This is a genomic window from Lutibacter litoralis, from assembly GCF_014646675.1.
GTDB classification, from domain to species: Bacteria; Bacteroidota; Bacteroidia; order Flavobacteriales; family Flavobacteriaceae; genus Lutibacter; species Lutibacter litoralis.
The window spans coordinates 357,554-588,239 of record NZ_BMNS01000001.1 but is presented as its reverse complement, the minus strand read 5'-3'; the positions used below and the strand labels follow the sequence as shown (position 1 = coordinate 588,239).

Genomic DNA, 230,686 nt, shown 5'->3' with positions numbered 1-230,686 from the left:
GTACCAAAAACGATTTCCATTTTTTAACCAATTTGGTCTAACTGTAGTAGAGTGTACTAATTTAGCAAGATTTGTTGGTGAAAATTTAGATGCTAATCTGTAGTTTGGAACGGGTACCTGAGAAGCTGTTTTGTCTTGTGCAAAAACCACACAGGTAGCCATAATAAATAAGAAAAATAGTATTCTTTTCATGTTTAAAGTTGGGTTAAATTAATTTAAGCCATAAATTTCTTTAAAACATTTAACATAGCAATTATGTATTTTAATTTTATCATTTTTTTAACAAAAAAGCTGTTTAAAATTTAACTTTTAAACAGCCTTCCTTTATTCTATGAATTAAAATTTACATTTTCATAAGCCAATTTTTCACATCAACTTCTTGTTTAATAATAGCTCTTAATTCCAAAATTTTAACACGTTGTTGTTCCATAGTGTCTCTATAACGAATTGTAACTGAATCGTCAGTTAATGTATCGTGATCAACTGTAATACAGAAAGGTGTACCCGCAGCATCTTGTCTTCTGTAACGTCTTCCAACTGCATCTTTCTCGTCGTAATCAACATTGAAATCCCATTTTAAATCTTCAACAATTTTTTTAGCAATTTCTGGCAATCCATCTTTTTTAACCAACGGTAAAATTGCAGCTTTAGTTGGAGCTAATACAGCTGGTAATTTTAACACAGTACGCGTGGTTCCATTTTCTAATTCTTCTTCTTGTAATGCGTGCGAAAATACAGCTAAAAACATACGATCTAAACCAATAGAAGTTTCTACAACATATGGAATATAGCGCTCATTTATTTCTGGATCGAAATATTGTAATTTTTTTCCTGAGAATTTCTCGTGACTAGATAAATCAAAATCAGTTCTAGAATGAATTCCCTCTAATTCTTTAAACCCAAAAGGAAATTTGAATTCAATATCCGATGCAGCATCTGCATAATGTGCTAATTTTTCGTGATCGTGAAAACGGTAATTATCTGCTCCCATTCCTAACGATAAATGCCATTTTAAACGGGTTTCTTTCCATTGTTCGTACCATTCTTTTTGAGTTCCAGGACGTACAAAGAATTGCATTTCCATTTGTTCAAATTCTCGCATACGGAAAATAAACTGACGTGCAACTATTTCATTTCTAAAAGCTTTACCCGTTTGAGCAATTCCAAAAGGAATTTTCATTCTTCCAGATTTTTGCACATTCGAAAAGTTTACAAAAATACCTTGAGCTGTTTCTGGACGTAAGTATAAATCCATTGCTGTATCGGCAGAAGCGCCTAATTTTGTGCCAAACATTAAGTTAAATTGCTTAACATCTGTCCAATTTTTAGAACCAGATAATGGACAACCAATTTCTAATTCTTCAATTAAAACCTTTACATCGGCTAGATCTTCATTTTCTAAAGATTTTCCCATACGTTGCAAAATCGCATCACCTTTCTCTTTATAACCAACCACACGTGGATTTGTTGCTAGAAATTGTTCTTTATCAAAAGAATCTCCAAAACGTTTTGCAGCTTTTGCAACTTCTTTTTCAATTTTAGCATCTAATTTACCTACATAGTCTTCAATTAAAACATCAGCTCTATATCTTTTCTTAGAATCTTTATTATCAATTAAAGGATCGTTAAAAGCATCTACATGGCCAGATGCTTTCCAAATTGTTGGATGCATAAATATTGCAGAATCCAATCCAACAATATTTTCATGCATTTGCACCATTGCTTTCCACCAATAATCTCTAATATTTTTCTTTAACTCAACACCATTTTGAGCATAGTCGTACACTGCGCTCAAACCATCGTAAATTTCACTTGATTGAAATACGTAACCGTATTCTTTTGCGTGTGAAACTACTTTTTTAAATTTATCTTCTTGATTTGCCATTGTGCAAAAATAGTAAAGCTTTTAGTACAAAAAAACAAAAAAGTGGAAATAGCCTAAACTATTTCCACTCACTTTACATTAAATAAAATTAATTTGGAGTTACTTTCTTTTACTTTAAGGTTATTTTAGTTACTCCTACAATGTTACTTTCTATATAAATGTTTACCGCGTAAACACCTCTTTCTATTAAATCTCTATCAACTTCAACTAAACTAACAACGTCTATTTCTTCATTTAAATAGTTTATACTTGTTGTATCGCTATAATTAATAGTTTCATTGTTTAATACTGTTACCTCACCTTTACTTGCAATAGTAGTTCCTGTAGTTACATCTATAATTTGGATGTAAACTTGACGCTCTCCTTGTTCAGAAATTTCATTTTTTCCAACTGTAAAACTAATTCTAAAAGCGTCTGTATTTCTTGCTCGAGAAGTTTCAACTAACTTTCCATTATTTCTTTCTCTCATTGCCAACACCTTAGCTGAACTAACCTTTAAAACAGAACCTATTGCAACTTTTTCGGCTAAACTAATGTTTTGCATCGACAACGTATCGTTAACAGCAATTTGTCTGGTAATACTAACTCTAGCACTATCCAAATCTTTGGTTAATATAGTATTTGCGCCAGTTAAAGAATCCGTCATAAAAAATAAACGTCTGTTTGTTTCCTCTAATTTTGCAATTTGCTTTTTGTAACGAAATATTAAATTAAGATTTGTTGATTTTAATCCTTTTATTGAATCTCTTAAGGCAATTATTCTATCTCTTTCAAAAGCCAACTCATTAGACATTGATGTGTTTTGACCAATTGCATCTTCATATTTGACAATCATATTGTCTAAATTTTGTTCAATTTCTTCTTTTTCTACTGTAATGGCATCTGTTAATTTTTTATGCTCACTTTTATTATAAAAAGTATATGCTAAGGCTCCAATGAGCAAAATAGCTAAAGCGATTACAATAATTTTACTGTTTGATTTTTTTTCTTCTTCCATGACTTATGTTTATTTAGGGGTTTATAGTTTATTGGAGTTTTTTAACTAAACGTTAAACGTAAAATTAAATTATAAAATTAATACTAAAAACTTTTGAGGATTTTTATTTCTGAATAATTATAAAGTTACGGATTAATTTTTATAACTCATTGTTATTTTAATTAATTTTGTTTGAATTAATTATTTTTTATAATTTAACCAAAAAGCTATGAATTTTCTCAACGATATATTTACTATTTTTTATCCAGATATTTGTTTGTGTTGTAAAGATCAATTAACAACAAACGAACAGCTAATTTGTATTGATTGCAGACACGATTTACCGGTAACAAATTTTACCAATGAAATTGATAATATTGTTGAAAAAATATTTTATGGAAGAGTTCCTGTTCAAGAAGCAACAAGCTTATTGTATTTTTTTAAAAAAGGAAAAGTACAAGAATTAATGCATCAATTAAAATATAAAAACCAACAAAAAGTTGGAACTTTTATTGGAGATTGGTTAGGAGAAATAATACTCAATTCCAATCGATTTAAAACTATAGATTGTATTATTCCTGTTCCGCTTCATAAGACAAAACAGCAATTACGCGGTTACAATCAGGTTTCTACTTTTGGTAAAAGCTTATCTCAAAAATTGAATATTCCTTTTTATGAAGATGTGCTATTAAAAACCTCTGCAACTAAAACTCAAACAAAAAAATTACGTTTAGATAGGTGGAAAAATTCTGAACATCAATTTATACTTCAAAAAACAACTACACTTAAAAACAAACACATTCTTATAATTGATGATATAATTACAACAGGAGCAACACTTGAAGCTTGTATTAATGCTTTTGAAACTTATAAAAACATTAAAATTAGTGTTGCAACCATGGCATATACCCAATAAAAAATTTCAAAAATATAATACCTGAATAATTACTGCGTTTTTTTAATAAAATAATTGTTATTTTGTATCCAAAACAAATGTATATGAGGTTGTCTTTTTTCAAATTTTTAAGTGTTTTAATGCTTACAAGCATTCTTTTTAGCTGTGCACGAAGAGGAACTCCTACTGGTGGAGATAAAGACACAATCCCTCCAATATTAGAAAAAGCCATTCCAGCAAATAAAACTGTAAATTTTAAAGAAAAAAGAATTAAAATTTATTTTGATGAATATATTAAGTTAAAAGATGTAAAAACACAACTTATAATTTCTCCTCCTCAAAAAAATGAACCAATAATAACTCCGGTAGGAACTGCTAGTAAATTTATTTCTATTAAAATTTTAGACACTTTAGATGCAAATACAACCTATTTGTACAACTTTGGAAATAGTATTGTTGATAATAATGAAGAAAACAAATTAGGAAATTTTAAATATGTTTTTTCAACTGGAACGTATATAGATTCATTAGAAGTTACAGGTGAAGTTACAGATCCACTTGTAAAAGAAACTTCAAAAAATTTAGATGTAATGCTTTATGAATACGATACTGCATTTACAGATTCTATTATTTTTAAACAAAAACCACGTTATATTTCAAACACCTTAGACAGTACTTTGTTTGAAATTAGCAATGTAAGAAAAGGCAAGTATTTACTTATAGCCTTAAAAGATGCAAATAATAATAAAATTTACGATCCAGATATTGATAAAATAGGTTTTATTAATGACACATTAAACATGCCAACCGACAGTGTTTACAACTTTACAATTTTTAAAGAAATACCCAAATTAAAAATATTAAAACCAAAAGAAGTTAATAGCGGACATTTAATTTTTGGATTTAAAGGAAAAGCAGAAGATTTAATAATTAACCTTTTGTCTGAAACTCCTCCCGATTTTAAATCTGAAATAATTTATGACACGACAAAAGACACTATTAATTATTGGTATACTCCTTTTGAAGCAGATTCTTTAAACTTTGAGGTTTCTAAAGGAGAGTATTTCGAAGAATTTACCGCAAAATTAAGAAGTACAAAAAGAGATACCTTAAAAATTCAAAATAGTGTTGGAAATACATTGAATTTAATTGATACACTTGCTATTACTTCCAATACACCAATTATTAAAATTGATACATCTTTTATTTCTATAGTTAACCAAGATACTGTAAAAGTTAATTTTAAACCAATTCTAGCAACATCTAAAACCAAACTATATTTAAATTTTGATGTAAAACCCGATTCTAAATACACTGTTGAAGTGTTGCCTAATGCTATAACAGATATTTACAACACTGTAAACGACAGTTTATCTGTTAAAGTAGCTACAAAAACCCCCGAAGATTACGGAATTTTAAATGTAAATATAGATAGTTCCCTAAAATCTTCATTTATTGTTGAATTAATAAACAGTAAAAATACGGTTGTAAGAGTTGCTAAAACAAGTGAATTAAAAACCATTAGATTTGAGTCTTTAGAACCTGGTAATTATTATTTAAGAGTTACCACAGATAAAAATAACAACGGGATTTGGGATACAGGTAATTTTTTAGAAAAGCGACAACCAGAAAAAATTAAATATTTTGATAAAGAGATTGAAATAAGAGCCAATTGGGACCCAACTGAAAACCTAATTATAACTGAATAATTAATTATTTGGTTTAAAAGTTTATATAGATTTTAGTACATTTGATAAAATAAACCCCATTTTTGAGAATAAAACATAAAATAGCAACCGTTCTTATAGTTAGTCTAATCGCTATAAGCTTAAAGGCTCAAGATGAAAGCAGCCATGAAATTGGCTTAATTTATGGGTCTGCCTCATTTACAACAGATTACGGCGAAAGAAACAATTTAAAAAGTAATGTTGCAGGAAATGTAGGTCCAGGATTTGGGGCAGTTTATTACTTAAATTTTACCGATTATAGATACCGTTGGAATCAGCGAACTACCTATTGGGCAGAGCACTTTAGAGTTAGAGCAGAACTATCTTATATGTCTGCAAAATTAGACCATTTTGGTCAGTGGGCTGATAAACAATCAGAATTAGGAGAAAGGTTAAGAGCGCACCATGGTAAAACTTATTTATTAAATGTTGGTGCACAATTGGAATTTCATTGGGTAGATATTGTAGATTTTGGATCTAGAAGAATTCCAGATTTAAAATGGTCACCCTATATTAGTGGTGGAGCATTTGTCGATTTTTATAATCCTTCTATCTATTCAGACCTTGGTGATTGGAGAGATCCTGACATTTTGTACCCAAAATGGGATCCAAATTTATGGCCCGATGCAGCGCGCGTAACACCAGGGATAACTATGTCAGCAACATTAGGTATTGGAACTAGAAGAAAATTAGGCTACTATTCAGATCTTTTAATTGAATCCCGTTGGCAATATTTTTTCTCAAACTATGTTGATGGTTTAAATGCAAGACAAGCTCCTGAAAACAAATATAACGACTGGCTTTTATGGATTCATGTTGGTTATATTTACTACCTAAATTAATATTTTAGTTTGCTATTTTTTTTATTAATTTCCCAACTGTAAGTCCTTGAACAATTATTGAAAAAACTACAATTATATAGGTAATTACTAAAAATAAATCGCGATGCATTTCGGCAGTTAAACTTAGTGCTAAAGCTATTGATATACCACCACGTAAACCTCCCCAAGTCATAATTAAATTAGTTTTTGGAACAAAATCTAATTTTTTAGCATACAGTTTAATTGGCAACATTAATGATAAATAACGTGCAAACAATAAGGTTGGGACCAACAATAAGCCTGCTATAATAAATTTATTATTAAATGTTAGAATTAATAGTTCCATTCCAATTAAAACAAACAATACTGTATTTAAAAGAATATCAATTAACTCCCAAAATTTATCTACATATTGTTCTGTAGTTTTACTCATAGAAGATTTCCTTACAGTATCTGTACCAACTATTAAACCAGCAGTAACCATAGCTAACGGAGCCGATAGATGCAGGTATTGCGCTAAAACTGTTCCTCCCATTACGGCTGCAAGAGTAATAATTACCTCAACATCATAATCGTCTATAGATTTTAAAAGTCTGTAGGTAAACCAACCTAACAATAACCCAAGTGCAATACCTCCCACAACTTCTACTAAAAACATTTCGGCAATGGCACCAAAAGTAATATTGCTTCCTCCTTTTGCAATTTGATAAATTGTTAAAAACACCACAACTCCTACACCATCATTAAACAAAGATTCTCCAACAATTTTAGTTTCCAATATTTTTGGAGCACCTACTTGCTTTAAAATTCCTAAAACAGCGATCGGATCTGTTGGAGATATTAATGCTCCAAAAAGTAAACAATAAATAAAGCTAACATCTATATTTACTACCTTCAATAAATAAAAAGAAAATATTCCAACTAAAAATGTTGAAGTTAAAGTACTGAAGGTTGCAAATATTAAAATTGGTTTTCTTTGTACTTTTAATTGCTGAAAATTTGTATGCAGAGCTCCTGCAAACAACAAAAAACTTAACATCACGTCTAACAATACCGTTTTAAAATCTATTTGAGCTATAAATAGTTTTTCTTGTTCTAACAGCGTATTGTTAAACATACTTGTAGCTAAAACCAATAACGTAAAAACAATAGTAATTACCATTAAACCAATAGTAGTTGGCATTTTTAAAAACCGCACATTTATGTAGCCAAAAAGAGCAGAAATAACAACAAGTGTAGATATTATGGCAAATACACTCATTTTATATGAATTTTAATAATTGTAAAACAACTCCAAGATGAATACCCTCGTGGTATAAATTAAACGCAATAGCCTCACCAATAGAGTTTAAGCTTACACCTATACTTGTTGTATAAGTAGTATAATTTTTAAAAAGCCCTGCATTATAATCCTTTTCTAACTGAACCGGTAATTGTAAAAACAACTCCTTAATTTTTTCAAACTCTTCCATAGAAACTTCGTAATTTGGAGCTGTTCCTTTTTGAAAATTTGTTATCATTTCTTCTGAAACCAAACACTTTAACCCAGATAATTTATAACAAAGCAATTGTTGTGTAACTACTAAATGCGCCAAATTCCAAGCTATATTATTTTTAAAACCCTCTGGAATTATATTTAATTGTTCTTTCGATAAATTGGCTGTAATTTTTAACAAGAATTTTCTTGTTTGAAGTAAATCATCAAATTTCTTTTGCATACTATTGTTTTTATTAAAATTATTCAAATTTAAAATAAAAACACAGTAAATTTACGTTTACACTAATTTAATAAAAAATGAAGAAAATTTATTATCTAAAAACTTGTGATACTTGCCGAAGAATTTTAAAAGAAATGGACACTTCAGAATATATTTTACAAGAAATAAAAACAGCACCAATTACTGTAAATCAGTTAGAAGCGTTGTATAACATAACCAAAAGCTACGAAGTATTGTTTAGCAAAAGAGCTAAAAAATACAAGCAAATGGATTTAAAAAACCAACATTTAACCGAAAAAGATTACAGACAGTTAATATTAGATGAATATACGTTTTTAAAACGCCCAGTAATTGTTAATGAAAAAGGTGTTTTTGTGGAAAATACTAAAAAATTAGTGACTTTTAGTAAATAAATATCAATAAAATAAACTCATCCTTATACTTTTTAAATTTATGTACTTATTTGTGACAAATGTAACATTTGTCATTTGAAATATTTTATATATAAACTATATTGCGAGTTTACTAAACAAATTAATTAATTATGAGAAAAAATTTATTATTATTAGTTGCTATTTTAGTTGTAACAAGCGCAAGTGCACAATTTTATGTTAGCGGAAGTGGTGGTTATGCAGTTCCAAGTGCTGGTGTAAAATTTGGTGAAATAATATCTGTTAATGGAACTGAAAATACTTATGGTAGTTATGGTGAAGGTTTAAATGCACAATTTAGAGCTGGTTACTTTTTTAATGATACTTGGGGTGTTGATCTTGGATTTGGATATTTACACGGTGCAGACCAAACAATTAAAGATATTAATGTTCCTGGAAGCCCAGTAGTTGACATTAAAGCTAGAGGTAGAGCCTATGGTTTATCAACTTCAGTAGTTTATAAATTTACTAATAACATTTATGGTAGATTTGGAGCTCTAATTAAAGTTGGAGGTAAAACGGAAGCTTTAGGTTCAATTTATGGCGTTAACCTTCCTGCTGGAGTTATACCAAATGTTCCAATTGCTACTACTTTAGATATTGATTATACACAAGATTATAAAGGAAGACTTCCTTTAGGTTTTGTTGGGGCAATAGGTTACAAGCATAATTTAAGTGATAATTTTTCAATTTTTGCAGAAGCTGAGTATATGGGTATTAGTGTTACAAGAGACTCTGCTGAGATAATGGAATTTAGTGCTACTTTAAGAGAAGTTGATGGAGCAACACTTCCTATTGAAAATGTTCAGGCAATTTTTGCAGCTTCAGGGAGTGAATTAGCGGGTATTTTTAATAATGAAATTGAATTTGTTGATGAATTACCTTTAGGTGATAGCAATACAGGATCTAAACAATTATCTTCTACAGTTCCTTATTCTTCTTTTGGAGTTAACTTTGGTATCACTTACACTTTTAGCAAAAAATAATATCTAATAAGAATGAATAAAAAAGCCCTTCAAAATATTTTGAAGGGCTTTTTTTAAAGCTAAATTCCAGTTAATTTTAAATCTGAACCTTCCATTATTTTATTAAAATCATCTTGTAAAATATTGGTTTTTAAACCCAACACCACAAAATCTTTATCACTTTTAATTTTTAAAACAATTTCTTTAATCGTGTTTTTGTTTTCTAGAAAATACAATTTAACCTGATCTCCATTACTTTTTACCTTAAATATAGAAGCATATTTTTTTCGTTTTATAAACCTATCAAATTGCTTATCAAGTGATGCTTTTTTATTTTCAAAAATCATTACTTTATAATGTTTTACTTTCCTAAACAAATCTTTATATTCCTCAACATCATCTTTTGGAATAAAAATATTGGCAAAAAAAGCTGGAGTACTTATAGAAAAATCACATTCATCTTTATGCTCAGCATAAAAAGAATTAAAAGATGATTTTGATGCACAAGAAATAAGCAAAAGTGCTGTTACTAAAATTAGGAAACTATTTTTCATAAAAAAGGTGTTTATTCTATGACGAATAAACACCTTTTTTGTAACGCTAATTATTGTTACTTTTTTGAATACAACATAGGGTTTGTATCCTCGTCGTTATACATTTTCATTTGCTTGTAAACTTTTACGTACTTTTCACCAGACGCAAAATCAGCCAATAAATCATCAATTGCAGTTGATAAATCTATTCGTTGTTCTAACAACACATTTAATTTTTCTTGACATTTTGCTCTATGCACTTCAGAAGCCGATGTTCTTGTTGCTTCTTCATTCATATGGTAAATTTTTAATGCCAAAATTGAAAGCCTGTCAATTGCCCAAGCCGGAGTTTCAGAATTAATCTTAGCGCCTTCTTTTACTTTTACATCTTTAAATTTGTTTAAAAAATAGCTATCAATATACTCTACCATATCTGTTCTATCTTGATTGGAAGCATCAATTTTACGTTTTAAAACGATTGCTTCGATTGGATCAATATCTGGTAAACGAATAATATCCTCATAATGCCATTGCACAGTGTCTATCCAATTTTTACGATATAATAAATGCTCAAAAGAGTTTTTATCATACGGATTTTCAAATGGTTGATCTACACTATCTATAATGTGATATTTTGCTATTACTTCATCAAAAAGTTTGTTGTAATCTTGTGCCTTCATAATTGTTTCTCTAAAATATGTAAATATTCAACTGTTTCAGTTGCTTTGTGATTTCTGTTTTCGGTTTTATCTGCCTTAAAACGTTGATAATTGGTTGTTTTTAAACTGTATTTTCCGTGTGCACTCATCACACTACGTATCTCATCTTCAGTCATTAAACCCTCATTATTATAGCTTAAAAAAATGTACTTAAAGTTAGCATTTTTTATTAATTCTACGAAATATTTTTTGACTTCATTTTTTTTACAATATGAAGACCTGTAATAACTTCGCAAGCCAGTTTTACCTTGTGGTTCAAAAGTATCATATTTCGCAATAGTGGTTAACAAATGGTAATTAGAGCCATACTGACGTGCATTGTATGGAGGGTCCAAATATAAAATATCTCCTTTTATTTTTTTAATTAGCACATTTCCATCTTGGTTAAAAACCTTATGAGCATTCTTTGTTAATTCAAAATTTGCTGGCTGAATAACTAATTCATTTTGGGCAGATTTCTTTATCTTTTTCAAGTAAGCGCCATAAACCGAAGCTGTATTTGCTACTCTATCCGCACTTTCAATTAACGATGCCAATAAAAAAAAATAAGTGTCTTCATTTATTTTATTCGTGCTTTTCCATACTTCAATTTGCTGACGCATAGCATCTATTTTTTTTCCATTTTCTGAAGAAAAATACAATCTCCCTTCACTCCCATTTTCACAATAATTCTGAAAAATAAACCCTTCTACTCCTTCTAAATTATTTAAAAAATCAATTTGATTTTTAATATCTAACTTCTTAAAATTTCCAATGTAATTTCTATTTAAAACATAGCTATAAAACTCAACATCGTTGGCAATTACTTGTTTTACAAAAGGCTTAAAATTACGACCTACAATTCCGGTTCCTGCAAATAAATCACAAAAAACGAGTTGCTCCAAATTGTCTCCAACAACCTGTGTAATTGCTGTTTTTAAAAATGATGCTAATTTATGTTTGGAGCCTATATAATTCACTATAATTATTTAATTGCCCAAATAACATCGGACTTTACTAAATGATTTTGAAAGTAAAAACTTTCTAAATTTTGAGCATCAAAAGTACTTAAATAAGTTGAAACAATTTTTTGAAGCCATAATATTTCAGACTTTAATTTCCAATGTTCGTTTGGATTGCTGTAATCAAATACAATTAAAAAAAGACGATTTTTAAAATGATGCCTTTTTTGCTGGCTTTGGTTTTTATAAAACCACTCTATAAGTTCTCGTTTGTGTTCTAAGGAATACGGAACTGATTTATTAAATCCTTTAGGAAAAACACTGGTTTTATGGTCAAAAGGAATCTTAGAAATATAAAAATCGGTGTATTTATCTTTTGCATTTTTATGAGAAGTCACATTTTTATGCTCACAAAAACAGGCTTCAATTGCTTTTGCCGACCAAAAATTAAACCATCTATTTAGAGCATAATTTTTTAATGCTTCATAATTTACATCACTTTTAAAATTATTATCAATTTGCGTTAAAAGTGTCTCAAAATTAGAGGTCCTGTAAATAAAATTTGTATTATTATCAAAATTGTCAGTTTGCCTTCTTCCCCATTCGTATGGAAAATCTAACCTTTTTTTTAGTTCTTTTTCTAGCAAATTAAAATCCATGCTACTAATTTAATAAAATCATTTTTAAAATTAATAACTATTAAAATTGGTAGCATTGTGAAGTCTCTTTATTATAAACATAATAGCATTGGCAATGCACAAGCAAATAAAAAATTCATTAAATATAAATCAAATAAGGTGTAAAATTATTTTGTTTATTTTTGAAGAAAATTATAGCTATGCGATGGAAAATTAAACCCGAAACAGATTCTTCAATTACCACAAATCTTGCAAAAGAGTTGGGAATTGAATATACACTTGCAAAATTATTGGTACAACGTGGAATTCATACTTTTAATGAAGCCAAAGCTTTTTTTAGACCTAGTTTAGACAATTTACACGATCCATTTCTAATGAAAGATATGGATGTAGCAGTTGCTCGAATTGAAACTGCCATAAAAGCGAATGAAAATATATTGGTTTATGGAGATTACGATGTAGATGGCACAACTTCGGTATCGTTGCTTTTTTCTTATTTAAAAACCTTACATACAAATATAGCAACCTATATTCCAGATAGATATGCAGAAGGTTATGGAATCTCTTTTCAAGGAATTGATTTTGCTGAAGACAATAATTTTTCATTAATAATTGCCCTAGATTGTGGAATAAAAGCAATTGATAAAGTTAATTATGCCACAAAAAAAGGCATCGATTTTATAATTTGCGATCATCATAGACCCGGAAATGAAATTCCAGCAGCGGTTGCTGTATTAGATCCTAAACGGTCAGATTGTGACTATCCTTACAAGGAATTATGCGGTTGTGGTGTTGGTTTTAAATTAATTCAGGCCTTAGCGAGTAAAAGAGGTGAAACTATAGAAAATTTAATTCCGTATTTAGATTTAGTAGCTACTGCAATTGCAGCAGATATTGTTCCTATAACTGGAGAAAATAGGATTTTGGCTTATGTTGGATTGCAAGTTATAAACAGTAATCCAAGAACTGGAATTAAAGCAATGATTCATCAAATTGATAAAACAGCATTAACAATTACTGATGTTGTTTTTATTATTGCACCTAGAATTAATGCAGCTGGAAGAATTAAACACGGAAATTATGCCGTTGAATTATTAACAGAACCCGATTTTGATACTGCTGTAAAATTTGCTTCAGAAATTGAAAAAAATAATACAGAACGAAAAGATTTAGATAAAATAATTACTGTTGAAGCCTTACAACAACTTGAAGAAAATAACGAAGCTGAGAATTTCTCGACAGTTGTTTTTTCTGAAACTTGGCATAAAGGTGTAATTGGTATTGTAGCTTCTAGACTTATTGAGACCTATTATAAACCAACCTTAGTTTTTACAAAAAGTGGTGATAAATTAGCAGCTTCTGCCCGATCGGTTAAAGGTTTTGATGTTTATAAAGCTTTGGAACAATGTTCAGAATTTATTGAACAATTTGGAGGACATAAATATGCGGCAGGTTTAACTTTGGAGCCAAAAAACTACCCAAAATTTAAAGCTAAGTTTGAAGAAGTGGTGAAAAACACCTTACCAGAAGAGTTGCGAACTCCAGAAATTTTAATTGATACTGAAATTTCACTTTCAGAAATAAATCCAAAATTTTACAGAATTATTAATCAGTTAGCGCCTTTTGGACCTCAAAATTTAAAGCCTGTTTTTATGGCAGATGGTTTACGCGACAATGGTTATGGTAAAAAAGTTGGTTCAGATCTAACGCATCTAAAATTATGCATTATAGATGGTGTGCATCAACAAACCTATAATGCTATTGGTTTTAGTATGGGCGATAAACACAAGCTAACGACCAATGGAAATCCGTTTAAAGCCGCTTTTACTATTGATGAAAACCATTGGAATGGCAATACTTCATTGCAACTAGTATTAAAAGATCTTCAAGAAGATTAATTTATATAGCAATTACACCGTTCCAAAATGATTTAAATATCTTTTAAATACAATTTACAAATGGTATGTATACTTTTCGAAATAGGTTCAAACTTAAAATCTAAGGTATTTTTAATTTTTTCAGAGGAAAAATATCTTTTTTGATGGATAGATTTTGATGAATGTTTTGTTAAAAGTGGCGGTTTGTTTGTTAAATATGACTTTATCTTTTCAAATCGCCAACCAATTTCACTCATAAATGTTGTTATTTTAATTGCAGGCTTCTTTTTATTAAATTTTAGAGCAATTTCATTAAAAATTTCTCGGTAGCTTTTGTTTTCAGCAACCAATATAAAACGTTCGTTTTGCACTTCACTTTTCATTAATAAAAGCATTGCTTTTACAACATCGTTTACTGAAACGTAACCTGTAATTCCTTTGGTATAAAAATTAAATTTTTTATATATTTTAGAGAAAATTTTACCAGAACCAGTATTCCAAAAACCAGCACCGATAATTACACCAGGATTTACAATTACAACTGGAACGCCTTCTTGTGAAGCGCGCCAAACTTCAATTTCAGCACCATATTTTGTAATTGCATAACCATAATTGCTTTTTTCAATATCCCATTCGTTGGTTTCAGTAACAAAATCAGCATTTAAAGATTTTCCAACTGCGGCAACAGAACTTACAAAACAGAATTTTTTTATAGCATTTTCAATGCTTAAATTCACAATATTTGCAGTTCCTTCAATATTAATTTTTCGCATTTTATGATAATCTTTTGGGTTAAAAGAAACCAATGCTGCCGAATGGTAAACTTCGGTGATATTTTTAAATGCTTTTTCTAGTGCAACTACATCTGTAATATCTGCCTCAACCCATTCTATTTTTTTAAATAAGTCTTCAAAATCATCAGAAAAATAGCTAAAAACATTTTTTACAGCTTCTAAATTGCTATTTTTTCTAAAAACGGCTCTTATTGTATCGTTTTCTAAAGAAAGTTGATACAATAAATGCGATCCCACCAAACCTGTTCCACCTGTAACTAATATCATAAAACGAATGTAACAAAAATGATTGAATATATGAGATAGAACTATTATTTTTGAAAGTAAAACAAGTTGTATTTCGGCTATAAAAACTTTAGAATACTTAAAACATGAAAAAAATTATAGTAACTGAAAGACTTTATTTGAGAGAGTTAAATGAAACCGATTATAAATATTTTTACAATTTAAATCTAGATAAAGATGTTTTAGAATACACTGGAGATAAGCCATTTAAAAACCTTGAGGAATCTAAAAAGTTTTTAAAAAACTATAAGCCTTATAAAAAGTATGGATGTGGAAGATGGGCTGTTATTGATAAAAAAAATGATGCGTTTTTAGGATGGTGCGGAATTAAATTTACACAGAGCTTAAATGAATACGATATTGGTTTTCGATTTTTTAAAAAATATTGGGGTAAAGGATTTGCAACTGAATCTGCAAAATCTTGTATCGAATATGGAATCAACAACTTAAAAATTAATGAAATAGTGGGTAGAGCAATGAAAGAAAACAAAGCTTCTATTAGAGTCCTGGAAAAAATTGGACTTGAATACCACGCAGATTTTGATTTTGATGGAAATAAAGGCGTACTATATAAAACAAAATAAGGCCAAATAAACAGAAAGAAATGTACCTTAAACCATTGCGTAAAAAACTAAACATTTAAACCATGAACTACAAACTAAAATTTTATCTTTGCTGAAATTTAAAAATTTGAAAATGAATTTTGTTGAAGAACTACGTTGGAGAGGCATGTTACACGATATTATGCCTGATACTGAAGAGTATTTATTAAAAAATAAAACAAGGGGCTATATTGGCTTTGATCCAACTGCAGACTCATTGCATATTGGAAGTTTAGTGCCAATTATTATTTTAATGCATTTTCAAAAAGCGGGTCATTATCCAATTGCTTTAGTTGGTGGTGCTACGGGAATGGTTGGAGATCCATCTGGGAAGTCTGATGAACGTAATTTATTAGATGAAGAAACCTTAGCTAAAAATGTTGCTGGAGTGCAAGGACAATTAGCGCGTTTTTTAAAGTTTGAAGATACAGAAGTTGAGAATCCAGCAGAATTGGTTAACAATTACGACTGGATGAAAGATATTTCTCTAATAGATTTTGTGCGTGATGTAGGTAAACACATTACCGTAAACTATATGATGGCTAAAGATTCAGTAAAAAAACGTTTTGCCCCTGATTCTGAAACAGGAATGAGTTTTACTGAATTTACCTATCAATTATTTCAAGGATACGATTTTTATCATTTGTACAAAGAAAAAAATTGTATGCTTCAAATGGGAGGTTCAGATCAATGGGGAAATATTACTACAGGAACTGAATTGGTTAGAAGAATGGGGCAAGGGAAAGCCTATGCACTTACGTGTAAGTTAATTACAAAAGCCGATGGAACAAAATTCGGAAAAACTGCTGGTGGAAATGTTTGGTTAGATGCCAACAGGACTTCTCCTTATAAATATTACCAATATTGGTTAAACTCATCTGATGAAGATGCAGAAAACTATATAAAAATATTTACTTTTTTAGATAAAGAAACTATTGAAGCATTAATTGCTGAACATAAACAAGCACCACATTTACGTATTTTACAAAAGAAAATAGGTGAAGAAGTTACAATTATGACCCACGGAAAAGAAGCATATGAAAATGCAATAAAAGCGTCAAATATATTATTTGGAAAATCTACAACTTCCGATTTAAAAAGTTTAGACGAACAAACATTTTTAGATGTTTTTGATGGTGTTCCTCAAGCAGAAATTAAACGTTCTGTAATTGAAAACGGTCTTGATATTATTGCGGCTTTTGCCGAAAACGGGTTTTTAAAATCTAACGGCGAAGTGCGTAGAGCTTTAAAAGAAAACTCAATTTCGGTTAATAAAGAAAAAGTTACAGAAGATTTTGTAATTACACCTGCAGATTTAATTGCAGATAAATTTGTGTTATTACAACGCGGTAAAAAAAGTTATTTTTTATTGAAAGTAATTTAATAAAACTATTTTATAAGAAAAATACTTCCTGTTGGTAAAAGATAAAGCTGTCTAAAATATCACTTTTTAGACAGCTTTTTTATATAAATACTGTAATACCCTAGAAAAAAGGAATCCAACTAAAACTTTTAATATCCAATTTTAGCACGTACTCTTTTTAAAACATCTGAAGCTACAACTTTAGCCTTTTTTGCTCCAATTGCCAATGATTTATCTATTTCATTTAGATTTTCCATATAATAATTATAACGTGCTCTTTCTTCAGAAAATTTAGTGATTAGCAATTCATAGAAAGCTTGTTTTGCGTGTCCGTAACCATAATTTCCTCCTTCGTAATTTGCTCTCATTGTTGCAATTTCCTCTGGAGAAGCTAATAACCTGTACAAGGCAAATAAATTACAAGTATCAGGGTTTTTAGGTTCTTCTAAAGGTGTAGAATCTGTTTTAATCTTCATAATTTGTTTACGAAGCTGCTTGTCTGGTAAAAACAGATTGATAATATTCCCACTAGATTTGCTCATTTTTCCGCCATCAGTTCCAGGAACCCACATAGTTCCTTCTTGAATTTTTGCATCTGGCGGAACCAAAGTATCTCCCATTTGATGGTTAAAACGATTGGCAACATCTCTAGAAATTTCTAAATGTTGTAATTGGTCCTTTCCAACGGGAACAACTTCAGCATCGTACAATAAAATATCGGCTGCCATAAGCATTGGATATGCAAATAATCCTGCATTTACATCTTCTAAACGATCTGCTTTATCTTTAAAACTATGCGCTAATGTTAAACGTTGGTATGGAAAAAAACAACTTAAATACCAAGATAACTCTGTAACTTCTGGAATATCACTTTGTCTGTAAAAAACAGTTTTATTAACATCTAATCCAAAAGCAAGCCAGGTTGCAGCCGTACTGTAAGTATTTTGACGTAATTCTTCTCCGTTTTTAATTTGTGTAAGTGAATGCATATCTGCAATAAACAAGAACGATTCGTTTTTTGGATCGTTTGCCATTTCAATTGCTGGAATAATTGCTCCTAATAAGTTACCTAAATGTGGAGTTCCTGTACTTTGAACTCCTGTTAAAATTCTTGACATTTACTTTTTAATTTTGACAGCAAAAATACATATTTAAAAAGAAAAATAAGAATAGAATTAAATATGTATTTTTGAAACTTATGAAACAAATAAATCAATTTTATAAATACCCTTTATATATATTTTGGCGTTGCTGGTTTTATGGTTGGTTATTATTTAGCATTATCGCTATTTTTCCAGTATTATTAATTGTAACCTCATCAGATAAATTTTATCCAGTATTTTTTAAAATAGCAAAAGCTTGGGGAAAAACCTTGCTATTTGTAATGGGTTTTAAATTAGACGTGCAAGAAGATGATACTTTAGACGATACTAAGAGCTATATGTTTTGCCCAAATCATACCTCTATGATTGATATAATGGTGATGTTAGCTTTAGCTAAAAATCCATTTGTTTTTGTTGGAAAAAAAGAATTGACGAAGATTCCAATTTTTGGATATTTTTACAAACGAACTTGTATTATTGTTGATAGAAGCAATTCTAGAAGTAGAAAAGCAGTATTTGATGAGGCGAGAAAAAAGTTAAGCAACGGTTTAGATGTCTGTATTTTTCCTGAAGGATTAGTTCCAGATGATGAAAGCGTTGTTTTAGCAAATTTTAAAAATGGTGCCTTTCGTTTGGCAATAGAACATCAAATTCCAATAGTACCAATAACAATGTACGATTGCAAAAAACGATTTTCGTATACTTTTTTTAGCGGAAGCCCAGGAAAATTACGAGTAAAAATTCATCATTTTATTAAAACTAACGGTCTTACTTTAAAAGACAGCGCTACCATTAAAAATAAAACCTTCGAGTTAATTCATAAGGAGTTAATATCTGACATAAAAAGGCAAGATAAGAATACTTAAATATTGTAAAATTCGTTTTATAAAAATGGAACAAAAAAAAATCACCTATTACAACCCTAAAGAGGAAAGATTTAATGTAATTTCACATGCATTTGGCTTGGTTTTAAGCGTTATCGCTTTGGTTTTATTAGTTGTTTTTGCAAGTTTAGAGGGTTCCGTTTGGCATGTTGTTAGCTTCAGTATTTACGGAGCTAGTTTAATAGTTTTATATGCAGCATCTACATTTTATCACAATTCAAAAACGCCTAAATTACGTTATAGATTAAATATTTTTGACCACGCGTCTATTTATATTTTAATAGCTGGTACTTACACACCTTTTACCCTAGTTGTATTAGATGGTTGGGTTGGATGGACAATTTTTGGTGTTTCTTGGGGGTTGGCATTTACAGGTGTAATTTTAAAACTTTTTTTTATTGGAAAATACGACAAAATTTCAACCATTGCTTATGTTTTAATGGGTTGGCTTATTGTTTTTGCCATTAAACCGTTAGTACAAAACTTACCTATTGAAGGTTTATTTTGGCTTCTTGGCGGTGGAATTTCCTATACAGTTGGTGCAATTTTGTACAGTATTAAAAGTATAAAATACAACCATGCTATTTTCCATATATTCGTGTTATTAGGTAGTTTTTGCCATTTTATGGTTATCTTTTTTTATGTACTACCTATAAAAAAATAACATCATAAAAACTTATTAATTTTATCTCAGTTCATATTTTTAGAAACTTCACTAAAAACCTCCTAAACAGACAAATAGCTTTTAAATAAAATTTCAAAAATTACTCTTATCAACCTTATTTTGTGAAGTATTTATAGAAGATAAAAATCAAAATTCACACAATTAAACCAATAATATTTTGAAATTAAAGACTAACAGTTTGAACATATATTCAAATGTTGTATCTTGCAAATTAATTATTTAACATCGACCCTTTTACTATGTTACATATCCTATTAGTTGATGATGAAAATGATGCTTTAGAAGCATTAGAATGGAAGCTTAACAACTATATTGACAACGTGGAAGTTACCAAATGTAACTCTCCAATTGCAGCCATTGATATAATAAATGAAGAGAAGCCAGACGTTGTTTTTTTAGACATCCAAATGCCTGAAATGGATGGCTTCACAATGATTGAAAAGTTAGAATACAGAGATTTTAACCTTATTTTCACAACCGCACATGATGAATTTGCTTTAAAAGCAATAAAAGTATCCGCAATAGATTATTTATTAAAACCAGTTGATAAAGATGAACTGATTATTTCTATGGATAAAATTCAAAACCTTAAAAAGGGAGATTTATTAGAAAACAAACTACAAGTTTTATTAAATAATTTGAATGATAATAATGATAAAATAAATATTTCTGCTGATGGAAAAGTTTATTTGTTAGATAAAGATGATGTAGTTATGTTGAAGTCTGATAAAAGTTATACTACTATTTACTTGAAATCAGAACAACAAATTGTGGTTTCAAAAACACTAAAAGAAGTAGAAAAGAAATTTCTATTTCCACACTTCTTTAGAGTTCATAATTCGTATCTAATAAACTTAAATCATGTGAAAGAATACTTAAAAGGTTTGGGTGGTGAATTAATTATGACCAATGGTTTAACAGCCAGTATAAGTAGAAATAGAAAAGCAGAATTATTTAAGAAACTTTATTTAGACTAGAGAATGCTATTAGATTATCATTCTGAAATATATGCATGGATAAGAGGAGGGTTATTTATCTTGTTTGTGTACCATATTTTAATTTTTTTCCAAAACAAATCTAAACTATACTTATATTATAGCTTATATCTGCTGTCATTTAGTATTTATTTACTTAAAGATGTAGTTATTGGAGGCAATGCTTTATTTGAATACTTAAATTATTCGGTACAGTTTTTAGCTTTTGCTGCGTATGTTTCTTTTGCTAGGGATTTATTAGATTCTAGAACTCATTTATTAAAATGGGATAAATTTTTTGAAATTTCAGCTCGGGTATTTCTTTTATTGGGATTGATGTTTGTAGTTATTCAATTCTTATTTGGATATGAATTTCAAATTAAGGCTTTTACGTTAATAGCACCTTTTTTAACATTATTTGCCGTACTTACCTTTTATATTATAATTACTAAAATTAAAAACAACTCAGCAATTTATTTTGTTATTGGATCTTCAGTATATGCAATTCTAGCTAATATTACTTTTTTAGAACATTTTATTGGAAAAGAACCATTTACTAAAATAGGTATTGAACCAAAACTATTTATTTACATTGGTTTAATACTTCAAGCTTTAATTTTTTCAGTTATTATAGGCGCAATAATAAAAAGAATTCAAGATAAAAGTAAAAATGCAGAGGTACGATTAGCAATTAAATTGAAGGAAATGGAGGAATTAAAAATGACGGCACTTCAAAGTCAAATGAATCCACATTTTTTATTTAATTCTTTAAACTCCATAAATAATTTTGTAATAAAAAGTGATGTTGAAAAAGCCTCAGATTATATTACTAAATTTTCAAAATTAATTCGGGTTATTTTAAATAGCTCATCAAGTCCAACTTCAACACTCTCTGATGAGTTGGAAATTCTCGCGTTATATGTTAAATTAGAACAAATGAGAGTAAGTGGTGGTTTTAATTATATTGTGAATGTTGATGATTCACTTAGTTTAGACTCTATTAAAGTACCACCATTATTTTTGCAACCTTTTATTGAAAATGCAATTTGGCACGGTATTATGAAAATGGAAGGTGAAAAAACAATTAAACTATCAATAAAAGAAGAAAATAAAAATGTTTTATGTGTTGTTGAAGATAATGGAATTGGTATAAATAAAGCCAAAGAACTGTCTCATATGAGCCAAAAACGTAAGTTTTTTGGTGCAGAAGCTACAGAAAATAGGATTAGAATTTTATATCAAAATAAAGACGTGCATATTTTAACAAAAGATATTTCATCAAATACAAAAACAGGCACACAAGTTTCAATTAGGTTTCCTCTTGCGTAAAACTAACATCATTTTTACAAATTAGTTTTAAAACATTTAATTTACCATTTATTTATAAAAACATACCATTTGCATATTTATTACAACTCTTTATTAACATCGTTTATTAAAATCTAATTTCTATCGTATATTTGATTTGTATTAATGTCAAGAGGGGTTTTGACACTGTACATTAAAACATTAAATAAGTCTTTGGGGTTGATTTATTTATTCCTTGAACATTATAAAATAATTTATATAATGTTCAAGGTTTTTTTTTGCTCTTAATTTATTATAAACAATCCTTTCTCTTTTAATTTTTTAATAGATATATTTGAAAAAATTATGAAAGATATATTTCAAATATTACTATTCTACCTTTTAACTACAGCAGCTTGGTCTCAAATTGATTATTCAAATAATTGGGAAGATTTCTATTCATATAATAATGTAAAAGATTTTATAAAAACCGAAGATCAGCTACATGCAATTGTAGATAATGCTGTTTTTACATTTAATAGTGCAACAGGAGAAATGTCAAAAATTTCATCTGTAAACGGACTTTCAGGAGCATCAACATCAAGTATCTTTTACAGTACTACTTATAAAAAATTAATTATTGGTTATGAAACTGGATTAATTGAAATAATTGACAATAAAAACACCATTACAATTTTAAAGGATATCGTTAATTTTAATTTTTCTGGAAGTAAACAAATAAATAATATTACAGAACACAATGGTAAACTATACCTTTCAACTTCATTTGCAATAGTTGTTTACGACTTAGATAAATTACAATTTGGAGATACCTTCTTTATAGGAAATCAATCATCAGAAACAAGAATAAATCAAATTAAAATAGTTGACAATACCATTTATGCAGCAACTGAAAATGGAATTTATACAGCATCCGTTAACAATTCCAACTTAATTGATTTTAATAACTGGACGCACCATTTTTTAGACAACTTTTCCTCAATTGAAGCCTTTAATAATCAGATATATGTATCTAAGGGACAAACGTTATATAAATTTATAAACGGCAATCTTCAACTCCAAAAAAATTATCCTCAAACAATTAATGCCTTAAAAGCTTCGGAAGATTATTTAGCATTAGCAACACAAAGATATGTGTACGTACTAGATAAAAACGATATCGAAAAATTAAACTATGTAACCAATACTAATCAAGAGTATTACTATAACTTAAATACTGCTTACTTTGAAGATAACAACCTTTATTTAGGCACAAAAGAGTTTGGAATTTTAAAAAGTACTACAGAAAATATTCCAAATTTTGAAGAAATTCATCCAGATGGGCCTGTATCAAATTTACCATTTTCCATTTCAGTTAAAGAAAATCATTTGTGGGTGGTATATGGTTGGCACGACGGTGCTTACGCACCTAGAGGAGGACGTTATGGAATAGATCATTTTAATGGAATTAATTGGTACAACAAACCATACAGCAATATTAATGTTAGAGATTTAGTGCGTGTTACTTTTGATCCAAATAACATAGAAAAAGTATATATAAGTGCTTATGGTGAGGGCATGTTAATAGTTGAAAATGATGAAATAACTACACATTGGACCCATTTAAATAGTGGCTTGGAATGGCGTACTAGAATTAATGGAGCCGCTTTTGATTCTGATGGAAATTTATGGATCGCAAATGCTTGGGTAGATAAAAAAATTAAAAAATTTGGAACAGATGGAAGTTGGAGTGGTTTTGATATGAGTACTGTAATGACAAACCCTGCTTTAGGCTTAAATGAACTTATTGTAGATAAAACAAACAATATTTGGATTGGATCAAGAAGAAATGGAGCATTCGTTTTTAACGAAAATGGCAATAAAAAAAGAGCACTTACCACAGAACCAACAAACGGATCGTTACCCGATCCAAATGTAAGAACAATACAAGCCGATAACAATAATAGAATTTGGATTGGTACGCAAAAAGGATTAGTAGTATTTTATAATGCAGCAAATGTTTTTAACGATTCAAGAGTTGATGCAGAACCTGTAATTATTTTAGATGACGGCGGTATTCCAAAAAAACTTTTAGGTGATCAAGTAATAAATTCAATTGCAATTGATGGAGCAGATAACAAATGGTTTGGAACTAACAATGGAGGTGCTATAAAAACCAATCCAGATGGTAAAAACACCATACACACCTTTAACACTAACAATTCTCCTTTACCTTCAAATACAATCTTAAAAATTGCTATTGATGAAGTATCTGGTAAAGTTTATTTTGCCACCTCAAATGGGATTGTTGCATTTAATAGTAATGTTGTTACCTATGGTGAAACACTCCCAGAAGTTTATGCATATCCAAATCCTTCAACAAAAAGCAACGAGTTTATAACAATAGATGGTAGAAATGGTACACATTTACCTAAAGGAACAAATATTAAAATTTTAGATACAGCAGGTAATTTAGTGCATGAAACCAATGTTAACGAAGATGAGGAATTATTTGGAGGAAAAATTATATGGGATAAAACAAATTTAGCTGGCACAAAAGTGGCCTCAGGCATCTACATTGTCCTTTTAATTGATAGTGAAAAACAACAAACAGCAATCACAAAAATTGCAATTATCAATTAAAAATGATTGAAAACACTAAGGCCATTGTTATAAACACTATTAAGTATGGCGATACCAGTTTAATAGCTACTTGTTATACAGAAAAAAGAGGTCTAAAAACCTACATGTTAAAAGGAGTTTTAAAGGCTAAAAAAGCAAAGGTTAAAGCAGCATATTTTCAACCACTAACACAACTACATTTAACAGCCAATCACAATACTAAAGGAGCGTTAAATTCTATAAGAGAAATAGAAGTTATTAATTTTTATAATGCTATTTATTCCGATATAAAAAAGCAATCCATTACATTATTCCTATCCGAAATTTTGTATTATTCTATAAAGGAAGAAGAACAAAATATTTCGCTTTTTAACTATCTAGAAGCTTCTTTACTTTGGTTAGATGCACATGAAGATATTTCAAATTTTCACTTACTTTTTTTGTTGAATTTAACCAAGTATTTAGGGTTTTATCCAGAAACAAAAAACAAAGATTTCCCTTATTTTGATTTGTTAGAAGGAAAATTTATAAATACATATAAATTAAATACAATATCTGGAGAAAAAATAACTCAATTTAAAAAGTTGTTAGGCATAAATTTTGATGTAATAGAGCGGGTAAATTTTAATGCATCAAACAGACAAGATGTGCTATCAATTTTGATACAGTATTTCGAATTTCATATTGAAGGCTTTAAGAAACCTAAATCTTTAAACGTTTTAAAATCAGTATTTAGTTAATTATGAGAGTTATAACTATTATTTTAATTAGTTTATTATCAGTAAAAGCAACAGCGCAGCAAGTGAAAATTCTTGAAAGAGGTTCAAATTTTCCTATAGAAAATGTTACAATCTATAATGATAGTAACAATAGTTATGTACATACTGATAAAAATGGAATTGCAGATTTATCTTCATTTAAAAACTCTGACATTCTTTTTTTTAATCACCTTTCCTATATAGAATATGAAATTTTAAAAAGAGAACTTGCAGTTGTTGAGTTTGTAGTTTATTTAACCCGAAAAGCTGAAATGTTAGATGAAATTGTATTATCAGCTTCTAAAGGTGCAGAAAAAAGAAGTAGAATAGCGGAACAAGTAGCAATAACTTCAAAGGAAGAAATAAAGAAAATAGCTCCTCAAACCTCAGCAGATTTATTAGCCAATTTACCTGGAGTACGTGTGCAAAAATCTCAATTTGGAGGTGGAAGTCCTGTTTTACGTGGTATGGAAGCTAATAGGGTACTTTTAGTTATTGACGGGGTAAGAATGAACAATGCTATTTATAGAATGGGACATTTACACAATTCTATTTCTGTATCTCCAAATATTTTAGACAGAACTGAAGTTGTTTTTGGACCTTCATCTGTAGTTTATGGTTCCGACGCACTGGGTGGAGTAATTCATTATTACACTAAAACACCTAAAATAAGTTCTAAAAATAAAGTAAACACACAACTGTATTCTAGATATAGCAGTATAAATAATGAATTTACATCACAAGGAAATATTGAATTGCGCAGAAAAAAATGGGCTTCTTTTACAAGTGTTTCATATAATGATTTCGGAGACCTAAAAATGGGTAATAACAGAAATCACGGCTTTGATAATTGGGGAAAAGTTAACGAATACTCTAACAACACCAATAGTTATTATAGTGACACACCTCTTGTAAATAGCGATAATTTAATTCAAAAAAATACCAGTCACAATCAATTAGATATTTTACAAAAAATTGCAATTCCGCTTTCAAATACTAGTGATTTAATGTTTAATATTCAATATTCTGAATCTTCAAACCTTAAAAGGTTTGACGCTCTAAACGAATATTCTAATAATAAATTAAAATGGGCAGAATGGTATTATGGACCTCAAAAACGTCTGCTAATTTCATCGCAATTAAAAATAAACCCAACTAAATCTTGGCTTGAAAATGGTACAATAACTGCCGCATTTCAAAATATAGAAGAATCTAGAATTCAACGGAAATACAATAGTTTAAACCGTTCTTATAGAAACGAAAATGTAGATGTACTTAGTTTAAATGGGGACTTTTTTGTACCTCTAACAAAAGGAGATAATAGAATTTTATCTTATGGCTTTGAAACTACTTACAACAAAGTAAATTCTAATGCATATGGAAAAATACTAGATGTTTATAATAATACTGTAGTAGGGTTTTCAGATAATTATACTGTGCAGTCTCGCTATCCAGATGGTGGAAGTAGCTATACAAGCATAGCTACTTACATAAATTACAGACAAGATATTAATAAAAAGACAACGTTAAACACCGGAGCAAGAATTGTTAATACCAATTTAAAAGCCACTTGGATTGATGATACTTTTATTACGCTACCCGATTTTAATATTTCACTAAATAACGCAGCTGTTACTGCTACTTTAGGTTTTGCATATAAACCTTCAGAAAATTGGCAATTAAATAGTGTTATTTCCTCAGGATTTAGATCTCCAAATATTGATGATGTTGGAAAAATAAGAGAAAAATCAGGGAAGGTAACCGTACCAAACATTCATTTAAAACCTGAGTACGCATATAATTTTGAAACAGGTATTTTAAAATATTTTAACAATAAAAAATTCAACGTAGGTTTAAATGTTTATTACACCCTTTTAAACAACTATATTACAAGAGATTTTTTTGAGATAAATAACGCTCCTACTATTTTATACGACGGTGAAGAAGGTACAGTTGTGGCAAATGTAAACAAAGATAATGCCTATATAACTGGAAGCACCTTTAGTTTTAAAGGAAATATTAATGAAACTTGGAATACAAAAGGCTCCCTAACGTATACAAAAGGAAAAACCTACGATACTAAATTACCCTTATCCTCAATCCCTCCTTTATTTGGAAATTTAGAAATTGGGTTCGAAAAAGATCGATTTCAGGCTAATTTAAACTGGAGATTTAATGCTAAAAAAAGGCTGGAAGATTACAATTTAATTGAAGGTATAGACAACATAGAGCAAACGCCTTACAACGCACTTACAGATAGTTTTTATGGCAACCCAGCATGGAATACTTTTAGCTTACATTCCAATTATAAAATAAGCAATAGCTTTACCCTATTTCTAAATATTGACAACATCTTAAATACACATTACAAAGAATTTGCCTCTTCAATAAGCGCGCCTGGTAGAATTTTTTCAATCTCAGCAAACTTAACTATTTAATTATCAGGAAATTAAACGCCTTTAAAAAACATATTAAACAAAAATTCTCATCACTAAAAATTTCAATCGCAAATAAATTTGTTGCTTTAATGCTATGGCATAATTATTTTTTAGAACACTGAAATGTGAATTGACATATTAAGTTTTAAAACCATAGAAAATTTTAAATTAACAGTATTTGAATAACAACCAAAATTAGAGCCCAAAATTAAATTGTTTAAATTAACATATTAAATAATCTCTTTTTGTAATTTTAAAATTAAAAAAAATGAGTTTTTTACCAGAAAGAATAGACAACTATGTTGTGGATCATTCACAAAAAGAACCTGAATTATTACAACAATTAAACAAAGAAACTTGGCAAAAAGTATTAAACCCACGTATGTTAAGCGGTTCATATCAGGGTAGATTATTATCAATAATTTCAAAATTAATACATCCAAAAATTATTTTAGAAATTGGCACTTATACTGGTTACTCTGCCTTGTGTTTGGCTGAAGGAATGCAAAAAGAAGGGCGACTAATTACTATAGACAAAAATGAAGAATTAGAAAATTTCGCAAAAAAATATTTCAATAAATCTGCATACAAAAATCAAATTCAACAACAAATAGGAAATGCATTGGAAATTATTCCAACCTTAAATCAAAAATTTGATTTGGTTTTTATAGATGCCGATAAATCTAATTATATTAATTACTTTAATTTAATAATTGAAAACATGAATCCAGGTGGTGTTATTTTATCTGACAACGTTTTGTGGAGTGGTAAAATAATTGAAGAACTTAAACCAAATGATATTGATACAAAAACACTTATCGAATATAATAAAATGTTAAATACGGATACGCGAGTTGAAACAGTTTTACTTCCTATTAGAGATGGTTTAACTATAACCAGAGTTAAATAAGACTAGTCTTTCAACACAAAAAAGTATGTTATTTTATAAAATAGTAGCGCAATTAAAAAACCTAATACCATTCCTACAATAATATCAATAGGGTAATGTACTGCTAAATATATTCTACTGTAAGCAAACAAAATTGGAAATAAAAATAAGATATAAGCGTGCCTATAATGCTTCTTTAAAATCCAAAAAGAAATAAAAGAAATAGTAAAAGAAACAGTTGAATGTCCAGACACAAAACTAAAATCGTTTTGCTCAATTAAAACTCTTAAAGATTCGTTTATTGTGATATCGTTAATTGGTCGTAACCTTTGAACGCTATTTTTAATCAAGTTTACAAACATTAAAGCTGAAATACCGCTAATGGCAATAAATAATGAAATTACTGTAGTTTTTTTAAACCCAAAAATTTTAAATCCAAAAAAATAAATTACAAAAAACAGCCAAACCCAATGCACTGGGTTGGTAATAAAAATCCAAAAAGTATCCCAAGTTAAAGAACCTTTTGAATGCAAGTAAAGAAGTAATTGTTTATCGTATTCAATAAGTGAATTCAGTAATTCCAAAATTACTTGTTTCTTTTAATAGGGCCTGTAATATCATCAACAATAGTGTCTTTTATTTTTTTAACTGGTTGGCTATAATCTTCAATATTATCGGTTACCTTATTAATTTCGTTCTTAATATTTGAAGCAATATCAATGTCAATGTCATTTTTTTCTGCACTATTTTTTATTTCACGCTTTATATCGTTAGTTGCATCTTTAACCTGACGCATTCCTTTACCTAGACCACGCGCAATCTCAGGTAACTTGTCTGCACCAAATACCATTACTACAATAACTAATATTACAAATATTTCAGGTCCGCTAATAAATAGATACATTTTAAAATGTTTAGAATACAAAGATAATATAAAAACGTTACAATTTATACCAAGAATATCTTAAGAAATTTTAGATTGCCTATCATACATTACTATACTCCCAGCGACCGAAACATTTAAACTTAAAATTGATTTAAATTTCACGAGAAAGTGTGATTTTTCAATGGCTGCTTTAGACAAGCCGTGATCTTCAGCTCCTAATAAATAAACACAACGCCTTGGGTGTATAAAAGTTTCAAGAGCTGCTGCCTTTTCGTCTAATTCCACACCAACTAATTGCGCACCTTTTGGTAAATTATTATAAAATTCTTCAAAAGTTTCATAGTGAAAATAAGGCATAGCTCCTGTTGCTTTATGTGTATCACAAGCTTGTTTTGCATATCTGTTGCCTATTGTAAAAATAAAACTAGCGCCCATATTTTGAGCAGAACGCCATAAAACACCTAAATTTTCAGGTGTTTTACCATTTTGAATCCCAATTCCAAAAAAACCTTGCTCTAAATTATTTACCATTTTTCTTGGTCAACATTCGTTTAATTTCATTTAACTTCATTAATGCTTCAATAGGTGTAAGCGTATCAATATTTGTTGATAAAATTTCTTCTTTAATATCTTCTAAAAGTGGATCATCTAGATTAAAAAAACTTAATTGCATATCATTCTCAGCAGTGTTTTTCAACGTTTCTTTCACCTCAGCATTTGTATGATTCTTTTCTAGTTGCTTCAACATTTTACTTGCTCTGTGAATTACCGAAGATGGCATCCCTGCTAATTTAGCAACATAAATACCAAAACTATGTTCACTTCCACCAGGTATTAATTTTCGAAGAAAAATAACTTTATCTTTTAATTCTTTTACAGAAACATTAAAGTTCTTAACACGCTCAAACGTATTGGTCATATCATTTAATTCGTGATAATGTGTAGCAAATAACGTTTTTGCCTTTGAAGGATGTTCGTGTAAATATTCAGCGATTGCCCAAGCTATTGAAATTCCATCATACGTACTAGTTCCACGTCCAATTTCATCAAGTAAAACCAAACTACGTTCCGAAATATTGTTCAAAATACTTGCAGTTTCATTCATTTCTACCATAAACGTAGATTCGCCCATAGAAATGTTATCACTAGCTCCAACACGTGTAAATATTTTATCTACTACACCAATTCGGGCGTTTTGAGCTGGTACATAACTTCCCATTTGGGCTAATAAAACTATTAAAGCTGTTTGCCTTAAAATTGCAGATTTACCACTCATATTAGGACCAGTAATCATAATTATTTGCTGTAATTTTCTATTTAACACAACATCATTTGCAATGTATTCTTCGCCAATAGGCAATTGTTTTTCAATAACAGGATGACGTCCATTTTTTATTTCTAAATCGGTGCTTTCATCAATTTGTGGACGCACATAATTATTGTACTTGGCAAGTTCTGCAAAGGACAGCAAACAATCTATTTGCGCTATTAACTGCGCGTTTAACTGTATTGGTTGAATATAATCAAGTAAAGAACTGATTAATTTATTAAAAAGTTGATGTTCTAATATTCCTATTTTTTCTTCCGCACCTAAAATTTTAGTTTCGTATTGTTTTAATTCTTCGGTAATATAACGTTCAGCATTTACCAAGGTTTGTTTACGAATCCAATCTTCCGGAACCTTATCTTTATGAGAATTTCTAACTTCAATATAATAACCAAAAACATTGTTGAATGCTATTTTTAATGAAGTAATTCCGGTTTGCTCAATTTCACGTGCTAACATTGCATCTAAATAATCTTTCCCTGACGTTGAAATATTGCGCAATTCGTCTAACTCCGCTGAAATTCCTTTAGCAATAGCATTTCCTTTATTAATATTTACCGGAGCATCTTCATTTAAAGTTTTAGTTATTTTTTCACGAAGTGTATTACAGTTTTGCAATTGCTCTCCAATAATTTTTAAAGATTCATTATCGCTTTTTTCAGCCGCTTCCTTTACTGGAATAATCGCATTTAATGAGTTTTTTAACAATACAACTTCACGGGGATTTACTTTACCAGTTGCAACTTTTGAAACCAAACGTTCAATATCGCTAATTTGCTTAATTTGATATGTTGAAAGTTCCAGAAACTCTTCATTATCTATAAAATATTTTACAATATCATGACGTCTTTTTATACGATTGATATCTTTTAAAGGCAATGCCAACCACCGTTTTAATAACCTTCCTCCCATTGGAGAAATTGTTTTATCAATAACATCTAACAAGGTAACTGCATTTACCGAAGTTGAATTGTATAATTCTAAATTACGAATGGTAAACCGATCCATCCACACATAATTATCTTCAGAAATTCTGTTAATTACAGCAATATGACCTAACTTATTGTGCTGTGTTTCAGATAAATAATACAAAACTGCACCTGATGAAATAATTCCTTCATTTAAATCATCAACACCAAAACCTTTAAGGGTCTTTACTTTAAAATGATTGGTTAAAGTTTCCAATGCATATGCTGATTGAAAAATCCAATCTTCTAAATAAAAAGTATAAAAACGGTCGCCAAACAACTCTAAAAACTTGGTTTTATGTTGTTTTTGAACTAATACCTCACTCGGATTGAAATTTTGAAGCAGTTTATCTATGTATTCACTATTTCCCTGCGCTGTTAAAAACTCACCTGTTGAAACATCTAAAAAAGAAATTCCTAAGAATTTTTTACCAAAGTGAATTGCTGCTAAAAAATTGTTGGTTTTTGATTGTAAAACTTCGTCATTTAACGCAACACCTGGAGTTACCAGTTCTGTAACACCACGTTTTACAATGGTTTTTGTCATTTTTGGATCTTCTAACTGATCACAAATAGCAACACGCATTCCCGCTTTTACTAATTTTGGCAAATAGGTATTCAACGAATGATGCGGAAAACCAGCCAATGCAGTTTCTGTTTCACTTCCTGCGCCGCGTTTGGTTAAAATAATTCCTAAAACGTGGGCCGCTTTTTTGGCATCTTCACCAAAAGTTTCATAAAAATCTCCCACTCTAAACAATAACATTGCATCAGGATATTTTACCTTAATTGCATTGTATTGTTTCATTAATGGCGTGACTTTCTTTGGTTTTGCTGCCAATTTTTTAGGAAATTAAGTTAGTTTTGCGAAGTTACATTTTATATTTAAAATTACGAATTTCAAATTATGAATTACGAATTTTAATTCAACATAAAAAAACGATTAAACAATACTAATGAGAAAATTAAAAAATAGTGAACTTGGAAGGTTAAATGTTGAAGACTTCAAAAAAACTGATAAAATTCCTCTGATTGTAATTTTAGATAATATTAGAAGTTTAAACAATATTGGTTCAGTTTTTAGAACAAGTGATGCTTTTTTGATTGAAAAAATATATTTGTGCGGTATTACTGCGCAACCTCCCCATAAAGAAATTCATAAAACAGCATTGGGTGCAACAGAATCTGTTGCTTGGGAATATGCTGAAGATACTTTAACTTTAATTGAAAAGCTGAAAGTTGAAAAGGTTAAAATTCTTGCAATTGAACAAGCTGAAAACAGCACCATGTTACAAGATTTTACAATAGAACCCAACCAAAAATATGCTGTTGTTATGGGAAATGAAGTAAAGGGTGTGCAACAAAAAGTTGTTTCAACAAGCGATTTCTGTATTGAAATTCCCCAATTTGGAACCAAACATTCTTTAAATATTTCAGTGAGTTGCGGTGTTGTACTTTGGGATTTGTTTAAGAAGTTTAAATTCTAGTAACAGATAACTTGGAATTAGGCATTTTGTATAAAAAAATTCTGTTATTATTTTATTGAGTTATTTTTTATTATATAATCTTACTACCTTTTCTAAGTCTGAAGATACATTAACTTCATAGAAATAATCCAATTGCCATTTTTGAGTTTGCTGAGCTTGTTTATTTTTAACAATATCCCAATTCGGATAGACTCTAAACGCTCTTTTTCCTTCTTTTTTTTCTGTTGAAATTATTCCTTTTTTTATTAGAATGGATTTCGGAAAAACAAATTGTCCAAACCAATTTTCAGTCCGCACATTAACAATAAAAAAATCAAACAAATCTACTTCTTCAAAAGGTTCAATAAATCCGTTCGCGTTACGTTTCCAGAATGTCAAAAATTGTCCAACTTTTTTAGGTGTAATTTTAGCACTTCTACTTATTATATGTTGTCTGTTCAATTTAAATCGGCAGGCATCATATGCTGTGCTTTCTGGTTCAAGTTTGAAGTTGGAAATTTCAAAACCACATTTATCGTAAATTACTGTTTTAATTTGATTTAAATTATTATTCATGCCCTCTAATTAACAATATTTTATTCAAAATTAATTTAACCAAAACAGCTTCAAACTAAACTGAAATACTTAAAATCCTAAAATTAATTTAGCTATATAAAAGAATAAGAAAATTCCAAAAATATCATTACTGGTTGTAATAAATGGTCCTGTAGCAATTGCTGGATCAATACCTCTTTTATCCAATATTATTGGCACAAAAGTTCCTATTAATGCAGCTACTATAATAACACACAACATAGAAATTGCAACAGTAAAACTCAATAAAGTATCCATCATACTTGGCATAATTACACCAAAAAGCATCACTAACAATCCTAAAACCGTACCACTAATTAAGCTTAAACTAACTTCTTTAAAAAGTCTGCTTAACAAACTTCCTTTAATTATATCATTTGCTAAACCTTGAACAACAATAGCGCTTGATTGCACCCCAACATTACCTGCCATTGCAGCAATTAACGGCGTAAAAAAGAACAATTTACCATATCTGGGATCGGACATAATATTTTCATATCCTTCCATAATAAAAACACTCCCTAAACCACCAAATAACCCTAAAACCAACCAAGGTAAACGTGCTTTTGTAAGTTCAAAAATACTATCATCAGCTTCAACATCGTCAACTAAACCTGCCGCCATTTGATAATCTTTTTCTGCTTCTTCTTTAATTACATCAACAATATCATCAATGGTAATTCTACCAACTAAATGTCCAATTTCATCTACTACAGGAATGGCTTCCAAATCATATTTTTGCATTATTCTGGCAACATCTTCAGCCTTTTCATTCACATTTACAGCATCAACATTTTTTATTAAAACATCTTTGATTGCAGTTTTAGTTGAGGTAGTTAATAAGTCTTTTAAAGAAAGTCTTCCTTTTAGCTTATTATTATCATCTACAACGTAAATAGAATGTACGCGTGTTACTTCTTCCGCTTGTGAACGCATTTCCTTTACACAAGTAAGTACGTTCCAATTTTCGTTAACTTTTACTAATTCTTTTGCCATTAAACCTCCGGCAGTATCTTCATCGTACCTTAAAAGCTCTACAATTTCTTTAGCGTGTTCAATGTCTTCTAAATGAGAAATTACCTCCTCTTTTTGATTTTCAGAAAGTTCTGAAATAATATCTGCAGCATCATCAGTATCTAATTCATCTATTTCTTCTGCAATTTCTTTACTGGAAAGTTCTCTCAGTATTTTTTCTCTAACATCCTCGTCTAGTTCTGCAATTACTTCAGATGTTACATCACTTTCTAAAAGCCGAATTAAGTAGATAGCCTCTTCAGTATATAACTCTTCAATAACTTCTGCTATATCTGCATAATGGACCTCTTCCAATAACACCAATAAAGAATCGTTGTTTTTTTCACCGATTAATTGTTGTAAATCTTCTATAAACTGTTTAGTAATTTCAACTGGCATCTTTTTCTATTTTAGAAGTAAGATTAATAAATTCTTGAACCGATAATTGTTCTGGACGTTGCCCAAAGATAATATCTTCTCTTAAATTATCCGATAAATTAAATGTTTTTAAACTATTACGAAGTGTTTTTCTACGTTGTTGGAAAGCTGTTTTTACTACTTTAAAAAACAATTTTTCGTCAACAGGAAGGGTATAATTTTCTTTTCGAGTTAATCTAATTACTCCAGAATCTACTTTTGGAGGTGGATCAAAAACCGTTGGAGGTACCGTAAATAAATATTCCACATTGTAAAAAGCCTGAGTTAAAACAGAAAGTATTCCATAGACTTTGCTTCCTTCAGTTTCAGCAATTCTTTTAGCAACTTCTTTTTGAAACATTCCTGAAAATTCAGGTATTTGATGGCGGTTTTCTAATGTTTTAAATACAATTTGTGTTGAAATATTATAAGGAAAATTACCAATTATTGCAACTTGTTCTTTGCCGAAATAATCTTCAATATTAATTTTTAAAAAATCTTTTGAAATAATTCTCTTCGCTAAATTTAAATAATGAGCTTGTAAATATTCAACCGATTCGGTATCAATTTCTATAACATGAGTTTTGAGTGGTTTTTTAAGCAAATACTTTGTTAAAACACCCATTCCAGGACCAATTTCTAGCACATTATTATAACCCTTCTCCGTTAGACTATCTGCAATTTGCTGTGCAATTAACTCGTCTTTTAAAAAATGTTGTCCTAGGTGTTTTTTTGCTCTTACACTCATATTTTAGTTTTTTACACTCATACTAAATTGTTCACTTATCACTTTTAATTCGGTTCTAAAGGCTACAATTTTATCTTTAAATAAATGCAAGGCCTCGGCTCTTAATTTTTCTGCATCTTGCTGGTAATATTCTTGAAGTGTTTCTAAACTATCTGTAGTATATTGAACTGCATAAGTTGTTCCACCCATTTCTTCTTCAACCATAACCTGAATCATTTTGGCATTGGTAAATTTCCCTAATGAAAGCATATTTGGGATGTGTTTTTCTTTCATCCATTTTAACCATTCTTGATGAATTGATGCGTCTACATTTGTTGTCACGTTGTATATATACATAATCTTAGTTTAAGGGTTTTAAAGTTTACAGGTTAAAAGTGGTAAAGGTACAAAGGGTGAACGTTTATTTACTAATGATTTACTTCGTCTTTTTTTAATTTTCTAAATTCTTTTTTCTATTCTCTATTTTCTTTTTATTCTTCATTATTAATTAACAACATCTCCTCGTAATTTTCTATATTTTTTTCTGGCATCAACTAAATAAATACTTGATGGATATTCAAAAATAATTGTTTGATAGTATTCTTTGGCTTTTTCAATATTTTCTAACTGATTTAAATATAGATTTGCTACATAATAAATGGCATCATCTACTAAAATATCATCTTTATTAAGTGCTATAATTTGCAAATAATTACTTTCTGCTTTAATAAAACCACCATGTTTTTCTAATAATTGCGCTTGTTTAAATAATGCTTCATCTTCTAAAGAATGTCCTTTAAAGTTATTTAATAAAACCTGTAGTGTATCAATTGCAGCTTGATTTTTATTTTGAAATGCTAATAAATCTGCTTTTGCATATGTTTTTAAAGCTATCTTTAAACTGTCTTTCACCACATTATCTGTAATTAATAAGTTCAAATCCAATGCATCGTTTGCGATTAATTGTGAAGTGGAATTTTTTAGCACCTTTAATTGTGATTGTGCCCATTCAAAATCTCCTTTAAAGTAGGATGTTTGTGCAATTTTAAAACGAGCTGTTTGTCCAATAGTATGACTTTTTAAGTCGTTTTGAACTTGAGTATAATAAATTAATGCCGTACTAAACTTATTGGTATACACTAAAATATCAGCCAGTTTAGTTTTTATGCTTCCTTTCTCAAATTCGCTTATAGGTAATTTTAGTGCATCTTTAAGTAGTGAAATCGCATCTTCAGGTTCATTTTTTCTAAATGCTAAAAATTCTGCATACACCAGTTGTATACTAATTGTATATTGGCTTTTTCCATAAGCCGAAAAAAGTTCTTGAAATTTCTGTTCTGTACTGTTAATTTCAGCATCGGTTTTAATAGCAATTTGCAATAAATAAAGTTTAGCTCTTAATTGTTCTTCTACAATAGTAGTATTATCTAAAATATATTTGAAACACTCTTGAGATACTGTATAGTTTTTATCTTTAAAAGCGATTCCGCCTAAATCTGTTATTCCCTTTAAACTACTAGCATCTCTTTTAAATAATGCTTTTTCTTGTATAAAGGCTTTTGAATACTCTTTTTGCTGCATATACAACCAACTTAAAAGCTCATTCCAACTATTTTGTGGATTATTCTGCATTTTTTTAATCAACAATCTTCTTAAAAATATATTAGCTTCATTTTCAGAATCATCGGTTATATACCTACCGATATATGTTTTTGCAGTTGGCAAATAATTGAGATTGGTTTCAACCAAATTTAAATAGGTGTTGAACATATTTTCTAAATCGGCCTTTTCACCATAGATAGCTGCAATTTGTAGGTTGAAATTTGCATTAGGATTGAACTCCATAGATTTTTTAAAAGCAATAAGTGCATAATCTAGCAAATGGTTTTTCTGAAAAGATCTTCCTATTAAATACCCTTTATTTTTAGATTTTTCGATAGATTTTAACGCTTTTTCATAAAAAAAAGTAGCACTATCTTGTTTATATTGCAATTGGTAATTATAACCTAATTCAACTAATAAATAATATTGATCTGAGCGTTTTTCTAATTGTTTATTAATTATAGATGCTACTTCATTAAAATTTTCAAGTTGCTGATAGCTAGTAACTAAATTAGTTAAATAACTACTATTTAATGGGTTTTTTTCATGCAAGGTTTTATAAATAGCCGCCGCCTTTTCATATTCACCATTTCTAAGATACAAAAATGCCAATGAAGCTTCTTGCGCCTGTATTTGCAAGGAAAAACAACAAATAAATAGAAACAGAATTTTACGCATTTTTTTATTTTAATTCTTTCAAAGATAACCAAACAAGTGTTAAAGTTTTTATAAAACCTATCAATTTTGAAACAAGTTCTGTTACATTTTGGCACAAAAATTGTCTTATCAATATAAAACAACTAAATTTTTTATTATGAAAGAATTAATCAAACAATACGAAACTGCAAAAAAGAAATCTTTAAAATTCATGAAAAAAGGGCAAATCAATAAATACTTTGATGCCTTAATTGAAATGAATCATTACAAAAAAATGATAACAGTTAGTGCTAATTAATTAGTTCAAATCCGCAATATGGCACCAATACTATAGGAATTTTAATTCCTTCAGGTGTTTGGCAATTTTCTAACAAACCTGCTAATATTCGTGGCAATGCTAAAGAACTACCGTTAAGCGTATGCGCTAATTCACTTTTACCTTCGTTATTTTTAAAGCGGAGTTTTAAGCGATTTGCTTGGAATGCTTCAAAATTAGAAACAGAACTAACTTCTAACCAACGATCTTGTGCAGTTGAAAATACTTCAAAATCATATGTTAAAGCAGCTGTAAACCCAATATCTCCACCACATAAGCGCAAAATTCTAAAAGGTAAATTTAATTCTTTTAAAATTCCTTTTACGTGATCTACCATACTATCTAGAGCTTGGTAAGATTTAGTTGGATGTTCAATTCTAACAATTTCAACTTTATCAAACTGATGCAATCTATTTAAACCTCGCACATGCGCTCCGTAAGAACCAGCTTCGCGTCTAAAACAAGGCGTATAAGCAGTATTTAAAATTGGAAAATCACCTTCTTTTAAAATTACATCTCTATAAATATTTGTTACAGGAACTTCTGCAGTTGGTATTAAGTATAAATTATCTTGTGCATCGTGGTACATTTGTCCTTCTTTATCTGGCAATTGCCCCGTTCCAAACCCAGAAGCTTCGTTTACTAAATGCGGTACTTGCACCTCGTTATAACCACCTTCGTTATTTTTATCTAAAAAATAATTGATTAGCGCACGTTGTAATTTTGCGCCTTTTCCCTTATAAACAGGAAAACCAGCTCCAGTAATTTTATTACCAAGTTCAAAATCAATAATGTCGTATTTTTTTGCCAATTCCCAATGAGGTAAAGCACCTTCATGCAATACTGGAATTTCTCCTTCTTGTAATATATTTAAATTGTCTTCTTCTGAAGTACCTGCAGGAACAATTTCGTTTGGGATATTAGGAATTAAATACAATAATTCTTGTAATTCCATTGCTTTATTTTGAAGACTTTCCGTTAAATCTTTTGATTTATCTTTTAATAAAACTGTTTTTTTCTTTAAAATTTCGGCTTTTGAACGCTCGCCGGATTTAAATAATTGCCCAATATCTTTTGATAATTTATTAGATTCTGCCAATACAGCATCCAATTCAGTCTGAATTGCTCTTCTACTTTCGTCAGCAGCAATGGTTTTGGTAACCAAATCAGCAGCGTTTTTTAAATTTCTTTTTTCTAAACCTTTTAAAACAGCTTCTGTGTTTTCTCTAATAAATGCAACTTGTAACATTGTTATATCCTTTTATTGAACGGCAAATTTAAGAAATTGCTGATAAAAGGAACTAAATTGTTTAATTTGATTTTAAAGAAATAGTTTCGTGAATTTTTGAAATTACTTGAGGCACCTCAGAAACCTTAAAATTAAAGTCGATATTGAAGGAGCTTTTATCGTTTTTGGTAAGTTTAAAATCACCACTTTTTATAGCAAAATAACCCGTTTCTCCCTTGCAATAGCACAATCTACCAAAATATAATTTTATATCTTGAAGGGCTTCATTGGTCAATTCAATTGGCGATATAGTTGTAGGGAGTTCAGCATACACAATTTCAGTATAATAACTGTCTTGTGTGTTTGGAATTTCATTTTTTTTATAGGTATACTTTAAAATTGTTTTATCACCTTTAGAAATAACAGGGTACATTATACCAATATTATCCATTTTAAAAACAATAGCTTTATTAGCAATTAGCTCAATGGAACAAGTACCATTTTTAGGACAGTTTGTAACTTCTTGATTGATATGTTGATTCACCGTATAATTGGATTTACAAGAAATCATAAACATCATACATACTATAAAAATTGTTCTCATAACTTATTATTAGTCAAAAAGAATGCCATTAATATAATTTTCACTTGTTTTTTTATCTTTTGCCAATTGCTTTTTTAATACCTCTACAGAATCAAATTTTTGTTCTTCTCTTAAAAATTTCAATACTTCAATTTGAATTTTTTCACCGTAAATTCGAGAATCAAAATTAAAAAAATGAATTTCAATAGTTTGATGTTTACCACTAACTGTTGGTCTAAAACCAATATTCATCATTCCAAAAACAACTTTATGTTGGATATTGGATTTTACTATATACGCGCCTGTTTTTGGTAATAATTTATAGGTTTCTGCAATATGCAAATTAGCCGTTGGAAAGCCAATTTTTTCGCCTAAATTTTTTCCTTCCACAACAATTCCGGTTAACATAAAGTTATAACCCAAATAGCTGTTTGCTTTTATTATTTCACCTTTTTCAATAGCATTTCTAACTTTTGTAGAACTTACAGTTATATCACTAATTTCTTTTTGAGAAATTTTTTTCACCTTAAAGCTATAGGTATCACCATACTCTTGTAACTGTTCAAAATTACCTTCTCTGTTTTTACCAAAATGATGATCATAACCAATTACTAATCTCGAAATATTTAAGGTATTTACTAAAATATTTCTTACAAAATCTAAGGCAGATAGTTTTGCAAATTCCTTAGAAAATTGGTGTATTACTAAAATATCTAACCCTAAATTTTCCAGCAATTCTGTACGCTCTTCAATGGTGTTAATTAATTTAATATCTAAGTCCTTTTGCAACACCATACGTGGGTGCGGAAAAAAAGTAAGTAATACAGCTGTAGCCTTGTTATTTTTAGAACTTTTTATTAATTTTTTAATCACTTTTTGATGTCCAATATGAACACCATCAAAAGTACCAATGGTAACAAAAGTTTTATTGGTTGATTTAAATTTAGATAAATTAGTAAAAATTTTCAAAATTAGAAAACTAAATTAAGTGTTATAAAGTGGCAAAAATACTTTATTTAATTAAATATAAGTTAAATCTAATAATTAAAAGGCATTATAATTGTGTTCAAATTATTATAAATTATATTTGTAAGTTTCCAATAAATAAAATCAAGTGCATGAGATATTTAAATATAAAATTTTTTTTCCTCTTTATATTCTTTGCAAGCCAGTGTTTTTTAGTTTCTGCTCAAAAATCGACTAATATTTGGTCTGAAAAATCTAAATCAGAAAAAAGTTCATCTTCAAAAATAGCCAGAAAATCTATTCCCAAACAATATAAAGTATATGATTTGGATTTAGAATCGTTAAAAAATAAATTAAAAAATGCACCTAAAAGAACCGTTGGTTTAAAAAATTCTAATATTATTTTAAATTTTCCAAATAGTAATGGAAAAATAGAGAACTTTCAAATTTTTGAAACACCTATACTAGAAGAAAATCTTCAAAAAAAATATCCAAATATTAAATCTTATATTGGCAAAAGTGTCGATAACCTCGGTACAACAATTCGGTTTAGCCTTACTGCGGCAGGTTTAAATGCTATGACCTTAAAAAACGCCTATGAATCAACTTTTATTGATCCTTATACTAAAAATAAAAAATCTTATTTAGTTTATAAAAAATCTGATGCTCCAGCACCTGAAGAAGCTTTTATATGCAAATTTGAAGATTCTAAGACTGTAAACATTACTGCCCAAAATACAGCTGCAAAAGTTGAAAATGCAAATGATGGTCAATTAAGAACCTATAGATTAGCTGTTGCCACTACTGGAGAATATGCGCAGTTTCACCTTGCACAACAAGGTGTTGCTGAAACTGAAACAGAAGCTGTTAAAAAAGAAGCCGTTTTATCTGCAATTGTAACAACCATGACACGTGTCAATGGTATTTTTGAAAGAGATGTAGCTTTAACCATGGTTTTAGTTGATAACAATACAGATATTATTTTTTTAGATGGAGTAATAGATAATTTTACAAATGATGATTCACAAGAACTAATTAATGAAAGTCAAACCGTAATTAACAGCACTATTGGAACTAATAATTTTGATATTGGGCATACTTTTAGTACTGGAGGAGGTGGACTAGCACAATTAAACTCTCCTTGTACTTTTACAGGAAAAGCCAGAGGAATTACAGGATCAAGTAACCCTATTGGAGATGCTTACGATATTGATTATGTTGCGCACGAAATGGGGCATCAATACGGTGCTCGTCACACATTTAATGCTGAAACAGGAGGTTGTGGAGGTAACAGAAGTGCAGGGACATCAGTTGAGCCTGGAAGTGGCTCTACTATTATGGCTTACTCTGGTTTATGTTCGCCAAATAACATCCAATCTTTAGCTGATTCGTATTTTCATTATGTTAGTATTCAAGAAATGTGGGCAAATATTTCAGAAGGAAACAGTAGCGTATGTGGTGCACTTTCAGACACCAATAATACTACTCCGGTAATTGAAAGCCTTGAAAACTATACAATACCAGTTTCAACCCCTTTTGCTTTAAAGGCAAATGCGAAAGATGAAGATGGAGATTTACTAACATATACTTGGGAGCAAATTGATACAGAAGCGACTGAATACCCATTAGTATCAACGGCAACTGTTGGTCCTGCGTTTAGATCTCTGCAACCTAATGAAAACCCTGAAAGAACATTTCCAAATATGTCAACTATTTTAGGGGGTAATACTTCCAATCAATGGGAGGTTCTACCATCTGTTTCAAGAACAATGACATTTGCTCTTACTGTTAGGGATAATAATGATAATGGTGGTCAAACTGCCAGTGATGAAACAGTAATAACATTTACAGATAATGCCGCTAGTTTTAAATTAACTTCTCAAACTACTCAAGAAAGCTGGGATGCAGGTACTGCTCAAACAATTACTTGGGATGTTGCAAATACAAATAGCGAACCTGTAAATTGTTCTAACGTTAATATTTTGTTTTCTAATGATGGAGGTCAAACATACCCTATTACACTGGCTTCAAATACACCTAATGATGGTTATCATACCATTGTAAGTCCAGATGTTACAACAACAACCGGAAGGATTAAAATAGAAAGTGTGGGTAACATATTTTTTAATGTAAACTTGGCTAATATTTCTGTGCAATCTTCAGATTTTATTATGAATTTTGATTCGTTTAAACTTGAAACATGTACTCCTAATGAGGTTATTTACAATATGACCTACAATACGTTCTTAGATTTTAATGAAGAAACTACTTTTTCAGCAACAGGATTACCAGAAGGCGCAACAGTAACTTTTAACCCATTAACTGCAAGTGAGAACAATACTGCTGTTACAATGAAAATAACAGGAATAGAAAACAATTCTGTTGGCGCATATAGTATTTCTGTAACAGGTACATCTGCTTCAACTACCAAAAATACAGTTACCAACTTAAACGTATTTTCTCCTGAAATTACTGCACCAATCTTAAGTTTTCCAGAAAATGAAAGTAGCGGATTATTAGAACCTTATAATTTAAGTTGGGTGGCTAATGAAAATATGATAAGTTATACCGTTGAAATAGCTTCAGATATGTTATTTGCAACAATTATAGAAACTGTCACTTTAAATTCCACGAATTTTGTACCTGAATTACTTGAATTCAACACAACTTATTATTGGAGAGTAAAAGGACTTAATAATTGTGGGGAAAGTATTTTTTCAAGTCCTAATAGTTTTACAACTGCAAATGTAATTTGCGATCCAGATGTCTCTAAAAGTAAGCCTGTTGATGTTCCTGATAATAATGCAACTGGCGTAAATTCAATAATAAATATAACAACTAATAAAATAATTACAGATGTAAATGTTACTATTACTGCACCTCATGAATGGGTTGGTGACTTAACTTTATATTTAATTAGCCCAATTGGAACAAAAGTTTTATTATCGGCAAATAATGGAGATGAAGGTTTAAATTATACAAATACTATTTTTGATAGTGATGCCGATACTTCCATAACTTCGGGAATTGCTCCATTTACAGGTACATTTAAACCCCAAGGTGATTTATCAAGTTTTAATAATGAGGAGTCTTATGGAACATGGATATTACAAGCTATTGACGGTGGCCCAGAAGATGTAGGTAGTATCCAGACTTGGAGTATAGAAATTTGTGGTGTTGTTGTAATTAGTAATGATGATGATAAAGATGGGGTTTTTAATGATGTTGATATTTGTCCTGAAACACCTTTAGGAAGTGTTGTTGACAGCACAGGGTGTCCAGTTTTTGCATTGCCTTCGGATAATTTTACAATAGAAACTATTAGTGAAACTTGTCCTAATAAAAATAATGGTCAAATATTAATTTCAGCTTTAGAAACACATAACTACATAGTTACATTAAATGGAGCTGATGCTGCATTGCAAAACACAAATTTAAATCCTGGAAACTACACTGTTTGTATTGGTGTAGAAGGAGAAAACTATGAACAATGTTATGATGTAGTTATAGGAAATGGAATTACAATATCTGGCAAAGTAGCAATAGATTCTGGTAAAGCTTCTGTTGAAATTGAACAAGGAACGGGACCTTTTACGGTATTTGTAAATGATAAAATTGTATTTGAAACAGCTTCACCAATATTTAATGTTGATGTAAAACATGGAGATAAAATTCTAGTAAAATCTAATGTTTTATGTGAAGGCGTTTTTGCAAAAACAGTTAATTTATTTAATGAAATTATTGCCTACCCGAATCCTTCAAAAGGAATTTTTGAAATTGCATTACCTTTCTCACAAAACAATGTAAAAATCGAAATATACAATCTACAATCGCAATTAATTTCAGCGAAAACTTATACTATTAATAATGGTAAAATTCAATTAAATATTGCTAATAACGCTACTGGATTGTATTTTGTCAAAGTATACTTAGACGAACCTATAGTGCTTAGAATTATTAAAGAATAACAAACTTAAATTTCCATCTTAATTCTTAAAAAATGAACACCCTCAATAACATTGAGGGTGTTTTTTTATTCAAATCCATTAAAAAGATAAGTTATAAAGATTAACACCCAAAATCAAAAATTAATAATAAATTTGTATTTTAATTATTTATTTTTCAATAAGCACTAAAAATCGCATATCGTGAAAAGAACTTTACTTTCAATTCTACTTTTTATATCATTTATTCCATTTTACGGTCAAATTCAACCTTTTTATAACGATCTTGATTTCACAAAAACTGAAAATGAATTATTTATAGAATTATCTAACAGACTTATAGATACTCATACTGCAATTCCATATACTTCTAGTTCTACAGATGTTTGGGATGTGCTAAAACAAGTGGATGAAGATCCGGATAATGCTTCTAATGTATTGTTAATTTACGGCTTTAACGATACTGATGGAATAGTAGATACAGATAGATCGCGTAATAAAAATTTACAAGATTCTGGCGGTGGAGACCCTGGGAGGTGGAACAGAGAACATGTTTTTGCAAAATCACTAGCAAACCCAAGTCTTGAAACAGGTGAGCCTGGACCTGGAACAGATGTTCATAATTTGAAACCTGCTGATTCTGAAAGAAACTCAGATAGAAGTAACAGAAAATTTACAGATGGGTCTGGAAATTCTGGAATAGTTTCAAGTAATGGGGGTTGGTATCCAGGCGATGAATGGAAAGGCGATGTTGCTCGGATAATAATGTACATGTACCTTAGATACAATGGAACTGGTGCTCAAATTTCTCAAACGCAATGTTTGCCAATTAATAGCGGTATTGGAGAAGCCTTAGCAAACGATCCTAATATGATTGATTTATTTTTAAACTGGAATATTGACGATCCTGTTTCAGAATTTGAAAATCAACGAAACGATTATATTGAAACAGTACAAGGAAATAGAAATCCTTTTATAGACAATCCGTATTTAGCGACATTAATTTGGGGAGGTGTAAATGCAGAAGACAAATGGAATTTAAACAACTCTTCGGATGAAGAAGCTCCAACTTCGCCAACAAATTTAGTCGCTTTAAATACAACTTTCGAATCTTTAGAAATTAATTGGGATGCTGCAACAGATAATATTGGTGTTATAGATTATATAATCTATTTAGATGGCAAATATTTAAAAACTACCTTTTCAACTTCTTCAACAATTTTAGAATTAACTCCAAATACAACTTATAACATTACTGTTAAAGCTAGAGATGCTTTTTCAAATTTATCTGAAGTTGGCACAAATTTAAGTGTTACAACTTTAGAAGGACCAACATATTTAATAAATGAAGATTTTAGTAATTGTAGCAATTTAGCTTTTTTCACTTATAATGAAGCAAGTAATAAAAATTGGGAATGCGAAAATCAATTTGGAGAAAACAATACAGGTTCTATAGGTATAAACGGACACCAACAAGATGTTTTAAGTAAAGATTGGTTAATTACGTCTTCTCCAATAAACTTTGATGAAAATGAAGCTGAGAAAATTAGTTTTTATACTGATGCCGCTTATGGAAATACACCTTTAGAAATAGTTTATTCTTCAAATTATGATGGCTCCAGCAACCCAGGTCAAAATGATTTTACTTGGACCCCAATGCCTAATATTAGCATTCCTTTGCATTCCAACGGAGGTGCAACAGAAGAAATTTATGCTTTTTCTAATGTAGATATTAGCTCAATTACTGGAACTGTTTATATTGCTTTTAAATATTATGCTACATCTGCCCCAACACGATGGACCGTTGATAGTTTTGAAATAATTGCAGATAATAATGATGATATTGATGGAGATGGAATATTAAATGTTGATGATAATTGCCCTACAACTTCAAATACTGATCAATCTGATACAGATAATGATGGTGTTGGAGATGCTTGTGATGTTTGTCCAGATTCTAATGATACAATAGACACAGATGGTGATGGTATTCCTGACGGATGCGATGTTTGTGCAGAATCAGATGATACAATAGATACAGATGGAGATAGTATTCCTGATGGATGTGATAATTGTCCAACAATTTCAAATCCAGACCAAGCAGATACAGATGGAGATAGACAAGGCGATGTTTGTGATTCTACACCAACAGGAGATGTTGATAACGATGGTGTTGATAACGCAATGGATCAATGTAATAACACAACTCCTGGCGTAAATGTAGATGCTTCAGGTTGCTTTACATTACCTGCTAACAACTTTACTATTGAGACTATAAGCGAAACTTGTCCAGATAAAGATAATGGTCAAATTTTAATCTCAGCTCAAGAAAATTACACTTATAATGTGACATTAAATGGAGTAAATGCTACCTTGCAAAACAACAATTTAACTCCTGGAAACTATACTGTTTGTATTAATGTAGCTGGAGAAAGTTACGAACAATGTTATGATGTTATTATAGCTGAAGGAACTACCATTTCAGGAAAAGTGGCTGTAACTTCCGGAAAAGCTTCTATACAAATTGAACAAGGAACTGCGCCATTTACAGTTTTTGTAAATGATAAGATTGCTTTAGAATCAGCCGCTCCAATATTTACAGTAGATGTAAAGCACGGAGATAAAATTCAGGTAAAATCTAGTGTGGAATGCGAAGGTATTTTCTCTAAATCAATTAATTTATTTGATGAAGTAATTGCATATCCAAATCCAACAAAAGGTAATTTTGAAATTGCCACCCCTTCAAATCAGAACAATATAAAAGTTGAAATATTTAATATGCAATCTCAATTAATTTCAGCAAAAAATTATACACTCAACAATGGCAAAGTATATCTAAACATTAAAAATCAAGCACCTGGTGTGTATTTTGCCAAAGTTTATTTAGACAAACCTATAATGCTTAAAATTATTAAAGAATAATTTACTACTTTAAATATAAAATTCAAAAAAACGCTTTAAACGGCGTCTTTTTCTTGTAAAAATAAGAATGATTACAACTATTTAACAAAATAGAATTCATAATCAAATTTAACCTCGGTTTAGTTTTAAATAAAATTGATAAATTTTTAACTAATAACATTCGGTTGTTTTATGTGATAATAATACACAATTTGAATTACGAATTATCAATTGCTTATTTTAATTAATTTTTGCGTTAGGGATGGCAGTGAAAAGCCCACAGCGATAGCGAGGACTTGAAACGTACAGCCTGACCTGAAAGGGAATGCCCAAAGTATAATAATTATAGTTTTCGGCATTTATTTTGTGTAGTTTTGCGCTAAAATTTATAGTTAATGAATTACTTATCAGTTGAAAATATATCGAAATCTTTTGGCGAACTAACCTTATTCGAAAACATTTCCTTTGGAATTAATAAAGATCAGAAAATTGCATTCATTGCAAAAAATGGTACTGGGAAAACTTCGATGCTTAATATAATTGCTGGGATTGATAGCTCAGATACTGGACAAGTAATTTCTAGAAAAGGTTTAAAAATTGAATATTTGTCTCAAGAAGATAATTTAAATGATGCATTAACTGTTGAGCAAACTATTTTTGATTCGGACAACGAAACGTTGAAAGTAATTGAGGAGTACGAACACGCATTGCTAAATCCTGAAGATGAAAACGAGTATCAAAGGGCCTTTGAGAAAATGGAACGATTGAACGCTTGGGATTTTGAAACACAGTTTAAACAAATTCTTTCCAAATTAAAATTAGACGATTTAACTAAAAAAGTTGGAGAACTTTCTGGTGGACAACGTAAACGTTTATCCTTAGCCTTAATATTAATTCATAAACCCGATTTATTAATTTTAGATGAGCCAACAAACCATTTAGATTTAGAAATGATTGAGTGGCTAGAAAGTTATTTTGAGAAAGAAAAAATTACGCTATTTATGGTTACGCATGATAGGTTTTTTTTAGAGCGTGTTTGTAATGAAATTGTAGAGTTAGATAACGGTGGTTTTTATACTTACAAAGGAAATTACTCTAACTATTTACAAAAAAAGGAAGAGCGTATAGAGCAAGAACAAGCAACAGTAGATAAAGCAAAAAACTTATTTAAAAAAGAACTAGATTGGATGCGCAGGCAACCAAAGGCTAGAACTACTAAAAGCAAAAGTAGAATTGATGACTTTTTTGTAATTAAAGAAGCAGCTTCTAAGCGCAGAAACGACCATAAAGTTCAATTGGAGATAGAAATGGAACGTATGGGAACTAAAATTTTAGAACTTCATAAAATTTCTAAATCTTTTGGCGATTTAAAAATATTAGACAAATTTGATTATAACTTTCTACGTGGCGAACGTATTGGTATTATTGGAAAAAATGGAACAGGAAAATCTAGTTTTTTAAATATTATTACTGGTGGAATTCCAATTGATAGTGGTAAAGTTGTTATTGGAGAAACTATAAAATTTGGATATTATACCCAAGATGGAATTGAAGTTAAACCTGGACAAAAAGTAATTGAGGTTATTAAGGAGTTTGGAGAATATATTCCACTAACAAAAGGAAGAAAAATTTCTGCAGGACAATTATTAGAACGCTTTTTATTCAGTAGAAAACGTCAATACGATTTTGTTGAAAAACTTAGTGGAGGTGAACGTAAACGTTTGTTTTTATGTACAGTTTTAATTCAAAATCCTAACTTTTTAATTTTAGATGAACCAACAAATGATTTAGATATTATTACATTAAATGTATTGGAAAACTTCTTATTAGATTTTCCTGGTTGTTTATTAGTAGTATCGCACGACCGCTATTTTATGGATAAGATTGTAGATCATTTATTTGTATTTAGAGGTGATGGTGTTGTTGAAGATTTTCCTGGAAATTATTCCGATTTTAGAGCCTATGAAGATTCTAAGCCTAAAGAAGAAGTTGTAGAAATTAAAAAAATAGAATCAACTACACCTGTTAAAACTACAACAAAAGCTAAATTAACTTATAAAGAGAAAAAAGAATTTGATGGTATTGAAGAGGAAATAGCAGCTTTAAATACTGAAAAAAGCAACATTGAAGCTAAATTTTTAGACGGTTCTTTATCTGGTGAAGAAATAAATGAATTGTCGATAAAGCTTCAAGAAATTTCAACTGAAATTGAAAATAAAGAAGAACGTTGGTTCGAACTTTCTTCTAAGTTAGAAGATTAACCATTTTATATTGTTAAATTTTAGTTACTGTCTTTTTACAAAACCAACAAATTACAGCCTCTAATATCAGAATTATCAAAGCGCCCGAGCACTTCAAAAGTGCCATTTTTATAGGTTTTTCCTAAATCTTGTGTGGCAATAAACGAACAGGAATTTATATTTGCTAAATCTATTACGTTAATTCCTCCCGATTTTCCTTCTGGTAAAATTGTTAATGCGTCTTCTGTATCACGTGTTAGAATTTTCATCCAAGGTGGACATTCAAAAACACCATTTCCTTTGGAATATGCCTGACTTAATAATTCGGTCATTCCGTATTCCGAATGAATTTGAGAAACTCCAAAACCATCACAAAAGATGCTATGTAATTCTTCTCTAATAAGTTCTTTTCGTTTTCCTTTCATCCCACCAGTTTCCATAATTATGGTATTTTTAAGGTTGAATTTGTAAGTTTCAAGTAAATCTAATAACGCAAAGGAAACACCAATTAAAAGTATTTTTGATCCTTTTCTATCTAATTCCTCTAAATTTTTAGCAAGTTCATCAAAATTATCTAAGTAAAAACCACTTTTTGGATTTTTAGATTTTTCAATAAAATTATTTACCATATAAATTAAAGAAGAACCGGTGCGTTCCAAGTATGAAGGCAACAAGGCTAAAACCGTATAATTCTCTATAGCACCATAAAATTGCTGAAAAGCTTTGGTGAAACTCTCTTCATAAATAGAAATAGCTGTAACATAATGTTTACTTTGTAGCATTCCTGTTGTACCACTACTTAAAAAAGTTTGTTCGATTGGTGATTCTGAAGAAATTATTTTATGTGATTTAAAAAATTGAATGGGTAAAAACGGAATTTCTTCAATCTTTTTAATGGTGTTTACATCAACTTTTAAATGTTTTAAAAAGGTTTTATATACTAAATTATTAGTAGCCTGAAACCTAAAAATATCTAGGGCAGTTTTATTAAAATCTTGAGTATTATGTAACTTAAATGGCGTATTTCTTTTCATAAAAATTGGGAAACTTCACAAAAGTAATGTAAATTTACGCAACCTATTATCTTTTTAGGTATCTTATTAACAATTAAAACGCTCGCTTTTGGGGTTGGATAAACTCATAAAACAATGTGCAAATAATGATAGAAAGGCACAAAAAGAAATTTACCAGCTTTTTGCGGGTAAGTTATTCTCTATATGTCTTAAATACTCTAAAAATAAACAAGAGGCTCAAGATAATTTTCAAGATGGTTTTGTAACCATTTTTGATAAAATTGGGCAGTTTAATTTTAAAGGATCATTTGAAGGTTGGATAAAGCGCGTTATGGTTAACACGATTTTATTAAAGTATAGAAAAAAAAACGTGTTAAGTATTGTTACTGAAGAGATTCCTGATGAGGTGGTTGTTGACATCGACGATGACGAAATTTCTTTAGATTATTTGTTGAATCTCATCCAAGAGTTGCCAGAAAGATACAGAATGGTTTTTAACCTTTATGTATTGGACGGTCATTCTCATAAAGAGATTGCAATAATGTTGCAAATTGCAGAAGGCACTTCAAAATCTAATTTGGCCAGAGCAAGAGGCATATTAAAACAAAAAATTGAAATACATCAAGAGAGTCAACAGTCTGTTTAAGATAAAAGGTTAAAGTGAGAGATTATAAAAATATTGACAGAATTTTTCAAGAGAAGCTTAAAGATTTAGAGGTCTTTCCTCCAAATCAATCTTGGAATTCAATTCAAAAACAATTAGCCCCTGTTTCTCAAAAGAAACGCTTACCAATATGGCTTAAATTTGCAAGCATAGCTGCATTATTTATGTTGTTTTTTAGTATTGGAACTATTTATTTTATTCCTGAATCTGAATTTTCAAGAAATTTTCTAAAAGATAAAAATGAAAAAACCGTTATTGATCAGAGAGATAACGCTCCGATAACAAATTCAAATAATAAAACTACCGATAAAAAAATTACAGCACAATCTAAAGCAACTACTAATATTGATAGCGAAAGTACTTCAGAAATTGCAGTCCTTTCGAATACAAGTGAAAATGAATTAAATAAAAATTTAAATACTAAAAACAATAAGAATTCTATTTTAGTAGATGCACTAAATTTACCGCTATCAAATGCCAATGAAGAAAAAGTTAAAACAACACAATCTTCATCTGGCAGAATAACTGTTGCAACTATCTTTGCTCCAATTTATATAAGTTCTTTAGGTGATGGTTCTGGAATTGACAGTCAGTTTAAAGACAATCCCGCTTCTGGAAATTCATCTTATTCTTATGGAGTAAAATTTGCTTACAAACTTAATAACAAATTTAGTGTTCAATCTGGAGTTAACCTTATTAATTTAGGATACACAACAAATAACATTTATGTTACTCCAGGTGTTTCAGTTGTTGAGTTTTCGAATTTATCAACAAACCCCACAAATGTTGGAAAGCCACAACAATTTGCAACTTCAAAACTAAGAGATCTTAACGCTATTGATCCAAATAAAGGAAGTTTAAATCAAGTTTTTGGTTATGTTGAAATCCCAGTTGAATTAAAATATAGCGTTACCGATGGTAAATTAGGAGTAAATTTAGTCGGTGGTTTTAGTACTCTTTTACTTAATAAAGATGAAGTTTTTGTAGAAACAAATTCTTTTACTCAAAGTTTAGGTTCTTCTAACAATCTAAGGTCTGTAAACTTTAGTGGAAATATTGGTTTAGATGTAGATTATTCTATAAGAGAAAATCTTTTTATCAACATCTCTCCAATGTTTAAAATGCAAACAAATACCTTTTCAAAAAACTCGGGTAGTATTCAACCATATTACTTAGGAGTTTATACAGGATTAAATTATAAGTTTTAGTTGGTTTATTATTTGGCTGGTTACCAAATATTGAATGAAGAGGGCCGTTTCGAATTTGAAACGGCTTTACTTTTTTTACCATTTAATATTCGTAGCTTTGTTAATAGAATATAATAAACAATATTTAACATGGAGGCCACAACTTTAAAAGAAACAATACAAAGAGCACTAAAAAAATTAGGTGTTAAACAATTAAATAACGGAACATCAACAGGTTTCAATTCATTTGGAAATGGTGAAGTTATTAAATCGTATTCTCCAGTTGATGGGGAATTAATTGGAAAGTTAACTTCAACTACCAAAACAGATTACGAGCAAGTTATTGAAAATGCACAAACTGCTTTTAAAAGTTGGAGGTTAAAACCAGCTCCGCAACGTGGAGAAATTGTAAGACAATTTGGTAATAAACTAAGAGAACTAAAACAACCTTTAGGTGAGCTTGTTTCTTATGAAATGGGTAAATCTCTACAAGAAGGTTTGGGTGAAGTTCAAGAAATGATTGATATCTGCGATTTTGCAGTCGGTTTATCACGTCAATTACATGGACTTACAATGCATTCTGAACGTCCTGGACATAGAATGTATGAACAATACCATCCTCTCGGAATAGTTGGAATTATTTCTGCATTTAATTTTCCTGTAGCAGTTTGGGCTTGGAATACAGCATTGGCATGGGTTTCTGGTGATGTTTGTATTTGGAAAGCTTCAGAAAAAGCTCCTTTGTGCAGTATTGCTTGTCAAAATATTATAGCTGGTGTTTTAAAAGAAAACAACTTGCCCGAAGGAATTTCAAACATAATTAATGGAAATTATATAGTTGGTGAGTTTATGACTACTGACAAAAGAGTGCCATTAATTTCAGCAACTGGTTCAACCAGAATGGGTAAAATTGTTGGAAAAACAGTTGGAGAACGTCTAGGAAAATCGCTGTTAGAATTAGGAGGAAATAATGCCATTATTGTAACACCAGATGCAGATTTAAAAATGACCGTTATTGGAGCCGTTTTTGGAGCTGTAGGAACTGCTGGCCAACGTTGTACATCTACACGAAGATTAATTATTCACGAATCTATGTACACCAAAGTAAAAGATGCTTTGGTTGCAGCATATAAACAATTACGCATTGGAAATCCTTTAGATGAAAATAATCATGTAGGACCTTTAATTGACAAAGATGCTGTTAAAATGTATCAAAATGCATTAACAAAGGTTGTTGAAGAAGGTGGAAAATTATTAGTTGAAGGTGGTGTTTTAACCGGTAAAGGTTTTGAAACGGGTTGTTATGTACAACCAGCCATTGCTGAAGCTGAAAATCATTTTAAAATTGTTCAACACGAAACCTTTGCCCCTATTTTGTATTTATTAAAATATACGGGTGATATTAACAATGCTATTGAAATTCAGAATGGAGTAAATCAAGGACTTTCATCTGCAATAATGACAAATAATTTGCGTGAGGCAGAGTTGTTTTTATCGCAAGCAGGATCAGATTGCGGAATTGCAAATGTAAATATTGGTACTTCTGGTGCCGAAATTGGTGGTGCTTTTGGTGGCGAAAAAGAAACTGGGGGCGGAAGAGAATCTGGATCAGATGCTTGGAAAGTTTATATGCGTCGCCAAACAAATACTATAAATTACACAACAGAATTACCACTTGCACAAGGAATTAAATTTGACTTGTAACAGTTAATTTTTTAAGATAAAAAAGCAGCTTGAAAATAATAATTATTTTCAAGCTGCTTTTGGTATTATTTTTTATGAAGTGATTTTAATTTCTAAGTTCTCATTTTCTAAGCTACTCTCGAGCTCTGCCTGAAACTCTTCCATAACTGGTTTTACAGTACTTTCTGGTATGTCTGCTACTCTAATATACATTAACCCATCTACAGCATTATTAAACTTAGGATCAACGTTAAATGCAACTAAGCGCGCATTTTGCTTTACATATTTTTTAATTAATACAGGAATTCTAAGCGCTCCAGGTTCAATTTCATCAATAACTTTATCAAATTTATTCATGTCTGCTTTGGTAGCATCAAAAACAAAATCTTTATCGGCATCTTTTAACTTTACCTTGTATTCTTTTTTAGGATGAATATATTGTGCAATATATGGATCGTAATAATGAGATTTCATAAACTCAATCATTAACGATTTTGAAAAATTAGAAAATTGATTACTAATGCTAACGCCTCCAATTAAATATTTATATTCTGGATAGCGCAATGTTACATGCACAATACCTTTCCAAAGTAAAAATAACGGCATCGGTTTTTGCTGGTATTCTTTAATGATGAATGCACGTCCCATTTCAATAGAATTTTCCATCATTGAATACAATTCTGGTTCAAACTTAAAGAGAGTATGTATGTAAAAACCTTCTATGCCATGTTTTTTATAAATATCTTTACCTAAGCCCATTCTATATGCTCCAACAAGCTTCTTTTCAGCATCATCCCATAAGAATAAATGATGATAAAACCCATCAAATCTATCTAAATCTATAGATTCATTAGTCCCTTCACCAACTTCTCTAAACGTAATTTCACGCAAACGTCCAATCTCAAATTTTATATTAGGAATTTCTTTACTTGATGCAAAAAAGACTTCATAATCTTTACTTTTTAACAATCTACCATTAGAATTGCGAAGTGCATCTACTTCCTGAATAATTTTATCATTATTTTTTTGACTAACAATTTTTTTAGGTTGCTTAGTTTTTTTTAACGATGAAGCATTTATAGTTTTTGACTTCTTTTCAAAAGGGTTTGCTAACATATACGTTTTTCTTCGAATAAAGTCACAAAAATCTTTTGTAGTGTCGCACTCTTCTTGATCTTTAACAGGTATAGCTTTTCCTATTCTAACCTTAATAATACGTTCTTTTTGAGACAATAATTCTGAAGGCAATTTTGCCGTTCTAAGTGTAGGGTTTAGTTTAGATAGAAAATAGAATAATCGACTGTTTTTTGCGTGAAAATAAATAGGAATTACAGGAACTTTTGCTTTCTGAATTAGTTTTATGGCACCTTCTTCCCAAGGTCTATCAACAATTAATTTGCCGTCTTTATAAGTGGAAACTTCACCTGCCGGAAAAACACCCAATGGTTTACCTTCTTGAATATGCAAGAGTGCTTTTTTTATTCCCGCAATACTCGATTTTGCGTCCTTTCTGTCTTCAAAAGGGTTTACAGGCATAATAAAAGGCTTCATTGGCTCAATTCTATGCAGTAAAAAATTAGCAATTATTTTATAATCTGGTCTTTTTTCAATTAATAATTTTAATAGTAAAATACCGTCAATTCCACCAAGAGGGTGATTTGAAACTGTAATAAAAGCACCATCTTTTGGAATTCTTTTTAAATCTTCTTCTGGAATTTCAAATTTTATTTGTAGATCGTCTAAAAGGGCTGTAAAAAAATTTAAATCCTTTAAATGTTTATGTTTATTATAAATTTTATTTATGGTAGAAATTCGTAAAATTCTCATTAATACCCAACCAAAAAATGTACCTATAAACCCATATTTATCAAGATTTATTACTTTCGAAACTTCTTTCGGTGTTACTAAACTCATTTAAATTTAATTAAAGATAACTACAAAAATACATAAAATTATTGCATAATAAGTTGCACCGTTCCTTTTGTGGCTTGTTTCAAAAGTACAGTTCCCTTTTTTTCTACTAAATTAATGGCATTTTGGTTAGCGTGTCTAATTGTATAAAGAGAAACATTGTTAACAAAAGTGACATTGTATTTAGGTGTTATTTTTAATAAAAAAGCATCGAAATTATTAAATTTATCTTCTAAACAAACCGAAAAACTTAGTGCAGAATTTTGAATAAGATTTACTTTTAGCTTACAATCGTGTAAAATTCTAAAAATATCACTTAAATTGTGCTCTACCATAAAAGAAAAATCTAGTGCAGAAATAGATACTAAAATTTGTTCCCTTTTTAAAATAAAACAAGGAATTTCTGGAGATAAATGTTGCCCCTTACTTACAGTTGAACCATTATTTTCTAAATTATAAAATGAGCGAACATTTAAAGGTATTTTTTTATTTTCGAGTGGTTTTAATGTTTTTGGATGAATAACGGAAGCGCCATAAAAAGCCATTTCAATAGCTTCACTATAAGATATTTGTTTCAGTAATATTGTTTTTTCAAAATAACGAGGATCTGCATTTAAGACACCATCAACATCTTTCCATATTGTTACACTTTCAGCATTTAAACAAAAGGCAAATATAGCAGCCGAATAGTCTGATCCTTCTCGACCTAAAGTGGTGCTTTTACTTTTAGAATTACTCCCTAAAAAACCTTGAGTTATATATAAATTATGAGTATCTAAAGTTTTAATATTATCACAAGTTTGTTGCCAATTAACAGATGCATTTCTATAAGTACTATCGGTTTTTATAAAATCTCTAACATCTATCCAATTGTTTGTAATACCAGCAATATTTAGATAACTACTAATTATTTTTGTTGAAAGTAACTCTCCATAACCAACAACTTGGTCGTAAATAAAATTATAATCCGTTGTCTTATTTTTGGCTAAAAAGCCACTTAATTGCCCAAATAACAACTCAATTTCAACTAAAATTGGTTGTTTTTCTTCAAATAAGTTCTCAACCAAATCGATGTGAAAATCTCTAACAACTTCTATTTCAGCTCTTAAATCTTCAGATTTATGATAGTACGCGTGTACAACTTTTTCAAAAGCATTAGTCATTTTTCCCATTGCAGAAATAATAATAAGCGTATTTTCAAAACCTTCATGTTTTAAAACCCGTACTACATTTCTTATACTTTCTGCATCTTTCACAGACGCACCACCAAACTTATAAACCTTCACGTTAATTGTTTAAATATTTTTTCATTGAATTTCTATCTATTTGAGCAGTATCCCAATCTCTTAGCACTTTTGCGCCTGTACTTTCATAAAAATCTATTGCGGGTTCATTCCAATCTAGAACATTCCATTCAATACGTTTTACACCTTTCTTAAAACCATATTCTATTACTTTTTTATACAAAGCACTTCCAATTTTTAGTCCTCTCTTTTGTTCTGTTACAATTAAATCTTCTAAATGAATTGTAGGCCCTTTCCAAGTTGAATACCGTGGATAAAATAATGCAATTCCAACAATTTCTTTAGCAATTTCTGCTACAAATATTTTAAATAAGGGAGTTTCTCCAAAGCCATCTTTCTCTAAATCATTTACCGTAACTTCAACTGCATCTGCCTCTTTTTCAAAATGCGCTAACTCTTTAATTAAATTTAAAATTGAAGGAACATCTTCTATTTTTGCATCTCTAATTGTAAAATCCATACTTATGTTAATTATATAGTTATGGCTAAAATAAAAAATCTTTATTCAAACTATCTTACAAACTCCTCCCTTTTTCAAAATTAATTTTTCGATATTTGTAGTGCCAAACTTCAAATAACTAAAATGGAAACCAATAACTTAACACTAGGAGAATTTATTATTGAAAATCAAAGGCATTATAAATCTACTTCTGGAGAATTTTCTAGACTTTTAAGCTCTGTTAAACTTGCTGCTAAAATTGTAAATTATAAGGTGAACAAAGCTGGTTTGGTTGATATTATGGGGAATGCTGGTGAAACAAATATTCAAGGGGAAGATCAACAAAAATTAGATGTTTATGCTAATAAGGTGTTTATGGAAACCTTAATAAATAGAGAAATAGTATGTGGCATTGCGAGTGAAGAAGAAGATGATTTTGTTACCATAAGAGGGAAACAAGGTACTAACGAAAATAAATATGTAGTTTTAATAGACCCTTTAGATGGCTCATCAAATATTGATGTAAATGTTTCAGTTGGAACAATTTTTTCAATTTACAAACGCGTAACTCCTATTGGAACCCCAGTTGAATTGTCCGATTTTTTACAACCTGGTAATTTACAAGTTGCTGCGGGCTATGTAGTTTACGGAACTTCAACTATGTTAGTTTACACTTCGGGTCATGGTGTAAATGGTTTTACATTAAATCCTGCAATTGGTTCATTTTACCTATCACATCCAGATTTTAAATTTCCAGAAGAAGGGAAAATTTATTCTATAAATGAAGGAAATTATGTTCATTTTCCACAAGGTGTAAAAGACTATTTAAAATACTGTCAAGAAGAAAAAGATAATAGACCTTATACCTCTCGTTATATTGGTTCTTTAGTGTCTGACTTTCATAGAAATATGATAAAAGGCGGTATCTATTTGTACCCAACTAGTGCTATTGGTCCTAAGGGGAAATTACGGTTACTTTACGAATGTAATCCAATGGCTTTTTTAGCAGAGCAAGCAAATGGAAGGGCAACTGATGGCTATAGAAGAATTATGGATATAAAACCAACAGAATTGCACCAACGTGTTCCATTTTTCTGTGGAAGTAAAAAAATGGTGGAAAAAGCAGGAGAATTTATGGCGAAATATCCTGAAGATGCAAATTATTAAGAAAGTGAAATATTTTACTGTGGAGTCTTAGTTTATAACTATTGCTAATACTACTATAAGAACATTTGATTTTTAGAATTTTTTAAAATGAGAATGGTTCGTTACCTTTGAATAATTGCGAAAAAAGAAAAATAATTAAGTTTAACTAAAAAACACATACAACTATGTCATTTGAATTACCAAAATTACCGTACGCTTATGACGCGTTAGAACCAAATATTGATGCAAGAACTATGGAAATTCACCATACAAAACATCATCAAGGTTATACAAACAATTTAAACAATGCAATTGCTGGAACCGATTTAGAAGGAAAATCTATTGAAGCTATTTTAGGTGGATTAGATATGAACAATGCAGCTGTAAGAAATAATGGTGGAGGTTTTTATAACCACTGCCTTTTTTGGGATGTAATGAATCCTGAAGGAAAAGGATATTTATCTGGAGAATTAAAAGATGCTATTGTAGCCGAATTTGGTTCTGTTGATGCTTTTAAAGATGCTTTTGCTAAAGCTGCTGCAACTCGTTTTGGATCTGGATGGGCTTGGTTATGTGTGCATAAAGGAGGAAAAGTTGAAATTTGCTCAACTCCAAATCAAGACAATCCATTAATGCCAGGTGTTAGCTGTGGAGGTTTTCCAATACTAGCAATAGATGTTTGGGAACATGCATACTACTTGCATTATCAAAATAGAAGGCCAGATTATATAAATGCATTTTTTAATGTAATAAACTGGAATCATGTTGAAAAACTATATGCTGAAAACAAATAATATTTTTAATAAATAGGTTAAAAAAAACTCACCAATTTGGTGAGTTTTTTTGTTTTTAATAAGCTCTTTTGTTGCTTCCTTCGTAAAAATTAATAAAAGAATCATTTACAACTCTGTTTCCTCCTGGTGTTGGATAATCTCCGGTAAAATACCAATCTCCCAAGTGGTTTGGACATGCCTTATGCAAATTTTCAACAGATTGATAAATAATTTCAACCTCAGAAGTTATCTCTTCTGTCTTTAGCATTTGAGCTATCTTATCTGAGATTTGTTCATCTGAAAAAGCATTATAAATTTCTTTAACAGCATTTTCAATTTCGGAATCTTCTGATTGTTGTTGCGCTTTGCATTTGGTATATACCTCTTCAACCAAATTATAGTTATTGGTTTCTTTTAACAATTCCAAAACTGCTCTAAAGGCTATAAAATCGCCCATTCTTGCCATATCAATACCATAACAATCAGGATAACGAATTTGTGGAGCCGATGAAACTATAATAATTTTTTTTGGTTTTAAGCGGTCTAAAATTTTAATAATACTCATTTTTAGAGTAGTACCTCTCACAATACTATCATCTATAATTACTAAGTTATCATCTGGTTTTACAATTCCATAAGTAACATCGTAAACGTGTGCAACCAAGTCATCTCTACTATTATCGTCTGCAATAAAAGTTCTAAGTTTTGCATCTTTTATTGCAAGTTTTTCAATACGAGGTCTTTCTGCTAAAATTTCTTTTACTTTTTCAGCAGATAAATTTCGTTGGCCATCTAAAATAGCAGTTGTTTTTTGCTGATTTAGAAAATCTTCTGCTGCTTCAAACATTCCATAGAAAGAAGTTTCTGCAGTATTAGGAATATAAGAAAAAACGGTGTTTCTTAAATCGTTATTTATTTTTTCTAAAACTTTAGGGAATACTAATTTTCCTAAACTTTTCCTTTCTGTATAAATATCGGCATCACTTCCTCTTGAAAAATAAATACGCTCAAAAGAACATGATTTTTGAGGCAACGCCTTTCTAATTTCATCTATTGAAACCTTACCATTTCTCTTCATAATTAGTGCATGACCAGGCTCTAATTCTTTTACAGCATCCATTGCAACGTTAAATACAGTTTGAATTACTGGCCGTTCTGAGGCTACAACTACAACTTCATCATCTTTATAATAAAACGCCGGTCTAATACCTGCAGGGTCGCGCAGTACAAAAGCATCTCCATGTCCTAATAAACCAGCCATTGCATACCCTCCATCCCAATTTTTTGCAGATTTTTTTAATATTTTTTTAATATTAATTCGCTTTTCAATTATAGGAGAAGCGTTCTTTTTAGAGATGTTCTTTTCTTTTTTTAATTTTTGATATAATTTGGCAACTTCATCATCAATAAAATGACCAATCTTCTCCATAACTGTAACAGTATCCGTCATTTCTTTTGGATGTTGACCAATTTCAACCAAGTCATTAAACAAACGTTTAGAGTTGGTCATATTAAAATTACCTGCTACAATTAAACTTTTGTGCATCCAATTACTTTGACGTAAAAAAGGATGTACAGCTTCAATACTATTTTTTCCAAAAGTTCCGTAGCGCACATGCCCTAAATATAAATTTCCAATATAAGGCGCATTTTTAACTTGCCAATTTACATCGTCAATTTTTTCAGGAAATTGTTCATTTAGATCATTTAAACGATTGTTAATTTGAGCAAAAACATCTTGGATGGGTTGGTCGGCATTTGAGCGTACACGACTTATATAGCGTGTTCCAGGAGCAACATTAAATTTAATACTTGCAATACCAGCACCATCTTGACCACGATTGTGCTGTTTCTCCATTAACAAATACATTTTATTTAAACCATAAAATGCAGAACCATATTTATCTTTATAGTACTGTAGTGGTTTTAACAATCTAACCATTGCGATTCCACATTCATGCTTAATAGCGTCACTCATTTTTTTAGTTTTAGTATCGTAATAAATTTAAACAAAAAATTCTGCATAAATACAGCAATTTTAGAATACAATTAACTTAACTCTATGTCGAATTGAGTTAATAATTTAAATTGTAATAAACGCTCTTGAATTTCTTGAAAAGTTAAATTTTCCATACGTTCTGTTCCAAATTTTTCTACACAAAACGAAGCCAAATTAGATCCTGCAATTACTGCTCTTTTCATATTTTCAAAAGAAATATCACCTGTTCTAGCAATATGCCCAATAAACCCACCTGCAAATGTATCACCTGCACCCGTTGGATCAAAAACTTCTTCTAAAGGTAAAGCTGGTGCGAAAAACACATTATCATCGTTAAACAATAGTGCACCGTGTTCTCCTTTTTTAATCACTACATATTTCGGCCCCATTTCTTGTATTTTTTGGGCTGCTTTAACCAAAGAATATTCACCAGATAACTGTCGTGCTTCTTCGTCGTTAATTGTAATTACATCAATTTTAGCAATTACCTCCATTAATTCTGACAAGGTATTATCCATCCAAAAATTCATAGTATCCAATGCAACTAATTTAGGTCTTACTGGAATTTGTTTAATAACTGCCATTTGAACTGAAGGATGCAAATTTCCTAACATCAAAAAATCGGTATCTAAAAACTTTTCCGGCACCACAGGTTTAAAATCTGCCAATACGTTTAAATCCGTAATTAATGTATCTCTTGTGTTTAAATCGTTATGATATTTTCCTTTCCAAAAAAATGTTTTACCATCTTCAATAATTTCAATACCATCTGTATTGATATTTTTATTGTTTAACTTTTTTAAAAATGCTGTTGGAAAATCTCCACCTACAACAGAAACAATTCCAGATTTTACTCCAAATTGAGATGCAGAAAGAGAAATATAGGTTGCAGCACCACCTAAAATTTTATCAGTTTTACCAAACGGAGTTTCAATAGCGTCAAAAGCAACGGTACCAACAATTAATAATTTACTCATATTAAGTTTTTTGTTATTCCTGTAAATACAAGAATTTGTCAATAATTTACAAATATTTTTATAGATAAGATTCCTGCCTTTATAGGAATGGAATTCTAATTTTTTTACCTTAATTTTACAGTTCTTAAAAAGATGCAATCTTAGATTGTGCAAAAATAAGTTTAAAAAATGACTATCAAAGAAATACAAGAAGAAATTATAGATGAGTTTTCAATGTTTGATGATTGGATGGAACGCTATGAATATATTATTGAACTTGGAAAATCCTTACCTTTAATAGATGAAACCTTTAAAAAAGATGAAAATTTAATAGCTGGTTGCCAGTCTAAAGTTTGGCTTCATTCTGAAATTAAAGACCAAAAAATTAGCTTTACAGCAGATAGTGATGCTATTTTAACAAAAGGAATTGTTGCTATTTTATTACGTGTTTTTAATGAGCAAACACCCACGGCTATTTTAGATGCAGATTTGTTTTTTATAGATAAAATTGGCTTAAAAGAACACCTTTCTCCTACCAGAGCAAACGGATTGGTTTCTATGATTAAACAAATAAAATTATACGCACTAGCTTTTCAGTCTAAATTAAGTTAATTCATGTATATTTGCTCTTATTTAGAATGAATATAAAGAACGATTTTAAGTATGAATAATAATAGAGTAGAAGAGTTAGGAAATAAAATAGTAGGCGTTTTAAAAACTATTTACGATCCTGAGATTCCAGTAGATATATTTGAATTAGGATTAATTTACGATGTTTTTGTAAGCGAAAACAATGATGTTAAAATATTAATGACACTAACATCTCCCAATTGTCCTGTAGCTGAAACCTTACCTGTTGAAATTGAAGAAAAGGTAAAAACACTTGAAGACGTTAAAAATGCTGAAGTTGAAATTACTTTTGATCCAATGTGGACGCAGGATATGATGAGTGAAGAAGCAAAATTGGAACTTGGTTTTTTATAATGGCAGACAAAATTGTAAATAGAGTTGCTAAAAGCAGCCTAAAAACCATAGATCTTGAAGACTTTTACCCAAAAGGTCCAAGAACAGTTATTGACATAAAAGAATGGTTGTTTCATGAACTTATTTTAAAAGAAATAGACTTTCGTGAGTATTTAAAAAACCACGATTGGAGTCAATACAAAAACCATTATTTAGCGCTTACTTGCTCGGTGGATGCAGTAATTCCGTCTTGGGCATATATGTTAATTGCAACATATTCAAGTCCGTTTTCGGCAAAAACTATTGTAGGAAATTTGCAACAATTAGAAACTGCAATTTTTCAAGATATGTTAAGTAGTTTTAGTGTTGAAGCATATAAAGATGTACCAGTTATTATTAAAGGGTGTTCCAATAAACCAATTCCAGAGACTGCTTATATTCAGTTAATTGAAAAATTACAGCCAGTTGCTAAATCTATTATGTTTGGCGAAGCTTGCTCTACAGTAGCGTTATACAAAAAGAAAAAATAGTATTCTTTAACAATATTTTTTTATTTTCAAGTTGCCATTTTATTACTTACATTTAGCCTTTAAATTACTCAAATAATGACATTACTCATATTTTATGCAGCAGTTTCACTTCTCTTCTCTTTTTTATGCTCTATTTTAGAGGCGGTATTATTGAGTATTTCTCCAACATTTATAACCATAAAAAAACAAGAAGGAAAAGCTTTTGCGTCTAAACTTGAAATTCTAAAAAAAGATGTTGACCAACCTTTAATTGCAATTTTAACTGTAAATACCATTGCACACACTGTGGGTGCAATATTGGTTGGAGTTCAAGCAGAATCTTTAGATCTTAAAATAAATATTTTCGGAATAAATGCAGTTGGAATTATTTCTGCAATAATGACTATTTTAATTTTGGTTTTTTCAGAAATAATACCAAAAACAATAGGCGCAAAATATTGGAATAAATTAGCTGGTTTTACCGCAAATACACTGTTGCCTTTTATATTTGTTTTAAAATATACAGGTATTTTATGGTTGCTCCAACTTACAACAAAACTAATAGGCGGAAGAGGAGGTCATGGTTCAATTTTAAGTAGAGAAGATTTTCATACAATGACAGATATTGCACACGAAGAAGGTGTTTTTGAAGAAAGTGAAAGTGCCATTATTAAAAACCTTCTTACTTTTAAATTAGTGCAAGTTAAAGATGTTATGACTCCTAGAACAGTTATGACAAGAGCCTCTGAAGACATTACAATTCAAGAGTTTTTTAACAAACATCCAAAATTACGATTCTCTAGAATTCCTATTTTTAATGACAATTCAGACAATATCACCGGTTTTATTTTAAAAGATGATGTTATGGAAGAGATTATTAAAGGCAATGGAGCTAAAAAACTTTCTGAAATAAAAAGAGAATTAATTATAACAAATAGATCAATTCCAATTCCAGATTTATTCGAAAAATTTATTGCAAACAAAGAACACATAGCTTTAGTGGTTGATGAATATGGAACTACAAGCGGAATTGTAACTATGGAAGATGTTATTGAAACTTTACTAGGTTTAGAAATTATGGATGAACGAGATACCGTTGCAGACTTACAATTACTTGCCAGAAAAAGCTGGGAAGCTAGAGCAAAAAAGTTTGGTTTAATTGATCCAAATAAAGGTGAAGAACTATAGTTATAATATTAATTTGTTTCTGTCCAGTCACTATTTAAGAATAAAGATAAAAAGCAAGCTAATATTATAATTATTTGCAAAAATTGACGTTATTAAAATAATTTAACCTATTAACTGTAAATATGACGTTTTTAAACTTTTTTATATAAAGTATTCTGTTTAATTTTGTCAGTTATAATTTTCAATTTGAATTTTATGAAGAAAGCATTTTTTTTAATTTTATTTTTAATATTTAATAGCACCTTTTCGTATTCCAACGATAAAGACTCTGTTGCTGTAAAGCCAAGTTGGTCTACAAAAGGAAAAATATCTTTTATGTTTAACCAATCTGCATTTAATAATTGGGCTTCTAAAGGAGAAAACACATTAGCTGGTAATGCCAGTATAAATTATAACTTTGATTATGTCAAGGGAAACTATACTTGGAAAAATAATATTACTACTTCTTATGGTTTAACAAAAAGTAAAAATACTGAGTTTACAAAAAAAACCGATGATAGACTCGAATTTAATTCTTTATTAGGTATTAATGCCGAAAGCTATTGGTATTATTCTGCTTTATTTAATTTTAAAACACAATTTAATAAAGGATTTAAATATAGCAAAGATGCTAATGGTAAGGAAATTAGAAATGAATCTACCAACTTTTTTTCGCCAGCAACATTTTTAATTGGACCAGGTATGTTATGGGAAAAACATAAAACTTTTAAATTTAATATTGCTCCTGCAACTACTAAATTAGTAATTGTTGATAAAGATTTAACATTGCCTAAAAGCGCCTATTTTGGAGTAGAAGAAGGAGAAAATACACGATTGGAATTAGGTTTTAATGCATCGGGTAGATTAAAAATTAATCTAATGGAAAATATGAGCATTGAAAATCTACTTAATTTATATGCCAATTATTTAGAAAATCCTGAAAATATTGATATTGATTATACAATGAACCTTGTAATGAAAATTAACGGTTACTTTACTACAAACTTAATTTTTCAAACCATTTATGATGATAATGCCTATGAAGGCTTTCAAATAAGAGAGGTTTTTGGGCTTAGTTTTAACTATGGATTTTAGTTTTAAAATGCATTCATTATTATTATTTGCAATATTGTTTTAATTAAAAAATAACAAACTGCTTATCTTTTAATTACTTTAAATAAAGTATTCTATTTTCTCATTTTTTCTTAAATTTAACAAGGATATTAAAAAATATGTGACTTTTCAAACAGAAAAGAGTCTTAATAATGCATATCTGCACTTTAAAAAATAAATTTTAAAAATATGAAGAAAGTAATTTTAGTATTGATATGTATGTTTGGATTAACATATCTAAATGCGCAAACAATAGAAAAGTTAAAAGCTGAACAAGCTCCAAAAAAAGATTCTATTGCTGCATTGCAGGCTAAGGTAAAAGCTATACAAAGTAAAATTGATGCATTTCCAGGTTGGAAAAAAGGTGCGTTTGGAACAATTGGAGGAAACCTTTCTGGTTTCGATAATTGGTATTCAAAAGAAAAACCAAATTCAGCATCAGGAAATATTGGTTTTACGGTTAATGCTTTTGCAAACCTAAAACAAGAAAAGTTTTTCTGGAGAAATTCTGCTACTGTAAATTTAAGCTGGGTAAAGTTTGATGATAAAGATGATCCTAACGATACTAAAGAATTTCAAGAAGCTACCGATATATTTAGTATAACATCTTTATATGGGCGTAAATTAAGTGAAAAATTTGCTATTTCAACTTTAGGTGAATATAAAACTACTATTTTAAGTAATTTTAACGACCTAGGTTATTTAGACTTTGGGGTTGGAGCAACTTGGACTCCAATTACAGATATGGTTGTTGTTATACATCCTTTAAATTATAATTTTGTTTTTAGCAAAGGTGAAACTATTTTTGAGTCTTCTTTAGGTGCTAAAATAGTTGCTGACTATACGAAACAATTAGGTGCTGTAAAATTTAAAACAAACCTATCTGCCTTTCAAAGTTACAAAAGTTCAGATTACTCTAACTGGACTTGGACAAACTCATTTGGATACACACTTTGGAAAGGGATTGGTGTAGGTTTTGACTTAGGTTTAAGAAAAAACAAGCAAGAAGCACTTAATTATGCTTTGGCAGATGACGACGCTGCTACATTTGAAAATGTTGATAATAAACTTCAAACTTATTGGATGTTTGGATTAAACTATTCTTTTTAAAAAGTTTAACTAAACTATAAAAATTAAAAAGCCTAACAAACACTATGAGTTGTTAGGCTTTTTTGTATTTACTCTTTTTCATATTATATGATTTTGCTATTCAAAAGTTATCAAAAATTAATAACTTTACTATTACACGAGTAATTTTATTCTATAATTATTTAGTTTAAATTTGTTTACAACCTATAAAATCTTCATTTATGAAATATTTATTAATAGTTATTATAGTATTATCTTCATTTCAAATGTTTGCACAAGACAGAATTACAGGGGCAAATTATGTTACAAGATCAGAAGTAATTGCAAAAAACGGAATGGTAGCAACATCGCATCCTTTAGCTACTCAAGTAGGTATTGATATTTTAAAACAGGGAGGTTCTGCAATTGATGCTGCTATTGCAGCCAACGCTGCTCTGGGTTTAATGGAACCAACAGGAAGTGGTATTGGTGGCGATTTATTTGCCATAGTTTGGGATGCAAAAACACAACAATTATACGGTTTAAATGCAAGTGGTAGATCCCCAGAAGAGTTAACATTACAATATTTTCAGGATAATAATTATAAAAAAATACCATCTTTAGGCCCTTTACCTGTTAGTGTACCCGGTTGTGTTGATGGTTGGTTTGAATTGCATGCTAAATTTGGCAAATTACCTATGAATAAAATTTTAGCCCCAGCTATTAATTATGCAAATGAAGGCTTCCCAGTTACCGAATTAATTGGGTATTATTTACAACGTTCTGTTACCTATTTAGGCAGTAAATTTCCCAATGTATTAGAAACGTATACTATAAATGGTAAAGTGCCTTCAAAAGGAACAATTTTTAAAAATCCGTATTTAGCAACTACCTATTCTAAAATAGCCAAAGGTGGTCGTGATGCTTTTTATAAAGGAGCAATAGCAAGAACAATTGTTGATTTTATAAAAGAACAAGGAGGATTTTTATCATATAATGATTTAGCTACACATAAATCGGAATGGGTACAACCAGTTTCAATAAATTACAGAGGTTTTGATGTGTGGGAATTACCACCAAATGGACAAGGAATTGCTGCTTTACAAATGTTAAATATTATTGAACAATATGACTTTACAAATATTGAATTTGGCTCTGCAGAGCACATTCATATTGTAACAGAAGCTAAAAAACTAGCTTTTGAAGACAGAGCAAAATATTATGCAGATATGGATTTCGCAAAAGTACCTGTTCAGAAATTATTGGATAAAGAATATGCGAAAAACAGAAAAGAATTAATTACTGAAAGGGCTGGAAAATACAATGCTGGAGAAATTAGTGCTGGAGAAACTATTTATTTAACGGTAGGCGATAAAGAAGGGAATATGGTTTCTCTAATACAAAGTAATTATAGAGGAATGGGTTCTGGAATGGTACCTCCAAAATTAGGTTTTATGCTACAAGATCGGGGTGAATTATTTACGCTAGAAGAAGGCAAATTTAATACTTATAAGCCTAAAAAAAGACCTTTTCATACTATTATTCCAGCGTTTATAACAAAAAACGGAAAACCTTATGTAAGTTTTGGTGTTATGGGAGGTGATTTTCAACCACAAGGTCATGTTCAAATAGTAATGAACTTAATAGATTTTGGAATGAATTTGCAGGAAGCTGGCGATGCTCCAAGAATTGAACACACAGGTTCTTCTTCACCAACGGGAGAAATGGCAGTTAATAGAGGTGAAATTAAATTAGAAAGTGGTATATCATTTAATGAAATTAGAAAATTAATTTCTAGAGGTCATAAAGTTGGATATGGTGGAAGTTTTGGTGGTTATCAAGCAATTATGTTCGATGCCGAAAACAAAGTTTATTTTGGCGCTTCTGAATCTAGAAAAGATGGTCAGGCTGTAGGTTATTAAACTTTGAATATTATAAATGAGTAAAAACAAAAAGCCGCCTCAAGATTTGAGACGGCTTCTTTATATTTTAGAATATATCATCTTACTGATATACCCATACTCCGCCAGTTTTAATAACGCTTTTAGTCTCATTACCAGTAGAACCTGTATAAACAATAAAAGTAAGTACATACTTTTGTCCTTCCTCAGCAGAAGGATTTTTATTGTCTAAAAGTGCATTAAATGCTTCTAACAACATATCATCGCTCCAGAAGTTATCGCTACTTGATCTTCTATCAAAACTACCAAAGAACCCTACATTATCCGCAGGTCCAGGATAAGTACCAATTAAAGTGTTAGATATAAATGCTACATCATCACTTGTAAAAGTGTATTTTATAGTATTGTCTGGAACCCAAGTATTACCATCATGTCCGAATTGAATTGTTGAACTGGCTACATCATTGTATTCTGACCAGTTTACACCATCAAAAACAAAATATTTAACATAACTATATTCTGTTCTATCATCAGTACGTCCATCTCCATCAAGGTCATCAACATCAGTTGTGTATAATTTATACATAGTTGATACAATATCACCAGCTACTTTAGTATCAAATTTAAATTTATCTTTAAGGAAAACAGGAATTTTAACTATAGCCTCATCTTCACTAGAGAAATTAGAGAATCCTTCGCCCATAATTCCATATTCATCATTAGTAAAACCTAAAATAAATTCCCAATCACCATTAATGTATAAAAATCCATTATTAAGCGTTTTTTTAGATCCATCGTAATACTCATAAGTTAGTGAAACTAAGGTTCTATCACTTGGGCTAGGATATTTTACATTTAACAAGTCATAGATTTGATCTACATCATCAAAATTATTAAATCGTGCAGTATCAGGGTTTGAATCGTAATCTTCAGTAGTTACCGTGTATCTAATTATACTTTTTTCTTCTCTTTTTGGAGAGTAAATATCAAAAGTTACAAGTGCAGAAGAACCTAATCCCCATACCGGGTATTTATCAGCTAATAAACCAGGGATTAATCCTTTAGCTTCATCTTCAGAATTAAAATTACCATAGGATTTACCTAATTCATCATAATCTTCATCACTCATTTCAAATATAACGTCACCCGATATAATTTCATTTTGAGCATCAATAGCATCATGAATATCTTCCATAGGATCACAGGCAGTAAAAACTAAGCCTAGAACCATAAATAAATAAATAAATTTTTTCATTGTTGTTATGTTTTTAGTTAAAATCTAATTTTGGCACTTACATTAAAAGTTCTTCCATATCCATACCAAACAAGTGCAGTTTCGTCAACTGAACCATTACCATCTGTTGCATCTGCGATATACTGTGTATCAAATACATTATTCATTCTACCTATTAATGTAGCATCTAAGTCACCAATTTTAAATCCATGTCTCACACTCATATCAAAAGTTGTATAATTAGGCGCTTTCCATGCTTGTGGTCCTACAGAACCTCTTGAGTTAGGGTCGTATCTAGCATATAAATCAGCAAAATAGTTAAAGTCAACTGTGAAATTTGTTTTATCCATTAGTTCGTAATCGAACCCTAAGGCTGCTGTTGTTTGAGCTGCGTCAGAAACTTTTAAACCTGCAATAAATAAATCAACAGTTTGTACTAAATTTTGTTCTTCATCAAAAATTTCAACATTTGTTACATCGTTATCCCACGTCCAGTCACCTAAAGAAAGCATACCAACAATGCTTAATTTATTTCCAGGTCTATACGTGAAATCGAACTCTGCACCTTGGTGAACAGCATTAACACCTAAAATATTTGCTGAGTTAAATGATCCATCTGGGTTTTGAAAACCTCTAGTTAAAGTTCTATCTTTCCATTCGGTTCTATAAATATTAACATTTGCAGCAAATGTTGCACCTCTAAATCCATACCCTAATTCAGTACTAAATATTTTTTGATTTTCAGCATCAGCATTTATGTGGTCATTGTCAAATTGTAAGAATACAGCATCAAAACCTGGTGCTTTTTCAAAATATCCAATGTTTGCAAACACATTGTGTTCGTCATTTATATTATAGTTAGCTCCACCTTTTAGACTATAACCTGTGAAATTGTATTTGTCAGTTTCTTGATTTCCAGGTAAGTATTGGAAATAATCTATTCTTTTGTATGATGTATTAGAGAAAGCTGCTGAAATAAAACCAGCAATATTATCTTTATCATACTCTAATTGAGTGAAAAGACCTTGCCATCCAACTTCACCATCATTATAATAAGAAAATTTATCACCAACTTTTAATGCAGCATTAGGATTGTTTACATTGCTGTTATCAAAAGCATAATCTGCACCTAACAAATCAGTCACTTCTCTAAAGTGTTTACCTGTATAATCTCTAATATCTACACCAGCAATTAAAGATACATTATCATTTAAGTCTGTTTTTAATGTAGATAATACACCAAACCAACTATGATCATTTCTTGAAGCTCTTAAATATGCTTCAGCCCCTAAAGAACCATTTGCACGGTTAATTGCAACAATATTATCAATATCTATTGGTTGGTCATCACCACCAATTCTTTGTTGGAATAAACTTGAGTCACCAGCAGTACCACCACCACCTCCTGTTCCCCAAGAAGCATAAAGAGCAGTAGATACATTAGTTTTATCATTAATAGTCCAGTAATGGTTTAATGAAGTTTGGGACTTGTGATAGAAGTTATCTTCAACATTCACAACATTTCCATCTCTATAACCCCAGTTAGGGTTAAATTTTATACCGCTCTCAGCATTTCTATACGTAGAAATTAAGCTTTGATTTTGTCTTTGACCATGCCATTGTGGAGCACCAAAAGAAGTAAGTGCAATTTTATGGCTGTCATTAATTTGTTTTGAAATATTAACAAAGTAGTTATACCCTTCAAACTGAGTTCCATCAACATAACCATCACCTTTTGTTTTTGAAGCTGAAACAGTAGCCGCAAAACCATTATCTAGTAAACCTGTTGAAACAGTTGCTCCATATTTTTGGTAACCATCATTACCAACAGCAGTAAAAATATTTCCACCTTTTTCTACATCAGTAGTTTTTGATAAAATATTTACCGTACCACCAATAGAAGGTACAGCTAATTTAGAAGCTCCTAAACCTCTTTGTACCTGCATTGCACTAGTTACATCAGCTAAACCAGCCCAGTTAGACCAATAAACTCTACCGTTTTCCATGTCATTTACCGGAACACCATTAATCATAACGGCAACATTTTCAGAATTAAATCCTCTTAATGTTAATCTGCCATCACCAAATCCACCACCTGACTTAGTAGCATATACACCTGGAGTAGATTTTAAAATTTCAGGAAATTCTTGAGAACCTAATTTGTTTTCAATAACCTCTGCTTTTACAGTTGAAACTGCAACTGGCGTTTTTCTATCAATAGCGAAAGAAGTTGCCGTAATAATAATCTCTTCTAACGATTCTGCAGAAGGATTTAATGCAATTGATCCAAAGTTTTTAGACCCATTGAAAGTTAAATTTTTAGCTTCATATCCAACAAATGAAACTTCAATTGTACCATTAGAAATAGATGTCTCTAATGTAAAATTTCCATCAAAATCTGTAGAAACTCCTGTGCTTGATCCTTTAACAACAATAGAAGCTCCAGGTAAAGGCTGACTAGTTTCGTCAACTACTTTTCCAGTAAGTTTTGTTTGAGCAAAAATAGTGGCTGAAGTACATAGTACCACTACCATTAATAAATGTTTAAATTTTCTCATGTTTAAATTTTAATTTGAATTAAATGTCTTGCAAAAATGCAAATTTTTATTGGTTCTGCCTTTAATTTATTGTTAAATTTTAACATTAAATTAAGAAAAATAAATATACAAAAAACCTATAATTTTATTGGCTATCAGGTAATTAAAGACTGTTAAATGTTAATAAATCTCACTAATTTGTTAAAAACTTTATATTTTATTTATGAAGCGATTTTAGCTATTCTTTAGAAGATTTTTATGGGCTAATTCTTTACCTAATTCTACTCCAAATTGATCAAAACTATAGATGTTCCAAATTACTCCTTGAATAAATATTTTACATTCATAAAAAGCAATTAAACCTCCTAAGGTTTTTGGGGTTAGTTTGTCTATTAAAATAGCTGTACTTGGTTTGTTACCTTCAAAAATTTTAAAGGGAAGTAAGGTTTCAATTTCGTTAATTTTACCTTGTGTTTTTAAATCTAAGTGTACTTCTTCTTTTGTTTTCCCTTCAGCTAAAGCTTGCGTTTGACCATAAAAGTTAGCCATTAATTTTGTGTGGTGCTCTGTATTTCCATAAAGAGACTCTTTAAAACCGATAAAATCTGCAGGAATTAATTTGGTACCTTGGTGCAATAACTGCATAAATGCATGTTGCGAATTTGTACCTGGGCTTCCCCAAATAATATTTCCTGTTTGGTAATCAACAGCGTTTCCATTTCTATCTACACTTTTACCGTTGCTTTCCATAATTGCTTGTTGCAAATAAGGTGCAAGTTTACTTAAATACTGAGAATACGGCAAAATAACTTCACTTTCACTCTTGAAAAAATTGGTGTACCAAATACTAATTAAACTTGCAATAATGGGAGCATTTTTTTCAAAAGGTGTGTTTTTAAAATGTTCATCCATTTCAAAAGCACCAATTAATAAGTCTTTAAAATTTCGAAATCCAACTGCCAAACTAATTGTTAATCCAACCGTACTCCAAAGTGAAAAACGACCACCAACCCAGTCCCACATAGTAAAAATGTTATCGCTATCAATTCCAAATTTACCAACCGTTTTTAAGTTTGTTGAAACAGCTACAAAATGTTTCGCTACATCTTTTTCTGAAGCTGATTGTAAAAACCATTTTTTTATAGTAGTTGCATTTGTTAAGGTTTCTTGTGTGGTAAATGTTTTTGATACTATAACAAATAAGGTAGTTTCAGGATTTAAATTTTTAATCGTTTCCTGCACATGGTCTCCATCTATATTAGAAACAAAATGTACATTTAAATGATTTTTATAATATTTTAAAGATTCTACAACCATATCTGGCCCTAAATCTGACCCTCCAATACCAATATTAACAACATCCGTAATTGGCTTATTTGTGAAACCTTTCCAACCTCCAGAAACAACTTTGTTTGTAAAAGATTCCATTTTGCTTAAGGTTTCTTTTATTTCTGGCATTACATTTTTCCCATCAACAAAAATTTCATTATTAGATTGATTTCTTAGGGCTGTATGCAATACGGCTCTGTTTTCGGTTTTATTAATTTTCTCTCCTGAAAAATAAGCATCCATAGCACTTTTTAAATCAACTTCATTTGCCAATTCTAAAAGGTATTCTATAGTTTCATCCGTTATCCTATTTTTAGAAAAGTCAAAATCAAACTCATTAAAATTGATTGAAAATTTTTCCTTTCTAATTTTATCCGAATTAAATAACGATTTTAAATGAAGGTCCTTTAATGCAGTATAATGGTTGGTAAGTTTTTGCCAGGCGTTTGTTTCAGTTGGATTTATATTTTTCATTATTATTTTTATTTATGAGTTTAATTCCTCTTCAGTAATGCTTATTTCATTCATTATTGTTGAATATTCTATGATATCCAATTGATCTTTAATCGGTTTTATAAAATTAAAGTAGGTTGGTTTTATGGCATCTTTCATAGGTTCTGCTGCAGGCAGTTTTTGTTTTAAGGGATCTACTTGAACTCCATTTTTCCAAAAACGGTAGCAAACATGTGGTCCAGAAGTATTACCTGTCATACCAATATATCCAATAATATCTCCTTGTTTTACTACATCCCCAACTTTAACAGCTCTTCTACTCATATGTAAATATTGGGTGCTATAAGTACTATTATGACGAATTTTTACATAATTACCATTCCCTCCTTTTCTGCGAGATTCTGTCACAATTCCATTTGCAGTTGCCATAATTTCTGTACCAATTGCTGCAGCAAAATCGGTTCCTTTATGTGCTCTAATTTTATTTCCGTACAATGCAATTCTTCTTCTTAAATTATAGCGAGATGAAAGTCTTCCAAATTTTATCGGCATTTTTAGAAATTGACGACGCAAATTATTAGCTTCATCATCAAAATAATCAGAAATATTAAGTGTTGAATCTGCTACAAATTTAAATGCATAAAACGGTTTGTCTCCATGTTCAAAATAAGAAGCTTTTATTTCTCCAATTCCAACAGGAATTGTGTCATTTATATATAATTGCTCATAAATTAATTTAAATTTATCTCCCTTTTGAAGTCTGGAAAAATCGATTGTCCACGCATAAATATCATCTGCCATTTTAAAAGTTAAGTAAGAGCTTAACCCCTGTTCTTCAACAGATTCAGACAATGAACTTTCAATAATACCAGATGCTGTTTTTAATTCGGTTCTTATTGGTTTTCTACCATTGTATGCGGTTGGAATTGAATCTTTAAAATCAATAACAGTGTATCTAACTCTAGAATGTTTGTAAATAAAAACTTGTGCTTGTTCGGTAGAATCGTTTTTTGCTAAAATAGTGTAAGGAATACCGCTTTTTATTCTTCGAACATTAAAAGTGTCTCTAATTTTATTTACAATTTCTAAAACTTTAGGATATTCTATATGATGTCTGTCTAAAATTTCACTAAAATTTTCTCCAGATTTAATGGTGTCATTTATTACTTTGTAGTTGTTTAATTTAAATCCAAATTCCTCTATAATTTCTGGTTCTTTAGGCTCAGGAATTAAAGCGGCTTGTGATTTATGTTCTTTACAAGAAATTAATATAGCTAATAGTATAAGTGTACTAATTTTTTTCAATGTTCTCAGATTTACATTTTTTTATTTGGTTAAAAAAATAAAACGCAAAAGTACAATTTAATTGTCAAAAATAATGTTAAAAGGATGTGCTAATCCTTTAAAAGCTTCTAAATCTGCTCTAAGGGATCCTACTGCGAGGGAGGCTTTAATTCTAAGTGGAATTTTATTATCATCATTACTAATCCAAACAGTAACACTTTCTTGCTCTTTAAACACTCTACCTGCTTGTACCATTGGTCTAAAAGCTAAAGAGTTAATTTCACCAAACTTGGTTTTAATAACTTCTTCACCTAAAAAAAGTAATTTAAAATTATGGATTTCTTGATCGAAGAACATTGGTAATTCAATTTCATCACCTTCTTTTAAGGCATTTAATTTTTGACTTCTTAAAAAGTAAAGAGATGAAAGTATATCTTGAATTTCATCATTTATAGGGTGCTTTGTTTCCGTATTAGATTTATTGTTTTTTACGGTTGCCTCATTGGTATTGTAATTAAATGTAATTTCTTTATCTTTTGTATAGCCACCTTCATTAATTTTTCTAATAAATTTATAGGGTTTTAAATTATCCCTATAAATAAAGGTTTGATAATCATCTTTTACTTTAAAAAATAAACTTACCAATCCTGTAGATTTTCCTTTTCCAATTATATGAAATGCGTCTTTGTTTAAGTTTTTGGTTTCTTTAACTTCAATAGTAGAAAAACCAGCATTAAAAAAGTTACTATAACTCATTCTAAACTTTAGCCATTCTCCGCCTTTAAAAGCTAGGCTTTTTTGTGGGCTTATAGTTTCAAGTTTTACAGATTGACTAAATGTCAAAGCGGATATAAAAAGAAAAAATATAAAAAGTTGTTTTTTCATTGATTAATTGCTAATTGTTTACTTTTTTTAGGCAATTACTGTTCCAAAAATAATAAAAGCCAAACGTTTAATAGTTAAGCTTTTATTAAAATTGTTGTTTTATATTGCTTACAGCACAAAATAAGTGTATTTATTATGAAGTTAAAGATTATACATTTTCACTAAACTTTTCATTACAGGATAGACATGAATCTATAACTAACTTTTAAATGAATACCCGCCTGAACATATAAACAGACGTTTTTAAATAAGTAATTAACGATTCAACTAAAATTCATATTATAATTAGAGATGACATCTATTAATATCAAATTTAAAATTTAATTCCGTTTATCTCAATTACCCTCTTAATTTGAGGGGCGTGTTTTTTTATGGTAGCTTCTACACCATTTTTTAGAGTCATTTGATTTACAGAACAACCCAAACAAGCACCTTCTAATTGCACACTTACAGTGTCTTCAGTAATTTCTACTAAAGAAATATTTCCGCCATCAGCTTCTAAATAAGGTCTTATTTCTTGTAAGGCCCCTTCTACATTTGTTCTAAGCTCTTCTAAATCCATTTTCATTATTAGTTTGTGCTACACCCGCTCATAGTTGTAATTCTTACAATTTCAGTTGGAGGTAAATCTTTATTTCTTTTTACTAATTGAGATAAGGTGTTTTTAGTTATAGTACTAAAAGCATTTTCTAAAGGTGTATTTTCTTGCAAAGCAACTGGATGACCTACATCACCAGCCTCTCTAATACTTTGTACTAATGGCACTTCACCTAAAAATGATGTTTCAATATCTTCAGCTAAGTTTTTTGCACCATCTTTACCAAAAATATAATATTTATTTTCTGGTAATTCTGCTGGTGTAAAATAACTCATGTTCTCAACAATTCCTAAAACAGGTACGTTAATATTTTCTTGCTGAAACATTGCCACTCCTTTTTTAGCATCTGCTAAAGCAATATTTTGAGGCGTACTAACTATAACTGCCCCAGTTACTGGAACAGCTTGCACAATTGACAAGTGAATATCTCCAGTTCCAGGAGGTAAATCGATTAAAAGAAAATCTAACTCGCCCCAATGTGCATCAAAAATCATTTGATTTAATGCTTTTGAAGCCATAGCTCCACGCCAAATTACAGCTTGATTTGCATCTGTAAAAAATCCTAATGAAAGTATTTTTACGCCATAGCTTTCAACTGGCTGCATTTTTGAGCGACCATCAATTTCAACAGATAAAGGTCTTGCAGTTGCAACATCAAACATTAAATGTATTGAAGGTCCGTAAACATCGGCATCTAAAATACCAACTTTAAAACCCATTTTTTGAAGTGAAACCGCCATATTTGCAGTAATTGTAGATTTTCCTACGCCACCTTTTCCTGATGCAATTGCAATAATATTTTGAATTCCAGGAACTTTTGGTTTTTCTGGTTTAAGAGGTGATACTGGAGGAGCAACTGCAGTAACATTTACTTTTACATCAGCTTTTTGATCCACGTGTTCGTGAATAGCTTTTATAATTTCAACTTCAATTTTCTTTTTTGCTTGTAAAGTAGGATTGCTAATAGTTACATCAACTATAATTTCTTTTTCAAAAGTAACAATGTTTTTTACTGCTCCACTTTCAACTAAACTTTTACCTTCACCAGGAGCGGTAATGGTTTCAAGTGCTTTTGTTATATCTTTTTTACTGTATGTCATATTCTTTATGTAAAATGATTCTAAACAACAAATATACAGAGTTCAAACGAATATAAAAAGCTAAGATTTAAAAAGTAATGCAGTGCTTGTTACAAAAAAATAGGTTATAAATTATTTGGCAATTCTTTAAATGGATCCCAAAAAATAGCACTAAAATTTTGAATTTGATTTTCAACAACTTCTATTCCTTCACTTTCTAATAATTGCTGCATTAGGTTAGTACCATCAAAATGATGTTTACCCGTTAATAAGCCTTTTCTATTTACAACTCTGTGTGCAGGAATTTCTTGATTATTGTGCGAAGCATTCATTGCCCACCCAACCATTCTAGCAGAGCGTGCTGCTCCTAAGTACTTAGCTATTGCACCATAGCTTGTAACTCTTCCAAAAGGAATTTTTTTTGCAACCTCATAAACTTTTTCGAAAAAATTTTCGGATTTTGGCATGGGTTAAAGTTAGTTTGAAAGTTTGAAAGGTGCAAAAATCTAAAGCTGCAAAGCTCCCTAGTACTTCAACTTAAATTTAATATAAGTAATTGGTTTTCCTTTTTCTAAATACTGACTTTCGTAAAAAGTTTGCGTTGTGGTAACTTCTATTGGTGAATGAGTATTTTTATAAATATCGTGATGTGCATATACAACTTCGTGACCAGCGCCATGTAATAATCCTAAGGTATATCCATGCATAAATTCACTATCTGTTTTTAAATTTATTATGCCATCAGGTTTTAAAACTTGGTAGTATTTTTTTAAAAATTCAGCATTTGTTAATCTATGTTTTGTACGCGTATATTTTATTTGAGGATCTGGAAAGGTGATCCAAATTTCGGTTACTTCATTTTCAGAAAATAACAAATCAATTAATTCAATTTGGGTTCTAATAAAAGCAACATTGGTTAAATTCTCTTCTAAAGCAGTTTTAGCACCTCGCCAAAAACGTGCCCCCTTTAAATCAATACCTATATAATTTATATTGGGGTTTTTACGCGCCAAATCTATTGTATACTCTCCTTTCCCACAACCTAATTCTAAGACAATTGGATTGTTGTTATTAAAAAAATCGTGCCATTTTCCCTTTTTAGAGAAGCCCTCGAGAACTTCTTCTCGCGTTGGTTGTACTACATTAGAAAATGTATCGTTTTCACGAAATCTTTTAAGTTTGTTTTTGCTTCCCACAGTTAGTAGCTTGTTTTAAAAGGAAAAATTAAATAAAATAAGAGTCGAGACTATTCATTTCCAGCTTTTTTGTATTTTCTTATTTCACCTATCCAATAAAAGAATGCAATAAAAGTAATAATAATAAAAATCCAACTTACAGTGTTTTGCAACCACCAATTATCCATAGCTCTTATACTATGGTAAGGCGCAAATAAAACATTTGTAAAAAAATCACCTATCGCTTTAAAAATATTGTTTGCAATCATTTCTTAATTATATTTACAGGCAAAAGTATGAAATATAGTAATGATAGCAAATTTTTTTAATAAAACTAAACCCGCAATAATTGTTAATCTATTATTGTTATTCACAATCTTCTATGTTGTGGCTACATTTTTATTTAGAACAATTGATTTTTCTAAGGCTTCGTTAGGATTAAGTTTAGCTATCTTTATTGGCTTTATTTTTATGTTATTGCTGATTAATTTTATTTTAAGAAAGAATAATTTAACAGGGGATAACTCCTATGCGCTGTATATAATTATAGTAGTACTAGGAAGTTTTTATGAAATTATATTTTCAATAAACTTGTTTTTCTCTAATCTATTATTACTTTTTGCTTTTAGAAAAATATATAGTTTAAAATCTGGGTTTAACACAAAAAGCAAATTATTTGATGCGGGTTTTTGGATAGGAATTTCTGCTATTCTATACACTTGGAGTGTCTTATTTTTAGTGTTGGTGTATATAAGTTTATTTATTTATAACAAAATAACTTTAAAGAATTTAGCCATTCCAATTATTGGTTTTTTATTTCCTGTGATTGTTTTTTTTACATATCATTTTTACTTTGATAGTGTCGAATTGTTTTACAGCAAATTAGTTTTTAATTATAATGTAGATTTCTCTAATTACAATCAATTAAAATATGTATTACCCCTTTCTTTATTAATAACAATTTTAATATGGAGTGTTATTTTTTTGACACCAAAAATATTACAGGTAAGTACTACTTTTAAATCCGCTCTACAACTAATTATAGGTCACTTTATAATTTCAGTAATTATTATAGTCTTTTCAATACAAAGAAATGGTTCTGAACTACTTTTTTTGGTATTCCCCTCAGGTATAATTATTGCAAATTTTTTACAGAAAACCTCCTCTAACCTTTTAAAAAATTTAGTTTTATACTTATTTTTAATAGTTTCTGTAGTTGTGTATTTTTTATAGCTTTGTCCCATAAGCTAAATCACCTGCATCTCCCAAACCAGGAACAATATAACCATGGTCATTTAGTTTTTCATCAACGGTTCCAATCCATAGTTTAGTATTTTCCGGAAAGTGATCTTTAATGTACTCAACACCTTCAGTTGAACCTATAACACAAGCTAAATGAATTTCTTTTGGCGTTCCGTGCTTTTTTAGCCCCTCATAAACAGCAGTAATAGATTGCCCAGTAGCTAGCATTGGATCGGCTAATATTAATGTTTTATTATCTAAATTTGGTGAAGCAAAATATTCCACCTTAATTTCAAATTCAGTATCGTTAATATGTTTTCTATATGCTGAAATAAATCCGTTTTCAGCATCATCAAAATAATTTAGAAGGCCCTCATGTAATGGTAAACCAGCTCTTAAAATAGAGCATAAAACAATGTCTTTTTTAGGAGTTGCAACAATTTTTGTTCCTAATGGCGTGGTTACTGCATTGTTTTCAAAAACTAGTGATTTACTTAATTCATAACTAATAATTTCACCAATTCTGCCAATATTTCGTCTAAAACGCATGGAATCTTTTTGAACTGTAACATCTCTTATTTCAGAAATAAATTTATTTAATATTGATTTCTTAGCATCTAAAATATTGACAATCATATATGAAGTATTTATTGCAAAAATAAAACTTTAAAACGAGATTTTAAACTAAAGATTTGGTTTAATTTTTGTATCTTATTTTTTAATTAAAAAAAGGAAAAGACATGGGATTATTTTCATTTATTAAAAATGCCGGAGCCAAAGTTTTTGGTATTGGAAAAACTACTGCTGAGGAAACGGCAGATGAAGCAACATTGGCAAAGCAAAAAGCAACAAAACTTTCAAATGCGGTTGAAACTTTAGGCTTTAAAGTACAAGACTTAAATATTGAAGTAAATAGCGATAACGCTACCGTTTGGGGCCAAGCAGATTCTCAAGCAACGCGCGAAAAAGTAATATTGGTACTGGGTAATACTGAAGGTATTGCAACAGTTGATGATAGAATGACTGTAGAAATTTCTGAACCAGAAGCACAATTTCATACATTTGTTAAAGGAGATTATTTAAGTAAAATTGCTAAAAAATATTATGGAGACGCTATGAAATATCCTGTTATTTTTGAAGCAAACAAACCTATGCTTACAAATCCAGATAATATTTATCCGGGTCAAGTTCTAAGAATACCTGCTTTAGATTAACATTTATAGCGTAATTTATAAATAGACTTTTTAGGTAGTAAAAACCATCATTCTTTGCTTCGACTCCGCTCAGCAACCGGTCATTGAGCGAGGTCGAAATGCAAAATCTCATTGTACTGATAACCGATCATTATGAGAACCTGAAATCGAAGATGCACATATTCCTTAATTATAAAATAAAGAATGGATGAGTAATCAAGTTCAGGATGATGTTAAATTTTGCTTTTTAAACAGTCTTTTTAATGAATAGATTTCAATATTTTATCAACTATCTTTTCTGGAGCAATAGTTCTCATAACATCCTCATAACCTTCGCACACTTTATTACCATAAATTGAACAAGGAATGTTTGGATATATATTTAAATCAGGTAAAATAGCGTTTTCAAAGGGTTGACTAAATGGCGCAAAACCAGTAAATGGATGCGTAACCCCCCAAATAGTTAAGGTATTTACACCCAGCATTGCTGCAAAATGCGCATTTCCAGAGTCCATACTTAACATACAATCTAAATTTGAAATTAAATTTAATTCTTGTGCCAGTTTTATTTTTCCAGCCATATTAATTGTAGCTACATATTTATTGGCAATTGCATCTAGAATTTCAACCTCTTTTTTACCACCTCCAAACAAAAATATTTTTACAGCTTTATTTTTAGACAATTCTGCAATTACTTTTTCCATTAAATCTATTGGATACATTTTAGAATTATACTGCGCAAAAGGTGCAATTCCAACCCATTTTTCAGATTTAACACCCGTAATTTTGAATAATTCTTCAGGTAATTGTTTTTTTACAGGAAAAGTCGGGTTCTTAATATCCAAACTAAAACCTAAGCTTCTAAAAACATCAGCATACCTTTCGTGGGTTGTTTTTAGTTGCTTAAAAACTTTATTTTTTGTCTTTGTTAATGCGCTTTTTTCACTTCTTCCCTTATTTATAAAAGCTACATTTTTAAATGATATTTTAAAAAAAGTTCTTAATACTTTCGACCTTAAAACATTGTGTAAATCTGCAACTGCATCAATTTTTAAAAGTTTTAATTCTTTATACAATTTGTAAATCCCAAAAAAACCTTTGTGTTTGTTGGTAACATCAGCTGCAAAAAAATCTACATTTTTAATATCATTAAATAATGGTTTTAAAAATGGTTTTGAAAGTACCGTTATTTTTACATTGGGATGTTGTGCAGTAAAGGCTCTTATTACCGGAACTGTCATAGCTACATCGCCCATTGCAGAAAGTCTAATAACTAATAAATGTTTGTGTTTGCTCAAAATAAAACTGATCATATTAATAGATTCATCAAAAGTACATAATAGTTTTAGTACAAAAAACTCGTATCAATAGTATAATTAATTAGTACATGGTTTAAATTGTTTAAATTTGCCAAAATATTGAAAATAGATGATACAATCAATGACTGGTTACGGCAAGACCGTATTACAACTTCCAACTAAAAAAATTACGATAGAATTAAAATCGTTAAATAGTAAAAATTTAGATTTAAACATTCGCATTCCTGCTTATTATAGAGAAAAAGAACTATATATTCGTAAAAAACTAGCCACTGCATTGGTTAGAGGAAAAGTTGATTTTTCTGTTTTTATTGAAAATAATGGCGTTGAACTTTCTTCAAAAATAAATGAGAATGTAGTAAAAGAATATATGCATCAATTAAGAAAAATTGTTGATTCTAACGAGGTTGAATTACTTAAAATGGCTGTGAAATTGCCAGATTCTTTAAAAACAGAGCGCGAGGAATTAGATGAAAAAGAATGGGCTCAAATAAATGTTGCTATAGAAAATACAATTGATGAAATAACTACTTATAGAATTGATGAAGGAAAAGTATTGTTAGAGGATTTTGTTTTAAGAATTTCTATTATTGAAGACTTACTTGAAAAAGTTGTAGAAATTGATCCAAAACGTATTGAACAAGTTAAAGAAAAATTAAGAAAATCTATTGCAGAACTAGAAACCAATATAGATCAAAATAGGTTTGAACAAGAACTTATCTATTATATAGAAAAATTAGATATTACCGAAGAAAAAGTACGTTTAAAAAACCATCTAGATTATTTTAAAAAAGCCCTAAAATCTGATGATTCAAACGGTAAAAAATTAGGTTTTATTACTCAAGAAATTGGTAGAGAAATAAACACAATTGGTTCTAAATCTAACTTTGCACCTATGCAAAAATTAGTAGTTCAAATGAAAGATGAGCTTGAAAAAATTAAAGAACAAAACTTAAACGTATTATAAAACCATGCAAAAAGAAGGGAAACTTATTGTTTTTTCGGCACCTTCAGGCTCTGGTAAAACAACAATTGTACATCATCTATTAGCGCAACCTGAACTAAATTTAGATTTTTCAATTTCCGCAACTTCTCGTCCACTTAGGGGAACAGAAATAGACGGAAAAGATTACTATTTTATTTCTGCTAAAAAATTTAAAAAGCACATTGAGAAAGATGATTTTATAGAGTGGGAAGAGGTTTACACCGATAATTTTTATGGAACTTTAAAAGAAGAAATACAACGTATTTGGAAATTAGGCAAACACGTAATTTTTGACATTGATGTTATTGGAGGTTTAAACATAAAAAAACAATTTCCAACACAAACGTTGGCTATTTTTGTACAACCGCCATCTATTGAAGAAATGGAACGCAGGTTAAGAAATAGAAAAACCGATTCTGAAGAAAAAATTAAAGAACGTGTTGCTAAAGCCGAAAAAGAACTTAAATACGCAAAAGACTTTGATATAATTTTAGTGAATGATAATTTAGAAGACGCAAAAACTAAAGCGTATAAATTAATCGAAAAATTTATAAAATAAATGAAGGTAGGACTGTTTTTTGGCACCTTTAATCCAATCCATATTGGGCATCTAATTATTGCAAATTATTTGGCAGAATTTTCAGATTTAGATCAAGTTTGGTTTGTAATTACTCCAATGAGTCCATTTAAACAAAAAAACTCTTTACTAGATAATATTCATAGATTGGCAATTGCAAATGTTGCTGTTGAAGCATATCCAAAATTAAAAACTTCAGATATTGAGTTTAAACTTCCACAACCAAACTACACGGTAAATACCCTAATTCATATTGAAGAAAAATATCCAGAACATCAATTTTGTTTAATTATGGGTGAGGATAACTTAAAAGGGTTTCATAAATGGAAAAATTATGAAACAATTATTAAAAATTACCAATTGTATGTTTATCCTAGAATTTCGGGAGAAACAACAGAAAGTGAATTTTTAAAACATCCAAATGTACACAGTGTAAAAGCTCCAATTATTCAAATTTCTTCAACCTTTATTAGAAAAAGTATTAAAGATAAAAAAGATATTAGGGCTATGCTACCAGAAAATGTATGGAATTATATTGATGAAATGAACTTTTATAAAAACTAATTTTGGCTTAGATTTAACACTTAAATCTACATCCACTAAAATTAATTAAACAAATTTTCGTTGTATATTTGCTTTTAATCAAATTATGGCAAAAAAACCTAAAAATAAAGGAAAATTTAGACAGAAATTAATTAATAAATACCGTTTGGTTGTATTAAATGAAGATACTTTTGAAGAAAAATTGTCTTTTAAATTAACACGATTAAATGTATTTATTTTTGGCAGTTTATTTTCTATTTTACTCATTGTTGGAACTATATTTTTAATTGCTTTTACCCAATTGAGAGAATACATTCCGGGCTATTCTTCAACCCAATTAAAAAGAAATGCAACCCAATTAATTTATAAAGCAGATTCTTTACAACAAGTACTTGAAGTTAATAATTTATACATTCAAAAGGTTAGAGATTTACTAACTGGAGAAATATCCGAAGTTCAATTCGATAAAGATAGTGTGCTGCAATCAATACAATATGATAAGGATTCTATAAATTTAAATCCCTCAGAAGCAGATTTAGAATTTAGATTAGACGTTGAAAGAGCTGATAGATATAGTATTTTTAATGAAGCAACAAAAAGTGCCGATGTTGTGTTTTTTGCACCAGTTGTAGGTACATTAACCGATGGGTACAACCTAAAAACAAAGCATTTTGCAGTTGATATTGCTGTAGAAATGGGAACTCCTGTTAAATCTGTAGCTGATGGAACTGTAATTTTTGCAGCTTGGACTTCAGAAACTGGACATGTTGTTATTGTTAAACATTCTGGTGGTTTTATGTCAGTTTATAAACATAATACGGCAATACATAAAGAACAAGGAGATTTGGTAAAGTCAGGTGAAGTAATAGCGTCTGCCGGAAATACTGGAGAATTTAGTACAGGTCCGCATTTACATTTCGAACTTTGGAATGAAGGATATCCCGTAAATCCTGTTAATTATATTGATTTTGAATAACTATGAGTCTTAAATCCATTTTAGCGAAACCCTATGCAAAACTTGTATCAACAAAGTTTTATAAAGAAAGTAATAACGCTGTAAAAATTCAGCAAAAAGTATTTAATAAGTTAATTTCTCAAGCAAAACATACTGCTTTTGGAAAAGATCATAATTTTGAAAATATTAAATCCTATCAAAATTTTAAAGATCAAGTTCCAATTAGAGATTACGAAGATTTAAAACCATATGTAGAAAGAGTTGTAGCTGGAGAACCTGATGTTTTATGGAAAGGCAAGCCCTTATATTTTGCCAAAACTTCTGGTACAACTTCTGGCACAAAATATATTCCGTTAACTAAAGAGTCAATGCCAATGCATATAAATGCGGCTAAAGATTCGCTTTTATTGTATATAAACGAAACCAAAAAAACAGATTTCTTAAATGGTAAAATGATCTTTATACAAGGAAGTCCAGAGTTAAAAGAGCAAAACGGAATTAATATTGGACGATTGTCTGGTATTACAGCGCATTACATCCCTTCATATTTAACAAAAAACAGGTTGCCAAGCTGGGAAACCAATTGTATTGAAGATTGGGAAAAAAAGATAGAAGCTATTATTGACGAAACTATTAATGAAGATATGACACTTATTGGTGGAATTCCGCCGTGGGTGCAAATGTATTTTGAAAGAATTGTTGCACGAACTGGTAAAAAAGTAGGAGAAGTTTTTCCAAACTTTAATTTGTTTGCCTATGGAGGTGTTAATTACGAACCGTACAGAAATAAATTTGAAGAATTAATTGGAAGAAAAGTAGATGCTATAGAAATGTACCCTGCTTCCGAAGGATTTATTGCTTACCAGGATTCTCAAACCGAAAAAGCGATGATGCTTTTAGTAAATAATGGTATTTTCTATGAATTTATTCCTTCTGAAGAATTTTTTAATGAAAATCCGACAAGAATTTCATTAGCAGATGTAAAATTAGGTGTAAATTATGTAATTATTTTAAATACAAATGCAGGTCTTTGGGGTTATAATATTGGTGACACAATAGAGTTTTTATCTATTAATCCGCCAAGAATTGTAGTTACTGGAAGAATAAAACATTTTATTTCTGCTTTTGGAGAACATGTGATTGGAAAAGAAATTGAAGACTCTATAAATTACCATACAATTGATACCGGAATTACTGTAAGCGAATTCACAGTTGCGCCCCAAATTACACCAGAAAAGGGATTACCATACCATGAATGGTTTATAGAATTCGACAAAAAACCAACAAATATTAACGAGTTTGCTAAAAAAATTGATGCTACTTTACAGCAACAAAATAGCTATTATTTAGATTTAATTGTTGGTAAAATTTTGCAACCTTTAAAAATTACTGTAATTGAAAAAGGTGGTTTTAATAAATATATGAAATCTGTTGGAAAATTAGGAGGACAAAACAAAGTACCACGTTTATCTAACGATAGAAAAATTGCGGATTCATTGGCAAAATTTGAAGAAAAATGAAGGTAATATCTGTCAATATTGGAGAGAAAAGAACTATTAATTACAAAGGAAAAATAATAGAAACTGGTATTTTTAAAAGTCCTGTTGAAACACCAATTTTTTTAGGTGAAGAAGATGTAGTAAATGATGCCGTAATAGACAGAAGGTACCATGGCGGAATGAATAAAGCAGTATATGCATATTCGAAAAATCATTATGCATACTGGAAAGAAATCTATCCGGAATTAGATTGGAAATTTGGAATGTTTGGTGAAAACTTAACCATCTCAGATTTAGACGAAACCGAAATACATATTGGAAATCAATATAAATTAGGCGATGCAATTATTGAAGTTACACAACCAAGAGAGCCTTGTTTTAAATTAGGACTAGTTTTTAAAACTCAAAAAATTTTAAAACAATTTTGGAATTCAACAATGTGTGGCATTTATTTTAAGGTGTTACAGACAGGAAATGTATCAGTTAACGACGGACTTATTCTAATTAAAAATTGCGAAAACGCTCCTACAATTGCTGAAGTCTACGAAACTAAAAAATAACATTCTATAAACTAAAAAGAGCTCGCAAAATGCGAACCCTTTTTTGAATTAAAGAAAGTTTGGTTAAATTTCTTTATTATTTTTTAGCTAATAAATCTCTTATTTCTACTAATAAATCTTCTTGAGAAGGTCCTTTTGGTGCTGCTGGAGCAGGTACCTCTTTTTTCTTAGTTGCATTTACAGCTTTTACAACCATAAACATTACAAAAGCAACAATTATAAAATCAATAACATTCGTTAAAAAATCACCATATAATACTGCAACTTCACCTACAATTTCACCGGCTTCATTAGCAACCCCTTCTTTTGCTATATATTTTAAATCTTTAAAATCTGAATTAAATATCAAACCTACAAGTGGAGAAACAATGCCTCCGGTAAATGAAGTAACAACACTTTTAAAAGCTGCTCCCATTACAAAACCTATTGCAATATCAACAAGGTTTCCCTTCATTGCAAAGTCTTTAAATTCTTTTATCATTCCCATTAATTATAAATTTAAGTTATTAATTAAGTTAAAGCTAAAGTAATAAAAAAAATTAATTCATTAACATTTTTTTAACAAGCGTCTAATCCTTTGTGAAATTGCAGTTAAAATTTCATAAGGAATTGTATGAATTTCAGCTGCTAATTCTTCGATATGAGATTGATTTTTATAAACTAAAACTTCATCTCCTTCAATACAATCAATTTCGGTAATATTAACCATTATCATATCCATACAAACGTTTCCAACAATGGGAGCTTTCGTATTATTAATATACACAAAGCCTTTTCCGTTACCTAGTTGTCTAGAAATTCCATCTGCATGACCAATTGGAATAGTTGCTGTCTTTAGGGTTGAATTTGCCTTAAAAGCACGGTTGTAACCAACTGTTTCACCCTTTTTAATAGTATGAATTTGAGAAATCACCGATTTTAAAGTCAATACATTTTTTAAGTTTTTTGTTTGTTTTGCTTCATTTCCAAAACCTAACAACCCTATTCCAAGTCGCACCATATCAAACTGCGCTTCTTCAGCATAATTAATAATACCCGAAGTATTTAACATATGTTTAAATGGCGTGTTTGGTAATTTGCTAATTAATTTTGAAGAAAGCGTTTTAAAAGTAGCTATCTGTTGAAGCGTAAATGAACGTTCGTTTAAATCTTCACTTGCAGCAATATGCGAAAAAACCGAAACTACTTTTAAGGCAGTTTGAGTATTTATAATTGTAGTGATCTCAGAAATATCTTTTTCAACAAAACCCAGCCTATTTAATCCAGTATTAAATTTTATGTGTATTGGATAATTTTTAATATTTAGCGCTGCTGCCTTTTCAATAAAAGCAGTTAATAAATTTATAGAATATATGTTTGGCTCTAAATTATAGTAGAGAATTTTTTCAATATTCGCTTTTTGAGGATGCAATACTAAAATTGGAGTTTTAATTCCAGCGTTGCGAAGTGCAATACCTTCATCTACATACGCAACAGCAAAATAAGCCACTTTTGATTCCAAATATGTTGCTATTTCAATTGCACTAGTGCCGTAACCAAAAGCTTTGACTACAACCAGTATATTAGTAGTTGTATTTAGTTTAGACTTAAAAAATTGTAGGTTTAAATCAATTGCATTTAAATCTATTTCAAGTACAGAAACGTGGTTATTTTCCATTTTTAGGTTGTTCGGCTATATTCTTTTTTTCCTTTTGCATTGCCTTGTAGTAGGCGGCTCTACTTAATGGTTCATATTCTTGAGTTTCACCAAGTAACACCAAAGCATCACCTGATGCAGTCCTATGGCTATAATGTGCTAAGTTTCCGGTACGCGTACAAACGGCATGCACTTTAGTAACATATTCCGCGGTTGCCATAAGTGCTGGCATTGGTCCAAACGGATTCCCTTTAAAATCCATATCTAAACCGGCAACAATTACACGAACACCTCTATTTGCTAAATCGTTACAAACAGCAACAATTTCATCATCAAAAAATTGTGCTTCATCAATACCAACAACTTCAACATCTGTAGCTAAAAGTCGAATATTTCCAGATGAAGGAACAGGTGTAGAACGAATTTCATTGGAATCATGAGAAACAACTTTCTCTTCATCGTATCTCGTATCTATTGCAGGTTTAAAAATCTCCACTTTTTGTTTTGCAAACTGGGCGCGTTTTAACCTACGGATTAGTTCTTCTGTTTTACCAGAAAACATAGAGCCACAAATAACTTCTATCCAGCCAAATTGTTCGGTATGATTTACTGTATTTTCAAGAAACATTTTGTAATTTCACGTTTCAAAGGTTATTGTATTTGTTTGTTATAAACGAATGCAATACTAAATAGTATATTTTTTCGAATTAAATAGTTTAATTTGTAATACAGAAATTACTGTTTTTCTGAATTTTTACAAATTTATTAAAAATAACACATCAATAATCAATAAATAAATCAACTTATGCACAAAAAATTGGAAGCTGAATTAGTGAGCCTGGCTCACAGTATTTTAGAACTAAAAAATAACGACATAACCATTTTGCATAAAAAGGCACATACTATTTATGAAAAATTAACAATTTTAAAATTTGTTGAAGAAAACTTAAATAGTGTAGAAAAAGTTGATGAAGTTAACATTGAACTTAAAAAAGAAAATGAAGTGCAAACAGCACCCCGAATAATTGAAGATATTGTTACCGAAGAATCTGCAACTGTTAAAACTGTTGAATCTATAATTGAAATTGCAAAGGAACTGGAAGAAGATGTGACCTCAACCCAAAAAAAGGCAACAGAATTTTCTATTGAAGACACTCCAAAAGCTACAAAAGAAATTATTGAAGAAGTTGCATTACCTAAACCAACTTTAGATGAAGAATTTAAAGATGCTATTTCTGCTGATGTTGCAACCAATCTTTTTGAAAAAGCAACGAAAGAAAATCCTGTTATTGAAGAGAATAAACAGCAATCTATTCGTTCAATAAATGATACCTTATTTAAAAGTAATTTACAAATTGGATTAAATGATAGAATTGCCTTTGTAAAACATTTATTTGAAGGAAGTCAGGAAGATTTCAACAGAGTTTTGTCTCAATTAAACTCATTTAAAACAGAAAAAGAAGCCAAAGAATTTCTAAATAATTTGGTAAAACCAGATTATAATTGGAACGATAAAACAGAATACGAACAGCGCTTGGTTGAACTTATAGAACGCAAGTTTTTGTAATTTTAACCTACTACAAAACCTATTAAAATTAACTGAAAATTCAAAAATTGTAATATTTTTATTCATTTAAAAACAGCCTAAAGTTGAAAAAATTCAAAATTTTTAAAATGAATAAATTGTATATTGCACTTCTAAATGAATTTTAAAAAATTACATAACATATTTTTAATAGGAATTGCGCTCTGTTCTTGTTTTTCATATGCTCAAAATATAGATAATAAAGAAGTACAAGATTTAAAATTCCAAGAATATTTTTTTGAAGCTTTAAAACAAAGCACTACAAATAATTATTCAAAAGCTATTGAAAATCTGGAGAAATGTGCAGCAATTGATACTGTAAATTTAGCCGTAGATTTTGAACTTTCTAAAAACTATTTGCTCTTAAAAAAATATTACGAAGCTGAAGTATTTATAAATCGTGCACTTGCAAAAGATCCAAAAAACCGGCATTTATTAAAACACAAAGTAAATATCTTAAAAGCTCAAAGAAATTTTAAGGACGCTATAGAAATTCAAAAGCAACTTGTGGAACTAAAACCAATTTATACCGATGAATTGGTGCTGCTATATATTCAAAATAGAGAATTTGCAAAAGCAGAAGATTTAATTACCAAAATTGAGGCCAAGGCCCTAACAACCTTAAAAATTAGAAGGTTTAGAAACTATTTAACCAATAGAAAAAAATTAAATAAAAAAGAGACAATACCTGCAAAAAATCAACCTGAAAATACAAGTATTGAAGCCTTAAAAAATTCATATAAAAAAAATAAAGAATTTAAAACCTTGCTTAAAATTCTAAGTTACGAACTTGAAAATAATCTTTTTGAATTATTAAATTTAGATAGTAAAAATGCATTGGAATTATTTCCTGCACAACCAATTCTATATCAATTAAATGGATTTGCACTTAATAAACTTAAAAAATATAATGATGCAATTGACGTTTTAACTATTGGCATTGATTTTGTTATAGATAATATTGAAATGGAATTAAATTTTTACAATCAGTTAATTATTAGCCACGAAGGTTTAAATAACACAAAAGAAGTTTTAAAATACAAACAAAAAATAGCACTGTTAAAACAGGCAAATTAAATGAAAATATTTTCTAAAATAGTATTAATTTTTTTATTGATTTTTACATCTTGTAAATCAAATAAAAATACTGTTGGGTCTAATATCAGTAGTATTTCAACAAAAAAAATTATCAACAACCACTACAGTTCTAATTTTGATCAAAAAACAGTAAATGCTAAAATAAATGCCAAGTATAAAGACGAAAAAACTTCGGTAAGCTTTAGTATAAAATTGCGCTTAGAAAAAGATAAAACTATTTGGATGAGTGCAACAAAATTTGGTATTCCTGTTGCAAAAGTAAAAATAACCCCTAGTAGAGTAATTTATTACGAAAAAATGCAACGCACTTATTTTGATGGTGATTTTTCTTTATTAAGTAAATGGCTAGGTACCGAATTAGATTACGAAAAAGTTCAGAATATTTTGTTGGGGCAAGCTGTTTTAAATTTAAAAAAGGGAAAATACAACTCTGAAATAGCTAATAATTTGTACCAATTAAAACCTAAAAAAGATATTGATTTATTTGGGATTTTATTCTTTATGAATCCAGATAATTTTAAAGTAAATAGACAGGAAATTAGAAATCAAGAGAAGCAACAATTGCTATCTGTTTCGTATCCAAATTACAGTAAAATAAAAGGAGAACAGTTTCCCAAAAATATTGATATTAGAGCTATTGATCATAAAAAAATAACAACCATAAATATAGAATATCGCACAGTTGAATTTAATGAACGTTTAACTTTTCCGTTTTCAATTCCAAATGGTTATAAAGAAATCAGTTTAAAATAATGCAGTTTAAATTAAAGTATCTTTTGCTGTTTTTAATAGTACTTATTAGCGTAAACAGTACTGCTCAAAAATCTAAACGTCAAGTATTAGAAGCACGTCGTGTACAACTTCAAAAAGATCAGATATACATTAACGCATTATTATCCAACACTATAAGAACAGAGAAGAATGTATTAAATCAGTTAAAAGATCTTGATGATAAAATTAATACCCGAGAAGATTTAATCAATGCCATAGAAAACGAATCAAACGAATTAGGAAACGAAATTTATTTAAATCAGCTTGAGATCAATAAAAATAAAAGAGCTTTAGAAGCGCTTAAAAAGGATTATGGAGAAATGATTTATAGTTCTTATAAAAGTAAATCTCAAAATAGCAGAATAATGTTTTTATTGTCTTCAAAAAACTTTTTTCAGGGCTATAAACGCTTTCAGTATATGAAACAATATACAGCCTTTAGGAAAAAACAAGGAGATGAAATTCACATAAAAACTTCTGAATTACAGACGTTAACAGACTCGCTACAAGTTAAAAAAGATCAAAAGAAAAAGCTTTTAGATGTACAGAGGAAACAACAATCTGATATTGAAAAAGAAAAAAAAGAACAAGAAGTTTTATTGAGCAAAGTAAAACAGAAAGAAAACAAATACAAGAAACAAATTAAACAGTTTCAAAGAGAAGAAAGTAGAGTTGCTGCACAAATAGATAAACTTATTAGAGCTGCAATTGTAGCATCAAATAAAAAATCTGGAAATACTTCTAGAACGGCTTCTACAACATTCGCTTTAACTCCTGAAGCAAAGGAATTAGCTTCAAAATTTGAACTTAATAAAGGGAAATTAGATTGGCCAGTAGAGAAAGGTTTTGTATCTACGTTTTATGGTAAACAGCCACATCCAATTGTAAAATCAACCACAATACAAAGTAATGGTGTTAGGATTACTACAAATGATGGAAGTAAAGCAAGGGCTATTTTTAATGGTACTGTTTTAGCTGTACAAGTAATGGGTGGCAATAAAAAAATGGTTTATATACAACACGGTAATTACATTACGGTGTATAAAAATTTGGAAAACGTTTTTGTAAACACTGGGGATAAAGTAACTACAAAGCAAGAAATAGGAACTATTTTTAAAGATAAAATTACTGGAAAAACAATTTTGAGTTTTGTTTTAACAAACAATGCCCAAACATTAAATCCTGCAACTTGGATTTATAGAATGTAGTTTTTAAATGAAATGTGAGGGGTGAAACATGAAAAGTCGACTTAACTTTTAACTAAAGACGTTTCACGTCTCACAAACAACTTTAAAACTCCTAACATTATTCTTTTAATTATTAAGATTATCTTTCGCACTAATTTATTGTTCTTCTTTGTTATATATTACTTTTCTTTCCTTTAAATACTTTAAAATATAGTTAAAACAGGCTTCGTGTTTTCCTACCAATTCTGGCGAAAATACACCTTTCTCAATAAATAATCCATCTAAAAACATGTTGGCCGCTGCTGTTGCTGTATAACCTGTAGTTCTCGCCATTGAAGACGTCTTGGTTTCAGTACAAAATTCATCGTGCAAATTGTAAACAATTGTTTTTAGCTCGCCATTTGAGTTGGTTCCTTTTAAAGAAATTCTCATTACAGTTATTTCTGCTTCGTTTTCATCTAGTTTCCATTCATTAAATAATATTTTTGAAGTAAATTCTAGTGGTGAAATCTCATTACCGTTAAAATTTATTTTTTCTTCATTAAAAAAACCACTTTCTTTTAACACTTTTACATATTCAACATGGCCAGGATAACGCAATGTTTTCTCTTTCATGTTTTTAATATGAGGCATTGTAAAAATTATTGAGCGTAAACCATCTGAATTAAAAGATTCTAAGGTTCCAACTCCCTCAAAATCCACATATTCACAATCTGTTAAAGCTTCTTTCGTTACCATTACACTGTTTTCCACATAACGTGCCGGACGCGTATATTCTTCTATTACATCAATTGGAGAAAAAGGAGCTTTATAACAAAAAGGCCATTTTTTAACTTTTGGCAAACCCCCTACCAAACATTCAAAATCTGTAATTTTTAATTTTTCATTATAGTATCCTAAAATAATATTTCCCATTCCTGGAGCAACACCACAATCTACAATAGCAGTAACATTATTTTGTTTTGCTAATTCGTTCAATTCAAAACAATTTTCAGAAAAAAAAGAAATATCAATTACGTTCTTACCTGTTTCAATAATAGATTTTAAAGTTTCAAAACCTAAAAATCCGGGAACTGCACAAATAACCAAATCAAAAGGTTTTATTGTTTTTTGAAGTTCCCTTTTATTAGTAACATCTAATGGAATTGGAATTAATTTATTACACTTAGAAACAGCTTTTTCTAATGCTTTTTTATTAAAATCGGTAATCGTAACCAAATGTTTTTTTGACATATCAATAGCCATTGTGCTACCAACCATGCCAGCTCCTAATACAATAATAGTACTCATAAAATTAGTTTTAACGTTAGAAAATTGAAAGTTATAATGATTAAATACAACTATAATAACACAACCCTAGAATTAAAATCCAAGGCATTTCAGATAACTGTTTTATGTAGATAAATAACATACCTTAAACATACAAAATATACATTACTAAAACAGTATTATTTTGGATAACGTTATTATTGCAGTTATAAAAATTAATAGTTTTTACCCTGCCATAGATTTTTATGTTGAAGATTTTTATCAATTTTAGCTACAATTTCAAAGTTTTTAAGTCCGCCCCATTTTGGAGCTATTAACAACTCTTTTGGTGCTTCGCTTATAAAGCGCTCAATAATAATATCTGGACGCAAATGAGTAATAAATTTAGAAATAAAATTGATATAATTATCAGAAGTAAATAAGTTAAAATTCTCTGGAATTCGTTTATATTGAACTGCCATAATGGAGTTTCTTACAATTTGTAAATGATGTAATTTTAATGTGTTTATTGGCAATTTTGAGATTTCAATTGCATGGTTAATTAAATCTGATTCACTTTCACCTGGCAGTCCTAAAATAATGTGGGCCCCTAGATGAAACCCTTTGTTTCTACACAAGTTAAAAGTGGCTTTGGTTTCTTCAAAAGTATGACAGCGATTTACTTGCAACAAGGTTTTTTCATTCGTGCTTTCTACACCAAATTCTAAGGAAATAAAATAAGTTTTAGAAAGTGTATCTAAAAAATCAATTATTTCTTCTGAAATACAATCTGGACGGGTTCCAATAGCCAATCCAACAACTTTTGGAACACGTAACGCTTCTAAATATAGTTGTTTCAGCGATTCAAAATCAGAATACGTATTTGTATAAGCCTGAAAATAAGCTAAAAATTTATTATTTTTCCCTTTTCTAGAAAAGAATTCAATACCTTGTTCTAATTGTGTTTTTACACTTTTTTGAGGTTCACAATAATCTGGATTAAATGTGTTGTTATTACAATATGTGCAACCACCAACTCCTTTTGAACCATCTCGGTTTGGACAAGAAAAACCAATATCTAACGAAATTTTTTGTACTCTTTCTCCAAACTTTAATTTGATGAATGAACTATAATCTAAATATCGTTTTCCTGTAAATTGCATAATTGGTTACAAAATTAAGAATTGTTATTTTTACAACCATCTTTATGAAAAAATATTTAAAAATAAAACAACAATTACTAGAAGCCTGTTTAGATTTTGTTAAAGAAAAACACAACACAATTTCAAAAAGTATTGCTTCAAATAAAAACGATTTGTTTTCTGAAACCAAAAGTTCGGCTGGTGATAAGCATGAAACTGGGCGCGCTATGATTCAATTAGAAATGGAAAAAGCAGGACAACAACTTTCTGAAGTTACTCTAATGAAAGAAGTGTTAAATAAAATAATTATTAAAAAGAAAAGTGAAGTTACTTGTTTAGGAAGCCTTATTAAAACAACAAAAGGCAGTTATTTTTTAGCCATTAGTGTTGGAAAAATTGAAATAGAAAGAGTAGTTTATTTTGCAATTTCTTCTCAGTCTCCCATTGGTAAAGAATTGTTAGGAAAAAAAGTAGGTGAATTTATTCCTTTTAATAACGCTGAAATTTTAGAGATAGCATAAAAAACCGTCATTACGAGCAAAACATAAAGAATCTAGCACAGATTGCTTCACTTTGTTCGTAATAACGGTTTTAATTTTCAAAAAAGTTTTTAATTTACCCTTTTACCTTGGTTTTACTTGGTAGTTCTTTATAACCCATATTGTAGAACGTAAATCCTAAAATATCGGCATATTGCTCAATTGTTTTTGAAACAGGAGTTCCAGCACCATGACCAGCATTTGTCTCAATTCTTATTAATGTTGGATTGTTTCCCTCTTGTTTTGCTTGTAATTCTGCTGCAAATTTAAATGAATGTGCGGGCACCACTCTATCATCATGATCTCCAGTTGTTACCATTGTTGCTGGATATGAAACACCTTCTTTTACATTGTGTACAGGAGAATACCCTTTTAAATAATCGAACATTTCTTTAGAATCATCTGCTGTTCCATAATCGTAAGCCCAACCTGCTCCTGCTGTAAATGTATGGTAACGTAACATATCCATCACTCCAACAGCAGGCAATGCTACTTTCATTAATTCTGGTCTTTGCGTCATTGTAGCTCCAACTAACAAACCACCATTTGAGCCTCCTCTTATAGCCAAATAATCAGATGAGGTATACTTATTGTGAATCAAATATTCAGCAGCAGCGATAAAATCATCAAATACATTTTGTTTTTGCATTTTAGTTCCGGCATTGTGCCATGCTTTTCCATATTCACCACCACCACGTAAATTAGGCACTGCATAAATCCCCCCTTGTTCCATCCAAACGGCATTTGCAATGCTAAAACTTGGCGTTAAACTTATGTTGAAACCTCCATAAGCATATAGAATTGTTGGGTTTTTACCATTTAATTCAGTTCCCTTTTTGTAAGAAATAATCATTGGGATTTTAGTGCCATCTTTAGATGTATAAAATATTTGTTGAGATTCAAAATTATCGGCATTAAAATCAATCTCAGGTTTTTTATAAAGTTTTGATTCACCTGTTTTAGGAACAAAAGAATAAATAGAACCCGGATTTATATAATTAGTAAAAGAATAATAAATAGTTTCATCATCAACTTTTCCTCCAAATCCACCTGCAGTACCTATACCAGGGAGCTCAATATCTCTAATTAATTTACCACTAAAATCGTATTGTTTTACTTTTGAAACGGCATCAACCATATAAAGTGCAAAAATATATCCGCTTGCAGTAGAAACATTTAATACATTTTCAGTTTCAGGAATTACATCTTCCCAGTTATTTGCATCTGGCTTTTCAACAGCAACTTTTACAACTCTTTTATTAGGAGCGTCTAAATTAGTTTGCATAATGAAATATCCATTTTGATGGTCAAGTACATTTGTATCATTATCAAAGCCTAAAATAATAGGTTTAATAACACTATTTGGGTCGGATAAATCTTTGTAATACAATTCATTCCCTGAAGTTGAAACAGAAGCAGAAATAATTAAGTATTTTCCATCTTCAGTAACACCTCCGCCAACATAACGTCTTTTATCTTTATCGCCAAAAATGATTTGATCGTCAGCTTGTTTTGTTCCTAATTTATGATAAAATAATCGGTGTTGATCTGTTTTAGCTGAAAGTTCACTTCCTTTTGGTTTTTCATAACTCGAATAGAAAATACCTTCATTTCCTTTCCAAGACATACCACTAAATTTTACATCAATAATGGTGTCTTCTTTAATTTCTTTTGAAACCGCATCCATGATGATTATTTTTCGCCAATCGCTTCCACCTTCAGAAATAGCATAAGCAACGGTATTTCCATCTTTTGAGAAAGACATGCCTCCTAACGAAGTTGTTCCATCTTTAGAAAAAGTATTTGGGTCTAAAAATACTTCGGCCTCTTCTTCACCCTTAAATCTATACAAAACATATTGATTTTGCAAACCATTATTTTTATAGAAATACGTATAATCTCCTTCTTTAAATGGAGCGCTCATTTTTTCGTAATTCCATAATGTTTCTAATCGGTTTTTCAATGCTTCACGGTACGGAATATTGGCCAAATAATCGAATGTAACTTTGTTTTGTTCACCAACCCATGCAGCTGTTTCTTCAGACATATCGTCTTCTAACCATCTGTAAGGATCTTTTACATCTGTACCATAATAATTAGTAACAGTATCTACTTTTTTTGTTATAGGATATTTCAATTCAACAATTTTTTGAGTGTCAGATTTTTTGCAAGAAAAAAGAAAAATTCCAACAAGCGTAATTAATATTATTTTTTTCATTGTAGTTGTTTTAGATTACTCTTCAAAGCTAATTAAAAAAAGCTGAATTAACTTAAATTATGTTAAACCTTTAAGCTTCAAAAAAACAGATTACAAACTTAATTCTATGCATATCAGATGTTTAAATAAATTTATTAAACTAAATAGATTAAAAAATATTTTTTTGAGGTTAAACAAATGTTAATCGAAATTTTTAAAAATAATGAATAAACTTTTCCCCATACATTTGAAATATCAAATATAAGTTTAACTAAATCTATCAAAAAATGAAAAAATTTAAATTAATAGCTATAGCCTTAGTAATAGGAACATCAAGTTTATTTGCAACAACTACAAGCAAATTAGAATCACCAGAAAAAACAATTAGAACTGAAATTATTGAACTATTAAAATCGCCCGATTTTAATATTGAAAAAGAAGTAACTATTATACTTACTTTTACTTTTAGTTCTGAAGGAGAAATAGTTGTTTTAAATGTAAATTCTAAAAACCCAGAAATTTTAAATTTTATTCGAAAAAATTTAAATTATCATAAAATTACCAATCCTGGAGAAAGAGATAAATTATATACAATGCCTTTAAAAATGAAAATATCATAACTAAAATATAAAAAATATAAAAACTCAAACATTAATTTTTGTTTGAGTTTTTTTATGGAACACATTTAACTTTTAACATAATTTAAGTTAATTCTCTATCAATAAACTTTTTGAACAAAATTTTTAAATCATTATTTAATAAATAGTTACGCGTTTAATTGGTTAAAAATTTAAGCTTCTAAAAAGCATTTTAATAAAATATGGGTTAAACAAATGTTAAGAGGCTTCATTTTGAAAGATTGCAGTACTATAAATCTTAATTTTAGTATCAAATAAAAAAGATGTTTAACTTAAATATACCAAAAATGAAAAAATTTAAATTATTGGCTTTAGCCTTGTTAATTGGTACATTTGGATTGTTTGCATCAAATTTTGAGAATCCAGATGTAACGAAAAAAGAACTTAGAAATCAGATTATTGAGCTGCTTCAAACTCCCGATTTTCCAGTTGAAGAAAACATGACCATCACCTTAAAATTTACCTTTAATTCGGAAGGTGAAATTGTAGTATTGTGCCCTGGTTGTAAAAACAAAGATGTTGTAAAATATATTAGAGAAAACTTAAATTATAAAAAATTTAAAAATCCAGGAATTCGAGATAAAATATATAAAATGCCTTTAACCATAAAGGCTTAATGAAATATAAAAAACTCAAACTAAAAAGTTTGAGTTTTTTATATTTAGTTCTTTTTTAAATATACATAAACCGGAAAGTGATCGCTAAAACCACCTTGATACCATTTACCAATATAAGTTCTAAAAGGATTTCCTTTGTATTTACCTTTCCATTCCTTTAAAAAATACTTATCAAAAACTTCTGCATATTTAAAAGAATGTGTATTTTCTTTAATGGACATAAAATTTTTAGAAAAAATTATTTGGTCAAATAAATGCCAAGTTCTTTTATAATTTAATGTTCCATTTCCAGTTGCTATTAAACGCTCCATTGGGTTGTAAAAAGTATCATTAACTAAATAATTTTTAACACTTTTACTTGTTGGATCATCGTTAAAATCTCCCATAATAATAATTTTGGCGTCTGGTGTTTGATTTGTAATTTTATAGGTAATACTCGCAACTAGTTCGGCTGCCTTTATTCTTTTCTCTTCAGTAAAATCTTCACCGCTTCTTCTAGACGGCCAATGATTTACCAATATATGAACCAACTCTCCATTTAAATTTCCTTTTACCAATAAAACATCTCGTGTATAATCTCTTTCGCCATTTTTAGCATTTAAGTAGAGTGGAAAAGTTTCTGAATGCAACAACTCAAATAATTCTTTTTTATAAAGCAAGGCAACATCAATCCCTCTTTCGTCCGGAGAATCGTAATGTACAATTCCATAGTTTTCATTTTTTAAATTATTTGTATTTACCAAATCAACCAAAACAGTTTGATTTTCAACCTCAACAACCCCAATAATAGCCGGAGCATGGAAGGATTTTTCTGTTCCCAGTTGTAGCATTACACTACCTAATTTTTTAATTTTTCTTTTATACCTTTTATAATTCCAGTTTTTTCTTCCTTTTGGAGTAAAATCATCATCTAAAGTAGTTGGATCATTTTTAGTGTCAAACAAATTTTCAAGATTGTAAAATGCAATTGTATAAGCTTGTTTATTTTTACCTTGTAACTTAAAATATGAAAACATAAAGAAGATTTAAAAATTAAATGTGAAATGCTAAAATAAGGATTTTTAATTGTTCAATTTAAAATTTGGCCAGAATCCTAAGAAAACAAGGGTACAACCTTTTATTTTACACTTCCAAATTAAAAAGAAATCATTTTCTGTTTTCGAATAAACAAATTTGTAAATTTGTAACATGATAGAAGAGAAAAAAGTAACATCTGAAGAAGCTGTTTTAATTGGAGTTGTAACACAACATCAAAATGAAGAGCAGTCTAACGAATATTTAGACGAGTTAGAATTTTTAACATTAACCGCAGGAGGTAAGGCGGTGGAAAGGTTTACTCAAAAATTAGAAAACCCACATCCAAAAACATATATCGGAACTGGTAAATTGGAAGAAGTAAAAGCTTTTATGGATGCCAATAATATTGAAACAGCCATTTTTGATGATGAACTTTCGTCATCACAATTACGTAATATTGAAAAAGTACTCGATTGTAAAGTGCTAGATAGAACCAATTTAATTCTAGATATTTTTGCTAGTAGAGCACAAACAAGTTATGCTCGTACACAAGTAGAACTAGCGCAATGTCAATATTTATTACCGCGTTTAACACGTTTATGGACACATCTTGAAAGACAAAAAGGTGGTATTGGAATGCGTGGTCCTGGGGAAACAGAAATTGAAACAGACAGACGTATAATTCGTGATAAAATAACCTTACTTAAAAAGAAACTAAAGGTTATAGATAAACAAATGGTAGTGCAGCGTAAAAACCGAGGAAAAATGGTACGTGTTGCGCTTGTTGGTTATACAAACGTTGGAAAATCTACATTAATGAATGTGGTAAGTAAAAGCGATGTTTTTGCTGAAAATAAATTATTTGCTACCTTAGATACTACCGTTAGAAAAGTGGTTATAAAAAATATTCCATTTTTATTAACAGATACCGTAGGTTTTATTAGAAAACTACCAACGCAATTAGTAGAAAGTTTTAAATCTACTTTAGACGAGGTTCGTGAAGCAGATTTGCTATTGCACGTTGTTGATATTTCACATCCAAATTTTGAAGATCATATTGCTTCTGTAAATAAAATTTTAGATGAAATTAAAAGTATAGATAAACCAACTATAATGGTGTTTAACAAAATTGATGCTTACAAACACCAAACTATTGATGACGATGATCTAGTCACCGAAAAAACTAAAAGTCATTATACATTAGAAGATTGGGAAAAAACATGGATGAACAAGTTAGATGATAATAATTGTTTATTTATTTCAGCCTTGAATAAGGAAAATATGGAAGAGTTTAGGGCAAAAGTTTTTGAAGAAGTAAAGAAAATACATATTACCCGATTTCCGTATAACGATTTTTTATATGATGAATATACCGAAGAAAATGAGTAAATAATTTATAAAAAAACTCTCATATTTAAAATGAGGTTTAAAAAATAGTAAAACTGGAATCTATAAATCAAAGATTCCAGTTTTTTTTTGAATCTTATTTTATTGTTCTATATAAACTATTTCATGAGAAATATCAGAAAACTTACGGAACATTTCAAAAACACCACAATAGCGCTCTACCGAAAGTTTTACCGATTTTTCAATTTTATCTTTCTTAAAATCACTTCCAAAAAACTTATACGTAACGTGCACTTTATCGTAAACTTTTGGGTGTTCTTCTGTTAAATTTGCTTCAACTTCAATTTTAAAATCATCAACTTCGGCGCGCATTTTTTTAAGCAACGAAGCAACATCCATTGCACTACAACCTGCCAAAGAACTTAACATCATAGCTTTTGGGCGCAATCCTTTTCCTTGTCCGCCTACTTCTTCAGCAGCATCAATCATTACAGAACCTTCTGGAGCAACCGATTCAAAAAGCATTTGACCTTTCCAACTAACTTCAACTTTATTTGTCATAATTCTAAATTTTAGAACACAAATTTAAATCATTTTTTTTCTTGAAACGTAACATTATTAACAAAAAGACAACTAATATATAACAACAATTATTTACTCACAATTCAATCAATATTTAGTATATTCGATTACTTATTTAAAATAATGCCTTATGAAAGAATTCTTTGAAGGAATGACAACCCTAGAACAAGCCTATTGGGGTTTTGCACTTTTAGGTTCCATTGTGTTTTTAATTATTTTTATTTTAACTTTTATTGGTGGTGGTGATTCAGATATGGAGGCAGATGCCAGTGATTTTGAGTCCGATGATGGCGGTGTTGGTTTTCAATTCTTCACTTTTAAGAATTTAGTAGCCTTTTTTACCATTTTTGGTTGGACAGGTATTACATGTATTGACAATGAGTTATCAACTGGTTTAACACTAATTCTCTCTATAATTGCAGGTTTATTAATGATGGTTTTAACATCATCTTTATTCTTTTGGATGCATAAACTTGCAGAATCTGGCACTTTAAAAATGGAAAATGCTATTGGTGTAATTGGCGAAGTTTATTTGCCAATTGGAGCAAAACGCTCTAAAATGGGAAAAGTTCAAATTAAAGTGCAAGGTAGTTTGCGCGAATTAGAAGCCATTACCGATAATGAAGAAGAATTAAAAACAGGCACCATGGTAAAAGTTACCGAAATTGTAAGTGCCGAATTATTATTAGTTGAAACCTTATCTAAATAAAAATACCTATGAATTTATTACCTTTTTTAGTACCCTTACAGTCTGGATTAACCGGAGTTTATTTAACTGCTGCCATAATAATTATACCAGTAGTATTTCTATTTGCAATGATACGAAGGTACAAACGTTGTCCTTCAGATCGAATTTTAGTCGTTTATGGAAAAACGGGAGGAGGACTCTCAGCAAAATGTGTACACGGTGGTGCTGCATTTATTTGGCCTATAATTCAAGATTATGAGTTTTTAGACTTAACTCCAATGTCTATTGAAGTAAATTTAACAAATGCATTAAGTAAACAAAATATCCGTGTAAATGTACCTTCTAGGTTTACCATTGGTATTTCAACCGAACCAAGTGTTATGCAAAATGCTGCCGAACGTTTATTAGGTTTACAATTAGACGCTGTGCAAGATTTAGCACAAGAAATTATTTTTGGTCAGTTACGTTTGGTTGTCGCTTCTATGGATATTGAAGAAATAAATTCTGATAGAGATCAATTTTTATCGCACATTACACATAGTGTTGAAGCTGAATTAAAAAAAGTTGGATTAAAATTAATCAACGTAAATATTACTGATATCCACGATGAATCTGGATATATTCAAGCTTTAGGAAAAGAAGCTGCTGCAAAAGCAATAAATGAAGCTAAAGTTTCAGTTGCTCAAAAAGTAAGAGATGGATCAATTGGTGAAGCTAACGCAATGCAAGACCAACGTATTCAAGTTGCTGCTGCTGATGCAAATGCTGTTCACGGTGAAAATACTGCGAAAGTACAAGTTGCAAATTCAAATGCAGACAGAAGATCTCGTGAAGCAGAAGCCGAAAGAATTGCAAATGCATCTGAAAAAGTACAAGCTGCAAAAGCACTAGAAGAAGCGTATGCAGCTGAAAAAATTGCTGAAGACGCCAGAGCAAAACGTAAAGAAGCTGAACAAGGTGCCGATATTATTGTGCCAGCTAGAATTGATAAGCAAAAAATAGAAATAGATGCTGAAGCTGAAGCTGAACAAATTAGACGTATTGCAAAAGGTGAAGCGGATGCCATTTTTATGAAAAAAGAAGCGGAAGCAAAAGGTATGTACGAAATACTAACCAAACAAGCTTTAGGTTTAGAGCAAATAGTAAAAGCTGCTGGAGATGATGCTAAAGATGCTGTGCTATTATTAGTTGCAGACAAACTACCTGAATTAGTTAAAACACAAGCTGAAGCCATTAAAAATATTAAAATTGATAAAGTTACTGTTTGGGAAAACGGTGGTGGAAAAGATGGTAAAACATCTACTTCAAACTTTATTTCTGGAATGTACAAATCCGTTCCACCTCTACAAGAAATGTTTAATATGGCAGGTATGCAATTGCCAAATTATTTAAAAGGTGAAGAAGTTGAAAATACTTCTGAAAAACCAACAGAAGATACTACGCCTAAAGAATAATTAATTTTTAAATATAAAAAAGAGACTATCTGGAAAATATAACTTTCTATATAGTCTCTTTTTTTAATTAGCTTAGCATATGAGTTTTGGAGGTCATGTAAATGACATGGTGAATAAAATAAAGCAAAATGCTGCTTTAAAAAATGCCCGTCGTAAAAAATTTAAAAGTGGCAACGATTATTCTAAAATCAAAATCATAAAAACAACTTATAATATTCCTAAACTTTCAAAAAGTGATTTAAACACTTTTAAACAAAAAATTGTTAAAGTAGCCGCAAAAGAAAAAAGGAAACAACAACTTTACTGGATTCTTGGAGCAATTAGTGTTTTAATTAGCATCTTAATTTTTAATTTTGTTGACTTTTAATTAAAAAGTCAACCTAAATTATCGACTCTTTTTGGTATTTAATTTGTTATTTTACAATTGCAAAGTTTTAATACAAGGTTGATGCATTCTAAAATATTTAATTTTATACCATTCTTTATTGTCTTTTGTTTTTTTGGCACTAAAAGTTGGTCTCAAACAGATGCGCCTCCACAAATAGAAGCTGTTGGAAATTCGTTCTTTTGCCCAAATACAGAACAACCAATAGTTAGTTCATTTAATATTTCAAACCCTAATGATGTTGAAATTGTTAAACTTTTTATTCAAATTTCTGAAGGATATGTTAGTACTCAAGATAGGTTAAAACTAAATGGAAATCACCCAGTAACTTCCGCTTTCAATATTTCTGAAGGAAAATTAACGCTTACTTCTTCAGAAACCAAAAATGAAGCTATGATTGATTTGATAAACGCTGCCAAAGATGTTTATTTTACAAGCGCAAGCACAGTTTCAGGAGAAAAAAAGTTCTCATTCACAATTAATGACAAAAACTATTTACCATCAACTGGGCACTATTACGAATACATTAGCGATACTGGCATTACTTGGAAAGATGCAAAAATAGCAGCTGAAAAATTAGATTATTATGGATTAAAAGGATATTTAGCTACCATAACTTCTTTAGAAGAAGCGCAACTTTCAGGCGAACAAGCTCCCGGACAAGGTTGGATAGGTGGAAGTGACGAAGCTGTTGAAGGTACTTGGAAATGGGTTACGGGTCCTGAGGCTGGAAAAACCTTCTGGGTTGGTGGTATTAATGGCACAACAAACGGTACAGATATAAACCCTCCATTTGAATATTGGAGTGGAAATGAACCAAATGATTGGCCAAACGCTGGAATACAAGGAGAAGAAAATTACTTACACGTTTATGATAACGGAAAATGGAATGATTATCCAAATTCCAACTCAAGCATTACAGGTTATATTGTTGAATACGGTGGAATGCCCGGAGATCCAATTGTTGATTTTGGAAATAATGAAACTTCTTTAACTGTTGCTGAAATTTCAAATCCTATTGGTGATGAACGCTGCGGTCCTGGAGAAGTAACGCTAAAAGCAACTTCATCTAGCGGACATCTACTTTGGTTTGAAACACCAACTAGTGCAACTCCAGTTGGAAGTGGTGACATATTAAAAAAATCAATTTCAACAACAACCTCGTTTTACGCACTAGCGTCATCAGATGGAAATTGTACAGAAGGAAAAAGAACAGAAGTAATTGCTACAGTAAAAGAAATCCCAAGAATTACTTCTGTAACACCCTCAACTATTTGCAAAAACAATTCTGCAACTTTAAATGCAACTGTCTCTTCTGGCACTATAAATTGGTACAATACAAAAACAGGTGGTTTTTCTTTAAATACTGGCCCTAATTACACCATTTCAAATGCAACCACAACTACTACTTATTATGTAGATGCAACAGAAAACGGATGTACAACACTCGAAAGAACGCCCATAATTTTAACTGTTATTCAAGTAGAGAAACCAACAACATTGCTTCCAGAACAATATTTTTGCGATACTGAAAATGCAACCTTAGGTGATTTAAATATTAATGGAAATTCTATTTTATGGTACGAAACTAAAACAAGCACTATACCAATAGATACTAATGAATTATTAGTTAATAATACAACATATTACGCTTCTCAAACAGTAAATTCATGTGAAAGTGAGGAACGTCTAGCCATTAAAGCTGTTTTATACGAAACTCCAACTCCTTTAGAAATAATTCCTAAAATAACAACATGCGATTCCGACTCTTTTGGAACTGATACAGATGGAATTGAATATTTTGATTTAACCGAAAATAAAGCTTCCATTTTAAATGAAAAAAATACCGATGATTTTACAATTTATTATTATTCGGATACAGGTTTAAATAACCAAATTACAAATCCTTCAAAGTATAAAAATACAATTGTTGGTAGTCCTCAAACTATCTATTTCAAAATTGAAAACAAAAATTTAACCAAATGTAGCGTAACTGGTTCTTTTCAAATTGAAGTAAATCCATTGCCTATGCTAAAGGCTTCCGAAGTAGTTTTAGAACAATGCGATAACGACGAAACTAATGATGGTTTTAGTGTTTTCAACTTAAATGAAGCCAATGAATTAATTTCAGAAAATTATCAAAATGAAACTTTTGAATTTTATAGAGATTCAGCATATTTGGATAAAATTGAAAATCCAATTGCTTATGAAAACCCAAGTGTTATTAACAGTGCTGTTTATGTAAAAATTAAAACCATAAATGGTTGTGAGCGTTTTGCAAAAATTAATTTAAAAGTGGGTGCAACTCAAATACCAAGCGATTTTCATTTAGATTATTATTTGTGTGAAGACCAGCCATCAAACAACCAAGATGGACGTACTTTTTTTAATTTTAGTGATGCAACACAGCAATTAATTGCTACAAAACCCGTGTTTTCTTCGCAAGAAGTACGTATTAGTTATTTTGAGAATTTAGAAGATGCATTGTCCGAAATAAATGCAATTCCAAATATTTCAAACTATAAAAATTCATCACCTTGGGAACAAAAAATATATATTAGAATTGATAGTGACGATGTAAATGCTTGTTTAGGTTTAAATCACGTTATAACTTTACATGTTGAACAGCTTCCAGTTGCAAATCCAGTAACTATTGAACGTCAATGTGATGATGACCAAGATGGATTATTCCCTTTTGATGTTTCAGCAATAGAATCAACAATTAGAAACGAACAAACCGATATTACAATTAGTTATTTCGATGAACAAGGAAATGTTTTGCCCAGTCCGTTACCAAATCCGTTTTTAACAAAAAGTCAAACAATTACAATAAAAGTTGAAAACAATAATTCTACCATAAATCCAGCTTGTTTTGATGAAACAACTTTGGAATTTATTGTTGATGATGCGCCAGAATTGTATCCTGTAACAATAGAACCGCTTTGCGATGATGGTGAAGATACCACAGATGGATTTTCATATTTTAATACTTCAAACATAGAAACAAGTTTATTAGGAGGACAAATTAATATGGAAGTTTTTTATTTTGATGCAGATAACAATCCTTTACCTAGTCCTTTACCGAATCCATTTTTTACAGCATCACAAACTGTAACAGTTATTATACAAAACCCTCTAAATAAGGCCTGCAGCGTTTCAACAAACTTAAATTTTGTTGTAAATCCGTTACCGAGTTTCGAAGTTATTCCCGAACAAATACTGTGTTTAAATACGCCACCAACAGTTTTAGAACCTATAAATCCAGAGGATAATTATACGTATCAATGGTTTAATGATAAAGGAACTCTTTTAAGTAATCAGGCTTCATATCCTACTTATGAAGGAGGTTTTTTTATAGTTATTGCCACCTCTAATCTTGGTTGTGAATCCTTACCTCGCACAATCTTTGTTGAAAAATCTGATGTTGCAACTATTGATTTAGACGACGTAATTATTGTTGATGATTCCAGCAATAATTCAATAACAATAAATGATGCCAATAACAATTTAGGCGATGATGATTATGAATATTCTTTAAATGATGAATTTGGACCTTTTCAAAATACACCATTTTTTGATGATGTTCCAGCAGGAATTCATACATTGTATGTAAGAGATACTGATAATTGCGGAACTGCTTCTTTAGAAATTTCAATAATTGGCTACCCTAAATTCTTTACTCCAAATAACGATGGTTATAATGATACTTGGAATATTATTGGAATAAGTAGCGATTTTTATCCAACTTCTACACTTAATATTTTTGATAGATATGGAAAATTAGTAGCACAAATAAATCCAACTATTGAAGGATGGAATGGTTTATACAATGGCAAGGAATTACCGTCAACAGACTATTGGTTTACTGTTGAATTAAAAGATAAAACTGGAAAAATTCGCAACAAACAAGGGCATTTTAGTTTGATTAGAAAGTGATTTTTTATCAAAAATCAATTGACCTGATTTTCCTGCAAGTTTAAAGTCAAAAACCTGAGTTCATAGTTCTTTTAATTTTACCTAATTTTGCCACAATGGTAAAAGAGATTCAAATTAGAGTGCCAATTAAAGAAACCAATAAAGAAGGTATTCTAAAGATAAAGGCTGCGCAACAACTAAAAATTGATAGCAAAACTATTAATTCAGTAAAAGTATTGCGGAAATCTATTGACGCCAGAAAAGCTGCAATTATCTTTAATTATAAATTAGCTGTTTATATTAATGAGCCGCAGCCAGAAACTTCAGAATATACTTTTAATTATAAAGATGTTTCTTCAGCAAAAGAAATTCATATAATTGGTTTTGGTCCTGCTGGAATGTACGCTGCTTTGCGCTGTATAGAATTAGGTTTTAAACCTATTGTTTTAGAACGTGGAAAAAATGTACGTGACAGAAGACGCGATTTACGCGCTATTAATCAGTTTCATATTGTTGATGAAGATTCTAATTACTGTTTTGGTGAAGGCGGTGCAGGAACCTATTCCGACGGAAAATTATACACCCGAAGTTTAAAACGTGGCGATGTTAGAAGAATTTTTGAAAATCTTGTATATCACGGAGCAACAGATCAAATTTTAGTAGATGCACATCCGCATATTGGAACCAACAAATTACCGAAAGTTGTAAAAAATATTAGAGAAACTATTTTAAAACATGGTGGCGAAATTCATTTTGAAAGCCGTGTTGTAGATTTTACCATAAAAGAGAATAAATTAAAAGCCATTCAACTGCAAAATGGTAATGAAATGGATGTAAATGCTGTAATTTTAGCAACAGGACATTCAGCCAGAGATATTTATTATTTACTAAAAAGAAAAGATATTGCTATAAAATCTAAGTCATTTGCAATGGGAGTTCGTGTAGAACATCCTCAAGAAATTATTGATTCAATTCAATACCATTGCAAGGGAAAAAGAGATGAATTATTACCAGCAGCTTCTTACAGCTTGGTACATCAGGTAAATGGTAGAGGCGTGTATTCATTTTGTATGTGTCCGGGTGGATTTATTGTACCAGCAGCAACTGCAAATGGCGAAGTTGTAGTAAACGGTATGTCGCCATCTAAAAGAAATAATTTATTTGCAAATTCAGGGATTGTTGTTGAAATTAATGCTGAAAAAGATTTATACAAATACGAACAATTTGGAGAATTAAAAGGGCTCGAATTTCAAAAAGATTTAGAAAAATTGGCGTGGGTTGCTGGTGGAAAAACACAAGCTGCTCCAGCACAACGTTTAACAGATTTTGTTGAAGGAAGATTATCTGATACTTTAAATCCAACTTCTTATCAACCTGAATTAAAATCGACTACTTTACATTCTATTTTACCAAAACAAATTGGAGGTAGATTACGCAAAGGTTTTGCTGAATTCGGCAGAAAAATGCACGGTTATTATACAGCTGAAGCTAATGTAATTGGTGTAGAATCCAGAACTTCATCTCCAGTAAATATACCAAGAAAAGAAACTTTAGAACATCCTGAATTACAAGGATTATTTCCTTGTGGAGAAGGTGGTGGTTATGCTGGCGGTATTGTTTCTGCTGCAATGGACGGTGAACGCTGTGCTGAAGCTGCTATTGCGGCTTTCAAAAACTAAACTGTAAACTCCATTTCAAAATACTCGTTAACATCAACAACTTGCATCCCAGCAGTTTCTGCGGCTTGCATACCTAAAATCCCATCTTCAAAAACAATACAATCTGTAGGGTTAATTTCCATCAATGCTGCACATTTTAAAAAAGTTTCTGGATGTGGTTTCGGATTTTCAATATCATTTGCAGTAATTACAATCTCAAAAAAATGAGACATTTCAATAACTTCTAATGTTTTTTTAGCACCATTTCTGGTACTTCCTGTTCCAATAGACATTGGTAAAATATTGTGGTATTTTCTAACAACATCTGCTACAATAGAAATTTCTTGTGTTTGATGTACCATTTTTTTAAAAGTATCTCCTTTTACTTTTCCAACAGTAGCAGGATCCATATTAGTTCCAAATTGTTCGTTTAGTTTTAAAATTGTTGCTTCTCTAGGTTTTCCTGTTAAAGATTTAAACAATTCTGCACTAAAATCTATTCCGAAAGGTGATACTGCTTCTCTCCAAGATAAAAAATGGTTTTGCATGGTGTTTGCAATGGTTCCGTCTAAATCAAAAATAAGTCCTTTTACGTTTTTTGGTATTTTAATCATTGTAATTTTATAAGCGGCAAAAATAAGGATTATTGAAGGAATACTATTTATAATTATAACTAAAGAAATTGTTAAATAGCTTCGAACATTTTTCCTGGCAATGGTTTTACAACACCTTTCATTTCAAGGTTAAATAAAATGGTAATTGTTTTATAAACTGGTAACTTACAACTCAACGAAATAATATCTAACAGTTCTTTTCCATCCTTAAGTAAAAAATCGTAAACCTGCTGTTCAGTTTCATCTAAATCTACAAACAACTGTTTTTGTATTGCTCTTTCTTTTTTAGTTTCAAGATCCCAATTTAACATTTCAACCAAATCTTTTGCAGAAGTTAAAATAGCGGCTTTATTTCTTTTAATTAAATCGTTGCATCCTTTACTAAAATTATCAGTACTTCTACCAGGAACAGCAAAAACATCTCTACTATAAGAATTTGCAATATCGGCAGTTACTAAAGAACCACCTTTTTCGGCAGATTCGATAATAATTGTAGCTTCAGAAATACCTGCTACAATTCTATTTCTTTTTAAAAAATTTTCACGTTGTAATGCATCGTTATGCCAAAAATCGGTAATAAAACCACCATTTTTATTGATTTCAGCAACATATTTTTTATGAGATTTCGGATACATTTCTTCAAAACCATGCGCCAATACTGCAATAGTTTGCAATTCGTTTTTTAGAGCAGCTTTATGTGCACAAATATCCACCCCATAAGCAAAACCACTTACAATTATTGGATTGTATGGTTTTAATTCTGAAATTAATTTTTCGCAAAAATCGCGTCCGTAGCTTGTAATTTTTCGCGTACCAACAATGCTAATTATTGGTTGTTTTGCGAGGTTAAAATTTCCTTCTTTAAAAATTAAAATTGGAGCATCAATACAATGTTTTAACTTATCAGGATAGTTTTTATCTTCAAAATAAAACGTTTCAATATCATTTTTTTGAATGTAAGTCAGCTCAATTTCTGCTTCCTTTAAATTTCCTTTATCAAATAAATGTTGCAACGTAAAAGCACCTATTCCATTAATTTTTTGAAGAACGTGCCGCTTCTCTTTTAGCACATTTTTTGCGCTTCCACAGTGAGATATTAACTTTTTTGCATTAATATCTCCTATTCCTTTTACACGTTGTAAGGCTAAAATATACAATAAATCTTCTTCGAGCATCTTTTAACAATTTGAAATTCAATATATAAAATTATTGTTAATAAAAATTAGTCTTTCCTTATATTTTTAGAACAGTTTTCCGTTATATTTGTTTTAATGACATTAGCAACATACATAAGCGATTTATTATACAGGTACGAATGTGTAATTGTTCCAAATTTTGGAGGTTTTGTAACTAACGAAATTTCAGCAAAAGTGAACCATTTTACACATACATTTTATGCGCCTTCAAAGCAACTAACTTTTAATGCGAATTTGCAAAATAACGATGGTTTATTGGCAAATTATATTGCTTCATCCGAAAATATTTCCTATTCAAAGGCGCTTGATAATATTTATAAAGAAGTTGAATCTTGGGAAAATATTTTAAAAAATGAAGCGCTTTCAATTGAAAATATTGGAACTTTTTCTATAAACAGTAATGGTAACTATATTTTTGAACCTGCTAATACCATAAATTATTTAACTTCATCTTTTGGATTAAATAATTACAATTCACCAGCCATAAAACGTATAGAATACAAGCAAAAAGTAAAACAATTAGAAACTATTGCTCCTGTTTTACCAACAAAAGAAAGTACTAGAAAAACACCTGCTTTTATTAAATATGCCGCAAGTGCTGCTATTCTTTTTGCTTTAGGAACACTTGGTTGGAATGAATACCAAAAAACTGAATACAATAATTTAGTTGCCGAATCCGAACAGCAACAACAACAAGTTGAAAAAACCATACAAGAAGCGACTTTTGTAATAGCTAATCCGCTGCCTGCAATTACCTTAAATGTTACCAAACAAACCTATAATTACCATATTATTGCTGGGGCATTTAGAGAACCTTTAAATGCAGAAAAAAAACTAAACGAGTTGGTTGAAAAAGGATATAATGCTAAAATTTTAGGTGTTAATAAATGGAATTTAACACAAGTTTCTTATGCAAGTAGCAATTCTAAAAATGAAGCCATAAATACTTTAAACAACATCAAAAGAACCATTTCTAAAGACGCTTGGTTATTGGTAAAAGAATATTAAAACTCAACATTTACATCCTCATTTTTTTTAATAAAATAGCTTTATATTTGCCAAAAATTTAAGGCATGATTAAAACACCTAAAGAATCTTTAACCATACTTACAGACATTGTTTTACCTGGTGAAACCAATCCGTTAGGAAACCTTTTTGGAGGTGAATTATTGGCTAGAATGGACAGAGCTTGTAGTATTGCTGCACGCCGTCACTCTAGGAGAATAGTAGTTACTGCATCAGTAAATCATGTTGCTTTTAGTAAAGTTGTTCCCGTTGGAAGTGTGGTTACAATTGAAGCTAAAGTTACCCGTGCATTTAAATCTTCTATGGAAATTTACGTAGATGTTTGGAGTGAAGATAGAGAATCTCAAGAACGTTCTAAAGTAAATGAGGGTATTTATACGTTTGTTGCTGTTGACACGACTGGAACGCCGGTAAGGGTTCCACAAATACAACCTGAAACAGCTCTTGAAAAAGAACGTTTTGAAGGCGCATTACGAAGAAAACAACTAAGTTTAATTCTTTCCGGGAAAATGAAACCTCAAGAAGCTACTGAGTTAAAAGCACTTTTTGCTTAAGTGAATATTTTTTTACTTAAAAGCCTGATGCCCAGTAATATCCAACCCTGTAATTAATAAATGAATATCGTGTGTTCCTTCATAGGTAATTACACTTTCTAAATTCATCATGTGGCGCATGATAGAATATTCACCCGTAATTCCCATTGCTCCAAGAACCTGACGTGCTTCTCTAGCTATTTTTAAAGCCATATCTACGTTGTTACGTTTTGCCATTGATATTTGAGCTGAAGTTGCTTTATTTTCATTCTTTAAAGTTCCTAAGCGCCATGTTAGCAATTGAGCTTTAGTGATTTCAGTAATCATTTCAGCCAATTTCTTTTGTTGCAATTGTGTTGCAGCAATTGGTTTATCAAATTGGATTCGTTCTTTAGCATAGCGTAATGCGGTATCGTAACAATCCATTGCTGCTCCAATTGCACCCCAAGCAATTCCGTAACGCGCAGAATCTAAACAACCGAGTGGCGCACCTAAACCATCTTTATTTGGCAATATATTTTCTTTTGGGATTTTAACATTATCAAAAATTAATTCTCCTGTTGATGAGGCTCTTAAACTCCATTTATTATGAGTTTCTGGAGTTGTAAACCCTTCCATGCCACGCTCAACAATAAGTCCTTTTATACGTCCTTCCTCATTTTTAGCCCAAACAACAGCAATATCAGCAAAAGGTGCATTTGAAATCCACATTTTTGCTCCATTCAGTAAAAAATGGTCACCCATGTCTTTAATTTTGGTTTCCATCCCGCTCGGATTTGATCCGTGGTTAGGTTCCGTTAAACCAAAACAACCCATAAATTCTCCAGTAGCTAATTTTGGTAAGTATTTTTTGCGCTGTGCTTCGTTTCCATATTTCCAAATTGGATACATAACTAACGAAGATTGCACAGAAGCTGTAGATCTAACTCCAGAATCGCCACGTTCAATTTCTTGCATAATTAAACCATAACTCATTTGATCTAAACCTGCTCCACCGTATTCTTCAGGGATATAAGGTCCAAAAGCTCCAATCTCAGCCAAACCCGCAATAATTGAAGTTGGAAATTTGGCTTCTTGTGCAGCTTCTTCAATAATTGGAGAAACTGAACGTTTTACCCATTCTCTGGCGGCATCTCTTACTAATAAATGCTCTTCGGTTAATAATGCATCTAATTGATAATAATCCGGAGCTTGAAATAAATCTTGTGACATTCTGTTATAATTATGGTTTGCACACAAATTTACTAATTAAAGTCTTTTCAATTTAATTTTTTAAAATCTTTTATTCGTTACATTTGTGGTTAAGCACAAATTAGTAGCAAAACTAATTTGCGATATCAAAAATTGACAAATATTAATAGCACCAAAATTGTAGAAAAAATCTTAGTTTAGGTTTTTGATTAACACAAATGAGTTATACTTTAGGAAAAGAAGAAAAATTAAAAAGTAAAAAATTAATTGAGCAACTATTTGCTGAAGGAAACCACGTAAAATCATTTCCTTTAAGATTGATTTATTTACCTATACACCATGGTGCGGAATTTCCAATAAAAACAGGGTTTTCTGTGCCAAAAAGAAATGTAAAATTAGCCGTTAACCGCAATAGAATAAAACGATTAATGCGTGAAGTTTATAGAATAAATAAACATTTTTTTACAAAAAATTTAAATGAACAATATATTTTTATGTTTATTTATATGGCAAAGGAAGAAATAAATTATGTTGATTTAGAGGCATCTTTAAAAAAGGTAATCTCAAAATTTGACACAAAAATTAAGGAAGATGAAACGAGCAATCTAAAGGGTATATAGATTAATGAAATGGCTCATAGCGAACAGCATGTGACCTTTAATAAAAATAAAATAGACACATGAAAACTAAAATTAAAAAATGGATACTTGCTGTTTTTGTAACTATTACAGTTGCAATTTCCGCTGGGTTTCAATCAGATTTTTTTGAAATAGCTAAACAAATAGATATTTATACAACTATGTTTAAAGAACTAAACATGTATTATATAGATGAAGTGAATCCTGGTGAATTAACTACTAAATCTATTAATTATATGCTTGGTAATTTAGATCCTTACACTCGATTTTACGACGAGCAAGGTGTTGAAGATGCCAGAATTAGAGCAACTGGTGAATATGGGGGAATTGGAGCAATTTCAAAATTTAAAAACAACACCGCAATTATTAGAGAAATATTAAAAAATTCACCCGCTGAAAAAGCTGGTTTAAAACCTGGAGATAACATATTGAAAATTGGAGACCTCGATGTTAAAGATTTTGAAGAAATTGGTATTTCAAGTATATTAAACGGATTGCCGAATACTAAAGTAAAACTCAAAATTGAACGTCAAAATAAAGAATTAGAAATAGAAATAACACGAAAAAAAATTATCCAAAAAGCAGTTCCTTTCTACACCATGATTGCTACAGAAGTTGGTTATATTTCTTTAGTTAAATTTAACGAAAAAGCGGCTGAAGAAGTAAAAGCCGCGTTTTTAGACTTAAAGGAAGATGGAATGCAAAAATTAATTATTGATGTTAGAAGCAATCCTGGGGGCTTGTTAAATGAAGCTGTATCAATAGTTAATTTTTTTATACCAAAAAATAAAGTTGTAGTAACTACAAAAGCTAAAACTAAGAAGGAAAGCGCCACCTATAAAACCAAAAACGAACCTATAGATTTAGAGATTCCACTTACCATTTTAATAAATAACCGATCTGCTTCTGCTTCAGAAATTTTAGCAGGTTCTTTACAAGATTATGATAGAGCTATTGTCCTTGGAGAGCGTTCTTTCGGTAAAGGTTTAGTGCAACGCTACAAACCATTATCTTACGGGACACAAATGAAATTAACTATATCAAAATATTATACACCAAGCGGAAGGTGCATTCAAGAATTGGATTATACAAACAGAGACGATAAAGGTAATATTCCAAAATTTTCTGATACTGGAAGAGAAACCTATACAACAGAAAAAGGAAGAACCGTTTATGGAGGTGGAGGAATTTTACCAGATATTGAAATTAAAAAACCTACAACTACTAAAACCACTGAAGTATTGTTAAATTCAGATGCGCTTTTTAACTATACCACCAACTATTTTTATAACAATCCAACTATTTTAGAACCTTCAAAATTCAATTTAAAAGATGAGGATTTTGATGCTCTTTTAAAATATTTAAGTAAAAATCAGCGTGATTTTGAAACTGAAACTGAAGCCGAATTTAACAAAGCGCTAGAAAAAGCTGCTTTAGAAAACTTAGGGAAAAACTTAGAAAAAAAATATACTGATTTATTAGAAGTTATTCAATCAGAAAAATTAAATGAATTAGAAAAAAACAAAGAAGAAATTATAAGTAAATTAACTGAAGAAATTGTAAAACGTTATTTTTATATTGAAGGTGTTTATCAGCAAAAGACAGTATTTGATTCAACAATTTTAAAAGCATCTAGCATTTTAAACAATAACACTGCCTATCTTAAAGTATTTAATAATTAATTACAATAAACCAATTACATAACTCTGCAGAGATATTGTATCTTTGTAATTCAAAAAATTTGTATGACACAATCAAAAATTCACGGTAGAACTAGGGCGCAAGAATCTTCTAATGCAATAGAACGTTTATATATTAGTATGCGTCATTTATTTAGTAGAGGTTTTTACAAACCAATGGGGATTTCGGGTGATGCATTACGAGAATCTTTACTATTATTACGTCCAGAAATTTATGGATCAATAGCTGAAGAAAAAGTTGAATTAAATGGATTAATTTATGTTATTGAACGCCTTCCAATGGGAATTGAAGAATGTAGATTTATTAATCTAACATCAGACGAAGGTTATTCAAAATCACATTTTAAACCAATAATTCCTCCAAAAAGAAGAAGAAATTGTTTCAGAATAGATAAAGATCAAATGAATATTGAAGTTACCAGAGGAAGATCTGAAATCTATGATATTCTAACACATTTAACATTTTTATTTGTTGAATCTCATAAAATTGCTTCTAAAGTTTTAATCGACAATGGAAATAAATCAATTAGAGAATGGAATAAGTTAGAAGATGTTGTACTTCATAATAAAAAAATAACAGAAAACGAACGCGATATAATGCTTGCACATCTAGCAAGTATATTGGGTAGAACTTTTGAAGAGGCTCAAAATGTTTACTTACTTTTAAGTGTTAAAAGCAATCCAGATAGGTTTTTTCAAATTATTTATTGGTTAGGAAAATTAGCAATTAACGAAAAAACACAAAATTTAAAAAGAGAAATTAATTTTAGCCCTGTGCTGCGCGAACGCCTTGGACATCATATTTTTGGAGAAATATGGGCAACTAATATTAAAAAAGTATTAGAAGAAAATAACTTATTAAAAAGGCCAATTCATATTATAAGTGCAAATATGCACAGCGTTATGAATTCCATTTACGCACCTATTGTTTTACCACAACAAATTAAAGATAATAACTTATTATCTTTATTTCAACTGTTAAGTAAAGACGAAAATGAAGATTTACGTCATCAAGTTAAAGAATTTGCACGTGATAATGGATTATTTTACATTAAAGATACGTTTGGAACCAATATTAATGTACAGGTAATTGATACTGATAAAATTGATATTTCTAAAACCCAGTACAAACTGGAAAATAGTTTAAATGAAGAAGGGAAACCAGTACTTATTGTAATGGATTATGCATTCGGTGAACAGGCTTATGAAACTATGGATGAGCTTTTAAAGCCTTATAAAGATACCAAAGGTAAAAAATACCACTTAAATGTAGATTCTGTTTCAATAATGGGTAAAGCAGGAATTTTAGAAGGTGGAAAAGGTGACATTATGATACCTTCATCACATATTTTTGAAGGAACTGCAGATAATTATCCGTTTAAAAATCAACTTAAAAAGAGTCAATTTGAAGGTTGTGGTGTAGATGTTTATACAGGAGCAATGGTAACTGTTTTAGGAACTTCACTTCAAAATAAAGACATTTTAAAATTCTTTCACGATTCAACTTGGAAAGTTACGGGGCTTGAAATGGAAGGTGCACACTATCAAAAAGCAATTCAGGCAGCTTCAAAAATTAGAGGAAATATCTCTAGAAAAGTAAAAGTTAGGTATGCATATTATGCTTCAGATAATCCTTTAGAAACAGGAAGTACATTAGCTTCAGGTGGTTTAGGAACAACTGGAGTATTGCCAACCTACGTAATTACTCAAAAAATATTAGAACAAATTTTTTAATTCAATACTATAAATAGCTTAAAATAACATTACAAATGAATGTATTAATACTTGGATCAGGAGGAAGAGAACACGCAATGGCTTGGAAAATAGCACAAAGCAACTTATTAAATAAGCTGTTTATTGCTCCTGGAAATGCTGGGACTAAAGAAGTAGGTACTAATTTAAATATAAATCAAACGGATTTTGAAGCTATAAAAAAGGCTGTTTTAGAACACCAAATTAAACTGGTTATTGTGGGCCCAGAAGATCCTTTGGTTAAAGGAATTCACGATTTCTTTTTAAATGATTCGGACTTAAAAAATATACCAGTAATCGGACCTCAAAAATATGCTGCACAACTAGAAGGAAGTAAAGAGTTTGCAAAAGAATTTATGTCCAGACATAACATTCCAACTGCGGCTTATAAAAGTTTTACCTCTGAAAATTTAGATGAAGGATATGCGTTTTTAGAAACTTTAACCGCTCCGTACGTTTTAAAAGCTGATGGTTTAGCTGCTGGAAAAGGTGTGTTAATTTTAAACGACTTACAAGAGGCAAAAAACGAACTTACAGAGATGTTGGCAAACAAAAAGTTTGGCGCAGCAAGTAGTAAAGTAGTTATTGAAGAGTTTTTAACAGGAATAGAACTTAGTTGCTTTGTGTTAACCGATGGAAAGAGTTATGTTACTTTACCAAGTGCAAAAGATTACAAAAGAATCGGAGAAGGAGATAAGGGTTTAAATACCGGTGGAATGGGAGCTGTATCACCAGTACCTTTTTTAACGGATGCAATAATGCTAAAAATAGAAACTCAGGTTATAAAGCCAACAATTGATGGGTTTCAAAAAGATAGTATTAGTTATGTTGGCTTTGTATTTATTGGATTGATTTTAGATAAAGGCGAAATTAAAGTAATTGAATACAATTGCCGTATGGGAGATCCAGAAACTGAAGTTGTTATACCACGAATTGAAAGTGACTTTTTAGAGCTTTTAATTGCTACTGGAAATAAAGAATTACATACTAAAACTATTGAATTTAAAAAAGAAAGTGCCTGTACAGTTATGTTAGTCTCTGGCGGTTACCCACAAGCTTATGAAAAAGGAAAAGAGATTTTTGGTTTAAACACTATCGAAAATTCTATTCCATTTCACGCAGGAACTACTATTAAAGATGACAAAGTTGTTACAAATGGTGGAAGAGTAATTGCAATTACATCTTACGGAACTAATTTTAATGAAGCTTTAAAACAATCATATAAAAATATTGAAAAGCTATGTTTTGAAGGCATGAATTATAGAAAGGACATTGGTTTTGACTTGTAAAAAAAAATTCTTGTTGCACCATTAAATTGGGGCTTAGGACACGCAACACGCTGCATACCAATAATCAACGCTTTAATAAAAGCTAATTACGAACCTATTTTAGCAAGTGATGGTGCAGCTTTAATTTTGCTTCAAAAAGAATTTCCTTTATTAAAAAGTTATACATTACCTTCTTACAATATAAAATACTCTAAAAGCGGCAAGAATTTAAAATTTAAGCTGCTTTTAAGTATTCCTTCTGTTATTGCGGCAGTAAAAAAAGAACACAAAATAGTAGCTCAAATTATTAAAAAAGAAGGTATTGTTGGAAGTATTTCCGATAATAGATTTGGTGTTTACAATTCAAATATACCAGCTGTTTATATTACACATCAGTTAACTGTTTTATCTGGAAAAACAACAGGAATTACTTCAAAAACACATCAAAAAATAATTAAAAATTTTGATGAATGTTGGGTTCCAGATGTCGAAAATGAGCCTAATTTTTCAAGAAATTTAGGCCATTTAAAAATAAACGACCTTAATCTAAAATATTTAGGAATTTTAAGCAGATTTAAATCTGAAAAATGCGCCCTAAAATATGACTTATTAATAGTACTATCTGGTCCAGAACCACAACGGACTTTATTAGAAGAAAAATTACTTTTAGAACTTAAAAATTACAAAGGAAAAGTACTTTTTGTTAGAGGCACTTTAGAAAAAAAGACAATTTTAGAAGTTTCTAAAAACATTCAGATTAAAAATTATCTTTTAACTGAAACACTTGAAAAAGCACTAAATGAAAGTGAAATTATAATTGCTCGTTCAGGATATTCGACCATAATGGATTTAGCAGTTTTGGGTAAAAAAGCATTTTTTATTCCAACTCCCGGTCAATTTGAGCAAGAATATTTAGCACAAACATTAAAAGAAAAATTAATTGCTCCCTATTCAAATCAGAACGATTTTTCTTTAGAAAAACTTAATGAAATAGTTAACTATACCGGATTTAAAAAAACAACCTCTAATATAGATTTAAATCACTTTCTCCTTTTCGAGCGTAAATGAAAACTCTGAACCTTTACCGAATTCACTTTTTACAAAGATTTGCTCATTATGCGATTCTATTATATGTTTAACAATAGAAAGTCCTAACCCTGAACCCCCTTGATCTCTAGAACGGCTTTGATCAACTCTATAAAAACGCTCAAAGAGTCTAGGTAAATATGCTGCTTTAATTCCCTCACCATCATCAATAACTTTTACCAACACTTTAGGTTCCATTTTCTCGATACTCACCATTATAGTGCCATTTTTTTTAGAATATTTTATAGCATTAACAATCAAGTTAGTAAGTACTTGTTCAATTTTTTCTATATCAGCAATAACCATTATTGGAAAGATATAGTGTTTATTAAAATGCAGCGAAACATTTCTTTTTTTGCCCTTCATTTCTAGTAAATCAAAAACTTCTTGAACTAATTCTAAAATATTAAATGGCTCCTTATTTAAAACTAAATCGGCAGATTCTAATTTAGAAATTAAATCTAAGTCTTTTACAATTGAAATAAGCCTTTCAACACCTTTATTAGCACGTTTAAGGTATTTTTTACTAATTTTTTTATCATCCATTGCGCCATCAGCTAATGTTAATAAATAGCCTTGTACAGTAAATAATGGTGTTTTTAATTCGTGAGAAACATTTCCTAAAAAATCTCTTCTATAATTTTCGCGTAAATGTAAATTTGCGATTTGCTGTTGTTTAAATTCTGCAAATTTTTGAACTTCTCTAGAAAGAGCATCAATATCTGATGTGATTACAGTTTTATTAAAATCGGATCGGTCTAAAACAGAGACTCTATCGTATATTTTTTTGATGCGTTTATAAATAAATTTCTCTAATCTATATTGAATAATTAAAAAAGTAAAGATAAAAATAAGACTCACAAAAGGAACTAAATATTTAATATTTAGGTGGATATCTAGAAATAGATAGGCCGTAACTAATAATACTCCAAGAATAAATAAGGTAATAAATAAAGTAGTCCAAAATGCGAATGAATATGTTCTCTTAATCTTCATTAATAACAAATTTATAACCTACACCTTTTACAGTTTTAAAATATTCTTCCCCTATTTTTTCGCGTAATTTTCTAATATGTACATCAATAGTTCTACCACCAACAACAACTTCATTTCCCCAAACTTTATCTAAAATATCATCTCGTTTAAATACTTTTTCTGGTTTTGACGCTAGTAAAGCAAACAATTCAAATTCCTTTTTTGGCAATGAGAGTTTTTCTCCATCTTTAATAATAACATATTCTTCTCTATCGATAATAATTTCACCTACTTTTACATTATTAGAAGAAACATTTTGAACCTCATTAACTCTTCTTAATAATGCTTTAATTTTACTAATAAGAACTTTAGGTTTAATAGGTTTTGTAATATAATCATCTGCTCCAACATTAAAACCAGCTACTTGTGAATAGTCTTCACCACGTGCAGTAAAAAAAGTAATTAGTACATTTTCTAGACCCTTAGTTGCTCTAATTTTTTCACAGGTTTCTATACCATCCATTTCTGGCATCATAATGTCTAAAATTATTAAATGCGGATTATTTAGTTTAGCAGAGGCTATTGCTTCAACTCCATTTTTAGCGGTATAAACTTTATAACCTTCGTTCTTTAAATTGTAGGATACAATTTCTAAAATATCAGGTTCATCATCAACTAAAAGAATTTTTATAGCTGCTTTTTTCATAATAATAACAGTTTTTAAAACTAAAATCGCTCAAAAGTAATCATTAATTACAATTATAAAACATTAGTAAGAAAGTAATTTAAAGTATAACATTAAGCTAACATTAAACTTACATTAAATTAATTTTCACCGTTAAATTATAATTAAATCCTTAATTTCTAACAATTTATTGGGTTTAAATTAAAATGTTTTTATATTTTTATCAAACAACTACAAAAAAATAGCTATGAAAAAACTTTATTTTTTAGTTGTAGCCATCTTCATGGCTACATTATCATTTGGGCAAACAGATGTTTTTATTAACGAGATTCATTATGATAATGTGGGTGGTGATATTGGTGAAGGTATTGAAATTGCAGGTGTTGCAGGAACTGATTTATCTTTGTATAGAATTTCACTTTATAATGGTAATGGTGGGGCTACCTATGGTTCATCTATTAATTTAGCAGGTGTATTACCAGATGAAGGTAATGGTTATGGAGCAATTTGGTTTAATGAAGTGGGAATTCAAAATGGTGCTCCAGACGGTATGGCTTTAATTAGAATATCTGATTTGTTTGTGTTAGAATTTCTAAGTTACGAGGGGGTTATTACTGCGACAAATGGTGCTGCAAATGGTTTAACCTCAACAGATATTGGAGTTCAAGAGGAGGACAATAGTATTAGTGGTAATACACCAATTGGGTATTCTTTACAATTAACAAATACAGGTTGGGTTGGATCAGTTTTAAAATCAGAAGGACTCTTAAATAATAATCAAACCCTTTCTATTGTTAAAAACCAAATAAAAGATTTCGCAATGTATCCAAATCCAGTTGCTAATGGTAAATTATTTATGACTTCAAGTTTAAATTTAAATAAGAAAGTTGAAATTTATTCCTTAACGGGACAACAAGTCTTTAGTAAAAATTTAAAGAGACAACAATATTTAAATATTTCCAAACTAACCAAGGGTATCTATTTTGTAAAAGTTGAAGAAAATGGGAAAATAGCAACACGAAAATTAGTAGTTGATTAGACCTAAAAATAACTTTATTAATTTTATTTAAAAAATCTCAAATTTTACAATACTTTTTAAAAACAACAATAGAATCTAGTTACTTTATCTTGTTTTCTGTAAAAAAAACCATACAAAAGTATGGAAAAACCATAACTATTTATTCACAAAAATACGTCATTCATTTGTTGTTTTTAACCATGGGCTAAGTTTTAGTTTTATCTACAGATAATCTCTTTTTAAAATAAGATTTTTGTTAAATAATTATCTATTCTACCCTAAGTATGATTACGAAAAATACCCCAAAGCTGAGATTTAATACTTTTATTCTTTTTATCTTTTTATCTTTTTCAAGTTTTTCTCAAAATGTTTTTATTTCTGAAGTTCATGTTGATAATGGAGTTGAAGTAACAGGTTTAACAAATACTTGGGTAGAAGGTTATTCAATTTCTGTAAATAGCTTTTTTTTCTTTTTTGGTATTCAACTTAGTGAAATAACTGCGGCAATTAAATTAACTGGTAATTTAACAGAAGGAACAAATGGTACATTATCCGTAAAAAATTTAGAAGTTGACAACTTAAATTGGAATGCCGGCTGGTTTGATTGGGGTAGAGTTGTTTTATTAAAAAATAAAAATAATGAAGTTATTGATGCTGTTTACTATGGAACAGCATTAAATTCACCACCTAACAATGCTACTTATATTGGCAATAATTTACCAAACCCTACATCCGGTAATTCGATTCAACTTTTACCTATTGATGGGGATTGGTCAAATGGAGATTGGATTGAAAAACCAGCTACCAAAGGAGTTGTTAATTTTGCTAAATCATTATCAATAGTTAAAAACAACATTGAAGGTTTCAAAATGTATCCAAATCCAGTTTCTAACGGGCAACTTAATGTTACTTCAAATAATTGGGCAGATAAGCATGTAGAAATTTACAATATAGCAGGCCAACAAGTTTATAGTAAAAAAGTTAGCAATAAAGAAGTTATACATATTTCAAATTTGAATAAAGGAATTTATATGGTTAGGATAAATGAAGAAGGAAAAATTTCTACCCGTAAATTAGTTGTTAATTAAATTAGATTGTTTAAAAGTCCAATCAAACTATAAAAAAAGTAAAATTTTATCATACCTAAATTTTGATTCAAAAAAACAGAAGGGGTGTTTATTTTACGCTTTTTTTTACTAAATATTTATTAAATCAATACCAAAAGTATGGTAAAACCATACAGAATTATGGTTATTTTCTATCAATTTATTGATATTAATATACCATTTATTTAGTTTTTATAACTACTGGCTAAGTTACATCTATAGGCACAATTATTTATACAATAAAGCAAGATATTTGGGGACATTTTAATTGTTCATCCCCATGACAAAATTATACATTTCATTAATTGTTTTACTAATAACAATTTCAGGTTTTAGTCAGAATGTTTATATTTCTGAAATTAATTATACAGGCAATAATCCATTTGTTGAATTAGCTGTATATAGAGAGAACGGAAACGGAAATACCCAATTAGAAGGTTGGACTTTAGTTCTGTATGATAGTAATGGATATAGAATAGAAAGTATATATTTAAAAGGGAAGCTTAAAGAAGGAGATTTTTATATTATAGAGAATAGATATTTTGACACTAAAGGTGGAGGAGCTATTCTTCACAAGGATAAAAAAACAATTGAATCTTTAAGTTATGGTAGTGTTAGGAACTTTAATAAGTTTGAACATATTGCTAGTACAACTGGAGAAAATTCAATTCAAAGAGTGTTAGATCCTTTAACTAATAAGCCAATAGGCTGGACTGTAGCTTTACCAACACAAGGAAATCCTACTGCGCAAAAATCTCTTTCCGTAACTAAAGATCAGATAGAAAATTTTAATATTTATCCAAACCCTGCTAGAAATGGCAAGATTTCAATCACAACAAAAAATTCATTAGACAAAAATGTTGTTATTTATTCAATTTTAGGAAGTGTAGTTTATAACAAAACAGTGCGTTCTAATGAAGTTATTAACTTAGAAAATTTAAGTACAGGTTTGTACTTAGTTCAAGTTGAAGAAGATGAAAAAGTTTCAGTTAGAAAGCTTTTAATTAATTAAGATAGCAACTTTTAAAATATAAAAAAAATCATTCCAATTTCAGGAATGATTTTTTTTGTTATATTTAGGCTTAAAATTAAGCTATGAATATTAAAACTAATTTTGAAAACATTCTGTTTTTAGATATAGAAACCGTACCAGAAACTGAGTTCTACAACGATTTATCTGAAGAAAAACAAGAGCTTTTTGCTTTAAAAACTCAATACCAACGTAAAGAAGAACAAACACCTGAGGAGTTTTACGAGAGGGCAGGAATTTGGGCTGAATTCGGTAAAATTGTATGTGTTTCAGTAGGATATTTTACTAATTTTAAAACGAATGATCGAAAATTTAGAGTCACCTCTTTTTTTGGTGACGAAATTAAAATTTTAGAAGATTTTAAAAACTTACTAGATCTCCACTTTAATAAACCAACCCATTTATTATGCGCCCATAACGGTAAAGAGTTTGATTTCCCATACATTGCTAGACGCATGATTATTCATCAAATTAAGCTACCAGAGAAACTAAATTTATTTGGTAAAAAACCCTGGGAGATTCCACATTTAGACACTATGGAATTGTGGAAATTTGGCGATTATAAACATTATACTTCTTTAAAGTTGCTTACATCTATATTAAATATTCCCTCTCCAAAAGATGATATTAATGGAAGTGAAGTAGGAGCTGTTTACTATAAAGAAAAAAATATAGCACGTATTGTAACCTATTGTGAAAAAGACACCATAGCAATTGCTCAGCTATTACTTCGTTTTAATAATGAACCTTTAATAGAAGAGTTTGATATAGTTCACGTATAAAATTAGCTTGCTTATTAATTAGATTTATCTAAGAAACTATTTTAAAATTCAAATTTAAATTGAATGTTTAAGGGTTTTTCTGGTTTGTTTTTTAAGTGAATGTTCAAATTAGAAACTGAAATACCCAACAAACGGACAGAGTTTAACACCTTTTCTTGATAAAGTAGCTCTTTAACAGTGTCTAATAAAATCGCTTTTTCTTTAATAAAATACGGTAACGTTTTACTGCGTGTCTGGGTTTTAAAATCGCTATATTTAATTTTTAAGGTAACTGTCTTTCCTGAAACTTTAGCCTTTTGTAAACGTTCTTCTAGTTCTTCTGAAATTTGTTTCAATTTCTCCATCATAAAAATTTCGGAAGTTAAATTTGTATTAAAAGTCTGTTCAGCAGCAACAGATTTTCGTTCTCGGTTTGGTTTCACCTTACTATTATGAATTCCTCTAACAATATTGTAATAATGTAAACCTGAACTTTTAAAATGTTGGGTTAAAAACGTTTCGCTTTTAGCTTTTAAATCACTGCCTTTAAAAATACCAAGATTGTACATTCTTGCAGCGGTAACTTTACCAATTCCAAAGAATTTTTTTATTGGTAATTCTTCTAAAAAAGATATTATTTCTTCAGGAGGAATAGTTTTTTGCCCATTAGGTTTGTTTATATCGGAAGCAATTTTAGCAATAAATTTACTGCTTGAAATACCTGCAGAGGCATTTAAATGTAATTCGTCTAAAATTCGCTTTCTAATTTCTTTTGCTAATAAACTAGCCGAGGGAATTCCTTTTTTATTTTCTGTAACATCTAAATACGCTTCATCTAATGAAAGTGGCTCTACTAAATCGGTATATTCATAAAAAATGCTTCTAATTTTTTTTGAAATTTCTTTATAACGTTCAAATCGAGGTTTTACAAAGATTAATTGTGGACATTTTTTTCTTGCAATTACGCCACTCATTGCAGAACGCACTCCAAATTTACGGGCTTCGTAACTTGCTGCAGAAACTACACCTCGCTCTCCACCTCCTCCAACAGCAATTGGCTTTCCTTTTAAGGCTGGATTGTCTAATTGTTCTACAGAAGCATAAAACGCATCCATATCTACGTGTATTATTTTGCGATATGTATTATTTTGCTCCATCTTAAACAAAGATAAAAAGAAAAGGGTTGCTAATTAGCAACCCTTTTAAACCTAATATAAACTTTAATTTACACAACACCTAAATCTAACATAGAGTCCGCTACTTTAATAAAACCAGCAATATTTGCTCCTTTTACGTAGTTTATGTAACCATCTTCTTCTGTTCCGTACTTTAAACAAGCTGTGTGAATAGAATGCATAATTTGATGCAATTTAGCATCAACCTCTTCTTTTGTCCAATTTAATTTCATTGCATTTTGAGACATTTCTAAACCAGAAACTCCTACACCACCAGCATTTACTGCTTTACCAGGCCCGTATAAAATTTTAGCTACATGAAATGCATCAACTGCTTCTGGAGTACAACCCATATTTGAAACTTCCGCTACATATTGTACACCATTTGCAACTAATTTTACAGCATCTTCACCATTCAATTCATTTTGTGTTGCACAAGGCATTGCAATATCACATTTTACACCCCAAGGTTTTTCTCCCGCATAAAATTTAGCTTCTGGAAACTCATCAGCATATGGAGAAACAATATCGTTATTAGACGCTCTTAATTGCAATAAGTAATTAATTTTATCTGCATCCAATCCTTTTTCATCATAAACATATCCGTCAGGTCCAGAGATTGTAACCACTTTTCCACCTAGTTCAGTAATTTTTAGAGCTACACCCCAAGTTACATTTCCAAAGCCAGAAAGCGCTATTGTTTTACCTTCAAAAGTATCATTTTTAGTGTCCAGCATTTCCTTTGTGAAGTAAACACCACCAAAACCTGTTGCTTCTGGTCTAATTAAACTTCCTCCCCAATTTAGTCCTTTACCAGTAAAAACTCCTGAGTTTTCTTGTTGCAGTTTTTTATACATTCCGTACATAAAACCAATTTCTCTACCACCAGTTCCAATATCACCAGCTGGCACATCTGTACTTGGCCCAATAAGCCTCCATAGTTCTAACATAAAAGCTTGGCAGAAACGCATAATTTCTGTATCAGATTTTCCTTTAGGATTAAAATCTGATCCTCCTTTTCCACCTCCCATTGGTAGTGTAGTTAAGGCATTTTTAAATATTTGCTCAAACCCTAAAAACTTTAAAATACTTAAATTTACACTTGGGTGTAAACGTATTCCTCCTTTATAAGGGCCAATCGCATTATTATATTGAACTCTATGACCCAAATTAACTTGAACATTTCCTGCATCATCTATCCAAGAAATTCTAAATGTTAAAATTCTATCTGGCTCTACTAAACGTTCAATAATTTTGGCAGCTTCGTATTGTGGATTTTCATTATATATAGTCTCAATAGACTCTAAAACTTCATGAACAGCCTGTAAATATTCTTTTTCACCAGGGTGTTTAGTTTCCAAATTTGTTAATATTTCTTTTACATTCATAATGACATAATTTATAACTGTTATATAAAATAAAGATAATAACAAAAATACATATTTTAAATTGAATTTCAAATAACATTCTTATCAATAATTTTAATATTTATTATTAAATTATACTTTTTTTATTAATTTGAAATTATTATACTTATTTTAAGTTGTTTTTTTATCATATACATATTTTTACATAAATCCATCTGGAGGCAATTCTTCAATAGAATCTTCTATTTTTACGCTTGTTTCTTGTGCCGAAAAACCTTCTTTAAAAATAGCCGCTTTATTATATTTACCTTCAATTATAGCCGTAAGCGGCTCTTTAAAACAAATATGCCTTAAATAAGCATCTTCAAAAATAGCTTCGTTCTCATTTAAATAATCTACATCAAAAAAGCCATCTTTTATAAATGGATTTATTGTTAAATAACCCACTTTAAATGAAGTTAAATTTTGAAAAAAATGGGTTCCTTGACTTGGATCAATTCTAAAATTATTTAAACCAGATTCTACAATTATTTTTGCAGCAGAAATTTGAGGCCAAATTACTGGAATTCCCAACCAAGGATCACTAGAACCCCAACGCCCAGGTCCAACCAAAATATATTTTTTATCCATTGTTGCAAATTTTTTATTAATTTGTTCAACAGCTATAGCAATTTCTCTAGTATTGGCCGAATTAAAAGTTTCTGGTTTTACATAAACAACATCGTAAATATTTTCATATTTCCCATTTCCTAAAGCGGATTCAGAATAAATAATTGTATCTGAAAGTTCAAAATTTTCAGGCAATCTACTAACGGTTTCGACACTTTCTATAATGGGTCTTATTTGTAAAAAACTAAATTCTTTTGGCTTTCCAGCTGGAACATCGAGTTTAACAGCAAACTCGATTTCTATTGGATTTCTCATTTCTCGTTGTCCAATTCGCAATAGTTCTTTTAGAATTTCTGGTAAAGGAAACGTGTTGTATTTTAGAATATTATCGAATGAAATTACACGAATTCCATCGTGCATAACGCCTGGTCTTATTATATTATTTTGCAAATCATATGTTGAAGCTACAAATTTTAAGGAGCCGTGATTTTCTGCGGCTCTAATAGTTACCTTCTTTTTATTGATTGCTTCACTGGTTGAAACTTTATAACTATCTGGATCTATATCCAAACCATAAAAATACTGCTGTGTATCTCTCTGCGTTGAACCTGGAGAAGATAGTTGTAGAATTTTTTTTGGATGAAAAGGTGAAAAACGTAAGGTTTGACCTCCACCCACAATTATTTCGCCTAAACCTAAAGCTATATTGGCAATTCCTTCATTAGGCTTCTCATCTCCTATAGGATAAAAATTAATAGAGCGTGCCACACCAGAAATATTTGGATAATACACATCTTGGTATTGTTTTCCAATAACTTCCTGTAAAATTACAGCCATTTTATCCTCTTCGATAGTATGTGATGTAGCTTTTAAATAAGATTTACTGCTTTGAAAAAATGACGAAGCAATAACAGATTTAATTGCATTAGAAACCATTTCAACCATTTTATTTATTTCTGAATTCGGAATCATATAAGTTGCAAAAACTCCTGCAAATGGCTGATAATTAGAATCCTCTAACATACTTGACGATCGTATAGCAATGGGCGATTTGGTAGTCTTTAAAAATGCGCAAACATCTTCAACTGCCCATTCCGGAAGATCTTTTGAAATAAATTCATTCAATATCTCCTCATCATTAGAACATTCTGCTGCAAATTTTATTAGTTTATGTGTTTCAATAAATTGATCGAAAACTTCGGTACTAATTACTACCGTTCTTGGTATAGTAATGCTTACGTTTTCGTATTTGTTAAATAAATTATTTCTTTTTAAAAAGGAATCTATAAAAGCTAAACCTCTTCCTTTCCCGCCTAAAGCGCCTTCCCCAATTCTTGCAAACCCAACAAACTCGTCGTATTTACGTTTATCAAATTTTACAATTACACCCCTTGATCTATAAACCCTATAAACATTAATGGAATTAATTAAAAAATCTCTTATTTGATATTTATTTTCAAAATCATCAAATTCTACATTGCTAAACAAATCAGCCAATGGGAAAAGAGCTCTTGATTTTAACCATTTTGAAAATTCGCTTCTTTTGGCGTGATATACCAAGCAATCTTCACTTACAATATGCAATGCTTTTTGAAATTCGGTTAAATCTTTTACAACTGCTAATACTTTCATTTGAGTTGGGTCCCAAAATTCAAAATTTCCAAAAGAAAAATACTTTGCAATATAATTTTTAATATCTACTCCTAAAGTTTCTGAATGTTTGTATAAAAATTTCCCTTTAAGCTCTAAAGCTCGTTTTTCGTTATTGGCATCTGATGATTGAATTAAAAATGGAAAATAGCGCTTAAAACTTCTAACATAATCTAAAAACAAGAATCCTGCTTCTTTATTCCGAACTCCGTCTTTAAAGTAATTAACATCTGATATTACACCTAATAAATTATTTCTATAATTATTAAACAAACTAATACCTTCTTCAAAAGTTGTGGCTAACAATATTTTAGGTCTACCACGCATTAATAACATTTTTCTGTGCTCATTTAAACCTTCAGACATAAATGCCTGAGTTTGTTTTAATATAACTTTGTAAATTAATGGAATGTATCTTGAGTAAAATTTTAAAGAGTCTTCTACTAATAATATAGCTTTAACACCTATATCATTAATATCTCTTTCCGCATTCATTCGGTCTTCGGTTAATTTAATAATAGCTAAAAATATATCTACATTTCCATTCCAATGAAAAACATAATCTATAATTCCTGTATTTCCTTTTTGCAACTTGCTTCTTAGTTCTGAAGAGTAATGACTTAATGCTGCAATTGGTACATGTGGAAAAGCCTCTTTAATTTTTTTTGAAGTTTCGAAAGCCTTATAATTGCCAATATCTAACCAAGTAATTACAATATCAATTTTATCTGAAGCTAACATTTTGATAGCTCTTCTTGAAGAATTTGCGTGTATAAAACTTGGTGGATATCTTAAATTTAATGAAGTATATTCGTTAAAAATACGCTCATCTATTCTTCCATCTTCTTCAAGCATATAATAATCGTAATTAGAACAAACTATTAAAACTTTATTTATTCTATTTTGCATTAATTTATCAAAAGCAACTTCTTCAAATGCATAAGATTTTAGATTTGGTAATAGTTTTTTCGTCATATTGTCTGCTTTTTATTACTATGCAAGATATAAATTTTGTTTAGTTATATTATAATTGGATATAAAAAAAGGGTCACTCTAAAGCAACCCTCTTAAGTGTAAAAATAAAAAGAATCTGATTAAACAACACCTTGTGCTAACATAGCATCAGCTACTTTAACAAAACCTGCAATATTAGCTCCGGTTACATAGTCGATAGTTCCGTCATCTTTTTTACCATACTTGATACAAGAATCATGAATATCGGTCATAATTTTTTTCAATCTTTCGTCAACTTCTTCACGAGACCATAAAATACGTAAAGAATTTTGAGACATTTCTAAACCAGAAGTTGCAACACCACCAGCATTTGAGGCTTTACCAGGAGCATATAAAATATTTGCACCTTGGAAAGCCGAGATAGCTTCAGGTCTTGATGGCATATTAGCACCTTCGGAAACTACAAAACATCCATTAGCCAATAGATTTTTAGCATCACCTAAATCTATTTCATTCTGAGTTGCGCAAGGCATTGCAACATCACATTTTTCACCCCAAGGTCTTTGTCCAGCAACATATTTTGCTTTTGGATATTTACCAACATATTCTATAATTCTTCCGTGTTTGTTATTTTTAAGATCCATTACAAAAGCTAATTTATCTGCATCGATACCTTCTTCATCAAAAATATATCCTCCCGAATCAGATAAAGTAACAACTTTAGCTCCTAATTGAGTTGCTTTTTCACAAGCATACTGGGCAACATTTCCAGAACCTGAAACAGTAACAGTTTTTCCTTTAATTGTATCTCCTCTTGTTTCTAGCATGCTTTGAGCAAAATAAACGGTTCCATAACCAGTTGCTTCAGGACGAATTAATGATCCACCCCAAGACATTCCCTTACCAGTTAACACACCTGTAAATTCGTTACGAAGTTTTTTATACATTCCAAACAAGAACCCAATTTCTCTACCACCAACACCTATATCTCCTGCAGGAATATCAGTATTTGGACCAATATGACGGAATAATTCTCCCATAAAACTTTGGCAAAAACGCATGATTTCACCATCAGATTTTCCTTTTGGATCAAAATCAGATCCACCCTTACCACCACCCATTGGCAGTGTAGTTAATGCATTTTTAAATACTTGCTCAAAAGCTAAGAATTTAAGAATACTCAAGTTTACTGAAGGATGAAAACGTAAACCACCTTTGTAAGGGCCAATAGCAGAGTTCATTTCAATTCTAAACCCTCTATTAACAACAATTTCTCCTCTATCATCTACCCAAGGCACTCTAAACATTAATACTCTCTCTGGCTCAACCATTCTTAATAATATGTTTTTACCATAGTAAATTTCTTGACTAGCTATATAAGGAATAACCGTTTCGGCTACTTCTTCTACAGCTTGTAAAAATTCAGGTTCAAATTGGTTACGTTCTTTAACCAGATCCATAAACTCTTTAATTTTTGATTCCATAATTTATGATGTATTATTTTGAATTTAATATAATTTGCTACACAAATATAGCCAATAAATAATGCTATATATAAAATTAGTACTATTTTTTACGAAAATATTTGCACTTCCTCAAACGTTTTCGTAATAAGTGTTTTTTAAACTTTTCTACAATTAAAATACTTACTCAATTTGTATCAAAAAAAGTTCTATTTATCAATATAGATTCAATATTATTTATCAAAATAAAATTGTGTAAATTTGCACCCTAATTTTATATAAAATGTTAGATAAAGTAAAAGAATTGATTGGAGAAGTAGCTGCATTTAATGCAACTTCTAAAGATGAAATTGAAACTTTTAGAATTAAATTTTTAAGTAAAAAAGGAATACTTAATGATTTATTCGCTGAATTTAAAAATGTAGCTCCTACTGAAAGAAAAGAATTTGGTCAGGCATTAAATACGCTTAAAAATTCAGCACAAGATAAAGTAAACCAACTAAAAGATACTCTAGAAAATGCGAGTGAACAATTAGGTGTTTATGGTGATTTAACTCAACCAGAAGAGCCTATTGAATTAGGTTCTCGCCATCCAATATCTATAGTTAAAAATAAAATTATTGATGTTTTTTCTCGTGTAGGTTTTACAGTTTCTGAAGGTCCTGAAATTGAAGATGACTGGCATAATTTTACGGCGTTAAATTTACCAGAATACCATCCAGCACGTGATATGCAGGATACTTTTTTTATTGAAACAAATCCAGATATTTTATTGCGTACACATACATCTTCTGTTCAAGTGCGTTATATGGAAAACCACAAACCACCAATTAGAACCATTTCTCCGGGAAGAGTTTTTAGGAATGAAGATATTTCGGCGCGAGCACATTGTATTTTTCATCAAGTTGAAGGTTTATATATAGATACCGATGTTTCTTTTGCAGATTTAAAACAAACCTTACTGTACTTTACCAAAGAAATGTTTGGGAAGTCTAAAATTCGTTTACGCCCTTCTTATTTTCCGTTTACAGAGCCAAGTGCCGAAGTAGATATTTACTGGGGATTAGAAACTGAAACAGATTATAAAATTACCAAAGGAACTGGTTGGTTAGAAATTATGGGCTGCGGGATGGTAGATCCAAATGTATTAAAAAACGCCAATATTGATCCTGATGTTTACAGCGGTTACGCTTTTGGAATGGGGATTGAACGTATTGCAATGCTTTTGTACCAAATTCCAGATATTAGAATGTTTTATGAAAACGATGTGCGTTTTTTAGAACAGTTCAAATCGGTAATATAGTTTAAAAGTAACATGTTTTTAAAGTTATAAGTTTAAAGCACTACATTATAGGCTTTTTACATTCAACTTTATAAACTAATTTTTATGAAAAAAGACATTAAAATACCAGAGGTAACAGACGTTTTTATGGCAGTTGTTAAAGAATATAACAACGAATTTCAATGTGAAGATTGGAATGCTTATATTATTAACAACAAAGATGTTGCTATAGAAATGGTGTTGATAGTTTCTAAAGGTTATGATGAAGATAAAATGATTGAAACAGCTGTTTTAAGGCATAAAATTGAAAAATTACCTTCAAAATCCTTTGCTAAAGTTGAACTTTTACAAGAAGATGTATTAAATCTTTCAAACTTTTTTAATGTTACTTTTTTTAAACAGAATGCCATGCACGATAAAAAATTCTTGTTTGAAAAAGGCTCCATTAAAGAAGGTGCGCTTAGAAATATTCCTTTGTTAAATAAACGTGGAATACTCATAAAATAATACTTAAAAATAGATGAAAAATACCTTTACTTTTTTATTAATGAGCATTGGCTTATTTACTTACGCACAAAATATTCCAATGTATGTTGGAACTTATACTGGTGAAGATAGCCAAGGTATTTTCCTTTATAATTTCAACGTTAAAACTGGTGAATTAAATAACAGAAGGTTAGCAGTTGAGGCTGTAAATCCTTCTTTTTTAACTTTTTCAAAAGACAAAAAGTTTCTGTATGCAGTTAGTGAAAGTAATGAAGGAAGTTCTGTTAACGCATATAAAGTCAATAATAACGGCTCACTTACTTTAATTAATAAAGTAAATAGCAAAGGTAAAGGTCCTTGCCATGTACAATTAAATAAAAAAGGAGATAAAGCTGTTGTTTCAAATTATGGTGGCGGAAATTTCGCTATTTTTAATATAAATAAAGATGGTAGTTTACAAGAGGCTTTTCAAGTTATTAACCACAATATTGAAACAAAAAAAGCGCATGCCCATTCTGCAAAATTTTTAAATTCTAATTTATTTGTAGCCGATTTAGGACGTGATTTTTTAGCACATTATATTGAAGAGCAAGGTAATTTTACTTTAAATGAAAAGTATAAAATGGAAACTGGTGCTGGACCAAGACATTTTGAAATTACTAAAAATGGAAAATATATTTATGTTATTAATGAATTAAATTCTACGGTAACCACTCTAAAAAAAGACAAAAATAGCTATAAAAACATTCAAAATATTAGCACTCTAAGTTCTGATTTTATAGGGAAAAGTTATTGTGCAGATATTCATTTATCTAAAAATGAAAAATTTGTATACGGTTCAAATAGAGGTGAAAATTCTATTGCAGTTTTTAAAAGAAATATAAAAAATGGTAGGCTCCAAAAAGTTCAAAATATAAGTGTTAATGGTAATTGGCCAAGAAACTTTACGCTTTCACCAAATGGGGAATTTTTATTAGTTGCCAACCAAAAAAGTAAAAATATTAGCGTTTACAAAATTAATAAAAGTTCTGGTAAGTTATCTTTTTTAAACAGCATTAAAGCCCCAACACCAGTATATTTACTATTTTAGTTCTTTAATTCAAAATAATAGATATTATCTGCATTGCTATATCTAAATGAAGTTATATACCCTGAGTTTTCATTTATAAAAACAACCCCTAAATCATCAAATTCTGAATTAAATTTAGCTAGTTTTATAGGCACACCCCAAATTCCGTTCCTTTTAACAATTTTATAAATGTTAAAACTTCCTTGCTCTCTTTCTACTTCAGTTATAAGGAATTCTCCCTTTTTATTTTGATCATAGGCCACTCTAGTTATTTTTCCATCATAAAGATTTGATGCAAAATAAATGGTATTTTCATTATAATACGTCGGATTTATAATTTCGAATTCTGGATGAGAGATATATACAACTTCTCCTTTTTCCCATTCGTTATTTTCATTTCTTTTAAGTTCTAACAAATGTAAATATCCTTTTTCGTTAGTAACAACCGTCATTCTAGAGCCATCTTTTGAAATTGTTGGATAGGTATATGAAAAATCTAAACTGCAAATAGGTAATTGCTCAATCTCTTTAACCTTAAACTTTTCTATTTTTCCTTTATAAATTGTAAAATTATTTGTGCCAAAAGCGCTTAACTTTTTAGTGATCCCCGTAAAATAAATTTCATTATTAAAAATAGTAACAGCACCTAAATTATATTTTGACCCGATTTTGAACTTTTGGGATTCCGATTTTAGATTTGAATAAAAGAGCTTATAATTATTACTATTATAGTTTGAGGCATAAATCAATCCTTCATTATAAAGTGTTGGAAAAATATTTCCTGCTGAATTTAATGATATATAAGATTCAAAAATACGAATATCATCATTTTCAAAAATAAGGTTATTAGATTGTGCCTTAATTTCAAAAACATATAAAACGGCTAAAACTAATACAAATAAAATGTTTCTATTTACACTTTTGCTTTTCAATTTTTTATTATTTCAAATTCAAATGGTGATCTATTATTGTTTTTAGTTCCTCTTTATTTATAGGCTTAGAAATAAAGCCATTACAACCTGCCGAAACGGCTTTTTCTTTATCTTCAATTGATGAATAAGCAGTTTGCGCTATTATTGGTAAATTAGGGCTAAACTCTCTAATCTTTTTAGTCGCTTCAAGCCCATTCATTTTTGGCATATTTATATCCATCAATATCAAATCTATAGCTGCTTTTTCCTTGCACAATTTAACAGCTTCTACACCATCTATTACATGTAAAATATTACAATTTTGATTAAATATTTTTGAAACTAAGATTTCAAGAAATAAATAATTCATTTCTTCATCTTCAGCTATTAAAATAGTATATTTTAATTTTTCTTTAATATTATTATTATTTTCATTAAAATTATGCATTTTAAAATTTGTATTAACAGGCTTATAAGGTATTGATACAGTAAAAGTTGATCCTTTCCATTTTATAGAATTTACAGAAATTTCACCTCCTAATAATTCGGTATTTTCTTTTGCAATAGATAACCCTAGTCCTAATCCGCCTGAAGCTCTAGAGGTTTCTTCATTTTCTTGCAAAAATCTTTCAAAAATAATTTTCTGTTTTTCAATATTAATACCAATTCCAGTATCTTTTACAAAAATTTCTATGTTGTTATTAATAAGTTTATAGCCAAAATTAATACTTCCTTTGTTCGTATATTTAAAAGAATTTTCTAACAAGTTACTTATTATTTTATTAAGCTTTGATTTATCCGCATAAATAGTGCTTTGTTCATCAGAAAGCCCTGTTTTTATATATAACGGTATTTGATTTTCTTTTGCTTTTAAATCAAAAACAGAAAATAATTCCATTAACAAATCATTTAAACAAACAGGTTTTTCAATTACTTTAACTTGTTTAGTTTCTAGTCTTGAAATTTCCAGAATATCATCAATAACTCTAAGTAATTGATTTCCACTATTTTGAATTATTTTTATAAAGTAATTCCTTTTAGAAATAGGCAAATTTTCATCTAATAAGAATTGAGAAAAACCTAAAATACCATTCATTGGAGTTCTAATTTCATGAGACATATTATTTAAGAACTCTGTTTTTAGTCTATTACTTTCTTCAGCTTTTTCTTTCGATTTAACCAATTCTGCAGTTTGTTCTTCTAGATTTTTAAGTGCTTTTTTTCTAACGGTAATATCTCTATGTGAACCAAACATTCGAATTACTTCACCTTTTTCATTTTTAATCGATTCTGCCATTGAAAATATAGAAATATAGGATCCGTTCTTATGTTTCATCCTAAATTCAGAAAGATACTGTCCTACAGGATTTTTTAAATAATTTTTAAATTTAAGCACCGTAGACTCATAATCATCTGGATGCAATAGATTTTCCCAAGTTGAAAATACATTTTCTAACTCGTGATCCTCATATCCTAATTGCATTTTATAAAGCTTTGAGTAAAATGCTTTATTTGAAATTACATCCCAATCCCAAATACCTAAACCAGTAGCTGATACTGCTAACCTGTAACGTTCATCACTTTTTTCAGCTTTTAATTTAGCCTTTTTCAATTGATCTCTTGTGTTTTTTATATCTGTAATATCTAATACAGAAACAATTGCTTTTCCATCGCTGTCAATTTTAGACTTTATAACTGCAGAAATTAAAGTTCCATCTATTTTAGAAAATTCTGTCTCGCAAGAAAAAGTTTTATTCCCTAATACAATTGCAAGAATCTCTTTTTTAAGGGTTTGAAAATTTATATCCCTGTTGCTGTTTTTTAAATGTATTTTTAATTCTTCAATATCTTTTGCTCCAAAAAGGCTCAGTGTATTTTTATTTACCTTTATAATGCTTATTTTTAAAATACATTCTAATAAAAAATTATGATTATTATTAAAATACTCTTCTAAATCTTTATTTTTAACGCCTTTACTTTTTATAAAATTTTTAACCTCTGAAAAATCTTCTTCCCATAACGATACTGGACTATGTTCAAATAAATTTACAAATCTATCTCTTGAAATATTTAACAATTGGTTTTTTTCAAATAACTCTTTACTTAGCCTATTTAATTCTTTATTTCTTAATTTAAGTTTATTAGATGACAGTTTTAAAGTTGTAATATCGGTTACTAAAGCAAATGACCCTTTTCTAATGTTTTCATTATCATAAATTGGTGATGTATTAAATAGGCAAATTACATTTTCTCCACTTTTTTTTATGAGTTCGATTTCATAAGTCGTCGATAACCCTTTCTCTCTTTGTTTTATTTGGTTTTTAAAAATAGTACGGTTCTTTTTATCAACAAAATCGAAAATAGATTTACCTATAAATTCTTCCTTTTTATAGCCTAAAATACTGCACATTTTTATATTAACATCCGTAGTTTGAGCCTTGTTATTAATTATCCAAAAACCTTCATTAGCCGTTTGTAATATTCGTTTTAAATAATTTTCATTTTCTTCAATCTTAGCATAGGCAGCATTTAAATTTATTTCTGAATTCTTTTGTTCAGTAATATCTTCTTTAATTGCTAAAAAATTTGTAATCTCACCTACATCATTTTTGACTGGAGTAATTGTGGTACTATCCCAAATTAAAGTTCCATCTTTCGTTTTATTTTGAAAGACCCCTTGCCAATCCTCTCCGTTTAAAATTGTATCCCATAAATTTTTAAAAAACTTTTCTGGGTGCAACCCAGAATTTAAAATATTAGGTGATTTCCCTTTAACTTCTTGTGCACCATAACCAGTTAATAAACTAAATTTTGGATTTGTAAACTCAATATTTCCATTTATATCAGTAATTACAATGGCATTAGCACTTTGGTTTACTGCCGTTGATAATAATTTAAATTCTTTTAACCTCTTTTTTCTAATTGAAATATCACGTGCAAAACCAAGTAATAGCTTTTTTACACCAATTTTAAGAACTGCAATATTTATTTCAACAGGAAAAACCAATCCATCCTTTCTTTTATGTAAAGTTTCAATTGTTATATTATTCTTTCTTGTTAGTTCACTCCATGCGGACTTTTTTCTATCCAACTCGTTAAATTCCGCTTCAAGCTGTTTGGTATTCATAGACAGAAGTTCTTTTCTACTATATCCTGAATTTTTAATTGCTTTATTATTAACTTGAATAATATTTCCATCAAAATCAGATAAATACATAGCATCTCCTGCATGTTCTATTAGAGATTTAAATAATAATTCGCTCTCTTCGGCAACCTGCTTTGCTTTCTGAAGCGCTTCTTGTATTTCTAGTATTGAAGTGACATCTTGAATTGTTCCTACCAATTGAGTTGGTTTTCCTTTTTCATCAAAATTTAGTTTTCCAAAACCATGAACCCATTTAATTTCTTTATCATTATTTCTAATAATACGGTATTGTTTATCAAAACTTTCGTGATTTTTTAGAATATTTGTTTCTAAATAAGAAATCATTTCCTCTCTATCATCGGGATGAATTAACTGTATCCAATTAGTAACATCTTTTACATAACTTTCTTTTATTCCAAATATTTTATTTAAAATTATTGAACTACTCCAAAATCCATTTGTAATATCAAAGGAATATGAACCTAGTTCTGCAATTTTTTGGGCTTCAAACAAACTATTTTCACTTTCCTCAGCTTTTTGCAATGCTTTTTCTAGTTCTCTATTTCTATTTTTTGTAATAGTGATATCTTGAACAGTACCAATAATTTTTATTGGGTTTCCACTTGAATCAAATTCTAATTTACCTAAACTATTTACCCATCTAACTTGTTTATCATTGTTTCTTATAATTCGGTATTCTTTATCATAAGATGCAATTTTTTTCTCAACTAAATCCTTAATATCAATTGAGACTATTTCTTGATCTTCTGGATAAATAATAAAAGCTAAGTTTTCAGAATTTTTAATAAAATTTTTATCAATCCCTAAAATTTCATCTAAAACAGGTGTGCTTTCCCAAAAACCTGACGCAATATCTAAAACAAATGTGCCAATTTTTGCAATTTTTTGGGCTTCATTTAAATTAAATTCAGCTTGTTTTCTTCTAGAGATATCTCTAAATGATGACACTCTAATTTTTTCATCATCTTTTAATTCAATAAATTTAGATTCTATTTCGACGAAGAATCTTGTTTTATCTTTTCTAATTCCTTCCATTTCATAAGAAAAGGCATGTGGTTTTTTAGAATTATTATAAAATTTTTGATGAAATTGTTTGTCAAAAAGAATATTAATAACATTTTTGCCAATTAGCGCTTCTTTTTCATAACCAAACATTTTTGCAAACGAAAGATTTACATCAATTGCAACACCCTCTTTATGAATTAAAATTCCTTCAAAAGTTAAATTTGATAATTTTTCAAAATTCTTTTGAGAGGTTTCTATATCTATATTTTTTGTAGTAATCTGTTCATTAAAAATAATATTCTCTAAGATATTTTCAATTTTAATGGCTAGTATTTTAATTATTTTCTCAACTGTGTTAACATCAACAATTGGTTTATTATGCATTATAGCAATTAATCCAATTGGTTCCATTTTTGAACTCCACAATGGAATCCCAATATAACTTTCAATATTTAGTTTAGTTAGTAGGGTATCTTTTGGAAATAAATTTTTAGCATTAGAAGGATAACTACAAATACTTTTGTTTATAACATTTTCGCAAGGTGTATTTGATAAATTATATGATGTTTTAGGGAAAAATTTTTGTTCTTTATTTGTATAAAAACATTCAATTTTAGCAATATCTTGCTCTTTAATTGAATACTTATCAATTATAACATAATTGACATCCAATAATTTGGTTAAAAAGATGGCTGTTTCTTTTAAGAATTCATTGCCTTCTAATTTATAACCATTTTCGGATATAAATTTTAGGGTTTTTTCAATATATTTATCAACCATTTCACTTATTGATTTTTTTAAACTATCTGTAAATTAACATAATAATTTAAATAGTTCGAACTACATCTGCAAATAATTTCACTTTTTCCCAGTTTGTGTATTCAATCTTAGTATTTTTATCGGTAGGTCCTTTTGTCATCCACATAATAAACTGAATCATTATTCTATCAAAAGGTTTGTATTTTTTATAATCTAACATACCTGCAAAAACTTCGGTAATTGTAGGTTTCCAATCTATAGTTTTAAAGAACTTAACCACATAAGGATTGGTTTCTGGCGTGCTTTTTTCTGGTTTTCTAGCAACTAAATTCACTGAAAAGAAAGCTGTTTTAATAGTGTCTAATTCAGCTTTATTTTTGTTAATAAATGCAATTATTTCTTTATCGTGAACTCCATATCTTATACTCGATGCAATAACAAATTTATCAAAATCTGAAATATTGTTTTTAAAAGTATCAATGGTAAATAATTGAACATCTGCGTTTTTTCCCTTTAACGTTTTTACAATTTCATTACAAATTTTTGTTGTTTGTCCGTCAACTGTTGCGTATAAAATTCCAATTCGTTCACTCATAACATATATATTATTAAAGTATCAAAATTACCTAAAAAACAGTTCTATTTGTATGACATTTGTCAATTGATAAAGACTGGTTAAAACCCAGGCACTTGTAAGAAACTGATATGCAAATACATAAAAGTTTTATTGTAAAATTTAAGGAAGTAGTGCTAAAGTTTTGGTTTTTATTTTAAAAAAAAATCCACTCTAATTGAATGGATTTTTACGCTTTTTAAAAGATTATTTTATTAGATAACTTTTACGTTAACTGCATTTAAACCTTTTTTACCTTCTTTAAGTTCAAATTCTACCTCATCTCCTTCTCTGATTTCGTCAATCAATCCAGAAATGTGCACAAAATAATCTGTGTTAGAACCTGCTTCTGTTACAAATCCAAAACCTTTAGATTCGTTAAAAAATTTTACTGTACCTTTTTTCATTGTTAAAAAATAAATTAAAGTGCAAAGTTACTATTATTTTGCTATTATTAATGCTCTTTTGCAAGAAACTTAAAAATAAATTTGCAGTAAGTTACTGTTAATCTATAAGTTCTGTTAAATTTTTAAATATTGTTTTTGGATTTTTATTTTCGTACAGAATTTGATAAACGGCATCAATAATTGGTGTTTTTGTGTTATTTTTTTCATTTAATAAATAGGCACTTTTTGTGGCATAATATCCTTCTGCAACCATACTCATTTCCATCATAGCGCTTTTTACAGTGTACCCTTTACCAATCATATTTCCAAACATTCTATTTCTACTAAAAACAGAATAACCCGTAACTAACAAATCACCTAAATAGGCAGAATTATTAATATTACGTTTCATTCTATGCACTTTTTTAATAAAACGTTTTATTTCTCGAATTGAATTGGACATTAATACTGCTTGAAAATTATCTCCATAACCTAAACCATGCGCTATCCCTGCTGCTATTGCATAAATATTTTTAAGCATGGCGGCATATTCTGCTCCAATAATATCGTCTGAAATTTTGGTTTTTATATAATGACTAGAAATAAATTTACTTACAAGTTTCGCCTTTTCTTCATCTTTACAAGCAATTGTTAAATACGATAAACGTTCCATTGCAACCTCTTCGGCATGACAAGGACCCGTAATTACCCCAATATTTTCAATTGGAACATTTAATATTTTATTAAAATGTTCTCCTACAATTAAACCACTTTCTGGAATAATTCCTTTTATTGCTGAAAACACAATTTTTGAAGTAAAAGGCTCTGTTATTTTATCTAATTCTGTTTTTACAAATGCCGATGGAATTGAAAAAATTAAAATATCTGCATATTTTACCATTTCGTTAATATCACTCGACAAGTATAATTGGTTTACATTAAACGTTGCAGAACTTATATAATTTGGATTGTGATCATTTTCTTTTATATAATCTATAGCGCTCTGACTTCTCATATACCAGCCAACTTGCTCTAAATTTTCAGAAAGCATTTTTACAATGGCTGTTGCCCAGCTCCCACCTCCAAAAACGGCTATTTTAGGGTTTGTGTTCATTTTATAAGATTTTTGCGTATCAAAAGTAAAGAAACTAAATGAAATGCAAACTTAAAACTGAGAAACTATCGTTTTTATACTTTGTAAATACGATTTTCCAAACAAGTTTAAATGAATTAATAGTGGATATAAATTATAAATATCTTTTCTATTATTAAATCCTTTTTGTAAAGGATACACTTCATTATAAGTTGTATAAAATATATTTGAAAATCCGCCAAACAATAAGCTCATTGCTAAATCTACTTCTCTATGTCCATAATAAACCGCTGGATCTATAAAAACAGCTTTATTATTTGTGGTAGCAATAAAATTTCCACTCCATAAATCTCCGTGAATTACACTGGGATTTTCTATTGGAAAAATAGTAGGTAATTGTTTGTATAAACTTTCGAATAAGTGCAGTTCTTTAGTTTTAAGTGCTCCTGTATCAAAAGCTAATTTTACTTGTGGTTTTAATCTGTTTTCGATAAAAAAAGAAGAAAAATCATTTAAAAAAGTGTTTTTTTTGAGATAACTGCCCCATAAAATTAGTATACTCTAATCCAAATTGTACTCCTTTATGTTGATGTAAATCTGCCAATTGATGTGCGAAATTTTTCCAAAACTGAGTTGTTTCAGAAGCCGAATCAATCCAACTAAGCACTAAATATACTTTGTTATTAAAATTTCCTTCAGTAATTATTTTAGGAGTAATTGCTCCATTTGCTTTTAAAAATTGCAACCCTAAAACCTCTTCACTAAAACCATTCTTAAAAACATCCTTATCATTAACTTTTACAAAATAATTATAGCTTTTAGCTGCAATTTTATAAGTGGTATTTATGCTACCTCCTTCAACAGGTTGCCATGTAAAATTTAATTTTTTTGTTAATTTAAAATTAAGTTGGTTCGCTATATGTCGTTGAAATTGAAAATCCATTATTTTAAAAATACACCAACTAATTCAAACTTAAAAATTATTTTGTTGAAATGAAGTGATACTTTTGTACTTTTATATTTTTACTTTAAAAATCCAATTTGAACGCACTTAAACAATTTTTTAAGGACACCATAATCTACGGAATTGCTGCTGTTTTACCAAGAGCTATTAATATTTTATTAGTAAAGTTACATACCTCTAAATTAACTGCCGAAAAATATGCTGTAAATACAGATTATTACGTGTATGCTGCATATTTTAATGCGTTATTAACTTACGGAATGGAAACTGCTTTTTTCCGTTTTTTTTCAAAAGAAAAAGAAAAAGGAAAAGTTGTTTCAACATCGTTTTTGAGTTTGGCTACAACCACATTTTTATTTTTAGTTACAATGTTAATTTTTAGTAACCAAATTTCAGGTTTTTTTGGTTTCAAAAATTCATTATTTTTTAAATTATTAATTTGGACAACGGTTTTAGACACAATGGTTGTAATACCTTACGCGTATTTACGTGTTACCAACAGACCTATTAGATTTACATTATACAAAGTTTTAAACATATTAATTTTCGCCTTTTTTAACCTGTTTTTCTTGTGGTTTGTACCCTATGCAATTCAAAAAAACATAAACTTACCACCCTGGATAATTTCCAGCTATCAAAACAACCCAAAAGTTATATTTATATTTATTGCAGGAACGATTTCAAGTGCAGCTACATTTTTATTATTATTACCAACACTTTTTAAATTTAAACTTCAATTTGATAAAGCATTATTAATAAAAATGCTACGCTATTCTTTTCCTATTTTAATTGCGGGATTAGCTTATGTAACTAATGAAAATTTAGATAAATTATTATTAGGAGATTTAATTGGCGACCAACAAATGGGAATTTACGCCGCTTGTTATAAATTAGGCGTTTTTATGACCCTTTTTATTATGGCATTTAGGCTGGGCGCAGAACCTTTCTTTTTCAATCATTCTGAAGAAAAAAATGCAACCCAAACCTATGCTAAAATATTAAATTGGTTTGTTATTACTGGTGCTTTTTTTATGATATTTATTGTGGTATTTATAGATATCTTCGCATCTATGTTATTGGGTAGCGACGAATATTTTGAAGCTTTAATAATTGTTCCAATAATTTTATTAGCCAACCTTTTATTAGGGATTTATCACAATTTAGCTATTTGGTATAAATTAACGGATAAAACCAGATTTGGAATGTATTTCTCAATTATTGGAGCCATTATTACCATTGTTTTAAATTTAGTTATGATTCCTAAAATAGGATTTATGGCTTCCGCTTGGGCAACTTTAACAGCATACGGAGTAATGATGCTATTATCTTATATAATAGGAAAAAAACATTATCCCGTTCCATATAACATTAAAAAAACAATAAGTTATTTAGTAACTGCTACGCTAATTTCATATGTTTCTTTTAACTATTTTAGAGAAAATTATTTTGTATCTGTAGGATTGGTTTTACTATTTGGTTTTTTAATTTATTTAAATGAAAAAAAGGAAATTTTAAAGATTTTAAAACGAAATTAATTATGAAAAGGTTATTGCAATTTTATGGTCTGTTTTTTCTTTCAATTTCAACACTTTTTTCACAAGAAAAAGGAAAAACAGCAACTGAAAACTTTTCAATTTTAAAGCAAGAATTTGTTATTCCGAATCTAAATAACATCTCCCATAAAATTTGGGTTTATGTTCCGCCGAACTATAATGCTTCAAACAAAAAATTTCCAGTAATTTATATGCACGATGCTCAAAATTTATTTGATGCAACTACATCTTATGCTGGCGAATGGAAAGTTGATGAAACATTAAATAATTTATATAAAAATACTGGAAAAGGTTTTATTGTAGTAGCTGTTGAAAATGGAGGTGCAGAACGTATTAACGAATACACACCCTGGAAAAACAAAAAGTATGGCGGTGGAAAAGGTGAAATTTATATCGATTTTTTAAAGAATACCCTAAAACCATACATTGATGATAATTACCGCACAAAAAAACAAGCAAAATATACAGCCATTATTGGCAGCTCTTTAGGTGGATTAATTTCATATTATGGAGGTTTAAAATACCCAAAAACTTTTGGTAAAATTGGCGCTTTATCAACTTCTTTTTGGTTTTCTGATGATGTAGAAAATTTTACCAAAAATTATGGTAAAAATAAAAAATCCAAACTGTATTTGTTAGTTGGTGAAAAAGAAGGAAAAAATGTAGTTTCAAATACAAAAAAGTATAAAAAATTATTATTAGAAACTGGTTTTAAATCTAAAAATATTACTTCAAAAATAAATCCAGAAGGTGCTCATAATGAGGTTTTTTGGAGCAGTGAGTTTTTAGAAGTTATTAAATGGCTTTACAATATTCATTAATATAAAAAACAAGTACTTATGAACATACAAATAATCAACAAATCTAAACACGAATTACCAAATTACGAAACCATTGCTTCTGCCGGAATGGATTTACGTGCCAATATTTCAGAAGCCATTACCTTAAAACCTTTAGAACGCACCATTGTTAAAACTGGTTTATTTATTGCGCTACCTGTAGGTACAGAAGCACAAGTACGCCCAAGAAGTGGATTAGCAGCAAAGAAAGGAATTACAGTATTAAATGCTCCCGGAACTGTTGATGCCGATTATAGAGGTGAAATTGGTGTAATATTAGTAAATATTTCCAACGAAGATTTTGTTATAAATGATGGTGAACGTATTGCACAATTGGTAATTGCAAAACACGAACGCGCTGAATGGGATGTGGTTGAAGTTTTAAACGAAACAGAACGTGGGGCTGGTGGGTTTGGAAGTACAGGTGTTTAAAATTTTGACTTTTTCTTTTTTAAGAAAATAATAAATATATTAGCTGAAAATTAACTTTATGATGGGTGTTGATGTAAAAACGCTATTTATTTTTTCTGCAGCAGCCAATATATTTATTATTCTTCTATTTATTATTTATATTAAATTATATAGGGTAAAAAATCCTATTATTTATATTTTTATACTAACCAGGGTATCTATCATTCTACTTTTAATTATGCTTTCAGTGCGAAATAGTGCTCCAAAGCATATTAATATTATTATAAATAGCACTATTTATTTATTTATTGTTTATTACGAACTTTATTGTATCTCTTTTATAGAGCGAAAATTTAGTTTAAAGCACGTTAAACGATTCTTTTTAATACCACTATTATTATCCATTATATCTTACTTTTTTATTACAAACTCCGAAAGTAGTCGAATAGCTACCATGTCACTTAGTGTTTCCATTATGTATATGCTTTCATCTTATGTGCTTTTAACAAAAAAAGGGAAAACCAAAATACAACACCTTACTGGATTTATATTCGGTATTATTTCTATATTAATTTTAACCCGTACTATAGGAGCACTTTATATAAATGGGGTTGAAATGTATTCCAAAAATTATATTATGGTAATACCACTTGTTTTTTTCTTAATCCTAAACTTAATTTTTCCTTTACTGCTCATTTTTATTTTAAAAGAAAAAGACAATTTAAAACTAAGTCAAGTAATTAAAAGTAAAGACAAATTTTTCTCAATTATTGCGCACGATTTAAAAGGTCCTCTTGGTGGCTTGCAACAAATTGGTGAACTTCTTTGGCTAAATAATATTACTGATGAAAAAAGAGAAAAACTAACCAAATCACTTTATCAAAATAGTAAAACCACCTTTAACCTACTAGATAATTTATTAAAATGGGCAAATACAAATGCTGGGGTAATTATTTATAAGCCTAATCAACTAAATCTTTCTAAAATAATACTTAGTAATATAAATCTTTTTAACTCTCAAGTTAAATTAAAAAATATTAATCTGAGTTGTAATTTTGAACAAGATTTATTTGTTTATGCGGATTATGACATGGTTGACACAATAATTAGAAACCTGATATCCAATGCTATAAAATTTACTACCACAAATGGAAAAATTGAAATTATTTTAGAAGAATTTGATACAAACAAAAATATATGTACAGTTGCAATAGTTGATAATGGTGTTGGTATTAATAAAGAAACACAATTAAAAATTTTTGAAATTAATAGCACAATCTCCACATTTGGAACAAATAATGAAAAAGGAACAGGTTTAGGATTAAAACTTTGTAAAGAATTTTTAACAATAAACAAAGGGAGTATTAAAATTAAAAGTAACTTAAAAAAAGGAACTTGTATGTCTATTTCTCTTCCAATAGAAAATAAATAAACAATTAATTTTTTAGCTCTTATTATTAATTTTTACAGCTACTTGTTGGTTAATTTCTAATTTGTTAGAATGCTCGAAATAAATAACATTACCATTAAATAATGCCTCAATAAGATAAAAATCTCCTTTAAAATACGATTGAACTACTTTTACTTTAAGCTCTGATGTTTTCGAAATTTTAATTTCATTTGGATATAACAAAATTGTTTCTGCAGAATCTGTATCTGGGTTAATAGCACTCAACAAAATTTCATTTATTTCATTAAAAAAAGAAGCTACGTATTTACTTTTAGGGTTGCTATATAAAGTTTCTGGTGTATTGCGTGCAACTAACACCCCTTCTCTAATAACTAAAATTTCATCGGCAAATGAAAGCGCATCAGTTGTATCATGCGTAGCAACAATACATAAAATATTTTTTGATTTTAAATATTTAAAAATATTTCTTCTTAAATGATTTTTTCTAAAATTATCAATATGACTAAAAGGTTCGTCTAATAATAAAACTTCAGGTTCGTCTGCCAATACTTTTGCAATGGCTATGCGTTGTTTTTGACCTCCACTCAAGTTTTTAACCTTTGTTTTTAAAAAGTCGCTCATATCTACAACTTCAAGCAATTCTTTAATTCTATTTAACTTATTTGGATCTAGGCTTGAAATATTTTTACCAATATTTTCTTCAACGGTTATGTAAGGCATTAAATCGAAATCCTGTGGTAAATATTTCATAAAATCTTCCCCTGGAATTAGATAAAAATTAGGTCCTAAAAGCTTTACATCATTCCAATAAACAGCTCCTTTTTCAATGTGTAATAAGCCATAAATAATTTCCAACAAAGTACTTTTTCCGCATCCACTTTCACCAATTATCGCAATATAATCACCTTTATTAGCTTTAAAACTAATATTATTTAACACTTGTTTTGAAGTATATCCAAATGATACATTATTAACTTTTAGCATAATTTATTCAAATCCAATATGAAGTATAGCATCACCTTGGTTAACTATTGGAGAATGATTAGAATTTAAAACATATCCTTCTTGAGGGTTTTTAAAAACAGTTTCGTAATCTCCAAAAGGATCTGAAATACTTCCTAGTTTTACTCCTTTTTCTACTTTTTGACCAACATTAATATATGATCTGTACATTCCCGAACGTTTGGCTCTAATCCATTTGGAGGATTTAATTATGATTGGTGGATTTTCGACTGTAACTTTTGAAATTTTTGAATAAAAATCTCGCATTCCTAAGTAATGTAGTATGTTTATGGCACCTTGAACACCAACTTTAGTAACAGTTTTATCTAGATTTAAAGATTTTCCACCTTCAAATAAAATTACTTTTTTACCTATATTAGCCATTGATTTTCTGAAGGTTTTCTCCAAATTTTTACTGTAAACAATATAAGGAGAACCAAATATTTTAGCCAATTTTAGCGTTTCTTCATCTTTTGCATCAATTCTAACTTGTGAATAATTAAAACGTTGTGCCCCTCCAGTGTGGTAATCTATACAATAATCTACTTTCGGAATTACCTTATTCATTAAATGAAATGCAAATCTACTTGCCAATGAACCTTTGCTAGAACCAGGAAAAGCTCTGTTTAAATCGCGCCCATCGGGAAACTCTCTAGATTTATTTAAAAATCCAAAAACATTTAATACTGGAATGCAAATTACTGTACCTTTCTCAGGTTTATTTATACCTGAAGCAATAATTTGACGCACTATCTCTATTCCGTTAGTTTCATCACCATGTATTCCTGCAATTAATAACAAACAAGGACCTTCCTTTAATCCTCGAGAAACAATTATTGGCACTTCTATTTTTGTTCCAATACTAAGTTGGGCAATGTCCATTTTTAATTGAACAGTTTGTCCTAAACCAATTCTCTGATTTAAAATTTTAAAATCATTCAGCATGACGCTCTATATAATGTATTATTTTTCCTGCAATATCCTTTCCTGTAGCGGACTCGATTCCTTCCAAACCTGGCGAAGAATTTACTTCTAAAATAAGCGGTCCTCTAGCAGATTGCAATAAATCTACACCTGCAACACCTAAGCCCATAACTCTCGCTGCTTTTAGGGCTGCATTTTCTTCATCAACCGACAAATCAAAAATTTCAGCTGTTCCTCCTCGGTGCAAATTAGAACGGAATTCTCCTTCTTTTCCTTGCCTTTTCATTGCGCCAACAACAACGCCATCAACTACAAAAACGCGAATATCAGCTCCTTTTGCTTCTTTAATAAATTCTTGCGCTATTACACGTGCTTTTAAACCGTTAAAAGCTTCCAAAACAGATTCTGCAGCAGTATGGGTTTCAGCCAAAACTACTCCTAATCCTTGTGTTCCTTCTAACAGTTTAATAACTAACGGTGCTCCTCCAACACTTTCAATTACATCTTCAACATTTTTAGAATAATTGGTAAAAACCGTTTTTGGCAAACCCAAACCTGCTCTCGAAAGCACTTGTAAACTGCGTAATTTATCACGTGAACGCATTAATGCCTGTGATTCTACAGCTGTAAAAACTTTCATCATTTCAAACTGACGCACCACAGCAGTTCCAAAAAAGGTAACAGAAGCACCAATTCTAGGGATTACAGCATCCACACCAGTTATTAATTCGTGTTTATAACGTATTGCTGGTTTTTTTCTTTCAATAATAATATCACATTTAGTATGATCTACTATTAACATTTCGTGATTTCTTTGCTTACCTGCTTCAATAAGTCTTTTGGTTGAATATAAATTTGCATTACGTGATAAAACAACAATTTTCATGTGTATATATTATTTTTTTAAGGTCACATGCCGTTCGCTATCAGTCATTTCATTAGAAAATAAACTTTTTAGCATGCTCGTATTAAGTTATTGATTTTTTGAGTTAATTCTTTTAAAGGATAGATTTTTTTTTGCAGTGTCAATTATAAATTTTTTTGATAAAAATTTTCTTCCTAACAACACAGGATACATCATTGATCCTCTTTCTGTTAATGACAATTCTATAGTATGATTTTCATTAAAAATAAGAATTTCAGTTTCTATTATAAATCTATTTTCTATACTTCCATTTGAACTTTTTACATTTTTTTGAATAAACTCTTTAAAGTAAAAATATTTTTCGTGATACCTATTATGTTTAGGATCTAAAAACTGACATTTTAATACCTCGTTTTCAACTTCGATATGATGACAATGAAAACTAGAAGTATATGCACCAGAATCTACTTTAATATCAATTCCAGATAATTCCAATTTTGGAAAATCAACAATGTCTGTTCTTCCGATAAGTGTTTTTATGTTGTTTGTTTTCAAAGTTTTAAATACTCCTATTTTTAATATTAATATTATCTGTCAAAAATAAACTATTATTTTAATCAGCAAGGTTTTTAGGTTATTTTGTTTTAAATGCTCTTTAAAAACTTGATTTTCACTAAAAAAGGAAAATCCTCAGGTGCTTATATTATAGTAGACAAAAAAAATTATTTCACGCTGTCATACCTGTGAAGACAGTTTTCCACTTGCTGTAATTAGAGGTTCCAGAAGGGTTATATTTTTTTATTTAAAGGGGGGTTATGGATTCCTACCTAGGCAGGAATGACAAATAGCAACAAAAAAAGCCTATTTAAAATAATTTTTTTCAAATAGACTTTTATAATATTTATAAAAAAGGACTATTAATCTTATGCTTGATTATTAATAGCTTCTTTAATTTTTGTTTCTAATTCTTCCGCTAAATCTGGATTATCTGCTATTAAACTTTTTACAGCATCACGTCCTTGTCCCAATTTTGTATCGCCATAACTGAACCAAGACCCGCTTTTTTTAACAATTCCAAATTCAACTCCAATATCTAAAATTTCACCCGTTTTAGAAATCCCTTTTCCATACATAATATCAAATTCTGCAATTGTAAAAGGTGGTGCTACTTTGTTTTTAACAACTTTAACTTTGGTACTGTTTCCAAGAACTTTATCTCCATCTTTAATTTGAGTTCTTCTTCTAATATCTAAACGAACCGATGCATAAAATTTAAGAGCGTTACCTCCAGTTGTTGTTTCAGGGTTACCAAACATTACTCCAATTTTTTCACGTAACTGATTGATAAATATAACAGTACAATTTGTTTTATGAATAGTTCCCGTTAATTTTCTAAGTGCTTGCGACATTAAACGAGCGTGTAATCCCATTTTAGAATCTCCCATTTCACCTTCAATTTCACTTTTTGGTGTTAATGCTGCAACAGAATCAATTACAACAATATCTATAGCACCAGAACTAATTAAATTATCGGCAATTTCTAACGCTTGCTCCCCGTGATCTGGTTGAGAAATAATTAAATTATCAATATCTATTCCTAGGTTTTGAGCATAAAAACGATCAAAAGCATGTTCTGCATCAATAAAAGCTGCAATACCTCCAGCCTTTTGAGCTTCAGCTATTGCATGTAATGTTAATGTTGTTTTACCCGATGATTCTGGCCCATAAATTTCAATAACTCTTCCTCTTGGATAACCACCAACACCTAAGGCTAAATCTAATCCTAACGATCCTGAAGAAATTGCATCAATATCATCTATTGCTACATCTCCCATTTTCATTACTGTTCCTTTTCCGTATGCTTTATCTAATTTATCTAAAGTAAGTTGTAATGCTTTTAATTTTGCTGCTTTTTCTTTGTCTTCTGCCATAATCTTAATTAAATGAGTTAAAATAGTATATCGCTAAAATATAAAAAAGTATTGAGTATATTTAACCTTTATATAATATTTATTAACTGATTTAAAATGAAAAAAATACTGCTACTAACAATATTTATTACTATGATTTCTAATAATTTACAATCTCAAAATGATGTAAAATCTGCATTCTTGATAAAGTGGGAAAATTCAAAAAATTATTTATTAGAAATGGCTGAAGCTATGCCTGAAGCTAATTATAATTTTAAACCAACTGAAAGACAAATGAGTTTTAAAGAGCAATTGCTTCATATTCGCCAAAATATGATGTGGTTAAGCGAAACTTATTTTATGAAAGATGGCGAAAAATCTAAAAAAATTGAACCTAACTCAAAAGAAGAAATTATAACGCATTTAACAGCCTCATTTAATCGCGTTTCAGAAATAATTAAAACAATTTCTAATGAAGATTTATCAGTAGAAGTTGATTTCTTTGCTGGCCCAAAATCTAAACTTCAAATTTTAAATTTACTACAAGACCACGTTACCCATCACCGCGGACAATTAATTGTATATTTAAATTTAAATAACATTCAACCTCCTAAATATTCTGGTTGGTAAAATTTTTATTATGAAAAAATCATCACTCTTAGAAAATATAACTTATAACGAATCAAAACCTGCAATTTCTGTATTATTTGAAACAGAAACCTCTAAAGAAATTAGAATTGTTTTTAAAGAAAATCAACTTATGAAAGAGCATAAAACTGCTTTTCCAATAACTGTTGAAATTTTTGAAGGCGCTATTGATTTTGGTGTAAACGGCACAGTTAACAGTTTAGTAAAAGGCGATTTGGTTTCTTTAGACGGAAACATTCCGCACGATTTAGTTGCAAAAAAAGATAGTATTGTAAGGCTAACTTTATCTAAATTAGATACTGTTGACAGGGTTATTAAAGTTACTGATAGTTAATTACTTTTATATGTCATTCCTTCGGAGGAAGGAATCCATATCCAATGTTATAGTTTTTTAATAAAATACTATATAGATACCTGCCTGTGTGCAGGTTTGACAGAATAAATAAAAACGTCCTAAAATTACAGTTCTAATAAAAAATGTTTTAACTGTTCTTTTGATAAACGAATGTTATCAAATAATGCTTCGGTTTTACCGTGTTCTATAAAATTATCTGGAATCCCTAAGGTTTTTATTGAAGAATTTTTGTAATTATTTTCAGCAGCAAATTCTAAAATAGCACTCCCAAAACCACCAACTATAGTGCCATCTTCAATAGTTATAATAGTTTTAAATTTTGCAAATATTGTATGAAGTAATGCAACATCTAAAGGTTTTACAAAACGCATATTGTAATGTGCCACCTTGTTTTTAGGCAATTCATTCTGAAGTTCAATTATACTATTTCCAATAGTTCCGATACTTAAAACAGCTATTTCTTTGCCTTCCGTAATACAAATTCCTTTGCCAATTTCAATTTCTGAGAAAGGTTGTTTCCAATCAATTATTGTACCTCTTCCTCTTGGATATCTTATTGTTAAAGGAAAATTTATGCCTAATTGTGCTGTGTACATAATATTGCGTAATTCCACTTCATTTAATGGAGCAAAAATAACTAAGTTTGGAATACAACGTAAATATGCAATATCGAAAGCACCATGATGTGTAGCGCCATCTTCACCAACAAGACCTGCTCTGTCTATACAAAAAACGACTGGTAAATTTTGTAAAGCAACATCGTGTATAATTTGATCGTAAGCACGTTGTAAAAACGTAGAATAAATAGTGCAAAATGGGATTAAATCCTGCGTTGCCATACCAGCCGCTAAAGTAACTGCATGTTGTTCTGCTATACCAACATCAAAAGCTCTTTCAGGAAATGTATCTATCATTAATTTTAATGAAGAACCTGTTGGCATTGCTGGTGTAATTCCAACTATTTTTTTATTTTTTTTAGCTAATTCAACAATGGTTTCACCAAAAACATCTTGATATTTTGGAGGTAATACTTCATTACTTTTAGCAATTAATTCGCCTGTATTTTTATCAAATTTACCAGGCGCATGGTATTTTACCTGATCTTGTTCAGCTTTATCCAGTCCTTTTCCTTTGGTAGTAATTATATGTAAAAACTTTGGTCCTTTTATTGATTTTAGACGTCCTAATTCTGAAATAATAGCTTCAATATTATGACCATCAATTGGACCTGAATAGTTAAAATTTAAGGCTTCAACAATATTATTTTTTCTTACTTTTTTACCCGCTTTTACATTGGTAAAATAGTTTTTTAACGCACCAACACTTGGGTCAATTCCCATAGCGTTATCATTTAAAATTATAAGTAAATTAGCATTGGTAACACCTGCATGATTCAATCCTTCAAAAGCCATTCCACTCGCAATAGAAGCATCTCCAATTACCGCGATATGTTGTTTGTTAAAATTGCCTTTTAGTTTTGAAGCAATTGCCATTCCTAATGCTGCCGAAATTGAAGTGGATGAATGTCCAGTTCCAAAAGCATCATACACACTTTCTATTCTTTTTGGGAAACCTGAAATACCCCCTAATTGTCTATTTGTATGAAAATCTTGTCTTCTTTCTGTTAAAATTTTATGTCCGTATGCCTGGTGACCAACATCCCAAATTAACAAATCGTTAGGTGTATCAAAAACATAATGCAACGCAATAGTTAATTCTACCACACCTAAACTAGCGCCTAAATGGCCTTCTTTAGTTGCAACAATATCAATAATAAAATCGCGTAATTCTTTCGCAATTTTAGGAAGCTGTTCTTTAGGCAACTTTCGTAAATCTTTCGGGTTATTTATTCCTGCTAATAAATTGGCTTTCATTACTACAAAATTACACTATTTTGAACTGTAATATATTTATGAGTTTAAAACTTCTTAAAATTCATATACAATTTTTTAATTTCAAAATAAAATTGGCTTTTTTTCAAACTATTTTAATTTATAAAGGTCTAATAATTAGTTATTAATTTTTTTGTAATAACTTTAGAAAGCTTAAAAAACTTTTAAAATTGAAAAGCGAAACAGATTTTATCAATAATTTATTAAACGAGAAAAATAAAGATATGGCATTTAAAGAATTGCTAAATCTCTATCAGAAGCGTTTGTATTGGCACATTCGAAAGTTAGTGATTACACACGAAAATGCCGACGATGTGCTGCAAAACACCTTTTTAAGGGTTTATAAAAATCTCCCAAATTTTAAACAACAAAGCAGTTTACACACTTGGATGTTTAGAATAGCTTACAACGAATCTATTCGGTTTTTAAACAATGAAAAAAAGAAAAAGAACGAATCTTTAGACGATATAAGCAAAACCTATTTAAACAATTTAACTTCAGATCCATTTTTTATAGGAGATGAAGTACAATTTAAATTACAACAAATTTTAGCAGGATTGCCTGAAGACCATCGACACATATTTGAAATGAAGTATTTTGATGATTTAAAATTTAAAGAAATAGCAACTATTCTAGGAATTAAGGAAGGAACCTTAAAAACATCTTATTACGCTACTGTAAAACATATTAAAAAAAATATGGTAAACGTAGAACTTTTGTCAAAAAATGCGGTCTAACTATTAAATTACTAATGCATAATTTATGAATTCTAAAAAACACAAAAATAATATAGATTTAGAGAATAAACACAAAAACGACTTAGGTTTGGGTGTGCCTGGAAATTATTTTTCAACGTCTAAAAACGAACTATTAACAAAAATAGCAAGTGAAAAGAAAACTAAGATAGTTCCTCTTTACCAAAACAAACTTATTTGGTTTGCTGTTGCTGGAATTGCGCTATTTATTGCACTAACTGTATTTAAACCAAATGCATTTCCTAGTGTAGATAAAAACCCTTCAATAGTTTCAGATACCGTAAATAAATATCAGAATTTAGATTTAGTTTACAACTTACTCCTTAATGATTATCAGGACATTATGGTGACTTCTCTTTTTATGGATGATACCGATATTAGTAATTATATAGCAAATAATATTATTGAAGAAATACTTATTGATGAAGAAATAGATTCTTTTATATTAGAAAACATATATCATGAAAATTTAGATTTAGATTTAAATTAAATTTTTTACACATTTTAAAACTTTTCAATTTTATAAAGGTCTAAACAATATAATGTTGAAAACAACAAAATTATAACTTAAAATATTTAATAATGAAACCATTTAAAATAATCGCAGTTTTTGTACTTGGAATTGTACTTGGAGTTTCCTCTATAAATGCACAGCAAAACAGAGAAAGAAATCAATTAAGATTTCAAAACTTAACACAAGAACAACAACAACTCTTTCAAGAACAAGAAGCTTTAATTAAACAAAACAGAGAAACTTTAAAAGCTACTCTTACAGTAGAACAATTGGCAATTTTAGAGAATACTCAGTTAACAAAACAAGAAAGACACGAAGCCTTAGTTGCAACATTTACAGAAGCACAACAAGCTTTAATGGCAAATAATAGAGATCGTGTTAGAGAAATTAAAGAGCAATTTAGAAATACCATTACCACGGAGCAAAGACAACAAATTAGAATGCAATTAAGAGAGCACAAAAGCACTGAAAGTGGCAACGAAATACGTAAAAATATTCGTGAACAAAGAAAAACGAATAGAAAAACAAATGATAGTAATGGCTCAAGAGGAAGTGGCAAAGGCAAAGGTAATAGGTAACATTAAAGCTAAAATTCAATAAAAGTGGGTGTATTTAAATACACCCACTTTTATCTTTTAAATAAAAAAAATGAAAATTATTCTGTTACACATATGCTTATTTTTTTTTACTGTTTCTGTATTTTCACAAGAATCACAAACTAAAAAAATAGCTATTGACGAATATATAGATGAATTACTTTTAGAAGAGCAATCTTTAGATGAGTTACTTGCCTCTTTTATTAATTTTCATTTATTATATATTTCAGTAAATTATAATAATGACACTTACTTTTCGGGTCGTGATATTGATATAGATCAATATAATATTTCGCCACAAATTACTTATATGCATTCCAAAGGGTTTTATGCAAGTGTTTCTGGTATATATTATAGCGAATTTATCCCAAGTTGGGATGTTACAACAGCTACAATTGGTTACGGTAAAAGTTTTGGGAAAGATAAAACATGGAGATATTATACCTCTCTAACTGGATATTTATATTCTGAAAATAATATTGATGGTTTATACAACGGAAATATAAGTACTGGTTTTGGTATTCAAAATAAAAATAGAACCCTTGGTTCCGTTTTATCGGGTTCATACTACCTGGGAAGCGATGCTACTTATCAAATAGCATCTAGAACATATGCAAATTTAAAATTGCTTAAAACAAAAAAACATCACTTAAAAATTAGACCTCAACTAAGTATTTTTGCAGGCACCCAGATTGTTGATGTACTTTCAGGCACAGCTCTTCAAGATTCTATAATATCACAAAACAATATTTTTGGACTTATAAATACTCAAATTAATTTTCCAATTCAATATAGCATCAATTCTTTTGATTTTGAGTTGGGTTATAATTTAAATTTTCCTACTGAAATTGGTGATGAAACAGATTTAAAAAATTCTAGTTTTTTTAATATTGGAATTTCATATTTACTCGACTTATAAAATCTAAAATATCAATTTTCAACTGTAAATTAAATAAAAAAATCTACTTTTGAAATATGATAAATCCTTTTGATGATGCTTATTTTATGAAACGTGCTTTGCAAGAAGCACAACTTGCTTTTGATAAAAATGAAATTCCTGTTGGTGCAGTAATTGTAATGAACAATCAAATAATTGCTCGCGCTCATAATTTAACGGAAACCTTAAATGATGTTACTGCACACGCAGAAATGCAAGCATTTACTGCTGCTGCAGATTATTTAGGTGGAAAATATTTAAAAGAATGTACCTTGTATGTAACTTTAGAGCCTTGCCAAATGTGTGCAGGCGCAAGTTACTGGACTCAAATTAATAAAATAGTGTATGGTGCTTCTGAAGAAAAAAGAGGCTTTATAAAGTTAAATACAACATTACACCCAAAAACAGTTGTTGTTGGAGGTATTTTAGAAAAAGAATGCAGTAAGCTTTTGACGCGCTTTTTTATAGAAAAACGAAATTTGAATTAGTTTTTTTCCTCTTTCTTATTATGTTCCTCTAAATCTTTTCGGTATTGGTCAAAAGTAAAATCTTTGATATTCTTATTTTTATAACGATGGTAAATAAATAAAGGCATAAAAATAAATGCTATTGCCAAAACTCCAATTCCAATAATTATTTCTCCATTTGGGTCTCCACTATTTTTTACATAATAGCCATAGACTAAAACACCAATAATTGTTATAAATAAAAAGATTAAAATAGATTTCATAATGTATAAATTAAGCACTTACGTGAATTAGTTTTCTTCTATAAGCTGTAAGAAGTCTAGATTTTGAAATAAAACCATAGTATTTACCATCTTTAATTACTGGTAAATTCCAAGCTACAGTTGTTTTAAATTTATTCATAATTACTTCCATAGAATCCTTGTCGTAATTAATAATATCAGGTACACTGTGCATTAGATCTAACACTTTTTGTTTATCGTATAATGTAGTTTTAAACATAATACTTCTAATATCATCAAGTGTAATAACTCCTAAAAATTCATTATTACTGCTTACTACAGGAAAGTGATTTCTAGAGGATTTTGCCACTGCATTATTTACAATTTCACCTAAGGTCATTTCTGGTTTTAGTATTATAAAGTTAGTTTCAATAACCTTGTCAATATCCATAAGCATTAACACATTTTTGTCTTTATCATGTGTTATTAATTGTCCTTTTTTAGCCAATTCTGATGCGTAAATATTGTGTGGTATATAATTTTTAGTAATTAAATATGAAATAGAAGAAACAATCATTAATGGAATAAATAACTCGTAACCACTAGTAAGTTCAGCAATTAAGAAAATTGCCGTTAACGGAGCTTGAAGAATTCCTGCCATTAAACCAGCCATTCCTACCATAGCAAAATTAGTAGAAGACAATTGATGACCAAAAATTTGACTATGATTAATAATTGAAGCAAATATATACCCCGTAATACTTCCTGTAAAAAGGGTAGGAGCAAAAATACCTCCAACACCACCTGCACCAAATGTTAAAGAAGTGGCAACTACTTTAAAGGCTACCAAACCTATTAAAAGTACTGAAATTATTAAAAAATTATCGGGCTCAATATGAAAAATATTATTTGTAACTATTGGAATAATGTTCCCTTTTAAAACATTGTTAATAGTTGAATAGCCTTCACCAAATAAAGGTGGAATTAAAAATACCATAATACCTAATGATATTCCTCCAAAAAGCAATCGTTTATGAGCGCCTTTAAAATCTCTAAAAAAGGCACCTATTTTAAAATATACTTTGCTAAAATAAATGGACACAACTGAACAAGAAACTCCTAATAAAATGTAAAAAAGCACATCATTTAAATGAAATTGATCTTCAATATTAAAGTGCAATAATACATCTTCACCAAAAAAGAAGTAAGAGGTTAATACAGCTGTAATTGAAGCCAATAATAAAGGAATCATAGAAACCATGGTTAACTCTAAACTAAAAATTTCAACAGCAAAAATAATTGCCGCAATGGGTGCTTTAAAAATTGAAGACATTGCGCCCGCAGCTGCAGCTCCAATAAGCAATGTTCTTGTAGTTTGATTTACATGCATTAAACGAGCAAAATTAGAGCCTAAAGCCGCACCTGTAGCTACTGTTGGACCTTCCAGCCCTACAGACCCACCAAATCCAACAGTTAATGGAGCTGTTAAAATTGATGACCACATTTGGTGACGTGGCATAATTCCTTTTAATCTAGAAATGGCGAATAAAGTGGAAGGTATACCGTGACCAACTTTTTTCTTAATACCATACCTTTTAACCATTCTAACTAAAAACAGTCCTATAATTGGGAAAATAAAATAAAAAGCGACGTGAATATCTTTAATAAATTCACCCTCTAGCAAATGTTGAATAAAATGTGTCAAGTTTTTTAAAAGTACCGCACCTAAGCCCGCTAACAAACCAATTATTGCGCTCGCAATTCTAACAAATTGTTTGTCTGAAATATGCTGATATTTCCAAATTAAGAATCGTTTAAGGATATGTTTTAATTTACTTGACATTCGTTTTGTTATAAAATAAGGAATTTACAAAAGTATCTAAATTAAAGGATTAAACTATCCGCTTAGGACAACTTTTACACTTTTTTTCACCCTTTTTTTTATATTTTTTGCAACAATCTTCTTTTACCTTGCTTTTTACCTTTTTTTGTTTTGATTTTTTCCAATCAAAATCATAATTAAAAATATTTATCGTTTTTTGCACTTTTAAAATCGTTATTTAGAATGATTTTAAACAAAGGTACAAATACTTTGAAAATGAACATTATAAAATTAAAATTTTTAATCAACTACCTCCTAAATATAATTGATACCCTATTTATAATAAAATATGTTGTAGCGTTATTTCCTCATCGAACGTATCTAGAATGTATAACAAATTTAAAAACATTTTATTTATGAGAATTATTAATTTTAAGAAACTAATGCTATTGTTAGGAATAGTTTCACTTACCACATTAAATAGTTGTTTAGACGAGGATAACTATAATGAACAAAACAACAAAGATTACAAATTAATTGAACAGTATTTAGCAGAGAATAATTTAGAAGCTACAAAAAGCCCTTATGGATTTTATTATACCGTTATCGAATCGAATGATACAGGAGAAGAAGTTAAAGAAGATGATATTCTTTCTATTTTTTATGAAATGAAAATTTTAAATGGAGCTATAATTGATGAAGTTAAAGAGAGTTCTGGAATTCCTAAAAAAATTAATATTGTAACTAATTCTATCTTTCCTCAGGGGATTATTATGGGTTCTGCATTAATGAAAGAGGGAGAAAAATATAGGTTTTATATTCCTTCTAACTTAGCATACGGTTCTTATAGTTATGAAAGTTTAATTCCAAGTAATGCAGTAATTATTATGGAAACCAAAATCGCTAAAATTGAAGATGAAGATGATCAAAAGCAATTTGAAAAAGCTACAATTGAAACCTATATTACAGATAATAACATTACTGATATTAACGAAACAGATTTTGGAGCTTTTTATAAAAAAACTGAAAACGGTACTGGTGATTCTCCAATTGAAGGAAATAGGGTAAAAACAAAATATGTAGCTAAATATCTAGACGGTACTGAATTTAGCAAAACAGAAACTGACAAAACTTTTGATTTTACTGTGGGCACAGAATCAATAATTAAAGGAGTGAATGAAAGTATTAAACTCATGCAAAAAGGAGAAAAAGCTACTTTTATAATCCCTTCTAATTTAGCTTACTATTCTAGTTTACAAATTTTTCCAGAAACAATTAGAGAAGACCTACTTGAAAAAGGACTTATTTCACAAAAAATACCTCCGTTTACTAATTTAATTTTTGAGATAGAACTTGTAGATATTAATTAAGCAATAATTTTAAAAGAAGTTAATTGATTAAACAAAAAAGCTAAACGTTTTAAAACGTTTAGCTTTTTTGTTTAAATTAAGAATTTTTACAAATCTAATTTCAAGTTTAATTCTTTTAATTGTTCATCATCAATCTTAGATGGTGCATCAATCATAACGTCACGTCCACTATTGTTTTTTGGAAAAGCAATAAAATCTCTAATGGTTTCTTGTCCGCCTAAAATAGCAACCAGTCTATCCAATCCAAAAGCAATTCCACCGTGTGGAGGTGCTCCATATTCAAAAGCATTCATTAAAAACCCAAACTGATCTTTTGCTTGTTCAGGAGTAAAGCCTAAATGACCTAGCATTAATGCTTGTGTAGCTTTATCGTGAATTCTAATAGAACCACCACCAATTTCATTTCCGTTTAACACTAAATCGTAAGCGTTTGCTCTCACTTTTCCAGGATCGGTGTCTAATAGTGACATATCTTCTGGTTTAGGAGATGTAAATGGATGGTGCATTGCATGATAACGTTTACTTTCCTCATCCCATTCTAATAATGGAAAATCAACTACCCATAACGGTGCAAATACTTTTGGATCACGCAACCCTAAACGCGTTGCTAATTCCATACGTAACGCACTTAACTGCGCTCTTACTTTATCTGCAACACCACTTAAAACACAAATTAAATCTCCAGGTATAGCACCAGTAGCTTCCGCCCATTTTGCTAAATCTTCTTCATTGTAAAACTTATCTACTGATGATTTAAAACTACCATCTTCATTACATTTTACATATACCATTCCTAAAGCACCAACTTGAGGACGTTTTACCCATTCTATTAATTTATCAATTTCTTTTCTTGTGTAACTTGCTCCGTCAGGAACTGCAATACCAACTACTAATTCAGCATTGTTAAAAACGCCAAAGTCTTTATGTTGCGCAACTTCATTTAACTCGCCAAACTCCATTCCAAAACGAATATCTGGCTTGTCATTTCCATATTTTTTAATAGCTTCATCATACGTCATTCTTGGAAATTCAGCAACTTCAACACCATTTACAACTTTTAGTAAATGACGTGTTAATCCTTCAAATGTATTTAAAATATCTTCTTGCTCTACAAACGCCATTTCACAGTCAATTTGTGTAAATTCTGGTTGTCTGTCTGCTCTTAAATCTTCATCTCTAAAACATTTTACAATCTGAAAATACTTATCCATTCCACCAACCATCAGCAATTGCTTAAATGTTTGAGGCGATTGTGGTAAGGCGTAAAACTGACCTTCATTCATCCTGCTTGGCACCACAAAATCACGTGCACCTTCAGGAGTAGACTTAATTAAAACAGGTGTTTCTACTTCAATAAAATCTTGATCAGATAAATATTTTCTAGTTTCAATTGCAACCTTACTTCTAAAAATAAGATTATTTTTTACAGGATTTCTTCTAATATCTAAGTAGCGATATTTCATTCGTAACTCGTCACCACCATCAGTTTCATCTTCAATAGTAAAAGGAGGTATTAAAGATGCGTTTAAAACAGTTAGTTCTTTTACTAAAATTTCAACTTCTCCTGTAGGAATATTTTTGTTTTTAGAAACACGTTCAATAACTTCACCCTTAACTTGAATTACAAATTCTCGACCTAAAGTTTTTGCTTTTTCCACCATCTCTTTAGGTGTTCTGTCTTCATCAAAAATCAATTGCGTAATCCCGTATCGGTCACGTAAATCAACCCAAATCATAAATCCTTTGTCGCGTGATTTTTGCACCCAACCTGCCAAAGTAACTTCTTGGCCAACATTTGCTAATCGTAATTCTCCGTTTGAATGTGTTCTATACATTGTTATTTTTTTATTAGAAAGTGCAAATTTAATGATTTACAGCATAGTTTATACAGATATCAACCTTTTTTTGGGCGTTGCATTTGTAAAATCAAATGTCAGGCTCTTGGTACTCGCTTTTTCTATCCATTTTATGTCATAAAAAAAGAGCTTAAACAACAAACCTAGTACTGAGCGAAGTTGAAGTATCCATCCTTACCGCAGCATTATATTCTCCAAAAAGGTATCTTAAAAATTTGTAGTTTCGACTTCAATTGTAACATTCACAACCTTTAAAATAAATTAAACAGTTATTTTATTTGTAGATTTGCGCACTATGCAAAAAGTTTAGAATTTAATTTTCGAAACAAAACATAATGAACTATAAGCACTTAACAGAAGTAATTAAAGAAAATACACAGCGTTTCTCAACCAAAAATGCAATTTTCTATAAAAATATTGAAACTAAAAACTGGGATGGAATTTCTTGGGAAAATTTTTATCAACAAATTCAGAATGTTTCTAAAGCGTTGATTAATTTTGGAATAAAAGAACAACAAAATGTTGCAATTTTTGCACAAAATATGGCAGAATGGATAATTGCAGATATTGCAATTATGAACACCAGAGCTGTAACAGTTCCTATTTATGCAACGAACTCCGCAAAAGAAACAGCATATATTATAAACGATGCCGAAATAAGTGTTATTTTTATTGGAGATCAAGAAGAGTTTGACAAAGCTGAAGAAATTTCAAAAACTAATAAGTACTTAAAATTGATTGTTTCTTTAACCGAAACAGTTGACTTCAGAAATTATAAAAACGCAGTTTATTTATCCGATTTTGTGAATGCAGAATTTCCAGAAAGTATTGATAAGGAACTAGAAAAACGTTTTTTTGAACACCAATTAGACGATTTAGCAAGTATTATTTACACATCAGGAACCACAGGTGAGCCAAAAGGTGTTATGTTAGATCATAACAATTTTGCAGCCTCATTAAAAGCACATGAAGACGAATTAGATGTAAACATAAATGATACTTCATTAAGTTTTTTACCCTTAAGTCATATTTACGAGCGTAGCTGGGTGTTTTTTTGTATTCAATCAGGAATTCAAGTATATTTTAACCAAGATCCAAAAGAAATTGCAGAAGTTTTAAAAGAAGTGAAACCTTCGCTAATGTGCACGGTTCCACGTATATTCGAAAAAATATTTGCAGCAATTCAAGATAAAAGAAAAGAAGCCTCACCAACTAAAATGAAACTAGCGAGTTGGGCTTTAGGTATAGGAAACAACTATTTTAACAACCATAAACGTATTGATAAAAAAGTGCCTTTTGCACTAAAATTAAAACACAAAATTGCTGATAAATTGGTGTTGAGCAAATTACGTGGCGTATTTGGTGGAAACATTAAATTTATGCCTTGTGGAGGTGCGCCTTTGGCAGCCGATATGGTTTCCTATTTTCATTCTTTTGGGTTAAATATTAAGTGTGGCTATGGATTAACTGAAACTACTGCAACAGTTTCATTATTTGGAAATCAACATTTCGAATTTAATTCTGCAGGAAAAGCTATTGCTGGAACTGAAATAAAAATAGGTGCTAACAACGAGATTTTAGTGAAAGGTCCAGGAGTTATGAAAGGTTATTACAAAAAACCAAAAGCAACCGCCGAAGTTTTTACAGAAGATGGATGGTTTAAAACTGGTGATGCTGGCAAACTAGATGAAAAAGGTAATTTGGTAATTACTGACAGAATTAAAGATTTAATGAAAACTTCTGGAGGAAAATACATTGCTCCGCAGAAACTAGAAACAGCTTTAGTAAACGATTCTTTTATTGAACAAATTGCAGTAATTGGTGATCAACAAAAATATGTTACTGCTCTTGCTGTACCAAGTTTTGAAAACATAAAAAAATATGCAATAGAGCATAGTATTGGCTTTAAAGATATTGAAGAGTTAATCAATCATAATCAAATAAAAGATATGTTTGAAAAACGATTTGAAGAATTACAAAAGGAGTTTTCTAAATTTGAAAAAATTAAAAAATTTACCTTATTACCTAAAGAGTTTAGTATTGAAGCTGGAGAAATAACCGCAACACTTAAATTAAAACGAAAAGTTATTCAGAAAAAATACAAAGAACTTATTGATAAAATGTATAAAGATTAAATAGCATTTTTAATTTTATTTACAATTGTTAGGAGCAAAAAATGCATTTAACTTAAGTAATGTGTTATTTGTCTATATTTTTTTAGAACTCTTTTAATTTATCGGATATTTATGCTTTCATAAATCGTAAATTTTAAAGATGCTTCAATTTAACTTTAAAAAAGTTTCAAGTTTAATTTTGATTCTTTTAATCACCACCGTACAATTTGCTCAAGAAAAAACTGGAAATATTGTAGAGTATTTTGGTAAAGAAAAAGTAAATGAAATTAGTGAAGGAAAATTATTACACGTTTTTAAAAACGGACTTTCCTTAAAAATTCAAGATTTTTCTTTTAATGCTTCTTCATTCCCAACAGAACCTGTTTTTGACAAATTTTTAATGAATCCTACTGTAAAAATTTCAGAAAATGAAGTTTTTGATATTGATTATTTAGGAAATGAATTAAAATGGAAAGCCATTTCTACAGATGAAACCAATACATTTAACAACCAAGATTTAAGATCTAGTTATGTGTATTTAACCTACAAATCTAACACCGAAAAAACGGTGCTTTTTGAAGCTTCAGGCCATACAATGTTACTAATAAATGGCTTACCTCACGAAGGAGATCATTACGATTTTGGTTGGAATTTAATTCCTCTGAAGTTAAAAAAAGGAACCAATGTTTTTGTGCTAAAAGTAGGACGTTTTCCACGTATTAGAGCACGTTTAATTGAACCTCAAAATCCCGTTCAGTTTACTTCAAGAGATTTAACAATGCCTGATATTTTAGTTGAAGAAACCAAAGATTACAAAGGTGCAATTAGAGTGATTAACGCCTCTAATAATTGGGTGAAAAATTATACAATAACTTCAGAATTATTAGGAAATACAAAGGAATCTAAAGTAGTTGCAATTCCGCCAATGAGCGTTCTTAAAGTACCATTTTCAATTGCTTCCGTTTCAAAAGAAACAACTTTAGAAACTGTTGAATTACAATTGAAACTTAAAAACAACAAGAGTGAAATTATTTCTAATCAATTAGTTAACTTAGACGTTAAAACAAAACACCAACATCATAAAAAAACATTTATAAGTGCTATTGATGGAAGTGTACAATATTACAGTGTTGCACCATCAACCAATAAAGATTCAAAAAAACAGGCATTATTTTTGTCTGTGCATGGTGCGTCTGTTGAAGCTGTAAATCAAGCAAATGCATACGAGAAAAAAAATTGGGGAAATGTAGTTGCTCCAACCAACCGTAGACCATTTGGTTTCGCTTGGGAAGATTGGGGTAGATTAGATGCCTTAGAAGTTTTAGCAGATGCTAAAAGTATATACCAACCAAATCCTACAAAAATTTATTTAACTGGTCATTCTATGGGTGGACACGGAACTTGGTATTTAGGTGCTACATATCCAGATAAATTTGCATCAATCGCTCCTTGTGCTGGTTATCCAGATTTAATAGCATACCGTGATAGTTTCTTGAAGAAAACTTTAGAATTACCGCAAGATCAATTAACAAAAAGAGGAATTACTCCTGAAGTTGTTAACAGAATAAATACGCCATACATAGAAACGGAAGTGGAAAAATTAATGAAAAGAGCTGGAACTCCTAGCCGAACATTAAAACTAATACGTAACTATTTACATTACGGTGTATATGTTTTACATGGTGAAAAGGACAACGTTGTACCAACATATATAGCTCGTGATATGCGCGAACGTTTAGGTAAATTTCATAACGATTTTACCTATTACGAATACCCAGATGGAACACATTGGTACGGAAATCACAGTTTAGATTGGTATAAAATTTTCAACTTTTTTAAAGAGCGTACACTTAGAGATCCTAATGAAATTAAGAATTTAGAGTTTTATACAGGATCTCCCGGAGTTTCTGCAACTTCTAATTTTATTACTATTCATCAACAAGAAAAGCCTTTTGAAGTAAGTTCATTTAATTTTTCAAAAGAAGATTCATTTAAAATTGATACAGACAATGTTGAATACTTAGAAGTTGATTTAACCAAATTAAGCGATACCATTACAAATATTTTTGTTGATGGAAAGGAATTTAATGTAGAAACTAATTCTAAAGTATTTTTAACAGTTAATAGTGGTGAATGGACAGTTGTACAAAAACCTTCATTAAAAGAAAAAGGACCACACAGAAATGGCGGTTTTAAAGATGCTTTTAGACATAATGTTGTATTTGTATATGCTACAAAAGGTTCAAATACTGAAAATGAATGGTACTACAACAAAGCAAAATTTGATGCTGAAACATTTTGGTACAGAGCAAATGGAACTATTGAAGTTATAAAAGATACAGACTTCAATGCTAAAAAATATGCAGATAGAAACGTAATTATCTACGGAAATAAAAGCAATAACGCCGCATGGAATAAATTGCTTAAAAACAGTCCAATTCAAGTTGAAAATAATTTGGTGACTATTGGTGGTAAAAAGTTAACAGGAAACCAATGGGGAATGTATTTTACAATTCCAAGAAATGACAGTAACATTGCAAGTATTGGTGTGGTTACTGCAACTGGAAAAAATGGGATGAAAGCAACATATGCAAATCATTATTTAGTAAACGGAACAACGTTTCCAGATGTTTTATTATTCGATAATACAGTAATTACAGTTGGGGATAAAGCAGTAAAATGTGCTGGATTCTTTGGAAACGATTGGTCTATTGAAAAAGGAGATTTTAAATGGAATTAACAAAAGAAAGTTTGGTTTTTTAATAATTGATGTTTAAAAGAGGTGCTTAAGTAATTTAGCATCTCTTTTTTATAGTTCAAATAAATTGCTATATTTAAAATAGCAGTAACTTTGTATGTTCATTCTTAATTAAAAAACTTTTGGAATCAAAACTATATTTAGTACCAACACCTATTGGAAATTTAGAAGATATAACTTTTAGAGCTGTAAGGGTTTTAAAAGAAGTTGATTTAATTTTAGCTGAAGACACACGTACCAGCGGTAAACTATTAAAACATTTTGAAATTTCTACACATATGCACAGCCATCATATGCACAACGAGCATAAAACGGTTGACAACATAGTAAAACGAATAAAAAGTGGAGAATCCGTTGCTTTAATCTCCGATGCTGGAACTCCTGCAATTTCTGATCCTGGATTTTTATTAACGAGAGCATGTATAGAAAATGGTGTTGAAATTGAGTGTTTACCTGGTGCAACAGCTTTTGTGCCTGCACTTGTAAATAGTGGTTTACCAAATGATAAATTTATTTTTGAAGGATTTTTACCTGTTAAAAAAGGAAGACAAACTCGTTTAACTTTTTTAGCCGAAGAAACACGAACCATGATTTTTTATGAATCACCTCATAAATTATTAAAAACCTTAACTCATTTTGCTCAATATTTTGGTGAAGATAGACCAATTTCAGTTTCTCGTGAACTCACAAAATTATACGAAGAAACTATACGAGGAACCGTTTCAGAATTAATTCAACATTTTACAAAAAAGGCTCCAAAAGGAGAGTTTGTAGTTGTAGTAGGAGGAAAAAGTTCGAAATAATTTAATTTTCTTCAGAATCAATCTTATTTTCAAAAATAATTCCACCCTTAAACATTCCCTTTAAATAAGGATGAATTTCTTTGCCTAAATCGGTCAAGCTATATTCAACTCTTGGTGGAACTTCAGGAAATACTTCTCTATTAATTAAATTGTCGGTTTCCAATTCTTTCAATTGTTTACTCATCATGCGTTCACTAATATCAGGAATAAGTTTTACCAATTCATTGTATCTCTTATTTCCTTGAAAAAGATGTAAAATAATGGTGCTTTTTCGCTTTCCTTTAATCACATTTATAAAAGTATCTATTGGACAATAACTTTTTTTCATTTTTTTTACTTTTAAAACCTAGTATTTATACAAAATAGTATAAAATGTTTGTAAGTGCATAATTTGTAGGCCCTTGCATACTCCAATTTATTGATCGAACTTTGTTACAAAAGTAACTAAAAGATAGAAAACATGATGAATGATAAAACAACATTTAAAGCATTTAGAGTTGAAGAAGATAATGAAAAATTTGTTTCAGCAATAAAAGAAATGCCTTTTGAAGCATTAAAAGAAAAAGAATTACTCATAAAAGTACATTATAGTTCGTTAAATTATAAAGATGCCTTATCTGCAATTGGAAACAAAGGAGTTACCCGAAATTACCCGCATACACCAGGTATTGATGCTGTTGGAACAATTGTTTCATCTAATTCTGAAAAATTTAAAATTGATAATGAAGTTATTGTAACTAGTTATGATTTGGGTATGAACACCAATGGAGGTTTTGCAGAATATGTAAAAGTTCCTGAAAACTGGGTGGTAAAATTACCTAAAAACCTTTCTATGAAAGAAGCTATGATTTTTGGAACTGCGGGCTTAACAGCTGGGATGTCCGTTTTAAAATTAACGGAAACTGTAAAACCTGAAAATGGAAATATTGTTGTATCCGGTGCTACAGGCGGTGTTGGTTCTTTAAGTGTTTTGATATTGAACAAATTAGGATATAAAGTTACAGCAATCACAGGAAAAGAAAACGAAAAACAGTATTTTGAAGACTTAGGTGTTGAAGTAATTTCACGAAAAGATTTTGAAGATATGCAAAAAAGACCGTTGTTAAAACCACTATTTTCTGGTGGAATTGATACTGTTGGAGGTATTATTTTAGAAAATATTATAAAAACAGTAGCACCATTAGGTGTAGTTACTTGTTGTGGAAATGTAGCTTCCCCAAAACTTGAATTAACAGTTTTTCCATTTATTTTAAGAGGAATATCTTTAATTGGTATCGATTCTCAAAATTACCCAATGCATTACAGAGAGCATGTTTGGAATAAACTAGCTAAAGAATGGAAAGTTGAAAATTTAGAAGAGAATACAACAACCATTACTTTTAATCAATTAAGTGAGAAGTTAAATTTAATGTTAAAAGGAAAATTAAAAGGACGAACCATTTTAAAATTACTTTAAACTCTTAAGAAACAATTATTAAAAATGCTCATTAATTAACTTTAATGGGCTTTTTTAATTTAAAATCGATTGCCCATAAACCAATATTTAAAATATATAGAATTCAATAGAACACCGTATTTTTATACACTAATCTTTTGAAGATTTTGACAACATAATGTTATTATTTTTTTTTGAAAAATCAGCTCATTGAATATAATAGCATTATATGTTCCGTTTGACCCAAAACTAATTATTGCTTATTCTTAATAACTAGAATAAATGACCTAAATTAATTAGTATCCTGTGTAGAGTTTGATTTAAGTTTTTTTAAAACAAGTTCTGGCTCATCTGTGGTAATATAATCAAATTCATTTGCTAAAAGCCAGTCTATATCTTCATTTGTATTTGCTGTCCAAGCATTTAATACTAAATTGTGTTGTTTAGCACTTGCTATCCAATCAGGGCGATTTTTTAATTTAGAAACTGAATAATTCAATCCCGAAATTTTGTCTTTTTTTAAATCTTCTGGAGATTTGGATCCATCTAAATATTGCGTTTTAGCAGCAGAATCTATTTCCAGGATTCTTTTTAAAATTGAATAATTAAAACTAATATATGCTTTAATATAGTTTTCGGCTTTAAGTTTTTTTACCAGTTTTAAAACATTTTCAGCAATAATTATATTGCGCTCTTCTACTTTTGAAGGTTTTATTTCACACACTAAACCTGTAGTTGTATTATCTTGCATTGCTGCATTTATATATTCTTTTAAGGTAGGTAAGGTTTCGCCATTTGAAAGTTTAAATTTCGACAACTCTACATAGGTAGATTCTTCTATCTCTAAACCCTGATATTCAGCGTCATGTATAACTATTAAAACATTGTCTAAAGTCATTCTTACATCAAATTCTGATCCAGTACAGCCTAAAGTTATGGCTTGCTTTAGCGAAGCAATTGAATTTTGAGGAAGGTTGTTACTTTTCCAAGCTCCACGGTGTGCAACTATTACATTATCTGCAAAAATAATTTTTTCCGAAATAGTTTTATTGCAAGAATTTAGACTCATAATTAGTAAAAATAAAGATATATTATATGTAATTCTATGCATAAACTTAGTTTTATTTCAAATTTAGTTAAAACGAAATAAAACAAAACCAAGTCAAGGTCTTTTCTGCTAATAAAGTTAATTGAAATCTATATTTGTGAAGTGCAAATTTGTGATAAGTTCAACCGGTTAATAAAGACATATTAATACAAGTTATAAGAAATGAATATGATCCAAAAAAATTGAATTAGTTTCTTTGAATCATATTAACTGTAAAGTACCACTTATTTTAATTGATTTAGTTTTTATGCGATGCTAAAACATTTTCAGCAAGCTAAAGTTGAAAATAACTCATTTCAATATAAAATTAAGTTTTGTTAGTTGTTTTTTTGTTTGAAGAACTTTCTACCTCGTTCTTAAAAAGAATTGGAATTATTAAGAAATTACGGATTATAGGCCGTAATTTCTTTTACGATTCCAGCTAGATCTTTTTGAGCTTTGGAAATCAATAAATCTTCCTTTAGGTTCTAATTGGTTGTTTTCTTGTGTTGTAAAAATGTCGATAATAGTGTCTAATGTTTTCATAATAAATTGTGTTAGTAGTTAATAACACCACAAATATATGTAAGAATATAGTACTATGCAAAACAAAGTACTATATTATGAAATATTTAACAATCAGCTATATACGTAAAATTTATTTTTTTACAAAAAAGAAAAGCTCACTAAAGTTAATTAATGAGCTTTATATATAATGTTAATATTTCCATTTAATAACTCATTTCTACAATTTTTTCAACCGTTTCCGGAGTTACTTTTCCGTGTTCGCCCAAACCTTTCCAACCACGCTCTTCAAAACGTTTTGAAATTATTTGAGCTGTTCCTTTGTAATCTTCTGTGTATTCAGATAGTTTGGTTTTTATTCCTAATGAATGGAAAAACTTGGTAGTTTTTTCAATTCCAGCCTTTGCCATTTCTGCTTTAGTTCCTTCTGTAACATTCCAAACACGTTCTGCATATTGTGCTAATTTATCTTTTTTGTCATCAAAATTTACTTTGTAATGACTTTCAGCAATTATAGCCAACGTTCTGGCGTGGTCTATTCCAAATAAAGCAGTTAATTCGTGCCCCATCATATGTACAGCCCAATCACTTGGAACTCCCTGCTGAATTAATCCGTTTAAAGCCATAGTACAACTCCACATAAAGTTTGATGCCGCTTTATAATCTGAAGTATCTTTTAAAATTGCAGGCGCAACTTCAATCAAAGTTTGTAAAATACTTTCAGCAATTCTATCTTGTAATTTAGCATCTACAGAATAAGTCATATATTGCTCTAAAACATGCGTAAAAGCATCTGCCAACCCGTTCGCAATTTGACGTTGTGGAATAGATTTTACAACTTCTGGATCTAACACTGAAAATTGAGGAAATAATCCTGGTCCACCCATTGCAAATTTCTCTTTTGTTTCAGCTCTTGTAATTACCGCACCAGAATTCATTTCAGAACCTGTTGCTGGTAAAGTAAGTACACTACCAAAAGGCATTCCTTTTAAAGTTCTAATACTATTTTTTAAAATATCCCAAGGCTCATCACCTTCATATAAGGCTGCTGCGGATAAAAATTTGGTTCCATCTATAACAGAACCTCCACCAACAGCTAGTAAAAATGTGATTTTTTCAGCTTTAATAATATCTAAAGCTTCCATTAAAACATCGTATTCTGGATTTGCAGGAATTCCGCCAAATTCAATCACTTCAAAATTTGATAGTGCTTTTGAAACTTGTTCATAAACACCATTTGTTTTTATACTTCCTCCACCAAAAAGCATTAATACTTTGGAGTTTTCTGGAATTTCAGAAGCAATATTTTCTATTTGTCCTTTTCCGAATAAAATTTTAGTCGGATTTTTATATTGAAAATTGTTCATAATATATAATTTTTAAGTTTTATTAATTATTCAATTACAGTTACCAAATCTTCAGTAGATTTTCTAACTTTTTGAAGGTTTACCAACCAATCCTTTTCAGTGTCTCTATAGCCAATTGGTAATAATACACAACTACGTAATCCCTTTTCTCGTAGGCCTAAAATTTTATCAACTTCAACCGGATCAAAACCTTCAATTGGAGTTGAATCAACTCCTTCATAAGCTGCTGCAATTATAGCCGCACTAAAAGCAATATATGCCTGTTTTGCTGCGTGGTTAAAATTCTCTTCTGCATCTTGCTGAGGATATGAACCTAATAGCATTTGACGGTAGTTTTCCCAGCCTTCATTTTTAAATCCACGTACTTCATTTGTTAAGTCGAACATTTTATTAATTCTATCTTCGGTATACGTATCCCAAGCTGCAAAAACCAATAAGTGCGAACAATCTGTGATCATAGATTGGTTCCAAGCAACTGGTTTAATAGCTTCTTTAATAGCTTGATTTTTCACTACAATTATTTCAAAAGGTTGTAAGCCACTTGATGTTGGTGCTAAACGTGCAGCTTCAATAATATTAGCAATTTTTTCTTCTGATACCTTTTCTCCATTCATTGCTTTTGCAGCGTATCTCCAATTTAATTTATCTAATAATTCCATAATTTTGTTTTTGTTTTTTAATTTATTGCTATTTCTTTAATTTTTTCTTGTTAAATATTTAAGTGCCCCCGTAGACCACAAAGCCCAGATAATTAAAACAGGTTGAAAAATTAACCTAATTAATCGTTGCCTATCTGTATTTAAGCCAAAAGAGTCAATTTGATTTACATATTGATTAATATTTCCAGGGAAAATAAGGATGAAGAATATTGCTAACACAATACCTGTTTTAAGTTTTAATCTACCTCCAACAATCATTAGTATACCAAAAATAATTTCTACCACTCCTGATGCTAATACAATAAAGTCCATAAACCCTTTGTCTGTAGTTATCCAAGTTGGAACTTGTGCTTGAAACTCTATCCTAAGGAAGGTTAGGTGTCCTATTCCAGCATAGAGCATAAAAGCACCTAACAAAATTCTCGATATGTTTTGAATGATACTTGTTTTATTAAAATATTTTTTCATTTGATATGATGTTTAAATACGTTATACTTTTGCAAGTAACTTGATACTTGAAGATGTTATTATTTTTTTTATTGAAGTCGAATTTGCCAAGTTGATCATTGTTTGTGCAATATGTTCAGCTTCTGTAATTTGATATTTTTTTAATTTTCCGAAGAATAAAGGTTGGAATATTTTAAATAGTACCAATCCAATTTTTTCTCCAATTCTAGTTTCTTTTCTGTCTCCTTCAATTATTGAAGGTTGTAAAATGTAGGTGTTTTTAATTTTTTTTGAAAGAACAGATTGTTCCATCTCACCTTTCGTTTTATTATAAAAAACACTGCTATTTGCATTTGCTCCTAATGCAGAAACAACTAAAAAAGTGTTGATTCCGTTTTCTTTTGAAAGTTTTGCAGCTGCAACAGGAATTCCATAATCAATAGCTTTATAAACAGTTTTGTCTGGTGTTTTTTTTGCTGTAGTTCCAATACAACAAAATACTTCATCTGCTATAAAATCTTTTTTAAAGTTTTCTAATTCAAGAAGATTTCCAATAAATTGTTTTACTTTAATTGGTAATCCCTCAATTTTATTTCTTGAAAATAATTTAACCGTTGTATACCTTTTATCTTCAATTAATTTTTGAAGTAGAATTCCGCCAGTTAGCCCAGTTGCCCCTAAGATAATTGCTGTTTTTCCCATAATTATACTTTTATACTGTTCCAAGCTGCCAAAAAAGCTTCATTCAAATTTTTTTCAGTTAATTTAAAGGAATCGTTTTGTTGCATTGTTGTTAAAAACGCCAATGGATAAATGGTATAGGCATATAATAAATATGGTGAAATTAACTTTATAATGCCTTTTTGCTGTCCTCTTTCCCATAAATCTAACAAAGGTTGCAAGTGCTTTAATCCTTTTTGCCTGCTCTCCTCATCAATCATAGGAGTATTGTCACATTGCGATAAAAAATTAGCCTCTTCAACTTTATTTATTTTAAATTTTGCAATATTGAACCAAATTTGTTGAAAGCTTTCTTTTATAGGTTGATTAACATCGTAATTTTTAAAAGCTTGATTGCTAAATGATGCTTTTATTTCTAAATACAACTGATTGATTAAATCTTGTTTATTTTCAAAATAAATATAAATAGTCGCAGGCGAAACTTCCGCTAATTTTGCAATTTTAGACATAGGTGCAGCATGAAAACCATTATTTATAACCAAACTTAAAGTTGCATTTAATAAGGCAATCCTTTTTTCGTTACTTTTAACTCTTTTAGCCATTATTAATATTGTTAGTTGAAACGCTATTTTTTATTTTCCACACTATAAAAATTAGTAAAAATTGAATAGGCAACCTTATTAAAGCAGCCTTTTGGCTTCCAATTGCTGGTGCTTCTGCAAAAACATCCCAAATATGAATTGGTAAAAAAAGGAATAACAACACAAGAATTCCAATAGCACCAATTTTAGCATATTTTTTAATTAATAAAAGTACGCCCACTAAAATTTCAGCAACACCCGATGCATAAATTATAGTTGTTTTTAACGGTAAAAATTCAGGAACAAAAGGCATGAAAAAAGCTGGTTTGATAAAATGTTGTATTCCTGCATATATCATAAATAATGCAATTACTATTTTTAAAATATTCCAGATTTTAATTGTTTTTGATTTCATATGATTGTTTTGATAAAGTGCAAATATAGTGCATTTTTTTCACAAAACGAACGTTCATTCACTTTGTAAATATTAAATTTATCTTAAAGTTTTAAATAGTACTTTTACACTTTATATAAAATATGGCACCTAAAAACAATCTACATCCAAATAACAAACATAACAAAGGTTATAATTTTAAAGAATTATGTGAGGCCTACCCTCTATTGCAAGATTTTGTATTTGTAAATTCCTATAATACTGAAACGATAGATTTTGCTAATCCAAAAGCTGTTAAGGCGATAAACACGGCGCTATTATTTAAATATTACAATATTAAATTTTGGGATTTCCCTGATGATAATTTATGTCCGCCAATTCCCGGACGTGTAGATTATATTCATTATTTAAACGACTTATTAAAAAGTTCTGACATAGAAAACAATATAAACGTGTTAGATATTGGTGCTGGAGCAAATTGTATTTATCCTTTATTGGGTAATGCCGAATTTAATTGGAGTTTTGTTGGAACCGATATTGATAAAAAATCGTTAGACAGGACAGAAAAGATCATCAAAAAAAATGGACTTTCTGAAGTTATTAAACTAAAACAACAGAAAGATGCTTCTCAAATTTTTCAGGGAATTTTAAATGAAGAAGCTAAATTTTCTGCAACAATGTGCAATCCACCTTTTTATCGTTCACAAGAAGAAGCTATGCTAGCCAATGCTCGAAAATTAGAAGGATTGGGAAAACAATCAGATGAAGCTAGAAATTTCAGCGGTAAACAACAAGAACTATGGTATAAAGGTGGTGAAAAGGCATTTTTACATACCTATCTATATGAAAGCTCTATGTTTAAAACACAGTGTTTTTGGTACACCACATTGGTTTCAAAAAAAGAAAATGCTGAAAGTATGATTCCTTCATTAAAAAAATTAGGCGCTACTAAAGTTAAAACAATTCCAATGCATCAAGGAAATAAAGTTACACGTATTGTTGCCTGGAGTTTTATAGTCTAGAAATAGCCCAAAATATAAAGCGTTACAATAAGTAGCACCTACTATTGTAACGCTTTTTGTTAATTTATTCTTTTATTATGATAGTTGAATCTGTACCCTCAATATGAATATAATATAAACCAGAAGGTAGACTTTCTAAGCTAATACTTTCAACTGTAGAATTGTTTTTTTGTTGTAAGATAAGTTGTCCAATCGAGTTAAATACTTTAATAATAACCTCTAAATTATTAGGCATTCCTTCAATAGTAATAATATCTTTTGTTGGGTTTGGATATACATTAACTGTAAACAGTTGTTTACTCAAGATTTCTTCTTTAACAAGTGAACTAAAACTGTTTAGATTTGATTTTGCATATATTCCGTTATTAGGAGTTAAAACATCTTGACAATTTGGATTTACTATTAACTCTTTAAGGAATTTAGCTCCAATAAAATAAGAACCTGTTTTAAAATTCACTGTTTTAGCATAACAAGTACCTTCCATGCTTGTTGATTCTGAAAACTCAACCTTAGCATTTGGTGCAAAAATTCGTCCTTTCACATTTGAAGCATTAAATGAAATAGGCTGTTTTCCAGAGTAATTGTAAATTACATTATTAACATTGCCATTTGTTAAATTCATTTGAATATTTTTACCATTTATTTGCCAAGTATCAATATTTAACCTCACCTTTTGGCTTAAAATATTGTACTGTATCTTTGTGTTATTACCTAAAACGGCCAATCTTCCAATGTTGTAAATTCCACTAGTAAAAACAGCTTCTGAGCCTTCAAAGAATACAATTTCTCTATAATTTCCTGGAGGTATTACTTTTAAAGTATTTTTACTTATTATAACCTTATTTTTACCTGTAACTTTTGGACTATTTAAGGTGATTATTGGTTGAGTTGCAACGCAACTAGAGTTTTCAATATAAGTGCCATTTAGTGTAAATTCACCTTTTTTATTAGGCATTTTTATAGTTTCATAAATTAAAATATAGTCGGCTTCAATTTTAGATTCACCTTGAATAAATAACTGTTTTCCAACTTGAATATCACCAATAATTATTGTAGGAGCTGAATTTTGTTTTGAAGTATTTTCAAAAATAACATCGCCACTAGAACCTATATTCCCCATAGAAGTTTTATGAGGTTTGTCGAATTTAACTAAATCCCAACCGTAAATAGTATAATCGTTAATATCATTAATTACACTTGCCCCCATACCGGCAGTTGCTATAATATCCTTTCCTGTAGTGGTCTTTGTACATTGATTGTAATTATTTTCAATAGCTGTGCCAATAGGACTTATTGCAAATGCTTTTGATGAGGTGCTATAATCAACAGAATCAAAACAGCCTCCTGAGCCTGCTTTTGCAATTTCAGGTTTTACTTTTACTAAAATTTCTACGTATTTAGATTCTCCAATTTCTAAAGAGTTTCCATTTCCTAAAAGATTTTTTTCTGCATTTCCGTTAAAATTTAAATTGGTTGAAAAAGCATTACTAAATAAGCACGAAACTGAATATGCTTTAGCTGTTTTAAATGTTTTTTCTAAATCCAATTCTAAACGAACATCATTTAGTTTTACATCACCACCATTACTAACCTGAACTTTATAAACAATGGCTTTTTCTCCATTCCCCAAATTACGCATATCTTCAATAGTAACATCATCAATAGTTATAATTGGATCTTCTGGATCTAAAACAAAAGAAGGTAATGAAAAATGATTAGTTTCAAGCATTAAACTACTATCAACAATGCTTTTTGAACCGAATTTTGAATTTCCAATTGTTTTATTTAATATTGTTAGATCTATTACATCTTTTAATTTTATTTCACCAAACTTCAACTGAATACTTTTGTAATAATCTTGAGTTATTTTAGATTTGAAATTTCCATTTAAATAGGAAGATCCACTGGCATTTATTGGAGTTGAACAATTTTGAGGAAATTGTGCCATAATATATTGACCAGCAACTATATCAACAAGTCTTCCTGTTCCGTTTCTTACTGAAATGTCTTCATTGTTAAATACTTCATATTTCATACTCTCTCCTAAATCTATCGTTAAATTTATGGTTGGAGAAAATTCAAAATTCATATGTTGGTTCATTGTGAAAACAGGAGCTACATCACCCAAATCTACAATACCTGCTCCGCTACCAAGACTGTAACTTGTTGAAATTTTTGAATAATCTAAAAATGAAATCAAGTCTATAGACATCTTACTTACCGCGTTTTGACTTCCAGAATACACTAATTTTTTAACTTCATTATCACTACTAAAGGTTAAAGGGTAACTCTGAGTATTTTTGAAAACCCCTTCTAATTCAGGAATAGTTGGAGCATCTAATGATGTAGCAAAATCAGGTGGCGCAATTACTACTGTATTTATATTTGGAAAAGTAGCAAAAGTATATTTGGTATTATGTCTACTATTATAATCATCAAGAATAAATTGCCCCAATTTTAATAATGGTTTGGCTTCAGTTGGAGAACTACAAGATAGTAATGAAGATTCATTAGCGCCAGTCCCAAAAGCCTGTTCACAAACTGTAACTAATGGAGGTAAATTAGGAATTGTTGGTTTAAAGGAAAAAGACTTTTTCTTATCAAAATATAATTTGTTAGAGCAAATTTCTACACCGGCTACACTAACACCGAATCCAACCTCAGCATCCAGCCCAAATTCTGCATCAAAGGATAGGTTATTTAAAACCGCACCTATTTCTTGTGTTATAAACGGAGGTGTAACCTTTAGTTTATTTTTGTTAGTAGGTTCAAGAATTGAATATGATGTGGTAATTTTAATCAAATCACCGCAAGCAAAAGTGTTTTCTTCTGGGAATTCAACAAATACTTTTACAGGATAAATAACTTCTACATTTGAAGTTCCAACAGATTTTGTTTGATAATATCCTCCAACATTAATTGAAGCACTAGCATTGAAAACAGGTGTAATATCGGAGCAGAAAAAACTTGCTCCTCCGGTTAAATTAGAAAGCCAATCGGGTATGTCAATTCCACTAGCTCCTAGAATGTCTTTTATTACCCCATTCCCTATATCTGAATTATTTGTATTTGAAATGGTTTGTGAAAATTGTACTCTTGAAGAAGAACCAATAGTTGGAGACTGGTCTAAATTAAAATTCAAAAGTTTTTTTTCAAATAAAAGATCTTTTGAAAACGAGCTTTTCTCTCCTCGTGTTTGAGAATTTACCATTTCTGGTATGAAAATCAATGTAGTTACTAAAACAATAAAATGTAAAAAATGTTCTTTTTTGATTGAATAAAAAAAGTAATTTAAACCCATAATATACCGATTAATTATTATTAATTTTGGGGCTTCAAAATATCCTTTGGGGAGCAATTTTATGTCTGGTATACAATAAACTAAAATAACATTATTGCATATAAGAACTTACAATCTATTGCTAAAACCTTATCTTTTATATGATAAATATCATGTTTTAAATATAATATCGAATTAGGAACTAAATCATTGAATAGAGTTGTTAAACAAATATGTGCGTTTAAGGCTATTAATGAACTACATCAATTCGTTTGAATGTAACAAATCGAAATAGCATAATTAATGTATTATTAAGGTGACAAACTTCTAACTAATATTGATGAAAAGCATCAGAAACAAATTTTAAAACTTCAGGTAAAGATTCACGCCAATACGACCACTTATGACCGCCATCTCTGACTCTATATTCGTGTGGAACTTCTTTTTTTCTAAGTGCAATATGTACCAAACTATTACCTTCATATAAAAAATCATCGTCACCACAATCTATAAACCAACGTACTGATTTCAATTTATCTGCTGGCATATTTTCAATTAAAGAAACCGCGTTGTGATTTTCAAAATAGGATTGTATTTTAGCTTCATCCTTTATTGTAACCTCAGTTCTTTGCAGTCTAATTTTAAAATCCTCAACAGATAAAGGACCAACATATGCACTTAACGGACAAGCAGAAGAAAATAAATCTGGTCGATGTAATGCATACATAAATGAACCTCCGCCACCCATTGAAAGTCCCGCAATGGCTCTAAATCTTTTATCACTTTTTATTCTGTACATTTTTTCAACAGTAGGTATTAATTCTTCAAAAAAGAAGTTTTCATAGTTCCAATCGCCTTCAATACTATTAAAATATCCAACCTTTTCTGTATTTGCATCAGGCATAATTATAATCATAGGGGTTGCTGTGCCATCTTTAATTGCAGCATCTGTTATACGAAGTACTTCTCCAAATTGAATCCAGCCAGTTTGATCATCGCCCATTCCGTGTAGTAAATATAATACTGGGTAACTTCTTTGTGAAGTTTCGTAATCTGGCGGCAAATAAACGGCAAATTTCCGTTCCATCTTTAAAATAGAACTTTTGATTGTTAGGTTGTCAAAAACTTTTCCGGTTTGACTAAAACCACTAATTACAAATAAAAAACTCAAAAAAATTGTGCATATATTTTTCATAAATACAAACTAAAAAATTGATGTTTAAAAGTACTAAATTCATTTAAATATCTGTAAAAATTACTTATTTAAAATAGTTACTTATTCCTATCCTTTTTAAGGAAAAATATTTTTTCGAAATATTCAACAAAAAAATGACCATTTTAAATCGTGTTTAGAATGTAATATTACATCCTTCTCTATGTCAAAATTCACTTCACTTTATAAATGCAACTTTTGGTTTATTCGTAATTTTATGGTGTAATAAAAACCTCATAAAAAATAAAAATGGAAGATTTAAAATTTAGGGTTCAAGCACATAGTGAAAACCCAACTAAAACTGTTGTAAAAGCTCGAGGTTTTGAGATTATAATTGATGAACCCGAAAGTCTTGGTGGCACTAATGAAGGTGCAAATCCTGTTGAATTTATGCTTGCTGCATTTTGTGGTTGTATAAATGTAATGGGACACGTAATTGCAAAAGAAATGAAATTTGAATTGCGTAATATAAAAATTAAAATGTGTGGTAATTTAAATCTACAACGCCTGTTTGGATCGTCTTTTGAAGATCGTGCAGGTTATAAAAGAATTGATGTTTCTATTGAGCCAGATTGTAATGCTCCAATAGAAATTTTAGAAGAATGGATGGCGAAAATTGAAAATAGATGTCCTGTTTCAGACAACTTATCTAACAAAACGCCTATTAACCTATTGCTAAAAGGTAAATTTCATTCTGTTGAAAATATAAATCAGTTTTGTTAACTGATTTTGTTTGTTTGTTTAAAATCATCGCTGTTGCAAGTTCAAATGAAGCTTTTTGAGTTTAATTTAAGATATTTTTTTCTACTTCTCACTTGTAATGGCGATTATTAATTAATACCAACGCTTTTTATTCTTTTTTGATGCTGCCGATTTTCTTCCTGATTTATGTTTACTTTTCCCTGGTGTTCTATGTACTTCTCTTTTTGCTTTAGGATCTAACACATACGGATGTTCGTCTATTACCGGAATTGCAGTATTTATTAATTGCTGAATATCTTTAATATACGTTTTTTCATCTGCTGAACAAAATGAATATGCATTTCCCGTATTTCCTGCTCTTCCAGTTCTTCCAATTCTGTGCACATAGGTTTCAGAAACATTGGGAATGTCAAAATTTATAACAGCATCTAAATTATCAATATCAATTCCACGTGCTGCAACATCTGTTGCAATTAAAATATTTATGGCACCGTCTTTAAAATTATTCAGTGCCTTTTCTCGGTCGTTTTGAGTTTTATCACCATGAATACTGTCTACTTTATAACCATTTCCTTTTAACATTTTTTCAAGTTTAGCAATACCCATTTTAGTACGTCTAAAAATTAAAATATTTCCTTTTATGGTGTTTCTTAACAAATGTAGACACAACTCCATTTTATGTTGTTTATGAACATAAAATAATAATTGATTTACATTCTTTGCTGCAGAAGAAGTTGGTGTTGCATCTACCGTTTCTGGATCTTTTAAAATTGTATTTGCCAGCTGAACTACTTTGGCTGGCATTGTTGCAGAAAATAACAATATTTGTTTTTCTTTAGGACATAAACGTTCAATTTTACGAACATCGTCTATAAAACCCATATCTAACATTAAATCGGCTTCATCTAACACCAAGATTTCAATAAAATCTAAATTTAAGCAATCTTGTTTGTGTAAATCTAGTAATCTTCCTGGTGTAGCAACTAAAATATCAACACCTTTTTTTAACACATCTTTTTGTGGTTCTATAGAAGTTCCGCCATAAACAACAGCAGTTCTTAAATTGGTAAATTTGCTATATGTTTCAAAATTATCTTCAATTTGTATGGCTAATTCTCGGGTAGGACTAATTACTAAAGCTTTTACCTTTTTTCCTTTTTTACCCGCATCTTGCTTATCAAAAAGCAATTGTAAAATTGGCAATGCAAAAGCAGCTGTTTTTCCGGTTCCAGTTTGTGCAGATGCAATTACATCTTTTTTTGCTAAAACTAGTGGAATAGTTAGCGCTTGTATTGGTGTTGCAGAAGTATAATTTTTAGCCTCGATGGCTTTTAAAATAGGTTTATTTAGCTGTAAGTCTTTAAATTGCATAGGTGTTTTTTAAAACAAGATTTTTGCAAAGATACAGTAAAATAAGTGAGTTGTTTTTTTAATTGTTCAAGAGTTTAAGACACCAATGTCATTCCTTTAAAAAAAAGAATCTTTAAAATTTTAGTCTGGATTCCTGCCTCCGCAGGAATAACAAGTTTATTAAAACATTGTTAATGGTTTTAACCTACAAAACCAACAACCCATAATTTCTTAAATATTTAATTGGTTTTGAATACCAAAACAATTCAAAATCGTTAAAATATAGTTCAAAATCTGCTTTTAATTGTTGAAATGTAAGCGAATTACCTTTTTGAATAGCTATTTTTTCTATAGTATTAAGCAGCCACTCTCCTTTATCTTTTTCTAATGAAGTTTCAAAAAGTTCGTTTTTAGTATGAAACGCTAATTGAATAAGTTCTCGTGTTTTTCCTCTTTTTGTTTTTGAAGTGTAAGAAACCAATGGAGTTCCTCCCAACCAAACTATTTTAGCTGACATTTTAGTTGTTAAACTTTCTTCTGAAGTTAAACAGTCTTCAATAAAATAAGGATGAATTGTGGTTGATGGAATTTTAAAATCGAACCATTCTTGCAAATCAACATCAAAACCAATTCCGTGCATAAAATTAAAAATCGACTTTTTTAAACCATAACTAAATTTTGAATGGTCTATTCCTGTAACATCTTTAAATTCAACATCGTTATTGGCAAACGTAATTTTTTTATAATTTGGAAGTACACCATAATCTTTTGGATGTAAACCGATTGGACTGTGCGCTGTCAACGAAAATTGATGCCAAAACCCAGAGTTAATAATACCTAACCTAAATAATTGACGCACCATTTCTAAACTATCAACTGTTTCTTGTTCGGTTTGAGTTGGAAAACCATACATTAAATAAGCGTGCACTAAAACATCAGATTCGGTAAAATTAAGGTTTACCTGAGCCACTTGTTCCACAGTTACACCTTTGTCAATTAGTCTTAATAAACGATCAGATGCTACTTCTAATCCGCCGGAAACCGCTATTAAACCCGATGCTTTTAAAAGTGCACATAAATCTTTGGTAAAACTTTTTTCAAATCGAATGTTTGCCCACCAAGTAACAGTTAAATCTCGTTTTAAAATTTCCAGTGCTAAAGCCCTCATTAATGCTGGAGGAGCAGCTTCATCAACAAAATGAAATCCGCTTTCTCCTGTGGTTTCAATAATTGTTTCCATTCTATCCACCAATAATTTTGCAGTTATTGGTTCATAGATTTTAATATAATCTAAAGAAATATCGCAAAACGTACATTTTGCCCAATAACATCCATGTGCCATTGTGAGTTTGTTCCAACGACCATCGCTCCACAAACTGTGCATTGGATTTGCAATTTCTATTACAGAAAGGTAGGTATCTAAAAGTAAATCGGTATAATCTGGTGTTCCTAATTCGCTTTGTTTATAATCGCTTTTAGTTACTAGATTATTATAAACTACCTTATTATTTTCTTTTAAAAATGTTCTTTTAAAGTTGTAATCTTTTTCGGAAGGATTTTTAACGAAATTCCATAATATTTCTATTGGTAATTCCCCATCATCCAAAGTAATAAAATCTAAAAATTCAAAAACACGAACATCTGAAAGGCTACGTAATTCTGTGTTTGGAAATCCACCACCCATAGAGACTGTAATTTCTGGATAGTTTTTTTTAATGAATTGTGCACATCGAAATCCGCTGAATAAATTCCCAGGAAACGGCACAGAAATACACACTAATTTTGGTTGGATGGTGTTTAACTTTTTATCTAATATTTCAAGCGTAATAGTATCAATATATGTTTTCTCTAATTGCAAATTGTTGTACAATTCATCAAAACTATTGGCACTTTGTCCTAAACGTTCTGCATATCTACTAAATCCAAAATTTTCATCTACACATTCTTTAATAAAATCTGATAGATCTTCAAGATACAAGGTTGCTAAATGTTTTGCTTTGTCTTGAATTCCCATAGAACCAAAAGCCCATTCTAAATCGTCTAATTGATCAAATCTTGACGCTTTTGGAAGATATGAAGTAGTGCAAATTTGCCTAGCAAGTGTTTCGTTTTTTCCTTGAAGAAAAGAAATTACAGGATTAATTGTTGAAAGGTAGCTATTTTTTAAAGCATAAATGCGCTGCGAATTTTGAGAAGTGATACTGTTATTTTCAAGCGCAACATTAAATAGGTTTTCTAAACTACTTTTTGAAAACAACGCTGCAATTACTTCAATACCTAAATCCATTTGAAAAGAACTTATTTGCTTGGTATTTAAAAATCCTTTTAAGTAAACTGTTGCCGGATATGGTGTATTTAGTTGTGTAAAAGGAGGCGTAATAAGCAGTATATCTTTAGCCATTTTGTATGTTCTTTGCTTAAAAAGTACTTTTTTATTTAATTGTTCTTAAATACAAATTTTCTACTTTTTCTCTTGCCCAAGGAGTTTTTCTTAAAAATTTAAGACTCGATTTTATGGTTGGATTGCTTTTAAAACAGTTAATTTTCACAATTTCAGCTAATTCCTCCCAACCATATTCGGAAATTAAATATTGTAAAATTTCAGCTAATTTTACGCCGTGTAACGGATTGTTAGGTTGCTGTTGAGGTTCGTTCTTATTTCTTTCCATAAAAGAAGTTATTTTTTTAATTCAGTGTCAATAATTGCAATCATTTCAGCAAATTCCTTCTCGTCATACAAACGTGAAAGAAAAATAATTTTTCCGTTTTTATCGAGCACAATATTTCTGGTTACTCCTGCTTTTGGTAAGGTAAAACTTTCAAACATAGCGCCGTCTTCATCAATAGTAAAAGGATAGGTTACCTTCATTTGCGCAATAAATCGTTCTACTTTTTTTAAATCTTCTTTTAAGTCGATTCCTATTAAAATAAAATCTTCATTTTTAAATTTTTGCCAAACTTCTTTTTCTAAATGTGGCATTTCTTTTCTACAAACTACACACCAAGAAGCTGTAAATTGCAATACTACAACTTTGCCTTTTAGACTTTGGTTTGTATGTTGGGTTCCGTCTAATAATGTAAAATTTAAATCTGGTGCTTGCTCTCCAACTTTTACTTTGTATCCTCTTGTGGAATCTTCTTGTGCAACGTTTATTTGAAAAACAAACAGTAAAACTATAACTAATAGATGCTTCATTTAATAAAATTTATTTGGTAAATATAATCGAAAATACTTAGTATAATAAATGCAAAAGATTATACATGTTGATCTACTAAAATTGCATTTCCATCAGGATCTAAAACTACAAAACTTGCTGGTCCAGAAGTGTTTTCTGAAACTTCAGTTTCAAGTTTTATACCTTTATCTTTTAGGGATTTCTGAATTTCTCTAACATCGTTAAATTCATTTAATGCATTGGCATTTTCGTCCCAACCTGGATTAAACGTTAAAATATTGTTTTCAAACATTCCTTGAAAAAGACCAATTAGAGCGTTCCCATTTTTCATAATAAGGTAGTTTTTATCGAGTTCACCCGCAAAAACTGAAAACCCAAGCTTTTCATAAAATAATTTTGAAGCCTGAATATCTTTAACGCTAAGACTCACAGAAAATGCACCTAATTTCATAATTTGAATTTTTATAATTAATATTCTAAAGTTAGAATTTTAAAAAATTACAACAATTTTTCGAAACAAACACTATTTTCAACATTTTCATAAAACCCGAAATTTGCTGTAATTGAGTATCCACAATTTTTATATAATTCAATTGCTTCTGGTTGTTGTTTCCCAGTTTCAAGAATACATTTTGAAAAGTTTAATTCTGTTGCCCAAGTTTCTAATTCTTTTAATACTTTTGAAGCAATTCCTTTTCTTCTAACATAAGGAGCTACATACATGCGTTTTATTTCAATAAAGTTTCCTTCATGAATTTTAAATGCCCCGCACCCAACTGAAATATTGTTTTCAAAAGCAATTACTACGTGATTTAAACCGTCAATTTTATTAAATTGATCGTAAAAACTATGATCCGGACCGTCGCAAATTTTTAAATATGCATCCAATTGTTTTACAAGGTTTACAAAATCTTGGTTTTTAGAATTTGTTCTCACTATTTTAATCATCCCTAATTTTTTTAATCTGTATTTTTAACGGTAATATATTTTCTTAGGTTTGAAGTTAAAATATTGTTGAGTTCACTTTTATTTTCTTTGGAAGTTTCAATAAATAAAAACCCGAAAACTGCATATTTTCTAAAATCTACTTTTCTTAAATTTAAAGGCTTTTTAAAATCTTTTAACAGCAACTCATAGTTGAAAGAGGCTATGTCTTTTTCATTAATTCCAGAGTTGTTATCTAACACAATTAGGCTGTAAAATGTGTCTTTTCTAGTTTCAAAAATTGTATTCCAGTTTGGTACTTTTTGATATAAAAACTGCTCGTAAGAATTAAAACCGTACGCAAAATAGGACATATCTCCTGTTGTACACCAACCACCAAAACGCAGCGGATTAATTTCTATTGGAATAATAGCATTGTTACTATCGACTCTTATTTCAACGTGCATTGGAAAATTTTTTAAGTGTGCCCTTTCTCCAACAATTTTTAAAAAACCTTCAATTTCTGACTTGTGTTTTTCTATAATTTCTTTTGAAGTGCTATACACACGGTCGCTTACATCCTTATCTGAAGAAAAAATATGATGCATTACATTTAGTACAACTGGATCGCCATTTTTATTAAAATAACAATCTATTGCATATTCTTCACCTTCAATATATTGTTCAATAATAAAATCAGAAACATCTACCACTTCTTTAGGATACATTCCCTTAAAAGCTTCAATTTCTTGTGCAATATTTTCTACAACTTTTTTCCATTCTGAAGCATTATCTACTTTATGAACTGCCAAACTAAAAAAGCCAACTGCCGGTTTCAATATTAATGGAAATTTTAATTTTGATGCGTCTAATTTGGTCAATTCTGTGAGCTGAACTCCTTTAAAAAAGTAATTAGGAAAAGCATCTTTAAGCAATTCTCTAAATAAAATTTTGTTTTTAAAAAGCTGAATTTGACTCGGTAATCTAGAAAATTTCAAATGTTTTTCTATCCAACTAATGGCATTCTCAGAATTTGAATACAACAATAAATCTGACTCATTTTTATACCGTTCTACGGCTTCTTTTTCAGAAATCCAGTTTAACGATGTATCAGAAATCATACTTTTTGAAGCTGCTGTTGTAATAATTGGAAACTTATTATCTTTAATAGTTTTTATTAAAAAATCTGATGCAAAAGGTTTGTCAATTAATAGCATTTTCTTGTTTATTTTAATGTGTTAAGTTACAATTTTTATCTACCTTTTTTTACCATTTCCCAAAAGTTAGTTTTGCTGTGTGGTAATTGTATTGTATCTGTTTCAATATTTAAAATATCTTTATTTAAAAAAGTATTTACATAGAAAATAATATCTGTTTTTGTGAAAACAGATCTAAATTCCGGTTGAACTTCATTATTGTTTTCAAAACATAAATTTACTTTAAAAGTAGTAGTTTTAAGATAGCTTATATGTAACAAATCTTCCATATTTTTTATAAAATTACTGTTTAATTTTAGCATAAATAACTCTTGTTTTGTGTATACTTGCTTTTTAGAGTCTGGAATAAATAATTCGCTAAGCTTTAAAATCATAAGACTTTTTTATTAGTTGTTTTGATAAAGATAAACGGATTTTAATTTATATTGAATATATTTATTCGCGCTAATTTCAAATAAAAACTGAATGTCTGTTATAGATCAAAAAAAGATTTTACGTAAAGAAATGCTGTTAAAACGATCAAAATTATTGAATCCTGAGAAGAAAAAATACGATGAATGGGTTTGTCATTCGTTATGGAACAGCATTAAAACACATCAATCTAAAAAAGTTCATTGCTATTTACCGATGGGATCAGAAATTGATATTACTCCGTTAATTGATAAAATGTTAACTCATGGAATTACGGTTGTAACCCCTAAAACCTTACCAAAACGCAGGTTACAGCATCTGGTATTAGCATCTTTAAACCAACTAGAAAAAGGAGTATTTGGAACAAGCTATCCAGCAAATGCAACAGAATATTTTGGTTCGTACGATTTAATTATTGTTCCGGGATTGTCTTTTAATAAAGCTAATTATAGGTTAGGATATGGTGGTGGTTATTACGATAATTTTATGGAGCAACATTCAAATTCAAAAAAAATAGGAATCTGTTATCCATTTCAAATTGTTGAAAAAATTCCGCTGGAAACGCACGATTTACAATTAGATGAAATTTTAGTTAACTCAGAGTTCTTAGAGTTGTAATTAAATTTATAACACTAATTTAGCTTGTAGCTACTGCAAAGGTTGTACTCCGATAAAATTTGCTAAAGATGCTCGTTTTCACGGGAATGAAACTTGACTTCAATCTAAATTAATACGTTAAATACATAATATGATTAGGATTTAAATGCGTTTTTGATATTTGAAAATCGTATTTACCAACAACCTTAAAACCAGCTTTTTGGTAAAAATTAATAGCTCTTTTATTTTCTACCCAAACTGCCAACCAAATTCCTTTTTGTTGATTTTTTTTAGACAATTCCACATTAAAATCGAATAAAATTTGTCCTAATTTTTGTCCATAAAATGCTTTCAATAAATAAAATCGATCTAATTTGGTCACGTTTTTAAATGGAATATTACCATTTGGAGTATTTAATACGATTTTAGAAAATCCAGCAATTTTATTTTCATAATAGATTAAATAATACAAATTATTCGGGTTTACTAATTCTTTCTCAATAGTTTCTTTAGTATATTTTTTAATAACAAACTCAGTAATATTGGCTTTAGAAGCACTTACTCCGTGCGATTCCCAAAAAGTTTTTTCACCAATTTGAGCTATTAACGCTGCATGCTTAATTTCAGCTTTAATTATATTTATCATGTATACTAGATTGGAAATTCTAACACAACAAATCTAGTTTTTTCTTTTGTATTAACTGGAATAATTAATGCAATGCTATTTTTACTGTTATTTAATTTTTCTTTTTATCATCTTCTGCAAGAAAATATTATTAGGCAAAGAGATCTCTTCTCCTTCATTTGTTTTTAATTTCACAAAAAATAGGCCTATATCGCTTATTCTTCCTTCAATATCAAAATCCTTATCAATAATAGAAATGGTATCGTCTAATTTGACTGAGTGATTAAAAAAAATTATAATTCCTGAAGTGATATTAGATAAATGAGACCACTGCGCAAATAATGCAATTCCAATAACGGTTAGCACCGAAGCCAAAAACATAAATAATTCCGATTGATCTACTCCCCAAAAAGTTAGTATAAATATTAAAACAATGATTACGAGGATTATTTGAAAAAATTTCTTTATAATTTTTCCTCGCGTTTTTTGCAATAAATTTTTGGCAACAGTTCTATTAATTATTTTAATAATTAGTGTTCTAATTAGAAAGAATAACAAAATTGTTATTACTGTTTGAAGTATTTTAAGCTCTATTAAATTCATTTAAATATAGTTTGTTAGCGGTTTTTGTCTATTATTTATTTTCGTGTTTAAGTAACTAAATTAACAAATAGAAATCAAATAATAATTACGTACGCACTAGCAATTGCTAAAATTAGTTTGTTTTATATTTATACTTGATGGTTTTTTCAGATTCTTAGTTGATAAGCAAGTATTAAACAGCTTGAAATTATTAGTATGTTTATAAAAGCTCGAACTATCCATGGAAATTTTGAATAATCAATTTTTAGATAATCTCCTAAAATCACACATAAGCCCATTAATAAAAACCAAGGGGTTAATAGTAATGTAAAATTCCTATTTATTAGCATTATTGCTACATCATGTAAAAAGCCACAGAATACAAATGTGAGTAATAGAGACAGTGCCTTAGGAAAGATAATTTTTAATGGCTTAAAAATATATTTTCCCAAATAATAACTCCAAATAGGATTCCAAAATTTCCAAAATATTGAAAATTTTCCTGCTCCTAAAGAACGTTTTAACATATTTCTGAGCGAATTACTTGCTCCTAATGGTGCACCATTTCTTTTATTTATGTACTCTGATAAATTCAAATTTTATATTATGGTTTTACAATTTTTTGATGCTTAAAATTAATTCTAATAACTTTCAAAGCTAGTTAGAAAGTAGCAATTTTTTAGGTATTTTATTGTAACCTGTGCTTTTTTATCGTCCAAGTTTTAGAATTCTTAATGCACCTTGAATTACAAGTATAAAAACAATGGTTCCAATAATTAAATCAGGTTTGTTAGAATTTAACCAATGAACTAAAAATCCAGCTAAAATTACTCCTAAATTTATAATCACATCGTTTGAAGTAAAAATCATACTTGCTTTCATATGTGCTTCATCTTTGCTTTTTGACTTTTGTAAAATGTAAACACAAATTCCGTTTGCAATAAGAGCAAAAATAGAAACTATAATCATTGTTGAAAAATCAGGAAGATTCTCGTCTCCCAAAAATCTCCTTAAAACTTCCACAAACCCAATAACCGCAAGTGTAATTTGAAAATATCCAGCAAGTTTTGCAATCCGCTTTTTCTTAATTATAGTTCCACCAACTGCAAATAAGCTAATTCCATACACAAAACTGTCGGCAAGCATATCTAAACTATCAGCAACAAGTCCCATAGATTTTGAAATAACTCCTGTTGTAATTTCAATAATAAAAAAAGCAAAATTTATTGCAAGTACAGACCAAAGTAACTTTTTTTGGTTTGCATTTTCCTTAAATTCAGTTTGGTCGGTTGCTACACTTGAGATTAATTTTCCACCTAAATTTAGTTCTTTAACAGATTTTTCTATTTGTTCTATTTCTCCGTTGTGAAAAACTGTTAATTTTCGGTTAGGAATATCAAAGTCTAAATTTACAATACCTGAAATTCCGTCTAATTTCATTCGAATTAGATTTTCCTCTGATGGACAATCCATTTTAGATATTTCAAATATTGTTTTTTCCATTTAGTTCATTATAATGGGTATTGATTATAATGCATTTGAGTTTGTTTAGTTAAATGGTTTAAACTATAAATTTAGGAAAAAATAATTACGGACCCTAAAAAGAAGTACACCCAAAAGACTAAACAAATTTATAATTAATTTTGATAATAATGAGCAAGTATATGAAATGTGGGAAAACTTATTGTTTCTGTTCAATCTTCCATTCAATATCAAATCTTTCTTTCAAATAAGTACTTAAAGAGCCTAATCCTATTTCAGCTCTTCGCTTGTCTACATATTCAGGATCTTTAATTGGGTGCGGCACACGTTTTGAATTTTCGAATTTCCATTGTGTTCCAAATAGTTGTTTTTTACCCTCTTCAACTAACAGGCGATCTCTCATTTTTGCATATCGCAGCGGCTGAGCCTCGCCATCTTTAAAAGCTTTCTCTAGCATAGGAAAATACTTAGATCTAATCTCATAATTAGTGTGATTAATAATAAGAGCTGCTCCAGCTGCGGCATATTCGGTAACTTGAGAAGCTGTAGGCCAACCGTATTTGTCTAGCAGATTTAAGAGTTTTTCAGTATTTTCTTTATGATTTTTTTCTTCCATAGCAAGAATGGGATAGATTGCAGGTGTGCTAAAAAAGCCTCCATTTTGCATGTACTTTTTTCTTTCAATATTCCCTGAATACATAAAACCTTGATCTTTAATAATCATTCTAAATAATTCCCGAGCAAAAGTTTTATTTCTAATAAATTCATTTTCGGATTCATATTTGCTTAACTGAGAATCTTCAATTTTTTCCCATCTTTTATCTTCAATTAAACTCAAAAAAGATGGGTCATAAAGAACTTTTAAAGTTGCATCTTTTTTTAGTGCATTATTTAAATAAACAAATGCAGAATCTCTTGCTTGGGCAGTCCATAAAAGAGCATAAATTGAAGCCATTTTATAGTAAGTTTCTGTTGATGTGTTTTGTGCTAAGGCTGCATACTGCTTTTGTAATGCAGGCATAAGTAATCCTTCATTTTTTAAACTATCGGCCTGTTGAGTGAATTCTTGACCATAACTAATACCAAATATTCCAATAAATAAACTGCAAATAAATATTTTTTTCATTGTTATTAAATTTATATTTAGCAGCTAATTTAGAACGTTTAATTTTTTGTAATAAATAAAAGAGGTAGATAAACCATTTGTTGCAGGATTTGACAATTTTACACTGGAATACTTCTTTTTGATTCCCTATTATAACTATTGATTGTGGTTGTTATTTTTAATTAAATATTCTTTTTTTTATAGCTTTTGGTTTAGTTCTCTTATAATATCCTAAGCACAAGGATTTTACAACGGTCTTGGCTATGGTTTCGTGCCGAATGGTACGCGAGTATCATTCCGCCGTAACCATAAATTTAGCAAAAAGGCTTGAAATTCCGATTAGGATTAAATTTTTCTTATTCGTAGTTTATTAGTTAAATATATTTAAAATTCTTGATGAATACTATTAATGATTTCGATAATCTTATCATTTGGTATGATATCGATTGTTAAATTGATACGGTCGACAGATCCCTTATTAATAACGCGATGCCTATCGGATAGACGCAAATACCAGCATTCTCCAACTTTCATAGGAACTAAAGTGTCATTCAAAAAAAACTCAACGCCCTCATTATTATCTATAGGAATGGTAAGTCGAATCATTGATTTTTCTTCCTCCAAGGCTAAAGTAGGATCTGTATGTTCTTCAACAACAGAATTTGGTGCTAAAAATAATAATCGAACCAAGTTAACCGTCGTGTATTCGTTAAATTTATTGATTATGCTTTTTAAATAAGGAGATCTTTCTAAATTAGGTGTATCCATCCAATTGGTCCAAGAACCTTCTGCATAATCTTCTGCAGGTGGAGGAAAAGGTAATGATGTGTCAACCAAATGAGCAGGAGCGCGCAATGAAATAACTTTATAATATTCATAATGTTCTTGTTTTAATGCGTGTACTTCTACAAGCATTTTTTCCACATCAAACGTAAAAGGTAATTGTATTCTATCTTTAAACTGTTTCGTTGATTCCATGTGTTGTTTGACTATTTATCTTAATACTTGCTAATTTTTTCATTTCAGTTTTACAATATTTATGCGTGTGGGAAACGGTTTTTGGTATGGAAAGTTGCGTTTTTGGAAACGTAATTTTCCGATGTTTAAATTTAAGTTATTTATATTTTAAAACCATTCTATTTTGTTGGATTTAGCAATTTTTTATACCAGTTGTTGCAAAATGTTATTTTATCAATTCATTTGGTTGTTTGCAGGTAGTTTTTCTATTTATGTTTGTTTAAATTTAAAAAATATGAAAACGTGTTCTCATATTTACTTTTTCTTTTATCCTTAAATTTATCTGATAATTTTAAAATATCATCTGCAAGTAATGGACTTGCTCCACTTAATAGAGAAATTAATAAAGGTGAAAGACCTTGAGCAAACCCAAAATATGCGGAGCCTACTCCAACAGAATATTTTATTGTAGTTTTTACAGTTTTTGCAAGAATACTATTTTGTAGTTCTTGATACTTATGAAATTCGGGTATTATTTTTTTTCCGATTAATCTATTGATTTCTTTAAGATCATTAAAATCAAAATTGGTGTTGACTATATTATTAATTTCTGGAAAAATCCCTTTTCTTAACTTGTGAAGTTCATTGATACATCTTTCTTTATAATTAAGGATTTCCGAAATTGAAATTTGGCTTAATTGGTTATCAGAAATGAAAATGTTTGAAGATTTAAAAAGTAAATTATTTAAATTCATTAATTTATAATCATTTGAAATATTCCACTCATTATTAAAATCTACATCACTATTTTTTTTAGACTTTCCAATTTTATGTTGATAGTAATTATGTATGCTATCATCGATTATAATTGGAATTAGGTTGAATTTTTCAGCAAGAGCTAATTTTTTATTTACTTTAGCAATAACACTGAAAAATTGTCTTTCATAATCATATTTCAAGTTATCCTTATTATTTCTAAATTTTGAATTGTATTCTACCCTTGGAAAGTATTTAAAATCAGTACGTTCAGGAAATGAAGGGCTCGGGAAAAACATATTTGGAGATTTTGTTATTTTATCTACAAACAGAGGTTTTACAATATCAATTGAATTAGAATCATTAACATCATAGTCATATGCTATTTTCAATGGAATAGCATTTTTCAAATAAAAATCAGTGCTTTTGTAATCTATAATTTTTATATGATCTTTGTTTATTGCTTTTTCAAATTTTTCAAATAACCTTTCTTCTTTTTTTTGAAATTCTTGACCTTTAAAATAAGGTAAAACATCAGTTAATATTATTGGGTCAAAAGGGTATAATTTCGAGTTTTGAGCTATTCTTAAAACACTTGCGATTGCAAGACTATCTTTGGGTACTTCAGGTTCTTTTAAGTGACTATATTTTTTTAGAAGGTCGTGACCATCTAAACTGTATAAAATCTTTCGGTCTTTTTCGATTTGATATCTGTAGCAAATTGCTCCTTTTTCTAGAAAGTGTATATTATCCTCTGGAGGAGTAAAATGAAGCTCATCAAAAATTAGTAACAATCTTTTTAATTGCAAATTATTCAAAGGTTTATGATGAACTAATGTGCCTTTTAAACCTTTATCAATGTCAAACATATTTTATGAGGTTTTCATCTTTATTCTTAACTATTTTTTTATTTCGTAATATTTTGCAACTCTCTTATATGTTCATATTATATACGTTTATCCTCTAAAATTTAACTGTAAAAGTTAATATAAAAGTAATTTTTTTATTGTACTACTAAGTAAATTTAAAATATTTAAGATATTATAATTATCAAAAAAAAATTAATTACATAAAAACTAAGTATTTAATAGTTGGCTATTTACTCGTTGTCTTCTAAATTCAAATATTCTTCTAATATTGGTTGTGCTTTTTCAACATCTTTTGCTCTGATTTTAAATCGCACTGTATTTGGTGATCCTCCAACAAACCCTGCAAGATTTCCAGAGTTAAAATCGTTTTGCATCATTCCAAATACACCAACTGCTTCTAAACGTTTTCTAAGACCCATTATCATAATTTCAGATCCAGTATAAAAATCTATAAATTGTTCATCTTTTTCCATATTACTTTTTTAAATTTGTATGTAATTTATGCATTATTATCTGTTTTAAAAAGTCTTTAACTTCTAAAAGATCGATAATTGTGTTTTAGTTGTAAATTGTTCTAAAAATTTCATTCCTTTTTTAGAATTTCCTTTTTTATTTAACCTCGGACTCCAAACCGCAATACTATATTGATTTGGATGAATAGCAACAATACCGCCTCCTACTCCACTTTTACCTGGTAAACCAACCTTAAAAGCAAACTCTCCGGCCTCATCGTAAAAACCACATAGTTGCATAATGGCATTGATACGTTTAGACTTGCTTTCTGAAATTATTTTTTTATTACTAATTGGATCTATTCCATCGGTAGTTAAAAACAAAAACGTACGCGATAATTCTTTGCAAGTCATTTCAATAGAGCATAAATTATAGTAAAAATCCATCACTACATCAATATCATTTTTAATATTATTAAAAGATTTCATTAAATTAATTAACGCCACATTTTTATAACCAGTTTGTTTTTCAGATTCGGCAATTCTAGCACAAAAATCTATTGAAGTATTTCCAGAAATAGCTCTTAAAAAGGTTAAAAATTCGGTTTTTGGATCTTTAAAAGAACTTACTAAAATATCGCAAATTACAATTGCTCCAGCATTTATTAATGGATTTCTTGGTATTCCTTTATCGTATTCTAATTGTACTAAAGAATTAAAAGCAGTTCCGGAAGGCTCAACTCCAACACGTTCCCATATTTTTTCGCCTACTTTTTTATATACTAATGTTAACGATAAAACTTTAGCAATACTTTGTATAGAAAATTTTTCGTTAGCATCTCCAATACTAAAATGTTGATGGTCTATGGTTGTAATATGTACACCAAATTTATTAGGATCTACTTTGGCAAGTTCAGGAATATAAGTAGCAACTTCTCCGTTCTTTTTTAACTTTTCTAAAGAAAAATATATTGTGTTTATAATGTTATTATAATCCATTTTTTAAATATCGCTTTGTTTGGTTTTAATAAATTAACCTGTAGTTTTGGTTGTTTAAAAAAGCATTTAAAAGTATAAAATATTAATGAATAATTTCCGTACATTTAACAATTATGATAAAAGACATTAAACTAGCCGTTTTAATAGATGGCGATAACATTCCTTCGAGATATATAAAAGAAATGATGCAGGAAATTACCAAATATGGTACACCTACTGTAAAACGTATTTATGGTGACTGGACTAAACCTCATCTATCTAAATGGAAAGCTATTTTGCTAGAAAATGCAATAACTCCAATTCAACAATATGGTTATACTACAGGCAAAAATGCTACAGATTCTGCTATGATAATTGATGCCATGGATATATTATATTCTGAAAAAGTAAATGGATTTTGTTTGGTTTCTTCAGATAGTGATTTTACTAAATTAGCAACCAGATTACGCGAAGAAGGTTTAGTTGTTTATGGAATTGGAGAAAAGAAAACACCAGATCCGTTTATTGTGGCTTGTGATAAATTTATTTATTTAGAAATTTTAGATACAAGTGATGATGATAGCGAAAATGGAAAAACAACTTCTAAAAAGGAAAATATAGATAAAATTACACCAAAAGTAATTAAACTTTTACAACACTCTGTTGATGATGCTGCAGATGACGACGGTTGGGCATTTATGGGAGATGTTGGCTCTCTAATTTTAAAAAAACAACCTAATTTTGATGCCCGTAATTTTGGTTTTCAAAAACTAACACCTTTGTTTAAATCGTTACCTCAGTTTGAAATTGAGCAACGCGACAGAACTAGTGGACGTTTTAAACTTATTTATGTTAAAAATAAAAAGAAATAATCATTTTTATTATTTCTAATTGGAATGAACTTCCATCTGTTTAGAAACCCAAAATAACCCTTTAAATCGTTCTATTTAGATAATTTTTATACTAAAATTTAATTTCGTAAAATATCTCTAAGGAAAAGTACAAGTAAGTTTAAAGTGGATGTTAGAACATACTCTTCGAGAGATAAAAATTGACTAGGTATGTTATACAGAATAACTTAATTAGGAATGGTAAAATAGAATGAGCTACCCTCATTTAAAATACTTTCTACCCAAATTTTACCTTTATGCAATTTTACAAAATCTTTACATAATACTAAGCCTAGCCCAGTGCCTTTTTCACCTGTAGTACCTTTTTTACTTAAATTTGTATTGACTAGAAACATTTTTTTTGCAGCTTCCGTTGAAATTCCGATTCCATTATCTTTTACACAAACCTTCGTTAAGTTATCCTTTTGAACTGCTTTTATTGAAATTTCTCCATCTTCATTTGTAAACTTAATTGCATTTGATATTAAGTTTCTTAGAATAGCTTTTAACATTGTAAAATCTGCATTAACATTAATATTTTTATCAATATTTACACTAATATCAATATTTTTTCTTTCAGCTTGATTAGAGATCGAATTCAGCGTACTATTTACTATTTTGTTTAAATTCAGTACTTCATATTTAATCTTTATTTTTTTATTTTGAGAACGCGCCCATTGCAAAAGATTGTCCAATAAAATATATGTTTCACTCATACTTTGATGTATTATTGGAACAAATTTTTCGACTTTTTCTATGTTTTTATTCTTGGTTTCTTCTAAAAGAATTCCAAGTAATTCATTAGCAGTGCCAATTGGCCCTTTTAAATCATGTGATATTATAGAAAAAAGTTTATTTTTAGTAGTATTTGAAGCTTCTAATTCATTGTTTTTATAACTTAATTTTTTGTAGAGAACATATATGGTTATAATAATTAAAATTGCAATTAGAACTCCAAATGTCATCATAAGCTGGTAAGTTCTTTGCTGTTTAATTTTTATCTCATTTATTTTGTTTTGGTTTTCTAGCTCTGTTAACTGCTGATTTTTTTCATCAATTTCATAAAACGCCTGCATTTGTTCCATTTTTATACTAGCTACACCAAAAAATATATCATTTTGAGTTTCAATTAACTTCTTTTGGTTAATAACAGCCTTTTCAAGATTATTTAAATTCAAATAAACTTCAGATAATTTGGCATAAATGTCTAATTGAATTTTTTTCTGGTTGTTTAGTATGGCTAATTCTAGCCCCCTATTTATTTGCCTAAAACCTTCTTTTAAATTACCTTTTTCTATTAGACAAAGTCCTAAGTATTCATAAATGATTGGTAAACCAATAAAGTTTTTAGTTTCTTTTTTTAATTTCAATGATTTATCTAAATACAATTCGGCCTCTTCATAATTACCTTTTAAATAATTAGCCCTTCCTAACAAAGAATAAGCATTAGACATACCATATTTAGAATTCTTCTCTAATTGTATTTTTAATAAATCATTAATATTCTCGAATGCTACTTCCAAATTTCCAGATTCTAAGTTTACCAAGGCAATTTGTTCGTAGCAAATAACTTTTCCAGTAATTTCTCCAGTAATGGAAGCTATCTCTTTATAATTTTTTAAAGATTCTTGATAATATGCTAATGCTTTTTTTGGATTCTTTAAATCAGCATAAACTCTCCCCATTAAATAGGATACCCAAGCATCTCCTTCCGAATAATTTGCTTTTTTATAGTTTAACCCAGATTTAATAAAATATTCTATAGCTCTATCATAAATTCCATTTATACGAAATACAGTTCCTAACATGGAATAGGCAGCACCACTAGTTTTAAAGTTTTCGGTAAAATGACAAAATTGTATTGCCCTTGTAAAATTTTCAATTGCATTAATATAATCACCTGTATAATAATATCTTAGACCAATTCCGTATAAGATTTCACCTCTGTACCAATGCTCTCCAATTTCTTCCGATAATTGTAATGCCTTATTATAATATTGTTCTGATGTCTTAAGGCTATCAAAATCCGCAGTTATCTTTCCAAGAACATAATAAGAACTCATTTCCTGAAATTTATTTTTAGTTTTTAAAGAGGTTTTTAAAGCAGATTTTGATAATTCTAGTGCTTCTGGATTATTGTCTTTATAAATAGACAATGCCAGCTCTAGCTGAGTAGAAATTTTTCCTTTCTCCTTTTTATTTTTAAATTTAATTTGAAAGTTTTCGGTTTTTGTTTCCCGTTTAACCTGACAATATCCTGTTGAAACAGAAATAAACATGCTTAATAAAAGCAGCTTGATACTAAATAAATTAGTTGTATTCATTATACTTATCGGTTAAACAATGTTATTCTAGCTCAAAATGAACAGAGTTTACAATTTATTAATTATAAGTTAAAAAATTAGAAAAAAACAAGAGTTTTTAAAAAAAATTAGCTGCTTCAATTTAAACACTTCGTTTAAAGATAATTATCTAAAAGATGAATGTTAAGCACTTAAAATTAACATAATAAATGAACTAAAATTGATTTTAATAAAGTTTAAAGTTATTTTTATGCAAGTGGTTTTAGTTGCACGTTATTCGGCTAAAATATATATATTTGTGTAACTTATAGTTGATGTTTTTTTATTAAATAAAAAAGAAACTATATAAAATTGACAGATTCGATTTATGGGGATGTAGCTCATCTGGCTAGAGCGCTTGACTGGCAGTCATGAAAGGACTTCGTTCTCTATTCTTCAAACCATCTAACAATCAATTACTTACGGAATTAAATCACACTAAAATATTTTGGTGGTGGGGTATGGTGGTGCAGTTTTTTTTTAGATTCGCTACATTTTATTTCACCACCAATGAACATCTATCACACCATACTGCAAATGAGCTTGCACATCTAAAATAGGTGGCGTATATTTATAAAAAAATATTATGCCTAAATATGCTTTTTACGTTAGAGTCAGTACTGAAAAAACTCAAGATTACAAGAGGCAAATTGAAGATTTAAAAACTGTTGCTAAATATCATGGGCTCAAAGATGAAGAAATTGAAAATGTAGACATCTACAAAGAGAAGAAATCTGGTTATAAAGATGACAGAGAAGAATTATTCAAATTGATTAGCAAAATTGAAAGTGATAATTCTTATTATAAATGCATTTACATTACTGAAATAAGTAGACTAGGAAGAAGCCCTCGTAAAGTCAGAGAAGTACTTAACGTATTTGAAGATTCTAAAGTAAATTTGTTTATTCAAAAAGGGGGTATTTGGCTACTTGAGCCAGATGGAACTCTCAACACATTAGGAAAAATTGTTGTAGACATAATGATTAATCTTGCTGATGAAGAAGTTAGAACTTTAAAACAGAGAAGCAAAAGTGGTATTTTATCTGGAATTAAAGCTGGTAAGGTCGGTGGTGGTAAATTCAAACCATACGGATTTAAAGTTGGGAAAAACAAAATGTTAGAAATTGATTATGATGAAGCTCAGTACGTTCAATTAATTTTCGACTTATACAAATCTGGGAAAGGAACAAAAGTAATTGCCAACACACTTAATAATCATAAGGATGGTATTAAAACCAGAGCTCACAAATCATTTGGCAGTGATGTATTGAACAAACATACTGGCAAGTTAGGAAGCGAAGTTATATGGAGTGATAAAACAGTTAATGACATCTTGTTAAACCCTATTTACAAAGGTAAAAGACGATATTGGGGTGGTAAAGAAAATAGAAAAAAGGGGAAAGAACCATTGCTGATAGACCTAAAACTACCAGACACAATTATTGTACCTGAACTCTGGGATGAGTGCATGGAAGTCAGAAAAACAAAATCTCATAGGAATTACCTTACCGAGTATACTTACTTGCTTAAAGACAAAATAGTTTGTGGAATATGTGGTCGAAACTATTTCGCTAAATATAAACCTACATCAAACGGTGACAAAGTATACATCTGTTCAAGTCGTTTAAAAAGGAACGGGAACTGCGGGAATGTTGGTGTAAATATTAGCCTCCTTGAATCTGCTATTTTTAACGAAATAATTGATAGTGATTCAATCCTAAAATACATAAACAACAAAGATGAAATAAAAAAGCGATTGGAAAATGAATTGGACTCGCTTCAGGAAATTATAAAAACAACAAAACGATATATTACAGAGCTTGACTTGAATATTGATGGTGCTTTAAAGCTTCAAATTAAAGCTGAAGGAAAGGGTCAAACAAACAAAGTTCAAAGATTAGAAGAAGAACTAGATATACTTTATAATGAGCTTAACAACTCTAAAAAAAGACTTTCTAAAGCAAAAAATAAACTAATTCTCACCAAGGAAGCTCTTTTAACGAGGTCTAATCTTGAAACAACAAGTAAACTTCTTAAAAGCTATAAAAAAGATAGAGTAAAATTGCGAATGGTTTATCTTCAAATAATTGAAAAAGTAATTATTAATGTTATTGATAACAACGTAGTATTGGCTAATGTCTACATTTCAATTGATGGAATTGTTCTTCCACAAAGTCTCAAACTATTTATTGATATTTCTGGTATGAGAAAAAGGACTAAAATTTATAGATACTTACCAATAGTTGATATGAGTAACCCGTTGAATTATAATGACCAAAATCAATTAAAAACACCTATTGAAGATATTAAAAGAGATTTAGCGATTCTTGAGGAAAATAATGGGCTATTGGATGTAGAATATATATACATTCCCGATACAAACATTTTAACTATCCCTATTAAAAAATCATCACCAATTGATAAAAATTAAAGGACTAACTTTAAATGTTTTTAACCATTTTTATGGTCTATTTAGCATAATGTCGATTATAGCACTTTTTGAAATTGATTTTTTTGTTAAATCATAATAACATCCTCCAGAGTATATTGGTCATTTATTATAAGCTCTGGATTGTCAACAATACAAAGCCTTTTATTTTCTCTCTCAGCTTTCTCCAGGAGAGGGAAAAAATCCGCCCCCAGGTGCATTGATAGGGTGTATAATGTTTGATTATATTCTCTGTCTTTTTTAGAGATATATTTTTTTTCAACACAATACAGAAATAATTCAACTCCTTTCATAGTATAAAAATACATTATTGTTAATAACGTTTCAATTAATTATCATAATAAATCTAATAATTAATTTTAAATTTGCTCCAGAGATGTAATTCTCAACTACAAAATCAAAAGAGCCAGACCTGGTTCAATCTACAAAATAAAATAGTTACAAAAAATAAGGGCTAACGGCTCTATTCTTTAATTTTATTTCATTAGACAATGGAAATTTCAAAAAACACAATTACAGCTGAGGAGGCTGCAAAAATCTTAAACTGTTCACGTGGGACAATAGACCGCATGCAAATCCTAGGTCGAATAAAAGCTGTTCCAACAATTTTCCCAAGATGGTATTTTAATAAAAAAGAAATCCTGGATTTTAAAAAGAATATGAACTCTAAAAAAATTCTAAAATGAGACAAATAAATGCATTTGGATTCAGTCAGGAGGAGTTTATTTCGCTTATTGAATCCTCAGTAAAAAAAGCATTAAAGAACCAACAAAGCTCTCCAGATAAAGCAGAGTGGTTTGATTTAGATGAGTTGTGTCAGTATTTACCAGACAGACCAGCAAAATCAACTCTTTACTTGAAATTATCTCAAGGGAAAATCCCAGGACATAAAAAAGGAAAAAAATGGTTTTTTTATAAAAATGATATTGATGAGTGGCTTAAGGATGGGAGATTAAAAACTGTTTTAGAAATAGAGGAGGAGTCTGAACAACATTTGTCAAAAATATAAATGTTGTAAGATGAGAAAATCTAAAAACTACAATTCGAATAAATTCTCTAGGCTTAAAGAATATGTTCATGGGGCTCCATATATTGATGTATTGGAGCAGCCAAAAATTTGTAAATCTTTCGGATTGCCTTATTCAGCTAAAGTTTTTAGAGATGAATATCGTAATAGGATTTATGAGTTTTTTAAAAATGAAACCACAACAGCAGCAACAGCTTCAAAAATGACCAAAATCCCTCATAAATATATTTGTGAGATAAAATCATATCTGGAGAGTAATGGCCTGTTAAAAGTTGTTACAATTGACAGATGCCCTACAACTGGGAGCTCTAATGTTCAATTTATTTCAACCAATAAAGATGTTTGGAGTGAATTTGATTTACTGCAAAAAACTAACCAATTTAATTTATTTGAGGATGTCCAAAAATAGAAATTCAGTAATTTTTTTAAAGGACTGGGCTTTATTGGTACAAAGCCTATCTCCAGAAAACCAGCTTTATTTTTGGGGTTTATTTGTAAATTATGATTACGATGATGAGCAAATTTGCAAAAATGATTTTGTTTTGCCTATTTGGAATTTTATAAGAAAACAGCTCGACAATATGCATGAAAAATATGAAACTTCATTTGTTCAGAGAAATAGAGTTAATGGAGCAAAAGGAGGGAGACCAAAAAAAAACACTAAAACCCAAGTAAACCCAAAAAACCCAGTGGGTAATTTAGAAACCCAAAAAACCCTTAATAAGAATGTAAATGAAAATTTAAATAATAATATAAATGAAAATTTAAATAAAAACAAAGGGGTTTTATTTCCTTTTGAATCTGAAATTTTTAAAACTCAATGGCAACTCTGGAAAGTTTATAAATCAAAAGAATTTGGTTTTAAATACAAATCTGAAATTTCAGAAAATGGAGCTCTGGCAAAATTAGAAAAAATCTCTGGAGGAGATGAGAAAACAGCAGTTGAGATAATTCAGCAATCAATAAACGAGGGCTGGAAAGGTTTTTTTGAGTTATCAAAACCAACTAAGAACCCAGGAGCTGGAGGAGCTGCAAAATTAACAGCAGCACAAGCTTTTAAAAATCAGTTTGAAAATCAAAACAATTCTAAAACAGATGAGTTTATAAATATTTAATTAAAACTCCATTAATTTATCAGCAAACTCCTTTTTAGTTTCATCTTCAAATCCAGCAAAATAGCCCTTTGTAACATTAAGGTCACTATGATTAAGAGCCTCACTAATAAACTCCATTGAGGCTCCTTTTCGGATTGAATTGGTTGCAAATGAATGCCTCGCCCAATAGTAAGAAATTTCTCCAGGGAGGTTATTTAATTCCGCTAATTTTTTAATATGTTGGTTTACATATCGATTGAAGTTTTTATATTTTTTGTAATTGACTCCAGCTGCTGCTTTTTTTGACATTACAGGGAAAATATAATTATCCTGGTCATTGGTTCCATATTTCTCAATAATACTCTTTGCAAAGTCATTTAAATGAACCTCATTTTGGTTTTCTGCCTGGTTTTTGCAAAAGTTTTCGCTCTGTAATATGAAAATTTTCCATTGTTTAAATCCTCATACTTTAGGAGACAAATATCTTTTAAATTTATTCCACTGCATGCATAACTAAAGAACCAGAAATCTTTTGCTTTCTCCTGTTCAATGGTTTGAGGCTTAGAGTCGAAAAATACTTTTAACTGCTGCTTATTGAGTGCTTTTTTTACAGTTTTAGACTCTGGAATCTGGTATTTTCTTTTTCCAAAAGGGTAAATTTCGTTGCTTATTTCCTTATTATGAATAGCTATATTAAAAACAGTTCTGAGCATCCTGGTAAAAATACCAACAGTTGTAATGCTTTTACCATTCAACAGCATAAAATCCTCATATTTTTGAAGCCATTCTGGAGTTATTGCAGAAAATGAGAGTTTTGTTAATTCAGTATTTCTTTTATCATTCGCAAAGGCTTTCAATGATTTCAAAGTGTATTTGTAACTTTCTGAGGTTCCTATTTTATTATTTTGGATGTTTTCTTTAATGATTTTTTCAAAGTGATAAAATACATTGATTGAGTCCGTTGATTTTCTGAAATAGTTTTTTTCAAATTGCTCAAAGCTAAAAGGCTCAATTTTTGCAGCTTCATCAAGTGCTCTGGATTCGTACTTTTTTAATTGAATTTGTAAGTCTCTTTTTTTTCCTCTAAAACTTTTGTTTTGCCCCTCAATCCAAATCTCCTGGAAATCCTTTATACTTAAATCAGTTCCTAAACTGTAAATTTTTCTATCTCTTAAAGTTTTGGAATACAGTCTTAATTTAACAGGATATAAGCCATTTTCTTTCTCTCTCCTGGTGTCTAATTTTATTGAAATAGTGAACTCCATAATTATAGTTTAAATACAAAAATAATCATTTGCCCCCAATTTGCCCCCAAAATATCAAATTAATATCATAACAACGATAAATAACAATTAATACAAAACCCTTTACAGTATTGATTTTATAAGATGTTAAAAGAAATTCAACAATAAGCAAATAGTATTAATACGTGACTGGCAGTCAAGAGGTAGTGGGTTCGACTCCCATCTTCTCCACAAAAGTTAAAAGAGGTTGTTTTAAAATTTTAAAACAACCTCTTTTAAATAAAACCTATCCTCTTTTTCTAGGATAATATTTCTTTCGTTTTGGTTTGCTCATATTTTCTCCTTCTTTTGGTTTATGTTCTGCTCTACGTTTTGATTTTTTACGTTGATTTTTAGAAGGTTTTGGAGCTAAAGGAACTTCTTCATTTTCATCTAAAGGAAATGGATGCTCTTCAACTAAAGGAATTTGTTGATTTATTAATTTCTGAATATCTTTTAAATATGCTTTTTCTTCTTGATTACAAAAAGACAATGCAATTCCACTTGCTTTTGCACGACCCGTTCTACCAATTCTATGAACATAGGTTTCTGGAATATTAGGCAAATCGTAATTAATTACCAAGCTTAATTCTTCAACATCAATACCTCTTGCGGCAATATCTGTTGCAATTAAAATATTTAATTCTCCTTTTTTAAAGTTTCCTAAAGCTCTTTGACGAGCTCCTTGAGATTTATTTCCGTGGATGGCTGCTGATTTTATATGTGCTTTTGTTAACAAACGAACAATTTTATCAGCTCCGTGTTTTGTTCTAGAAAATACCAAAATTGATGCTTCTGGATTTTCTTCAATTAAATGAATTAATAATTTTGTTTTATTAGGTTTACTAACAAAATAAACAGCTTGTTCTACTTTTTCTGCAGTGGCTTGTTTTGGTTTAATAGTTATTCTTTCATGTTCTTTTAAAATAGTACTAGAAAGTTCAGCAATTGCTGGAGGCATTGTTGCTGAGAAAAAAAGTGATTGTCTTTTAAAAGGTAATTTTGCAATAATTTTTTTAATATCGTGAATAAAACCCATATCCAACATTTGGTCTGCTTCGTCTAATACAAAATATTTAATGTCTTGTAAACTAATAAAACCCTGTGAAATTAAATCTAACAATCTACCCGGAGTTGCCACTAAAATATCGGTTCCTCTTCTTAAAGCATCAGTTTGTCCGCCTTGCTTTACACCACCAAAAATAACTACATTTTTTAATCCTGTGTATTTTCCATAACTGGTAATACTCTCGTTAATTTGTATGGCTAATTCTCTAGTTGGAGTTACTATTAACGATTTTATTTTTCGTTTTCCTTTTGAATCTCCTTTACTGTTATATAAATGCTGTAAAATTGGTATTGTAAAAGCAGCTGTTTTACCAGTACCTGTTTGTGCACAGCCTAATAAATCTTTTCTATTTATTAATATTGGAATTGCTTGTTCCTGAATTGGTGTTGGATGTGTATAACCTTCTTCTTGGAGCGCTTTTAAAATTGGCTCTATAATGTTTAAATCTTTAAATATCATTTGTTTTTTATAAGTTGGCAAAGGTACACTATTAGATTTAATATAAATTTTTAGTTAAAAATCAGCTAAATATAGTAATTCTATCGATTTCGTTAATTATTTAAATATCAGTATTATTACATAGCTAAAATACTTAAGTTTGCCGATATTTTTATAAAAACACCCATGAGTTACCAATTAATTTGTACAGATATAGATGGTACATTGTTAAATAAGGATAGAGCACTATCTAAAACTACTATAGAACAGGTACAACGTGTTTCTAATATTCCGTTTGTGTTAATTTCATCGCGTATGCCAAATGGAATGCGCCATTTACAAAGAGAATTTAAAAATGAAAAAACACCTTTAGTTGCTTATAATGGTGGATTAATTTTAAATAATAATGAAGTTTTACATTCTACATATATTAAAAATAGTGTATTGGCAGAAATAATTAACCAATGCACACATACTTCTATACATTTAAGTTTGTTTCATGCAGATGAGTGGTATGTTCCAGCAATGGATTATTGGGCAAAAAGAGAAGAAAATAATACCAAAGTAACTCCTGTTGTAAAATCTAATATTGAAGTTTTAAATGCTTGGAATAATGAAGAAAAGGGTGCACATAAAATAATGTGTATGGGCGATGAAACTGAAATTGATATATTGTATAAATCATTAGAAAAAAAATTTTCTAATGAAATACTATTGTATCGTTCTAAGGAAACTTATATTGAAATTTCACATAAAGATATTTCTAAAAAAACTGCTATTGATGTTCTTTTAAAACATTGCTATCCAACACTTTCTATGAATAATGTAGTTGCTTTTGGTGATAATTACAACGATATTGAAATGTTAAAAGCTGTGGGTTTAGGTGTTGCTGTAGGAAACGCGAATTACGAAGTTTTAAAAGTTGCGGATGCTGTAACTGATACTAATAAAAATGATGGCGTTGCAAAAGCAATTAAAGAGTATTTTTAGTTAAACCAACTTATTAATCTTAGCATATTGTAATAAAATTACTGTTTTAGCATCACAAATTTTACCTGTTGAAATTAGTTCTAAACTTTCTTCAAAATTAAATTCTATCACTTCAATTTCTTCTGTTTCTTTTTCTAAACCACCACCTTCAGAAATTTTCATAGCATCGGAATACTCTGCAATAAAATAATGTATTTTCTCTGTTACTGCTCCTGGAGTTGAGTAGATTTCAAATACTTTTTTAGGATTGTTAATTTTATATCCTGTTTCTTCTTCGGCTTCATTTTTAATACAAGTTATTGGATCTTGTGCATCTAATAAACCTGCACAAACTTCTAACATCATTCCATCATCGTTTCCATTTAAATAACTAGGCATTCTAAATTGTTTAGTAAGAATTACCGTTTTTTTTAATGGATTGTATAATAAAACACAAGCGCCATCTCCTCTATCATAACATTCTCTATTTTGATTTTGCCAAGAACCATTTTTAGTCTTAAAATCAAAATTTACTTTATCTAATTTATAATGATCGTTCGCTAAGTTTTTAACGTTATTTATTTTAATTTTCGGATTGTTCATTAATTAATTTTTAAGCATTGCAATATGCGGAATTCCATCTTCTAAATAATCATCTCCTGTTTGAATAAAACCTAGAGAATTGTAAAACTTTTTTAAATAAGTTTGCGCTGAAATTTTTATAGTAGTTTCATTAAAATACGTTGAAATTGCTTCAATAGATGCTTCCATAATGGAATATCCGTACTTAAATTTCCGTTCCTTTTCTGCAACTACTACCCTACCAATGCTGGCTTCATTAAAATAATCACCTGGTTTAAAAACTCTAGTATATGCAATAATTTTATTGTTTTTAAAACCTAAAACATGGATAGCCTTTTGATCTTTATAATCTATATCTTGGTATACACAATCTTGCTCAACAACAAAAACCTCACTTCGTAATTGTAAAATTTGATACAGTTCTTCTTTTGTTAATTCAGCAAAGGTTTTAACTTGAATTTGAAGCATAATTAATCTTGATTTATTAAATCTTTTTTATCATCTCTAATAAATTCTGGTTGAAAATTACAGTGATTGATTTGAAATTTTTCGAGGAGCTTTTTTTCTATTTTTTCACAAATAACATCAAATTCAGAGAGTTTTATATCTTCTGTAAATTCTATATGTGCTTCTAAATGACTACCTGCATCATTTAATTGCCAAATATGAACATGATGAATATTTTTAATTCCTTTAACTTTTAAAACTTCATTTGCAACATCATCAATTTTAATATGTTCTGGTGCAAAAAGCATTAATATTCTAATCGATTTTAATAATATTTCCCAACTTATATAAATTAAATAAATAGAAATAAGTAACGTTAACAGTGCGTCTATCCAATAAATTTGATAGTACTTCATTAATAAACCTCCAATAAAAACGGCTACAGATGTTAGCATATCAACTAATAAATGTAAATAAGCCGATTTCATATTCATATTATGTGTAGCATCTTTTTTAAGTAAAACAACACTAAAACCGTTTACTAAAATTCCTAAAAGTGCTAACCAAATAACTAAATTAGATTTAATTTCTACGGTATCAGTAAAACGTATAATTGCTTCATATCCTAAAAATAAACCTACAATAATTAACGAAGTTGCATTAATAAATGCTGCAATAATTTCTGCACGTTTATAACCAAAAGTATATTTCTTTGTACGTTTCTTTTTATTCGCAAGTAAATTAGCTGCATAACTGATAATTAAAGAAATAACATCTGAAAAATTATGAACTGCATCCGAAATTAAAGCTAAACTTCCTGAAATAAATCCACCTATTAATTGCGCAACTGTAATAATAATATTTAATACAATTGAAATTAATAAATTTTTACCCGTTATTTTTGGATGATGATGACTACGGTTATGACCCATTTTTATTACAAATTATTTAACAATTTTTAGTTGGTATTTTAGCTACTCTATTTTGATGTCTTCCTCCTTCAAAAGGAGTGTTTAAAAATATTTCTACAAAACTTAACGCTTGCTGTAAAGAGACAAAACGAGCAGGAATACTTAGTATATTTGAATTATTATGTAAACGTGTAAGTTCAACTAATTCGTTATTCCAACATAGTGCAGCACGGATTCCTTGGTGTTTATTAGCTGTCATTTGTGCTCCATTTCCGCTTCCACATAAAATAATTCCAAAAGTGGCTTCTCCACTTTCTACTGCATTCGCTACTGGATGAATAGCATCTGGATAATCCATACTATTTTCTGAATCGGTTCCAAAGTTTAAAACTTTTATACCTTTACTTTCTAAAAATTTAATAATTTCGAATTTATAAGCTGTTCCAGCGTGATCGTTACCAATTGCAATTACCATAATTAATATTTTTGTTAATAAGTTAGATTGCAAAAGTACAAATTCACGCTTATTAACAGTAAAAAAAGTAATTGTTAATAGTATTTTTTAAAAGATTGATTTACAACTGTTTTAAATTTTACTAACAATGTGAATAAGTTTATACTTAAAAAAGAAAACTTTTTTTTGATATATAAATTAAAAAAGCTAATGCTAAAATTTACTTTTCTTAACCAAATTTATTTATTGATTTTTAATATTGAGTTATGAACATTTATTAATCTGTTATAAACATTTTTTTAGTAAAATGTTATTCAACAAACTGGTTAATTAACAATATTAACACACTGTTGATAACCTATATAATTTAATTGATTTTTAAGCTATTAAAAATATATAACTTGTTAGTTATTTTTAATAAGTGATATTTCAAAATTATAATTCAATTAGTTATTGCACATATTAACAGACTATAATAACAAACAATTTTTTTTAAAATTCTTAAAATTATTTTTTATAATATATATATATGTTGATAACATTATTTAATAATCAATTTATAATTTACCTAAATAAAGTTTAATTGAATTAAATAGTTTTTGGAATTTAAATAAGAGTGGATTTTAAACAGTTTAAAACAATTTATTTTAAATGTATAATTATAACTTAATAGAAAGTTTTAAAACGTTGGTTGGTAAAGTAACCGTTTCTATACTATCTTCTGAAGCAAACGAACTATTAATACTTTTTAAAGTGAAGAAAATTCCTATAAAAAATATAAGTAGAAATAAGATAATTATTTTATATAATCGTTTCATTAATATGATGTTCTATATTAATAAAGACGAAATAAATTAGGTTTTGTTACAAAAAAATTAAGAAAATTTTAACTTTTGTTATTTAGGTACAATAAAAGAGAGTGCTTTTGGAAGTAAGTTTACTATAAAATCTCCAGATCCAATCAATTCTCCATCCGCTTGAATAAATGTTTCTTGATTATCTAAAACTTTAATTTTTAGGTGATTACTTTTATAATTTTTAACAATTTTATGTTCTATAATTTTACCATTAAATAATCCTGGAATATTAGCAATAATTTGAAATAAGGTAATATTTTTTACAAATGTAATATCAAAAAGTCCATTTGTAGGATTCGGATTTTTTGTTAATTGCATTCCACCAGCACAATATTTACAAATTCCAACAAATAATAACAGCGTCTTACTTTTTAAAACTTTAGAATTAAAAGTAATTTCGAGCAATGGTTTTTTATAACTAAATAAACTTACCAAAGCACCCGATAAATAAGCTAAAGAACCTAAATTTTTAAATTTATGAACTTTATTAACAACAAAACCATCAAACCCAATGCCTGCTAAATTATTAAAGTAAAAAACTTTATTTTTAGGTATTAATGTAATTTTTCCAATATCTTGCTTTTTGGTATGCTCTGCTTTTATTATTTTAATAGCTTCTTTGTAATTTTTAGAAATAGTATACGTTTTAACCCAATCGTTTCCGGTTCCAATTGGTATAATTCCTATTTTTATTTCAGATAGGTTATTGAGTGAAGTAGAAATATTTTCAGTATTTACACTTAAAATACCGTTTACAATTGCGTGTAAAGTACCATCGCCACCAATACAAATAAATTTTTTAAAACCTTTATTAATAGCATTTTGTACCAAATTTTCGGCGTGATATTTATGAGTAGTTATAGTAAATTCAAAATTAAATTGTTGTTGTTTTAATTCATTAAAAATTAAAGGCCATTTCTTTCTAGAAGCTCCGTTTCCTGAAGTAGGATTTACAATAACAAACCATTTTTTGTTCATTTAAAATATTTTAAAAAAGTACCAAAATACAAATTGTTATTTATATAACTTATTATTAACTTAGTAGAACTCTAATTATTTGTACTTTTGGTATCAATTAAATAAAAATAAATGTCGAACAGAAAATCGAATTACAAAAAGAAAGGAAATATTATTAAGGATTTAACAAGAAAAATATTACAACTTTTAAATAAGGATGGAAATTCTTTAAATTATAAACAAATTGCAGCAAAATTAGATATTACTGATGCTAATGGACGTAATCAAATAATTCAAAAGTTAGAAGAATTAAAGGGACAACAAAAAGTTGAGGAAATTGAGAGAGGAAAATTTAAAGTTGTTCCAAAAGATAAATACTACACAGGAATATTAGACGCGACCACAAATGGAAATGCTTATTTTATTTGCGATGAATTAGAGCACGATATTTACATACCAGCGCGTAATTTAAACAGAGCTTTAGATAAAGATACCGTTAAAATTTACTTATACAACCGTAGAAATAATAAAAAAGAAGAAGGAGATGTTGTTGAGATTATAAAACGTGCAAAAACCGAATTTGTTGGTGTACTACAATTAAACAAAAACTTTGGTTTTTTAGTTGCTGATGATCCAAAAATGTATGCTGATTTATTTATTCCAAAAAACAAATTAAAAGGCGCTGAAGATGGTGTAAAAGTATTAGCAAAATTGACAGATTGGCCTGGAAATTCTAAAAATCCATTTGGAGAAGTTTTAGAAATTTTAGGAATGCCAGGAGATCACGAAACAGAAATTCATTCTATATTATTAGAATACGGTTTACCTTATAAATTTCCAGAAAATGTAGAAGCTGAAGCAGGTAAAATTTCTTTTGAAATTACCGATGAAGAAATTGCAAAACGTAGAGATATGCGAAAAGATTTAACCTTTACCATAGATCCAAAAGATGCAAAAGATTTTGATGATGCTTTGTCTTTTGAAGAATTAGAAAATGGAAATTATGAAATAGGAATTCATATTGCAGATGTTTCACATTATGTGCAAGAAAATACTATTTTAGAAAAGGAAGCATACCACAGAGCAACCTCGGTTTATTTAGTAGACAGAGTAGTACCAATGTTACCAGAAGTGTTATCAAATGGAGTATGTTCTTTACGTCCAAATGAAGAAAAATTAACATTTTCTGCTGTTTTTGAAATGAATGAAAAAGGTCATGTGTTGAAAGAATGGTTTGGTAGAACTATAACTTATTCTGATAAACGTTTTAGCTATGAAGAAGCGCAAGAAATTATTGAAACAAAAGAGAATAAAGTTTCAGCAGATATATCAATTTCAGGTGAAAGTTATAAAGTAGCACCAGAAATTGTAACTGCTATTTTAAAGTTAGACAAACTTGCAAAAATAATGCGTAAAAAGCGTCTACAGAAAGGTGCAATTACTTTTGATAGAGTAGAGGTTAAATTTAATTTAAATGAAAAAGCAGAACCTATAGGCGTATTTTTTAAAGAATCTAAAGATGCTAACAAACTAATTGAAGAATTTATGTTGTTAGCAAACCGAAAAGTGGCTGAATTTATTGGAACAAAAAAAGGTGTTCCAAGTAAAAATACGTTTATTTATAGAATTCATGATGAACCCAATGAAGATAAATTAATGTCGCTTCAAACTATTGTAAGTAAGTTTGGTTATAAAAATAAAATTGACTTAAAAAATAAGAAAACAACTTCTTCTTCATTAAACCAATTATTGCAAGATGTACATGGTAAAGGTGAAGCAAATCTTATTGAAACGCTAGCCGTACGTTCTATGAGTAAAGCTGTTTATACAACAGATAATATTGGACATTATGGTTTAGCATTTGATTATTACAGTCATTTTACATCACCAATTCGTCGTTATCCAGATGTAATGACACATAGGTTGTTACAACATTACTTAGAAGGTGGAAAATCTCCAAAAGCAGAACCTTATGAAGAGAAATGTAAACATTCATCTGAACAAGAATACCTAGCTTCAAAAGCGGAACGAGATTCTATAAAATATATGCAGGTGAAATATATGGAAGATCATAAAGATCAAGAGTTTGAAGGTGTAATTTCTGGTGTAACCGAATGGGGAATTTATGTTGAAATTATTGAAAATAAATGTGAGGGAATGGTGCGAATTCGTGAAATAAAAGACGATTATTATTTATACGATGAAAAACAATATGCTTTAGTTGGGCAATCAACCAAAAATTTATACCAACTTGGAGACCACGTTTTAATAAAAGTAAAACATACCGATTTAGAACGAAAACATTTAGATTTTACATTATTAGATAAGATTGAGAAATAATTAACTTAAAAGGCACAATTATTGTTTTAATAAAAAGTTATAATTAAAAAAACAATAACATACCATGAAAAAATTATTAGTATTAATTGTGTTAATTACCACAGTTGGTTTTGCACAAGAAAAAATTACAACAAAATTAGGCGATTTTCATACCGTAAAAGTCTATAACGGTTTAACGGTTGAATTGCAACAAAGTGAAACTTCAAAAATTGAAATAACAGGTTCGCAATCTAAAGATGTTTCCATAAAAAATGCAAATGGTGTACTTAAAATTCGTTTGCATTTTCCAGATAGTTTTACTGCTGAGGATGTGAAAATTGTATTGTATTATAATAAAAATATTGACGTTTTAGACGCTAATGAAGGTGGTACAATTTTTTCTGATGCTACGATAAAACAGCAACATATAGTAGTTAAAGTACAAGAAGGAGCTAAAATTTATTTAGCAGTTGATACAAAACATTTAACGGTAAAATCAGTTTCTGGTGGTATTATAGAATTAACTGGAGTTACAGAAAATCAGAATATTGAAGCAACAACAGGAGGTATCTACAACGCATTTGAATTGCAAAGTAAACAAACCATAGTTACTTCAGCTTCCGGAGCAAATGTAGAAGTTAAAACCAGCGAAATTTTAGATGCTAAAGTGCGTTTTGGTGGTAATATTTACTATAAAGGAACTCCCGAAGTACTTAAAACTAAAAAAGTTATTGGCGGTGTAATTAAAGATAAAAACTAAAACTAAATTATAATAAAGTTGGGTTTTGAATTAATTACTATATTTGTAACTCAAAATTTAAAATTATGAATGCATTAAATATATTTTTAGGAATGGTTGGACCTTGGCAAATTGCAGTAATTGTTGTTTTAGTGTTATTATTGTTTGGAGGAAAGAAAATACCAGAATTAATGAAAGGCTTAGGTGGTGGAATTAAGGAATTTAAAAAAGCTACTCAAGAAGAAGATGGAGAAGAAGATAAAAAGAAAGTAGAAGACAAAAAGTAGTTTATATATTTTAGAATATAAAAAAAACCTGTACAATTTGTACAGGTTTTATGTTTTATAGCTTTTTGTATATTAAATTTTTACTGCAGTTCCAGAAGCGGTGACCATCAACATTCCTCCGTTTTTACCAACAGTTTCATAATCCAAATGAGTACTACACTGCTAAGAAAAAAGAGCTATATCATTATTTCTATTTTATTACCTAGCTTTCAATTTCAAGCAATTATTTTAAAGAACGTAATGCTAAATCAAATTTAGATATAATTAGTTTTTAATCCTAGTTAAATAGGATAAGAAAACAGATAAAATTAATGAATTCAATTGTAACGAAATTACGGGTTTACCACAATAATTAACATTGTAAAATATTGTTGATAAGTCCAAAATATTTTTTAGATAAAGTTTAATGTGAAGTTGTATTTTTGATGTCGTTGAATATTTCAATAAAACATCTTTTCACTTAAAAGTGAAAATAAATTTGCAATTTAACTTATAAGTGAATACCTTTGCACATATAAAACCAATAGCTCAATACAAAAAAGTTAGCTATTATTCTGTTAGTATTGACGATGGAGACACCTCACTATTTGAGGATTTTGTTAAAAATCATACAACAGAGAATAAAAACAAATTAGACCATATTTTAAATTGGTTAAAAGAAATAGGAAATAATTATGGTGCACGAACAGATTATTTTAGACCAGAAGGAGAAACAGCAGATACTTCAGCGCTGCCTCCACAAGGAATCAGCAGAAAACCTCAATACACTGAATACGGAAAGAAAAAAGCAAATAGTCTAAGGTTATACTGCTTAAGAGCAAATGAAAGCGTAGTATTTTTATTTAATGGTGATATTAAGACCGATAGAAAAGCACAAAATTGCCCAAATGTCAAACCACATTTTAAATTAGCAAATAAACTAACCAAAGCCATTAATACCGCTTTTATTGAAGGCGATATAAATTGGAATGATAATTGGACTGAAATAAGTTATAACGAAGATTTAATAATCTATTTTTAAATATGAAATTCCCAAAAGAAAATATAATTGATAACTGGCTAAATGATAATGGCGACCCTAAAATTTCTCGATTAGTTAAGAGGAATCTAGCTATTGCAAATAGAGTATCCTACATTCTTAAGGAAAAGAATATCACAAGAACCGCTTTTGCAGAGATGCTTGGAAAGAGGCCTTCTGAGATAACAAAATGGCTATCAGGAACGCATAATCTAACGATGAAAAGCATTGACAAGATGGAAACTGTTCTTGGTGAAAATATACTAAACGTTGTTCCAAATATTCAACCAATTCCAGAAAAGAAATATGTTTATCTTGGTGTGATAAAAGGCAATCTTAATGATGCTATAAATGATTACCAAGAGTCTAATGTTAGCACTGGTTGTCCTGAAGGTGAATATGACAACGCAATGTAGTCATGAAAGATTCTAAGATAATACCTGAAAACATTAATCTCTTTCACATCAATATACTTGAAAGCGATATCACTGATTCTAAAAAACTTGACAAGATAGACTTTCACTTAAACGTTGCTCATAGTATATCACATAACTTAGAAGATGAACGGGTAAAGATTGGACTGGTTATCAACATTGGTAGTAAAAGTTCTAGTAATGAATTTAAGGCTCTTTTTAATATTGATTTTCATTATAAGGTCAAAGATTTGAGTCACTTCTACGAATTAAAAGAGGATAGTGAATTAGTTTTTTCTGGAATATTCATTTCCACATTAATAGGGATAAGTTTTTCAACTGCAAGAGGAATTATTTATCAACGATTAGCTGCAACTAACATGAATAACATAATTCTTCCAGTGGTATCACCAAGCAAAATACTATTTGCTAAAAAGAACTAGATTACCGCATCAAGTGATACACATCTGCAGCTGAGCGAAGCGCATCAGGGTTCGACTTTTTATAACTTTCAGTGGAGGTGATATGCTTATGACCAGCCATAATCTGCACTTTTCTTAAATCGTATTGTTGCAACCAAATGGTGATGACCGAAGCACGGATTTGCTTAAGGTTGGTGACTTTGTAGTTTAGTGCTCTAAGCTTTCTACCTAGTGGGTTTATGATACAAGATAAGCGATTGGAATTCACCATGAATAAGCTCTCTGAATAGCAGTTTATCTTGTTTTGAAGTTCTGCTCTGTGATGGCTGATATAGCTGCTTAAATGGGCTAATTGGTACTCATTTAACGCTAAAACTCTAGTGTTGGTTCTGTTAGTACCAGGGATTCGAATTTTACGTTTATCAAGGTCCACATGGTCCACGTTCAGGCTTTTAAGCGCACTGGAATTTAAACCTTGAAATACACATAGACCCGTTATGACCTTGTCCCGAATTGCCACCGATGGACAGCTCGGATGTTGGATATCAAGTGTAGGAAAGCATATGTATAAATTTCTTAGCTCAGATTTGGTTAATAGGTTATGATTAAAATCTTTATCAGTTAAGTAATCAAAATCCTCAATAGGGTTTAGGTTTCTAATATCTTCAAAAACTAGGTATGTAAAATATAGCTTGATAGCACCTATATAATTTCGGATGGTAACACCACGATAGGGCGTACCTTTTTTGGTGGTTACAGCTTTTAGGGTATTGAAATATTCGGTGCATTGTCGGTAAGTCATTTGTTCAGGGTCATAATCCTTTTGTGAGCACCAGATAAGAAACTTACCAACTGAACCTAGATAAGTATCTATGGTATCAGCTGTATAGCAATTGATAGTTAGATATGCCTCGAAACTATCAAGCATCTAGTTGCTCGATTATATGCACATAGATTTGTGTGGATTCTAAGGACTTATGACCTAGGAATTCTTTTACTTTTTCAATAGGCATACCATTTTGTAATAGATGCGTAGCAACGCTATGACGTAAATTATGTGGTGATATCTTTTTTTCGATGATAGCTTCATTTTCACTAGCTTTTACAATAGCGCTTAGCCTATTTGCAAAGCTCATACCTTTAAGGCTACCACCATTTTTATTTATAAACAAAGATTCGGATTGGTCAGCTAAATAGAACTGTGGTCTAGCGTTTTCTAAATACTCTTTTAGTATCTGAAGATTAAAATCGTTTACGGAAACATAGGGTATTTCACGTCTTTTATTTCTAGAGCCATTACGAATATAGAGTTGTCTTTTATCAAAATCCACATCCGATATGTTGAGTCCAACCGCTTCATTTCTTCTAAGACCACAAGAATACAATACTACTAAGATGGCTTTATCACGCAATCTAAAACGCTGTGAAACATGTGAATACTCACAAGCATCAAATAGGTCCAGTGTTTCCTTTTGGGTTAGGATATCTTTTACATCGATGGTATTGGGCTTTTCATTTTTAAGATGCACACCAAAGTTTATTTTAGCACCGTTGTTTTTTAGATAGCTCAAGAACTGATGTAATGCATTTTGATGCTTATTCAGTGACGAATTACTTAGTGCACCACCACGAGTTAGATTTTTACGAGTAGATAGGTATTTATAATAGGCTGTAACTAGTTTGGTAGTCACCCCAGCTAAGTTTTCATGACCTTTTGCTTCCAGATAATGTAGGAACTCTCTTATATGGTTGGGGTTGTTGTAAACAGCTTTAGGGTTGTAATTTCTGATGCGAAGGTCACTGGTAAAATCGATTAGAATCGCATTGAATGACTTGCTATGTAGTTGTAAACTTTTCATATTGCTTGCTTTTAAATTGTTATTAGTGGCGAACCACAGTTATTATTCTTACTTACAGTTATTTAGGTTCGCCATTACCACTGTGGCGAACCGATGGCGGGGTGGCGTACTCTAAACATAGGTTTAATGCCTTCTCAATGGTCGCTTCCAAATCCTTAAACTCGTTTACATCCAACAGCTTATACTCAAAAGATTCGGTTCTATTGCCACCAACCTTTTCGATATAACCTTCTGCTAACAACACTTTATGATGCCGTCTGAGTGTTGTTTCACTTATTCCAAATTCACGTCTAATCTCCGTATTCGAATAGGTCTGACTGTTGTTTTCAGCTAGATAACCACTAAGGCTTTCAAAGTAAGTTCTAGCAGCACCATTAAGCCTATCGGATTTACGCAAGAGCACTTCTTTAATCAGTGTATTAGCCATCTTGATATCTTCCAATGTGGTTTCAATATATACTTCACCAGTAGTTTCATCACATCGTTCTTCACGCTGGTGCTGGTGGTAAAAAGTAACCACTTCTATCAGCTGTAAATAATGTAGATTGGTTCGTCTAGGCTTAAATACTGTATTTGGAAGTTTTAGATGTTCCGCATACGGATTGATGACCTTGATGGGTTTTAACAGTCGCTGGACGTTGCGTAATAACTTAGCAGATACATCCTGATAATCCCCATCTACTTTACCAGCATATAGCATACGTTGATACGCCATAATACGCTCATCTTGCTCTGAACTCTCATCGATATACAACAAGAAGGACCGATTGGCATTGTCCTGATACATACCTTCTTGAGTGGTGCATCCAGCTACACAGACTGGACCCTCCACAACTAGATTATTGGTTCTACCACGACCACCGATGCTTTTTTGAACTACAGATTTAGAGATACGTTTCTTTGTCTGCAATTCCCGAAGTGGTAACAAACCATCTTCAGCACCATCCATATCTTCAATCAGGACCAATTTGTTTTTAAGGTCATAGCGATTGAAATAGTAGAAAGCATTGGCAGATAGCTGGGTAATTTCTACTTTATCTTCACTAGGTATTAGTTCTGATACATTGGACTGCAAATGCGTTTTACCTACACCCGAAGAACCGAATGATATGCAGTGTAATGGATTGGTAGTTTTACGTGAAGTGAATATCAAATACATCAGTAATCGATTGTTCTCTTCACCAATAATACCACTAGCGCCAATACGGTTGTTGGTCCGCTCCAATAAGTTCTCAGCACATAAAAAATCCTTAGCTTCTATAAATTCTTCTTTAGGTAGCTGATACTCGATTGCTACTTGCTCATCGCTTTGTGATGGCTGAGTCAACCTATGTTGTTCTAGTTCATCGGTAAGTTTAATGAATGCTTTACGGACCATGGTATCACTGATTTCCAATTGATAGGAGACCTGAAGAAGGAATTTCTCCACCTGAGTATGATTAAACAGATTCAGGCTATGACGAACATTTACATGGCTGTCTGCTTTGTTTATTTTTAACGTTACTCTTAAACTATCTAGCTTTTCATCGTTTAATCCGCCAGGGACTTGAATCTGGATATCATCGTATTCAAATACGAAATTGTTTTTATCATCTGTATTTAATTTCATAGGCTTTTACTTTTAATTTTTTTACTTCTTTTTATTTTTAGCGAGTGATTATATGCCTCAGCTCTAAGATAGAGGCGCATTTTGCCAGCACTTTTAACATGTGGATTATCTACTTCTATATAGTGTAACTTTTCAATGTCTTTAGGTTTTAAACAATACTTACTTTTCAGTGTTGCTCTGGTTACTGTTAAATTTTTAACCTTGATTCTGCTTAGTAAATTCAATGCTTCTTTATATTGCCGATTACTTGCTAACCGCATTACTTCTTTTGCTATTTGTGATGCCATATATTTCAATTTTTAAATTCATATTTATTTTACGTTAAGGCATAGGTATTCCATCTCAGGTCTAGCCTAAATTTTTTATTTGTGGTTATGTAATTGGTTATTGTACTGTGATTATGCTATGCTGCTTCTTTTTCTACTACCAATTTATTTTTAATCAATCCTCTTATTTTTGCTACTGTTCCTAGTGAAACTCCATATAATTTAACGCATTCTCTAACGCTAAATCCTTTTTTTAATCCACCGATTACTTTTGGATATTTTGAAAGAAATGTACTTGTAGCCTCACTAGTTCCTTTGTATCTTCCACAATGCACACCGCTTAATTTGGCTTGTTGCATTCCGCTACGAATCCTTTCGATAGTGGTTCTTCTTTCGTTCTTAGCGAACAACGACAACATATGCACCATCATTTCTGTTTGCATGTTCATTTCACCTTCATCATTCAGCGTTTCGCTTTTTAGGTCATGCAAATAGATGCTAACACCATAACTATGTAGTTCATCGACAAGTTTCAAAGTTTCCAGCGTTGACCGACCCAAACGAGATACTTCCGTTACCAACACTTTCTCGAACTTACCCGCTTTAGCCTCACTTAACAAGGTTTGAACACCCAAACGCTCCATATTGGATTTAGCTCCACTAATCTTTTCGGTAATGACACTTACCACTTCATATCTAAAATGGTCCGCTACTTTCTGCATATCCACCACCTGACGTTGATAGTCTTGTTCCTGAGTACTGGTTCTTCCAAAAATTGCTACTTGTGTCATCATCCTAATTTTTTAATGTTAATCTTATATTTTCCGTTATAATAAAAGGTCCACCCGATTTTCTAACTACTTTGTTGGTCTATCGCCCTGATTAAGGGGCCTACAGCCGTTATGGGGAATGCTTTACCTTTTTCCATAACACTTTTCAAGGATACAAGGAATATTATTCCCGTGCCAGCTTTTTAGAACTTATTTTTTAATTAAAGCCCCGTCATTGCTGGGTTCGTTGTTAATTTGGTCAGCGGACAATTAAAAACAGCACTATTTTTAGTATCAGCATCACAAACCTTGAATTTAGCGCATAAAAAAGCCACTCCTAAGTGCTAGGTAATGGCTACAGTATGCTTGGTGAAAATCTTTCACCTATGTAAATTCAAAAAAAATTAATTTAATAAAAAACAACTGCTATCTAATCAGGATAACAGACAATTACTCTTTCAATTAATTAATGCAAATATACGGAAAATAATCGAGACTACCAAATAAAAAGTGAAAAAATATTGCAAAACACTTGCAAATATAGAATAATATTTGTATAAACTTCGCTAAAATCAACGATATAAATGTTAAACATCTTATTTATAGGTAATTAAGAATTCTAAATATTAAACAATATTTGCGTTTTTAGTATTTTAACCTCACAGCTTTATCCGATTTCCACTAGATTAAGGCTGTTTTTTGGCTAAAATCACTAGCTCCTTGTGTTTTTTAGGTGAGTCACACCTATTTATCTCTAAACGGATAAATGAACCAAAACAAAGGACTAAACGTGTTATCATTATTTGATGGAATATCAATAGCACAATTAGCATTACAACAATTAAACATTCCCATCGCAAACTATTACGCATCTGAAATAGATAACAACGCTATTAAAGTAACTCAGCATCATTTCCCAAGTAGCACCCAACTTGGGTGTATCAAACAAGTTGATGGCGCATCGTTACCACCAATAGATTTATTGGTTGCGGGTTCGCCTTGTGTGGATTTAACATCACTCAGAAAAGACCGAAAAGGATTAGATGGTGAAAAATCAGGATTATTTTTTGAAGCACTGCGCCTATTGAATGAAGTAGCACCAACGTACTTTCTATTTGAAAATGTTGGTTCGATGTCTAGGACCGACAAGAACCGACTAGATGAACTACTAGGAGTTAAAGGAATAGCCATCAA

219 protein-coding genes (2 of these 219 cut by a window edge) are annotated in these 230,686 nt (G+C 29.7%); 102 read left to right on the top strand and 117 right to left on the bottom strand.

What is annotated here, in order from left to right; translation table 11 throughout:
• From IEW75_RS02625 to IEW75_RS02615, 3 genes are all read right to left on the bottom strand, one after another.
• A protein-coding gene (locus tag IEW75_RS02625; protein WP_134248483.1) for a S9 family peptidase crosses the window boundary here: on the bottom strand, positions 1-192 show its 5' end (the start). The gene continues 2,340 nt to the left of window position 1, outside the view; the window shows 192 of its 2,532 coding nt (coding positions 1-192); it begins with the start codon at positions 190-192; its stop codon lies off the left edge, out of view.
• Positions 193-343: 151 nt separating this feature from the next.
• Positions 344-1,885 carry a glycine--tRNA ligase gene (locus tag IEW75_RS02620; protein WP_134248482.1) on the bottom strand — a complete coding sequence of 514 codons (1,542 nt, stop codon included), beginning with the start codon at positions 1,883-1,885 and terminating at the stop codon, positions 344-346.
• A gap of 109 nt (positions 1,886-1,994) precedes the next feature.
• Positions 1,995-2,882, bottom strand: a complete 888-nt coding sequence (locus IEW75_RS02615) for a DUF8428 domain-containing protein (RefSeq protein WP_134248481.1) — start codon at positions 2,880-2,882, stop codon at positions 1,995-1,997.
• Between the two features lie 208 nt (positions 2,883-3,090).
• Between IEW75_RS02615 and IEW75_RS02610 the strand changes: the two genes are divergently transcribed.
• The 3 genes from IEW75_RS02610 to IEW75_RS02600 all read left to right on the top strand — a co-directional run bounded on the left by IEW75_RS02610 (position 3,091) and on the right by IEW75_RS02600 (position 6,325).
• Complete coding sequence (locus IEW75_RS02610) at positions 3,091-3,777, top strand: ComF family protein (protein WP_134248480.1); 687 nt, start codon at positions 3,091-3,093, stop codon at positions 3,775-3,777.
• 119 nt (positions 3,778-3,896) lie between these two features.
• Positions 3,897-5,465 (top strand): Ig-like domain-containing domain, encoded by a 1,569-nt coding sequence (locus IEW75_RS02605; protein ID WP_158283797.1) that lies wholly within the window; start codon positions 3,897-3,899, stop codon positions 5,463-5,465.
• A 62-nt stretch (positions 5,466-5,527) separates the two neighbouring features.
• On the top strand, positions 5,528-6,325 hold the full coding sequence (locus IEW75_RS02600; RefSeq protein WP_134248478.1) for a THC0290_0291 family protein: 798 nt from the start codon (positions 5,528-5,530) through the stop codon (positions 6,323-6,325).
• Between the two features lie 4 nt (positions 6,326-6,329).
• Here IEW75_RS02600 and IEW75_RS02595 read toward each other — a convergent pair whose 3' ends face one another.
• Positions 6,330-7,565, bottom strand: coding sequence for a cation:proton antiporter (locus IEW75_RS02595; protein WP_134248477.1), 1,236 nt, complete (start codon positions 7,563-7,565; stop codon positions 6,330-6,332).
• Between the two features lies 1 nt (position 7,566).
• Complete coding sequence (locus IEW75_RS02590) at positions 7,567-8,022, bottom strand: DinB family protein (RefSeq protein WP_134248476.1); 456 nt, start codon at positions 8,020-8,022, stop codon at positions 7,567-7,569.
• A 77-nt stretch (positions 8,023-8,099) separates the two neighbouring features.
• On the opposite strand from IEW75_RS02590, the gene IEW75_RS02585 reads away from it, so the two are divergent.
• Entirely contained in the window at positions 8,100-8,435 is a 336-nt protein-coding gene (locus IEW75_RS02585; protein WP_134248475.1) for an arsenate reductase family protein, read from the top strand.
• Between the two features lie 131 nt (positions 8,436-8,566).
• Complete coding sequence (locus IEW75_RS02580; RefSeq protein WP_134248474.1) at positions 8,567-9,439, top strand: outer membrane beta-barrel protein; 873 nt, start codon at positions 8,567-8,569, stop codon at positions 9,437-9,439.
• A 59-nt stretch (positions 9,440-9,498) separates the two neighbouring features.
• Here IEW75_RS02580 and IEW75_RS02575 read toward each other — a convergent pair whose 3' ends face one another.
• From IEW75_RS02575 to IEW75_RS02560, 4 genes are read right to left on the bottom strand one after another with little or no spacing between them, the layout of a single operon-like run.
• Positions 9,499-9,972 carry a DUF4252 domain-containing protein gene (locus tag IEW75_RS02575; RefSeq protein WP_134248473.1) on the bottom strand — a complete coding sequence of 158 codons (474 nt, stop codon included), beginning with the start codon at positions 9,970-9,972 and terminating at the stop codon, positions 9,499-9,501.
• 56 nt (positions 9,973-10,028) lie between these two features.
• Positions 10,029-10,631 carry a DUF4254 domain-containing protein gene (locus IEW75_RS02570; protein ID WP_134248472.1) on the bottom strand — a complete coding sequence of 201 codons (603 nt, stop codon included), beginning with the start codon at positions 10,629-10,631 and terminating at the stop codon, positions 10,029-10,031.
• Positions 10,628-11,629, bottom strand: a complete 1,002-nt coding sequence (locus IEW75_RS02565; RefSeq protein WP_134248471.1) for a DNA adenine methylase — start codon at positions 11,627-11,629, stop codon at positions 10,628-10,630. Before IEW75_RS02565 ends, IEW75_RS02570 begins: the two co-directional genes overlap by 4 nt.
• Before the next feature lie 5 nt (positions 11,630-11,634).
• A complete protein-coding gene (locus IEW75_RS02560) occupies positions 11,635-12,270 on the bottom strand; it encodes a hypothetical protein (protein WP_134248470.1) in 636 nt (211 codons plus the stop codon).
• 179 nt (positions 12,271-12,449) lie between these two features.
• Between IEW75_RS02560 and recJ the strand changes: the two genes are divergently transcribed.
• The gene (gene recJ / locus IEW75_RS02555; protein ID WP_134248551.1) at positions 12,450-14,147 is read left to right on the top strand and encodes a single-stranded-DNA-specific exonuclease RecJ; all 1,698 of its coding nucleotides are present in this window, start codon (positions 12,450-12,452) and stop codon (positions 14,145-14,147) included.
• Positions 14,148-14,179: 32 nt separating this feature from the next.
• On the opposite strand, the gene IEW75_RS02550 is transcribed toward recJ, so the two are convergent.
• Positions 14,180-15,187: an NAD-dependent epimerase/dehydratase family protein gene (locus IEW75_RS02550; RefSeq protein WP_134248469.1), complete on the bottom strand. Its 1,008-nt coding sequence runs from the start codon at positions 15,185-15,187 to the stop codon at positions 14,180-14,182.
• Positions 15,188-15,291: 104 nt separating this feature from the next.
• On the opposite strand from IEW75_RS02550, the gene IEW75_RS02545 reads away from it, so the two are divergent.
• Positions 15,292-15,789: a GNAT family N-acetyltransferase gene (locus IEW75_RS02545; RefSeq protein ID WP_134248468.1), complete on the top strand. Its 498-nt coding sequence runs from the start codon at positions 15,292-15,294 to the stop codon at positions 15,787-15,789.
• 106 nt (positions 15,790-15,895) lie between these two features.
• Positions 15,896-17,191 (top strand): tyrosine--tRNA ligase, encoded by a 1,296-nt coding sequence (gene tyrS, locus IEW75_RS02540; protein ID WP_134248467.1) that lies wholly within the window; start codon positions 15,896-15,898, stop codon positions 17,189-17,191.
• Between the two features lie 128 nt (positions 17,192-17,319).
• On the opposite strand, the gene trpS is transcribed toward tyrS, so the two are convergent.
• Complete coding sequence (gene trpS / locus IEW75_RS02535) at positions 17,320-18,288, bottom strand: tryptophan--tRNA ligase (protein WP_134248466.1); 969 nt, start codon at positions 18,286-18,288, stop codon at positions 17,320-17,322.
• A gap of 80 nt (positions 18,289-18,368) precedes the next feature.
• Between trpS and IEW75_RS02530 the strand changes: the two genes are divergently transcribed.
• The 8 genes from IEW75_RS02530 (at position 18,369) to IEW75_RS02495 (ending at position 28,831) form a co-directional block, all read left to right on the top strand.
• Positions 18,369-19,139 carry a lysophospholipid acyltransferase family protein gene (locus IEW75_RS02530; RefSeq protein ID WP_134248465.1) on the top strand — a complete coding sequence of 257 codons (771 nt, stop codon included), beginning with the start codon at positions 18,369-18,371 and terminating at the stop codon, positions 19,137-19,139.
• A gap of 25 nt (positions 19,140-19,164) precedes the next feature.
• The gene (gene trhA / locus IEW75_RS02525) at positions 19,165-19,821 is read left to right on the top strand and encodes a PAQR family membrane homeostasis protein TrhA (RefSeq protein WP_134248464.1); all 657 of its coding nucleotides are present in this window, start codon (positions 19,165-19,167) and stop codon (positions 19,819-19,821) included.
• A 260-nt stretch (positions 19,822-20,081) separates the two neighbouring features.
• The gene (locus IEW75_RS02520) at positions 20,082-20,819 is read left to right on the top strand and encodes a LytR/AlgR family response regulator transcription factor (protein WP_134248463.1); all 738 of its coding nucleotides are present in this window, start codon (positions 20,082-20,084) and stop codon (positions 20,817-20,819) included.
• A 3-nt stretch (positions 20,820-20,822) separates the two neighbouring features.
• Positions 20,823-22,145, top strand: a complete 1,323-nt coding sequence (locus IEW75_RS02515) for a sensor histidine kinase (protein ID WP_134248462.1) — start codon at positions 20,823-20,825, stop codon at positions 22,143-22,145.
• A gap of 324 nt (positions 22,146-22,469) precedes the next feature.
• Entirely contained in the window at positions 22,470-24,746 is a 2,277-nt protein-coding gene (porZ, locus tag IEW75_RS02510; protein ID WP_134248461.1) for a type IX secretion system anionic LPS delivery protein PorZ, read from the top strand.
• Positions 24,747-24,748: 2 nt separating this feature from the next.
• Entirely contained in the window at positions 24,749-25,465 is a 717-nt protein-coding gene (gene recO / locus IEW75_RS02505; RefSeq protein ID WP_134248460.1) for a DNA repair protein RecO, read from the top strand.
• Positions 25,466-25,467: 2 nt separating this feature from the next.
• A complete protein-coding gene (locus IEW75_RS02500; protein ID WP_134248459.1) occupies positions 25,468-27,921 on the top strand; it encodes a TonB-dependent receptor plug domain-containing protein in 2,454 nt (817 codons plus the stop codon).
• Between the two features lie 268 nt (positions 27,922-28,189).
• A complete protein-coding gene (locus tag IEW75_RS02495; RefSeq protein WP_134248458.1) occupies positions 28,190-28,831 on the top strand; it encodes an O-methyltransferase in 642 nt (213 codons plus the stop codon).
• Between the two features lie 2 nt (positions 28,832-28,833).
• Here IEW75_RS02495 and IEW75_RS02490 read toward each other — a convergent pair whose 3' ends face one another.
• From IEW75_RS02490 to mutS, 4 genes are read right to left on the bottom strand one after another with little or no spacing between them, the layout of a single operon-like run.
• Positions 28,834-29,394, bottom strand: a complete 561-nt coding sequence (locus IEW75_RS02490; protein WP_134248457.1) for a phosphatase PAP2 family protein — start codon at positions 29,392-29,394, stop codon at positions 28,834-28,836.
• 2 nt (positions 29,395-29,396) lie between these two features.
• The gene (locus IEW75_RS02485) at positions 29,397-29,714 is read right to left on the bottom strand and encodes a Sec-independent protein translocase subunit TatA/TatB (protein ID WP_134248456.1); all 318 of its coding nucleotides are present in this window, start codon (positions 29,712-29,714) and stop codon (positions 29,397-29,399) included.
• A 60-nt stretch (positions 29,715-29,774) separates the two neighbouring features.
• Positions 29,775-30,227 (bottom strand): RNA methyltransferase, encoded by a 453-nt coding sequence (locus tag IEW75_RS02480; RefSeq protein ID WP_134248455.1) that lies wholly within the window; start codon positions 30,225-30,227, stop codon positions 29,775-29,777.
• Positions 30,217-32,832 carry a DNA mismatch repair protein MutS gene (gene mutS, locus IEW75_RS02475; RefSeq protein WP_204744206.1) on the bottom strand — a complete coding sequence of 872 codons (2,616 nt, stop codon included), beginning with the start codon at positions 32,830-32,832 and terminating at the stop codon, positions 30,217-30,219. The genes IEW75_RS02480 and mutS overlap by 11 nt, the downstream gene beginning before the upstream one ends.
• A gap of 115 nt (positions 32,833-32,947) precedes the next feature.
• Here mutS and IEW75_RS02470 point away from each other — a divergent pair, with 115 nt between their 5' ends.
• Positions 32,948-33,478, top strand: a complete 531-nt coding sequence (locus IEW75_RS02470; protein ID WP_134248454.1) for an RNA methyltransferase — start codon at positions 32,948-32,950, stop codon at positions 33,476-33,478.
• Positions 33,479-33,538: 60 nt separating this feature from the next.
• Here the strand turns inward: IEW75_RS02470 and IEW75_RS02465 are convergent, their stop codons facing one another.
• From IEW75_RS02465 to IEW75_RS02445, 5 genes are all read right to left on the bottom strand, one after another.
• A complete protein-coding gene (locus tag IEW75_RS02465; RefSeq protein ID WP_134248453.1) occupies positions 33,539-34,033 on the bottom strand; it encodes a MepB family protein in 495 nt (164 codons plus the stop codon).
• A 69-nt stretch (positions 34,034-34,102) separates the two neighbouring features.
• Positions 34,103-35,464: a magnesium transporter gene (mgtE, locus tag IEW75_RS02460; RefSeq protein WP_134248452.1), complete on the bottom strand. Its 1,362-nt coding sequence runs from the start codon at positions 35,462-35,464 to the stop codon at positions 34,103-34,105.
• Positions 35,454-36,230 carry a 16S rRNA (adenine(1518)-N(6)/adenine(1519)-N(6))-dimethyltransferase RsmA gene (gene rsmA / locus IEW75_RS02455; RefSeq protein ID WP_134248451.1) on the bottom strand — a complete coding sequence of 259 codons (777 nt, stop codon included), beginning with the start codon at positions 36,228-36,230 and terminating at the stop codon, positions 35,454-35,456. The genes mgtE and rsmA overlap by 11 nt, the downstream gene beginning before the upstream one ends.
• Positions 36,231-36,233: 3 nt before the next feature.
• Complete coding sequence (locus IEW75_RS02450) at positions 36,234-36,566, bottom strand: DUF4286 family protein (RefSeq protein ID WP_134248450.1); 333 nt, start codon at positions 36,564-36,566, stop codon at positions 36,234-36,236.
• Between the two features lie 147 nt (positions 36,567-36,713).
• Complete coding sequence (locus IEW75_RS02445; protein ID WP_134248449.1) at positions 36,714-38,489, bottom strand: tetratricopeptide repeat protein; 1,776 nt, start codon at positions 38,487-38,489, stop codon at positions 36,714-36,716.
• Positions 38,490-38,625: 136 nt separating this feature from the next.
• On the opposite strand from IEW75_RS02445, the gene IEW75_RS02440 reads away from it, so the two are divergent.
• Positions 38,626-38,766, top strand: coding sequence for a hypothetical protein (locus IEW75_RS02440; protein ID WP_188703955.1), 141 nt, complete (start codon positions 38,626-38,628; stop codon positions 38,764-38,766).
• Here the strand turns inward: IEW75_RS02440 and serS are convergent.
• The 3 genes from serS to IEW75_RS02425 all read right to left on the bottom strand — a co-directional run bounded on the left by serS (position 38,759) and on the right by IEW75_RS02425 (position 41,564).
• Positions 38,759-40,033, bottom strand: a complete 1,275-nt coding sequence (gene serS, locus IEW75_RS02435) for a serine--tRNA ligase (protein WP_134248448.1) — start codon at positions 40,031-40,033, stop codon at positions 38,759-38,761. The genes IEW75_RS02440 and serS overlap by 8 nt on opposite strands.
• A 61-nt stretch (positions 40,034-40,094) precedes the next feature.
• On the bottom strand, positions 40,095-40,616 hold the full coding sequence (locus tag IEW75_RS02430) for a hypothetical protein (protein WP_134248447.1): 522 nt from the start codon (positions 40,614-40,616) through the stop codon (positions 40,095-40,097).
• Between the two features lie 9 nt (positions 40,617-40,625).
• Positions 40,626-41,564 (bottom strand): bifunctional riboflavin kinase/FAD synthetase, encoded by a 939-nt coding sequence (locus tag IEW75_RS02425; RefSeq protein ID WP_134248446.1) that lies wholly within the window; start codon positions 41,562-41,564, stop codon positions 40,626-40,628.
• Positions 41,565-41,713: 149 nt separating this feature from the next.
• On the opposite strand from IEW75_RS02425, the gene IEW75_RS02420 reads away from it, so the two are divergent.
• From IEW75_RS02420 to IEW75_RS02410, 3 genes are all read left to right on the top strand, one after another.
• A complete protein-coding gene (locus tag IEW75_RS02420) occupies positions 41,714-45,529 on the top strand; it encodes a reprolysin-like metallopeptidase (protein WP_134248445.1) in 3,816 nt (1,271 codons plus the stop codon).
• A gap of 180 nt (positions 45,530-45,709) precedes the next feature.
• Positions 45,710-48,427 carry an endonuclease gene (locus IEW75_RS02415; RefSeq protein WP_134248444.1) on the top strand — a complete coding sequence of 906 codons (2,718 nt, stop codon included), beginning with the start codon at positions 45,710-45,712 and terminating at the stop codon, positions 48,425-48,427.
• A 374-nt stretch (positions 48,428-48,801) separates the two neighbouring features.
• The gene (locus tag IEW75_RS02410; RefSeq protein WP_134248443.1) at positions 48,802-50,667 is read left to right on the top strand and encodes an ABC-F family ATP-binding cassette domain-containing protein; all 1,866 of its coding nucleotides are present in this window, start codon (positions 48,802-48,804) and stop codon (positions 50,665-50,667) included.
• Between the two features lie 35 nt (positions 50,668-50,702).
• Here IEW75_RS02410 and IEW75_RS02405 read toward each other — a convergent pair whose 3' ends face one another.
• Positions 50,703-51,680, bottom strand: a complete 978-nt coding sequence (locus IEW75_RS02405) for a LuxE/PaaK family acyltransferase (RefSeq protein ID WP_134248442.1) — start codon at positions 51,678-51,680, stop codon at positions 50,703-50,705.
• 88 nt (positions 51,681-51,768) lie between these two features.
• Here IEW75_RS02405 and IEW75_RS02400 point away from each other — a divergent pair, with 88 nt between their 5' ends.
• From IEW75_RS02400 to amaB, 3 genes are all read left to right on the top strand, one after another.
• On the top strand, positions 51,769-52,305 hold the full coding sequence (locus IEW75_RS02400; RefSeq protein WP_134248441.1) for an RNA polymerase sigma factor: 537 nt from the start codon (positions 51,769-51,771) through the stop codon (positions 52,303-52,305).
• 14 nt (positions 52,306-52,319) lie between these two features.
• A complete protein-coding gene (locus IEW75_RS02395; protein WP_134248440.1) occupies positions 52,320-53,531 on the top strand; it encodes an outer membrane beta-barrel protein in 1,212 nt (403 codons plus the stop codon).
• 129 nt (positions 53,532-53,660) lie between these two features.
• Positions 53,661-55,214 carry an L-piperidine-6-carboxylate dehydrogenase gene (amaB, locus tag IEW75_RS02390; RefSeq protein ID WP_134248439.1) on the top strand — a complete coding sequence of 518 codons (1,554 nt, stop codon included), beginning with the start codon at positions 53,661-53,663 and terminating at the stop codon, positions 55,212-55,214.
• Positions 55,215-55,286: 72 nt separating this feature from the next.
• Here amaB and IEW75_RS02385 read toward each other — a convergent pair whose 3' ends face one another.
• The 3 genes from IEW75_RS02385 to IEW75_RS02375 are packed head-to-tail and all read right to left on the bottom strand — an operon-like array spanning position 55,287 to position 58,868.
• Positions 55,287-57,107 carry a GNAT family N-acyltransferase gene (locus IEW75_RS02385; RefSeq protein WP_134248438.1) on the bottom strand — a complete coding sequence of 607 codons (1,821 nt, stop codon included), beginning with the start codon at positions 57,105-57,107 and terminating at the stop codon, positions 55,287-55,289.
• Between the two features lie 38 nt (positions 57,108-57,145).
• Complete coding sequence (locus tag IEW75_RS02380; RefSeq protein ID WP_134248437.1) at positions 57,146-58,390, bottom strand: aspartate kinase; 1,245 nt, start codon at positions 58,388-58,390, stop codon at positions 57,146-57,148.
• A gap of 1 nt (position 58,391) precedes the next feature.
• Positions 58,392-58,868, bottom strand: coding sequence for a GNAT family N-acetyltransferase (locus tag IEW75_RS02375; RefSeq protein WP_134248436.1), 477 nt, complete (start codon positions 58,866-58,868; stop codon positions 58,392-58,394).
• Positions 58,869-58,991: 123 nt separating this feature from the next.
• Here IEW75_RS02375 and fbp point away from each other — a divergent pair, with 123 nt between their 5' ends.
• Positions 58,992-60,014 carry a class 1 fructose-bisphosphatase gene (gene fbp, locus IEW75_RS02370; RefSeq protein ID WP_134248435.1) on the top strand — a complete coding sequence of 341 codons (1,023 nt, stop codon included), beginning with the start codon at positions 58,992-58,994 and terminating at the stop codon, positions 60,012-60,014.
• 164 nt (positions 60,015-60,178) lie between these two features.
• Positions 60,179-60,787, top strand: a complete 609-nt coding sequence (locus IEW75_RS02365; protein WP_134248434.1) for a superoxide dismutase — start codon at positions 60,179-60,181, stop codon at positions 60,785-60,787.
• Between the two features lie 55 nt (positions 60,788-60,842).
• Here the strand turns inward: IEW75_RS02365 and IEW75_RS02360 are convergent, their stop codons facing one another.
• Together IEW75_RS02360 and IEW75_RS02355 are read right to left on the bottom strand one after the other, a co-directional pair.
• Complete coding sequence (locus tag IEW75_RS02360; protein ID WP_134248433.1) at positions 60,843-62,744, bottom strand: amidophosphoribosyltransferase; 1,902 nt, start codon at positions 62,742-62,744, stop codon at positions 60,843-60,845.
• A 71-nt stretch (positions 62,745-62,815) separates the two neighbouring features.
• A complete protein-coding gene (locus IEW75_RS02355) occupies positions 62,816-63,742 on the bottom strand; it encodes a PfkB family carbohydrate kinase (protein ID WP_134248432.1) in 927 nt (308 codons plus the stop codon).
• Positions 63,743-63,910: 168 nt separating this feature from the next.
• Here IEW75_RS02355 and IEW75_RS02350 point away from each other — a divergent pair, with 168 nt between their 5' ends.
• From IEW75_RS02350 to ggt, 7 genes are all read left to right on the top strand, one after another.
• Positions 63,911-64,333 (top strand): SufE family protein, encoded by a 423-nt coding sequence (locus IEW75_RS02350; protein WP_134248431.1) that lies wholly within the window; start codon positions 63,911-63,913, stop codon positions 64,331-64,333.
• A gap of 51 nt (positions 64,334-64,384) precedes the next feature.
• Positions 64,385-64,705 carry an iron-sulfur cluster assembly protein gene (locus IEW75_RS02345; RefSeq protein WP_134248430.1) on the top strand — a complete coding sequence of 107 codons (321 nt, stop codon included), beginning with the start codon at positions 64,385-64,387 and terminating at the stop codon, positions 64,703-64,705.
• The gene (locus IEW75_RS02340) at positions 64,705-65,214 is read left to right on the top strand and encodes a DUF2480 family protein (RefSeq protein ID WP_134248429.1); all 510 of its coding nucleotides are present in this window, start codon (positions 64,705-64,707) and stop codon (positions 65,212-65,214) included. The genes IEW75_RS02345 and IEW75_RS02340 overlap by 1 nt, the downstream gene beginning before the upstream one ends.
• 75 nt (positions 65,215-65,289) lie before the next feature.
• Positions 65,290-66,381 carry a CNNM domain-containing protein gene (locus IEW75_RS02335; protein WP_134248428.1) on the top strand — a complete coding sequence of 364 codons (1,092 nt, stop codon included), beginning with the start codon at positions 65,290-65,292 and terminating at the stop codon, positions 66,379-66,381.
• A 195-nt stretch (positions 66,382-66,576) separates the two neighbouring features.
• Complete coding sequence (locus IEW75_RS02330) at positions 66,577-67,455, top strand: DUF3078 domain-containing protein (RefSeq protein WP_134248427.1); 879 nt, start codon at positions 66,577-66,579, stop codon at positions 67,453-67,455.
• Positions 67,456-67,662: 207 nt separating this feature from the next.
• Positions 67,663-68,583 (top strand): DUF3078 domain-containing protein, encoded by a 921-nt coding sequence (locus IEW75_RS02325; protein ID WP_134248426.1) that lies wholly within the window; start codon positions 67,663-67,665, stop codon positions 68,581-68,583.
• Positions 68,584-68,783: 200 nt separating this feature from the next.
• Positions 68,784-70,463 carry a gamma-glutamyltransferase gene (gene ggt / locus IEW75_RS02320; RefSeq protein ID WP_134248425.1) on the top strand — a complete coding sequence of 560 codons (1,680 nt, stop codon included), beginning with the start codon at positions 68,784-68,786 and terminating at the stop codon, positions 70,461-70,463.
• 82 nt (positions 70,464-70,545) lie between these two features.
• On the opposite strand, the gene IEW75_RS02315 is transcribed toward ggt, so the two are convergent.
• The 10 genes from IEW75_RS02315 to IEW75_RS02270 all read right to left on the bottom strand — a co-directional run bounded on the left by IEW75_RS02315 (position 70,546) and on the right by IEW75_RS02270 (position 81,285).
• Positions 70,546-71,697, bottom strand: a complete 1,152-nt coding sequence (locus IEW75_RS02315) for a hypothetical protein (RefSeq protein WP_134248424.1) — start codon at positions 71,695-71,697, stop codon at positions 70,546-70,548.
• A 17-nt stretch (positions 71,698-71,714) separates the two neighbouring features.
• Entirely contained in the window at positions 71,715-74,234 is a 2,520-nt protein-coding gene (locus tag IEW75_RS02310; protein WP_134248423.1) for a TonB-dependent receptor, read from the bottom strand.
• A gap of 213 nt (positions 74,235-74,447) precedes the next feature.
• Complete coding sequence (pgi, locus tag IEW75_RS02305; protein WP_134248422.1) at positions 74,448-76,019, bottom strand: glucose-6-phosphate isomerase; 1,572 nt, start codon at positions 76,017-76,019, stop codon at positions 74,448-74,450.
• 9 nt (positions 76,020-76,028) lie between these two features.
• Complete coding sequence (locus IEW75_RS02300) at positions 76,029-77,300, bottom strand: peptidoglycan DD-metalloendopeptidase family protein (RefSeq protein ID WP_308423292.1); 1,272 nt, start codon at positions 77,298-77,300, stop codon at positions 76,029-76,031.
• Between the two features lie 57 nt (positions 77,301-77,357).
• Positions 77,358-78,164, bottom strand: coding sequence for a DUF3108 domain-containing protein (locus tag IEW75_RS02295; RefSeq protein WP_134248421.1), 807 nt, complete (start codon positions 78,162-78,164; stop codon positions 77,358-77,360).
• A gap of 313 nt (positions 78,165-78,477) precedes the next feature.
• Positions 78,478-78,726 carry a NifU family protein gene (locus IEW75_RS02290; RefSeq protein WP_134248420.1) on the bottom strand — a complete coding sequence of 83 codons (249 nt, stop codon included), beginning with the start codon at positions 78,724-78,726 and terminating at the stop codon, positions 78,478-78,480.
• Positions 78,727-78,734: 8 nt separating this feature from the next.
• The gene (locus tag IEW75_RS02285; RefSeq protein WP_134248419.1) at positions 78,735-79,862 is read right to left on the bottom strand and encodes an Mrp/NBP35 family ATP-binding protein; all 1,128 of its coding nucleotides are present in this window, start codon (positions 79,860-79,862) and stop codon (positions 78,735-78,737) included.
• A gap of 104 nt (positions 79,863-79,966) precedes the next feature.
• The gene (locus IEW75_RS02280) at positions 79,967-80,308 is read right to left on the bottom strand and encodes an MGMT family protein (RefSeq protein WP_134248418.1); all 342 of its coding nucleotides are present in this window, start codon (positions 80,306-80,308) and stop codon (positions 79,967-79,969) included.
• 57 nt (positions 80,309-80,365) lie between these two features.
• On the bottom strand, positions 80,366-81,037 hold the full coding sequence (gene trmB / locus IEW75_RS02275) for a tRNA (guanosine(46)-N7)-methyltransferase TrmB (RefSeq protein ID WP_134248417.1): 672 nt from the start codon (positions 81,035-81,037) through the stop codon (positions 80,366-80,368).
• A 50-nt stretch (positions 81,038-81,087) separates the two neighbouring features.
• On the bottom strand, positions 81,088-81,285 hold the full coding sequence (locus IEW75_RS02270; protein ID WP_134248416.1) for a DUF6341 family protein: 198 nt from the start codon (positions 81,283-81,285) through the stop codon (positions 81,088-81,090).
• A gap of 40 nt (positions 81,286-81,325) precedes the next feature.
• On the opposite strand from IEW75_RS02270, the gene IEW75_RS02265 reads away from it, so the two are divergent.
• Positions 81,326-82,249, top strand: a complete 924-nt coding sequence (locus IEW75_RS02265; RefSeq protein ID WP_158283796.1) for a DUF6427 family protein — start codon at positions 81,326-81,328, stop codon at positions 82,247-82,249.
• Here the strand turns inward: IEW75_RS02265 and upp are convergent.
• Positions 82,244-82,894 (bottom strand): uracil phosphoribosyltransferase, encoded by a 651-nt coding sequence (gene upp / locus IEW75_RS02260; RefSeq protein WP_134248414.1) that lies wholly within the window; start codon positions 82,892-82,894, stop codon positions 82,244-82,246. The genes IEW75_RS02265 and upp overlap by 6 nt on opposite strands.
• 104 nt (positions 82,895-82,998) lie before the next feature.
• Here upp and lysM point away from each other — a divergent pair, with 104 nt between their 5' ends.
• A complete protein-coding gene (gene lysM / locus IEW75_RS02255) occupies positions 82,999-83,472 on the top strand; it encodes a peptidoglycan-binding protein LysM (protein WP_134248413.1) in 474 nt (157 codons plus the stop codon).
• Positions 83,473-83,711: 239 nt separating this feature from the next.
• Here the strand turns inward: lysM and IEW75_RS02250 are convergent, their stop codons facing one another.
• Complete coding sequence (locus IEW75_RS02250; RefSeq protein ID WP_188703964.1) at positions 83,712-84,707, bottom strand: glycosyltransferase family 9 protein; 996 nt, start codon at positions 84,705-84,707, stop codon at positions 83,712-83,714.
• 172 nt (positions 84,708-84,879) lie between these two features.
• Here IEW75_RS02250 and IEW75_RS02245 point away from each other — a divergent pair, with 172 nt between their 5' ends.
• The 6 genes from IEW75_RS02245 to IEW75_RS02220 all read left to right on the top strand — a co-directional run bounded on the left by IEW75_RS02245 (position 84,880) and on the right by IEW75_RS02220 (position 89,889).
• A complete protein-coding gene (locus IEW75_RS02245; RefSeq protein ID WP_229714375.1) occupies positions 84,880-85,737 on the top strand; it encodes a YicC/YloC family endoribonuclease in 858 nt (285 codons plus the stop codon).
• A gap of 4 nt (positions 85,738-85,741) precedes the next feature.
• Positions 85,742-86,314: a guanylate kinase gene (gene gmk / locus IEW75_RS02240; protein ID WP_134248411.1), complete on the top strand. Its 573-nt coding sequence runs from the start codon at positions 85,742-85,744 to the stop codon at positions 86,312-86,314.
• The gene (nadD, locus tag IEW75_RS02235) at positions 86,315-86,896 is read left to right on the top strand and encodes a nicotinate (nicotinamide) nucleotide adenylyltransferase (protein WP_134248410.1); all 582 of its coding nucleotides are present in this window, start codon (positions 86,315-86,317) and stop codon (positions 86,894-86,896) included. It begins immediately after the preceding gene.
• Positions 86,897-86,981: 85 nt separating this feature from the next.
• Complete coding sequence (locus IEW75_RS02230; RefSeq protein WP_134248409.1) at positions 86,982-87,851, top strand: M23 family metallopeptidase; 870 nt, start codon at positions 86,982-86,984, stop codon at positions 87,849-87,851.
• A 2-nt stretch (positions 87,852-87,853) separates the two neighbouring features.
• Positions 87,854-89,350, top strand: coding sequence for a GH3 auxin-responsive promoter family protein (locus IEW75_RS02225; protein WP_134248408.1), 1,497 nt, complete (start codon positions 87,854-87,856; stop codon positions 89,348-89,350).
• Positions 89,347-89,889, top strand: coding sequence for an MOSC domain-containing protein (locus IEW75_RS02220; RefSeq protein ID WP_134248407.1), 543 nt, complete (start codon positions 89,347-89,349; stop codon positions 89,887-89,889). The genes IEW75_RS02225 and IEW75_RS02220 overlap by 4 nt, the downstream gene beginning before the upstream one ends.
• 76 nt (positions 89,890-89,965) lie before the next feature.
• Here the strand turns inward: IEW75_RS02220 and mscL are convergent, their stop codons facing one another.
• The 3 genes from mscL to IEW75_RS02205 form a co-directional block, all read right to left on the bottom strand.
• Positions 89,966-90,370, bottom strand: a complete 405-nt coding sequence (gene mscL / locus IEW75_RS02215; protein WP_134248547.1) for a large conductance mechanosensitive channel protein MscL — start codon at positions 90,368-90,370, stop codon at positions 89,966-89,968.
• A gap of 66 nt (positions 90,371-90,436) precedes the next feature.
• Positions 90,437-91,546: an alanine racemase gene (alr, locus tag IEW75_RS02210; RefSeq protein ID WP_134248406.1), complete on the bottom strand. Its 1,110-nt coding sequence runs from the start codon at positions 91,544-91,546 to the stop codon at positions 90,437-90,439.
• Entirely contained in the window at positions 91,536-92,153 is a 618-nt protein-coding gene (locus IEW75_RS02205) for a thymidine kinase (protein ID WP_134248405.1), read from the bottom strand. The genes alr and IEW75_RS02205 overlap by 11 nt, the downstream gene beginning before the upstream one ends.
• Before the next feature lie 177 nt (positions 92,154-92,330).
• On the opposite strand from IEW75_RS02205, the gene IEW75_RS02200 reads away from it, so the two are divergent.
• From IEW75_RS02200 to IEW75_RS02185, 4 genes are all read left to right on the top strand, one after another.
• Positions 92,331-93,092 (top strand): DUF8457 domain-containing protein, encoded by a 762-nt coding sequence (locus IEW75_RS02200; protein WP_134248404.1) that lies wholly within the window; start codon positions 92,331-92,333, stop codon positions 93,090-93,092.
• Positions 93,093-93,227: 135 nt separating this feature from the next.
• Positions 93,228-94,187 carry a tetratricopeptide repeat protein gene (locus IEW75_RS02195; RefSeq protein WP_134248403.1) on the top strand — a complete coding sequence of 320 codons (960 nt, stop codon included), beginning with the start codon at positions 93,228-93,230 and terminating at the stop codon, positions 94,185-94,187.
• Positions 94,188-94,961 (top strand): lipoprotein insertase outer membrane protein LolB1, encoded by a 774-nt coding sequence (gene lolB1, locus IEW75_RS02190; protein ID WP_134248402.1) that lies wholly within the window; start codon positions 94,188-94,190, stop codon positions 94,959-94,961. It abuts the gene before it with no gap.
• The gene (locus tag IEW75_RS02185) at positions 94,961-96,187 is read left to right on the top strand and encodes a murein hydrolase activator EnvC family protein (RefSeq protein WP_134248401.1); all 1,227 of its coding nucleotides are present in this window, start codon (positions 94,961-94,963) and stop codon (positions 96,185-96,187) included. Before lolB1 ends, IEW75_RS02185 begins: the two co-directional genes overlap by 1 nt.
• A 135-nt stretch (positions 96,188-96,322) precedes the next feature.
• Here IEW75_RS02185 and IEW75_RS02180 read toward each other — a convergent pair whose 3' ends face one another.
• Together IEW75_RS02180 and mnmL are read right to left on the bottom strand one after the other, a co-directional pair.
• Positions 96,323-97,456, bottom strand: a complete 1,134-nt coding sequence (locus IEW75_RS02180; protein ID WP_134248400.1) for a saccharopine dehydrogenase family protein — start codon at positions 97,454-97,456, stop codon at positions 96,323-96,325.
• A gap of 194 nt (positions 97,457-97,650) precedes the next feature.
• Complete coding sequence (gene mnmL / locus IEW75_RS02175; RefSeq protein WP_134248399.1) at positions 97,651-98,577, bottom strand: tRNA modification radical SAM protein MnmL/YtqA; 927 nt, start codon at positions 98,575-98,577, stop codon at positions 97,651-97,653.
• 44 nt (positions 98,578-98,621) lie between these two features.
• On the opposite strand from mnmL, the gene IEW75_RS02170 reads away from it, so the two are divergent.
• A complete protein-coding gene (locus tag IEW75_RS02170; RefSeq protein ID WP_134248398.1) occupies positions 98,622-99,077 on the top strand; it encodes a 3-oxoacyl-ACP synthase in 456 nt (151 codons plus the stop codon).
• Positions 99,078-99,171: 94 nt separating this feature from the next.
• Here IEW75_RS02170 and IEW75_RS02165 read toward each other — a convergent pair whose 3' ends face one another.
• Complete coding sequence (locus IEW75_RS02165; RefSeq protein ID WP_134248397.1) at positions 99,172-101,313, bottom strand: prolyl oligopeptidase family serine peptidase; 2,142 nt, start codon at positions 101,311-101,313, stop codon at positions 99,172-99,174.
• A 266-nt stretch (positions 101,314-101,579) separates the two neighbouring features.
• Between IEW75_RS02165 and IEW75_RS02160 the strand changes: the two genes are divergently transcribed.
• Positions 101,580-101,912, top strand: coding sequence for a hypothetical protein (locus tag IEW75_RS02160; protein WP_134248396.1), 333 nt, complete (start codon positions 101,580-101,582; stop codon positions 101,910-101,912).
• A 305-nt stretch (positions 101,913-102,217) separates the two neighbouring features.
• A complete protein-coding gene (locus tag IEW75_RS02155; RefSeq protein ID WP_134248395.1) occupies positions 102,218-102,547 on the top strand; it encodes a hypothetical protein in 330 nt (109 codons plus the stop codon).
• Between the two features lie 44 nt (positions 102,548-102,591).
• Here IEW75_RS02155 and IEW75_RS02150 read toward each other — a convergent pair whose 3' ends face one another.
• Positions 102,592-103,563 (bottom strand): endonuclease/exonuclease/phosphatase family protein, encoded by a 972-nt coding sequence (locus IEW75_RS02150; RefSeq protein ID WP_134248394.1) that lies wholly within the window; start codon positions 103,561-103,563, stop codon positions 102,592-102,594.
• 172 nt (positions 103,564-103,735) lie between these two features.
• Between IEW75_RS02150 and hflX the strand changes: the two genes are divergently transcribed.
• Positions 103,736-104,953, top strand: coding sequence for a GTPase HflX (hflX, locus tag IEW75_RS02145; protein WP_134248393.1), 1,218 nt, complete (start codon positions 103,736-103,738; stop codon positions 104,951-104,953).
• Between the two features lie 99 nt (positions 104,954-105,052).
• Here hflX and IEW75_RS02140 read toward each other — a convergent pair whose 3' ends face one another.
• Complete coding sequence (locus tag IEW75_RS02140) at positions 105,053-105,472, bottom strand: OsmC family protein (protein ID WP_134248392.1); 420 nt, start codon at positions 105,470-105,472, stop codon at positions 105,053-105,055.
• A gap of 151 nt (positions 105,473-105,623) precedes the next feature.
• On the opposite strand from IEW75_RS02140, the gene IEW75_RS02135 reads away from it, so the two are divergent.
• The 5 genes from IEW75_RS02135 (at position 105,624) to IEW75_RS02115 (ending at position 113,614) form a co-directional block, all read left to right on the top strand.
• Positions 105,624-106,202 (top strand): hypothetical protein, encoded by a 579-nt coding sequence (locus IEW75_RS02135; protein ID WP_134248391.1) that lies wholly within the window; start codon positions 105,624-105,626, stop codon positions 106,200-106,202.
• A gap of 8 nt (positions 106,203-106,210) precedes the next feature.
• Positions 106,211-107,635, top strand: a complete 1,425-nt coding sequence (locus IEW75_RS02130) for a flotillin family protein (RefSeq protein WP_134248390.1) — start codon at positions 106,211-106,213, stop codon at positions 107,633-107,635.
• Between the two features lie 79 nt (positions 107,636-107,714).
• Complete coding sequence (locus IEW75_RS02125; RefSeq protein ID WP_134248389.1) at positions 107,715-108,002, top strand: hypothetical protein; 288 nt, start codon at positions 107,715-107,717, stop codon at positions 108,000-108,002.
• Positions 108,003-108,083: 81 nt separating this feature from the next.
• Entirely contained in the window at positions 108,084-111,956 is a 3,873-nt protein-coding gene (locus IEW75_RS02120) for an FIDD domain-containing protein (RefSeq protein ID WP_134248388.1), read from the top strand.
• A gap of 95 nt (positions 111,957-112,051) precedes the next feature.
• Positions 112,052-113,614: an NAD(P)/FAD-dependent oxidoreductase gene (locus IEW75_RS02115; RefSeq protein ID WP_134248387.1), complete on the top strand. Its 1,563-nt coding sequence runs from the start codon at positions 112,052-112,054 to the stop codon at positions 113,612-113,614.
• Here the strand turns inward: IEW75_RS02115 and IEW75_RS02110 are convergent.
• Together IEW75_RS02110 and dprA are read right to left on the bottom strand one after the other, a co-directional pair.
• Complete coding sequence (locus IEW75_RS02110) at positions 113,611-114,207, bottom strand: HAD family hydrolase (protein ID WP_134248386.1); 597 nt, start codon at positions 114,205-114,207, stop codon at positions 113,611-113,613. The genes IEW75_RS02115 and IEW75_RS02110 overlap by 4 nt on opposite strands.
• Positions 114,208-114,278: 71 nt before the next feature.
• On the bottom strand, positions 114,279-115,382 hold the full coding sequence (dprA, locus tag IEW75_RS02105) for a DNA-processing protein DprA (RefSeq protein WP_134248385.1): 1,104 nt from the start codon (positions 115,380-115,382) through the stop codon (positions 114,279-114,281).
• Between the two features lie 96 nt (positions 115,383-115,478).
• Here dprA and IEW75_RS02100 point away from each other — a divergent pair, with 96 nt between their 5' ends.
• Entirely contained in the window at positions 115,479-116,411 is a 933-nt protein-coding gene (locus IEW75_RS02100; RefSeq protein ID WP_134248384.1) for an HU domain-containing protein, read from the top strand.
• Between the two features lie 65 nt (positions 116,412-116,476).
• On the top strand, positions 116,477-116,983 hold the full coding sequence (locus IEW75_RS02095) for an acyl-CoA thioesterase (RefSeq protein ID WP_134248383.1): 507 nt from the start codon (positions 116,477-116,479) through the stop codon (positions 116,981-116,983).
• A gap of 12 nt (positions 116,984-116,995) precedes the next feature.
• Here IEW75_RS02095 and IEW75_RS02090 read toward each other — a convergent pair whose 3' ends face one another.
• The gene (locus IEW75_RS02090; RefSeq protein ID WP_134248382.1) at positions 116,996-118,174 is read right to left on the bottom strand and encodes an acyl-CoA dehydrogenase family protein; all 1,179 of its coding nucleotides are present in this window, start codon (positions 118,172-118,174) and stop codon (positions 116,996-116,998) included.
• A gap of 197 nt (positions 118,175-118,371) precedes the next feature.
• On the opposite strand from IEW75_RS02090, the gene IEW75_RS02085 reads away from it, so the two are divergent.
• The 5 genes from IEW75_RS02085 to IEW75_RS02065 all read left to right on the top strand — a co-directional run bounded on the left by IEW75_RS02085 (position 118,372) and on the right by IEW75_RS02065 (position 124,579).
• Positions 118,372-118,773: a ribonuclease P protein component gene (locus IEW75_RS02085; RefSeq protein ID WP_134248381.1), complete on the top strand. Its 402-nt coding sequence runs from the start codon at positions 118,372-118,374 to the stop codon at positions 118,771-118,773.
• 59 nt (positions 118,774-118,832) lie between these two features.
• Complete coding sequence (locus IEW75_RS02080; protein ID WP_134248380.1) at positions 118,833-120,473, top strand: S41 family peptidase; 1,641 nt, start codon at positions 118,833-118,835, stop codon at positions 120,471-120,473.
• A 63-nt stretch (positions 120,474-120,536) separates the two neighbouring features.
• The gene (locus IEW75_RS02075; protein WP_134248379.1) at positions 120,537-122,225 is read left to right on the top strand and encodes a DUF6909 family protein; all 1,689 of its coding nucleotides are present in this window, start codon (positions 120,537-120,539) and stop codon (positions 122,223-122,225) included.
• A gap of 35 nt (positions 122,226-122,260) precedes the next feature.
• Entirely contained in the window at positions 122,261-123,532 is a 1,272-nt protein-coding gene (gene purD / locus IEW75_RS02070; RefSeq protein ID WP_134248378.1) for a phosphoribosylamine--glycine ligase, read from the top strand.
• Positions 123,533-123,658: 126 nt separating this feature from the next.
• The gene (locus IEW75_RS02065) at positions 123,659-124,579 is read left to right on the top strand and encodes a glycosyltransferase (protein WP_229714374.1); all 921 of its coding nucleotides are present in this window, start codon (positions 123,659-123,661) and stop codon (positions 124,577-124,579) included.
• Here IEW75_RS02065 and IEW75_RS02060 read toward each other — a convergent pair.
• Entirely contained in the window at positions 124,547-125,593 is a 1,047-nt protein-coding gene (locus IEW75_RS02060) for a sensor histidine kinase (protein ID WP_134248376.1), read from the bottom strand. The genes IEW75_RS02065 and IEW75_RS02060 overlap by 33 nt on opposite strands.
• Entirely contained in the window at positions 125,583-126,278 is a 696-nt protein-coding gene (locus IEW75_RS02055; protein ID WP_134248375.1) for a response regulator transcription factor, read from the bottom strand. Before IEW75_RS02055 ends, IEW75_RS02060 begins: the two co-directional genes overlap by 11 nt.
• A 226-nt stretch (positions 126,279-126,504) precedes the next feature.
• Here IEW75_RS02055 and IEW75_RS02050 point away from each other — a divergent pair, with 226 nt between their 5' ends.
• From IEW75_RS02050 to IEW75_RS02035, 4 genes are all read left to right on the top strand, one after another.
• A complete protein-coding gene (locus tag IEW75_RS02050) occupies positions 126,505-127,296 on the top strand; it encodes a T9SS type A sorting domain-containing protein (protein WP_134248374.1) in 792 nt (263 codons plus the stop codon).
• A 263-nt stretch (positions 127,297-127,559) separates the two neighbouring features.
• The gene (locus IEW75_RS02045; protein WP_134248373.1) at positions 127,560-128,363 is read left to right on the top strand and encodes a T9SS type A sorting domain-containing protein; all 804 of its coding nucleotides are present in this window, start codon (positions 127,560-127,562) and stop codon (positions 128,361-128,363) included.
• 298 nt (positions 128,364-128,661) lie between these two features.
• Complete coding sequence (locus IEW75_RS02040) at positions 128,662-129,393, top strand: T9SS type A sorting domain-containing protein (protein WP_134248372.1); 732 nt, start codon at positions 128,662-128,664, stop codon at positions 129,391-129,393.
• 83 nt (positions 129,394-129,476) lie between these two features.
• Positions 129,477-130,193, top strand: coding sequence for a 3'-5' exonuclease (locus IEW75_RS02035; RefSeq protein WP_134248371.1), 717 nt, complete (start codon positions 129,477-129,479; stop codon positions 130,191-130,193).
• 41 nt (positions 130,194-130,234) lie between these two features.
• Here IEW75_RS02035 and dinB read toward each other — a convergent pair whose 3' ends face one another.
• The 4 genes from dinB to gdhA (IEW75_RS02015) form a co-directional block, all read right to left on the bottom strand.
• The gene (gene dinB / locus IEW75_RS02030) at positions 130,235-131,329 is read right to left on the bottom strand and encodes a DNA polymerase IV (protein ID WP_134248370.1); all 1,095 of its coding nucleotides are present in this window, start codon (positions 131,327-131,329) and stop codon (positions 130,235-130,237) included.
• A 68-nt stretch (positions 131,330-131,397) separates the two neighbouring features.
• Positions 131,398-132,735, bottom strand: coding sequence for an NADP-specific glutamate dehydrogenase (gene gdhA / locus IEW75_RS02025; protein ID WP_134248369.1), 1,338 nt, complete (start codon positions 132,733-132,735; stop codon positions 131,398-131,400).
• A gap of 180 nt (positions 132,736-132,915) precedes the next feature.
• Entirely contained in the window at positions 132,916-135,948 is a 3,033-nt protein-coding gene (locus IEW75_RS02020; protein WP_134248368.1) for a PEP/pyruvate-binding domain-containing protein, read from the bottom strand.
• Positions 135,949-136,067: 119 nt separating this feature from the next.
• Positions 136,068-137,411, bottom strand: a complete 1,344-nt coding sequence (gene gdhA / locus IEW75_RS02015; RefSeq protein ID WP_134248367.1) for an NADP-specific glutamate dehydrogenase — start codon at positions 137,409-137,411, stop codon at positions 136,068-136,070.
• A 262-nt stretch (positions 137,412-137,673) separates the two neighbouring features.
• Between gdhA (IEW75_RS02015) and pheS the strand changes: the two genes are divergently transcribed.
• The 3 genes from pheS to IEW75_RS02000 all read left to right on the top strand — a co-directional run bounded on the left by pheS (position 137,674) and on the right by IEW75_RS02000 (position 140,248).
• Positions 137,674-138,693: a phenylalanine--tRNA ligase subunit alpha gene (pheS, locus tag IEW75_RS02010; RefSeq protein ID WP_134248366.1), complete on the top strand. Its 1,020-nt coding sequence runs from the start codon at positions 137,674-137,676 to the stop codon at positions 138,691-138,693.
• Between the two features lie 84 nt (positions 138,694-138,777).
• Positions 138,778-139,179 (top strand): hypothetical protein, encoded by a 402-nt coding sequence (locus IEW75_RS02005; protein WP_134248365.1) that lies wholly within the window; start codon positions 138,778-138,780, stop codon positions 139,177-139,179.
• A 13-nt stretch (positions 139,180-139,192) separates the two neighbouring features.
• The gene (locus IEW75_RS02000) at positions 139,193-140,248 is read left to right on the top strand and encodes a lactonase family protein (protein WP_134248364.1); all 1,056 of its coding nucleotides are present in this window, start codon (positions 139,193-139,195) and stop codon (positions 140,246-140,248) included.
• Here IEW75_RS02000 and IEW75_RS01995 read toward each other — a convergent pair.
• The 7 genes from IEW75_RS01995 to IEW75_RS15875 all read right to left on the bottom strand — a co-directional run bounded on the left by IEW75_RS01995 (position 140,245) and on the right by IEW75_RS15875 (position 149,103).
• Positions 140,245-141,159: a hypothetical protein gene (locus IEW75_RS01995; RefSeq protein ID WP_134248363.1), complete on the bottom strand. Its 915-nt coding sequence runs from the start codon at positions 141,157-141,159 to the stop codon at positions 140,245-140,247. The two genes, IEW75_RS02000 and IEW75_RS01995, sit on opposite strands and share 4 nt — an antisense overlap.
• A 7-nt stretch (positions 141,160-141,166) precedes the next feature.
• Complete coding sequence (locus IEW75_RS01990) at positions 141,167-146,089, bottom strand: hybrid sensor histidine kinase/response regulator (protein WP_134248362.1); 4,923 nt, start codon at positions 146,087-146,089, stop codon at positions 141,167-141,169.
• 46 nt (positions 146,090-146,135) lie between these two features.
• Complete coding sequence (gene hemG, locus IEW75_RS01985) at positions 146,136-146,663, bottom strand: menaquinone-dependent protoporphyrinogen IX dehydrogenase (RefSeq protein WP_134248361.1); 528 nt, start codon at positions 146,661-146,663, stop codon at positions 146,136-146,138.
• Positions 146,664-146,896: 233 nt separating this feature from the next.
• Complete coding sequence (locus tag IEW75_RS01980; protein ID WP_134248360.1) at positions 146,897-147,088, bottom strand: cold-shock protein; 192 nt, start codon at positions 147,086-147,088, stop codon at positions 146,897-146,899.
• A gap of 97 nt (positions 147,089-147,185) precedes the next feature.
• A complete protein-coding gene (locus tag IEW75_RS01975) occupies positions 147,186-148,181 on the bottom strand; it encodes an NAD(P)H-dependent glycerol-3-phosphate dehydrogenase (RefSeq protein WP_134248359.1) in 996 nt (331 codons plus the stop codon).
• Positions 148,182-148,232: 51 nt separating this feature from the next.
• Positions 148,233-148,652, bottom strand: a complete 420-nt coding sequence (locus IEW75_RS15880) for a fructosamine kinase family protein (RefSeq protein WP_262711445.1) — start codon at positions 148,650-148,652, stop codon at positions 148,233-148,235.
• 16 nt (positions 148,653-148,668) lie between these two features.
• Entirely contained in the window at positions 148,669-149,103 is a 435-nt protein-coding gene (locus IEW75_RS15875) for a fructosamine kinase family protein (protein ID WP_134248357.1), read from the bottom strand.
• A gap of 98 nt (positions 149,104-149,201) precedes the next feature.
• On the opposite strand from IEW75_RS15875, the gene IEW75_RS01960 reads away from it, so the two are divergent.
• The 4 genes from IEW75_RS01960 (at position 149,202) to IEW75_RS01945 (ending at position 153,359) form a co-directional block, all read left to right on the top strand.
• Positions 149,202-150,659 (top strand): MATE family efflux transporter, encoded by a 1,458-nt coding sequence (locus tag IEW75_RS01960; RefSeq protein ID WP_134248356.1) that lies wholly within the window; start codon positions 149,202-149,204, stop codon positions 150,657-150,659.
• 2 nt (positions 150,660-150,661) lie between these two features.
• Positions 150,662-151,498, top strand: coding sequence for an alpha/beta hydrolase (locus IEW75_RS01955; protein ID WP_134248355.1), 837 nt, complete (start codon positions 150,662-150,664; stop codon positions 151,496-151,498).
• Positions 151,499-151,516: 18 nt separating this feature from the next.
• Complete coding sequence (gene dut, locus IEW75_RS01950; RefSeq protein ID WP_134248354.1) at positions 151,517-151,948, top strand: dUTP diphosphatase; 432 nt, start codon at positions 151,517-151,519, stop codon at positions 151,946-151,948.
• 217 nt (positions 151,949-152,165) lie between these two features.
• Positions 152,166-153,359, top strand: coding sequence for a sensor histidine kinase (locus IEW75_RS01945; protein ID WP_158283795.1), 1,194 nt, complete (start codon positions 152,166-152,168; stop codon positions 153,357-153,359).
• 12 nt (positions 153,360-153,371) lie between these two features.
• Here the strand turns inward: IEW75_RS01945 and IEW75_RS01940 are convergent, their stop codons facing one another.
• The 5 genes from IEW75_RS01940 to recA form a co-directional block, all read right to left on the bottom strand.
• Positions 153,372-154,322, bottom strand: coding sequence for an ABC transporter ATP-binding protein (locus tag IEW75_RS01940; protein ID WP_134248352.1), 951 nt, complete (start codon positions 154,320-154,322; stop codon positions 153,372-153,374).
• Positions 154,323-154,325: 3 nt separating this feature from the next.
• Positions 154,326-155,285 (bottom strand): succinylglutamate desuccinylase/aspartoacylase family protein, encoded by a 960-nt coding sequence (locus IEW75_RS01935; RefSeq protein ID WP_134248351.1) that lies wholly within the window; start codon positions 155,283-155,285, stop codon positions 154,326-154,328.
• Complete coding sequence (gene rimK / locus IEW75_RS01930; RefSeq protein ID WP_134248350.1) at positions 155,275-156,150, bottom strand: 30S ribosomal protein S6--L-glutamate ligase; 876 nt, start codon at positions 156,148-156,150, stop codon at positions 155,275-155,277. The genes IEW75_RS01935 and rimK overlap by 11 nt, the downstream gene beginning before the upstream one ends.
• A gap of 87 nt (positions 156,151-156,237) precedes the next feature.
• Positions 156,238-156,684, bottom strand: a complete 447-nt coding sequence (locus IEW75_RS01925; RefSeq protein WP_229714373.1) for an ATP-dependent zinc protease family protein — start codon at positions 156,682-156,684, stop codon at positions 156,238-156,240.
• Between the two features lie 368 nt (positions 156,685-157,052).
• Positions 157,053-158,060: a recombinase RecA gene (recA, locus tag IEW75_RS01920; RefSeq protein ID WP_134248349.1), complete on the bottom strand. Its 1,008-nt coding sequence runs from the start codon at positions 158,058-158,060 to the stop codon at positions 157,053-157,055.
• Positions 158,061-158,156: 96 nt separating this feature from the next.
• Here recA and IEW75_RS01915 point away from each other — a divergent pair, with 96 nt between their 5' ends.
• Together IEW75_RS01915 and IEW75_RS01910 are read left to right on the top strand one after the other, a co-directional pair.
• A complete protein-coding gene (locus IEW75_RS01915) occupies positions 158,157-158,669 on the top strand; it encodes a DinB family protein (RefSeq protein ID WP_134248348.1) in 513 nt (170 codons plus the stop codon).
• Positions 158,670-158,679: 10 nt separating this feature from the next.
• On the top strand, positions 158,680-159,021 hold the full coding sequence (locus IEW75_RS01910) for a cupin domain-containing protein (RefSeq protein WP_134248347.1): 342 nt from the start codon (positions 158,680-158,682) through the stop codon (positions 159,019-159,021).
• A 125-nt stretch (positions 159,022-159,146) separates the two neighbouring features.
• Here the strand turns inward: IEW75_RS01910 and dxs are convergent, their stop codons facing one another.
• Entirely contained in the window at positions 159,147-160,916 is a 1,770-nt protein-coding gene (gene dxs, locus IEW75_RS01905; RefSeq protein WP_134248346.1) for a 1-deoxy-D-xylulose-5-phosphate synthase, read from the bottom strand.
• Positions 160,917-161,104: 188 nt separating this feature from the next.
• Here dxs and IEW75_RS01900 point away from each other — a divergent pair, with 188 nt between their 5' ends.
• The 5 genes from IEW75_RS01900 to IEW75_RS01880 all read left to right on the top strand — a co-directional run bounded on the left by IEW75_RS01900 (position 161,105) and on the right by IEW75_RS01880 (position 164,224).
• Positions 161,105-161,671, top strand: coding sequence for an RNA polymerase sigma factor (locus IEW75_RS01900; protein ID WP_229714372.1), 567 nt, complete (start codon positions 161,105-161,107; stop codon positions 161,669-161,671).
• A 25-nt stretch (positions 161,672-161,696) separates the two neighbouring features.
• Positions 161,697-162,179 (top strand): hypothetical protein, encoded by a 483-nt coding sequence (locus IEW75_RS01895; protein WP_134248345.1) that lies wholly within the window; start codon positions 161,697-161,699, stop codon positions 162,177-162,179.
• A 92-nt stretch (positions 162,180-162,271) separates the two neighbouring features.
• Positions 162,272-162,781: a hypothetical protein gene (locus tag IEW75_RS01890; protein ID WP_134248344.1), complete on the top strand. Its 510-nt coding sequence runs from the start codon at positions 162,272-162,274 to the stop codon at positions 162,779-162,781.
• Positions 162,782-162,851: 70 nt separating this feature from the next.
• Complete coding sequence (locus tag IEW75_RS01885) at positions 162,852-163,718, top strand: hypothetical protein (RefSeq protein WP_134248343.1); 867 nt, start codon at positions 162,852-162,854, stop codon at positions 163,716-163,718.
• Between the two features lie 56 nt (positions 163,719-163,774).
• The gene (locus IEW75_RS01880) at positions 163,775-164,224 is read left to right on the top strand and encodes a nucleoside deaminase (RefSeq protein ID WP_134248342.1); all 450 of its coding nucleotides are present in this window, start codon (positions 163,775-163,777) and stop codon (positions 164,222-164,224) included.
• Here the strand turns inward: IEW75_RS01880 and IEW75_RS01875 are convergent.
• The gene (locus IEW75_RS01875) at positions 164,221-164,466 is read right to left on the bottom strand and encodes a hypothetical protein (protein WP_134248341.1); all 246 of its coding nucleotides are present in this window, start codon (positions 164,464-164,466) and stop codon (positions 164,221-164,223) included. The two genes, IEW75_RS01880 and IEW75_RS01875, sit on opposite strands and share 4 nt — an antisense overlap.
• Positions 164,467-164,476: 10 nt before the next feature.
• Entirely contained in the window at positions 164,477-166,267 is a 1,791-nt protein-coding gene (locus IEW75_RS01870) for a chloride channel protein (protein ID WP_134248340.1), read from the bottom strand.
• A gap of 395 nt (positions 166,268-166,662) precedes the next feature.
• Here IEW75_RS01870 and IEW75_RS01865 point away from each other — a divergent pair, with 395 nt between their 5' ends.
• Positions 166,663-167,616: an FKBP-type peptidyl-prolyl cis-trans isomerase gene (locus IEW75_RS01865; RefSeq protein ID WP_158283794.1), complete on the top strand. Its 954-nt coding sequence runs from the start codon at positions 166,663-166,665 to the stop codon at positions 167,614-167,616.
• An 86-nt stretch (positions 167,617-167,702) separates the two neighbouring features.
• On the opposite strand, the gene aspS is transcribed toward IEW75_RS01865, so the two are convergent.
• The gene (aspS, locus tag IEW75_RS01860) at positions 167,703-169,451 is read right to left on the bottom strand and encodes an aspartate--tRNA ligase (RefSeq protein ID WP_134248338.1); all 1,749 of its coding nucleotides are present in this window, start codon (positions 169,449-169,451) and stop codon (positions 167,703-167,705) included.
• A gap of 356 nt (positions 169,452-169,807) precedes the next feature.
• Here aspS and IEW75_RS01855 point away from each other — a divergent pair, with 356 nt between their 5' ends.
• The 3 genes from IEW75_RS01855 (at position 169,808) to rsmI (ending at position 175,147) form a co-directional block, all read left to right on the top strand.
• A complete protein-coding gene (locus IEW75_RS01855) occupies positions 169,808-171,607 on the top strand; it encodes an AMP-dependent synthetase/ligase (protein WP_134248337.1) in 1,800 nt (599 codons plus the stop codon).
• A 139-nt stretch (positions 171,608-171,746) separates the two neighbouring features.
• Positions 171,747-174,326, top strand: a complete 2,580-nt coding sequence (locus tag IEW75_RS01850; protein ID WP_134248336.1) for a carboxylesterase family protein — start codon at positions 171,747-171,749, stop codon at positions 174,324-174,326.
• Between the two features lie 140 nt (positions 174,327-174,466).
• Positions 174,467-175,147: a 16S rRNA (cytidine(1402)-2'-O)-methyltransferase gene (gene rsmI / locus IEW75_RS01845; protein ID WP_134248335.1), complete on the top strand. Its 681-nt coding sequence runs from the start codon at positions 174,467-174,469 to the stop codon at positions 175,145-175,147.
• 1 nt (position 175,148) lies between these two features.
• Here the strand turns inward: rsmI and IEW75_RS01840 are convergent, their stop codons facing one another.
• A complete protein-coding gene (locus IEW75_RS01840; protein WP_134248334.1) occupies positions 175,149-175,475 on the bottom strand; it encodes a winged helix-turn-helix transcriptional regulator in 327 nt (108 codons plus the stop codon).
• A 132-nt stretch (positions 175,476-175,607) separates the two neighbouring features.
• On the opposite strand from IEW75_RS01840, the gene IEW75_RS01835 reads away from it, so the two are divergent.
• Positions 175,608-176,603: a YhdH/YhfP family quinone oxidoreductase gene (locus IEW75_RS01835; protein ID WP_229714371.1), complete on the top strand. Its 996-nt coding sequence runs from the start codon at positions 175,608-175,610 to the stop codon at positions 176,601-176,603.
• A gap of 271 nt (positions 176,604-176,874) precedes the next feature.
• Here the strand turns inward: IEW75_RS01835 and IEW75_RS01830 are convergent, their stop codons facing one another.
• From IEW75_RS01830 to IEW75_RS01800, 8 genes are all read right to left on the bottom strand, one after another.
• Entirely contained in the window at positions 176,875-177,693 is an 819-nt protein-coding gene (locus tag IEW75_RS01830) for a glycerophosphodiester phosphodiesterase (RefSeq protein ID WP_134248333.1), read from the bottom strand.
• 387 nt (positions 177,694-178,080) lie between these two features.
• Complete coding sequence (locus IEW75_RS15870) at positions 178,081-178,215, bottom strand: hypothetical protein (protein ID WP_262711444.1); 135 nt, start codon at positions 178,213-178,215, stop codon at positions 178,081-178,083.
• Between the two features lie 185 nt (positions 178,216-178,400).
• Positions 178,401-179,561 (bottom strand): iron-containing alcohol dehydrogenase, encoded by a 1,161-nt coding sequence (locus tag IEW75_RS01825; protein WP_134248332.1) that lies wholly within the window; start codon positions 179,559-179,561, stop codon positions 178,401-178,403.
• A gap of 26 nt (positions 179,562-179,587) precedes the next feature.
• Positions 179,588-180,220: a nitroreductase family protein gene (locus IEW75_RS01820; RefSeq protein WP_134248331.1), complete on the bottom strand. Its 633-nt coding sequence runs from the start codon at positions 180,218-180,220 to the stop codon at positions 179,588-179,590.
• 36 nt (positions 180,221-180,256) lie between these two features.
• The gene (locus tag IEW75_RS01815; protein WP_134248330.1) at positions 180,257-180,688 is read right to left on the bottom strand and encodes a DoxX family protein; all 432 of its coding nucleotides are present in this window, start codon (positions 180,686-180,688) and stop codon (positions 180,257-180,259) included.
• A 21-nt stretch (positions 180,689-180,709) separates the two neighbouring features.
• Positions 180,710-181,369 carry an NAD(P)H-binding protein gene (locus tag IEW75_RS01810; RefSeq protein WP_134248329.1) on the bottom strand — a complete coding sequence of 220 codons (660 nt, stop codon included), beginning with the start codon at positions 181,367-181,369 and terminating at the stop codon, positions 180,710-180,712.
• Positions 181,370-181,371: 2 nt separating this feature from the next.
• Entirely contained in the window at positions 181,372-181,950 is a 579-nt protein-coding gene (locus IEW75_RS01805) for a TetR/AcrR family transcriptional regulator (protein ID WP_134248328.1), read from the bottom strand.
• Positions 181,943-182,344: a DoxX family protein gene (locus IEW75_RS01800; RefSeq protein ID WP_134248327.1), complete on the bottom strand. Its 402-nt coding sequence runs from the start codon at positions 182,342-182,344 to the stop codon at positions 181,943-181,945. Before IEW75_RS01800 ends, IEW75_RS01805 begins: the two co-directional genes overlap by 8 nt.
• Positions 182,345-182,466: 122 nt before the next feature.
• On the opposite strand from IEW75_RS01800, the gene rlmF reads away from it, so the two are divergent.
• The gene (gene rlmF / locus IEW75_RS01795) at positions 182,467-183,345 is read left to right on the top strand and encodes a 23S rRNA (adenine(1618)-N(6))-methyltransferase RlmF (RefSeq protein ID WP_134248326.1); all 879 of its coding nucleotides are present in this window, start codon (positions 182,467-182,469) and stop codon (positions 183,343-183,345) included.
• 64 nt (positions 183,346-183,409) lie between these two features.
• Here rlmF and IEW75_RS01790 read toward each other — a convergent pair whose 3' ends face one another.
• Both IEW75_RS01790 and IEW75_RS01785 read right to left on the bottom strand, forming a co-directional pair.
• Positions 183,410-186,574, bottom strand: a complete 3,165-nt coding sequence (locus tag IEW75_RS01790) for a T9SS type A sorting domain-containing protein (protein ID WP_188703953.1) — start codon at positions 186,572-186,574, stop codon at positions 183,410-183,412.
• 382 nt (positions 186,575-186,956) lie between these two features.
• Positions 186,957-187,712 (bottom strand): alpha/beta hydrolase, encoded by a 756-nt coding sequence (locus tag IEW75_RS01785; protein ID WP_229714370.1) that lies wholly within the window; start codon positions 187,710-187,712, stop codon positions 186,957-186,959.
• A gap of 375 nt (positions 187,713-188,087) precedes the next feature.
• Between IEW75_RS01785 and IEW75_RS01780 the strand changes: the two genes are divergently transcribed.
• Positions 188,088-188,561, top strand: coding sequence for an OsmC family protein (locus IEW75_RS01780; protein WP_134248323.1), 474 nt, complete (start codon positions 188,088-188,090; stop codon positions 188,559-188,561).
• A gap of 111 nt (positions 188,562-188,672) precedes the next feature.
• Here the strand turns inward: IEW75_RS01780 and IEW75_RS01775 are convergent, their stop codons facing one another.
• The 8 genes from IEW75_RS01775 to IEW75_RS01740 all read right to left on the bottom strand — a co-directional run bounded on the left by IEW75_RS01775 (position 188,673) and on the right by IEW75_RS01740 (position 195,581).
• Complete coding sequence (locus IEW75_RS01775; RefSeq protein ID WP_134248322.1) at positions 188,673-189,911, bottom strand: DEAD/DEAH box helicase; 1,239 nt, start codon at positions 189,909-189,911, stop codon at positions 188,673-188,675.
• A gap of 184 nt (positions 189,912-190,095) precedes the next feature.
• A complete protein-coding gene (locus IEW75_RS01770) occupies positions 190,096-192,291 on the bottom strand; it encodes a B12-binding domain-containing radical SAM protein (RefSeq protein ID WP_134248321.1) in 2,196 nt (731 codons plus the stop codon).
• 31 nt (positions 192,292-192,322) lie between these two features.
• Entirely contained in the window at positions 192,323-192,559 is a 237-nt protein-coding gene (locus IEW75_RS01765) for a VF530 family protein (RefSeq protein ID WP_134248320.1), read from the bottom strand.
• A gap of 8 nt (positions 192,560-192,567) precedes the next feature.
• Positions 192,568-193,086 carry a TlpA family protein disulfide reductase gene (locus tag IEW75_RS01760; RefSeq protein ID WP_134248319.1) on the bottom strand — a complete coding sequence of 173 codons (519 nt, stop codon included), beginning with the start codon at positions 193,084-193,086 and terminating at the stop codon, positions 192,568-192,570.
• Positions 193,087-193,145: 59 nt separating this feature from the next.
• On the bottom strand, positions 193,146-193,517 hold the full coding sequence (locus IEW75_RS01755; protein WP_134248318.1) for a VOC family protein: 372 nt from the start codon (positions 193,515-193,517) through the stop codon (positions 193,146-193,148).
• Between the two features lie 47 nt (positions 193,518-193,564).
• Positions 193,565-194,014 (bottom strand): GNAT family N-acetyltransferase, encoded by a 450-nt coding sequence (locus IEW75_RS01750; RefSeq protein WP_134248317.1) that lies wholly within the window; start codon positions 194,012-194,014, stop codon positions 193,565-193,567.
• An 11-nt stretch (positions 194,015-194,025) separates the two neighbouring features.
• Positions 194,026-195,207: an ATP-grasp domain-containing protein gene (locus IEW75_RS01745; protein ID WP_134248316.1), complete on the bottom strand. Its 1,182-nt coding sequence runs from the start codon at positions 195,205-195,207 to the stop codon at positions 194,026-194,028.
• 35 nt (positions 195,208-195,242) lie between these two features.
• Positions 195,243-195,581 carry a hypothetical protein gene (locus IEW75_RS01740; protein ID WP_134248315.1) on the bottom strand — a complete coding sequence of 113 codons (339 nt, stop codon included), beginning with the start codon at positions 195,579-195,581 and terminating at the stop codon, positions 195,243-195,245.
• Positions 195,582-195,672: 91 nt separating this feature from the next.
• Here IEW75_RS01740 and IEW75_RS01735 point away from each other — a divergent pair, with 91 nt between their 5' ends.
• A complete protein-coding gene (locus tag IEW75_RS01735; RefSeq protein WP_134248314.1) occupies positions 195,673-196,236 on the top strand; it encodes a 5-formyltetrahydrofolate cyclo-ligase in 564 nt (187 codons plus the stop codon).
• Positions 196,237-196,345: 109 nt separating this feature from the next.
• On the opposite strand, the gene IEW75_RS01730 is transcribed toward IEW75_RS01735, so the two are convergent.
• From IEW75_RS01730 to IEW75_RS01690, 9 genes are all read right to left on the bottom strand, one after another.
• A complete protein-coding gene (locus IEW75_RS01730) occupies positions 196,346-196,861 on the bottom strand; it encodes a GNAT family N-acetyltransferase (protein WP_134248313.1) in 516 nt (171 codons plus the stop codon).
• A gap of 87 nt (positions 196,862-196,948) precedes the next feature.
• Positions 196,949-197,443, bottom strand: a complete 495-nt coding sequence (locus tag IEW75_RS01725) for a mechanosensitive ion channel domain-containing protein (protein ID WP_229714369.1) — start codon at positions 197,441-197,443, stop codon at positions 196,949-196,951.
• A gap of 146 nt (positions 197,444-197,589) precedes the next feature.
• Entirely contained in the window at positions 197,590-198,018 is a 429-nt protein-coding gene (locus IEW75_RS01720) for an MBOAT family O-acyltransferase (protein WP_204744205.1), read from the bottom strand.
• A 112-nt stretch (positions 198,019-198,130) separates the two neighbouring features.
• On the bottom strand, positions 198,131-198,925 hold the full coding sequence (locus tag IEW75_RS01715) for a cation efflux transmembrane domain-containing protein (RefSeq protein WP_134248312.1): 795 nt from the start codon (positions 198,923-198,925) through the stop codon (positions 198,131-198,133).
• 178 nt (positions 198,926-199,103) lie between these two features.
• Positions 199,104-200,030 (bottom strand): DUF6624 domain-containing protein, encoded by a 927-nt coding sequence (locus tag IEW75_RS01710; RefSeq protein WP_134248311.1) that lies wholly within the window; start codon positions 200,028-200,030, stop codon positions 199,104-199,106.
• Between the two features lie 363 nt (positions 200,031-200,393).
• Positions 200,394-200,987: an aspartyl/asparaginyl beta-hydroxylase domain-containing protein gene (locus tag IEW75_RS01705; RefSeq protein ID WP_134248310.1), complete on the bottom strand. Its 594-nt coding sequence runs from the start codon at positions 200,985-200,987 to the stop codon at positions 200,394-200,396.
• A 245-nt stretch (positions 200,988-201,232) separates the two neighbouring features.
• Positions 201,233-202,591, bottom strand: a complete 1,359-nt coding sequence (locus IEW75_RS01700) for a hypothetical protein (protein WP_134248309.1) — start codon at positions 202,589-202,591, stop codon at positions 201,233-201,235.
• 230 nt (positions 202,592-202,821) lie between these two features.
• Complete coding sequence (locus tag IEW75_RS01695; RefSeq protein ID WP_134248308.1) at positions 202,822-203,064, bottom strand: DUF2007 domain-containing protein; 243 nt, start codon at positions 203,062-203,064, stop codon at positions 202,822-202,824.
• A 63-nt stretch (positions 203,065-203,127) separates the two neighbouring features.
• On the bottom strand, positions 203,128-204,042 hold the full coding sequence (locus tag IEW75_RS01690; protein ID WP_134248307.1) for a glutaminase: 915 nt from the start codon (positions 204,040-204,042) through the stop codon (positions 203,128-203,130).
• A 113-nt stretch (positions 204,043-204,155) separates the two neighbouring features.
• Between IEW75_RS01690 and IEW75_RS01685 the strand changes: the two genes are divergently transcribed.
• A complete protein-coding gene (locus IEW75_RS01685; RefSeq protein ID WP_134248306.1) occupies positions 204,156-204,893 on the top strand; it encodes an NYN domain-containing protein in 738 nt (245 codons plus the stop codon).
• A 206-nt stretch (positions 204,894-205,099) separates the two neighbouring features.
• On the opposite strand, the gene IEW75_RS01680 is transcribed toward IEW75_RS01685, so the two are convergent.
• Positions 205,100-207,235: an ATP-binding protein gene (locus IEW75_RS01680; RefSeq protein WP_134248305.1), complete on the bottom strand. Its 2,136-nt coding sequence runs from the start codon at positions 207,233-207,235 to the stop codon at positions 205,100-205,102.
• A 604-nt stretch (positions 207,236-207,839) separates the two neighbouring features.
• Between IEW75_RS01680 and IEW75_RS01675 the strand changes: the two genes are divergently transcribed.
• Positions 207,840-209,684 carry a recombinase family protein gene (locus IEW75_RS01675; RefSeq protein WP_134248304.1) on the top strand — a complete coding sequence of 615 codons (1,845 nt, stop codon included), beginning with the start codon at positions 207,840-207,842 and terminating at the stop codon, positions 209,682-209,684.
• An 86-nt stretch (positions 209,685-209,770) separates the two neighbouring features.
• Here IEW75_RS01675 and IEW75_RS01670 read toward each other — a convergent pair whose 3' ends face one another.
• The gene (locus IEW75_RS01670; protein WP_134248303.1) at positions 209,771-209,995 is read right to left on the bottom strand and encodes a hypothetical protein; all 225 of its coding nucleotides are present in this window, start codon (positions 209,993-209,995) and stop codon (positions 209,771-209,773) included.
• A gap of 198 nt (positions 209,996-210,193) precedes the next feature.
• Between IEW75_RS01670 and IEW75_RS15995 the strand changes: the two genes are divergently transcribed.
• From IEW75_RS15995 to IEW75_RS01650, 4 genes are read left to right on the top strand one after another with little or no spacing between them, the layout of a single operon-like run.
• Entirely contained in the window at positions 210,194-210,388 is a 195-nt protein-coding gene (locus tag IEW75_RS15995; protein ID WP_134248302.1) for a helix-turn-helix domain-containing protein, read from the top strand.
• Positions 210,385-210,711 (top strand): helix-turn-helix domain-containing protein, encoded by a 327-nt coding sequence (locus IEW75_RS01660; protein ID WP_134248301.1) that lies wholly within the window; start codon positions 210,385-210,387, stop codon positions 210,709-210,711. The genes IEW75_RS15995 and IEW75_RS01660 overlap by 4 nt, the downstream gene beginning before the upstream one ends.
• Positions 210,712-210,721: 10 nt before the next feature.
• Positions 210,722-211,138: a hypothetical protein gene (locus tag IEW75_RS01655; RefSeq protein ID WP_134248300.1), complete on the top strand. Its 417-nt coding sequence runs from the start codon at positions 210,722-210,724 to the stop codon at positions 211,136-211,138.
• Positions 211,125-211,844 (top strand): phage replication initiator YdaU family protein, encoded by a 720-nt coding sequence (locus IEW75_RS01650; protein ID WP_134248299.1) that lies wholly within the window; start codon positions 211,125-211,127, stop codon positions 211,842-211,844. The genes IEW75_RS01655 and IEW75_RS01650 overlap by 14 nt, the downstream gene beginning before the upstream one ends.
• Here the strand turns inward: IEW75_RS01650 and IEW75_RS01645 are convergent, their stop codons facing one another.
• The 3 genes from IEW75_RS01645 to IEW75_RS01635 all read right to left on the bottom strand — a co-directional run bounded on the left by IEW75_RS01645 (position 211,845) and on the right by IEW75_RS01635 (position 214,634).
• On the bottom strand, positions 211,845-212,180 hold the full coding sequence (locus IEW75_RS01645) for a tyrosine-type recombinase/integrase (RefSeq protein WP_229714380.1): 336 nt from the start codon (positions 212,178-212,180) through the stop codon (positions 211,845-211,847).
• 20 nt (positions 212,181-212,200) lie between these two features.
• Positions 212,201-213,088 (bottom strand): phage integrase SAM-like domain-containing protein, encoded by an 888-nt coding sequence (locus IEW75_RS01640; RefSeq protein ID WP_134248297.1) that lies wholly within the window; start codon positions 213,086-213,088, stop codon positions 212,201-212,203.
• 265 nt (positions 213,089-213,353) lie between these two features.
• Entirely contained in the window at positions 213,354-214,634 is a 1,281-nt protein-coding gene (locus IEW75_RS01635; protein ID WP_134248296.1) for a DEAD/DEAH box helicase, read from the bottom strand.
• Positions 214,635-214,799: 165 nt separating this feature from the next.
• Here IEW75_RS01635 and IEW75_RS01630 point away from each other — a divergent pair, with 165 nt between their 5' ends.
• Positions 214,800-215,603, top strand: a complete 804-nt coding sequence (locus tag IEW75_RS01630; protein WP_134248295.1) for an HAD family hydrolase — start codon at positions 214,800-214,802, stop codon at positions 215,601-215,603.
• On the opposite strand, the gene IEW75_RS01625 is transcribed toward IEW75_RS01630, so the two are convergent.
• Genes IEW75_RS01625 through rpiB form a run of 4 tightly spaced genes read right to left on the bottom strand, consistent with a single transcriptional unit; the run spans position 215,604 to position 217,997 of the window.
• Positions 215,604-216,185, bottom strand: coding sequence for an NUDIX domain-containing protein (locus IEW75_RS01625; RefSeq protein WP_134248294.1), 582 nt, complete (start codon positions 216,183-216,185; stop codon positions 215,604-215,606).
• 3 nt (positions 216,186-216,188) lie between these two features.
• Complete coding sequence (locus IEW75_RS01620; RefSeq protein WP_134248293.1) at positions 216,189-216,632, bottom strand: GNAT family N-acetyltransferase; 444 nt, start codon at positions 216,630-216,632, stop codon at positions 216,189-216,191.
• Between the two features lie 2 nt (positions 216,633-216,634).
• On the bottom strand, positions 216,635-217,543 hold the full coding sequence (locus tag IEW75_RS01615) for a cation diffusion facilitator family transporter (protein WP_134248292.1): 909 nt from the start codon (positions 217,541-217,543) through the stop codon (positions 216,635-216,637).
• A gap of 16 nt (positions 217,544-217,559) precedes the next feature.
• Positions 217,560-217,997, bottom strand: coding sequence for a ribose 5-phosphate isomerase B (gene rpiB / locus IEW75_RS01610; protein WP_134248291.1), 438 nt, complete (start codon positions 217,995-217,997; stop codon positions 217,560-217,562).
• Between the two features lie 630 nt (positions 217,998-218,627).
• Here rpiB and IEW75_RS01605 point away from each other — a divergent pair.
• Positions 218,628-218,834, top strand: a complete 207-nt coding sequence (locus IEW75_RS01605; RefSeq protein ID WP_134248290.1) for a hypothetical protein — start codon at positions 218,628-218,630, stop codon at positions 218,832-218,834.
• A 38-nt stretch (positions 218,835-218,872) separates the two neighbouring features.
• Here IEW75_RS01605 and IEW75_RS01600 read toward each other — a convergent pair whose 3' ends face one another.
• Positions 218,873-219,811, bottom strand: a complete 939-nt coding sequence (locus tag IEW75_RS01600; RefSeq protein WP_134248289.1) for a diacylglycerol/lipid kinase family protein — start codon at positions 219,809-219,811, stop codon at positions 218,873-218,875.
• A gap of 111 nt (positions 219,812-219,922) precedes the next feature.
• Between IEW75_RS01600 and rnr the strand changes: the two genes are divergently transcribed.
• The 6 genes from rnr to IEW75_RS01565 all read left to right on the top strand — a co-directional run bounded on the left by rnr (position 219,923) and on the right by IEW75_RS01565 (position 225,009).
• Positions 219,923-222,130: a ribonuclease R gene (gene rnr / locus IEW75_RS01595; RefSeq protein WP_134248288.1), complete on the top strand. Its 2,208-nt coding sequence runs from the start codon at positions 219,923-219,925 to the stop codon at positions 222,128-222,130.
• Positions 222,131-222,194: 64 nt separating this feature from the next.
• Entirely contained in the window at positions 222,195-222,869 is a 675-nt protein-coding gene (locus tag IEW75_RS01590; RefSeq protein ID WP_134248287.1) for a head GIN domain-containing protein, read from the top strand.
• 65 nt (positions 222,870-222,934) lie between these two features.
• On the top strand, positions 222,935-223,135 hold the full coding sequence (gene tatA, locus IEW75_RS01585) for a twin-arginine translocase TatA/TatE family subunit (RefSeq protein ID WP_134248286.1): 201 nt from the start codon (positions 222,935-222,937) through the stop codon (positions 223,133-223,135).
• Positions 223,136-223,631: 496 nt separating this feature from the next.
• A complete protein-coding gene (locus IEW75_RS01575) occupies positions 223,632-224,156 on the top strand; it encodes a hypothetical protein (RefSeq protein ID WP_134248285.1) in 525 nt (174 codons plus the stop codon).
• A 2-nt stretch (positions 224,157-224,158) separates the two neighbouring features.
• Positions 224,159-224,569 carry a helix-turn-helix domain-containing protein gene (locus IEW75_RS01570; protein WP_134248284.1) on the top strand — a complete coding sequence of 137 codons (411 nt, stop codon included), beginning with the start codon at positions 224,159-224,161 and terminating at the stop codon, positions 224,567-224,569.
• Between the two features lie 2 nt (positions 224,570-224,571).
• The gene (locus IEW75_RS01565) at positions 224,572-225,009 is read left to right on the top strand and encodes a hypothetical protein (protein WP_134248283.1); all 438 of its coding nucleotides are present in this window, start codon (positions 224,572-224,574) and stop codon (positions 225,007-225,009) included.
• Between the two features lies 1 nt (position 225,010).
• On the opposite strand, the gene IEW75_RS01560 is transcribed toward IEW75_RS01565, so the two are convergent.
• The 5 genes from IEW75_RS01560 to IEW75_RS01540 form a co-directional block, all read right to left on the bottom strand.
• Positions 225,011-225,916, bottom strand: a complete 906-nt coding sequence (locus tag IEW75_RS01560; RefSeq protein WP_134248282.1) for a tyrosine-type recombinase/integrase — start codon at positions 225,914-225,916, stop codon at positions 225,011-225,013.
• Positions 225,909-226,847 carry a tyrosine-type recombinase/integrase gene (locus tag IEW75_RS01555; RefSeq protein ID WP_134248281.1) on the bottom strand — a complete coding sequence of 313 codons (939 nt, stop codon included), beginning with the start codon at positions 226,845-226,847 and terminating at the stop codon, positions 225,909-225,911. The genes IEW75_RS01560 and IEW75_RS01555 overlap by 8 nt, the downstream gene beginning before the upstream one ends.
• Positions 226,848-226,905: 58 nt before the next feature.
• On the bottom strand, positions 226,906-228,456 hold the full coding sequence (locus IEW75_RS01550; protein WP_134248280.1) for an MTBMA_p00010-related P-loop-containing protein: 1,551 nt from the start codon (positions 228,454-228,456) through the stop codon (positions 226,906-226,908).
• Entirely contained in the window at positions 228,453-228,743 is a 291-nt protein-coding gene (locus tag IEW75_RS01545; protein ID WP_134248279.1) for a hypothetical protein, read from the bottom strand. Before IEW75_RS01545 ends, IEW75_RS01550 begins: the two co-directional genes overlap by 4 nt.
• A 116-nt stretch (positions 228,744-228,859) precedes the next feature.
• Entirely contained in the window at positions 228,860-229,516 is a 657-nt protein-coding gene (locus IEW75_RS01540; RefSeq protein ID WP_134248278.1) for a recombinase family protein, read from the bottom strand.
• A 742-nt stretch (positions 229,517-230,258) separates the two neighbouring features.
• Between IEW75_RS01540 and IEW75_RS01535 the strand changes: the two genes are divergently transcribed.
• Positions 230,259-230,686 carry the 5' end (the start) of a DNA cytosine methyltransferase gene (locus IEW75_RS01535; RefSeq protein WP_134248277.1) on the top strand. It continues 457 nt past the right edge of the window, so only the first 428 of its 885 coding nucleotides appear in the window; the start codon lies at positions 230,259-230,261; its stop codon lies beyond the right edge, outside the window.

Coding starts and splice junctions, on each gene's coding strand:
- IEW75_RS02620 (WP_134248482.1), bottom strand. CDS start 1,885: ATGGCAAATCAAGAAGATAAATTTAAAAAAGTAGTTTCACACGCAAAA.
- IEW75_RS02615 (WP_134248481.1), bottom strand. CDS start 2,882: ATGGAAGAAGAAAAAAAATCAAACAGTAAAATTATTGTAATCGCTTTA.
- IEW75_RS02610 (WP_134248480.1), top strand. CDS start 3,091: ATGAATTTTCTCAACGATATATTTACTATTTTTTATCCAGATATTTGT.
- IEW75_RS02605 (WP_158283797.1), top strand. CDS start 3,897: ATGCTTACAAGCATTCTTTTTAGCTGTGCACGAAGAGGAACTCCTACT.
- IEW75_RS02595 (WP_134248477.1), bottom strand. CDS start 7,565: ATGAGTGTATTTGCCATAATATCTACACTTGTTGTTATTTCTGCTCTT.
- IEW75_RS02590 (WP_134248476.1), bottom strand. CDS start 8,022: ATGCAAAAGAAATTTGATGATTTACTTCAAACAAGAAAATTCTTGTTA.
- IEW75_RS02585 (WP_134248475.1), top strand. CDS start 8,100: ATGAAGAAAATTTATTATCTAAAAACTTGTGATACTTGCCGAAGAATT.
- IEW75_RS02580 (WP_134248474.1), top strand. CDS start 8,567: ATGAGAAAAAATTTATTATTATTAGTTGCTATTTTAGTTGTAACAAGC.
- IEW75_RS02575 (WP_134248473.1), bottom strand. CDS start 9,972: ATGAAAAATAGTTTCCTAATTTTAGTAACAGCACTTTTGCTTATTTCT.
- IEW75_RS02570 (WP_134248472.1), bottom strand. CDS start 10,631: ATGAAGGCACAAGATTACAACAAACTTTTTGATGAAGTAATAGCAAAA.
- IEW75_RS02560 (WP_134248470.1), bottom strand. CDS start 12,270: ATGGATTTTAATTTGCTAGAAAAAGAACTAAAAAAAAGGTTAGATTTT.
- recJ (WP_134248551.1), top strand. CDS start 12,450: ATGCGATGGAAAATTAAACCCGAAACAGATTCTTCAATTACCACAAAT.
- IEW75_RS02550 (WP_134248469.1), bottom strand. CDS start 15,187: ATGATATTAGTTACAGGTGGAACAGGTTTGGTGGGATCGCATTTATTG.
- IEW75_RS02545 (WP_134248468.1), top strand. CDS start 15,292: ATGAAAAAAATTATAGTAACTGAAAGACTTTATTTGAGAGAGTTAAAT.
- trpS (WP_134248466.1), bottom strand. CDS start 18,288: ATGTCAAGAATTTTAACAGGAGTTCAAAGTACAGGAACTCCACATTTA.
- IEW75_RS02530 (WP_134248465.1), top strand. CDS start 18,369: ATGAAACAAATAAATCAATTTTATAAATACCCTTTATATATATTTTGG.
- trhA (WP_134248464.1), top strand. CDS start 19,165: ATGGAACAAAAAAAAATCACCTATTACAACCCTAAAGAGGAAAGATTT.
- IEW75_RS02520 (WP_134248463.1), top strand. CDS start 20,082: ATGTTACATATCCTATTAGTTGATGATGAAAATGATGCTTTAGAAGCA.
- IEW75_RS02515 (WP_134248462.1), top strand. CDS start 20,823: ATGCTATTAGATTATCATTCTGAAATATATGCATGGATAAGAGGAGGG.
- porZ (WP_134248461.1), top strand. CDS start 22,470: ATGAAAGATATATTTCAAATATTACTATTCTACCTTTTAACTACAGCA.
- recO (WP_134248460.1), top strand. CDS start 24,749: ATGATTGAAAACACTAAGGCCATTGTTATAAACACTATTAAGTATGGC.
- IEW75_RS02500 (WP_134248459.1), top strand. CDS start 25,468: ATGAGAGTTATAACTATTATTTTAATTAGTTTATTATCAGTAAAAGCA.
- IEW75_RS02495 (WP_134248458.1), top strand. CDS start 28,190: ATGAGTTTTTTACCAGAAAGAATAGACAACTATGTTGTGGATCATTCA.
- IEW75_RS02485 (WP_134248456.1), bottom strand. CDS start 29,714: ATGTATCTATTTATTAGCGGACCTGAAATATTTGTAATATTAGTTATT.
- IEW75_RS02480 (WP_134248455.1), bottom strand. CDS start 30,227: ATGGTAAATAATTTAGAGCAAGGTTTTTTTGGAATTGGGATTCAAAAT.
- IEW75_RS02470 (WP_134248454.1), top strand. CDS start 32,948: ATGAGAAAATTAAAAAATAGTGAACTTGGAAGGTTAAATGTTGAAGAC.
- IEW75_RS02465 (WP_134248453.1), bottom strand. CDS start 34,033: ATGAATAATAATTTAAATCAAATTAAAACAGTAATTTACGATAAATGT.
- mgtE (WP_134248452.1), bottom strand. CDS start 35,464: ATGCCAGTTGAAATTACTAAACAGTTTATAGAAGATTTACAACAATTA.
- rsmA (WP_134248451.1), bottom strand. CDS start 36,230: ATGAGTGTAAGAGCAAAAAAACACCTAGGACAACATTTTTTAAAAGAC.
- IEW75_RS02450 (WP_134248450.1), bottom strand. CDS start 36,566: ATGTATATATACAACGTGACAACAAATGTAGACGCATCAATTCATCAA.
- IEW75_RS02445 (WP_134248449.1), bottom strand. CDS start 38,489: ATGCGTAAAATTCTGTTTCTATTTATTTGTTGTTTTTCCTTGCAAATA.
- IEW75_RS02440 (WP_188703955.1), top strand. CDS start 38,626: ATGAAAGAATTAATCAAACAATACGAAACTGCAAAAAAGAAATCTTTA.
- serS (WP_134248448.1), bottom strand. CDS start 40,033: ATGTTACAAGTTGCATTTATTAGAGAAAACACAGAAGCTGTTTTAAAA.
- IEW75_RS02430 (WP_134248447.1), bottom strand. CDS start 40,616: ATGAGAACAATTTTTATAGTATGTATGATGTTTATGATTTCTTGTAAA.
- IEW75_RS02420 (WP_134248445.1), top strand. CDS start 41,714: ATGAGATATTTAAATATAAAATTTTTTTTCCTCTTTATATTCTTTGCA.
- IEW75_RS02410 (WP_134248443.1), top strand. CDS start 48,802: ATGAATTACTTATCAGTTGAAAATATATCGAAATCTTTTGGCGAACTA.
- IEW75_RS02405 (WP_134248442.1), bottom strand. CDS start 51,680: ATGAAAAGAAATACGCCATTTAAGTTACATAATACTCAAGATTTTAAT.
- amaB (WP_134248439.1), top strand. CDS start 53,661: ATGGAGGCCACAACTTTAAAAGAAACAATACAAAGAGCACTAAAAAAA.
- IEW75_RS02385 (WP_134248438.1), bottom strand. CDS start 57,107: ATGAGTTTAGTAACACCGAAAGAAGTTTCGAAAGTAATAAATCTTGAT.
- IEW75_RS02375 (WP_134248436.1), bottom strand. CDS start 58,868: ATGGATTTTACAATTAGAGATGCAAAAATAGAAGATGTTCCTTCAATT.
- fbp (WP_134248435.1), top strand. CDS start 58,992: ATGGAAACCAATAACTTAACACTAGGAGAATTTATTATTGAAAATCAA.
- IEW75_RS02365 (WP_134248434.1), top strand. CDS start 60,179: ATGTCATTTGAATTACCAAAATTACCGTACGCTTATGACGCGTTAGAA.
- IEW75_RS02360 (WP_134248433.1), bottom strand. CDS start 62,744: ATGAGTGACGCTATTAAGCATGAATGTGGAATCGCAATGGTTAGATTG.
- IEW75_RS02355 (WP_134248432.1), bottom strand. CDS start 63,742: ATGAGTAAATTATTAATTGTTGGTACCGTTGCTTTTGACGCTATTGAA.
- IEW75_RS02350 (WP_134248431.1), top strand. CDS start 63,911: ATGACTATCAAAGAAATACAAGAAGAAATTATAGATGAGTTTTCAATG.
- IEW75_RS02345 (WP_134248430.1), top strand. CDS start 64,385: ATGAATAATAATAGAGTAGAAGAGTTAGGAAATAAAATAGTAGGCGTT.
- IEW75_RS02340 (WP_134248429.1), top strand. CDS start 64,705: ATGGCAGACAAAATTGTAAATAGAGTTGCTAAAAGCAGCCTAAAAACC.
- IEW75_RS02335 (WP_134248428.1), top strand. CDS start 65,290: ATGACATTACTCATATTTTATGCAGCAGTTTCACTTCTCTTCTCTTTT.
- IEW75_RS02330 (WP_134248427.1), top strand. CDS start 66,577: ATGAAGAAAGCATTTTTTTTAATTTTATTTTTAATATTTAATAGCACC.
- IEW75_RS02325 (WP_134248426.1), top strand. CDS start 67,663: ATGAAGAAAGTAATTTTAGTATTGATATGTATGTTTGGATTAACATAT.
- ggt (WP_134248425.1), top strand. CDS start 68,784: ATGAAATATTTATTAATAGTTATTATAGTATTATCTTCATTTCAAATG.
- IEW75_RS02315 (WP_134248424.1), bottom strand. CDS start 71,697: ATGAAAAAATTTATTTATTTATTTATGGTTCTAGGCTTAGTTTTTACT.
- IEW75_RS02310 (WP_134248423.1), bottom strand. CDS start 74,234: ATGAGAAAATTTAAACATTTATTAATGGTAGTGGTACTATGTACTTCA.
- IEW75_RS02295 (WP_134248421.1), bottom strand. CDS start 78,164: ATGAAAAAACAACTTTTTATATTTTTTCTTTTTATATCCGCTTTGACA.
- IEW75_RS02290 (WP_134248420.1), bottom strand. CDS start 78,726: ATGGATTTAGAAGAGCTTAGAACAAATGTAGAAGGGGCCTTACAAGAA.
- IEW75_RS02285 (WP_134248419.1), bottom strand. CDS start 79,862: ATGACATACAGTAAAAAAGATATAACAAAAGCACTTGAAACCATTACC.
- IEW75_RS02280 (WP_134248418.1), bottom strand. CDS start 80,308: ATGCCAAAATCCGAAAATTTTTTCGAAAAAGTTTATGAGGTTGCAAAA.
- IEW75_RS02270 (WP_134248416.1), bottom strand. CDS start 81,285: ATGATTGCAAACAATATTTTTAAAGCGATAGGTGATTTTTTTACAAAT.
- IEW75_RS02265 (WP_158283796.1), top strand. CDS start 81,326: ATGATAGCAAATTTTTTTAATAAAACTAAACCCGCAATAATTGTTAAT.
- upp (WP_134248414.1), bottom strand. CDS start 82,894: ATGATTGTCAATATTTTAGATGCTAAGAAATCAATATTAAATAAATTT.
- lysM (WP_134248413.1), top strand. CDS start 82,999: ATGGGATTATTTTCATTTATTAAAAATGCCGGAGCCAAAGTTTTTGGT.
- IEW75_RS02250 (WP_188703964.1), bottom strand. CDS start 84,707: ATGGGCGATGTAGCTATGACAGTTCCGGTAATAAGAGCCTTTACTGCA.
- IEW75_RS02245 (WP_229714375.1), top strand. CDS start 84,880: ATGATACAATCAATGACTGGTTACGGCAAGACCGTATTACAACTTCCA.
- gmk (WP_134248411.1), top strand. CDS start 85,742: ATGCAAAAAGAAGGGAAACTTATTGTTTTTTCGGCACCTTCAGGCTCT.
- nadD (WP_134248410.1), top strand. CDS start 86,315: ATGAAGGTAGGACTGTTTTTTGGCACCTTTAATCCAATCCATATTGGG.
- IEW75_RS02230 (WP_134248409.1), top strand. CDS start 86,982: ATGGCAAAAAAACCTAAAAATAAAGGAAAATTTAGACAGAAATTAATT.
- IEW75_RS02225 (WP_134248408.1), top strand. CDS start 87,854: ATGAGTCTTAAATCCATTTTAGCGAAACCCTATGCAAAACTTGTATCA.
- IEW75_RS02220 (WP_134248407.1), top strand. CDS start 89,347: ATGAAGGTAATATCTGTCAATATTGGAGAGAAAAGAACTATTAATTAC.
- mscL (WP_134248547.1), bottom strand. CDS start 90,370: ATGATAAAAGAATTTAAAGACTTTGCAATGAAGGGAAACCTTGTTGAT.
- alr (WP_134248406.1), bottom strand. CDS start 91,546: ATGGAAAATAACCACGTTTCTGTACTTGAAATAGATTTAAATGCAATT.
- IEW75_RS02205 (WP_134248405.1), bottom strand. CDS start 92,153: ATGTTTCTTGAAAATACAGTAAATCATACCGAACAATTTGGCTGGATA.
- IEW75_RS02200 (WP_134248404.1), top strand. CDS start 92,331: ATGCACAAAAAATTGGAAGCTGAATTAGTGAGCCTGGCTCACAGTATT.
- IEW75_RS02195 (WP_134248403.1), top strand. CDS start 93,228: ATGAATTTTAAAAAATTACATAACATATTTTTAATAGGAATTGCGCTC.
- lolB1 (WP_134248402.1), top strand. CDS start 94,188: ATGAAAATATTTTCTAAAATAGTATTAATTTTTTTATTGATTTTTACA.
- IEW75_RS02185 (WP_134248401.1), top strand. CDS start 94,961: ATGCAGTTTAAATTAAAGTATCTTTTGCTGTTTTTAATAGTACTTATT.
- IEW75_RS02180 (WP_134248400.1), bottom strand. CDS start 97,456: ATGAGTACTATTATTGTATTAGGAGCTGGCATGGTTGGTAGCACAATG.
- mnmL (WP_134248399.1), bottom strand. CDS start 98,577: ATGCAATTTACAGGAAAACGATATTTAGATTATAGTTCATTCATCAAA.
- IEW75_RS02170 (WP_134248398.1), top strand. CDS start 98,622: ATGAAAAAATATTTAAAAATAAAACAACAATTACTAGAAGCCTGTTTA.
- IEW75_RS02165 (WP_134248397.1), bottom strand. CDS start 101,313: ATGAAAAAAATAATATTAATTACGCTTGTTGGAATTTTTCTTTTTTCT.
- IEW75_RS02160 (WP_134248396.1), top strand. CDS start 101,580: ATGAAAAAATTTAAATTAATAGCTATAGCCTTAGTAATAGGAACATCA.
- IEW75_RS02155 (WP_134248395.1), top strand. CDS start 102,218: ATGAAAAAATTTAAATTATTGGCTTTAGCCTTGTTAATTGGTACATTT.
- IEW75_RS02150 (WP_134248394.1), bottom strand. CDS start 103,563: ATGTTTTCATATTTTAAGTTACAAGGTAAAAATAAACAAGCTTATACA.
- hflX (WP_134248393.1), top strand. CDS start 103,736: ATGATAGAAGAGAAAAAAGTAACATCTGAAGAAGCTGTTTTAATTGGA.
- IEW75_RS02140 (WP_134248392.1), bottom strand. CDS start 105,472: ATGACAAATAAAGTTGAAGTTAGTTGGAAAGGTCAAATGCTTTTTGAA.
- IEW75_RS02135 (WP_134248391.1), top strand. CDS start 105,624: ATGAAAGAATTCTTTGAAGGAATGACAACCCTAGAACAAGCCTATTGG.
- IEW75_RS02130 (WP_134248390.1), top strand. CDS start 106,211: ATGAATTTATTACCTTTTTTAGTACCCTTACAGTCTGGATTAACCGGA.
- IEW75_RS02125 (WP_134248389.1), top strand. CDS start 107,715: ATGAGTTTTGGAGGTCATGTAAATGACATGGTGAATAAAATAAAGCAA.
- IEW75_RS02120 (WP_134248388.1), top strand. CDS start 108,084: ATGCATTCTAAAATATTTAATTTTATACCATTCTTTATTGTCTTTTGT.
- IEW75_RS02115 (WP_134248387.1), top strand. CDS start 112,052: ATGGTAAAAGAGATTCAAATTAGAGTGCCAATTAAAGAAACCAATAAA.
- IEW75_RS02110 (WP_134248386.1), bottom strand. CDS start 114,207: ATGATTAAAATACCAAAAAACGTAAAAGGACTTATTTTTGATTTAGAC.
- dprA (WP_134248385.1), bottom strand. CDS start 115,382: ATGCTCGAAGAAGATTTATTGTATATTTTAGCCTTACAACGTGTAAAA.
- IEW75_RS02100 (WP_134248384.1), top strand. CDS start 115,479: ATGACATTAGCAACATACATAAGCGATTTATTATACAGGTACGAATGT.
- IEW75_RS02095 (WP_134248383.1), top strand. CDS start 116,477: ATGATTAAAACACCTAAAGAATCTTTAACCATACTTACAGACATTGTT.
- IEW75_RS02090 (WP_134248382.1), bottom strand. CDS start 118,174: ATGTCACAAGATTTATTTCAAGCTCCGGATTATTATCAATTAGATGCA.
- IEW75_RS02085 (WP_134248381.1), top strand. CDS start 118,372: ATGAGTTATACTTTAGGAAAAGAAGAAAAATTAAAAAGTAAAAAATTA.
- IEW75_RS02080 (WP_134248380.1), top strand. CDS start 118,833: ATGAAAACTAAAATTAAAAAATGGATACTTGCTGTTTTTGTAACTATT.
- IEW75_RS02075 (WP_134248379.1), top strand. CDS start 120,537: ATGACACAATCAAAAATTCACGGTAGAACTAGGGCGCAAGAATCTTCT.
- purD (WP_134248378.1), top strand. CDS start 122,261: ATGAATGTATTAATACTTGGATCAGGAGGAAGAGAACACGCAATGGCT.
- IEW75_RS02060 (WP_134248376.1), bottom strand. CDS start 125,593: ATGAAGATTAAGAGAACATATTCATTCGCATTTTGGACTACTTTATTT.
- IEW75_RS02055 (WP_134248375.1), bottom strand. CDS start 126,278: ATGAAAAAAGCAGCTATAAAAATTCTTTTAGTTGATGATGAACCTGAT.
- IEW75_RS02050 (WP_134248374.1), top strand. CDS start 126,505: ATGAAAAAACTTTATTTTTTAGTTGTAGCCATCTTCATGGCTACATTA.
- IEW75_RS02045 (WP_134248373.1), top strand. CDS start 127,560: ATGATTACGAAAAATACCCCAAAGCTGAGATTTAATACTTTTATTCTT.
- IEW75_RS02040 (WP_134248372.1), top strand. CDS start 128,662: ATGACAAAATTATACATTTCATTAATTGTTTTACTAATAACAATTTCA.
- IEW75_RS02035 (WP_134248371.1), top strand. CDS start 129,477: ATGAATATTAAAACTAATTTTGAAAACATTCTGTTTTTAGATATAGAA.
- dinB (WP_134248370.1), bottom strand. CDS start 131,329: ATGGAGCAAAATAATACATATCGCAAAATAATACACGTAGATATGGAT.
- gdhA (WP_134248369.1), bottom strand. CDS start 132,735: ATGAATGTAAAAGAAATATTAACAAATTTGGAAACTAAACACCCTGGT.
- IEW75_RS02020 (WP_134248368.1), bottom strand. CDS start 135,948: ATGACGAAAAAACTATTACCAAATCTAAAATCTTATGCATTTGAAGAA.
- gdhA (WP_134248367.1), bottom strand. CDS start 137,411: ATGGAATCAAAAATTAAAGAGTTTATGGATCTGGTTAAAGAACGTAAC.
- pheS (WP_134248366.1), top strand. CDS start 137,674: ATGTTAGATAAAGTAAAAGAATTGATTGGAGAAGTAGCTGCATTTAAT.
- IEW75_RS02005 (WP_134248365.1), top strand. CDS start 138,778: ATGAAAAAAGACATTAAAATACCAGAGGTAACAGACGTTTTTATGGCA.
- IEW75_RS02000 (WP_134248364.1), top strand. CDS start 139,193: ATGAAAAATACCTTTACTTTTTTATTAATGAGCATTGGCTTATTTACT.
- IEW75_RS01990 (WP_134248362.1), bottom strand. CDS start 146,089: ATGGTTGATAAATATATTGAAAAAACCCTAAAATTTATATCCGAAAAT.
- hemG (WP_134248361.1), bottom strand. CDS start 146,663: ATGAGTGAACGAATTGGAATTTTATACGCAACAGTTGACGGACAAACA.
- IEW75_RS01980 (WP_134248360.1), bottom strand. CDS start 147,088: ATGAAAAAAGGTACAGTAAAATTTTTTAACGAATCTAAAGGTTTTGGA.
- IEW75_RS01975 (WP_134248359.1), bottom strand. CDS start 148,181: ATGAACACAAACCCTAAAATAGCCGTTTTTGGAGGTGGGAGCTGGGCA.
- IEW75_RS15875 (WP_134248357.1), bottom strand. CDS start 149,103: ATGGATTTTCAATTTCAACGACATATAGCGAACCAACTTAATTTTAAA.
- IEW75_RS01955 (WP_134248355.1), top strand. CDS start 150,662: ATGAAAAGGTTATTGCAATTTTATGGTCTGTTTTTTCTTTCAATTTCA.
- dut (WP_134248354.1), top strand. CDS start 151,517: ATGAACATACAAATAATCAACAAATCTAAACACGAATTACCAAATTAC.
- IEW75_RS01945 (WP_158283795.1), top strand. CDS start 152,166: ATGCTTTCAGTGCGAAATAGTGCTCCAAAGCATATTAATATTATTATA.
- IEW75_RS01940 (WP_134248352.1), bottom strand. CDS start 154,322: ATGCTAAAAGTTAATAATGTATCATTTGGATATACTTCAAAACAAGTG.
- IEW75_RS01935 (WP_134248351.1), bottom strand. CDS start 155,285: ATGCTGAATGATTTTAAAATTTTAAATCAGAGAATTGGTTTAGGACAA.
- rimK (WP_134248350.1), bottom strand. CDS start 156,150: ATGAAAATTGTTGTTTTATCACGTAATGCAAATTTATATTCAACCAAA.
- recA (WP_134248349.1), bottom strand. CDS start 158,060: ATGGCAGAAGACAAAGAAAAAGCAGCAAAATTAAAAGCATTACAACTT.
- IEW75_RS01915 (WP_134248348.1), top strand. CDS start 158,157: ATGAAAAAAATACTGCTACTAACAATATTTATTACTATGATTTCTAAT.
- IEW75_RS01910 (WP_134248347.1), top strand. CDS start 158,680: ATGAAAAAATCATCACTCTTAGAAAATATAACTTATAACGAATCAAAA.
- dxs (WP_134248346.1), bottom strand. CDS start 160,916: ATGAAAGCCAATTTATTAGCAGGAATAAATAACCCGAAAGATTTACGA.
- IEW75_RS01895 (WP_134248345.1), top strand. CDS start 161,697: ATGAATTCTAAAAAACACAAAAATAATATAGATTTAGAGAATAAACAC.
- IEW75_RS01890 (WP_134248344.1), top strand. CDS start 162,272: ATGAAACCATTTAAAATAATCGCAGTTTTTGTACTTGGAATTGTACTT.
- IEW75_RS01885 (WP_134248343.1), top strand. CDS start 162,852: ATGAAAATTATTCTGTTACACATATGCTTATTTTTTTTTACTGTTTCT.
- IEW75_RS01880 (WP_134248342.1), top strand. CDS start 163,775: ATGATAAATCCTTTTGATGATGCTTATTTTATGAAACGTGCTTTGCAA.
- IEW75_RS01875 (WP_134248341.1), bottom strand. CDS start 164,466: ATGAAATCTATTTTAATCTTTTTATTTATAACAATTATTGGTGTTTTA.
- IEW75_RS01870 (WP_134248340.1), bottom strand. CDS start 166,267: ATGTCAAGTAAATTAAAACATATCCTTAAACGATTCTTAATTTGGAAA.
- IEW75_RS01865 (WP_158283794.1), top strand. CDS start 166,663: ATGAGAATTATTAATTTTAAGAAACTAATGCTATTGTTAGGAATAGTT.
- aspS (WP_134248338.1), bottom strand. CDS start 169,451: ATGTATAGAACACATTCAAACGGAGAATTACGATTAGCAAATGTTGGC.
- IEW75_RS01855 (WP_134248337.1), top strand. CDS start 169,808: ATGAACTATAAGCACTTAACAGAAGTAATTAAAGAAAATACACAGCGT.
- IEW75_RS01850 (WP_134248336.1), top strand. CDS start 171,747: ATGCTTCAATTTAACTTTAAAAAAGTTTCAAGTTTAATTTTGATTCTT.
- IEW75_RS01840 (WP_134248334.1), bottom strand. CDS start 175,475: ATGAAAAAAAGTTATTGTCCAATAGATACTTTTATAAATGTGATTAAA.
- IEW75_RS01835 (WP_229714371.1), top strand. CDS start 175,608: ATGATGAATGATAAAACAACATTTAAAGCATTTAGAGTTGAAGAAGAT.
- IEW75_RS01830 (WP_134248333.1), bottom strand. CDS start 177,693: ATGCATAGAATTACATATAATATATCTTTATTTTTACTAATTATGAGT.
- IEW75_RS15870 (WP_262711444.1), bottom strand. CDS start 178,215: ATGAAAACATTAGACACTATTATCGACATTTTTACAACACAAGAAAAC.
- IEW75_RS01825 (WP_134248332.1), bottom strand. CDS start 179,561: ATGAACAATTTTCAATATAAAAATCCGACTAAAATTTTATTCGGAAAA.
- IEW75_RS01820 (WP_134248331.1), bottom strand. CDS start 180,220: ATGGAATTATTAGATAAATTAAATTGGAGATACGCTGCAAAAGCAATG.
- IEW75_RS01815 (WP_134248330.1), bottom strand. CDS start 180,688: ATGAAAAAATATTTTAATAAAACAAGTATCATTCAAAACATATCGAGA.
- IEW75_RS01810 (WP_134248329.1), bottom strand. CDS start 181,369: ATGGGAAAAACAGCAATTATCTTAGGGGCAACTGGGCTAACTGGCGGA.
- IEW75_RS01805 (WP_134248328.1), bottom strand. CDS start 181,950: ATGGCTAAAAGAGTTAAAAGTAACGAAAAAAGGATTGCCTTATTAAAT.
- IEW75_RS01800 (WP_134248327.1), bottom strand. CDS start 182,344: ATGAAATCAAAAACAATTAAAATCTGGAATATTTTAAAAATAGTAATT.
- rlmF (WP_134248326.1), top strand. CDS start 182,467: ATGGCACCTAAAAACAATCTACATCCAAATAACAAACATAACAAAGGT.
- IEW75_RS01785 (WP_229714370.1), bottom strand. CDS start 187,712: ATGGAACGGAAATTTGCCGTTTATTTGCCGCCAGATTACGAAACTTCA.
- IEW75_RS01780 (WP_134248323.1), top strand. CDS start 188,088: ATGGAAGATTTAAAATTTAGGGTTCAAGCACATAGTGAAAACCCAACT.
- IEW75_RS01775 (WP_134248322.1), bottom strand. CDS start 189,911: ATGCAATTTAAAGACTTACAGCTAAATAAACCTATTTTAAAAGCCATC.
- IEW75_RS01770 (WP_134248321.1), bottom strand. CDS start 192,291: ATGGCTAAAGATATACTGCTTATTACGCCTCCTTTTACACAACTAAAT.
- IEW75_RS01765 (WP_134248320.1), bottom strand. CDS start 192,559: ATGGAAAGAAATAAGAACGAACCTCAACAGCAACCTAACAATCCGTTA.
- IEW75_RS01760 (WP_134248319.1), bottom strand. CDS start 193,086: ATGAAGCATCTATTAGTTATAGTTTTACTGTTTGTTTTTCAAATAAAC.
- IEW75_RS01755 (WP_134248318.1), bottom strand. CDS start 193,517: ATGAAATTAGGTGCATTTTCTGTGAGTCTTAGCGTTAAAGATATTCAG.
- IEW75_RS01750 (WP_134248317.1), bottom strand. CDS start 194,014: ATGATTAAAATAGTGAGAACAAATTCTAAAAACCAAGATTTTGTAAAC.
- IEW75_RS01745 (WP_134248316.1), bottom strand. CDS start 195,207: ATGCTATTAATTGACAAACCTTTTGCATCAGATTTTTTAATAAAAACT.
- IEW75_RS01740 (WP_134248315.1), bottom strand. CDS start 195,581: ATGATTTTAAAGCTTAGCGAATTATTTATTCCAGACTCTAAAAAGCAA.
- IEW75_RS01735 (WP_134248314.1), top strand. CDS start 195,673: ATGTCTGTTATAGATCAAAAAAAGATTTTACGTAAAGAAATGCTGTTA.
- IEW75_RS01730 (WP_134248313.1), bottom strand. CDS start 196,861: ATGATAAATATAATTAAAGCTGAAATTAAGCATGCAGCGTTAATAGCT.
- IEW75_RS01725 (WP_229714369.1), bottom strand. CDS start 197,443: ATGAATTTAATAGAGCTTAAAATACTTCAAACAGTAATAACAATTTTG.
- IEW75_RS01715 (WP_134248312.1), bottom strand. CDS start 198,925: ATGGAAAAAACAATATTTGAAATATCTAAAATGGATTGTCCATCAGAG.
- IEW75_RS01710 (WP_134248311.1), bottom strand. CDS start 200,030: ATGAAAAAAATATTTATTTGCAGTTTATTTATTGGAATATTTGGTATT.
- IEW75_RS01705 (WP_134248310.1), bottom strand. CDS start 200,987: ATGGAATCAACGAAACAGTTTAAAGATAGAATACAATTACCTTTTACG.
- IEW75_RS01700 (WP_134248309.1), bottom strand. CDS start 202,591: ATGTTTGACATTGATAAAGGTTTAAAAGGCACATTAGTTCATCATAAA.
- IEW75_RS01695 (WP_134248308.1), bottom strand. CDS start 203,064: ATGGAAAAAGATGAACAATTTATAGATTTTTATACTGGATCTGAAATT.
- IEW75_RS01690 (WP_134248307.1), bottom strand. CDS start 204,042: ATGGATTATAATAACATTATAAACACAATATATTTTTCTTTAGAAAAG.
- IEW75_RS01685 (WP_134248306.1), top strand. CDS start 204,156: ATGATAAAAGACATTAAACTAGCCGTTTTAATAGATGGCGATAACATT.
- IEW75_RS01680 (WP_134248305.1), bottom strand. CDS start 207,235: ATGAATACAACTAATTTATTTAGTATCAAGCTGCTTTTATTAAGCATG.
- IEW75_RS01675 (WP_134248304.1), top strand. CDS start 207,840: ATGCCTAAATATGCTTTTTACGTTAGAGTCAGTACTGAAAAAACTCAA.
- IEW75_RS01670 (WP_134248303.1), bottom strand. CDS start 209,995: ATGAAAGGAGTTGAATTATTTCTGTATTGTGTTGAAAAAAAATATATC.
- IEW75_RS15995 (WP_134248302.1), top strand. CDS start 210,194: ATGGAAATTTCAAAAAACACAATTACAGCTGAGGAGGCTGCAAAAATC.
- IEW75_RS01660 (WP_134248301.1), top strand. CDS start 210,385: ATGAGACAAATAAATGCATTTGGATTCAGTCAGGAGGAGTTTATTTCG.
- IEW75_RS01655 (WP_134248300.1), top strand. CDS start 210,722: ATGAGAAAATCTAAAAACTACAATTCGAATAAATTCTCTAGGCTTAAA.
- IEW75_RS01650 (WP_134248299.1), top strand. CDS start 211,125: ATGTCCAAAAATAGAAATTCAGTAATTTTTTTAAAGGACTGGGCTTTA.
- IEW75_RS01640 (WP_134248297.1), bottom strand. CDS start 213,088: ATGGAGTTCACTATTTCAATAAAATTAGACACCAGGAGAGAGAAAGAA.
- IEW75_RS01635 (WP_134248296.1), bottom strand. CDS start 214,634: ATGATATTTAAAGATTTAAACATTATAGAGCCAATTTTAAAAGCGCTC.
- IEW75_RS01630 (WP_134248295.1), top strand. CDS start 214,800: ATGAGTTACCAATTAATTTGTACAGATATAGATGGTACATTGTTAAAT.
- IEW75_RS01625 (WP_134248294.1), bottom strand. CDS start 216,185: ATGAACAATCCGAAAATTAAAATAAATAACGTTAAAAACTTAGCGAAC.
- IEW75_RS01620 (WP_134248293.1), bottom strand. CDS start 216,632: ATGCTTCAAATTCAAGTTAAAACCTTTGCTGAATTAACAAAAGAAGAA.
- IEW75_RS01615 (WP_134248292.1), bottom strand. CDS start 217,543: ATGGGTCATAACCGTAGTCATCATCATCCAAAAATAACGGGTAAAAAT.
- rpiB (WP_134248291.1), bottom strand. CDS start 217,997: ATGGTAATTGCAATTGGTAACGATCACGCTGGAACAGCTTATAAATTC.
- IEW75_RS01605 (WP_134248290.1), top strand. CDS start 218,628: ATGTATAATTATAACTTAATAGAAAGTTTTAAAACGTTGGTTGGTAAA.
- IEW75_RS01600 (WP_134248289.1), bottom strand. CDS start 219,811: ATGAACAAAAAATGGTTTGTTATTGTAAATCCTACTTCAGGAAACGGA.
- rnr (WP_134248288.1), top strand. CDS start 219,923: ATGTCGAACAGAAAATCGAATTACAAAAAGAAAGGAAATATTATTAAG.
- IEW75_RS01590 (WP_134248287.1), top strand. CDS start 222,195: ATGAAAAAATTATTAGTATTAATTGTGTTAATTACCACAGTTGGTTTT.
- tatA (WP_134248286.1), top strand. CDS start 222,935: ATGAATGCATTAAATATATTTTTAGGAATGGTTGGACCTTGGCAAATT.
- IEW75_RS01570 (WP_134248284.1), top strand. CDS start 224,159: ATGAAATTCCCAAAAGAAAATATAATTGATAACTGGCTAAATGATAAT.
- IEW75_RS01565 (WP_134248283.1), top strand. CDS start 224,572: ATGAAAGATTCTAAGATAATACCTGAAAACATTAATCTCTTTCACATC.
- IEW75_RS01560 (WP_134248282.1), bottom strand. CDS start 225,916: ATGCTTGATAGTTTCGAGGCATATCTAACTATCAATTGCTATACAGCT.
- IEW75_RS01555 (WP_134248281.1), bottom strand. CDS start 226,847: ATGAAAAGTTTACAACTACATAGCAAGTCATTCAATGCGATTCTAATC.
- IEW75_RS01550 (WP_134248280.1), bottom strand. CDS start 228,456: ATGAAATTAAATACAGATGATAAAAACAATTTCGTATTTGAATACGAT.
- IEW75_RS01545 (WP_134248279.1), bottom strand. CDS start 228,743: ATGGCATCACAAATAGCAAAAGAAGTAATGCGGTTAGCAAGTAATCGG.
- IEW75_RS01540 (WP_134248278.1), bottom strand. CDS start 229,516: ATGATGACACAAGTAGCAATTTTTGGAAGAACCAGTACTCAGGAACAA.